217 protein-coding genes, 1 tRNA gene and 1 pseudogene are annotated in these 226515 nt (G+C 68.0%); 65 read left to right on the forward strand and 154 right to left on the reverse strand.

The genetic code is table 11. The features are described 5' to 3' along the window. Positions 1 to 509 precede the first annotated feature (509 nt). Positions 510 to 1808, reverse strand: a complete 1299-nt coding sequence (gene tyrS, locus ACYVI5_RS02355; protein WP_460578832.1) for a tyrosine--tRNA ligase — start codon at positions 1806 to 1808, stop codon at positions 510 to 512. 107 nt (positions 1809 to 1915) lie between these two features. On the opposite strand from tyrS (ACYVI5_RS02355), the gene ACYVI5_RS02360 reads away from it, so the two are divergent. Together ACYVI5_RS02360 and ACYVI5_RS02365 are read left to right on the forward strand one after the other, a co-directional pair. After that, positions 1916 to 2533 (forward strand): DNA-binding protein, encoded by a 618-nt coding sequence (locus tag ACYVI5_RS02360; protein WP_460578833.1) that lies wholly within the window; start codon positions 1916 to 1918, stop codon positions 2531 to 2533. A 1-nt stretch (position 2534) separates the two neighbouring features. Next, positions 2535 to 3128 carry a hypothetical protein gene (locus tag ACYVI5_RS02365; protein WP_460578834.1) on the forward strand — a complete coding sequence of 198 codons (594 nt, stop codon included), beginning with the start codon at positions 2535 to 2537 and terminating at the stop codon, positions 3126 to 3128. Positions 3129 to 3187: 59 nt separating this feature from the next. Here ACYVI5_RS02365 and ACYVI5_RS02370 read toward each other — a convergent pair whose 3' ends face one another. From ACYVI5_RS02370 to ACYVI5_RS02415, 10 genes are all read right to left on the reverse strand, one after another. Then, positions 3188 to 3823, reverse strand: a complete 636-nt coding sequence (locus tag ACYVI5_RS02370; RefSeq protein ID WP_460578835.1) for a DNA-3-methyladenine glycosylase — start codon at positions 3821 to 3823, stop codon at positions 3188 to 3190. A 116-nt stretch (positions 3824 to 3939) separates the two neighbouring features. Further along, positions 3940 to 5385, reverse strand: coding sequence for an argininosuccinate lyase (gene argH, locus ACYVI5_RS02375; RefSeq protein ID WP_460578836.1), 1446 nt, complete (start codon positions 5383 to 5385; stop codon positions 3940 to 3942). Between the two features lie 33 nt (positions 5386 to 5418). After that, the gene (argF, locus tag ACYVI5_RS02380) at positions 5419 to 6348 is read right to left on the reverse strand and encodes an ornithine carbamoyltransferase (protein ID WP_460578837.1); all 930 of its coding nucleotides are present in this window, start codon (positions 6346 to 6348) and stop codon (positions 5419 to 5421) included. 3 nt (positions 6349 to 6351) lie between these two features. Next, a complete protein-coding gene (locus ACYVI5_RS02385; protein WP_460579208.1) occupies positions 6352 to 7578 on the reverse strand; it encodes an acetylornithine transaminase in 1227 nt (408 codons plus the stop codon). Between the two features lie 26 nt (positions 7579 to 7604). Next, entirely contained in the window at positions 7605 to 8519 is a 915-nt protein-coding gene (argB, locus tag ACYVI5_RS02390; protein ID WP_460578838.1) for an acetylglutamate kinase, read from the reverse strand. Further along, positions 8519 to 9676: a bifunctional glutamate N-acetyltransferase/amino-acid acetyltransferase gene (gene argJ, locus ACYVI5_RS02395; RefSeq protein WP_460578839.1), complete on the reverse strand. Its 1158-nt coding sequence runs from the start codon at positions 9674 to 9676 to the stop codon at positions 8519 to 8521. Before argJ ends, argB begins: the two co-directional genes overlap by 1 nt. Beyond that, positions 9673 to 10716 (reverse strand): N-acetyl-gamma-glutamyl-phosphate reductase, encoded by a 1044-nt coding sequence (gene argC, locus ACYVI5_RS02400; RefSeq protein ID WP_460578840.1) that lies wholly within the window; start codon positions 10714 to 10716, stop codon positions 9673 to 9675. The genes argJ and argC overlap by 4 nt, the downstream gene beginning before the upstream one ends. Before the next feature lie 253 nt (positions 10717 to 10969). Next, complete coding sequence (pheT, locus tag ACYVI5_RS02405) at positions 10970 to 13486, reverse strand: phenylalanine--tRNA ligase subunit beta (RefSeq protein WP_460578841.1); 2517 nt, start codon at positions 13484 to 13486, stop codon at positions 10970 to 10972. Continuing rightward, positions 13486 to 14526 (reverse strand): phenylalanine--tRNA ligase subunit alpha, encoded by a 1041-nt coding sequence (gene pheS / locus ACYVI5_RS02410; RefSeq protein WP_460578842.1) that lies wholly within the window; start codon positions 14524 to 14526, stop codon positions 13486 to 13488. The genes pheT and pheS overlap by 1 nt, the downstream gene beginning before the upstream one ends. 11 nt (positions 14527 to 14537) lie before the next feature. Continuing rightward, entirely contained in the window at positions 14538 to 15149 is a 612-nt protein-coding gene (locus ACYVI5_RS02415; RefSeq protein WP_460578843.1) for a TetR/AcrR family transcriptional regulator, read from the reverse strand. Between the two features lie 71 nt (positions 15150 to 15220). Between ACYVI5_RS02415 and ACYVI5_RS02420 the strand changes: the two genes are divergently transcribed. Then, positions 15221 to 16042: a class I SAM-dependent DNA methyltransferase gene (locus tag ACYVI5_RS02420; RefSeq protein WP_460578844.1), complete on the forward strand. Its 822-nt coding sequence runs from the start codon at positions 15221 to 15223 to the stop codon at positions 16040 to 16042. A 9-nt stretch (positions 16043 to 16051) separates the two neighbouring features. On the opposite strand, the gene ACYVI5_RS02425 is transcribed toward ACYVI5_RS02420, so the two are convergent. The 4 genes from ACYVI5_RS02425 to infC all read right to left on the reverse strand — a co-directional run bounded on the left by ACYVI5_RS02425 (position 16052) and on the right by infC (position 18168). After that, the gene (locus ACYVI5_RS02425; protein ID WP_460531785.1) at positions 16052 to 16852 is read right to left on the reverse strand and encodes a TrmH family RNA methyltransferase; all 801 of its coding nucleotides are present in this window, start codon (positions 16850 to 16852) and stop codon (positions 16052 to 16054) included. Between the two features lie 107 nt (positions 16853 to 16959). Next, the gene (gene rplT, locus ACYVI5_RS02430) at positions 16960 to 17343 is read right to left on the reverse strand and encodes a 50S ribosomal protein L20 (RefSeq protein WP_460531782.1); all 384 of its coding nucleotides are present in this window, start codon (positions 17341 to 17343) and stop codon (positions 16960 to 16962) included. A gap of 31 nt (positions 17344 to 17374) precedes the next feature. Then, positions 17375 to 17569 carry a 50S ribosomal protein L35 gene (rpmI, locus tag ACYVI5_RS02435; RefSeq protein WP_440296034.1) on the reverse strand — a complete coding sequence of 65 codons (195 nt, stop codon included), beginning with the start codon at positions 17567 to 17569 and terminating at the stop codon, positions 17375 to 17377. After that, on the reverse strand, positions 17569 to 18168 hold the full coding sequence (gene infC / locus ACYVI5_RS02440; RefSeq protein WP_440296035.1) for a translation initiation factor IF-3: 600 nt from the start codon (positions 18166 to 18168) through the stop codon (positions 17569 to 17571). Before infC ends, rpmI begins: the two co-directional genes overlap by 1 nt. 363 nt (positions 18169 to 18531) lie before the next feature. On the opposite strand from infC, the gene ACYVI5_RS02445 reads away from it, so the two are divergent. Beyond that, the gene (locus ACYVI5_RS02445) at positions 18532 to 18921 is read left to right on the forward strand and encodes a DUF1844 domain-containing protein (protein ID WP_460578845.1); all 390 of its coding nucleotides are present in this window, start codon (positions 18532 to 18534) and stop codon (positions 18919 to 18921) included. A gap of 10 nt (positions 18922 to 18931) precedes the next feature. On the opposite strand, the gene ACYVI5_RS02450 is transcribed toward ACYVI5_RS02445, so the two are convergent. The 6 genes from ACYVI5_RS02450 to ACYVI5_RS02475 are packed head-to-tail and all read right to left on the reverse strand — an operon-like array spanning position 18932 to position 23346. Further along, on the reverse strand, positions 18932 to 19726 hold the full coding sequence (locus ACYVI5_RS02450) for an SseB family protein (protein ID WP_460578846.1): 795 nt from the start codon (positions 19724 to 19726) through the stop codon (positions 18932 to 18934). Continuing rightward, a complete protein-coding gene (gene priA / locus ACYVI5_RS02455; protein WP_460531773.1) occupies positions 19713 to 20459 on the reverse strand; it encodes a 1-(5-phosphoribosyl)-5-[(5-phosphoribosylamino)methylideneamino] imidazole-4-carboxamide isomerase in 747 nt (248 codons plus the stop codon). Before priA ends, ACYVI5_RS02450 begins: the two co-directional genes overlap by 14 nt. Positions 20460 to 20519: 60 nt before the next feature. Beyond that, positions 20520 to 21188, reverse strand: coding sequence for an imidazole glycerol phosphate synthase subunit HisH (hisH, locus tag ACYVI5_RS02460; RefSeq protein WP_460578847.1), 669 nt, complete (start codon positions 21186 to 21188; stop codon positions 20520 to 20522). Further along, positions 21185 to 21787, reverse strand: a complete 603-nt coding sequence (gene hisB / locus ACYVI5_RS02465) for an imidazoleglycerol-phosphate dehydratase (RefSeq protein ID WP_460578848.1) — start codon at positions 21785 to 21787, stop codon at positions 21185 to 21187. The genes hisH and hisB overlap by 4 nt, the downstream gene beginning before the upstream one ends. 10 nt (positions 21788 to 21797) lie before the next feature. Then, complete coding sequence (locus ACYVI5_RS02470) at positions 21798 to 22919, reverse strand: histidinol-phosphate transaminase (RefSeq protein ID WP_460578849.1); 1122 nt, start codon at positions 22917 to 22919, stop codon at positions 21798 to 21800. A gap of 22 nt (positions 22920 to 22941) precedes the next feature. Next, the gene (locus ACYVI5_RS02475; RefSeq protein ID WP_460578850.1) at positions 22942 to 23346 is read right to left on the reverse strand and encodes a LysM peptidoglycan-binding domain-containing protein; all 405 of its coding nucleotides are present in this window, start codon (positions 23344 to 23346) and stop codon (positions 22942 to 22944) included. Between the two features lie 311 nt (positions 23347 to 23657). Here ACYVI5_RS02475 and lexA point away from each other — a divergent pair, with 311 nt between their 5' ends. Both lexA and ACYVI5_RS02485 read left to right on the forward strand, forming a co-directional pair. After that, entirely contained in the window at positions 23658 to 24416 is a 759-nt protein-coding gene (lexA, locus tag ACYVI5_RS02480) for a LexA family protein (protein WP_460578851.1), read from the forward strand. 38 nt (positions 24417 to 24454) lie between these two features. Continuing rightward, positions 24455 to 24607: a hypothetical protein gene (locus ACYVI5_RS02485; protein WP_460578852.1), complete on the forward strand. Its 153-nt coding sequence runs from the start codon at positions 24455 to 24457 to the stop codon at positions 24605 to 24607. A gap of 29 nt (positions 24608 to 24636) precedes the next feature. Here the strand turns inward: ACYVI5_RS02485 and metE are convergent, their stop codons facing one another. From metE to hflX, 3 genes are all read right to left on the reverse strand, one after another. Next, positions 24637 to 26970, reverse strand: coding sequence for a 5-methyltetrahydropteroyltriglutamate--homocysteine S-methyltransferase (gene metE / locus ACYVI5_RS02490; RefSeq protein ID WP_460578853.1), 2334 nt, complete (start codon positions 26968 to 26970; stop codon positions 24637 to 24639). After that, positions 26967 to 28052 (reverse strand): methylenetetrahydrofolate reductase, encoded by a 1086-nt coding sequence (locus ACYVI5_RS02495; RefSeq protein ID WP_460531751.1) that lies wholly within the window; start codon positions 28050 to 28052, stop codon positions 26967 to 26969. Before ACYVI5_RS02495 ends, metE begins: the two co-directional genes overlap by 4 nt. A 253-nt stretch (positions 28053 to 28305) precedes the next feature. After that, positions 28306 to 29877, reverse strand: coding sequence for a GTPase HflX (gene hflX / locus ACYVI5_RS02500; RefSeq protein ID WP_460578854.1), 1572 nt, complete (start codon positions 29875 to 29877; stop codon positions 28306 to 28308). Positions 29878 to 29967: 90 nt separating this feature from the next. On the opposite strand from hflX, the gene ACYVI5_RS02505 reads away from it, so the two are divergent. Continuing rightward, on the forward strand, positions 29968 to 30609 hold the full coding sequence (locus ACYVI5_RS02505) for a class I SAM-dependent methyltransferase (protein WP_460578855.1): 642 nt from the start codon (positions 29968 to 29970) through the stop codon (positions 30607 to 30609). Between the two features lie 5 nt (positions 30610 to 30614). Here the strand turns inward: ACYVI5_RS02505 and dapF are convergent, their stop codons facing one another. The 12 genes from dapF to dapA all read right to left on the reverse strand — a co-directional run bounded on the left by dapF (position 30615) and on the right by dapA (position 43912). After that, a complete protein-coding gene (dapF, locus tag ACYVI5_RS02510) occupies positions 30615 to 31493 on the reverse strand; it encodes a diaminopimelate epimerase (protein ID WP_460578856.1) in 879 nt (292 codons plus the stop codon). After that, the gene (gene miaA / locus ACYVI5_RS02515) at positions 31490 to 32452 is read right to left on the reverse strand and encodes a tRNA (adenosine(37)-N6)-dimethylallyltransferase (protein ID WP_460578857.1); all 963 of its coding nucleotides are present in this window, start codon (positions 32450 to 32452) and stop codon (positions 31490 to 31492) included. Before miaA ends, dapF begins: the two co-directional genes overlap by 4 nt. Before the next feature lie 37 nt (positions 32453 to 32489). After that, entirely contained in the window at positions 32490 to 34136 is a 1647-nt protein-coding gene (gene miaB / locus ACYVI5_RS02520; RefSeq protein ID WP_460578858.1) for a tRNA (N6-isopentenyl adenosine(37)-C2)-methylthiotransferase MiaB, read from the reverse strand. Positions 34137 to 34187: 51 nt separating this feature from the next. Beyond that, entirely contained in the window at positions 34188 to 34820 is a 633-nt protein-coding gene (locus ACYVI5_RS02525) for a regulatory protein RecX (protein ID WP_460531735.1), read from the reverse strand. Positions 34821 to 34909: 89 nt separating this feature from the next. Next, positions 34910 to 35983: a recombinase RecA gene (gene recA, locus ACYVI5_RS02530; protein ID WP_460531732.1), complete on the reverse strand. Its 1074-nt coding sequence runs from the start codon at positions 35981 to 35983 to the stop codon at positions 34910 to 34912. A 200-nt stretch (positions 35984 to 36183) separates the two neighbouring features. Further along, complete coding sequence (locus tag ACYVI5_RS02535; protein ID WP_460578859.1) at positions 36184 to 36411, reverse strand: DUF3046 domain-containing protein; 228 nt, start codon at positions 36409 to 36411, stop codon at positions 36184 to 36186. A gap of 138 nt (positions 36412 to 36549) precedes the next feature. Beyond that, on the reverse strand, positions 36550 to 36861 hold the full coding sequence (locus ACYVI5_RS02540; RefSeq protein ID WP_170026791.1) for a helix-turn-helix domain-containing protein: 312 nt from the start codon (positions 36859 to 36861) through the stop codon (positions 36550 to 36552). A 170-nt stretch (positions 36862 to 37031) separates the two neighbouring features. Beyond that, positions 37032 to 37538, reverse strand: coding sequence for a CinA family protein (locus tag ACYVI5_RS02545; protein WP_460578860.1), 507 nt, complete (start codon positions 37536 to 37538; stop codon positions 37032 to 37034). After that, positions 37535 to 38143, reverse strand: a complete 609-nt coding sequence (gene pgsA / locus ACYVI5_RS02550; RefSeq protein WP_460531722.1) for a CDP-alcohol phosphatidyltransferase family protein — start codon at positions 38141 to 38143, stop codon at positions 37535 to 37537. Before pgsA ends, ACYVI5_RS02545 begins: the two co-directional genes overlap by 4 nt. 47 nt (positions 38144 to 38190) lie before the next feature. Continuing rightward, positions 38191 to 41025 (reverse strand): FtsK/SpoIIIE family DNA translocase, encoded by a 2835-nt coding sequence (locus ACYVI5_RS02555; protein ID WP_460578861.1) that lies wholly within the window; start codon positions 41023 to 41025, stop codon positions 38191 to 38193. Between the two features lie 142 nt (positions 41026 to 41167). Further along, a complete protein-coding gene (locus ACYVI5_RS02560; RefSeq protein WP_460531715.1) occupies positions 41168 to 42844 on the reverse strand; it encodes a ribonuclease J in 1677 nt (558 codons plus the stop codon). A 90-nt stretch (positions 42845 to 42934) separates the two neighbouring features. Further along, positions 42935 to 43912, reverse strand: coding sequence for a 4-hydroxy-tetrahydrodipicolinate synthase family protein (dapA, locus tag ACYVI5_RS02565; RefSeq protein WP_460578862.1), 978 nt, complete (start codon positions 43910 to 43912; stop codon positions 42935 to 42937). Positions 43913 to 44009: 97 nt separating this feature from the next. Between dapA and ACYVI5_RS02570 the strand changes: the two genes are divergently transcribed. From ACYVI5_RS02570 to ACYVI5_RS02580, 3 genes are all read left to right on the forward strand, one after another. Next, on the forward strand, positions 44010 to 44453 hold the full coding sequence (locus ACYVI5_RS02570) for a thioredoxin family protein (protein ID WP_460578863.1): 444 nt from the start codon (positions 44010 to 44012) through the stop codon (positions 44451 to 44453). Beyond that, on the forward strand, positions 44416 to 44931 hold the full coding sequence (locus ACYVI5_RS02575; protein WP_460578864.1) for a DUF4395 domain-containing protein: 516 nt from the start codon (positions 44416 to 44418) through the stop codon (positions 44929 to 44931). The genes ACYVI5_RS02570 and ACYVI5_RS02575 overlap by 38 nt, the downstream gene beginning before the upstream one ends. Positions 44932 to 45007: 76 nt before the next feature. Continuing rightward, a complete protein-coding gene (locus tag ACYVI5_RS02580; protein WP_460531702.1) occupies positions 45008 to 45436 on the forward strand; it encodes an OsmC family protein in 429 nt (142 codons plus the stop codon). A 10-nt stretch (positions 45437 to 45446) separates the two neighbouring features. Here ACYVI5_RS02580 and ACYVI5_RS02585 read toward each other — a convergent pair whose 3' ends face one another. Both ACYVI5_RS02585 and dapB read right to left on the reverse strand, forming a co-directional pair. Then, entirely contained in the window at positions 45447 to 45896 is a 450-nt protein-coding gene (locus ACYVI5_RS02585) for a tetratricopeptide repeat protein (RefSeq protein ID WP_460578865.1), read from the reverse strand. Between the two features lie 10 nt (positions 45897 to 45906). Continuing rightward, entirely contained in the window at positions 45907 to 46650 is a 744-nt protein-coding gene (gene dapB / locus ACYVI5_RS02590; protein ID WP_460578866.1) for a 4-hydroxy-tetrahydrodipicolinate reductase, read from the reverse strand. 24 nt (positions 46651 to 46674) lie between these two features. Here dapB and ACYVI5_RS02595 point away from each other — a divergent pair, with 24 nt between their 5' ends. After that, entirely contained in the window at positions 46675 to 47175 is a 501-nt protein-coding gene (locus ACYVI5_RS02595; protein ID WP_460578867.1) for a GNAT family N-acetyltransferase, read from the forward strand. Positions 47176 to 47212: 37 nt separating this feature from the next. On the opposite strand, the gene ACYVI5_RS02600 is transcribed toward ACYVI5_RS02595, so the two are convergent. From ACYVI5_RS02600 to ACYVI5_RS02620, 5 genes are all read right to left on the reverse strand, one after another. After that, on the reverse strand, positions 47213 to 47833 hold the full coding sequence (locus ACYVI5_RS02600; RefSeq protein ID WP_460578868.1) for a transcriptional regulator: 621 nt from the start codon (positions 47831 to 47833) through the stop codon (positions 47213 to 47215). After that, entirely contained in the window at positions 47830 to 49902 is a 2073-nt protein-coding gene (locus ACYVI5_RS02605) for a sensor histidine kinase (protein ID WP_460578869.1), read from the reverse strand. The genes ACYVI5_RS02600 and ACYVI5_RS02605 overlap by 4 nt, the downstream gene beginning before the upstream one ends. Positions 49903 to 49934: 32 nt before the next feature. Further along, positions 49935 to 50336 (reverse strand): hypothetical protein, encoded by a 402-nt coding sequence (locus ACYVI5_RS02610; protein WP_460578870.1) that lies wholly within the window; start codon positions 50334 to 50336, stop codon positions 49935 to 49937. A 162-nt stretch (positions 50337 to 50498) separates the two neighbouring features. Continuing rightward, positions 50499 to 51101, reverse strand: a complete 603-nt coding sequence (locus ACYVI5_RS02615) for a histidine phosphatase family protein (RefSeq protein ID WP_440294983.1) — start codon at positions 51099 to 51101, stop codon at positions 50499 to 50501. 29 nt (positions 51102 to 51130) lie between these two features. Next, positions 51131 to 52495 carry a M16 family metallopeptidase gene (locus ACYVI5_RS02620; protein WP_460578871.1) on the reverse strand — a complete coding sequence of 455 codons (1365 nt, stop codon included), beginning with the start codon at positions 52493 to 52495 and terminating at the stop codon, positions 51131 to 51133. A gap of 181 nt (positions 52496 to 52676) precedes the next feature. On the opposite strand from ACYVI5_RS02620, the gene ACYVI5_RS02625 reads away from it, so the two are divergent. Beyond that, positions 52677 to 53255: a TetR/AcrR family transcriptional regulator gene (locus tag ACYVI5_RS02625; RefSeq protein WP_460578872.1), complete on the forward strand. Its 579-nt coding sequence runs from the start codon at positions 52677 to 52679 to the stop codon at positions 53253 to 53255. Positions 53256 to 53301: 46 nt separating this feature from the next. Here ACYVI5_RS02625 and ACYVI5_RS02630 read toward each other — a convergent pair whose 3' ends face one another. The 6 genes from ACYVI5_RS02630 to ACYVI5_RS02655 form a co-directional block, all read right to left on the reverse strand. Beyond that, positions 53302 to 54348 (reverse strand): aldo-keto reductase family protein, encoded by a 1047-nt coding sequence (locus ACYVI5_RS02630; RefSeq protein ID WP_460578873.1) that lies wholly within the window; start codon positions 54346 to 54348, stop codon positions 53302 to 53304. A gap of 295 nt (positions 54349 to 54643) precedes the next feature. After that, positions 54644 to 56959 (reverse strand): polyribonucleotide nucleotidyltransferase, encoded by a 2316-nt coding sequence (locus ACYVI5_RS02635; protein WP_460578874.1) that lies wholly within the window; start codon positions 56957 to 56959, stop codon positions 54644 to 54646. 290 nt (positions 56960 to 57249) lie between these two features. After that, positions 57250 to 58023: a fructosamine kinase family protein gene (locus tag ACYVI5_RS02640; RefSeq protein ID WP_460578875.1), complete on the reverse strand. Its 774-nt coding sequence runs from the start codon at positions 58021 to 58023 to the stop codon at positions 57250 to 57252. A gap of 16 nt (positions 58024 to 58039) precedes the next feature. Beyond that, positions 58040 to 58522, reverse strand: coding sequence for a VanZ family protein (locus ACYVI5_RS02645; protein WP_460578876.1), 483 nt, complete (start codon positions 58520 to 58522; stop codon positions 58040 to 58042). A 51-nt stretch (positions 58523 to 58573) separates the two neighbouring features. Beyond that, positions 58574 to 59212, reverse strand: a complete 639-nt coding sequence (locus ACYVI5_RS02650; RefSeq protein WP_460578877.1) for a hypothetical protein — start codon at positions 59210 to 59212, stop codon at positions 58574 to 58576. 49 nt (positions 59213 to 59261) lie between these two features. Further along, entirely contained in the window at positions 59262 to 60272 is a 1011-nt protein-coding gene (locus ACYVI5_RS02655) for a helix-turn-helix transcriptional regulator (RefSeq protein WP_460578878.1), read from the reverse strand. A gap of 108 nt (positions 60273 to 60380) precedes the next feature. On the opposite strand from ACYVI5_RS02655, the gene ACYVI5_RS02660 reads away from it, so the two are divergent. Beyond that, the gene (locus tag ACYVI5_RS02660) at positions 60381 to 61502 is read left to right on the forward strand and encodes an epoxide hydrolase family protein (protein WP_460578879.1); all 1122 of its coding nucleotides are present in this window, start codon (positions 60381 to 60383) and stop codon (positions 61500 to 61502) included. A gap of 165 nt (positions 61503 to 61667) precedes the next feature. Here the strand turns inward: ACYVI5_RS02660 and ACYVI5_RS02665 are convergent, their stop codons facing one another. From ACYVI5_RS02665 to ACYVI5_RS02680, 4 genes are all read right to left on the reverse strand, one after another. Next, entirely contained in the window at positions 61668 to 63053 is a 1386-nt protein-coding gene (locus tag ACYVI5_RS02665) for a dihydrolipoamide acetyltransferase family protein (RefSeq protein WP_460578880.1), read from the reverse strand. Beyond that, the gene (locus ACYVI5_RS02670) at positions 63050 to 64033 is read right to left on the reverse strand and encodes an alpha-ketoacid dehydrogenase subunit beta (protein ID WP_460578881.1); all 984 of its coding nucleotides are present in this window, start codon (positions 64031 to 64033) and stop codon (positions 63050 to 63052) included. The genes ACYVI5_RS02665 and ACYVI5_RS02670 overlap by 4 nt, the downstream gene beginning before the upstream one ends. After that, on the reverse strand, positions 64030 to 65175 hold the full coding sequence (gene pdhA, locus ACYVI5_RS02675) for a thiamine pyrophosphate-dependent dehydrogenase E1 component subunit alpha (protein ID WP_460578882.1): 1146 nt from the start codon (positions 65173 to 65175) through the stop codon (positions 64030 to 64032). Before pdhA ends, ACYVI5_RS02670 begins: the two co-directional genes overlap by 4 nt. Before the next feature lie 117 nt (positions 65176 to 65292). After that, entirely contained in the window at positions 65293 to 65883 is a 591-nt protein-coding gene (locus tag ACYVI5_RS02680; RefSeq protein ID WP_460578883.1) for a TetR/AcrR family transcriptional regulator, read from the reverse strand. A gap of 133 nt (positions 65884 to 66016) precedes the next feature. On the opposite strand from ACYVI5_RS02680, the gene ACYVI5_RS02685 reads away from it, so the two are divergent. Next, a complete protein-coding gene (locus ACYVI5_RS02685) occupies positions 66017 to 66733 on the forward strand; it encodes an MBL fold metallo-hydrolase (protein WP_460578884.1) in 717 nt (238 codons plus the stop codon). 148 nt (positions 66734 to 66881) lie between these two features. Here ACYVI5_RS02685 and rpsO read toward each other — a convergent pair whose 3' ends face one another. Both rpsO and ACYVI5_RS02695 read right to left on the reverse strand, forming a co-directional pair. After that, the gene (gene rpsO / locus ACYVI5_RS02690) at positions 66882 to 67151 is read right to left on the reverse strand and encodes a 30S ribosomal protein S15 (protein ID WP_146317451.1); all 270 of its coding nucleotides are present in this window, start codon (positions 67149 to 67151) and stop codon (positions 66882 to 66884) included. A 125-nt stretch (positions 67152 to 67276) separates the two neighbouring features. Continuing rightward, the gene (locus ACYVI5_RS02695) at positions 67277 to 68113 is read right to left on the reverse strand and encodes a hypothetical protein (protein ID WP_460578885.1); all 837 of its coding nucleotides are present in this window, start codon (positions 68111 to 68113) and stop codon (positions 67277 to 67279) included. 164 nt (positions 68114 to 68277) lie between these two features. On the opposite strand from ACYVI5_RS02695, the gene ACYVI5_RS02700 reads away from it, so the two are divergent. Beyond that, positions 68278 to 68997 (forward strand): esterase/lipase family protein, encoded by a 720-nt coding sequence (locus ACYVI5_RS02700; RefSeq protein WP_460578886.1) that lies wholly within the window; start codon positions 68278 to 68280, stop codon positions 68995 to 68997. Here ACYVI5_RS02700 and ACYVI5_RS02705 read toward each other — a convergent pair. The 5 genes from ACYVI5_RS02705 to ACYVI5_RS02725 form a co-directional block, all read right to left on the reverse strand. After that, positions 68981 to 70516, reverse strand: coding sequence for a carboxylesterase/lipase family protein (locus tag ACYVI5_RS02705; RefSeq protein WP_460578887.1), 1536 nt, complete (start codon positions 70514 to 70516; stop codon positions 68981 to 68983). The genes ACYVI5_RS02700 and ACYVI5_RS02705 overlap by 17 nt on opposite strands. A gap of 76 nt (positions 70517 to 70592) precedes the next feature. Continuing rightward, complete coding sequence (locus ACYVI5_RS02710; protein ID WP_460531638.1) at positions 70593 to 71117, reverse strand: purine phosphoribosyltransferase family protein; 525 nt, start codon at positions 71115 to 71117, stop codon at positions 70593 to 70595. Positions 71118 to 71165: 48 nt separating this feature from the next. Next, a complete protein-coding gene (locus ACYVI5_RS02715; RefSeq protein ID WP_460578888.1) occupies positions 71166 to 71321 on the reverse strand; it encodes a hypothetical protein in 156 nt (51 codons plus the stop codon). Between the two features lie 255 nt (positions 71322 to 71576). Next, positions 71577 to 71954, reverse strand: a complete 378-nt coding sequence (locus ACYVI5_RS02720) for an FKBP-type peptidyl-prolyl cis-trans isomerase (protein WP_460578889.1) — start codon at positions 71952 to 71954, stop codon at positions 71577 to 71579. A 221-nt stretch (positions 71955 to 72175) separates the two neighbouring features. Beyond that, the gene (locus ACYVI5_RS02725) at positions 72176 to 73297 is read right to left on the reverse strand and encodes a PrsW family intramembrane metalloprotease (protein WP_460578890.1); all 1122 of its coding nucleotides are present in this window, start codon (positions 73295 to 73297) and stop codon (positions 72176 to 72178) included. Between the two features lie 181 nt (positions 73298 to 73478). Here ACYVI5_RS02725 and ACYVI5_RS02730 point away from each other — a divergent pair, with 181 nt between their 5' ends. Further along, on the forward strand, positions 73479 to 74261 hold the full coding sequence (locus tag ACYVI5_RS02730; RefSeq protein ID WP_460578891.1) for a glycosyltransferase family 2 protein: 783 nt from the start codon (positions 73479 to 73481) through the stop codon (positions 74259 to 74261). Positions 74262 to 74271: 10 nt separating this feature from the next. Here ACYVI5_RS02730 and ACYVI5_RS02735 read toward each other — a convergent pair whose 3' ends face one another. From ACYVI5_RS02735 to ACYVI5_RS02750, 4 genes are all read right to left on the reverse strand, one after another. Next, positions 74272 to 75186 (reverse strand): alpha/beta fold hydrolase, encoded by a 915-nt coding sequence (locus ACYVI5_RS02735; protein ID WP_460579209.1) that lies wholly within the window; start codon positions 75184 to 75186, stop codon positions 74272 to 74274. Positions 75187 to 75231: 45 nt separating this feature from the next. After that, complete coding sequence (locus tag ACYVI5_RS02740) at positions 75232 to 76716, reverse strand: aspartate ammonia-lyase (protein ID WP_460531878.1); 1485 nt, start codon at positions 76714 to 76716, stop codon at positions 75232 to 75234. Positions 76717 to 76921: 205 nt separating this feature from the next. Then, positions 76922 to 78313 carry an aldehyde dehydrogenase family protein gene (locus tag ACYVI5_RS02745; protein ID WP_460578892.1) on the reverse strand — a complete coding sequence of 464 codons (1392 nt, stop codon included), beginning with the start codon at positions 78311 to 78313 and terminating at the stop codon, positions 76922 to 76924. 38 nt (positions 78314 to 78351) lie between these two features. Next, positions 78352 to 79788, reverse strand: a complete 1437-nt coding sequence (locus ACYVI5_RS02750; protein ID WP_460578893.1) for an NCS2 family permease — start codon at positions 79786 to 79788, stop codon at positions 78352 to 78354. Between the two features lie 116 nt (positions 79789 to 79904). On the opposite strand from ACYVI5_RS02750, the gene ACYVI5_RS02755 reads away from it, so the two are divergent. Beyond that, the gene (locus tag ACYVI5_RS02755) at positions 79905 to 81191 is read left to right on the forward strand and encodes a uracil-xanthine permease family protein (RefSeq protein ID WP_460531616.1); all 1287 of its coding nucleotides are present in this window, start codon (positions 79905 to 79907) and stop codon (positions 81189 to 81191) included. 9 nt (positions 81192 to 81200) lie between these two features. Here ACYVI5_RS02755 and ACYVI5_RS02760 read toward each other — a convergent pair whose 3' ends face one another. From ACYVI5_RS02760 to ACYVI5_RS02775, 4 genes are all read right to left on the reverse strand, one after another. Then, the gene (locus ACYVI5_RS02760) at positions 81201 to 81539 is read right to left on the reverse strand and encodes a peptidase (protein ID WP_460531613.1); all 339 of its coding nucleotides are present in this window, start codon (positions 81537 to 81539) and stop codon (positions 81201 to 81203) included. Next, positions 81536 to 82726 carry an inorganic phosphate transporter gene (locus ACYVI5_RS02765; RefSeq protein ID WP_460578894.1) on the reverse strand — a complete coding sequence of 397 codons (1191 nt, stop codon included), beginning with the start codon at positions 82724 to 82726 and terminating at the stop codon, positions 81536 to 81538. The genes ACYVI5_RS02760 and ACYVI5_RS02765 overlap by 4 nt, the downstream gene beginning before the upstream one ends. Before the next feature lie 304 nt (positions 82727 to 83030). Then, positions 83031 to 83453 carry a hypothetical protein gene (locus ACYVI5_RS02770; protein WP_460578895.1) on the reverse strand — a complete coding sequence of 141 codons (423 nt, stop codon included), beginning with the start codon at positions 83451 to 83453 and terminating at the stop codon, positions 83031 to 83033. A 7-nt stretch (positions 83454 to 83460) separates the two neighbouring features. Continuing rightward, positions 83461 to 84135 carry a class I SAM-dependent methyltransferase gene (locus ACYVI5_RS02775; RefSeq protein WP_460578896.1) on the reverse strand — a complete coding sequence of 225 codons (675 nt, stop codon included), beginning with the start codon at positions 84133 to 84135 and terminating at the stop codon, positions 83461 to 83463. A 168-nt stretch (positions 84136 to 84303) separates the two neighbouring features. Between ACYVI5_RS02775 and ACYVI5_RS02780 the strand changes: the two genes are divergently transcribed. After that, positions 84304 to 84771 carry an Hsp20/alpha crystallin family protein gene (locus ACYVI5_RS02780; protein ID WP_460531601.1) on the forward strand — a complete coding sequence of 156 codons (468 nt, stop codon included), beginning with the start codon at positions 84304 to 84306 and terminating at the stop codon, positions 84769 to 84771. A 99-nt stretch (positions 84772 to 84870) separates the two neighbouring features. On the opposite strand, the gene ACYVI5_RS02785 is transcribed toward ACYVI5_RS02780, so the two are convergent. Further along, the gene (locus tag ACYVI5_RS02785) at positions 84871 to 85707 is read right to left on the reverse strand and encodes an aldo/keto reductase (RefSeq protein WP_460578897.1); all 837 of its coding nucleotides are present in this window, start codon (positions 85705 to 85707) and stop codon (positions 84871 to 84873) included. A gap of 99 nt (positions 85708 to 85806) precedes the next feature. On the opposite strand from ACYVI5_RS02785, the gene ACYVI5_RS02790 reads away from it, so the two are divergent. Further along, positions 85807 to 88032, forward strand: coding sequence for a S9 family peptidase (locus ACYVI5_RS02790; RefSeq protein WP_460578898.1), 2226 nt, complete (start codon positions 85807 to 85809; stop codon positions 88030 to 88032). On the opposite strand, the gene ACYVI5_RS02795 is transcribed toward ACYVI5_RS02790, so the two are convergent. The 3 genes from ACYVI5_RS02795 to ACYVI5_RS02805 all read right to left on the reverse strand — a co-directional run bounded on the left by ACYVI5_RS02795 (position 88020) and on the right by ACYVI5_RS02805 (position 91760). Then, on the reverse strand, positions 88020 to 89681 hold the full coding sequence (locus ACYVI5_RS02795; protein ID WP_460578899.1) for a substrate-binding domain-containing protein: 1662 nt from the start codon (positions 89679 to 89681) through the stop codon (positions 88020 to 88022). The two genes, ACYVI5_RS02790 and ACYVI5_RS02795, sit on opposite strands and share 13 nt — an antisense overlap. Positions 89682 to 89924: 243 nt before the next feature. After that, positions 89925 to 90956, reverse strand: coding sequence for a 6-phosphofructokinase (locus ACYVI5_RS02800; RefSeq protein WP_460531590.1), 1032 nt, complete (start codon positions 90954 to 90956; stop codon positions 89925 to 89927). Positions 90957 to 91091: 135 nt separating this feature from the next. After that, positions 91092 to 91760: a CYTH domain-containing protein gene (locus tag ACYVI5_RS02805; RefSeq protein ID WP_460578900.1), complete on the reverse strand. Its 669-nt coding sequence runs from the start codon at positions 91758 to 91760 to the stop codon at positions 91092 to 91094. Positions 91761 to 91876: 116 nt separating this feature from the next. Here ACYVI5_RS02805 and ACYVI5_RS02810 point away from each other — a divergent pair, with 116 nt between their 5' ends. Continuing rightward, on the forward strand, positions 91877 to 92092 hold the full coding sequence (locus tag ACYVI5_RS02810; protein WP_460531584.1) for a hypothetical protein: 216 nt from the start codon (positions 91877 to 91879) through the stop codon (positions 92090 to 92092). Between the two features lie 24 nt (positions 92093 to 92116). Here the strand turns inward: ACYVI5_RS02810 and ACYVI5_RS02815 are convergent, their stop codons facing one another. From ACYVI5_RS02815 to ACYVI5_RS02825, 3 genes are all read right to left on the reverse strand, one after another. After that, a complete protein-coding gene (locus ACYVI5_RS02815; RefSeq protein ID WP_460579210.1) occupies positions 92117 to 94276 on the reverse strand; it encodes a DEAD/DEAH box helicase in 2160 nt (719 codons plus the stop codon). Between the two features lie 264 nt (positions 94277 to 94540). Continuing rightward, positions 94541 to 94957 (reverse strand): DUF6804 family protein, encoded by a 417-nt coding sequence (locus ACYVI5_RS02820; protein WP_460578901.1) that lies wholly within the window; start codon positions 94955 to 94957, stop codon positions 94541 to 94543. Between the two features lie 195 nt (positions 94958 to 95152). Beyond that, on the reverse strand, positions 95153 to 95545 hold the full coding sequence (locus ACYVI5_RS02825) for a hypothetical protein (RefSeq protein WP_460531578.1): 393 nt from the start codon (positions 95543 to 95545) through the stop codon (positions 95153 to 95155). A gap of 195 nt (positions 95546 to 95740) precedes the next feature. Here ACYVI5_RS02825 and ACYVI5_RS02830 point away from each other — a divergent pair, with 195 nt between their 5' ends. Further along, positions 95741 to 96019, forward strand: coding sequence for a metal-sensitive transcriptional regulator (locus tag ACYVI5_RS02830; protein ID WP_460531575.1), 279 nt, complete (start codon positions 95741 to 95743; stop codon positions 96017 to 96019). A 2-nt stretch (positions 96020 to 96021) separates the two neighbouring features. After that, a complete protein-coding gene (locus ACYVI5_RS02835; protein ID WP_460531572.1) occupies positions 96022 to 96585 on the forward strand; it encodes a macro domain-containing protein in 564 nt (187 codons plus the stop codon). Between the two features lie 61 nt (positions 96586 to 96646). On the opposite strand, the gene ACYVI5_RS02840 is transcribed toward ACYVI5_RS02835, so the two are convergent. From ACYVI5_RS02840 to ACYVI5_RS02865, 6 genes are all read right to left on the reverse strand, one after another. Further along, a complete protein-coding gene (locus tag ACYVI5_RS02840) occupies positions 96647 to 97231 on the reverse strand; it encodes an SGNH/GDSL hydrolase family protein (protein ID WP_460578902.1) in 585 nt (194 codons plus the stop codon). Positions 97232 to 97335: 104 nt separating this feature from the next. After that, entirely contained in the window at positions 97336 to 98196 is an 861-nt protein-coding gene (locus tag ACYVI5_RS02845) for an aldehyde dehydrogenase family protein (protein WP_460578903.1), read from the reverse strand. Further along, on the reverse strand, positions 98193 to 99776 hold the full coding sequence (locus tag ACYVI5_RS02850; protein WP_460578904.1) for an aldehyde dehydrogenase family protein: 1584 nt from the start codon (positions 99774 to 99776) through the stop codon (positions 98193 to 98195). Before ACYVI5_RS02850 ends, ACYVI5_RS02845 begins: the two co-directional genes overlap by 4 nt. Before the next feature lie 30 nt (positions 99777 to 99806). Continuing rightward, positions 99807 to 100790 (reverse strand): 2-deoxyribose-5-phosphate aldolase, encoded by a 984-nt coding sequence (deoC, locus tag ACYVI5_RS02855; protein ID WP_460578905.1) that lies wholly within the window; start codon positions 100788 to 100790, stop codon positions 99807 to 99809. Next, positions 100787 to 101809 (reverse strand): sugar-binding transcriptional regulator, encoded by a 1023-nt coding sequence (locus tag ACYVI5_RS02860; protein WP_460578906.1) that lies wholly within the window; start codon positions 101807 to 101809, stop codon positions 100787 to 100789. Before ACYVI5_RS02860 ends, deoC begins: the two co-directional genes overlap by 4 nt. An 80-nt stretch (positions 101810 to 101889) precedes the next feature. Beyond that, entirely contained in the window at positions 101890 to 102735 is an 846-nt protein-coding gene (locus ACYVI5_RS02865; RefSeq protein WP_460531554.1) for a LysR family transcriptional regulator, read from the reverse strand. Between the two features lie 120 nt (positions 102736 to 102855). Here ACYVI5_RS02865 and ACYVI5_RS02870 point away from each other — a divergent pair, with 120 nt between their 5' ends. Further along, positions 102856 to 104199 (forward strand): MFS transporter, encoded by a 1344-nt coding sequence (locus ACYVI5_RS02870; protein ID WP_460531551.1) that lies wholly within the window; start codon positions 102856 to 102858, stop codon positions 104197 to 104199. 40 nt (positions 104200 to 104239) lie between these two features. After that, positions 104240 to 105184, forward strand: a complete 945-nt coding sequence (locus ACYVI5_RS02875; protein WP_460578907.1) for an ROK family protein — start codon at positions 104240 to 104242, stop codon at positions 105182 to 105184. Between the two features lie 94 nt (positions 105185 to 105278). On the opposite strand, the gene ACYVI5_RS02880 is transcribed toward ACYVI5_RS02875, so the two are convergent. Together ACYVI5_RS02880 and ACYVI5_RS02885 are read right to left on the reverse strand one after the other, a co-directional pair. Further along, positions 105279 to 106529 (reverse strand): CynX/NimT family MFS transporter, encoded by a 1251-nt coding sequence (locus ACYVI5_RS02880; protein ID WP_460531545.1) that lies wholly within the window; start codon positions 106527 to 106529, stop codon positions 105279 to 105281. A gap of 28 nt (positions 106530 to 106557) precedes the next feature. Continuing rightward, positions 106558 to 107628 carry a class I mannose-6-phosphate isomerase gene (locus tag ACYVI5_RS02885; protein ID WP_460578908.1) on the reverse strand — a complete coding sequence of 357 codons (1071 nt, stop codon included), beginning with the start codon at positions 107626 to 107628 and terminating at the stop codon, positions 106558 to 106560. A gap of 107 nt (positions 107629 to 107735) precedes the next feature. Here ACYVI5_RS02885 and ACYVI5_RS02890 point away from each other — a divergent pair, with 107 nt between their 5' ends. Beyond that, on the forward strand, positions 107736 to 108356 hold the full coding sequence (locus ACYVI5_RS02890) for a maleylpyruvate isomerase family mycothiol-dependent enzyme (protein WP_460578909.1): 621 nt from the start codon (positions 107736 to 107738) through the stop codon (positions 108354 to 108356). Between the two features lie 63 nt (positions 108357 to 108419). Here ACYVI5_RS02890 and ACYVI5_RS02895 read toward each other — a convergent pair whose 3' ends face one another. Then, a complete protein-coding gene (locus ACYVI5_RS02895; protein WP_460578910.1) occupies positions 108420 to 109745 on the reverse strand; it encodes an APC family permease in 1326 nt (441 codons plus the stop codon). 52 nt (positions 109746 to 109797) lie between these two features. Here ACYVI5_RS02895 and ACYVI5_RS02900 point away from each other — a divergent pair, with 52 nt between their 5' ends. Beyond that, a complete protein-coding gene (locus ACYVI5_RS02900) occupies positions 109798 to 110757 on the forward strand; it encodes a GlxA family transcriptional regulator (protein ID WP_460578911.1) in 960 nt (319 codons plus the stop codon). Positions 110758 to 110813: 56 nt separating this feature from the next. Here ACYVI5_RS02900 and ACYVI5_RS02905 read toward each other — a convergent pair whose 3' ends face one another. The 5 genes from ACYVI5_RS02905 to ACYVI5_RS02925 are packed head-to-tail and all read right to left on the reverse strand — an operon-like array spanning position 110814 to position 114327. After that, positions 110814 to 111749, reverse strand: a complete 936-nt coding sequence (locus ACYVI5_RS02905) for a bifunctional riboflavin kinase/FAD synthetase (RefSeq protein ID WP_460579211.1) — start codon at positions 111747 to 111749, stop codon at positions 110814 to 110816. Positions 111750 to 111778: 29 nt separating this feature from the next. Then, complete coding sequence (locus tag ACYVI5_RS02910; RefSeq protein WP_460578912.1) at positions 111779 to 112291, reverse strand: hypothetical protein; 513 nt, start codon at positions 112289 to 112291, stop codon at positions 111779 to 111781. Between the two features lie 22 nt (positions 112292 to 112313). Beyond that, positions 112314 to 112685, reverse strand: a complete 372-nt coding sequence (locus ACYVI5_RS02915) for a hypothetical protein (protein WP_460578913.1) — start codon at positions 112683 to 112685, stop codon at positions 112314 to 112316. Beyond that, complete coding sequence (gene truB, locus ACYVI5_RS02920; RefSeq protein ID WP_460578914.1) at positions 112682 to 113617, reverse strand: tRNA pseudouridine synthase B; 936 nt, start codon at positions 113615 to 113617, stop codon at positions 112682 to 112684. The genes ACYVI5_RS02915 and truB overlap by 4 nt, the downstream gene beginning before the upstream one ends. Continuing rightward, positions 113614 to 114327: a TetR/AcrR family transcriptional regulator gene (locus tag ACYVI5_RS02925; protein WP_460578915.1), complete on the reverse strand. Its 714-nt coding sequence runs from the start codon at positions 114325 to 114327 to the stop codon at positions 113614 to 113616. The genes truB and ACYVI5_RS02925 overlap by 4 nt, the downstream gene beginning before the upstream one ends. Positions 114328 to 114434: 107 nt before the next feature. Between ACYVI5_RS02925 and ACYVI5_RS02930 the strand changes: the two genes are divergently transcribed. Both ACYVI5_RS02930 and ACYVI5_RS02935 read left to right on the forward strand, forming a co-directional pair. Continuing rightward, positions 114435 to 115928: an MFS transporter gene (locus ACYVI5_RS02930; protein WP_460578916.1), complete on the forward strand. Its 1494-nt coding sequence runs from the start codon at positions 114435 to 114437 to the stop codon at positions 115926 to 115928. 24 nt (positions 115929 to 115952) lie between these two features. After that, positions 115953 to 116948: a ketopantoate reductase family protein gene (locus tag ACYVI5_RS02935; protein WP_460531515.1), complete on the forward strand. Its 996-nt coding sequence runs from the start codon at positions 115953 to 115955 to the stop codon at positions 116946 to 116948. A gap of 1 nt (position 116949) precedes the next feature. On the opposite strand, the gene ACYVI5_RS02940 is transcribed toward ACYVI5_RS02935, so the two are convergent. Continuing rightward, positions 116950 to 117636, reverse strand: coding sequence for a nucleoside/nucleotide kinase family protein (locus ACYVI5_RS02940; RefSeq protein WP_460578917.1), 687 nt, complete (start codon positions 117634 to 117636; stop codon positions 116950 to 116952). A gap of 95 nt (positions 117637 to 117731) precedes the next feature. Between ACYVI5_RS02940 and arr the strand changes: the two genes are divergently transcribed. Together arr and ACYVI5_RS02950 are read left to right on the forward strand one after the other, a co-directional pair. Beyond that, positions 117732 to 118154, forward strand: coding sequence for an NAD(+)--rifampin ADP-ribosyltransferase (gene arr, locus ACYVI5_RS02945; protein WP_460578918.1), 423 nt, complete (start codon positions 117732 to 117734; stop codon positions 118152 to 118154). A gap of 90 nt (positions 118155 to 118244) precedes the next feature. Next, complete coding sequence (locus ACYVI5_RS02950; RefSeq protein WP_460579212.1) at positions 118245 to 119093, forward strand: HhH-GPD family protein; 849 nt, start codon at positions 118245 to 118247, stop codon at positions 119091 to 119093. Here the strand turns inward: ACYVI5_RS02950 and ACYVI5_RS02955 are convergent. After that, entirely contained in the window at positions 119075 to 120025 is a 951-nt protein-coding gene (locus tag ACYVI5_RS02955) for a DMT family transporter (protein ID WP_460578919.1), read from the reverse strand. The genes ACYVI5_RS02950 and ACYVI5_RS02955 overlap by 19 nt on opposite strands. Then, complete coding sequence (locus tag ACYVI5_RS02960; protein WP_460578920.1) at positions 120022 to 120252, reverse strand: hypothetical protein; 231 nt, start codon at positions 120250 to 120252, stop codon at positions 120022 to 120024. The genes ACYVI5_RS02955 and ACYVI5_RS02960 overlap by 4 nt, the downstream gene beginning before the upstream one ends. A gap of 86 nt (positions 120253 to 120338) precedes the next feature. Between ACYVI5_RS02960 and ACYVI5_RS02965 the strand changes: the two genes are divergently transcribed. Further along, entirely contained in the window at positions 120339 to 121370 is a 1032-nt protein-coding gene (locus ACYVI5_RS02965; protein WP_460578921.1) for a helix-turn-helix domain-containing protein, read from the forward strand. Positions 121371 to 121395: 25 nt separating this feature from the next. Then, the gene (locus ACYVI5_RS02970) at positions 121396 to 122340 is read left to right on the forward strand and encodes a J domain-containing protein (protein ID WP_460578922.1); all 945 of its coding nucleotides are present in this window, start codon (positions 121396 to 121398) and stop codon (positions 122338 to 122340) included. A gap of 5 nt (positions 122341 to 122345) precedes the next feature. Here ACYVI5_RS02970 and rbfA read toward each other — a convergent pair whose 3' ends face one another. The 4 genes from rbfA to nusA all read right to left on the reverse strand — a co-directional run bounded on the left by rbfA (position 122346) and on the right by nusA (position 127342). Then, the gene (rbfA, locus tag ACYVI5_RS02975) at positions 122346 to 122783 is read right to left on the reverse strand and encodes a ribosome-binding factor A (protein ID WP_460531495.1); all 438 of its coding nucleotides are present in this window, start codon (positions 122781 to 122783) and stop codon (positions 122346 to 122348) included. A 135-nt stretch (positions 122784 to 122918) separates the two neighbouring features. Beyond that, on the reverse strand, positions 122919 to 125627 hold the full coding sequence (gene infB / locus ACYVI5_RS02980; protein ID WP_460531492.1) for a translation initiation factor IF-2: 2709 nt from the start codon (positions 125625 to 125627) through the stop codon (positions 122919 to 122921). An 84-nt stretch (positions 125628 to 125711) separates the two neighbouring features. Then, the gene (locus tag ACYVI5_RS02985; protein ID WP_460578923.1) at positions 125712 to 126080 is read right to left on the reverse strand and encodes a YlxR family protein; all 369 of its coding nucleotides are present in this window, start codon (positions 126078 to 126080) and stop codon (positions 125712 to 125714) included. Between the two features lie 257 nt (positions 126081 to 126337). Beyond that, positions 126338 to 127342: a transcription termination/antitermination protein NusA gene (gene nusA / locus ACYVI5_RS02990; RefSeq protein WP_460531486.1), complete on the reverse strand. Its 1005-nt coding sequence runs from the start codon at positions 127340 to 127342 to the stop codon at positions 126338 to 126340. Between the two features lie 195 nt (positions 127343 to 127537). Here nusA and ACYVI5_RS02995 point away from each other — a divergent pair, with 195 nt between their 5' ends. Beyond that, positions 127538 to 128428, forward strand: a complete 891-nt coding sequence (locus ACYVI5_RS02995; RefSeq protein ID WP_460578924.1) for a DUF1206 domain-containing protein — start codon at positions 127538 to 127540, stop codon at positions 128426 to 128428. An 18-nt stretch (positions 128429 to 128446) separates the two neighbouring features. On the opposite strand, the gene ACYVI5_RS03000 is transcribed toward ACYVI5_RS02995, so the two are convergent. Then, complete coding sequence (locus tag ACYVI5_RS03000) at positions 128447 to 129481, reverse strand: LOG family protein (RefSeq protein WP_460578925.1); 1035 nt, start codon at positions 129479 to 129481, stop codon at positions 128447 to 128449. 4 nt (positions 129482 to 129485) lie between these two features. Further along, positions 129486 to 131261 (reverse strand): proline--tRNA ligase, encoded by a 1776-nt coding sequence (locus ACYVI5_RS03005; RefSeq protein WP_460578926.1) that lies wholly within the window; start codon positions 131259 to 131261, stop codon positions 129486 to 129488. 23 nt (positions 131262 to 131284) lie between these two features. On the opposite strand from ACYVI5_RS03005, the gene ACYVI5_RS03010 reads away from it, so the two are divergent. The 4 genes from ACYVI5_RS03010 to ACYVI5_RS03025 all read left to right on the forward strand — a co-directional run bounded on the left by ACYVI5_RS03010 (position 131285) and on the right by ACYVI5_RS03025 (position 134149). Next, positions 131285 to 132772, forward strand: coding sequence for a ribonuclease catalytic domain-containing protein (locus ACYVI5_RS03010; protein ID WP_460578927.1), 1488 nt, complete (start codon positions 131285 to 131287; stop codon positions 132770 to 132772). Continuing rightward, positions 132769 to 133410 (forward strand): pyroglutamyl-peptidase I, encoded by a 642-nt coding sequence (pcp, locus tag ACYVI5_RS03015; protein ID WP_460578928.1) that lies wholly within the window; start codon positions 132769 to 132771, stop codon positions 133408 to 133410. Before ACYVI5_RS03010 ends, pcp begins: the two co-directional genes overlap by 4 nt. 167 nt (positions 133411 to 133577) lie before the next feature. Then, positions 133578 to 133784, forward strand: coding sequence for a hypothetical protein (locus ACYVI5_RS03020; protein WP_460578929.1), 207 nt, complete (start codon positions 133578 to 133580; stop codon positions 133782 to 133784). Beyond that, positions 133781 to 134149 carry a type II toxin-antitoxin system death-on-curing family toxin gene (locus ACYVI5_RS03025; protein WP_460578930.1) on the forward strand — a complete coding sequence of 123 codons (369 nt, stop codon included), beginning with the start codon at positions 133781 to 133783 and terminating at the stop codon, positions 134147 to 134149. The genes ACYVI5_RS03020 and ACYVI5_RS03025 overlap by 4 nt, the downstream gene beginning before the upstream one ends. An 8-nt stretch (positions 134150 to 134157) precedes the next feature. On the opposite strand, the gene ispG is transcribed toward ACYVI5_RS03025, so the two are convergent. The 5 genes from ispG to ACYVI5_RS03050 form a co-directional block, all read right to left on the reverse strand. Beyond that, positions 134158 to 135291, reverse strand: coding sequence for a flavodoxin/ferredoxin-dependent (E)-4-hydroxy-3-methylbut-2-enyl-diphosphate synthase (gene ispG / locus ACYVI5_RS03030; RefSeq protein WP_460531865.1), 1134 nt, complete (start codon positions 135289 to 135291; stop codon positions 134158 to 134160). Between the two features lie 72 nt (positions 135292 to 135363). After that, a complete protein-coding gene (locus tag ACYVI5_RS03035; protein WP_460578931.1) occupies positions 135364 to 136428 on the reverse strand; it encodes an alpha/beta hydrolase in 1065 nt (354 codons plus the stop codon). Beyond that, a complete protein-coding gene (locus ACYVI5_RS03040; RefSeq protein WP_460578932.1) occupies positions 136425 to 137375 on the reverse strand; it encodes an alpha/beta fold hydrolase in 951 nt (316 codons plus the stop codon). The genes ACYVI5_RS03035 and ACYVI5_RS03040 overlap by 4 nt, the downstream gene beginning before the upstream one ends. Then, positions 137372 to 138118 carry a 3-hydroxybutyrate dehydrogenase gene (locus tag ACYVI5_RS03045; protein ID WP_460531451.1) on the reverse strand — a complete coding sequence of 249 codons (747 nt, stop codon included), beginning with the start codon at positions 138116 to 138118 and terminating at the stop codon, positions 137372 to 137374. The genes ACYVI5_RS03040 and ACYVI5_RS03045 overlap by 4 nt, the downstream gene beginning before the upstream one ends. Before the next feature lie 88 nt (positions 138119 to 138206). After that, positions 138207 to 139595 (reverse strand): M50 family metallopeptidase, encoded by a 1389-nt coding sequence (locus ACYVI5_RS03050; RefSeq protein WP_460578933.1) that lies wholly within the window; start codon positions 139593 to 139595, stop codon positions 138207 to 138209. A 213-nt stretch (positions 139596 to 139808) separates the two neighbouring features. Here ACYVI5_RS03050 and ACYVI5_RS03055 point away from each other — a divergent pair, with 213 nt between their 5' ends. Further along, complete coding sequence (locus tag ACYVI5_RS03055) at positions 139809 to 140714, forward strand: DsbA family protein (RefSeq protein WP_460578934.1); 906 nt, start codon at positions 139809 to 139811, stop codon at positions 140712 to 140714. Positions 140715 to 140747: 33 nt separating this feature from the next. On the opposite strand, the gene dxr is transcribed toward ACYVI5_RS03055, so the two are convergent. Beyond that, on the reverse strand, positions 140748 to 141836 hold the full coding sequence (gene dxr, locus ACYVI5_RS03060; RefSeq protein ID WP_460578935.1) for a 1-deoxy-D-xylulose-5-phosphate reductoisomerase: 1089 nt from the start codon (positions 141834 to 141836) through the stop codon (positions 140748 to 140750). A gap of 47 nt (positions 141837 to 141883) precedes the next feature. Next, positions 141884 to 142879 (reverse strand): FKBP-type peptidyl-prolyl cis-trans isomerase, encoded by a 996-nt coding sequence (locus ACYVI5_RS03065; RefSeq protein ID WP_460578936.1) that lies wholly within the window; start codon positions 142877 to 142879, stop codon positions 141884 to 141886. Between the two features lie 119 nt (positions 142880 to 142998). Here ACYVI5_RS03065 and ACYVI5_RS03070 point away from each other — a divergent pair, with 119 nt between their 5' ends. Then, positions 142999 to 144351: a PLP-dependent aminotransferase family protein gene (locus ACYVI5_RS03070; RefSeq protein ID WP_460578937.1), complete on the forward strand. Its 1353-nt coding sequence runs from the start codon at positions 142999 to 143001 to the stop codon at positions 144349 to 144351. 68 nt (positions 144352 to 144419) lie between these two features. Here the strand turns inward: ACYVI5_RS03070 and ACYVI5_RS03075 are convergent, their stop codons facing one another. Then, positions 144420 to 144794 carry a helix-turn-helix domain-containing protein gene (locus tag ACYVI5_RS03075; RefSeq protein ID WP_460578938.1) on the reverse strand — a complete coding sequence of 125 codons (375 nt, stop codon included), beginning with the start codon at positions 144792 to 144794 and terminating at the stop codon, positions 144420 to 144422. 183 nt (positions 144795 to 144977) lie between these two features. Here ACYVI5_RS03075 and ACYVI5_RS03080 point away from each other — a divergent pair, with 183 nt between their 5' ends. The 3 genes from ACYVI5_RS03080 (at position 144978) to ACYVI5_RS03090 (ending at position 147455) form a co-directional block, all read left to right on the forward strand. Then, positions 144978 to 145568, forward strand: coding sequence for a ClpP family protease (locus ACYVI5_RS03080; protein ID WP_460578939.1), 591 nt, complete (start codon positions 144978 to 144980; stop codon positions 145566 to 145568). Positions 145569 to 145687: 119 nt separating this feature from the next. Next, positions 145688 to 146605, forward strand: a complete 918-nt coding sequence (locus ACYVI5_RS03085; protein WP_460578940.1) for a hypothetical protein — start codon at positions 145688 to 145690, stop codon at positions 146603 to 146605. Positions 146606 to 146669: 64 nt separating this feature from the next. After that, positions 146670 to 147455 carry a lysophospholipid acyltransferase family protein gene (locus ACYVI5_RS03090; RefSeq protein ID WP_460578941.1) on the forward strand — a complete coding sequence of 262 codons (786 nt, stop codon included), beginning with the start codon at positions 146670 to 146672 and terminating at the stop codon, positions 147453 to 147455. Here the strand turns inward: ACYVI5_RS03090 and ACYVI5_RS03095 are convergent. After that, positions 147419 to 147931: an OsmC family protein gene (locus ACYVI5_RS03095; protein WP_460578942.1), complete on the reverse strand. Its 513-nt coding sequence runs from the start codon at positions 147929 to 147931 to the stop codon at positions 147419 to 147421. The two genes, ACYVI5_RS03090 and ACYVI5_RS03095, sit on opposite strands and share 37 nt — an antisense overlap. A gap of 203 nt (positions 147932 to 148134) precedes the next feature. On the opposite strand from ACYVI5_RS03095, the gene ACYVI5_RS03100 reads away from it, so the two are divergent. Both ACYVI5_RS03100 and ald read left to right on the forward strand, forming a co-directional pair. Then, positions 148135 to 149154, forward strand: a complete 1020-nt coding sequence (locus ACYVI5_RS03100; RefSeq protein ID WP_460578943.1) for an asparaginase — start codon at positions 148135 to 148137, stop codon at positions 149152 to 149154. A 122-nt stretch (positions 149155 to 149276) separates the two neighbouring features. Beyond that, positions 149277 to 150392 (forward strand): alanine dehydrogenase, encoded by a 1116-nt coding sequence (gene ald / locus ACYVI5_RS03105; RefSeq protein WP_460578944.1) that lies wholly within the window; start codon positions 149277 to 149279, stop codon positions 150390 to 150392. An 18-nt stretch (positions 150393 to 150410) separates the two neighbouring features. Here the strand turns inward: ald and ACYVI5_RS03110 are convergent, their stop codons facing one another. The 14 genes from ACYVI5_RS03110 to ACYVI5_RS03175 form a co-directional block, all read right to left on the reverse strand. After that, on the reverse strand, positions 150411 to 153404 hold the full coding sequence (locus ACYVI5_RS03110; RefSeq protein ID WP_460578945.1) for an FtsK/SpoIIIE domain-containing protein: 2994 nt from the start codon (positions 153402 to 153404) through the stop codon (positions 150411 to 150413). Between the two features lie 128 nt (positions 153405 to 153532). Continuing rightward, positions 153533 to 154147 carry a zinc-ribbon domain-containing protein gene (locus tag ACYVI5_RS03115; RefSeq protein ID WP_460531412.1) on the reverse strand — a complete coding sequence of 205 codons (615 nt, stop codon included), beginning with the start codon at positions 154145 to 154147 and terminating at the stop codon, positions 153533 to 153535. A gap of 51 nt (positions 154148 to 154198) precedes the next feature. Then, positions 154199 to 156529, reverse strand: a complete 2331-nt coding sequence (locus tag ACYVI5_RS03120; protein ID WP_460578946.1) for a transglutaminase domain-containing protein — start codon at positions 156527 to 156529, stop codon at positions 154199 to 154201. Continuing rightward, on the reverse strand, positions 156526 to 157869 hold the full coding sequence (locus ACYVI5_RS03125; RefSeq protein ID WP_460578947.1) for a DUF58 domain-containing protein: 1344 nt from the start codon (positions 157867 to 157869) through the stop codon (positions 156526 to 156528). Before ACYVI5_RS03125 ends, ACYVI5_RS03120 begins: the two co-directional genes overlap by 4 nt. Further along, positions 157866 to 158873 (reverse strand): AAA family ATPase, encoded by a 1008-nt coding sequence (locus tag ACYVI5_RS03130; RefSeq protein ID WP_460579213.1) that lies wholly within the window; start codon positions 158871 to 158873, stop codon positions 157866 to 157868. The genes ACYVI5_RS03125 and ACYVI5_RS03130 overlap by 4 nt, the downstream gene beginning before the upstream one ends. Positions 158874 to 158905: 32 nt before the next feature. Beyond that, complete coding sequence (locus ACYVI5_RS03135) at positions 158906 to 164725, reverse strand: Ig-like domain-containing protein (RefSeq protein WP_460578948.1); 5820 nt, start codon at positions 164723 to 164725, stop codon at positions 158906 to 158908. Next, positions 164722 to 166119 (reverse strand): serine/threonine-protein kinase, encoded by a 1398-nt coding sequence (locus ACYVI5_RS03140; protein WP_460578949.1) that lies wholly within the window; start codon positions 166117 to 166119, stop codon positions 164722 to 164724. Before ACYVI5_RS03140 ends, ACYVI5_RS03135 begins: the two co-directional genes overlap by 4 nt. 146 nt (positions 166120 to 166265) lie before the next feature. Then, positions 166266 to 167090, reverse strand: coding sequence for a PP2C family protein-serine/threonine phosphatase (locus ACYVI5_RS03145; protein ID WP_460578950.1), 825 nt, complete (start codon positions 167088 to 167090; stop codon positions 166266 to 166268). Positions 167091 to 167193: 103 nt separating this feature from the next. Next, a complete protein-coding gene (locus tag ACYVI5_RS03150) occupies positions 167194 to 168492 on the reverse strand; it encodes an FHA domain-containing protein (protein ID WP_460578951.1) in 1299 nt (432 codons plus the stop codon). A gap of 33 nt (positions 168493 to 168525) precedes the next feature. Then, complete coding sequence (locus ACYVI5_RS03155) at positions 168526 to 169662, reverse strand: DUF4192 domain-containing protein (protein WP_460578952.1); 1137 nt, start codon at positions 169660 to 169662, stop codon at positions 168526 to 168528. A 60-nt stretch (positions 169663 to 169722) separates the two neighbouring features. Continuing rightward, positions 169723 to 171693: an ABC transporter ATP-binding protein gene (locus tag ACYVI5_RS03160; RefSeq protein WP_460578953.1), complete on the reverse strand. Its 1971-nt coding sequence runs from the start codon at positions 171691 to 171693 to the stop codon at positions 169723 to 169725. After that, entirely contained in the window at positions 171690 to 173423 is a 1734-nt protein-coding gene (locus ACYVI5_RS03165; RefSeq protein ID WP_460578954.1) for an ABC transporter ATP-binding protein, read from the reverse strand. Before ACYVI5_RS03165 ends, ACYVI5_RS03160 begins: the two co-directional genes overlap by 4 nt. A 15-nt stretch (positions 173424 to 173438) precedes the next feature. After that, positions 173439 to 174104, reverse strand: coding sequence for a TetR/AcrR family transcriptional regulator (locus tag ACYVI5_RS03170; protein WP_460578955.1), 666 nt, complete (start codon positions 174102 to 174104; stop codon positions 173439 to 173441). A 48-nt stretch (positions 174105 to 174152) separates the two neighbouring features. Beyond that, the gene (locus ACYVI5_RS03175) at positions 174153 to 174908 is read right to left on the reverse strand and encodes a hypothetical protein (protein WP_460578956.1); all 756 of its coding nucleotides are present in this window, start codon (positions 174906 to 174908) and stop codon (positions 174153 to 174155) included. A 106-nt stretch (positions 174909 to 175014) separates the two neighbouring features. Between ACYVI5_RS03175 and ACYVI5_RS03180 the strand changes: the two genes are divergently transcribed. After that, positions 175015 to 175503 carry a methylated-DNA--[protein]-cysteine S-methyltransferase gene (locus tag ACYVI5_RS03180; protein WP_460578957.1) on the forward strand — a complete coding sequence of 163 codons (489 nt, stop codon included), beginning with the start codon at positions 175015 to 175017 and terminating at the stop codon, positions 175501 to 175503. A gap of 50 nt (positions 175504 to 175553) precedes the next feature. Next, positions 175554 to 176174, forward strand: coding sequence for a DNA-3-methyladenine glycosylase I (locus tag ACYVI5_RS03185; RefSeq protein WP_460579214.1), 621 nt, complete (start codon positions 175554 to 175556; stop codon positions 176172 to 176174). Between the two features lie 366 nt (positions 176175 to 176540). On the opposite strand, the gene ACYVI5_RS03190 is transcribed toward ACYVI5_RS03185, so the two are convergent. The 13 genes from ACYVI5_RS03190 to ACYVI5_RS03250 all read right to left on the reverse strand — a co-directional run bounded on the left by ACYVI5_RS03190 (position 176541) and on the right by ACYVI5_RS03250 (position 187522). Beyond that, entirely contained in the window at positions 176541 to 177296 is a 756-nt protein-coding gene (locus tag ACYVI5_RS03190) for a YaaA family protein (protein WP_460578958.1), read from the reverse strand. Between the two features lie 82 nt (positions 177297 to 177378). Continuing rightward, positions 177379 to 177948 (reverse strand): P-loop nucleotide/nucleoside kinase family protein, encoded by a 570-nt coding sequence (locus tag ACYVI5_RS03195; protein ID WP_460578959.1) that lies wholly within the window; start codon positions 177946 to 177948, stop codon positions 177379 to 177381. A 49-nt stretch (positions 177949 to 177997) separates the two neighbouring features. Continuing rightward, entirely contained in the window at positions 177998 to 178258 is a 261-nt protein-coding gene (locus ACYVI5_RS03200; protein ID WP_460531366.1) for a F0F1 ATP synthase subunit epsilon, read from the reverse strand. A 2-nt stretch (positions 178259 to 178260) separates the two neighbouring features. Beyond that, positions 178261 to 179739: a F0F1 ATP synthase subunit beta gene (gene atpD / locus ACYVI5_RS03205; protein WP_460578960.1), complete on the reverse strand. Its 1479-nt coding sequence runs from the start codon at positions 179737 to 179739 to the stop codon at positions 178261 to 178263. 48 nt (positions 179740 to 179787) lie between these two features. Continuing rightward, positions 179788 to 180684 carry a F0F1 ATP synthase subunit gamma gene (locus ACYVI5_RS03210; RefSeq protein ID WP_460578961.1) on the reverse strand — a complete coding sequence of 299 codons (897 nt, stop codon included), beginning with the start codon at positions 180682 to 180684 and terminating at the stop codon, positions 179788 to 179790. 39 nt (positions 180685 to 180723) lie between these two features. After that, positions 180724 to 182361, reverse strand: coding sequence for a F0F1 ATP synthase subunit alpha (gene atpA / locus ACYVI5_RS03215; RefSeq protein WP_460578962.1), 1638 nt, complete (start codon positions 182359 to 182361; stop codon positions 180724 to 180726). 32 nt (positions 182362 to 182393) lie between these two features. Next, positions 182394 to 183185: a F0F1 ATP synthase subunit delta gene (locus tag ACYVI5_RS03220; protein ID WP_460578963.1), complete on the reverse strand. Its 792-nt coding sequence runs from the start codon at positions 183183 to 183185 to the stop codon at positions 182394 to 182396. After that, positions 183186 to 183728, reverse strand: coding sequence for a F0F1 ATP synthase subunit B (locus ACYVI5_RS03225; RefSeq protein ID WP_460531353.1), 543 nt, complete (start codon positions 183726 to 183728; stop codon positions 183186 to 183188). A 39-nt stretch (positions 183729 to 183767) separates the two neighbouring features. Further along, entirely contained in the window at positions 183768 to 183989 is a 222-nt protein-coding gene (atpE, locus tag ACYVI5_RS03230; RefSeq protein WP_286289434.1) for a F0F1 ATP synthase subunit C, read from the reverse strand. Positions 183990 to 184035: 46 nt separating this feature from the next. Next, complete coding sequence (atpB, locus tag ACYVI5_RS03235) at positions 184036 to 184851, reverse strand: F0F1 ATP synthase subunit A (protein WP_460578964.1); 816 nt, start codon at positions 184849 to 184851, stop codon at positions 184036 to 184038. 141 nt (positions 184852 to 184992) lie between these two features. Next, the gene (locus tag ACYVI5_RS03240; protein ID WP_460578965.1) at positions 184993 to 185526 is read right to left on the reverse strand and encodes a hypothetical protein; all 534 of its coding nucleotides are present in this window, start codon (positions 185524 to 185526) and stop codon (positions 184993 to 184995) included. Then, entirely contained in the window at positions 185523 to 186815 is a 1293-nt protein-coding gene (locus ACYVI5_RS03245) for an MraY family glycosyltransferase (protein ID WP_460578966.1), read from the reverse strand. Before ACYVI5_RS03245 ends, ACYVI5_RS03240 begins: the two co-directional genes overlap by 4 nt. Further along, the gene (locus ACYVI5_RS03250) at positions 186812 to 187522 is read right to left on the reverse strand and encodes an L-threonylcarbamoyladenylate synthase (RefSeq protein WP_460531339.1); all 711 of its coding nucleotides are present in this window, start codon (positions 187520 to 187522) and stop codon (positions 186812 to 186814) included. The genes ACYVI5_RS03245 and ACYVI5_RS03250 overlap by 4 nt, the downstream gene beginning before the upstream one ends. A 152-nt stretch (positions 187523 to 187674) precedes the next feature. Between ACYVI5_RS03250 and ACYVI5_RS03255 the strand changes: the two genes are divergently transcribed. Genes ACYVI5_RS03255 through ACYVI5_RS03265 form a run of 3 tightly spaced genes read left to right on the forward strand, consistent with a single transcriptional unit; the run spans position 187675 to position 190423 of the window. Further along, on the forward strand, positions 187675 to 188679 hold the full coding sequence (locus ACYVI5_RS03255; protein WP_460578967.1) for a DrrA family ABC transporter ATP-binding protein: 1005 nt from the start codon (positions 187675 to 187677) through the stop codon (positions 188677 to 188679). Next, positions 188676 to 189482: an ABC transporter permease gene (locus ACYVI5_RS03260; RefSeq protein WP_460578968.1), complete on the forward strand. Its 807-nt coding sequence runs from the start codon at positions 188676 to 188678 to the stop codon at positions 189480 to 189482. Before ACYVI5_RS03255 ends, ACYVI5_RS03260 begins: the two co-directional genes overlap by 4 nt. 11 nt (positions 189483 to 189493) lie before the next feature. After that, complete coding sequence (locus ACYVI5_RS03265) at positions 189494 to 190423, forward strand: TetR/AcrR family transcriptional regulator C-terminal domain-containing protein (protein WP_460578969.1); 930 nt, start codon at positions 189494 to 189496, stop codon at positions 190421 to 190423. A 54-nt stretch (positions 190424 to 190477) separates the two neighbouring features. Here the strand turns inward: ACYVI5_RS03265 and prmC are convergent, their stop codons facing one another. After that, entirely contained in the window at positions 190478 to 191368 is an 891-nt protein-coding gene (prmC, locus tag ACYVI5_RS03270; protein WP_460578970.1) for a N5-glutamine methyltransferase family protein, read from the reverse strand. Positions 191369 to 191511: 143 nt separating this feature from the next. On the opposite strand from prmC, the gene cysK reads away from it, so the two are divergent. Both cysK and epsC read left to right on the forward strand, forming a co-directional pair. After that, entirely contained in the window at positions 191512 to 192450 is a 939-nt protein-coding gene (gene cysK / locus ACYVI5_RS03275; protein WP_460578971.1) for a PLP-dependent cysteine synthase family protein, read from the forward strand. A 10-nt stretch (positions 192451 to 192460) separates the two neighbouring features. Further along, entirely contained in the window at positions 192461 to 193048 is a 588-nt protein-coding gene (gene epsC / locus ACYVI5_RS03280; protein ID WP_460531321.1) for a serine O-acetyltransferase, read from the forward strand. Between the two features lie 52 nt (positions 193049 to 193100). Here epsC and ACYVI5_RS03285 read toward each other — a convergent pair whose 3' ends face one another. Together ACYVI5_RS03285 and ACYVI5_RS03290 are read right to left on the reverse strand one after the other, a co-directional pair. Continuing rightward, positions 193101 to 193697, reverse strand: a complete 597-nt coding sequence (locus tag ACYVI5_RS03285; RefSeq protein WP_460578972.1) for a DnaJ family domain-containing protein — start codon at positions 193695 to 193697, stop codon at positions 193101 to 193103. A 123-nt stretch (positions 193698 to 193820) separates the two neighbouring features. Beyond that, positions 193821 to 194375, reverse strand: coding sequence for a TetR/AcrR family transcriptional regulator (locus tag ACYVI5_RS03290; RefSeq protein ID WP_460578973.1), 555 nt, complete (start codon positions 194373 to 194375; stop codon positions 193821 to 193823). A gap of 101 nt (positions 194376 to 194476) precedes the next feature. Between ACYVI5_RS03290 and ACYVI5_RS03295 the strand changes: the two genes are divergently transcribed. Next, positions 194477 to 195424 carry an NADP-dependent oxidoreductase gene (locus ACYVI5_RS03295; protein WP_460578974.1) on the forward strand — a complete coding sequence of 316 codons (948 nt, stop codon included), beginning with the start codon at positions 194477 to 194479 and terminating at the stop codon, positions 195422 to 195424. A gap of 116 nt (positions 195425 to 195540) precedes the next feature. On the opposite strand, the gene prfA is transcribed toward ACYVI5_RS03295, so the two are convergent. From prfA to argS, 8 genes are all read right to left on the reverse strand, one after another. Beyond that, the gene (gene prfA, locus ACYVI5_RS03300) at positions 195541 to 196617 is read right to left on the reverse strand and encodes a peptide chain release factor 1 (RefSeq protein ID WP_460578975.1); all 1077 of its coding nucleotides are present in this window, start codon (positions 196615 to 196617) and stop codon (positions 195541 to 195543) included. A gap of 5 nt (positions 196618 to 196622) precedes the next feature. Next, a complete protein-coding gene (rho, locus tag ACYVI5_RS03305) occupies positions 196623 to 198815 on the reverse strand; it encodes a transcription termination factor Rho (RefSeq protein ID WP_460578976.1) in 2193 nt (730 codons plus the stop codon). Positions 198816 to 199059: 244 nt separating this feature from the next. Beyond that, positions 199060 to 200010, reverse strand: coding sequence for a homoserine kinase (gene thrB, locus ACYVI5_RS03310; RefSeq protein WP_460579215.1), 951 nt, complete (start codon positions 200008 to 200010; stop codon positions 199060 to 199062). A gap of 44 nt (positions 200011 to 200054) precedes the next feature. Further along, positions 200055 to 201140: a threonine synthase gene (gene thrC / locus ACYVI5_RS03315; protein WP_460531303.1), complete on the reverse strand. Its 1086-nt coding sequence runs from the start codon at positions 201138 to 201140 to the stop codon at positions 200055 to 200057. A 1-nt stretch (position 201141) separates the two neighbouring features. Then, entirely contained in the window at positions 201142 to 202509 is a 1368-nt protein-coding gene (locus ACYVI5_RS03320; RefSeq protein ID WP_460578977.1) for a homoserine dehydrogenase, read from the reverse strand. Further along, positions 202506 to 204074 carry a diaminopimelate decarboxylase family protein gene (gene lysA / locus ACYVI5_RS03325; RefSeq protein ID WP_460578978.1) on the reverse strand — a complete coding sequence of 523 codons (1569 nt, stop codon included), beginning with the start codon at positions 204072 to 204074 and terminating at the stop codon, positions 202506 to 202508. Before lysA ends, ACYVI5_RS03320 begins: the two co-directional genes overlap by 4 nt. Before the next feature lie 148 nt (positions 204075 to 204222). Then, entirely contained in the window at positions 204223 to 204987 is a 765-nt protein-coding gene (locus ACYVI5_RS03330; RefSeq protein ID WP_460578979.1) for an LmeA family phospholipid-binding protein, read from the reverse strand. 44 nt (positions 204988 to 205031) lie between these two features. Then, positions 205032 to 206711, reverse strand: a complete 1680-nt coding sequence (gene argS / locus ACYVI5_RS03335) for an arginine--tRNA ligase (RefSeq protein ID WP_460578980.1) — start codon at positions 206709 to 206711, stop codon at positions 205032 to 205034. Between the two features lie 228 nt (positions 206712 to 206939). On the opposite strand from argS, the gene ACYVI5_RS03340 reads away from it, so the two are divergent. From ACYVI5_RS03340 to ACYVI5_RS03350, 3 genes are all read left to right on the forward strand, one after another. Next, on the forward strand, positions 206940 to 208334 hold the full coding sequence (locus ACYVI5_RS03340; protein ID WP_460578981.1) for an HNH endonuclease signature motif containing protein: 1395 nt from the start codon (positions 206940 to 206942) through the stop codon (positions 208332 to 208334). Positions 208335 to 208711: 377 nt separating this feature from the next. Beyond that, the gene (locus tag ACYVI5_RS03345; RefSeq protein ID WP_460578982.1) at positions 208712 to 209113 is read left to right on the forward strand and encodes a hypothetical protein; all 402 of its coding nucleotides are present in this window, start codon (positions 208712 to 208714) and stop codon (positions 209111 to 209113) included. A 55-nt stretch (positions 209114 to 209168) separates the two neighbouring features. Then, positions 209169 to 209241, forward strand: a tRNA-Arg gene (locus ACYVI5_RS03350). A 266-nt stretch (positions 209242 to 209507) separates the two neighbouring features. On the opposite strand, the gene tyrS (ACYVI5_RS03355) is transcribed toward ACYVI5_RS03350, so the two are convergent. Both tyrS (ACYVI5_RS03355) and ACYVI5_RS03360 read right to left on the reverse strand, forming a co-directional pair. Continuing rightward, positions 209508 to 210812, reverse strand: coding sequence for a tyrosine--tRNA ligase (gene tyrS / locus ACYVI5_RS03355; RefSeq protein WP_460578983.1), 1305 nt, complete (start codon positions 210810 to 210812; stop codon positions 209508 to 209510). Between the two features lie 272 nt (positions 210813 to 211084). Further along, positions 211085 to 211840 carry a hypothetical protein gene (locus ACYVI5_RS03360; protein WP_460578984.1) on the reverse strand — a complete coding sequence of 252 codons (756 nt, stop codon included), beginning with the start codon at positions 211838 to 211840 and terminating at the stop codon, positions 211085 to 211087. Positions 211841 to 212003: 163 nt separating this feature from the next. On the opposite strand from ACYVI5_RS03360, the gene ACYVI5_RS03365 reads away from it, so the two are divergent. Further along, on the forward strand, positions 212004 to 212585 hold the full coding sequence (locus ACYVI5_RS03365; protein ID WP_460578985.1) for a TetR/AcrR family transcriptional regulator: 582 nt from the start codon (positions 212004 to 212006) through the stop codon (positions 212583 to 212585). Here the strand turns inward: ACYVI5_RS03365 and ACYVI5_RS03370 are convergent. Next, positions 212575 to 213414: a DUF3097 domain-containing protein gene (locus tag ACYVI5_RS03370; protein WP_460578986.1), complete on the reverse strand. Its 840-nt coding sequence runs from the start codon at positions 213412 to 213414 to the stop codon at positions 212575 to 212577. The genes ACYVI5_RS03365 and ACYVI5_RS03370 overlap by 11 nt on opposite strands. 71 nt (positions 213415 to 213485) lie before the next feature. Here ACYVI5_RS03370 and ACYVI5_RS03375 point away from each other — a divergent pair, with 71 nt between their 5' ends. The 6 genes and pseudogenes from ACYVI5_RS03375 to ACYVI5_RS03400 all read left to right on the forward strand — a co-directional run bounded on the left by ACYVI5_RS03375 (position 213486) and on the right by ACYVI5_RS03400 (position 218993). Beyond that, entirely contained in the window at positions 213486 to 214478 is a 993-nt protein-coding gene (locus ACYVI5_RS03375) for an SDR family oxidoreductase (protein ID WP_460578987.1), read from the forward strand. Positions 214479 to 214635: 157 nt separating this feature from the next. Beyond that, a pseudogene (locus tag ACYVI5_RS03380) lies at positions 214636 to 215280 on the forward strand (NADPH-dependent F420 reductase); the annotation flags it as partial. A gap of 40 nt (positions 215281 to 215320) precedes the next feature. Next, complete coding sequence (locus tag ACYVI5_RS03385; RefSeq protein ID WP_460578988.1) at positions 215321 to 216178, forward strand: arginase family protein; 858 nt, start codon at positions 215321 to 215323, stop codon at positions 216176 to 216178. 52 nt (positions 216179 to 216230) lie between these two features. Next, entirely contained in the window at positions 216231 to 217691 is a 1461-nt protein-coding gene (locus ACYVI5_RS03390; protein WP_460578989.1) for a dihydrolipoyl dehydrogenase family protein, read from the forward strand. A gap of 10 nt (positions 217692 to 217701) precedes the next feature. After that, positions 217702 to 218133, forward strand: a complete 432-nt coding sequence (locus ACYVI5_RS03395; RefSeq protein WP_460578990.1) for a Fe-S oxidoreductase — start codon at positions 217702 to 217704, stop codon at positions 218131 to 218133. Next, positions 218130 to 218993: a Rossmann-fold NAD(P)-binding domain-containing protein gene (locus ACYVI5_RS03400; RefSeq protein WP_460578991.1), complete on the forward strand. Its 864-nt coding sequence runs from the start codon at positions 218130 to 218132 to the stop codon at positions 218991 to 218993. Before ACYVI5_RS03395 ends, ACYVI5_RS03400 begins: the two co-directional genes overlap by 4 nt. 148 nt (positions 218994 to 219141) lie before the next feature. On the opposite strand, the gene ACYVI5_RS03405 is transcribed toward ACYVI5_RS03400, so the two are convergent. Both ACYVI5_RS03405 and ACYVI5_RS03410 read right to left on the reverse strand, forming a co-directional pair. Next, positions 219142 to 219615 (reverse strand): SIP domain-containing protein, encoded by a 474-nt coding sequence (locus tag ACYVI5_RS03405; RefSeq protein WP_460578992.1) that lies wholly within the window; start codon positions 219613 to 219615, stop codon positions 219142 to 219144. Between the two features lie 24 nt (positions 219616 to 219639). Further along, positions 219640 to 221088: an amidase gene (locus ACYVI5_RS03410; protein WP_460578993.1), complete on the reverse strand. Its 1449-nt coding sequence runs from the start codon at positions 221086 to 221088 to the stop codon at positions 219640 to 219642. A 185-nt stretch (positions 221089 to 221273) separates the two neighbouring features. On the opposite strand from ACYVI5_RS03410, the gene ACYVI5_RS03415 reads away from it, so the two are divergent. The 3 genes from ACYVI5_RS03415 to ACYVI5_RS03425 are packed head-to-tail and all read left to right on the forward strand — an operon-like array spanning position 221274 to position 223323. After that, positions 221274 to 221636 carry a GntR family transcriptional regulator gene (locus ACYVI5_RS03415; RefSeq protein WP_460578994.1) on the forward strand — a complete coding sequence of 121 codons (363 nt, stop codon included), beginning with the start codon at positions 221274 to 221276 and terminating at the stop codon, positions 221634 to 221636. Then, positions 221633 to 222559 carry an ABC transporter ATP-binding protein gene (locus tag ACYVI5_RS03420; RefSeq protein WP_460531247.1) on the forward strand — a complete coding sequence of 309 codons (927 nt, stop codon included), beginning with the start codon at positions 221633 to 221635 and terminating at the stop codon, positions 222557 to 222559. Before ACYVI5_RS03415 ends, ACYVI5_RS03420 begins: the two co-directional genes overlap by 4 nt. Beyond that, positions 222556 to 223323, forward strand: coding sequence for a hypothetical protein (locus ACYVI5_RS03425; RefSeq protein ID WP_460578995.1), 768 nt, complete (start codon positions 222556 to 222558; stop codon positions 223321 to 223323). Before ACYVI5_RS03420 ends, ACYVI5_RS03425 begins: the two co-directional genes overlap by 4 nt. 211 nt (positions 223324 to 223534) lie before the next feature. Here the strand turns inward: ACYVI5_RS03425 and ACYVI5_RS03430 are convergent, their stop codons facing one another. The 4 genes from ACYVI5_RS03430 to ACYVI5_RS03445 are packed head-to-tail and all read right to left on the reverse strand — an operon-like array spanning position 223535 to position 226442. Then, a complete protein-coding gene (locus tag ACYVI5_RS03430) occupies positions 223535 to 224116 on the reverse strand; it encodes a GNAT family N-acetyltransferase (protein WP_460531241.1) in 582 nt (193 codons plus the stop codon). 48 nt (positions 224117 to 224164) lie between these two features. Beyond that, positions 224165 to 224854 (reverse strand): uracil-DNA glycosylase, encoded by a 690-nt coding sequence (locus tag ACYVI5_RS03435; RefSeq protein WP_460578996.1) that lies wholly within the window; start codon positions 224852 to 224854, stop codon positions 224165 to 224167. 38 nt (positions 224855 to 224892) lie between these two features. After that, entirely contained in the window at positions 224893 to 225645 is a 753-nt protein-coding gene (locus ACYVI5_RS03440; RefSeq protein WP_460578997.1) for a type 1 glutamine amidotransferase family protein, read from the reverse strand. After that, entirely contained in the window at positions 225642 to 226442 is an 801-nt protein-coding gene (locus ACYVI5_RS03445; RefSeq protein ID WP_460578998.1) for an SDR family oxidoreductase, read from the reverse strand. Before ACYVI5_RS03445 ends, ACYVI5_RS03440 begins: the two co-directional genes overlap by 4 nt. Positions 226443 to 226515: the final 73 nt, after the last annotated feature.

Raw genomic sequence — 226515 nt, forward strand, 5'->3', positions numbered from 1 at the left:
AGCTGATCTGACTAGAATCGAATATCAAACTGACATTCAAAAATATCTAATCCAAAGGAATCCCAACACCCAACACCAACCAAAAAGGCCGATGCCAGTGACGAGGTTAATTGGCATATGACATTGTGCACGCTGTTGAGTTCTCAAGGATCGGACACTCTCGGTTTCAGGTCTCGCGACCCTCTCCCCGAGGCAACTTTCCTACCTTACCACCTTCGACGCGATTGTCAACTTGACGAACCGCTCGTGCCAGGCGCATGAACACGCCGAAACACCGGCGAGCTGGTTTGACAACCAACTCTTCGAGGTGGGCTTTTCATCCTACAAGCCAGTGGTTCTCTCCTGCAACAGGAGTAGCTCTTCGGCTGAGGACTGTCCCTCTTGAGGCGGGTTGCTCTGGGAGCGTTCCGCGCCTTTGGGCGACAGATGTTTACTGTACGTGCCGCCCGCGGGGAGACGCAAATCGCAGTGCGTACCGGGCGTGTCGCCGGGCATCCGCACGTGCGGGATCACTCGACGAAGACGCCGGCAAGCGTCTTCTTGCCCCTGCGGAGCACGGCGACGCCGCTCGGGAGTACGTTGCTCGCGACGGTCGCCGCCGCATCGTCCACCTTGGTGTTGTTCACGTAGACGCCGCCCTGCGCTATCGCTCTGCGGGCCTCGGACAGACTCGACGTGAGCCCAGTGTCGACCAGCAACTGGGCGATCGGTGCATGCGGAGAGGTCGTCGTGTTGGGAAGCTCGCGGAGCGCTGCCTCGAGAGTGGTGGCATCCGCCGCTTCGAGGTCGCCGTTGCCGAACAGTGCTTCTGCCGCGGAGATGACGGCCTCAGTGGCTACGGCACCGTGCACAAGAGTCGTTACCTCTCTGGCCAGCGTGCGCTGCGCCTCTCGCTTGTACGGCTCGTCGGCGACGGCCTGTTCCAGTCGCTCGATCTCGTGTCGCGGCAGGAATGTGAAGACCTTGAGCCGGTCGATGGCGTCGGCGTCGAGCGTGTTGAGCCAGAACTGGTAGAACGCGTACGGACTGGTCATGGCCGGATCGAGCCAGACCGCGTTCCCTTCGCTCTTGCCGAACTTGGTCCCGTCGCTGTTGGTCACCAGCGGGGTGCCGATCGCATGCACGCTGACACCCTCGACGCGATGGATCAGGTCGGTGCCACTGGTGAGATTGCCCCACTGATCGCTTCCGCCGGTCTGGAGCACGCAGCCGTACTGGCGGTAGAGCTCCAGGTAGTCATAGCCCTGCAGGATCTGATAGCTGAACTCGGTGTAGCTGATGCCGGCGTCGGAGTTGAGGCGCGCGGCGACGGCGTCCTTCTTGAGCATGGTGCCGACCCGGTAGTGCTTTCCGACATCGCGGAGGAAGTCGATTGCCGACAACGGCGCCGTCCAGTCCAGGTTGTTCACGAGACGCACCGCGGTCTCCCCCTCGTCACTGAGGAAGCGCGACACCTGGGCCTGAAGTTTTCCGACCCACTGGGAGACCGTCTCCTTTGTGTTGAGTGTGCGTTCCGCGGAAGGACGCGGATCCCCGATGAGACCCGTCGACCCGCCGACCAGCCCCAGTGGCTTGTGGCCGGCCAGCTGAAGCCTGCGCATGACGATGAGTTGCACGAGATTGCCGAGATGCAGGCTCGCGGCCGTTGGATCGAAGCCGCAGTAATAGGTGATGGGCCCCCTGGTCAGCGCCTCGCGCAGCGCCACGGGATCGGTCGAGACGTGGACGTGTCCGCGCCAGACGAGCTCGTCCCAGATATCGTCGAAACTCGGGTCGTTGCTCTGGTTGGAGAGGACGTCGGCTGGCACGCCACAACAGTAGCAACGCCTGACGGCTTACACTGTCGGAGGTGAATGCTTGAGGCTTAAGTCAATATGGGTTAAGCTTGCAGCCTTATCTTGTATCAGGAGGCACCGTGTTCGTCATCACAGCGGATCAGGTGAACAGCCGCACTGAACCGGATGTCGTGGACGAGACACAGCGTCGGCTCGAGGAGATGTTCGGAGACAAACTCCCGCTGGGAGTCGACCGCAATGCCGGCGACGAGGTGCAAACGCTGACCGCGGACGCGGGCGCGGCACTCGGCATCGCGCTCGACCTGACACGCACGGGCGAATGGAGCGTAGGCATCGGATGCGGCCAGGTGCGGGAGCCGTTGCCGGCCGAAGCACGAGCGGCGACCGGACCGGCGTTCTACGCCGCGCGTGAAGCCGTCGACACGGCGAAGAAGCGCGCGACGCGGTTCGCGTTGCGATCGGGGGGCCCGACAGAGGAAGAGCGGGCATCCGATATCGAGGCCCTGGTCGATCTGCTCCTGGCTGTGCGTGTCAGACGCAGCGACGCAGGGTGGGAACTCTACGACCTGATGCGACAGGGGCTCACTCAACGAGACGCGGCGACACGGCTGAGCGTCAGCGAGCCGGCCGTGAGCTCGCGGGCGCGGGCTGCAGGCATCCATCCCGAAGCGGCCGCGGTGCCCGCGCTCACTAGGCTGATGCAGGACCTCGACCGGCGCTCCGCCGAAGGAGAGTGAGATGCCCTTTCCCCTGATATACCCGGTTCTGACCACCGTCTACTGGGCATTCGTGATCGTGGTTGTCGGGCTCGGCGTCGCCGCAGCGGCCGTGACGCTGAAAACCCCGCGGCGGTGGCTCGTGATCGCCGCTGCGGCAGCGATCGTTGTCTGCATGATCGCCGTCGTGCTGCCCCACGGGAAGCCGCTTCCGGCGTACAGCGTGGTGCTGGGCCTCGCGGTTCTGTCGCTCAGCGTGCTCGGCGGCGGTCCGGCCACGCTCTTCGTGCTCGCGGTCGCTTCGAGAGGCAGCATGCGCGAGGGAAGCCACGGCGGCATCGTCGTGGAACGCACGGTGCCCGATGGCGAGGTCGTGCGCGGCGAAGTGCTGCGTGGCGGCACAGTGATCGGAGTGTTCGAGCGGATCGCGACGACGGCGAGCATCATGGCCGGCTTTCCGGAGGCGATCGCTGCGGTGATCGCCATCAAGAGCGTCGGGCGGTTCACGGAGCTGGACGTCGCGGAGGTGCGGGAGCGGTTCATCATCGGCACGCTGGTGAGCCTCGTGTGGGCAGCGGCATGCGGCGCGTTGTTCCGGTTCGCGATCGGGGTCTGAGAAGCGCATCTCGGAGGGGCTTGCGGCTCGGTTCGGGTGGCGCCGCCTCCGTCGGAAGCTCACCCCGCAGGGTGGCCGGACGACTTAGCGCGAGCGTGGCGTTTGTAGGGCGATACCGACGGGTCACCCGGAATCCAGAAGCGCCAGGGATACAGCGCCTCGTCGCCGCCCGGTCCGCTGATGCCCGTGCGAGGCCCGGTAGCGAACGGCGTAACCGGAGTGTCGGGGATCTCGATGGCGAATGGTGGTTCGAAGGCGTCGGAGCCGTTCTCATCCAGCCGGATGCCTGCAGCCACCGTGAGCCGCGCCGGTCCGCGCGCCAGGTCGCGATGCGGCGCCTTCGACCCACGACGTCGCCAGGCCAGCTCCTCGCCGACGATCACCTCGGCACCGCGCAGCAGCACCGCCGAAGCCCGGCCCTCCGGCGAGCACACCAGGTTGGCGCAGGTGTGCATGCCGTAGGTGAAGTACGCGTACACGTGCCCGGGCGGACCGAACATGACGGCGTTCCGCGGCGTCTTTCCGCGGAACGCGTGCGAGCCGGGGTCCGTTCCGTCGCCCAGGTACGCCTCTACCTCGGTCAGCCGCAACGTCACCGGGCCGTCGTCGGTGATGTGCGTGAGATGGGCACCGAGGAGCTCCGGTGCCACGTCAAGAGAACTGCGTTCGAAGAACGACCTGTCGGGAACGTGCATGCCTGAGCGCTAGAAGAGCCGGCCGCCGATGACCAGCGTGGCGACGATCGCCAGGATCACGACCGCCGCGGCGACCACCGCGATCGCCGTCGTCAGCCGCTGCCTCCGTCTGGCCATCAGACTCCACCGCCGAACAGCGATTCGGAGAGGATGCGAACCCGCTCGGTGAGGTGGGTGCGCTGCTCGGCGACGCGGACGGCCGCGGTTCCGCCTACGCCGTCGCGGGAGGCGACGGAACCTTCGACGGTCAGCACCTCGCCTACCTCGGGCGTCAGGTGCGGCGAGATCGCAACCAGTGCGGTGTCATCCACCTCATCGAGTTCGAGTCCGTGCGATTCGGCATGGGCGACCAGCCTGCCGGTGATCTCGTGGGCGTCCCGGAACGGCACGTGCTGCTTGACGAGCCACTCGGCCACGTCGGTGGCCAGGGAGTAACCCTGAGGGGCGAGCTCGCGCATCCGTTCCGTGTGGAAGCGGAGCGTGGCGACCATGCCGGTGAAGGCGGGAAGCAGCACCTCGAGTGTGTCGACCGAGTCGAACACGGGTTCCTTGTCTTCCTGCAGGTCGCGGTTGTACGCGAGAGGAAGACCTTTGAGCGTTGCGAGCAGACCGCTGAGGTTGCCGATCAGCCGGCCCGCCTTGCCGCGGGCGAGTTCCGCGATGTCGGGGTTCTTCTTCTGCGGCATGATCGACGACCCCGTCGAGTACGAGTCGCTGAGCGTGACGAAGCCGAACTCCCTCGTGTTCCAGAGGATGATCTCCTCGGCGAAACGTGAGACATCCACTCCCAGCTGAGCCGTGATGTAGGCGAACTCGGCCACAAGATCCCTCGAGGCGGTTCCGTCGATCGAGTTCTCGACGACCGTGGAGAACCCTAGCTCTGAGGCGACCAGCGCGGCGTCGAGGCCGAGCGTGTTGCCGGCGAGGGCACCTGAGCCGTAGGGCGAGGCATCCGAGCGGATGCGCCAGTCGCGGATGCGCTCGAGGTCGCGCACGAGGGGCCAGCAGTGCGCCAGCAGATGGTGGGCGAGCAGCACCGGCTGAGCGTGCTGGAGATGCGTGCGGCCCGGCATGACCGCATCGGGGTTCGCCTCGGCCTGCGATGCCAGGGCGTCGATCAAGTCGAGCACCAGTCGCGCGAGCTTCTCGGAGTGGTCGCGCAGGAAGAGCCGCGCGAGCGTCGCGATCTGGTCGTTGCGGCTGCGGCCCGCACGGAGCTTGCCACCAAGTTCGGTGCCGGCCCGTTCGACGAGACCTCGCTCCAGGGCGGAGTGCACGTCTTCATCGGATGCCTGAGCGCCGAAAGCTCCGGAGGTCACGTCCTCGAGCAGCACGTCGAGGGCATCCGTCATCGCCGTCAACTCGTCGGCAGTCAGGTACCCGGCGGCGGCCAGCGCTTTCGCGTGCGCCTTCGACCCGGCGATGTCGTACTCGGCCAGACGCCAGTCGAACTGCGTGGACCGGCTGAGCTCGGTCAGTTCCGGTGAGGGGCCGCCGGCGAACCGCCCACCCCAGAGCGCGCCGGCCTCCCCCGCCCTGTTGCCGTTCGGCTCGTCAGGCATGTCTTGCACCTCTCGCATCGCTGGCCGTAGCCTTCATGCCGCGTTCTTCTCCAGCAGCCAGACCAGGAGCGCCTTCTGCGCGTGCAAGCGGTTCTCCGCCTCCTGCCAGATAGCGCTCTGCGGTCCGTCGATGACCTCTGGATCCACCTCGTAGCCGCGGTCGGCCGGCAGACAGTGCAGGAAGATCGCGTTCGGCTTCGCCAGAGCCATCAGCTCTGGCGTCACCTTGTAGCTTCCCATCGCAGCGATGCGGTGCGCCTTCTCTTCTTCTTTGCCCATCGAGACCCAGGTGTCCGTGACGATGACATCGGCTCCGGCAGCTGCCTCGAACGGATCCGTGTAGAGGGTCACGGAGCCGCCGGTGGCGGAGGCGAGGGCATCCGCGTCGGAGACCACCTCGTCGTGCGGCGCGAACTCGTCGGGAGAAGCCACGCGGATGTTCATGCCCGCGATCGCCCCGGCGAGCAGGTAGGACTGCGCCATGTTGCTCGCCCCGTCGCCGAGGAACGCGACCGTGAGCCCGGAGAGTGAGCCGAAGGCATCCCTGATCGTGAGCAGGTCGGCGAGCAACTGGCACGGGTGGAAGTCGTCGGAGAGGGCGTTGATCACGGGAACCGTCGTGCCCGCCGCCATTTCCTCGAGACCGGATTGCGCGTAGGTGCGCCAGACGATCGCCGACACCATGCGCTCGAGCACGCGAGCCGTATCGGACGGCGTCTCTTTGCCGCCCAGCTGGCTGTTCGCGGTGCTGATGATGAGCGGAGTTCCGCCGAGATCGGCGATGCCGACGGCGAACGAGACCCGAGTGCGAGTGGACGATTTGTCGAAGATCACCGCAACGGTCTGCGGACCCGCCAGCGGCTTGCGCCCCCAGCGGTCCTCTCGGATGCGCACGGCGAGGTCGAGGATCTCGGACTGCTCCCCGGCGGTCAGATCGTCGTCGCGCAGAAAATGGCGGGTCACGGTTCAGGCTCCCTGTTGCTGGTGGTCGAGCGGACGCTGTTCGAGTTCGGCGAGTGCTGCGCGGAAACGCCGGTCGAATTCGGCGACCTCGTCATCACCGATGATCAGGGGCGGGGCGAGCCGGATGCTCGACTCGTTGGGCGCGTTGACGATCAGGCCATTGCGCAGCGCCGCCGCCGTGAGTTGGTCGGCCAGCGGTTCGGACAAGCCGACTCCGATGAGAAGTCCCTCTCCCCTGAGTTCGGCGATGAGTGGAGAGCCGATCGACGCCACGACCTGCCGCAGCTCAGCCCCCCGACGCTTGGCGTTCTCGACCAGACCGGAGCGCTCGATCTCCTCGAGCACGGCGCCGGCGACGGCCGTGGCTAGCGGGTTTCCACCGAAGGTGCTGCCGTGCTGGCCGCGCGTGAACAGGCCGGATGCCTGCCCGAACGTCACGAGGGCACCGATCGGGACGCCGCCGGCCATTCCCTTGGCGATGGTGATCGCGTCGGGGACGATGCCGGCGTGCTGGTAGCCGAACCACTCGCCGGTGCGGCCGATCCCGGTCTGGATCTCGTCGAGGATCAGCAGCGCGCCGTGCCGCTGCGTGAGCTCTCGAGCGGCCGCCACATATCCGTCGGGAAGGTCGATGACACCGGCCTCGCCCTTGATCGGCTCCACGAAGAGCGCAGCGACCGTGTCGTCCAGAGCTGCTTCCAGCGCAGCGATCGTCGATTCGATGTGCTCGACGCCGGGCACCATCGGTTCGAAGGGCTCGCGCATGTCCGGCTTGCCGGTGAGCGCGAGCGAGCCCATCGTTCTGCCGTGGAACCCGTTCTGCAGTGCGAGGATGCGCGTGCGCGGCCCGGTCGAGTTGAGCCGCGCCAGCTTGAACGCGGCCTCGTTCGCCTCGGTGCCTGAGTTGCAGAAGTAGACGCGGCCGTACGTGCCTGCGCCGGTGATGCGCAGCAGCCTCTCGGCCAGCGCGACCTGCGGCGGCGTGGCGAAGTAGTTCGAGACGTGGACGAGCTTCGCCGCCTGCGTGGCGAGCGCGTCGAGCAGCACTGGATGCGCGTGTCCCAGAGCGTTCACCGCGATACCGGCGAGGAAGTCCAGATACTCCTTGCCGTCGACATCCCACACGTAGGCGCCTCGGCCGTGATCGAGCATGACGGCGGGCACGGCGAGCGAACCCATCATCACCTCGCCGAAGGTCTCGTGCCAATGCTGGGTTGTGCCGGCTTGCATGGTCGGGGCCGGGCTTGTCGTGGCCGTCACGCGGTCACCTCCGTTCCGCTGCCGCTGGTGGTGAAGAGTTCGAAGAGGAGCGAGTGCTCGTCTCGGCCGTCGATGACGGCAGCCTTCGGCACCCCGCCCTCGACGGCGTGCAGGCATGCGGTCATCTTGGGAATCATCCCGGCATCGAGCGACGGCAGCAGCTCGCGCAACTCGACGGGGGTGATGGATGAGATGAGCGAGTCGCGGTCCGGCCAGTCTCGGTAGAGGCCGGGAACGTTGGTGAGGATCACCAGCTTCGCCGCGCCGAGCGCTATGGCGAGCGCGGATGCCGCGGCATCCGCGTTGACGTTCAGCGTGCGCCCGGGGACGTCGGCGTCCAGCGCGATCGACGAGACCACGGGCACGCGGCCGGCGTGCAGTTCGGCCAGCACGCCCTCAGGATTGACCCCGATGACGTCGCCCACCAGTCCGAGGTCGACCGCCTCGCCATCGATGAGTTCTGTACGCACCCGGCCCTCGAAGAGCCGGGCGTCTTCCCCCGACATCCCGGAGGCGAGCGCACCGTGCCGGTTGATGTGGCCGACGATGTCGCGGCTGATCTGGCCGGTGAGGACCATGCGGACGACATCCATCGTCTCTGGCGTCGTCACCCGGTAGCCGCCGCGGAATTCGCTGACGATGCCGAGCCGGTCGAGCATGGCGGAGATCTGCGGTCCCCCGCCGTGCACGACGACAGGACGAATGCCGGCGTACCGCAGGAACGCGATGTCATCGGCGAACGCGCGCACGAGTGTGTCGTCCACCATGGCGTTGCCGCCGAACTTGATCACGATCGTCTCGCCGTGGAAGGCCTTCAGCCAGGGAAGCGCCTCGATGAGGACTGCCGCCTTGGTGCTGTGGTGCGCGATGAGCGGGAGCGGCTGGGGTTCGGTGTTCGCGGGATCGGTCATCAGCTGGAGTAGGCGCTGTTCTCGTGCACGTAGTCGTGCGTGAGGTCGTTGGTGCGGATGGTCGCCGAGACGTCGCCGGCGTGCAGATCGATGACGATCGAGGTGGCGCGGGGGCTGAGATCCACGAGGTCTCGCGGCTGGTCGGGCTCTCCCGCCGTGCACACCTGGACGCCGTTGATCTTCACGTCGATCCCGTACGGGTCGAACTGTGCGTCGGTCGTTCCGACCGCTGCGAGCACCCTGCCCCAGTTCGGGTCCTGGCCGAAGATGGCGGCCTTGAACAGGTTGCTGCGAGAGACGGCTCGCGCGACCTTCACCGCGTCGTCGTCCGTCGCCGCGTGCACGACCTCGATCGCGATGTCGTGCGAGGCACCCTCGGCGTCACCCTGAAGTTGCAGCGCCAGGTCGTGGCAGAGATCGGTGAGCGCGAGCGCGAACTCGTCCGCGGTCGGGGTGGCTCCCGACGCTCCCGATGCCATCAGGACGACGGTGTCGTTCGTGGACATGCATCCGTCGGAGTCGAGCCGATCGAACGTCACACGGGTGGCGGCGCGGAGGGATGCGTCGAGCACGCCCGAGTCCAGGGCGGCGTCCGTGGTGATCACGACGAGCATGGTGGCGAGCCCTGGTGCGAGCATCCCCGCACCCTTCGCCATGCCGCCGATCGACCACCCGTCGCCCGCCACGATGGCCTGCTTCGGATGCGTGTCGGTCGTCATGATCGCCTGCGCGGCGGCGAGACCACCGGCTTCGCTCTCGTCGAGAGACGCTGCGGCAGCACCGACCCCCTCGGTCACCGCCGTGCGATTCAGCTGGTCGCCGATGAGCCCGGTCGAGCACACAACCACGTCACCGGCGGACACGCCGAGGTGTTCCGCCACCGCTTCTGCCGTGGCGTGCGAGGTCTGGAATCCCTCTGAGCCCGTGTAGCAGTTCGCGCCGCCGGAGTTGAGCACGACGGCGGACACGACCCCGTCGGCGGCAGCGCGTTCGCTCCAGAGCACCGGGTTGGCCTTGCACCGGTTCGAGGTGAACACAGCCGCCGCGTTCTGCAGAGGGCCCAGGTTGTGCACGAGCGCCAGGTCGAGTCCGCCGCTCGTCTTCAGTCCCGCGGCGACACCTGACGCGGCGAATCCTGCGGGTGCCGTGATGCTCACGGTGCGACTCCGTTCACGCTGAGGCCGGTGGTCTCCGGCAGACCGAGCGCGATGTTCGCGCACTGGATGGCGGCACCCGCCGTGCCCTTCGCCAGGTTGTCGACGGCGACGATGGACACGACGCGGTTCGCCGCAGAGTCGACCGCGATGCCGATGAGCGCTGTGTTGGCTCCCAGCACGTCGGACGTGCGCGGGAACTTGCCTGCGGGAAGCACCTGCACGAACGGCTCCCCCGCGTAGGCGTCGTTCCAGGCCGAGCGCACCTCGTCAACCGAGACGCCGGGCTTCAACGGCGCCGAGACGGTCGCCAGTATGCCCCGCGCCATGGGCACGAGCACCGGCGTGAACGAGATGGCCGGGTTCGACGCTCCCGCGAGGCGGAGGTTCTGCAGGATCTCCGGGATGTGACGGTGCGTTCCGCCGACGCCGTAAGGGACGGCGTTGCCGAGCAGCTCGGAGGCGAGGTAGGTGGTCTTGAGACTCTTCCCCGCACCGCTCGGGCCCACGGCGAGCACGGCCACGATTCCGGTCTCGTCGATGATCCCGGCAGCCACTCCCGGAGCGATGGCGAGTGACACGGAACTCGCGTTGCAGCCGGGCGCGGCGATGCGCTTCACCCCGGCGAGGGCATCCCGCTGCTTGCCGTCGACGGTGGGCAGCTCCGGCACGCCGTACGCCCAGGCGCCTGCGTAGTCGCCGCCGTAGAACGCGTTCCAGTCCTCCTCGGACGTCAGCCGGTGATCGGCACCGCAGTCCACGACGAGCACGTCGTCGCCGAGCTGGGCGCTGATGGAACCGGATGCTCCGTGCGGCAGAGCGAGGAAAACGACGTCGTGACCGGCGAGAGTCGCGGCATCCGTCTCCTGCAGCGTGAGGTGAACGAGGGAACGAAGGTGCGGCTGGTGGTCGATGAGCGGTGACCCGGCGTTGGAGCCCGCGGTCACGGTGCGAATGTCGAACGAGGGATGATCGGCCAGGATGCGGAGGAGCTCTCCCCCCGCGTAGCCCGAGGCGCCTGCTACGGCAACCGAATAGGACATGTCTCTACCTTAAGAGTCGTGGAACGGTGGTCGGCACGGCGACGCCCACGGTGAGTCCGCGCTGGAGCGCGGGCACGTACGCGTCGCCTAGCCTCGGCGCGCGTCCAGACGTCGGCGCAGGGCACGGGTCGAGAAGACCTGTGCGATCGCGGTGCGCCGAGCGTGAGACATGCGAGCCAGCATAGCGGGCATCCGACTGGGTCGACGAATCGAGGCTTCCGCCCCGTCACACCCGGTTGCTCGCCCGCGTGTACTACTCCCTGACAGTCGCACTGAAGCGCTCACCGGCCACACGAGCTCCGGCAAGCTTGGCCTCGCTTGCTTCGGCAGCTGTGAGCGTGCGATCCGGGGCACGGAAGCGCAGCGCGAACGTCAGGCTCTTCGTGCCCTCCGGCACGCCCGGTCCGCGATAGTCGTCCACGACGTGCGCATGCTCGAGAAGTTCGCCTGCGCCCTCGACCACCGCAGCCAGCACATCCGCCGCGGGAACTGCAGCGTCGACGACCAGGGAGAGGTCCTGCGTCGCCGCCGGGAATGTCGAGATGGGCGTCACCTCGATGTCCCGGCCGGCCGCGGCGAGCATCCGGTCGAGGTTCAGCTCGAGCACCGCGACCACACGCGGCAGGTCGGCATCTTCCGCCACCTGCGGCAGCAGCTCACCGGCGTACCCGATCGGTTCGCCGCCCATAAGCACCTCAGCCGTACGGCCCGGGTGCAGCGCCTTGTGGGAGCCCTGGCGCACGGTCAGCGGCACGCCGAGCGCCGTCTGCAGCGTGCGCACGGCTGCGAGGGCATCGGCGATGCCGGCCGCGACGGCGGCGAGACCGGGCTGCTTCGGCGTCGATTCCCCTGTGAAAAGCGCGGCGACCATGCGCGGCTGTGCCGGGATGCCCTCTGCCAGCTGCTCGAGAACGTTCGGCTCCGGAAGCACTGCACCAGGAGGCAACTGCGCTGTTCCACGCACCGGCCCGGCCGGACGGAACACCAGGCCGATCTCGAACAGGGCGAGATCGGTCAGGCCACGCGACAGGTTGCGCTTGGCCGTCTCGACCAGCCCTGGGAGCAGGGACGCCCTCATGAACGGCACTGACGCATCCAGTGCGTTGGCCAGGCACACCGAGGGCACCGGCTCACCATCCGCCGAGCCGTACAGGTCGTTCTGCGCCTGTGTGACGAACGGGTAGACGAGCACCTCCGTGAGGCCGCTTCCCGCGAGCGCGGTCGCCGCCTGCCTGCGCAATTGCTGCACGCGCGTGAGGCCGCGGCCAGGCGGCGCGACGGGAAGCACGGAAGGGATGCGGTCGTAGCCGACGATGCGGGCGACCTCTTCCGCCAGGTCGGACTCGTCGTTCAGGTCGGGACGCCAGCTGGGCGGCGTGACGATGAGCCCGCCCTCCGTCTGCTCGATGACTCCGCCGATCTCGGCGAGCGACGAACGCACTTCCTCGTCGGTGAACTCGGCGCCGACGAGGGCGCTGACGAAGCCGTTCCTGAGCAGGATCGGCTCGCGCAGCTCGACCGTGTGCAGGGTCGATCCGAGGCCGTCGGCCTGGCCACCGCCGAGTTGCTCGAGCAGCTGCACGACGCGGGCGGCCGCGGCGCGCGCCACGTCCGGGTCGACGCCTCGTTCGAACCTTCGCGACGCCTCGCTCGGCAGCTTGTGCCTGCGTGCGCTTCGGGCGACCGTGACGGGATCGAAGTTCGCGGCCTCGACCAGCACATCGGTGGTCGTCTCGCTCACCTCGGTGTTCGCACCGCCCATGACGCCCGCGAGTCCGATCGGGCCGGAGTCGTCGGTGATGAGCAGGTCTTCCGGGTCGAGTGCTCGCGTCTGCCCGTCGAGGGTCCGGATGCTCTCCCCCGGCTTCGCGCGACGCACCGTGATGCCGCCGGTCAGCCTGGCCAGGTCGTAGGCGTGAATCGGCTGGCCGAGCTCCACCATCACATAGTTCGTGATATCGACGATGAGCGAGACGGAGCGGATGCCTGCCAGCACGAGCCGTGAGATCATCCACGCCGGCGTGGGTGCAGCGGGGTCGATCCCGCGCACCACCCTGGTGACGAAGACGCTCGCCCCGACGCGGCCGCGGATGGGTGCCTCGTCGTCGATCGTCACCCGGAAGCCGTCGGCGTCCACCGGCTCGACCGCGAGCGCCGGGTCACGGAACGCCGCACCGGTCGAGTGCGCGTACTCGCGAGCGATGCCGCGGATGGAGAGCGCGTACCCGCGGTCCGGGGTGACGTTCACCTCGACGGACGTGTCGTCGAGGCCGAGCAGAGCGATGGCATCCGTGCCCACCGGGGCGTCGATACCGAGCTCCACGAGACGCAGGATGCCGCTGTGCTCATCGCCGAGGCCGAGCTCGCGCGCGGAGGCGATCATGCCGTCGGAGACGTGACCGTAGGTCTTTCGCGCCGCGATCGGGAAGGGACCTGGCAATACGGAGCCCGGCAGCGTCACCACGACCTTGTCGCCGACGAGGAAGTTGCGGGCGCCGCAAACGATGCCATGCACGGCGTCTCCGCCGTCCGCCGCCGGCTCGCCGTCATCCGCCACGCGCACCTGGCACCAGCGGATGGTCTTGCCGTTGGTCTGCGGCTCTTCGACGAAGTCGAGCACCTCGCCGACGACGACCGGTCCGGAGATGTCGAAGCGGTGGATCTCCTCCTCTTCGAGCCCTACCTTGACGAGCGCCGCGTGCACGTCCTCTGGCGTGGAGCCGGGGATGACGTCGACGTACTCGGCGAGCCAACTCAGGGGGACGCGCATCAGACCACCATTCCGAACTGCTGAGAGAAGCGAATGTCTCCCTCGACGATGTCTCGCATGTCGCCGAGTCCGTTGCGGAACTGCAGCGCGCGCTCGATGCCCATGCCGAAAGCGAAGCCGCTGTAGACATCCGGATCGATGCCGGCGGAGCGCAGCACGTTGCGGTTCACCATGCCGCAGCCGCCCCACTCGATCCAACGGGCACCGCCCTTCGCGCCGGGCTGCCAGAAGTCCATCTCGGCGCTCGGCTCCGTGAACGGGAAGTAGTTGGGACGCAGGCGGATCTTCGCTTCATCGCCGAACATCGCGCGAGCGAAGTGCTCGAGCGTGCCGCGCAGGTGCGCCATGGTGAGGCCCTTATCGACGGCGATGCCCTCGATCTGGCTGAAGACGGGGGTGTGGGTGGCGTCGAGCTCGTCGGTGCGGTAGACGCGACCCGGCGCGACCACATAGACCGGCAGCTCCCGCTCGAGCAACGCGCGAACCTGCACCGGTGAGGTGTGCGTGCGCAGCACCAGGTGCGCCTCAGGGGGCTCGACGAAGAACGTGTCCTGCAGGGCGCGCGCCGGGTGATCGGCGTCGAAGTTGAGCGCGTCGAAGTTGAACCACTCGCTTTCCAGCTCCGGCCCCTCCGCCACCTCCCAGCCCATGCCGACGAAGATGTCGGTCATGCGCTCCTGCAGCACGGAGAGTGGATGCCTCGCCCCCGCACGACCGGGCAGGGCCACCTCGGTCACGTCCAGCGCTTCCTCCGCCAGCCGCTTGGCGTTCTCCGCCTCGGCGAGCACGGTCTCCTTGGCGGCGAACGCCTGGTTCACTCGTCCCCTGGCCTGCCCGACGAGCTTGCCGAGCGCGGCCTTCTGGTCGGCGGGCACATCGCGAAGCCCGGCGTTGAGCCTGGCGAGCGTCGAATGCTCGCCGGCGTGCGCCGCGCGGGCCGCCTTGAGTTCCGCGACACCGGAGGCTGCGTCGACCGCGGCCAGGGCCGCCTCGACCGCCGAGCGCACCGCGGATTCGGTGATCTGGATGGGTTCTGGCACGAAGATCAAGTCTACGCAGGGCCCGGGGCCGGAAATCCCGGCTTCGCACCCGCCACGATCGAGGCGACCACCTTGTCGACGGCATCCCGAGACGGCGTGGCGCCGAGCTCTCCGGCGAAGAGAAGGTGACCGGAGCCCATCAGCGCGAGCGCGAGTGTCCGCGGCTCGGCGAGCGGCGCCAGGCGGCCACGATCGCGCTCCTCAGTGAGATACGACGTGAGCATGCTCGTCGCTTCGCCGAGATACGACAGGGGGTGGTCTCCGGATGCCCGCAGCCTGGCGCGCACCGCGTCCCGGGCGATGACGATGCGGATGACCGCCAGCCCGAGCGGATCGAAAACACGCACCAACGCTTCGCTCAGGTTCTCCATCACGCTCGACGTTCCGGCTCGGGCTCGGAGATCACCGCCGAGGCTCCGGAGGCCGGCCGTCTTGCGCTCCACCCACTCCGCCAGGAACGTGTCGAAGTCCGCGAAATGGCGATGAAGCACGCCCTTCGCCACGCCGAGCTCCTCGGTCACGGAGCGGCTGGTCAGGCCACTCGGGCCATCACGGAGCACGACCCGGTCCGCGGCGTCGAAGAGGCGAGCGCGGGCATCCTGCAAGGCGACTCCGGTGGGCACCACGGCAGTCCTCTCGTTCGCTCAGCGCGATCGCGCTCGATAGTGGCCACGTGCCCACTTATAGTGGGCGCATGGTCACTCTACCCGAGCGCTTCACGGCATCCGAATCCCATAACGCGCGAGACATGGCGGAGTCGTTCGGTGCTCACGCCGCGGCCTACGACCGCGCCCGCCCGCGCTACCCGAGCGAATTGGCCGACCGGGTTCTTTCCGAAACCCCTACCGTCTCTGACGCGGCAGACGTGCTCGACGTCGGCATCGGCACCGGCATCTCCGCTCTGCCGTTTCGCGACCGCGGCGCACGCATCACGGGAGTGGACGTGGATGCCCGCATGGCCGAGTTCGCCAGGGCACGCGGCTTCGACGTCGAGGTGGCGAAATTCGAAGAGTGGAACTCTGCCGGCCGCGACTTCGACCTCGTCATCGCCGGACAGACGTGGCACTGGATCGACCCCGTCGCGGGCGCGGCAAAAGCCGGGAGCGTGCTCCGGCCCGGTGGAAGGCTTGCGGTGTTCTGGAACGTGATGCAGTTCCCACAGGAGCTCGGAGCTGCGTTCGATGCCGCGCTCGCACGCGCTCTGCCCGGCACGCCGTTCGCCAGGGGGATCTCGGCGGGGCTGTCCGGATACGCGTCGCAGCTGGACAAGGCGAGTGCGGGCATCCGGGATTCCGGCGCATTCGGCAAGGCCGAGCAGTGGCGATTCGACTGGCGCCGGGAGTACACCCGGAACGAATGGCTGGACGGGCTGCCGACCTCTGGCGGGTTCAACCAGCTGCCCGCCGAGCGGCTCGATCCGCTGCTGCGCGAGATCGGCCAGGCGATCGACGTCGCCGGCGGGTCGTTCACGATGGACTACGCCGCTATGGTGGTCACAGCTGTACGGAACGGCTGAGCCTGCTCGTCAGGATCGCTGCGCGAACGCCGACTCGTACAGGCACACCGACGCCGCGGTCGCGAGATTCATCGACTCGGCGTGCCCGTAGATGGGCACCGTGATCACCCGATCGACGAGGGCTACGGCTTCGTCGGACAGCCCGTGCGCCTCGTTGCCGAACACCCATGCGGTCGGCTCGGCGAGCTCGCCGCTCACGCGCGCGAGCAGCAGGTCATCGCCGGCCATGTCGGCGGCGAGCACGCGGAGTCCCGCAGTCTTGGCCTGCTCGAGCACGGCGTCGATGGTGGCGGCCACCGCCACAGGCACGTGGAAGATCGAACCCGTCGTCGAGCGGACGACCTTCGGGTTGTAGAGATCGACGGTGTGGCCGGAGAACACGACGGCATCCGCTCCCGCCGAGTCCGCGGCACGGATGATCGTGCCCGCGTTCCCCGGATCGCGCACCTCTTCCAGCACCGCGATCAGTCGTGGTGACGCGTCGAAGACCGCGTCGAGGGAGACCGGGAACTGCCGGCACACTGCCACGAACCCCTGCGGCGTGACCGTATCCGCCATCGCGTCGAGCACGTGCTCAGCCACGAGCTCCGTACGCACCTCCGCCTGCCTGGCCAGTGCGACGACGTCATCGTGCTTGCGCAGCGCGTGCTCGGTGAGGAAGAGCTCGACCACGAGCTCCGGACGCCACGCGAGCGCCTCGCGCGCCGCCTGCGGACCCTCCAGCAAGAATGTCCCGGTGTCGGCACGCGCCGGTTTCTTCGCGAGTTTGGCGACGGCACGGACCCTTGGCGACCGGGGGTTGTCGAGCACGCGCTCAGCCTAGCCGTTGGCCGGGCTTGCAGGTTGCCGGACGCTCCTTCCCGGGACATGCGGAACGGCCCGACTCCCCATGGGAGTCGGGCCGTCCTGAATCTTGCCTACGCAGCCTTGGGGGCGGAGGTGTCAGCGGGCAGCGCCTTCTTCGCGGTCTCGACGAGCGCGGCGAACGTGGCGGGCTCGTTCACGGCCAGCTCTGCGAGGATGCGACGGTCCACCTCGACACCGGCCAGGTTCAGACCCTGGATGAAGCGGTTGTACGTCAGGCCGTTCTGGCGGCTCGCGGCGTTGATGCGCTGGATCCACAGACGACGGAAGTCACCCTTGCGGGCACGACGGTCACGGTAGCTGTAGACCAGCGAGTGGGTGACCTGCTCCTTCGCCTTGCGGTACAGGCGCGACCGCTGGCCGCGGTAGCCCTCGGCGCGCTCGAGGATGACCCGACGCTTCTTGTGGGCGTTGACGGCCCTCTTCACTCTTGCCATTGTTCGTAATTCCTTTACGCGTCGTGTCGGCTTACTTGCCGAGGAGCTTCTTGGCGACCTTGGCGTCGACGTTCGGAAGCACCTGGTCCTGGTTCAGGCGGCGCGTACGACGGCTCGTCTTGAGCTCCAGGTGGTGGCGCATGCCGGCCTGCTGCTTCATCACCTTGCCGCTGCCGGTGAGCTTGAAACGCTTCTTGGCCCCGGAGTGGGTCTTCTGCTTGGGCATTATTTCTCCTCATCGGTGGCGGATTCGGTTTCCGCCTCGGTGGCCGTCTCGCCGGATCGCTGCTGCTGGGAGCGCGCCCGGTTGGCGGCACGTTGTGCGTTGGCCTCGGCTTTGGCCTCCGACTTGTTCTTCAACGGGCCGATGACCATGACCATGTTGCGGCCGTCGATGGTCGGGGTCGATTCCACGGAACCGAACTCCGCGACATCCTCGGCGAACCGCTGCAGCAAGCGCACGCCCTGCTCGGGCCGGGACTGCTCGCGCCCGCGGAACAGGATCATGGCCTTGACCTTGTCGCCGGACTTGAGGAATCCCTCGGCGCGCTTGCGCTTCGTCTCGTAGTCGTGTTTGTCGATCTTGAGGCGGAACCGCACCTCTTTCAGCACGGTGTTCGCCTGGTTGCGCCTGGCCTCTTTGGCCTTCTGCGCAGCCTCGTACTTGAACTTGCCGTAATCCATGATCTTGGCCACCGGAGGCTTCGAGTTCGGAGCCACCTCGACGAGGTCCATGTCTGCTTCCTGCGCGAGACGGATGGCGACCTCGATCTTGACGACGCCGATCTGCTCTCCGCCGGGGCCGACGAGGCGGACCTCGGGCACGCGGATACGGTCATTGGTACGGGGATCGCTGATGCGTGTCTCCTCTGATCGAACATTGCTGTGAACGGCACCCGCGACGGCGTCGCAGGTGGTCGGCAGAGGTCTCACACACGTGCGATCCGTACTCGCGAACGGCCGCGCATCCCGCACCCTTTTCGTCAGCCTCGGCGACTTTCGTCGCGCGAAGCGGAGTGCGTAACGACCCGGTAACCTGATGAAGCGGTCATCGCGGGTGGGAGAGTCTCCACTTTTCCTTTCGGGGCATGATGCTCCGAAAGCCCGACACAGCTTAGCAGACAACCGGGTCGCGAGCCGAATCGTCCGCCGATGCCCTTCACCATGTCCACCTGCCGCGGAGGCCCCATGTCCGATCAGCACATCCACCGATTCGACGGAGGCGATGCCGCACTGCAGGCCGAAGCTGCGGCGCTGGCAGAGGCAACGCGCGACATCGCGGATGTGCCGGCCGTCGAGGTGATCACCACCACGGCCGTGCACCTGATGAGCGCAGCCGCCGTGAAGTGCGGGCTCGCCGACGACCCGGATGCGCAGACGGACCTGGACGAGGCACGCAAGCTGATCGACGCGTTGGCCGGTCTGGTGACGGCCAGCGCCCAGCACATCGGCGACCAGCACGCGCGCAGTCTGCGCGATGGCCTGCGGAGCCTGCAGCTTGCGTTCCGCGAGACATCCGCCATCCCGGATGCACCCGGCTCGGGACCGGGAGAGAAGTACACCGGCCCGGTGAACTGACCGGCTGCGCTCAGTCTGCGGAACGCAGGCGGAGGGTCATCGAGTCGACGCGATCCGCGATGAGTGCCGAGGCGGCCCAAGCCGACGTGAGTCGCGTCACGACGGTGTCGAGGGCATCCCGGTCGAGACCGGGGCGCAGTGTCAGCGTCACCACGACCTCGGCGCCCTGCAATCGGGCAGTCGGGTCGCCGGCCGAGAGCGCCACTGCCTGTACCGCCGGTTCGTGCTGGGATGCCTCGGTGAAGGCCGCGAAGACGTCGTCGTCCTGCCACGGCGACGTCCACGGCTCCCCCGTGGCCAGCGCCTTCACCACGGGACGGCGGAGCACGAACTCGGTGGGAGCCGTCGGGTCGATCACTACGAGCTCCGTCTGCTCGCTCGCCGCTGCCAAGGCGACGCGCGGCCCGACGGCGGGAACGGGGCGGGCCAGCGCATTCCACGCAGTCATGGTCTGCACGGACGAGAACGCGGGCAGCACCGCCCGGCCGTCCGGCGCCCGCACAGTGGCGATCGAAAGCTCCTGCGTCTTGTCGACGAGGTGTCCATCCGGTGTCTCGCCGACATCCCCTGCGTGGGCGAGCAGAGGCACGAGCAGACGTGCGGAACGAAGCGCATCGACCACGGCCCGCTGACCGGCAGCTCCTTGCCCGAACGCGGTCAGGGCGGTCAGCAGAGCCGGATCCGCCGAGCCGTCGTCGCTCGACGCCTGCACCTGTTCGAAGGAGCGCCCTTCCCACGGCAGACCGGCCGAGTCCGCCCGGTCGGTCGAGCCGAAGCGGTGACGGGAGCCCTCAGCGCCGGGCAACGTCCAGCGCCTCCGGAAGCGTGAAAGCGCCGGAGTAGAGCGCCTTTCCGACGATCGCGCCCTCCACGCCGAGCGGGACGAGCTCCCGGAGGGCGACGATGTCGTCCAGGCTGGAGACTCCGCCGGAGGCGACCACCGGGCGGTCCGTGCGAGCCGTGACCTGACGCAGAAGGTCGAGGTTCGGCCCGCGCAGGGTGCCGTCCTTGGTGACGTCCGTGACGACGTAGCGCGCGCATCCGGCGTCTTCGAGCTGTGCGAGCACCTCCCAGAGATCGCCGCCGTCCTGCGTCCACCCGCGGGCCGCGAGGGTGGTTCCACGTACGTCGAGACCGACAGCGATCGCCTCGCCGTAGCGCGAGATCACATCGGATGCCCACTGCGGGTTCTCCAGCGCCGCGGTGCCGAGATTCACGCGCTTCGCCCCGAGCTCGAGCGCGTGCTCCAGCGAAGCATCGTCGCGGATGCCGCCCGACAGCTCGATCTTCACGTCGTGCCTCGATCGCATCACCGCCTTGAGCACGTCACGGTTGTGGCCGCGGCCGAACGCCGCATCGAGGTCGACCAGATGAATCCACTCGGCACCCTGCTCCGCCCACTCCTGCGCCGCATCGACCGGGTCTCCGTAGCTGGTCTCGCTTCCCGCTTCGCCCTGGGTCAGCCGCACCGCCTTCCCGTCGGCGATGTCGACGGCCGGGAGCAGCACGAGTTCGGGGGTGTCGCTGATGGGGCTCATGAGTGGCTTGCTCTTTCGATGACGCGGACTGAAGGCGAGAGGACGATCGGATGCCGCAGCCTAGGCGGCGAGGACGGGCAGGCTCTGCACCCAGTTGCTCAGCAGCCGCATGCCTGCGCGACCCGATTTCTCCGGGTGGAACTGGGTGGCCGAGAGCGGTCCGTTCTCCACGGCGGCGACGAATCGGCCGCCGTGGTCGGCCCAGGTGAGCTTTGCGGCTTGGAACCGGCCCGATGGCTCGAGTTCCCAGCGCTGGGCCGCATACGAGTGCACGAAGTAGAAGCGCTCATCGCGCACGCCGTCGAAGAGCACAGAGTCGACGGGCGCGTCCACCGTGTTCCAGCCCATGTGCGGGAGCACGCCGGATTCCAGCCGCTCGACGGTGCCGGGCCACTCGCCTAGGCCCTCCGCGTCGTGCCCATGCTCGACGCCACACTCGAACAGCACCTGCATGCCCACACAGATGCCGAGCACCGGGCGCCCGCCTGCGAGACGCCGGTCGATGATCTCGGCGCCGTGCACCGCCCGCAGTTGATCGACGACCGCCTTGAAGGCGCCAACGCCAGGTACCACCAGCCCGTCGGCAGCCATCGCCGCGTGCCGGTCGCTCGTAAGCGTGACATCCGCTCCGACCGCCTCGAGCGCCTTGGCCGCCGAGTGCACGTTGCCCGAACCGTAGTCGAGCACGACGACAGTGGGCGAAGATCCGTCGGCCGGGCCGTTCGTCACAGTGCGCCCTTGGTCGACGGAATGCCTTGCACGAGCGGGTCGAGGGCTTTCGCCTGCCGGAAGGCGCGGGCGAATGCCTTGAATTCCGCCTCCGCGATGTGGTGCGGATCGCGACCGCCGAGCACGCGCACGTGGACGGTGAGCGCGGCGTTGAACGCGATGGCCTCGAAGACGTGGCGCACCATCGATCCCGTGAAGTGACCGCCGATCAGGTGGTGCTCGAAGCCGGCCGGCTCACCGGAGTGCACGAGATACGGCCGCCCGGAGATATCGACCACTGCCTGCACGAGCGCCTCGTCGAGCGGCACCGTCGCGTCGCCGTAGCGCGAGATGCCGGATTTGTCGCCCAGGGCATCCCTGATTGCCAGCCCGAAGACGATGCCGACGTCTTCCACGGTGTGGTGTACGTCGATCTCGATGTCCCCCTTGGCACGCACCGTCAGATCGGTGAGCGAGTGCTTGGCGAACGCGGTGAGCAGGTGGTCGTAGAAGGGCACCGTCGTGTGCACGCTGCTGCGGCCCGTGCCGTCCAGATCGAGCGACAGCTCAATGCTCGACTCGCTGGTCTCGCGGCGGATGCTCGCACTGCGGCTGCTCATGCCGTCAAGCCTAATTGAGCGAGGTGGCCGTGCTCGCCGTCGTCGCGGACGCCGGTGCCGCAGTCAGCTCGGCCATGGCATCGAGGAAGACCGTGGTCTCCGCCTCCGTGCCGGCGCTCACGCGCAGGTGATGGGGGATGCCGACGTCGCGCACCAGGATGCCCCGCTCCTTCAGCGCGAGGAACATCGCGTGCGGGTCGTCCACACCGCCGAACAGCACGAAGTTGCTGCCGGAGTCGTGCACGGCAAAGCCGAGCTCCGCCAGTCGTGATGCGATCCGGTCTCGTTGAACGACGATGTCGTGCACCGTCGCGAGCATCTCACCGGAGTGCCGCAGAGCGGCCACTGCCGCCGCCTGCGTCAGAACCGAGAGGTGATACGGCAGCCGTACGAGACGAAGGGCGTCTGCTACGGCGGGGTCGGCCGCGAGATACCCGAGCCGCACACCGGCGAAAGCGAACGCCTTGCTCATCGTGCGAGAAACGATCAGTCGTTCACGACCGGGAAGCAGCGTCAGCGCACTCGGCGCAGCCTCGGGCATGAACTCCTGGTACGCCTCGTCGACGACCACGATGCCGTCTGTCACGTCGTAGACCGCTTCGACGACGTCCAGCTCGAGCGGGGTTCCGGTCGGATTGTTCGGTGCGCACAGGATGACGACGTCCGGACGGTGCTCCAGAACTGCGGCGGCCGCGTGGTCGGGGGTGACGACGAAGTCCGGCTCGCGATCGGCGGCGATCCACCCGGTACCCGTGCCGGCGGCGAGCAAGGGATACATCGAATAGGTCGGCGCGAAGCCGAGTGCGCTGCGTCCGGGGCCGCCGAACGCCTGCAGAATCTGCTGCAGCACCTCGTTGGAGCCGTTCGCCGCCCAGATGTTGGAGGCATCCAGACCATGGCCCAAGTAGCCGGCCAGCGCCTCGCGCAACTCGAAGAACTCCCGGTCCGGATAGCGGTTCGCGCCCTTCAGCGCCGTACCGACCGACTGGAGGATGTCTGCCACGACGTCGTCCGGAATCGGATGGGTGTTCTCGTTGACGTTCAGTGCGACAGGCACAGGAGACTGCGGCGCGCCGTACGGCGACTTGCCGCGCAGATCATCGCGGAGCGGGAGGTCGGAGAACGAGATCACTCGTCAATGCTAGGGCGACCTGTCACCGGCTCGATTCGTCGAACTCATGCGGGATCGCCAGTTGCTCTCCTGCCTGGATCGTGCTCGACGACAGTCCGTTCAGGTCCACGAACGCGGCGACCACGTCACGCGGGTCGCTGCGCGGGGCCACACGCTCCGCGATGCTCCACAGCGACTCGCCCGGCTGCACCGTGAGGTGATGGAACGATGCGCCCGGGGACCGGATGCCCGCCATGGCGCCGCCGCTGGCAAGCAGTGCCCCACCGCCGACGAGGAGCGGCAGAACGATGAGCGCCGACAGCACGACGCGGCCACGACGCGTGAGGCGAGTGCGGACGCGTGAGGGCCGGGCATCGGCCGCTGCGCGAAGACGAACGGGCGCCGCCGGAATGTTTCGGGCGGAGTGCGCCAGTGCGATGGTCGTCATGACCGTCTCCCTTCAGTCTCGAACCCGTGTTCCGAATCTATCTTCGATTCTCGCGGATTTCAACGATATGTTCGGATCTGCCTCGTTCGAGTTGTCAACACGCTCGAACAAAGTCGCCGATCCAGGCCGAAACCCGGATAGAGTTTCGATCTGTCAGGAACACCTCAACACGCACCACCGACATTCGTTACGAGAGGCCCGGGGCATTCGCCGCAGGAGACGTTCGAAACGTTCGTCGTAGACCGGGTATCACCTCGGCGGATCTCTCCCCAGGAGCAGCGCAGACCGCCGATGACGAGAGGAAGAGCACGTTGACCGACGTCGATGGCCCACAGCACGATGGCCGGCAGTCCTCTGCCGCGGCCGTAGCGGGCTCCGCTGCCCGCGGTAGCCGCGCGGAGAAGCCGCGCACGCGGCGGCGCAAGAACCTCAGCGACAAGCAGCGCGCGATTCTCGAGGTCATCCAGCGTTCGGTGAGCAAGCGCGGGTATCCGCCCAGCATGCGTGAGATCGGCGACGCGGTCGGACTCGCGTCACTCTCCAGCGTGGCTCATCAGCTGGGTCAGCTCGAGCTGAGCGGATACCTGCGCCGCGACCCGAACCGGCCTCGCGCGCTCGAGGTGCTGATCGACCTGCCAGAGGGCACGGGGCGCGCCGAAGCCTCAACGGACTTCGAGACGTCGATCCCGGTCGGTGACGCCACCATGGTGCCCATGGTGGGCCGAATCGCCGCCGGTGTTCCCATCACGGCGGAACAACAGGTCGAGGAGGTGTTCCCGCTCCCCCGGCAACTCGTCGGCAACGGCGAGCTGTTCATGCTGAAGGTTCAGGGCGAGTCGATGATCGACGCCGCGATCTGCGATGGCGACTGGGTAGTAGTGCGGCAGCAGAAGACTGCGGAGAACGGCGACATCGTCGCGGCGATGCTCGACGGGGAGGCCACCGTCAAGGTCTTCCGGCAACGGGACGGACACACCTGGCTTTTGCCGCGCAACTCGGCATACGAACCGATCCTCGGTGACTTCGCCGACGTGGTGGGCAAGGTCGTCGCCGTGCTGCGCGCGGTCTGATCACACCCGCGGGCAACTCGGCCGTGTCGTCGATGCACGTGACCGTGGAGTTCGCACCGGAGGTACACGGCACCGCGATGCGGTTCGTGCACGGCGAGCTCCGCGGCGCTTCCGAGCACGATTACGCGCAGAGCCGGAGACGAACGTTCGCGAAGCTCGACCGCGTGCTTACGGCGGATGCCAGCGGCTGACGGCAGCCGTCGGCATCCGCCGTCGTTCACTACGCCGGCTGCTTCTCGCGAACCGCCCGAGTCGCCTCGATGATGTTCTTCAGCGACGCGACCGTCTCGTCGTATCCACGCGTCTTGAGGCCGCAGTCCGGGTTCACCCATACCTGCCGCTCCGGAATACCGCCCAAGGCCTTCTCAAGCAGCTCGGTGACCTCACCCACCGACGGCACGCGCGGAGAGTGGATGTCGTAGACACCGGGGCCGATGCCGTGGTCGAAGCCGCTGGCCTTGATGTCGTCGACCACCTCCATGCGGCTGCGCGCGGCCTCGATGCTGGTCACGTCGGCATCCAGGTTGCGGATCGCGTCGATGACGACGCCGAACTCGGAGTAACACAGGTGGGTGTGGATCTGCGTCGCGTCGCCGACACCGCTCGTGGCGAGACGGAACGAGCCGACCGACCAGTCGAGGTAGTCCGCCTGATCCTTCTTCTTGAGCGGGAGCAGCTCGCGCAACGCGGGCTCGTCCACCTGCACGATCTGGATCCCCGCGGACTCGAGATCGGCGATCTCATCGCGCAACGCGAGCGCGACCTGCCGTGCCGTGTCGCCGAGCGGCTGGTCGTCGCGCACGAACGACCAGGCGAGAATCGTGACCGGACCGGTGAGCATCCCCTTCACCGGCTTATCGGTCAGCGACTGGGTGTAGGTCGACCATTCGACCGTGATCGGCTTCGGGCGAGACACGTCTCCCCAAAGAATCGACGGCCGGGTGCAACGACTTCCATACGACTGCACCCAGCCGTTCTGCGTCACCGCGAAGCCGTCGAGGTTCTCGGCGAAGTACTGCACCATGTCGTTGCGCTCCGGCTCGCCATGCACGATGACGTCGATGCCGATCTCCTCCTGCAGATCGACGACGCGCTTGATCTCCGCCTGCATGAGCCCGAGGTACTCCGCCTCGGTGATGATGCCCTTCGCGAACTGGGCACGTGCGCGCCGGATATCGCCGGTCTGCGGGAACGAGCCGATCGTGGTCGTGGGCAGCAGCGGGAGACCGAGCGCGGCATCCTGAGCAGCGAGCCGGGCTGCGTAGTCACCGCGCCGGAAGTCCGCGTCGGTGAGCGCTTCGGCGCGAGCGCGCACAGCCCCGTCGCGCACACCGGGCGCACCCAGCCGGTCGGAAAGAGCGGCGGATGCCTGTGCCAGCTCCTCCTGGATCGCCTCGTGTCCATCCTCCAGACCGCGCGCCAGCGTAGCGACCTGCCCGACCTTCTGGTCGGCGAACGCGAGCCAGGACTTGAGCCGGCCGTCCAGCGCCGGCTCGTCCTCGACGTCGTGCGGCACGTGCAGGAGCGAGGTCGAGGTGGATGCCGCGAGGTTCGGCGACAGCGCCAGCAACGACTCGAGGGCACCGAACGCGGCCTCCAGGTCGCCGCGCCAGACGTTGTGGCCGTCGATCACACCACCCACCACGGTCTTACCGCGCAGAGCCGCCTTCGTGTCGGCATCCAGCTGCGACGGGATGCTTCCGCGCACGAGGTCGAGCGAGATCGCCTCGATGTTCGTGGCGGCGAGCACCGCAAGGGCGTCGTCGAGACTGCCGTAGGGCGCCGCGACCAACAGGCTCGGCCGGTCGGACGCGCTGCCAAGCGCCTCGTACGCGACGCGGGCTGCGGCGAGCAGGTCGGCTCGGGTGTCGTCGAGGCTCTCGCTCACCAGAGCGGGCTCGTCCAGCTGGACCCACTCGGCGCCCGCCGCCTTCAACTCGGAAAGAAGCCGCGCGTAGACAGGGAGCACGTCCCCGAGCCGCGACAACGGCCGGAAGTCCGCGGGTGCACCGTCGGCCGGCTTGCTGAGCGCCAGGAACGTGACCGGTCCGACGATGACCGGGCGGGTGAGGTATCCGTCGACCTTCGCTTCTTCGAACTCGCGGACGAGTCGATCGGACGCCAGCCGGAAGCTGGCGTCAGGTGCGATCTCGGGCACCAGATAGTGGTAGTTCGAATCGAACCACTTCGTCATCTCCAGCGGGGCGTCGTCGCCTGCACCACGGGCGATCGTGAAGTAGCCGGCGAGGTCGACGCGGCCATCGGCATCCTGCAGGGCCGCGAAACGTGCGGGCACCGCGCCGAGTGTGATCGCGGCATCCAGCACCTGGTCGTAGTAGCTGAATGTCTCGGGAATGGCGGAGTCGGTCTTGCCGAGGCCGAGCCGTGACAACCGGTCGCGCGTGGCACGACGGAGCTCCGCTGCCGTCGTCTCGAGCTCGTCCGCGGTGATCGTGCCCGCCCAGAACGCCTCGACGGCTTTCTTGAGCTCGCGGCGACGGCCGATGCGCGGGTACCCGACGATCGTGCCGGTCGGGAAGGTGGAGGAGGTCATGCGCTTTCCTTCTGTTTGCTGGCCTGCTGGTGTGGGATGGTCGTGATCGCCTCGACTGCCGTCTTCGCCGCGAAGTCTTCCTCGAGCGCCGATGGGTCGATCAGACCGCAGCGCTCGAGCACCGCGAGCGACGTCTGCGGCTGGTTGAACGTGCACAGGTGGATGCCTGGGGCGCCGCCGGCGATGAGCCGTTCCGTGAGCTGGGCGGCATGCTCGATGCCGATCTCACGTCTGCCCTCGTCGGTGGGTTCCACTTCGAGGCGGATGCTGAGATCGCTTGGAAGGTCCTCGCCGTTCAGCTCCAGAATGCGGCGAAGTCGCGCCGGTGAGGTCACGGGCATGATGCCGGGCAGGATGGGCAGCGTCACGCCCGCGCGGCGTGCGCGCTCGACGAAGGCGAAGTAGTCCTCGGCGTGGAAGAACAGCTGGGTGATCGCAAGGTTCGCACCCTGCGCCTGTTTCGCAAGAAGGGTGTCGATGTCCTGCTCGATCGAACGGGAACGCGGATGTCCGTTGAGGTAGGCGGCGACGGCGATCGTGACCTTCTCGCGCCTGCCGACGGCGCTCGCATGCGTGAGGCCGGGCATCGGGATCTCACGGTATGGGGCGTGCTCGGCCTGAATTCGGTGAATCAACTGCACGAGCTCCGCAGCGCTGTGCAGGTCGCCGAGCGGGGCATCCTCCGACGCACCCACGGGCGGATCGCCACGCACTGCAAGGAACCGGGTGACGCCCGCGCCCAGGAACTCGCGGATCATGCGGCCGGCCTGCTCGTGGGACGAACCGACGCAGGTCAGGTGGGCCATCGCCGGCACCGGCGTGTTCTGGGTGATGTACCTGACCACCTCGAGCGAGTTCGCGTGTGACGAGCCGCCCGCACCGTACGTGACCGAGATGAAGCGCGGCTGGACGGCGGCGAGGCGCTGGATGGTGCGCGGCAGAGCACGCGCGGCCGCCTCATTGCGAGGTGGATACAGCTCGAACGAGAAGGGCGTTCCGACCGGGCAGCGCCCCTCGTCTGAACGCGGCCCGTCACACGGAGGCACGGAGGCCGAGCCGTCGTCGGCGTGCTGTGCACTCATGGCGGCTCCCCACTAGGGCGGCGCGGAGGCTGTCGATCGCAACTGATGGCCGAAGGCATCCGCACCGCATCGTTCGCGACCGCTGATGCAGCGGCCGCTCATTCACGCGGCTCGGGGCGGGTGCCGGGCTCGGCTGTCGCTCCAGTCGAACAGGCCGGCTCGGCCGTGCTCGACGAACAATGCGATCACAGTAACAAAGCGCCGCGGGAACGGATACTGCGTGTTACGCAGCGCTACAAAGCACCCAGCTACGTCAGGCGACGACCGGCTGCGCGCGGAACGGCTCGAAGACGGGCACGAACTCGGGCGCCACCTTGGCGGTGACCCTGGTGCCATCCGGCTCGTACGCCGTGTGCATCACCCGGCCGCGCTCGTGCAGCGCCGAGACGAGATCTCCCCTGTCATACGGGATCAGCACATCGATCTCGACGGACCGATCGGGCAGCGCGCGAGCGATCGCCGAGAGCACCTCGTCTATGCCTTCACCCGTGCGTGCGGACGCGAACACCGCTGCCGGCTCCAGCCCGCGCAGCTCGAGACGTCGACCATCGTCGATGAGGTCCGCCTTGTTGAAGACCACCAGCTCCGGGATGTCGCGGCCACCGACCTCCCCGATCACGTCCCGAACAGTGCCGAGCTGAGCCGCGGGGTCGGGGTGGGAGGCATCGACGACGTGCACGATCACATCCGCGTCGGCGACCTCTTCCAGCGTCGACCGAAACGCCTCGACCAGCTGATGCGGAAGATTGCGCACGAAACCCACGGTGTCGGCAAGCGTGTACAGGCGCCCGTCGGCGGTGATCGAGCGCCGCACTGTGGCATCCAGCGTGGCGAACAGCGCGTTCTCGACGAGCACACCGGCCTTGGTGATGCGGTTCAGCAGGCTCGACTTGCCGGCATTCGTATACCCGGCGATGGCCACCGACGGCACACTGTTGCGGCGGCGGTTGGCGCGCTTCGCCTCGCGTGCCGGCTTGAAGTCCTTGATCTGCCTGCGCAGCTTCGCCATACGGGAGTGGATGCGCCGGCGATCCAGCTCGATCTTCGTCTCACCGGGACCACGGCTGCCCATACCGGCGCCTGCGCGGCCGACCTGGCCGCCGGCCTGCCGGCTCATCGACTCGCCCCAGCCGCGCAAACGCGGGAGCAGGTACTCGAGCTGCGCCAGCTCCACCTGCGCCTTGCCCTCGCGGCTCTTCGCATGCTGACTGAAGATGTCGAGGATCACGGCGGTGCGATCGATCACCTTGACCTTGACGATGTCTTCGAGCGCGCGCCTCTGACTCGGCGCCAGCTCGGTGTCGGCGACGACCGTATCTGCACCGAGTGCTTTGACGATGTCGTGCAGCTCCTGCGCCTTTCCGCTGCCGAGATAGGTACCGGGATCGGGGTGCGGTCGCCGCTGCAGCAGGCCGTCGAGCACAACGGCGCCGGCCGTTTCGGCCAATGCCGCGAGTTCGCGCAAGGAGTTCTCGGCATCCAGCTGCGTGCCCGCCGAGTAGACGCCGATCAGCACCACGTTCTCGAGCCGTAGCTGCCGATACTCGACCTCGGTGACGTCTTCGAGCTCCGTCGAGAGGCCCGCGACACGACGTAGGGCCGCGCGCTCTTCGCGGTCGAACTGCTCGCCGTCGTCGGTCTGCCCGTCGGCGGCGGACTGCTGCAGGGCCAGTGCCCCCTGCCCGAAAATCGTCGTTCGAGCGGATGCCTGCTCCGCGCGTGCGAGAACCCGAGCGACGACGTCGTCCTGTGTCTCGTCGCCGCGGGCGGCGGTCACGTCATCGAGCGCGTCATCGCGCCGGTGCTCATCGTGGGTTTGCGTCATCGTGTGGTCAACCATAGTTCTCCCTACCGACAACATCTCGGTGCTGTCATCCTTTTGGTCCCAGCTCCAGCCGGCCGGTACTTTCCTTGTATGGCCAGCGGCGAGCACTACTTCACGTCACGACCCGGCGGGGATGCGAAGCTGCGCCCGCTCGCCGTGCGCCTCGCAGGCCGTGAGGTCGAGCTCGTCACCGCTTCGGGCATCTTCAGCCCCGACCACATCGACATCGGCACGCGGGTGCTCCTGGCCGATGCGCCCGATGCCCCCGCCACGGGCGACCTCCTCGACCTCGGCTGCGGCTGGGGACCGGTCGCTCTCACCCTGGCGCTCGAGTCCCCTGACGCGACCGTCTGGGCCGTCGACGTCAACGAGCGTGCGCTCGACGTCGTGCGCCGCAACGCGTCGACCCTCGGGCTCACGAACGTCAACGCCGTGCTGCCCGACGATGTTCCCGGCCATGTCGCCTTTCGCGCGATCTGGTCGAATCCGCCGATCCGCGTCGGCAAGGACGAACTGCACGCCCTTCTTCTGCGCTGGCTGCCGCGGCTGGAGACGCAGGCGGATGCCTGGCTCGTCGTGCAGCGCAACCTCGGCTCCGACTCGCTTCAGCGGTGGCTCGAGGCGGAGCTTCCCACCGGGTTCGGCGTGCGACGCGCCTCCTCCAGCAAGGGATTCCGTGTGCTGAACGTGCACCGCGAAGAGGCTGTACCGCAGGCAGCTTCCCGCGACTGACGGCGTCAGCTGATCGTGACCTCGCCGTCGTAGACGAGCTCGGCGGGACCCGACAACGCGACGTGCTCGCCATCCTCGGCGGGGAACATCCGCACGCCCAGCGTTCCACCCGGAGTGCGCACCTTCCAGTTGTCCGGAGCGCCGTCTCCGGCCCAGTACCGGGTGGCCAGCGCTGCGGCAGCGGTACCGGTGCCGCACGCCAGAGTCTCACCGCTTCCGCGTTCGTGCACCCGCATGCGGATGCGGCCCACACCGTCGTCGACGAGCGGCTCGAATGGCACGACGAACTCCACGTTCGCGCCGTTCACCGGCTCAGGATCGAGGATCGGCGTGGGTCCGAGATCGAGGCGGTCGAGCTCGTCGTCGTCGGCCAGGGCCACCACCACGTGCGGGTTGCCCACATCGATGCCGACTCCGGGGCGCGCCACTCCCAAGCCCTTGGCCCGGACCGTGGGGTCATCGCCGGTGAGGTGCCAGCGGCCGAGATCGACCTGGAATCCCGACCCGCTCTGCTGCACGTCTCGCACGCCGGCGCGGGTCCCGATCGGAAGGGTCTGGCCGGGCTGCAGGTGGGCGAATCCGCCGTCGATCAGATAGCGGGTGAATACCCGGATGCCGTTGCCGCACATCTCCGCCGGGGTGCCGTCGGCGTTGTGGTAGTCCATGAACCACTCGGCCGTGGGGTCCTCCGAGAGTGCAACACCGCCCTCGGGAATCGCCGACGACTTCACGGCACGGATCACACCGTCAGCACCCACGCCGAAGTGCCGGTCGCAGATCAACGCGATCTGTGCCGCCGTGAGATCGACGACGCCTTCCGGGTCGGCGAAGAGCACGAAGTCGTTGCCGGCGCCGTGGCCCTTGCTGAACGAGAGTGTGGTCACCGCGCAAGCCTATCCAGTACGGCTGCGACGAGCCCACCGCGCGCCACCTCACTCGTATCGGAAGCGTCGAGCCAGGTCGGTTCCGGATACCGCTTGAACCAGGAGACCTGCCGCCGCGCGTATCGGCGGGTGAGCCGTTGCGTCTCAGCGATGGCTTGGTCCTGCGTCAGCTCACCGCGCAGTTGTGCCGCGGCCTGGGCGTAGCCGATCGCCTTCGACGCGGTCGCACCCCGGTCCAGACCTTCGGCGAGAAGGCCACGCACCTCGTCGAGTAGCCCTGATTCCCACATGCGCTCGACGCGGGCATCCAGCCGCTCGACGAGCCGTTCGCGTGGGACGGCAAGGCCGACCACGGTCATCGGTGACCACGGCACCGGCCGCTCGGGAAGGGACGCACCGTGGCCCTTCTGCTGCAGCTCGGCCACCTCCAGAGCACGGATGACGCGTCGCGAGTTCGCCGGATCCACGCGCTCCGCCGTGGCCGCGTCGAGCGCTCGCAGCCGATCCAGCAGCGGGCGGGTGCCGGATGCCTGCGCTTCGGTCTCGAGTCGTGCCCGCAACGCCGCATCCCGCCCGGGGAACGCGAAGTCGTACAGCACCGAGGAGACGTACAGTCCCGACCCGCCGACGAGGATCGGCACCGCTCGCCTGCTGAGGATGTCATCGATCGCGCGCCTGGCGAGCGGCTGATACCACGCGACCGTCGCCTCTTGCGTCACCTCGAGCACGTCGATGAGATGATGCGGAATGCCGCGGCGCTCATCAGGTGCGATTTTGGCGGTGCCGATGTTCATGCCGCGGTAGAACTGCATGGCGTCGGCGCCCACGATCTCGGCCCGGACCCCACGCTCCCTGAGGGCGACCGCGACCTCGAGCGCGAGGTCGCTCTTGCCGGTTCCGGTCGCGCCGACGATCGCGAGGTAGTGAGACGACCCTTCGGAGCCCGCGGGTGAGCGCACGGACGCCTGCTCGGCGGGTTCCCTCACGTCGGACGGATCACCGCTCGCCGTCGGCGAGATCGTAGATCGGCGTCGTGGGACCGGCTGGCGTTCCCTGGTCCAGATAGTGCCGCGGCGAGCCCAGTTCCGATCGGGGACGCAGCCCCGGCAGGCCGAGGGACACCTTGCGCTCGGCACCCGATGACCCGTGCGAGGGCACGGCACAAGACTCGGCCTCCGCGTTGTCCCAGGCGTCCCCCGCTCGGGTGCGGCGCACTCGGAGTGTCTCGCCCGGTTCGGCGTCGGCCAGCAGGTGGAACGGCGCCGCGTGCGTGATGCGTACGCTGACGACGTCGCCAGGCCGCGGGAGCTCCGATCCTTCCGGTACCTCGAAGTGCACGAGGCGGCTGTCTTCGGCGCGTCCGCTCATGCGGTGCGTCTCTGCATCCTTCTTGCCCTCGCCGGTGGCGACGAGCACCTGCACCTCACGGCCGACGAGCTTCTCGTTCTCCTCCAGGCCGATGCGCTCCTGCAGGGCGATCAACCTGTCGTAGCGTTCCTGCACGACATCTTTCGGCACCTGGTCGGCCATGGTGGCGGCGGGGGTGCCGGGTCGCGCGGAGTACTGGAACGTGAACGCCGACGCGAAACGGGCCTGCTCCACGACGCGGAGCGTCTCCTGGAAGTCCTCCTCGGTCTCACCAGGGAACCCGACGATGATGTCGGTGCTGATGGCGGCATCGGGGATGCGGGAGCGGACCCTGTCGAGGATGCCGAGGAACTTCGCCGAACGGTAGCTGCGGCGCATGGCGCGTAGGATCCGGTCCGATCCGGACTGCAGCGGCATGTGCAGCTGTGGCATCACGGCGGGCGTCTCGGCCATGGCGTCGATCACGTCGTCGGTGAACGCAGCGGGATGAGGCGAGGTGAACCGGATGCGCTCCAGCCCCTCGATCTCGCCCGCGGCCCTCAGCAGCTTGCCGAACGCGAGCCGGTCGCCGAAGTCGACGCCGTAGGAGTTCACGTTCTGGCCGAGGAGTGTCACCTCGATGGCGCCGTCGTCGACCAGTGACTTGATCTCGGCGAGCACGTCGCCCGGGCGGCGGTCGTTCTCCTTGCCTCGCAGCGACGGCACGATGCAGAAGGTGCACGTGTTGTTGCAGCCGACCGAGATGGACACCCAGCCGCTGTAGGTGGAGTCCCGTTTCGTGGGAAGCGTCGACGGGAACGTCTCGAGGGCTTCGAGGATCTCAACCTGGGCTTCGTGGTTGTGCCGCGCGCGCTCCAGCAGGTTCGGCAGCGCTCCCATGTTGTGCGTGCCGAACACGACGTCGACCCAGGGAGCCTTCTCCAGGATGACGTTCTTGTCCTTCTGAGCGAGGCAGCCTCCGACGGCGATCTGCATCCCGGCGTGCCGCCTCTTCACGGATGCCAGGTGGCCGAGGTTGCCATAGAGCTTGTTGTCCGCATTCTCGCGCACCGCACACGTGTTGATCACGACGACGTCGGCTTCGGCTCCGGACGCCCGCACGTACCCCGCCGCCTCCAGCGAACCGCTGAGGCGCTCCGAATCGTGCACGTTCATCTGGCAGCCGTAGGTGCGCACCTCGTACGTGCGCACGTGTCCATCGGCATCGACAGCGGCGTCCGACACGGCGATCGATGTCGGAGCCGAGCTGGGTCGGATTCGATCGGCAATGGTCATAGTGCGCACTAGTCTACGTTCGCGTACCTGATCGCTGGATGCGGTGCGGTCTCAGCGGAAACGGACTCCCCCGCTCGCCGTCGAACCGCGCGGGTGCCCCTCCAAAGCCGTGCGCACGGACGCTCGGATGACCTCGCCGTCGTAGCCCTTGCGTGCGAGGTATGCGCTCAGCCGCCTCGCAGCGACGTCGTAGTCGACCGAGCGCAACTGCCGAGCACGGGCCATCGCCAACTCGGTAGCTCGTTCGAGCTCGTCGTCGCCGTCGAGTTCTGCCATCGCATCGGCGATGACCGCGTCGTCGAGGTGTCGCCTACGCAGTTCCCCCTCGATGGCCGCCCGGCCCGACCCCTTGCGAGTGTGCATCGAGTAGACGACAGAGACCGCGAGGGCCGCGTCGTCGAGTAGCCCGAGGCTTTCGAGCCGGTCGAGTTCGGCCGCCGCCGTTTCGCCATCCACCTCACGCTTGGCCAGCACCTGCTCGAGCTCCCAACGGGACATGCCACGCCGTGCGAGCTGATGGATCGCCACGTTGCCGGCGCGTGTCGCCTTGCGGTCTCTGCGATCGAGTTGAGCCGTTGTTGCGTTCTCATCGGCGTCTGCCGCAGCACGGCGCGACAGGGACCGGACCCGGGCGAGCGCATTCTGGGCCGCATCGGACGGCTGGGCGCCCGGCAGGTACGTCACCGGAGCGAGTCCACGCCCCTCAGCTGCCGGCCCGCCGTCAGCGGACCCCGCAGGCGGAAATTGCACCACCATCGTGCGCTCGCCTCGCCTCAGGCGCCCTTGCGCTGTGCGATCTTCGTCTCGATCGACTCGACGTTCGAGACGCTCTCGACCGGTGCATTCGGGTCGACGATCACGCCGAGCTTGACCAGGATCTTGCGCTCGATCTCGGCGGCGATGTCGGGGTTGTCGATCAGGAAGTTGCGCGAGTTCTCCTTGCCCTGACCGAGCTGGTCGCCCTCGTAGGTGTACCAGGCGCCGGACTTCTTCACGATGGCCTGCTCGACGCCGTAGTCCAGAAGACTGCCCTCGCGCGAGATGCCCACGCCGTACAGGATGTCGAACTCGGCCTGCTTGAACGGCGGAGCCATCTTGTTCTTGACGACCTTGACCCTGGTGCGGTTGCCGACGGCCTCCGTGCCGTCCTTCAGCGTCTCGATACGGCGGATGTCGAGTCGCACCGACGCGTAGAACTTGAGCGCCTTGCCGCCGGAGGTCGTCTCGGGGCTGCCGAAGAACACGCCCACCTTCTCGCGAAGCTGGTTGATGAAGATCATCGTGGTGTTCGTCTGGTTGAGCGCACCGGTCAGCTTGCGGAGCGCCTGCGACATGAGCCTGGCTTGGAGACCGACGTGCGAGTCGCCCATCTCGCCCTCGATCTCGGCACGCGGAACGAGCGCGGCGACGGAGTCGATCACGATGAGGTCGATCGATCCGCTTCGCACCAGCATGTCCGCAATCTCCAGCGCCTGCTCCCCCGTATCGGGCTGCGAGACGAGGAGCGAGTCGATGTCGACGCCGAGCTTCTTCGCGTACTCCGGGTCGAGCGCGTGCTCGGCATCGATGAACGCGGCGATTCCGCCGTTCTTCTGGGCGTTGGCGATGGCGTGCAGCGTCAGCGTCGTCTTTCCGGAGGACTCCGGACCGTAGATCTCGACGATGCGGCCACGCGGTAGTCCGCCGATGCCGAGCGCGACATCGAGGGCGATCGAACCCGTGGGGATCACCTCGACGGGAGCACGCTCATCGCTGCCCAGTCGCATGACGGAGCCCTTGCCGAACTGCCGGTCGATCTGAGCGAGAGCGGTCTCGAGTGCCTTTTCGCGATCTGCTGGAGTGGGCATGGTGTGGCTTCCTTTCGCCGGAACAGTCGTCGTGTAATCGCTGCTTCGTACCGTAGGACGCACCTGCGACAACGGGATGCCGGACCGGCGCGAAGTGGATAACTCGCTTCGAGAAGTTCTGTGGACTCAGAGTAGCAACACCCGAACATCTCTTCGTACGATCGCGTGGCGTGTCGGGGCCTTTTTCGAAGTCAGCGTGGTCATCGTCGAGGAGGTGTCGGAAGGCCGGCACCATGCCGGCGTTCGACCGGGACCTCCATCGCCTCGCACAGGGCGAGCCATACGTCGCGCTCAGGCACACCGTCGGCGAGCGCCTGATCCGACGTGCGGTTTCCAAGGCTGTCGATCACGAGGTCGCGAAGCAGAGCCCGGCCGTACTGTTCGCCGAACTCGGCCGCCACGGCCCGTCGGAATTCGCTCGTTCGCACCGCGACAGCATAGGAGATCGTCCCGGCGAACGGTGCCCCTTCCCGGTGGTGAACGGCACCCGGAAGCGGTAGCCTCCATGAAGCAAGTGGCGCCCCGCAGAAGCGGGGCGCCACTTTCGTCTTATCCGGCGAGCAGACTCACCGAGCGACGAGATCCGCGTCCAGCGCGGCGACGAACTCGTCGGGAACAGTGTCGGGGATGACCTGGTCGATGCCCTCGAGCACCGCAAGCCGATCGCCGACTTCACGCATGATCACCGAGATGGGCGTGTCGAGTGCGTCGGCCACCGAAGCGAGGATCTCGCTCGACGCCTCCTTCTGTCCGCGCTCGACCTCGCTGAGGTAACCGAGAGCCACACTCGCCCGGCTTGCGACCTGGCGAAGAGTGCGCCCCTTCTGCAGGCGGAAGTCCCGTAGCACGTCGCCGATTTCTTGACGTACAAGAATCATTGGAGCCTCCTTCTCTCTTCCTGCCACAACCTTCGATCCGTTGTTGTCTTACGGATACCTTCAACGCTACGCGCTTTGACGGTCCATGAACTCTAACCATCGACGACTGGGGTTTGGGTGTGAGTACATAACGCTGTAACAAACTCGAGATACGGGCTATTCCGCCGGCCCTACAGCACGAGCTCGGCCAGGGTGCGGACGGCGACGTCCACTGATTCTGCACGTATCTGGGCCCTCGTTCCCGTCAGCGCCAGCTCGACCACCTCGTCCTCGTCGCCGTGCGAGATTCCGATGAAGACCGTGCCAGGAGAACGCCCGCCCTGCCCGTCCGGTCCTGCCACGCCCGTGGTGGCGACACCGACGTCCGCGGGACGACGGCCGACGGCCAGTGCGGAGCGCACGCCTCTCGCCAGCTGGCGCGCCACCTCGGGATGTACGGGACCGTGTTCTGCCAGCAGCGCGGCATCCACTCCGACGAGCGTGTGCTTGAGCTCCGTGGCGTACACCACGGCACCGCCGAGCACGACGGCGGATGCCCCGGCCGGTCTGGTCAGCTCGGCTGTCAGGGCGCCGCCGGTGAGCGATTCCGCGACCGCGAGAGTCAGCCCGCGCGCAGTGAGTCTGGCGATCAACGCCGCCGTGCGATCTGCGGTGGCCTCCTCGTCCTCGTGCGTCACGGCCGCCGCCCGGAGCCGCGCCGCAGGCGATATGCCGCCCAGAGGTACTCGAGCCCGGACCAGACGGTGAGGACAAGCGCGATGCCCATGAGCACCCAGTTCAGCCAGAAGATCCAGTCGCCCACCACCGTCCACGTCGGCGCCAGCGCGAACGAGATGGCGACGGCCTGCGCGACCGTCTTGAGCTTGCCGCCCCGCCCGGCCGGCACCACGTTGCCACGGCGCAGCTCGACCATGCGCCACACCGTGATGCCCACCTCGCGAACGACGATCACGATCGTCACCCACCACCACAACTCGCCGAGGATCGACAGGCACACCAGCGCACCCGACGTGAGCAGCTTGTCGGCGATCGGGTCGAGGATCTTGCCGAGATCGGTGACGAGCCCCTTGCGCCTCGCGATCGCGCCGTCAACGCCATCCGTCGCGATCGCCACGATGAAGAGTGCCGCGGCGATCCAGCGCAGGATGCCGTCGGCACCCGAATCGGCGAGCAGAAGCCAGAAGAACACCGGTGCGAGCAAGATGCGCACCACCGTGATGAGGTTCGGCAGATTGAAGTTGCCGGGTGCGGTCGGCGCTTCGGCGCGGCCGGAATCGGTCATGCAGCAAGCCTAGGCCCGGGTGGCGGAGCGGAGAGCGCGGGTCGCCTCTACTCGCGCCCCGTCAGCCCCCAGGCGTCTTCGTCGGAGTCACCGTCGACCTCTTCGAGGTCGCTGAACTGTCGCGACACCGGGTCGTCGTAACGGTCGTCGTCGTCCTGTTGGTGCGTCGGCTGACCTGACGGCATGTTCTGGCCCGCCGGAGAAATCGCACTTGGCTGACCGCCCTGCGCTGACTGCTGTGCGGACGCCTGGCCGCTGTCGCCTCCGCGCAACCGCGCCATCACCTGCGGCAGCTGCTCCGGCGTGACGAGCACATCGCGCGCCTTCGATCCCTCGGAGGGCCCGACGATGTCCCGCGACTCGAGCAGGTCCATCAGCCGGCCGGCCTTCGCGAATCCGACGCGGAGTTTGCGCTGCAGCATCGACGTCGACCCGAACTGACTCGACACGATCAGCTCGGCGGCCGCCAGCAACAGGTCGAGGTCGTCGCCGATATCGGAGTCGATCTGCTTCTTCTCCGGCCCGGCAGCGACATCCTGACGGTATTCGGGTCGCGCCTGGCTCGTCACATGGTCGACGACGCGCTGGATCTCGCTCTCGGCGACGTATGCGCCCTGCACGCGGATCGGCTTCGACGCACCCATCGGCAGGAAGAGCCCGTCGCCCTGCCCGATGAGTTTGTCGGCTCCCGGCTGGTCGAGAATGACCCGCGAGTCGGTGACGCTCGCCACCGCGAACGCGAGGCGTGACGGCACGTTCGCCTTGATGAGTCCGGTGACGACGTCCACCGACGGGCGTTGAGTCGCCAGCACGAGGTGGATGCCGGATGCTCGCGCCAACTGCGTGATGCGCACGATCGAGTCCTCGACGTCACGCGGGGCGACCATCATGAGATCGGCAAGTTCGTCGACGACGACGAGCAGGTAGGGGTATGGCTTCAGCTTGCGCTCGCTGCCCTCCGGCAGCACGATCTCGTCGTTGCGCACGGCCTTGTTGAAGTCGTCGATGTGCCGGAACCCGAAGCTGGCCAGGTCGTCGTAGCGCATGTCCATCTCTTTGACGACCCACTGCAACGCCTCAGCGGCCTTCTTCGGGCTCGTGATGATGGGCGTGATGAGGTGCGGAACACCCGCGTACACGGAGAGCTCGACGCGCTTCGGGTCGACGAGCACCATCCGCACATCGCTCGGCTTCGCGCGCATCAGCAGGCTCGTGATCAGCGTGTTCACGAAGATCGACTTACCGGAGCCTGTCGAGCCTGCCACGAGGAGATGCGGCATCTTGGCGAGGTTCGCGACGACGAAGCCGCCGCCGACATCCTTGCCGACGCCGATCGTCATCGGATGGTGGCTGTTCGTCGCGGCAGCCGAGCGAAGCACGTCGCCGAGCGAGACGATCTCGCGATCGGAGTTCGGGATCTCGACACCGATCGCGCTCTTGCCGGGGATCGGCGACAGGATGCGCACCTCGTTCGACGCCACCGCATACGAGAGGTTCTTGCTGAGGGCGGTCACCCGCTCGACCTTCACGCCCGGGCCGAGTTCGATCTCGTACTGCGTGACGGTCGGGCCGCGCGAGAAGCCCGTGACACGGGCATCCACCTGGAACTGGTCGAGCACCGACGTGATCGCCGCCACGACCTCATCGTTCGCCGCCGAACGCGCCTTCGCGGGCGTGCCTGCCGACAGGGTGGATGCCGCCGGCAGCACGTACGGCGCGTCCGGCACCGTCTCCAATGGCCGGGCCGCCTCGGCCGCCGCCTCGTCGAAGTCGTCGTCGGACAGTGCGCCGAATCCCGGCAGCACGGCGGTCGCCGTGTCGGGACGCAGCCCGGTCGGATGCTTGCCCGTCAGAGCGACATCGCCGGTGAACCTGCTGACAGCGTTCTCGGCATCCTGCAGGTCTGCCAGCACCTCGGTCTTGTAGTCCTGCGGTTCCGGCTCGAGTGCGCTGTCGAAGCCGGCGCCTGAGGACGCGACGCCCAGCACCTCGGTGAACGACGTGTCGGCCGGCTCGAATTCCGGGTCCTCCTCGCGGCCGCTCTTGTTGCGACGCCACCACGGCACGTTCTCGTCGGTGTCGGCCGTCTCGTCTTCGGCGGCGTCCTTGCCCCGGCGGGACTTGCGTGACGGGCGCTCCTCCTGCTCGTCGACAGGCTCGGCGGCCGCTTCCGTCTGCGCACCGAAGAGGTACGAATACAGCTCGCCCAGGCGCTTGCCGACGCGGTTCGGCGGAGTCTTCGTGATGATCAGGACGCTCAGCAGCAGAACCACGATCACGATCGCCGCTGCACCGATCGGCGTGGCGACGGCGGCGAGAGGCGCTCCGGCCATCCAGCCGATCACACCACCGGCCTTCGCCAACGCGTCGATGCCGTCGCTCGGCTGGGGCCGGGACGAGAAGATCTCACAGAGCGCCGACACCGTCACCAGAAGAAGCGCGAGACCGATGCCGATGCGCGTGTTGTCGTGCACGGAAGCCGGATGGCGGAACAACCACACGGCGAGCAGCAGCATCACCACAGGGAGACCGAAGGCCACCCGGCCGAACAGGCCGCCGAACGTCCAGGCATCCAGTTGCTGCGCCACCTGGTTGTCGATAAGGAACCACTCGACGACCGCGCCGGCCACGGCGAGCAGCACGATGAAGAACGGGAGGCCGTCGCGGCGCTCCTCCTTGGCGAGCTTCTCCGGCCCGAAGGCGCGCGCCGCTCCTCCCACCAGGTGCGCGAGCCCGAGCCACGCCGTCGTCAGGATGCCGCGCTGCGGATCCGCTGCGGGCAGCACCTTCGTCTTCTGGGTCGCCGTCTGGCGCGACGGCGTGCGCGTGGCCGACGTGCCGCGCGCGCGGGCGCGCGACGTCGACTTGGTGCTCGTGGCCATGGGACAACGGTAGCGGCGGCGGCCGTCATCGCAGCGGAGCACCTGCGGGTGTCTCTCAGATGAGGCAGTCCCGCGTCATTCTCGTGAGCTCGCGCAGAGCCCGGCCCTACGCCTCTATGCGCTGCTCGCCAGTCATCGAGGCTTACGCCTCGATGACCAACGGCACGATCATCGGGCGGCGGCGGTAGCTCGTGTTCACCCAGCGGCCTACGGTGCGCCGCACCACCTGGCTGAGCGCGTGGGCGTCGCGCACGCCGTTGTGGGCGGCATCCGCGAGCGCTGCCGCGATCTTCGGCTTGACGTCGTCGAACACGGCGTCGTCCTCTGCGAAGCCCTTCGCGTGCACCTCAGGCCCGGTGATGATGCGCCCGGTGCCCGCCTCCACCACGACGATGATCGAGATGAAGCCCTCCTCGCCGAGGATCCTGCGGTCCTTGAGGTCCGCATCCGTGATCTCGCCCACCGAAGAGCCATCGACGTACACGAACCCCAGGTCGAGCTGACCGACGATGCGGGCGACGCCGTCGCGCAGGTCGATCACGCTGCCGTCCTCCGCCAGCAGCGTGTTCTCCTCCGGAACGCCGGTGTCTTGTGCCAGCTGGGCGTTGGCGACCAGGTGCCGGTATTCGCCGTGCACCGGCATGACGTTGCGCGGCTTCAGGATGTTGTAGCAGTACAGGAGCTCGCCGGCCGCCGCGTGCCCGGAGACGTGCACCTTGGCGTTGCCCTTGTGCACGACGGTGGCACCGAGCTTCGTGAGGCCGTCGATCACCCGGTACACGGCGTTCTCGTTGCCCGGGATGAGGCTGGAGGCGAGGATGACCGTGTCACCTCGCCCGATCTCGATCTGGTGGTCGAGGTTGGCCATACGCGCGAGAACGGCCATCGGCTCACCCTGGGACCCGGTGGACATGTAGACGACCTTGTCGTCCGGCAGGTCGGCGGCCTTCTTGTAGTCGATGAGCACGCCCTCAGGCACGTGCAGGTATCCAAGGTCGGCGGCGATCGTCATGTTGCGCACCATGGAACGCCCGAGGAGAGCGACGCGGCGACCGTTCGCCGCCGCGGCGTGCAGCACCTGCTGCACCCGGTGCACGTGGCTGGAGAAGCTTGCGACGATCACCCGGCGCGGCGCGCGGGCGATGACGTTGTCGAGCACCGGGCCGATCGAGCGCTCGAGGGCGGTGAACCCGGGCACGTCGGCATTGGTCGAGTCCACCAGGAAGAGGTCGACGCCCTCCTCGCCGAGCCGGGCGAACGCGCGCAGGTCGGTGAGTCGGTCGTCCAGCGGCAGCTGGTCCATCTTGAAGTCGCCGGTATGCAGCACCAGGCCGGCGCTGGTACGGATCGCCACGGCGAGGGCATCCGGAATGGAGTGATTGACCGCCACGAACTCCAGCTCGAACGGTCCGAGTCGTTCGCGGCCGCCCTCCTTCACGGTGAGCGTGTATGGCTGGATGCGGTGCTCCTTGAGCTTCGCCTCCACGAGCGCCAGAGTGAGGCTCGATCCCAGCAGCGGGATGTCCGGCTTCAGTCGCAGCAGGTAGGGCACCGCTCCGATGTGGTCCTCATGGCCGTGCGTGAGCACGACGCCGACGACGTCATCGAGCCGGTCGCGCACCGGTCCGAAGTCGGGGAGGATCAGGTCGACGCCTGGCTGGTCCTGCTCGGGGAAGAGCACGCCGCAGTCGACGATGAGGATCTTGCCGTCGATCTCGAAGACCGTCATGTTGCGGCCGACCTCGCCGAGGCCGCCGGTGGGGATGATGCGGAGGGTTCCCGGCTCGAGAGCGGGCGGGTCGTATACCGACGCGGGCATATGCCGTGCCTTTCGTTGTTCCTGTCCCGGCCCGGAAGCATCCGGGTGGCGTTCTGTCCCCGGTCGGCGCTGCCGACCGGTGCGGTGTTCTCAGCGCGTCGTGCCCGCCACCTTGGGGAGCGCTCCCCCGGCGGCCGCGTTGCGATCGGGCCTGAAGTTGGTCAGATCGAGACCCTCCACGTCGTGCACGAGGTCGAGGTCCGCTTCGATCTGCGCGGCTTCGAAGTCCTCGGGACCCACGAGCGGGAGTCTTACTCGAGGGCTCTGGATGCGGCCGAGTCCGTGAAGCAGGTACTTGGCGGCGACCGTGCCCGGCACGTGGGTCATGACCGCCCGCACGAGCGACTCGAGTCTCTTGTGATGCTCGGTCGCGGTCTTCAGGTCGCCGCGGTTGACGGCGTCGATGATCTCCCGGTAGGGACGCGCAGCGATGTTCGCCGTGACGCCGACCAGACCGGTGGCCCCGATCGCGAGGTGCGGAAGCACGTTCTCGTCCGATCCGGAGAAGTACATCAGGTCGGTGTTGTTGAGCACGCGCGACACCTCGGCGAAGTCGCCCTTGGCATCCTTGATGGCCACGATGTTCGGATGCTTGGCCGCGCGCAGGATCGTGTCGTACTTGATCGGCACCCCGGTGCGGCCGGGGATGTCGTAGAGGATGACCGGCAGGTCCGTGGCGTCGGCGATGAGGCGGAAGTGCGTGAGGATGCCCGCCTGCGTCGGCTTGTTGTAGTAGGGCGTGACGATCATGACGCCGTCGGCGCCGGCCTTCTCGCTGGCCTTGTAGAGCTGGATCGCGTGCGCGGTCTCGTTCGACCCGCCACCCTGGATGATCTTGGCGCGACCCGCCGCGACGTCGAGCCCGACCTCGATGAGGCGGAGCTTCTCGTTGTCGGTCAAGGTCGACGTCTCACCGGTCGTGCCGGAGATGACGATGCCGTCCGCACCGTCGGCGATGACGTCGTCAAGGTGCTTCTCCACGCCGGGCCAATCCACTTCACCGTCGGCGGTGAACGGAGTCACCAGCGCGACGAGGACCTGGCCGAACGGATTCTCTGACGTGGACACGTGGTTCAGGTTACCGTGGCCCGGCGATCGCGGGCATGTCACGATACGTCACACATCGCCACCGACTCCCCTGCGCGACGTAGCGTGGCCACCAGCCATGAACCCCGCAGCCGCCCTCGCCGTCATCGCCGGCCTCCTCGTCATCGCGACACTCGCCGGAGTGATCTGGCGTGCACGGAACGGCCGGGTGCGGGACGCCGGCGGGGCGCGGGTGAACGCGCAGTTACTCGGACCGGGCGTCGAATTCGGCTCGACGGCGACCATCCTGCAGTTCTCCACCGAATACTGCGGTCCCTGCCGCGTCGCCGAGCGCGTCCTTGGCGGAATCGCCTCCGAGCGAGACGGCGTGCGCTTCCTCGAGGTGGACCTCGGGCAGCAGCCGCACCTCGCCGGTGAGTTCGACGTGATGCAGACGCCAACGATCCTGCTGCTGGATGCCGATGGAGACATCCGCTCCCGCATCGGCGGTGTGCCACGCGCGAACGAGGTGGCCGCGCGACTGGATGAAATCGAGAAGGAGAGCCGTGTCGCCGCAGCCTGACGGAGCATCCGTTCGCACGAAGAAGCCCGGCATCGATCCCCGCGGGCCGCGGTTCGGAGCCGGGATCACGGCAGTGCTGCTGCTCGTTGCCCTGTTCCTCGGGCTGGTCGGCGCCACGCTCGCGGCCACCGTGCTCCTGGCTGTGCTCGCGCTTCTGTTCCTCTGGGGGGCCGCGGCGGGCATCGGCCGGCATCCGTGGGGTCTCCTCTTCCGCGCCCTTGTGCGGCCGAGGCTGAAGCCGCCTGCGGAGCTCGAGGATGCCGCCCCGCCGACGTTCGCGCAGGGTGTCGGCTTCGTGATCACCGCGCTCGGCGTGCTCCTGCAACTCGTAGGCGTTCCGTACGCAGTCGTCGTTGCTTCGGCCCTCGCTTTCGTGGCGGCATTCCTGAATGCCCTCTTCGGCTACTGCCTCGGATGCCAGATCTACCTTCTGCTCGTGCGCTTCGGTCTCGTACGCCGCGGCCAGCCCCAAACCTGAACGCGCCCTTCCCGGCCACGCTCCCCGGCACCTACGCTGGACAGGACGACAAGAATCACGATGCAAGGGAGCGACCATGGCCATCACCAGCGAAGCAACCACCGTCTGGCGGGGAGAGCTCACGAGCGGATCGGGTGAGGTCAACCTCGACTCGTCGAACGCCGCTCAGTTCGCCGTGAACTGGCGGGCTCGGTCTGAGGGCGAGTCCGGGACCACCAATCCGGAGGAGCTCATCGGCGCCGCTCACTCGGCATGCTTCGCCATGGCGTTCTCGAACATCCTGGCCGGCAACGGCACCCCGCCCGAGAGCATCCAGGTCACGGCCGCTGTCACGTTCGACCCGTCTGTTCCAGGCATCACGGGAAGCCACCTGCTGGTCAACGCGAAGGTGCCGGGGCTGGAGGACGCGGACTTCCAGCGGCTCGCCGGTGAAGCGAAGAACGGCTGCCCAGTGTCGAAGGCGCTCGCGGGCATCCCGATCACCATCGAAGCCGAACTGGCGTAGGCCGTCCGACTCAGGTGCCCGGCTGCTGCCTGTGCAGCTTGATCGCCTCGTGCAACGCCTGTCGGGCTCTGCGGCGGTCGCCGGACGCGTCGTAGGCCAGCCCTAGCCGGAACCAGGCCCGCCAGCTGCTCGGCTCAGCCTCCACCTCGGCCTTGTACCGCGGGAACTCCTCGTCCGCGGCATCGCGCAACGGCCTCCCGCTGGCACGGTGCGGAAGGTCATCGACCGGTAAGCCGCCCTCCGCACCGAGGATGCGCACCAGCCGCTGCGTCTGCACCCCGAACCAGAGTTCGCGCAGCAGAGCCCACGCCGCGATCACCGCGAGCACGAACAAGGCGATCGCGATGGCGATTCCGACGCCGGATCCACTGGTCAGCAGGATGACGCCATAGCGCACCACGATCACGACGTAGAGCAGCAACAGGGCGGCCATCACGATGGCCGCGACACGTCCCTTCACTCGGCCGGCCTCACAGGCCCAGCAACCGGTCGAGGCCCACGGTGAGGCCGCGGGCCGCCGGCGCCGAGCGTAAGGCGTGCAGGATGCCCGCCGCATAGGCGCGGGCATCCGTCGTGTCGTGCGTGATGGTGAGCGTCTCGCCCGCACCGCCGAGAACGACGCTCTGTTTGGCCACCACACCCGCCATTCTCAGGCTGTGCACTGGCACTCCGGCGACCTGCTGACCGCGCGCTCGCTGGTCGGTGTGCGGGGCTGCGACCGGGCCGAGCTCGTCACGCGCCTGAGCGATGAGTTCAGCGGTACGCACGGCCGTGCCCGAAGGGGAGTCGATCTTGGATGCCGCGTGAGTCTCGACGATCTCGATCGAGTCGAAGTACTTCGCGGCCGACGCGGCGAAGGCCGTGCCGAGCGCCGAGCCCAGCGAGAAGTTGGGCACGACGATGACGCCGCGCTCCGGCAGATCCCGCAGCCGGGCACCGAGCGGGGCCAGCCGGGACGCCGACCAGCCGGAGGTTCCGACCACGACATTGCGCCCGGCATCCAGTGCATAGTCCACGACTCCTGGGCTCACCGCCGGAAGCGTGACGTCGAGCACCACCTCGGACGGCGCATCCTCCGGCCCGCGCATCTCCGCCAGGTCGCTCTTCGAGCCGAGAGCGGCGACGAGTTCGAGATCCTCCGCACGCTCGATGAGGTCGACGGCGACGCTGCCGAGCTTTCCGGTCGCACCGACGACGGCCACACGAATGGTCATGGCCTTCAGCCTAAGCTGTCGTCGATGCTCACCTTCGTCAGCCTGCGAACCGATGATCCGATTGCCGCCGATCTGCTCGCCAGGTACTTCGCTGAACGTGCTGAGACCTTCCCGCAGGCGCAGGGCAGCTACAGCGTGAAGCTGCCCGACCCTGAACACTTCGTTCCGCCCGCCGGGGACTTCGTCGTGTCGATGATCGACGGCGAGCCTGCGGGTTGCGGCGGTGTACGCAGAATCGCGGATGCTCGCGACGGCTCGAGTACGACCCTCCCCTGCTTCGAGGTCAAGCATCTCTGGCTCAGCCCGCACGTGCGTGGAAAGGGCGCGGGTCGAGCGCTGCTCGCGGAGCTGGAACGTCGTGCGATCGAGTTCGGCGCTCGACGGCTCGTGCTCGACACCAATGAGAGCCTCGAAGCGGCGGGCAACCTCTATCGCACCTCCGGGTACGTTTCGGTCGAGCCGTACAACCACAACCCGAACGCCACCCACTGGTACGCGAAAGACGTCACCGCCGGCGCTCGCTGACACGGTGAGCCGGCGGCGCCTCGCTTCGACCCGCCGCCTATCGCTCGAATTCGCCCCGGGCGAGGAGGATCGCTTCGACCCGGTTCCTGACTCGCAGCTTCCGGAAGATGCCGGAAACGTAATTCCTCACCGATTTCTCGCCGAGGTGGAGCCGTTCCGCGATCGCAGTGTTGGTCAGTCCCGCGGCCATCAGATCGAGCACGTCGCGTTCCCGGGCGGTGAGGAGCGCGAGCGGCGACAGCGCGGCATCCGCCCACGGGCTACTGGCCTTGGTCGCGCCGTCGATGACGAACTGACCAGCGGCGACCGCCTTCACGGCGCGAAGAACGTCGTCACCCCCGGCACCCTTGACCAGGTATCCTCTTGCACCTGCCCTCAGCGCCGCCCTGACCGTCGAAGCATCGTCCATCATCGTCAGGAAGAGGACCGCAACCCTCGGATTGGCCTCGACGAGCCGTTTACACGTCTCGACGCCGTCCAGCTTCGGCATGGCCACGTCCAGGACCACCACGTCGGGTTGCAGATCGCCCGCCAGCCCGAGAGCCTCCTCACCCGAGCTCGCCTCGCCGATCACCTCCGTTTCGGGATTCTCCAGAAGCAGACGCAGCCCGGCGCGGTACAGCGGATGATCGTCGACGATGAGGACTCGAATCGTCATGGTTCGATGACACCTGCCGGTATGTAAGCGTGCACGCGTGCGCCGCGCTTCTCGCCGGGCCCGATCTGGCTCCAACCGCCGAGTTCCGCCGCTCGTTCCCGGATCGAAGCAAGCCCCACCCCGGCGGGATGTTCAACTGGAATGCCCTCGCCGTCGTCCACGACGTCGAGCGTCACAGCATTTGCGCTCGCGGCGATGGTGACGGTGCATGTGCGCCCGTGACTGTGTTTGGCGGCATTGGCGACCGCCTCAGCGGCGATCCGCAGCAAGGCGAGTTCCGTGGCCGCCGCCAGCGGAGGAAGACTGCCCAGCAGACGTACGCTGACGTCGAATTCCGCCGAACGATACGGTGCCGACTGCTGGCGCACGGCTTCCAGAAGACCTCGGTCGTCGAGCACCGGCGGGCGTAGGTCGTTGATGATGCCCCGAAGGTCCTCGGTCGCGCTCTGGGCGTTCTTCCTCATCTCGCGGAGTATCTGCTCGACGCGCACCGGGTCGGAACGGATGAGCGTTCTCGCGGCATCGAGAGCGATCGCCTGGCTGCCGAGTTGCGCCCCGATGCTGTCATGCAGGTCGCGCCGAAGACGTCTCCGTTCGTCCTCCACGGCGTTCACGAGCTTCGACCTGGCCCCATCGAGTTCGCCCGAGAGCTGAACGGCGTACAGGGCGACTCCCGCCTGCCGGGCGTAGTCCTCGATGATGCGCAATTCAGACGCCGCAAAGCTCTCCCCGCGGGACCGTGGGGAGAGCGCGAGCTCGCCCACCACTGTCTCACCGAAGGTCAACGGACAACGGTGCTCCACTGGGGCCTGGCGTCCGGCCCAAGCCTGCACGCCTCCCGCGGTCCCAACCATGACGAATGGTAATCGGAGTTCCTCGCGGAGGGTCTCGGCGACCGCGCTCAAGACGCCCTCCGCCGACCTCGCATCTGCCAGTCGCTGGCCAAGCAGACGGAGTACGTAATACGGCTCGTGACGACGGCCATAGAAGAGTCGATCGACGCCCCGCTGCACGCGCAGGCGCACAGGATTGAAGAGCAGTGCCACGGCGATGGTCGTCAGCACCTGAGGAACGTAACCGCGGATGCCGAGGGTGAGCGCGGCATAGCCGACGGACAGTCCGTACGCCGTCACGACGAGCGCGGTCATCACGACATAGACCGCTGTCCTGTTGACCAGAGTGTCGATGTCGTGCAGGTGGTGGCGCAGCACGGCTACTCCGACTGCGATTGCAAGAGCCGGCTCGACGACTCCCTCAACGACGGCGAAGACCCAATCATCGAGAGTGCCACCGACAGCGAGGATGGCGAGTGGGACGCCGAGTTCCCCAGCGACGACCAGCGAGGCTGCTACCAGGAACACCCTGATCTGCGAGCGGGCGCGGTCTTGCGCATGCCGATAGCGCAGGAACAACGAAACGACCGCCAGGAACATCGCGACGATGACGAGGATCGTTCCGGTAGGCGCGAGAACGGCCACCCATCCCGCGTCGACCCCGAGCGGGTTCTCGACGCCGGACACGTCGGTGATTGGCCCCGGCGAAAGCGCGAGCCCTGCCATCCAGACCGCTGTCCCTATCGCCGCCATCCAGCCCACGCCGTTCCACACGCGGGACAGGGCACGCCCATCGGGATAGAGGAGGGGTAATCCCACTAAGACGAGCGAGTTGGCGACCGGCCACGCGCATCCGGCAACAACTGCCGCCGTGGCCGCACCCGGCAAGGAACCGGGATCGGCTATGAGGCCGTATCGGGCATACTGCGCGGCGAAGGTAGGGACAACACCCGCCACGCCGATCGCCATCATCAGCCAGCCGAGCCGCTGCCCGGGACGCTCCGTCGCGATGATGGCCCCCACCAGCGACATCGTGACGCCGACAAGCAGGTTCGGCACGAGGAAGGAGGTCAAGGCCAGCAGCCAGGTAGATCCGCTGGCAATCGCGAGGGTGACAGAGGCTGCACCCAGTCCCGCCACGACGACGAGCGCCGCTGCCGCGGTCACTCGCGCGCGTGTCGAGCGGACGGCAGCCGGTGGATCACCCACCGCTCCGATGTCGCTCGACACGGTCACGATGCAATGCTCCCGCGCACCGCGGATGGTGTCTACGCCTGTGTCGTCCGCGGCTTCCGCGAGCCGCGCGCCGCCGCTACGATCGCAGCTCCGATGACTCCGAGACCGAGAAGCAATGCGACGACAGTCCAGACGAAGGAGAGAAGTCGAGACGGGTTCGAAAGATCGGCGATGATCGGCCCGGCATTCACGGCCAGAATGATGACGCCTATGACCGCCGCCGTCACGAATGCACCCCTCAGCCGCCGCCAGGCCATGACGAGAGGTACGACGTAGAGGACCGCCTGGATGAGCCCGATCGGCGGGAACAGACCGCCGACGACGGCGAACTGGAGCACGATCATCCATGCGGCAGACGCGGCGAGAAGCCACATCGTCGAAGAAGCGGGAACCGTGCGAGAGGCACGGTCGGGTGTAACGCGCGATGACGCCATGAGTTGCCTCCTTCGATCTCCGCGGCTGCTGCCGTCGGATGATCCGAGGCTAAGGATCACCGGATGCTTTTCTCTGCTGGCTCAGGCCCTCGATCCGAGGCGACATTATGTCCCGGGTCTCCCGGAAGTAAGACGAACCGGGCGCATCGCTGGTCGATGCGGCTAGACGGGCTGCAGTTCGGGCATTCCGGTGCGAAGCTCCACCGGAAGGTGTCCGAGGTCGTTGTGCACGACGAGTACCGGTGGCTTTGCGGAGCGCACCCGGATGATGGTGAGCCCGCAGTTGGCCTGGTTGAGACCCAGCCACCTCCAGTCGGGCGCGTCGAAGACGTGACGCACGAACCATCCGATCACGAAGTTGTGCGTGATGAGCAGGTCGTGACGGTCGGCGCGGGCCGGCGTGAGGAACTCGCTGACCGCATCCGCCATCTGGGCGCTTCCCGCCTCGATCTCGGCCTCGGTGATACCGCCGAAAAACGACTCGAACGCCTTCGGCATATCCGGGGTGGGACCGGAGGGGATGCAGTCGAACAGCAGGCTGGACGGCTCCGGCTGGAGTGCCGGCAAGCGCTCCGCCATGATCTTCGCGGTCTCCTCCGCGCGGCGCAGCGGTGAGTGGTAGGCGGAGGTGAACGGCACGCCGCCGAGCCGCTCCGCGATGAGCGTTGCTTGGCGCTTGCCGCGCGCCGAGAGCGGGCCGTCGGGCATGCCGTGTTCGGCATCCTGCTGCTCGCCGTGGCGCACGAGGTAGAGATAGTGAGGCAAGACCTGGGGTTCCTTCGATTCGAGGGTGTTCAGTTGAGGCCGGAGAACACGTCGTCGTCGACGGCGCCGACCGCGGCGATGGTGAGGGGTTGGGATGCCAGTGCGGCGGCGAGCTCTCGCACCTCGTCTGCGGTGACCAGCGCTAGTCGGCGCAGGGTCTCATCGAGGTCGATGAACTCGCCTGTGCTCAGCTCGGAACGGCCGAGCCGGGTCATGCGCGTGTCCGAGTCCTCGAGGGCGAGAGCCGACCCGCCGGAGAGCTGGCCGACGGCCCTGGCGAGCTCGTCGTGGCTGATCCCGTCGGCGGCCAGCCGGCGCAGTTCTTCCAGCATGATGCCGGCGACGGAGCGCGACTTCTGCGGAGCGCAGGCCGCATACATGCCGAACACACCGGTGTCGGAGTAGCCGGCGGCGAACGAATAGACCGAGTAAGCCAGGCCGCGCTTCTCCCGCACCTCCTGGAACAGCCGGCTCGACATGCCGCCGCCGAGCACGGAGTTGAGCACGCCCATCGTTATGCGCGCGTCGTCGGTGGCTCGCAGGCCCGGCGTGCCGATCACGAGGTGCGTCTGCTCGATCGGTCGTCTGGCCGTCACGATCGGCACCGCCCCGGTCAGTTCCGCTTCGAGTGTGCTCCGCCGCTCGACGGGCGATGCAACCTCGGTCATCGGCCATCCCCCAGCCGCCAGGGCGCGCTCCACATCGGCGACGAGCTTGGCGTGGTCGACGGCACCGGCGGCTGCGACCACGAGGTCCTGCGGGCGGTAGTTGGCGCGATAGTGCTGCCAGACGGCATCCCTCGTCGCGCCGTTGATCGCGGCAGGGCTCCCCCCGATGGGGCGGGCGATGGGATGCTCGCCAAGCACAGCGGAGAAGAAGCGCTCGTTGACGGCATCCGCAGGGTCGTCCTCGGCCATGGCGAGCTCTTCGAGGATGACCCCGCGCTCGTTCTCGAAGTCCGTCGCGTCGAGCACGGACGAGGTCACCATGTCGGCGAGCACCTCGGTGGCCATGCCGAGGTCGCGGTCCTGCACCTTCGCGTAGTAGCAGGTCTGCTCCTTCGCGGTGAGCGCGTTGTGCTCGCCGCCGACCGCGTCGAACGCGATCGCGATATCGAACGCCGTACGCCGCCCCGTGCCCTTGAACAACAGGTGCTCGAGAAAGTGCGTCGAACCGAAGCTCGCCGAGTGGCCGGCCAAACCGAGAAGCGACCCGGTCTCGTCGCGCGACCCGACGCCGAACCAGAATCCGATCGTCGCACTGCGCACGCCGGGCACGTGCTCGCTCAGGATGCGCACGCCGCTGGGCAGCACTGTGCGGGAGACGAGCGCATCGCCGGATGCGGCGAACGTCAGATCGGCGCGGTCGAGTGGGAGGTCAACGGCGCCGTTCATCCCCTCCAGAATAGGCGATCGAATCGGTGCGCGAACCAGCCGCAACCGGAGGAGTTCGAGACGGCCGAATATGTCCGCATTCTTGAGGACAAACAGCAATGTCTACCCCTCTATACTTGCATACGATCTCCGACGGGACTCGTCGTGGAGCAACGGAACCCGCCGAGTTGAGGAGCAATGGATGCCCGACCAGAAAGCCCCTGCCACTCGCCCGCCTGCTCCTGCGAAGCTCAGGATTCTTGCCACGGCTGACCGTCTCTTCTACGACGAGGGTGTGCACACCGTCGGTGTCGATCGGATCATCGCCCAGTCCCACGTGACGAAGGCGACGTTCTACAAGCACTACCGGTCCAAGGACGTGCTCATCGCGGCATATGTGCAGACTCGCGCCGGCCAGGCTCGCGAGGCTGTCGAGTCGGACCGGGAGCGGCTGAGGGACGCCTCAGGTGTGCTTCGTGCGATGGTCGAGCGGTTCGCCGCTGAATCGAGGCGGCCGGGATTCCACGGCTGCCCGTTCATCAACGCCGCCACGTCGCAGCTGGACGCCGCCGGACCGGTCACGCCGGCCGTCGTCTCATGGCGCACGTGGTTGCGCTCCACTCTCGTCGACCTGTTCGGCGAGGCGGGGACATCGGCTCCCGAGGACGCCGCGGACGACCTGCTCCTGGCGAGGGATGGCGCGTTCGGCGGTTCACCGATCGCGGACCCGGACGCCACCGAGGCTTCGCTACACCGCGCTCTGGCGCGGCTGCTTTCGTAACAAGCACCCACTTTCGCGCGCAAGAACCCGCATCCTCGGGGGAAGACTACTCGGAGACTCGGTCGAGTTCGAGCATGTCGGTGCGGCTGAGGCTCATGCTGCAGGCCGCCATGAGGTCGTCCACCTCGACGGCGGATGCCACGTTGACGACGGGCGCGACAACGCCGCGCTTGGCGAGGAGCCACGCGATCGCAATCGTAGCCATGCTGCTGTCGTGCTCGGCCGCGACCCGGTCGAGCACCTGACGCACCCGGTGACCCCGGCGCCCCAGGTACGAGGCGACTCCCGCACCGCGGGCATCCGCGTCGAGGTCCGAACGCGAGCGGTACGCGCCGGCGAGATAGCCGTGAGCGAGCGGCCGCACCGGGAGCACCCCGAGCGATTGCGCGGCCGATACGATGCGCAGGTCGCCCTCGAACGCGCCTCGGTTCATCAGGTTGTACGGCACCTCGATCGCGGCGACCTTGGGCAGGCCGAACGACGAGAGCACGCGAGCCTCCATGAGGCTCTCCGCCGAGAAGCCGGAGAACGCCACGAACCGCGCCTTGCCGGTGTCGATCAGCCATTCGACAGTCGCGAGCGTGTCGGAGAGCGCGGTGCTCGCATCCGGTCCCTCGAGGGTGAGGATGTCGACGCGGTCGGTCGCGAGCCGGCGCAGCGCCGATTCCACAGAGCGCACCAGGTTCACCTGGCTGAGGCCAGGGCTCTCCTCCCCCACACCGACGCGGAGGTCGAGCACGATGTTGTCGCGGATGTCGCGGCGATGCATCCAGCCACCCACGATCGCATTGCCGAGCCCGCGCAGGTGGGCATCTGAGGTGACGACGAGATTGCCGCCCAGATGCACGTACCGGTCGAGCACGGCCTGTGCGGCATCCACATCGGCGGCACGAGCAAGCGCAGCAGTACCGAGTCCGAGCGGGTACACGGCGATGTCGGTCTCGCCCAGCCGGCGGGGCGCGATGATGGAGAGCGGCGCAGTGGCGACGCCGTCGTAATCGGCAGGCGCGACCGGCGCGTCGAACACCGGTCCGATCCCGGCAACGCCACGGTTCGCGTGCTCCCGTGCGCGCACGGGATACGACTGCGCCATGTACCCCTCCAGCTCTCCAAGCCCCCCACGAGCCCTGCGACGCGAGATGCTTGCGTCACACCTATGCCAGCGAGCGTAATTGACGACCCAGCAGAAGCCCGGTCGAAACGATTGAACCGTTACCAAATCTTTGGAAAATCCTTGGATTGATGCGCCTGAAGGCCCGCATTCGGGTGGGTTTTCCGCCAGGAGACGGCATTGACGAGCGCCGGCGACACGCCGACATAGTCACCCGAATGCGAAACGCCCGCCGCGGCCGAAGCCGGGACGGGCGCCTCGCGATGATTCGAGCGGATCAGGCCTCGACGGTCTCTGCGGAGCCCTCTGCGGGCTCCGACGAGCTGTCCGTGGTCGCTCCGCGACCCTCGGTGTCCGCCTCCTCGGCGATGACCGGCTGCAACGACAGCTTGCCGCGGTCGTCGACCTTGGTGATCTGCACCAGGATCTTCTGACCGACGGAGAGCACGTCCTCGACGTTCTCGACCCGCTTGCCTCCGGCGAGCTTGCGCACCTCGGAGATGTGCAGCAGGCCGTCACGGCCGGGCAGCAGCGACACGAACGCGCCGAACGTCGCGATCTTCACCACCGTGCCGAGGAACTGGTCGCCGACCTCGGGGTTCGTGGGGTTCGCGATCGCGTTCACCTGGGCCCGCGCAGCCTCGGCGCTCGGGCCGTCGGTCGCGCCGATGTAGACGGTGCCGTCCTCCTCGATGGAGATCTCGGCGCCGGTCTCGTCCTGGATCGCGTTGATCGTCTTGCCCTTCGGGCCGATCAGCTCGCCGATCTTGTCGACCGGGATCTGCACGCTGATCACGCGCGGGGCGGTCGGCGCCATCTCATCGGGTCGATCGATCGCGGCGTTCAACACGGACAGGATCGTCGTGCGAGCATCCTTCGCCTGCTGCAGGGCACCGGCGAGCACCGACGACGGGATGCCGTCGAGCTTGGTGTCGAGCTGGATGGCGGTGACGAACTCGCTCGTTCCGGCGACCTTGAAGTCCATGTCGCCGAGGGCATCCTCGGCGCCCAGGATGTCGGTGAGCGCGGCGTAGCGCGTCTCGCCGTCGACCGTGTCGGAGATCAGCCCCATGGCGATGCCGGCGACCGGCGCGCGCAACGGCACACCGGCGTTCAGCAGCGACAGGGTCGACGCGCAGACCGAGCCCATCGACGTCGAGCCGTTGGAGCCCAGCGCCTCGGAGACCTGACGGATGGCGTACGGGAACTCCTCCCGGCTGGGCAGCACCGGCACGAGCGCGCGCTCTGCCAGGAAGCCGTGGCCGATCTCACGTCGCTTCGGGCTGCCGACACGGCCGGTCTCACCGGTCGAGTAGGGCGGGAAGTTGTAGTGGTGCAGGTAGCGCTTCTTCGTCACCGGCGAGAGCGAGTCGATCTGCTGCTCCATCTTGAGCATGTTCAGAGTCGTCACACCCAGGATCTGGGTCTCGCCGCGCTGGAAGATCGCGGAACCGTGCACGCGCGGGATGACCTGCACCTCGGCGTCGAGCGGACGGATGTCCCGCAAGCCACGACCGTCGATGCGGATGCCCTCGCGCAGCACGCGCCCGCGCATGACCACCTTCGAAACGGACTTGTACGCCGCGGAGAACTGCTCGAGCACCTCGGCAGGCAGGGCGCCTGCCTCGACCTTCTCGGCGACGGCGGCCTTGACCCGCTCCTTGAGCGCGTCGTCGGCGTTCTGCCGCTCGATCTTGTCGGCGATCTGGTACACGTTCACCAGGTCGTCGTACGCGAGAGCCGCGACGTTGTCGTAGCTCAGCTGCGAGTACGGCAGGAACACCGGGTACTCGGCGATGTCCTTCGCCGCCTGCTGGGCGAGCACGTTCTGCGCACCCACCAGCTGGCGGATGAACGGCTTTGCCGCCTCGAGCCCCTGCGCGACGACATCCTCGCTCGGCTTCGTCGCGCCGGCCTGGATGAGGTTCCAGCTGTGCTCGGTGGCCTCGGCCTCGACCATCATGATCGCGACGTCGCCCTCCGAACCGTCGTCGTTCGTGAGCACGCGGCCCGCCACGACGAGATCGAACACGGCGCTCTCCAGCTGCGAAGCCTTCGGGAACGCGACCCACTGGTCCTCGTGCTCGCCGTTGCCCGGGATGAACGCGAGGCGAACACCGGCGATAGGGCCGGAGAACGGCAGACCCGAGATCTGCGTGGACGCGGATGCCGCGTTGATGGCGAGCGCGTCGTAGAACTCGTCGGGTGCGATCGAGAGCACGGTGATCACGATCTGGACCTCATTGCGCAGGCCGTCGACGAACGACGGACGCAGAGGACGGTCGATCAGACGGCAGACCAGGATGGCTTCCGTCGACGGACGACCCTCGCGGCGGAAGAACGAGCCGGGGATCTTGCCGGCCGCGTACGACCGCTCCTCGACGTCGACCGTGAGCGGGAAGAAGTCGAAGTTGTCTTTCGGGTGCTTGCTGGCGCTCGTGGCGCTCAGCAGCATGGTCTCCTCATCGAGGTACGCGGCGACGGCGCCCTGCGCCTGCTGCGCGAGCCGCCCGGTCTCGAAACGGACCGTGCGGGTGCCGAAGCGGCCGTTATCGAGAACGGCCTCGGCGAATTTGATTTCTGGACCTTCCATTGAGGTCTCTTCTCCTTTGTTCGTGCGCCGTCCCGTGTGGACATGGGCGCGCTCGCCGAACATGCGGGAGAACAGGCGTTACGTCAGCGAGATGCTCCGCGCCGGCCATCAGTAGAAGAGCACCACCCGCAGTCGAGATTCCGCGCGAGAAAGATTCGTTTGCGCGGGTGCGGTTGGGATTCCACCACCGAGGACCAGCAGCCTGCATGATCCGCAGGGCGAGTTTCATGTGGTACTTGAACCGTGACGATCCTAGCAGAGCGGGTCGTTCCGGACGCTTCGAGCAGCGTTCACCGGCTGTCGGCGAGCGCGATCACCCTCGCGGCGGCGTCCGCGAGGGCGTCCCCGTAGCCGCGCCCGTAGCTCGCGGCGTGCACCGCAAGCGGATGCAGTTGGTGCAGCGGGATGCGCTCTCGCCATCCGGCGCGCAACGGGTGGGCGCTCAGGTAGCCGTCGAGGATCTCCTCGAGGTACGGGCATCCGAACAGGGCGAGCATCGCGAGGTCGGTCTCACGGTGACCGCCGTGCGCTGCCGGATCGATGAGCACCACACCCTCCGGCGACCACAGCACGTTGCCGTTCCACAGGTCGCCATGGAGGCGCGACGGCGGATCGTCGTCGTCGAACCGACCTGTGGCGATCTCGTCGCACGCCTGGCGCACGATGGATGCCCCGCCGCGGCCGATTCCGCCCGCTTCGATCGCGAGTTCCAGGTATGGCAGCACCCGGTCGCGCGCGTAGAACTCGCCCCAGGCGCCGTCGTGCGCTTGCGGAAGCGGACGACGTCCGATGAACAACGGCCCGTCCCAGCCATCCGGAGGCGCGCCGAACGCAGCTGCGCCGGCGTCATGGGTTACGGCGAGCGCCGCACCGAAGGCACGCGCGGAATCCGCATCCGGCCGGGTCGTGGGCACATGCTCCAGCTCGATGCTGCCCGGCGCGACGTTCACGACCCGCACCACGCGTGCTCCGCCCGCTGACGCGAGCCACTCCAGACCGGCCGCCTCTGCCTCGAAGAACCGTGGCGGGGCATCCGGATTCGACTTGACGATCGTGTCGGGCATCGTGTTCGAGGCTACGTCAGCGGTCGGTGAGCGAGGCCCGTCGCGCTGCGGCCTGTGCCGAGTCGATGCGGGCGGCCTCACGGTCCCGTCGGGCTCGAGGCGCGGTGATCGCCAACCCCAGAAGCACGCCCACGACGGCGCCCAGCGTGTTGGAGATGACGTCGCGGATGTCGGAGACGCGGCCCGGGATCCAGATCTGGGCGGTCTCGATGCACAGCGTCATGAGGAACGGAATGCCCATCGCGAGCCACCATCTGCTTCGGCCGAACAACAGGAGGAAGAAGAGCCCGATGGGCAGGAACATCGCGATGTTGGCGGTGAACTCGACGCCGCTGTAGGTGATCCAGTCCGTCGCGGGGTGCTCCCACAGGATGCGCAGCACCTGCATGACGATGCCGTCTTTGCTCGCCACCTGCGGCTGCGGCCCGAGTGTGATCCACGCCACACCGCCCAGGTAGAGCAGCGTGAGAACGCTGAGAACGGGATGCCGCCGGAACATCTGCCCAGCCTGCCGGAGTTCGCTGGACGGCCGCTGTCGGCTCGCTGTGCTTCAGATCGACGTCTCGTCAACGGCGGCAGCGAGCGAGCCCAGATCCAGTTGCAGGTCGAGAACGGGCGAGGTTCCGCTCGGCGTAGATCTGGTGGCCTTCGAGGCGATGAGCTCTGCCGGAGCACGCACATATCGACGCTGCGCCGCCAGGGCACGAAGGCCGGTGTTGTACCGGCCGGTGGCACGGTCTGGCAGGAATCCCACGTGGTACACGCGGTCGTCTGCGACCAGGTGCACGGCGATGCGGATGCGCAGGCCGAGCCAGCGCGTGGCATCCGGCACCAGCACGGCGTCCGGGTTCGACCCGGTTCTGGCGAGCACGCTTTCAAGCGCGCCCTGGTGCCGCCCCGTCTCCATGACGGGAGTCGCGGGCGTCGACGTGGGATCCAGGGGCACGAGTTCGAGCCCGTCCAGGGCGGAGAGGATGCCTGCGGAATCGGGGTTGCGTCTCCCCCGAGCGAGCTGGACCACGAGCATAACGAGAAGGATGAGCGCGACGACCGCGGTGATCACGACCAGCACCCAGTAGAGCACGGGCGCGTCGCGCGGCGGGATCGACGAGGTGACGATCAGCAGGATGAGAAGGAGCACGTAGGGCGCAGGATCCCAGCGCCAGAGCGGCTTGCGCGTGCTTTTCATGCCAGCCACGCTATAGGCGATCCAGACGCGAGCCGCATGGGCCGCTCCTTCAGGCTCCGCCGGCGGCGCCCGCATAGCGTTCGGCGAGTCGGCCAAGCGCTGCGGACAGCTCTGGGGCGTCGACCACTTCGAAGTCGACGCGGAGCATCCCGAGGTACAAGGCGAGCGACTCGGCGTCGTCTGAGCCGGGTCGAAAGCTCCAGCGCTCGTCGCCCAGCGCGGTGATGTCGACGGGAATCGGCATCCTCGACCTCACGTATGTCTCAGACGCGTGCACGATGACGCGGGCCCGGTACTTCCACGTGGACTCTCCGATGCCGCGCCGCAAGCGGGCGGTGATCTCCTCGTCCGTCGGCAGTTCCCGGGGTGGGAAACGACGTGCAGTGCGCGAATGCAGCCGCATGCGATCAACCCGGAACATCCGCCAGTCCTCGCGACGGAGGTCCCACGCGAACAGATACCAGCGCTGCCCGAGGAGCAGCAGGCGGTACGGCTCGACGAGCCGATTGCTGCGTGTGGAGTCGGCGGCGTCAGCCATCCTGCGCGCCTCGTCCGATCCCGCTGTGCGCGCGGGGTAATCGAACCGGAGCCACTCGTGATCCCGGCACGTGCTCGCGATCACGACCAACGCATCGGCGGATGCTTGAGGGCCGGGAGCGTTCGACCGACCCGGCGTGATTGCCGCAGAGCCGATCGCCTCGACCCTGGCCCGCAGCCGGTGCGGAAGGAGCCGCTGCAGCTTGACGAGTGCACGAACGGCCGCCTCGTCCATCCCGTTCAGTCCGGCGGAGGTCGCGGCACGCAGCCCGACGGCGAGGGCGACCGCCTCGTCGTCCTCCAGCAGCATCGGGGGCATCGTCGCGCTCTCGCCGAGGCGATACCCGCCGGTGACGCCAGGGCGCGAGTCCACCGGATAACCGAGGTCACGCAGCCGGTCGACATCCGCGCGTACGGTGCGCGTCGTGACCCCGAGTCGTTGGGCCAGTTCGGGGCCTGTCCAGTCGGGCCGCACCTGGAGCAGGGAGAGGAGCCGGAGCAGGCGAGCCGAGGTTTGCAGCATTCTTCGATTGTGCTCCTCATGAGGAACGAACCCTTCCGCATTGCCTCATACGCTCGACTCGAGAAGGCGCCGAAGGGGCGACAGCGAGATCGAGAAGGAAGTGGCGAGATGAACGAGAGTATCGAACCAGCAGGCATCCGGGTTTCGGGGGCGGAGCTGAACGACCTGCAGTACCGCCTGGCTGCGGCCCGATGGCCGGATGCGTCCCCTGTGTCGGACGAGAGCAGGGGCATCCCCGAGGAGAAGCTGGCGAGCCTTGCCGAGTACTGGCGCGACGGATTCGACTGGCGCGCACGAGAGGCCGAACTCGGAGAGCATCTCTTCAGCACTGTGATCGATGGGCAGCGAATCGGTTTCCTGCACGTGCGGTCCGAGCGTGAGGACGCCGTGCCCCTTCTTCTGCTGCACGGCTTTCCGAGCTCGATCGCGGAGTTCGGCGGGATGATCGCTCCGCTCGTAGCTCCGAAGAACGACCAGGCGTTCCACCTCGTGATCCCCTCGCTGCCCGGCTACGGGTACTCCACGCCATTGAGCGGCGCGGGCTGGACCATGGGCCGCTCGGCGGCGGCGTTCGCCGAACTCATGCGTCGCCTCGGATACGACCGGTACGGTGTGCACGGCGGCGACGTGGGTGCCGGGATCGCCGGCTCAATGGCGGGCATCGATGGCGACCACATCATCGGACTGCACGTCGTGACCGATCCCTTCACGGCCGCCAGCGTCGCGACCTTCCTGCCAGGAATGGCCGAATCACTGGATGACGGCGATCCGGTCGATCAGGTGATCCTGGAGCGCATGAACCGGTTCCGCACGGATGGGTCCGGATACCTGGCCATACAGAACAGCCGCCCCCAGACCGTCGGATACGGTCTGACCGATTCGCCCGTGTTCCAGCTGGCATGGATCGCCGAGAAAGTCGATGCGTGGACCGACCTGCCCGTCGATCGCGATCAGCTTCTCACCACGGTCAGCCTTTACTGGTTCGCCAAGTCCGGCGCCTCCGCAGCACACACGCTCTACGACCAGGCGCACTCCTCCGACTGGGGTGCGCCGCCGGCTGTGCCTCAGGGGTTCTCCGTGTTCGGCAGCGACGCCACGGTGCGCAAGCTCGTGCCTGCGCCGGCGGGCGCGTTCTGGCGCGAACATGAGCGCGGGCTGCACTTCCCCGCGATGGAATCGCCGACAGAACTCGCGGCGGATCTCCGCGACTTCTTCGCCGATCTGGCATAAGACCGAAGGACGCGAACTTCTGAGCGAGCATCTGGAGAGCGCGGCGATGATCGACGTACGCCGCCGCGCTCTCACCGTTCCAACGCTCCTGAGCAAGTGCGGCTTGGTGCGAGTTGTGCGCTTCGACGTGCTCTGCTCGCTCAGGAACGGTGGTTCTGGAGGGCCCTACGCCAGGGCGATGGTGCTGGCGGGATCGGAGAGGATGCGCCCGAGGTCGCGCAGCAACCTCGATCCCTGCTCGCCGTCGATGACCCGGTGGTCGAACGTCAGGCTCAGCGTCATGACCTGCCGCAGGCGGACGCGCCCCTTGTGCTCCCAGGGACGCCGGTTCACGGCACCGAGCGCGAGGATCGCGGTCTCGCCCGGGTTCAGCAGCGGCGTGCCGGCATCCACCCCGAAGACACCCACGTTCGTGATCGTCACGGTGCCCCCGGTGAACTCGGCGGGCGTCGACCTCCCGGCCCTGGCGCGCTCGACGAGAGCGGCGAGGGCGTCCGCGAGTTCCGGCATCCGCAGTGCTGCGGCGTCGCGGATGTTCGGCACCACGAGGCCCCGCTCCGTCGCCACAGCGATTCCCAGATTCACTCCCGCCGGAGTCACGATCTCACCGGTGGAGTCGTCCCACCGCGTGTTCGCCTCTGGGGTGGTCTCAAGCGCGAGGCAGAGCGCCTTCGCCGCGAGGGTGAGCACGGTGACGCGCCTGCCGCGGAACTCGGGTGAGGCGGCCAACCGGTCGATGAGGTGGATGCTCCGTGTCACGTCGACCGTGAGGAACTCCGTCACCTGCGGCACGGCGGCGCTGCGCGCCATCGCCTCGGCGGTGCGACGCCGGATGCCTGTCGCGACGGTGCGGGTCTCGGCTGCGGATGCCGTCGGGGCTTCGACGGGCTCGACCAGCGACGCCGGCATCTGTGCAGACTCGGCCGACAGTGCGGGCTCGGCGCCGTCGCGGCGGCCGACGCCGGCCGGGCGCTCCCACGCGATCGGCTCGGCGAGCCGTCCGGCCCGCGCCTTCCGCTGCGGTCTCCGGGCGGACTGCGCACGCGGACCGCGTCCGACGAGCACCTCGTGACGTTCTTCCTCCACGGGCTCCGTTGCGTCGGCGGAAGCAGCGACCGCCGGCTCCGCACCGGCGTTGGTTGCCTCCGACTGCTCGCGTCCGGCCGCACCGGCGACGCGGGGCCTCCCGCCCGCGTTCGTCACGACCGGCCGTGAGCCGGCCTGTGCCGCGCCCACGCCGACCGGTTCGGCGACGCGCGCCTCGTCGGACGCCGGCGTCGCAGCATCCGAGCCGTCTTCCGACCCTTCTCCTTCGACGTCGAAGGACAGCAGCGGTGCTCCCACCTCGAGCGTCTCGCCCGGCTCGGCGTGCAGTTCCTTGACGATGCCGGCGAACGGCGACGGCACCTCGACGAGGGCCTTGGCGGTCTCCACCTCGGCGATGATCTGGTTCAGTTCGACCGTGTCGCCGACGGAAACCTTCCACGCCACGACCTCCGACTCGGTCAGCCCCTCGCCGAGGTCGGGCAGAGCGAACTCCTTGACGGTCATACCCGCACCCCCATCACGCGGTCGACCGCGTCGAGCATGCGGTCGAGGTCGGGCAGGTAGTGCTCCTCCAGCTCGGAAGGCGGGTAGGGGATGTCGTGCCCGGTCACCCGCAGCGGTGGCGCGAGGAGCGTGTCGAAGCAGCGTTCGGTGATCGTGGCCGCCAGCTCCGCGCCCAGGCCGCCGAACCGCTGCGCCTCGTGCGCGATCACGAGCCGCCCGGTCTTGCGCACGGAGTCGACGATGGCCTCCTCGTCCAGCGGAGCGAGGGAACGCAGGTCGATCACCTCGACCGAGACGCCCTCGTCTACCGCGGCGAGCGCGGCATCCTTCCCGGTCTGAACCAGAGGTCCGTACGTGACGAGGGTGGCGTCGGTCCCGGAGACCACGACGCGAGCACGGTCCAGCGACGGCGCGTCAGCGACATCCGGCAGCACGTCGCCCTTCGACCAGTAGCGGCGCTTCGGTTCGAAGAAGACGACCGGGTCGTCGCATTCGATGGCCTGGCGGACCATCGTGTAGGCGTCCTGCGGATTCGAGCACGCCACGACACGCAACCCCGGCGTGTGCGCGAAATACGCCTCCGGGGACTCGGAATGGTGTTCGACTGAGCCGATTCCTCCGCCGAACGGCACGCGGATCGTGATCGGCATGCTCACGGCACCCATGGTGCGGTACCGCATCTTCGCGACCTGGGCGACGACCTGGTCGAAGCCCGGAAACACGAACCCGTCGAACTGCAGCTCGCACACCGGGCGGTACCCTCGCATCGCCATTCCGACGGCGGTGCCGATGATGCCGGCCTCGGCGAGCGGCGTGTCGATCACCCGGTCGGCGCCGAAGCGCGCCTGCAGGCCGTCGGTGACACGGAACACGCCGCCGAGCTTGCCGATGTCCTCGCCGAGCAGCAGCACCTTGTCATCGGACTCGAGGGCATCGGCGAGTCCTGTGGTGATCGCTTTCGCGAGGGTGAGCTCGGTCATCGCGACACCTCCCCGGTTTCGCCTGCCCCGGCATCCGCGCTCCCGAACGACGCGAGGTAAGCGGCGTACGCGTCGCGCTCGCGTCGCAGGGCGGACGGGGCGTCGACGTAGACATGGTCGAAGATCGTGAGCGGATCCCGGGGACGCAGTGACAGGCATCCCTCGCGCAGTTCTATGGCGATGGCGTCGGACTTGGCCTTCACCGCTGCCGCACGTTCCTCAGTGAGGGCGCCGGAGTCGACGAGCAGCAAGCGGGTGCGCTCGATCGGGTCGAGCTCGCGCCACGTGTCGAGCTCGGCAGACTCGCGATACCGGGTCGGGTCGTCCGAGGTGGTGTGCGGTCCGAGTCGATAGGTGACGGCCTCGATGAACATCGGGCCTTCGCCGCTTCGGGCGTGCTCGGCGGCCATGCGCGTGGCGGCCAGCACGGCCAGCACATCGTTGCCGTCGACTCGGATGCTCGGGATGCCGAAGCCCGGCGAGCGGTCGGCGATCGGCTTCTGCGCCTGAAGGCCGACGGGCTCGGAGATGGCGTACTGGTTGTTCTGGCAGAAGAAGACGACAGGAGAGCCGTACGCGGCGGCGAACACCATCGCCTCATTGGTGTCGCCCTCGCTGGTCGCACCGTCGCCGAAGTAGGCGATGGCGATGTCGTCCGCGCCATCGTGCTGCACGCCCATCGCATAGCCGACAGCGTGCAGAGTCTGCGCACCGATGATCACGGTCGGCGTCGCCATGCCGACGTCGTACGGGTTCCAGCCGGAGAACTGCGACCCGCGCCACACTCGCAGCATGTCGGTCATCGACACACCGCGCACATACGCGACGGCGTTCTCGCGGTAGCTGGAGAAGACGAAATCCCCGCGGCGAAGGGCGCGGGCGGAGCCGATCTGTGCTGCCTCCTGGCCGATCAGCGGCGGCCAGAGCACGAGTTGCCCCTGGCGCTGCAGCGCCGTCGCCTCTGTATCGATGCGGCGTGCGACCACCATGTCCTCGTACAGAGCGAGGAGCTGCTCCTCGAAGACGTCGGCGACCCACGGGTCGAGATCCGGGTCGTGCAGCCGTTCGCCGTCCGGGGCGATCAGCCGGGCCAATTGGCCCTGACGGGTGGACGTGTCCGTACCAGGTCGGATGGTGAGCATCGTTGTACGCAGCCTTCATCGATCGTGACCGGCCGATGCTTGTGGCGTGGCCGGTCCGCCCGGCACCGTTGCCAAGCGTCTCCTCCAGACTACGACGACGGACCGGCACTGGGCCAATCAGCGGGCTTTGCCCCGCCCATCCATAGGCCGCTCTAGCGAGCGCGCGATCGCGTGCGCTCCGAACTCGAACGCCGCGCCAGGCTCCCCGCCCAGCTGGAATGCACCGGCGAGCTCCATCGTGAGAAACCCGTAAGCCCACGCGGTGATGGTGCGTGCGGCGTCGAGCGCATGCTCGGGACCGGCGAGGCGCCCGCCCGCGACGAGCACCGCTGAGCTCGCTCGGGTGAGCACATCTCTGGACGGGCGCGCAGCCTCGGACAAAGCCGCGAAGAGCAGGCCGAACAGGCGCGGGTGCTCGTGCGCGAACCGTCGCAGCGACCTCGCCATGGCGATCACGCCGTCAAGCGGATCGTCGCCGGCATCGCCCTGGGCCTCATCGAGCACCACCGCCACATCGGAAGCGGCGTGTTCGGCAACCATCCCGAGGAGATGTTCCCTGCTCTGGACCCGTTTGTACAGCGATGGCGGCTGCACGCCGACTCCGGCGGCCACGGCCTTCATGGTCAGTGCGTCGGGACCGCCTTCCTCCACGAGTCGCACTGCTTCGGCGAGGATCTCGTCGTTGGTGGTGCGGTTGGGTGCCGGCATCCGTCTCCCCCTTCGAAGCACCGTCGAACGAACGACGGCTCGAATCACGTTTTAGCTATTGACATTAGCCATCATGGCTAATTACCGTAGCCATGGCAAACATTACCCCGCCATCCACTCGGAAGGAATCGCCATGGAACTCGCACCCGGCCTGCACCGCGTCGGCAACGACCTCGTCGCCGCCTATCTCGTCGAGGGCGACGGCGGCCTCACCCTCATCGACGCCGGCATCTCCGGCCAGTACTCGGATCTGCTCAAGGAACTGGCCCAGATGGGTCGCGAGGTCGCGGACATCCGCGGCGTCATCCTCACGCACGGCGACTCCGACCACATCGGCTACGCCGAACGGCTCCGCCGCGACCACGGCATTCCGGTCTACATCGGCCACGAGGATGCGGCTCGCGCTCGCGGCGAGGAATCCACCCACCCGGCGTGGGGGAAGACGCGTTTCGGGGCCACCATGGGGTTCCTGTGGTACACGCTGCGCAAGGGCGGGATGCGCACGACGTACCTCACGGAGGTGACGCCGGTTCACGACGGTGACGTGCTCGACCTTCCCGGAGGCCCAAGGATCGTGGCGCTTCCCGGACACTCAGCCGGCAGCATCGCCATCGTCGTGCCCTCCCTCGACGCCGTCTTCGTCGGCGATGCGCTGACCACGCGGCATGTGCTGACCGGGAAGCGCGGTCCGCAGCCCGCACCATTCACGGACGACCCGGATGCCGCGCGCCGGTCGCATGCGAAGCTGGCATCCATCGACGCCAAATGGGTGCTTCCGGGACACGGAACGCCGTGGAACCGCGGCACGCGGGAGCTGGCGGCAGAACTCGCCGCCGAAGACGCAGCCTGAACGGCATCCCGCCGCGTGCGAGCTCTGCGGAGACGACGAAACGGCCCGCCACCTTTGAGGTGGCGGGCCGTTCGCAAGAAGTTCGCGTTGTCGAACGAAGAGCTGCCGATCGACGCGGTACTCGGACTTCGCGCTAGCGGCGCAGCCGCTACCTACGAAGCCCCAGACGCTCGATGAGCGAGCGGTACCGGTTGATGTCGATCTCCTGCAGGTAACCCAGCAGGCGACGGCGCTGACCCACGAGCAGCAGCAGACCACGACGCGAGTGGTGGTCGTGCTTGTGCTCCTTGAGGTGCTCGGTGAGGTCCTTGATCCGCTTGGTCAGGATCGCGACCTGAACCTCCGGGGATCCGGTGTCACCGGGGTGGGTTGCATACTCTTCGATGATCGCCTTCTTGACATCTGCATCGAGTGCCATAGATTCGATCCCCTTCCTCTCGTTGCGCGGTGCCACAGGCCGAATGCCCGGGCGCTCTTTCTCCGCGGCCGTTCTGACGGCAACCGAAGAAGTTTAGCAGGCGCGGAGAGGTGTTCTCGAACGGGTCAGGCGACGGCGTCGCGCGTCTTCTCCAGCAGCCGGTAGTGCAGCAGCGCGAAGCCGTACAGGTAGAGCAATGCGGCGGGGACCCCGCCGAAGAACCATGCCCAGCCGGATGCTCCGAACGCCAAGGTGAGCACGGCCGTGACCGTTCCGCTCACGACGACGAGGGCGCCGAGTGCGACGCCGATCCAGGCGCCGATCGCCGAGTACAGTCCCACAACCGCACCGCGGTCGAGGCGGGCAATGGCCTGCGGCGTCTTGGCCTTGCGATACGCGGCGACCGAGGTGAAACGGGTGGAGACATCCGCGAAGTACCAGACGGCGCCGGCGAAGATCAGGATGGTCGCGGCAAGCGCCCACCCGAACGGCGTTCCACTCTTCGTCGCGATTCCGACCTGCGCGGCGATGAGCCAGGAGGCGACAGCGCCCAGCAGAGCCCAGCCGACGGCGCCCCACCTGAGCTTCAGTCCGAGGTCGACGATGATCTCGTCGTGGGTGCCCAGCAGTGGGTCGTTCTGCAGCTGGGTGGCGCTCAGCGGCGCCGGAACGTACGGCTGTGCGGGAGCGGCCTCGGGCTGCGGGCGGCCCGCGTGGGCTTCCGCTGCGAGCGGCTGCGGCGCCTCATCCACCGGAACCTCGTGCGCAACGACTTCGGGCTCGGAATCGTCGGGCTGGGGGTCCGTCGCGCTGAGAGGTTCGGTCGCCGCTTCCTCCCCTGCCGGCGCGAGGTGCTCCGGTTCGACGGGAGTAGTCGGCGCCTCAGATGCGACCTCGGCGGGCCGCTCGGACTCCGCCTCGGTCGGCCGGGTTCGCGGGCTCGTCTTCCTCGTCGGGGTCACAGATCGTCTCCTTGTCCTCCGGGCCGACGCAGCACCCGGTCAGGTCGTTTCAACTACCCGATCGACACTACCCGCGCGTTCCGAGACGGGCTGACCGTACATCCGCGAGCCGCCACGTGCACGGGTCGATTCCGTCCAAGGTGCGAAGTGCGAAGGTGGAGAACATGCCGACCGACGACGCGCTGACGCCGCACGCCGTGGCGAAAGCGGCTGCGGTCGGACTCGCGGATGCGGCGTTCCTGCCGGGCTGGCACGCACGCGGCGCGCGGGCCAGACGGTGGATCGTGCGCGACCACGAGCATCCGCTCGGCGGACCTCCCGTGCTGCTTCTGCCTGGCGTGCACGAGTCGCCTCGGTTCCTCGACCCGTTCGCGGCACTCTGCGTCGCGAACCGCCGACGACCGCACGTGCTCACCGCACTCGGACGCAACGTGGAACACGTGCTCGACACGGCGGAACTCGCCGCGTCGTACCTGGAACGGCACGACCTGACCGAGGTGCTCATCATTGCGCACAGCAAGGGCGGGCTCGTCGGCAAGCAACTGATGACCTGGGAACGAACGCGGTCGCGGGTGCATGCGATGGTCGCCATCGCGACGCCGTTCTCCGGATCCGCCTTCGCCACCCGAGCGCCCGTGCGCTCGCTGCGCGATTTCTCGCCGTCCGACTCCACACTGCTCGAACTCTCCGCCAACCGGGCAGCGAACAGTGACATCATGTCGGTCTTCCCGCGCTTCGACCCCCAGATCCCGGCGGGAAGCATGCTTGCGGATGCCCGTGCCAACGTGCGGCTACCCGTCGATGGGCACTTCCGTGTGCTCGGACATCCCGAGCTGTGGACTCTGCTGCGACGGACGCTGCGCGATGTCAGCGGAAGGCGATGATTCCGTCGCCCCAGACCCGGCGGAGGTCGCCGTGCGGGTCCGAGACGACGCGGTCAGCGGTGTCGAACACGTACGTCAGACGGGACTGCGTGTCGTAGCGCGGCCAGATCGGCGACATTCGGAGCGGGTTCGGATCGCCGACCTCTGCGAACGAGACCCAGCGGGACTGCATCCGCTCGGTCAGCCGGCGACCGGAAGTCCGCGCCCCTAGTGAGAGCACACGCGGCACGGGAGCGCCGAACACGTGCGGCAGCTCCGCCCCGTGCATCGCGCCAAGCCCGGCCGCCTTCATGAGCGGTGGTGCGAAGTCGAACTCGTACGCCCAGGTGGGTGCGTAGCTGCTGTGCGCGGACGCCGCCCACACGGTGGGCATGCGGAATGCGGCATCCGTCGCAAGGCTCAGTGCGGGCCGCAACCGGGGATAGCCGCGATAGCCGGACGTCACGGCGAGCGCCTCCGGCGTGCCGAGCCGCTCCACCATCAGCTGCACGGCCTTCGAGCTGTTCGGAACGATGGGCGAACGCAAGAGCCGGAAGAGCATCGCCTCGTTGCGGTTCGATCCGATCACCAGTGGGACGCGTAGCGCGCGACCCCGAGCCATCGCCGTCAGCGGGTACTCCGGCACGAGGTCGCCGTCGACGACGGGTGCCACCGGTATCGTGCCCGGTTCGAGCGTGCTCGTGTCGACGATGAGCCGCGAGCACGCCTCGATGAGCGATCCCGCAGGAAGCAGGCGAAGGCGATGCACGGCATCCGGGGCGATGTCGAGCCTGGCCAGGAAGCGCTCGGCCGAGACACGTGCGGTCGCCGGGGAGTAGACGCTGCCGGCCGGAGAACTCTGCGCGATGGCTCCGTGCAGCAGGCCCTCCGCGCTCGGGGTGGCCAGCATCGTGGTGACGGCTCCGGCCCCCGAGGACTCGCCGAACAGCGTCACCCGGTCCGCCGATCCACCGAACTCGCGGATGTTCTCCCGCACCCATGCGAGCGCCGCCAGCTGGTCGCGCTGCCCGACGTTGCTCTCGAACACGTCGTCCGCCGTCGAGAACGACGACAGGTCGAGGTAGCCAAGCGGTCCGATGCGGTAGTTGAAGGTCACCACCACGACGCCACGCTTCGCCAGCCGAGCGCCGTCGTAGAGCGGATCGGCCGAGGAACCCACGTAGTAGGCGCCGCCGTGGATCCACACCATGACGGGCAGGTCGGCCGACCCCAGCTCGGGAGTGTAGACGTTGACCGTGAGGCAGTCCTCGCTCATCTGCCGCGGCTGCACTCCGGGGAACGCCTGGATCGGCTGCGGCGCGATGCGGCCGAACCTGGTGGCGTCGCGCACCCCGTCCCACGGCTCGGGCCGTCGAGGACTGCGGAATCGCAGCGAGCCGACGGGAGGAGCCGCATAGGGAATGCCCTTGAAGGTGCAGACGCCGTCCTCGTACACGCCCCGAACTCGCCCCTGCGCCGTGGCGACGACGGGCCCCTGCTCGTCCGTGGCGCTGCTGAGCGCCGCCTCCGTCGCACTCACGAGATCAGATTAGGACGCCCGGCATTTCGCCGACGCGCAACTCGGACCGCACGCACTGCACCGATGGGCGCGCAGCTCAGAGCGCGGCGATGCTGTACACCGGCGAGCCGGCGAGGCGGTCACGGCCACCGAGGTCATCGAGTTCGAGCACCACGCCGAAGCCCGCGACCGAATAGCCGGCTCTGCCGATGAGCCTGGCCGTCGCGCCCAGGGTGCCGCCCGTGGCGAGCACATCGTCGAGCACGAGCACGCGAGATCCCCTCGGCAGACGCTCGGGTTCCAGCTCGAGGCTCGCCCTGCCGTACTCGAGGTCGTATGTCTCGGCGAGCACCTCCCCCGGAAGCTTCCCCGCCTTGCGCACGACGAGCACACCCACTCCCGCCGCGTACGCGACCGCGGCGGCGAGCACGAATCCGCGCGCCTCGACACCGGCGACGGCATCGAACTCCCCCTCGAAGTGCTGCACGAGATCGTCGACGATGGCACGGAACGCGACACCGTCGGCGAACACCGGAGCAAGGTCGCGGAAGAGGATGCCCGGCTCGGGAAAGTCCGGAACGCTCACCAGCAGACGGTCGAGTTCGTCACGCGCGCGGGTCACCCGTCCACATTAGGGCGTTCACCGGCGGGATCGACGCGGATGTCGCCCCTACGGTTCGCCCGACTCTGACTGGGAGGCGCGATCTCCGGCATCGGCGGCCAGATGACGATCGTGGCGATCGGCCTTCAGGTGTACGACCGGGTCGACGCTCTCGGTCTCGGGCGTCGCGTTATTCGCGCTGCTGCCCATGGTGTTCTTCGGCATCTACGGCGGGATGCTCGCGGGCGTGATCGGTCGCCGGCTGCTCGCGCTGCTGTCTGCCATCGTCGCGTGGGGGGTCGACGTTGTGCATCGCCCTGCTCGCCTGGTCCCGGTGCAATAGGGAGGGTTTCCGCCCTGCGTTGGGTGGTCTGGTGATCATCGTCGCCGTCATACCGTTGCTGCGGCTGCAGCCGGCGTTCCGCCAGTACGACGCGATGCGCCCGGAGCCGTAGGGCTTCCGGGCGCATCGCGGTGGAGTCACGATTTCACATCGAGCAGATCGATCACGAAGATCAGCGTCTTGCCGCCGAGCGGATGCCCGCTGCCGGCCAGCCCGTACGCCAGCTGCGGCGGAATGGTGAGCTGGCGCCGACCGCCGACCTTCATGCCGGGAATGCCGTCCTGCCAGCCCTGGATGAGTCCGCGGAGCGGGAACTGGATCGACTGGCCCCTGCTCCACGAGGAGTCGAACTCCTCGCCCGAGTCATAGTCGACCCCGAGATAGTGAACGTCGACGCTCGCGCCGGGTGTCGCCTCCGCGCCGTCGCCCTCGACGAGGTCGACGATCTCGAGGGCCTCGGGCGCCGGACCCTGTGGGGCGTCGATCTCCGGCTTGGACTTCTGCGTTTCGCTCATCCCTCCATCCAACGGCACCGTGCCGTCCGCGTCAAAGCGCGATGGCGACAAGGGCTGACGACGACGAAACTGGGCGCAAATGCTTGCAATACTGGCCGAGCCGATGCACGCTGGGTTCAGACCAACTCGCCGCTCGGATTCGGCTGCAGGCAGTGCCGCACCACCGAGCGGTGAGTTTTGTCCGGGGCACGATCGGGGCCCGCGACCCCCGGGGGATTGCCTCAGTGGAGGCCGTACAGCCGACCCCGCGAAGCGCTGATCTCGGCCAGCAGAGCGGCTTCTTCGGCCGGCGTGTAGGCATCCGCCGCTCCGGTCACGAGGCGCTGACGGTCCATCGCCAGCCTGGTCGTATCGCGCACCATGGATCGGACGATCGCGGGCGCCTCACCACCGCGCACGCGGGCCCAGGCGCGAACCCGGCGACGTCCGGTCCTGGTGCCGTAGAGCGCGACCTCGTCCGGCGTGAACCATCCGGCCCTGCCGTACTCCTCGAGCCGGTCTCTGGTCAGGTGCTGCTCGCGAACGCGCAGAAGCACCACCGTCACCACGGCGGCCACGAAGATCGGGAACTCGAAGAACAGGTAGACGCCCCAGAAGCCGAGGTAGCCTGCGACGTTCCATACCGAGTGCAGCACGATGGCGACAGCGAGTCCGATGGCGAACGCGCCCAGGATGCGTCCAACGCCTCTCCTGCGCGCCGCGAGTCCGACCGCGAGCCCCGTGCACGAGGTGAAGAGCACGTGTGCGAACGGTGAGAACAGCGCGCGCAGAACGAATACTGTGGCGGCCTCGCTCGCTCCGCCGTTGTGCAGGGCCGTGCCGAAGTACTGGATGTTCTCCACGAACGCGAACCCGCCTGCGGTGAACGCGGCATACACGATGCCGTCGATAGGTCCGTCGAACGTGCGGCGGGCGGCGAAAACGAGGATGAGCAGCACCGCGCCCTTCGCGGACTCCTCGACGATCGGGGCCCGGACCGTCGCGGACAGGATCGAGCTCTCCGGAATGGCGGTGAGGAATCGCTGGCCGACGTCGAAGAGCAACGCGATGGTGATGGCTGCTGCCGCACCCCAGAGGAAGGCGAGCACCTTCGCCGCCCATGGCTCCGGCTCCCAGGCGTCGATCCAGGTCGCCGTGAGCACCACTATGGCCAGCGGAACCAGTGCGAGCAGGGCGCTCACCGCGACCGGGCCGGCGCCGAACGCGAGCACGAGGTAGGCGAACACGACGACGAGGAGCTGGGTGAGCAGCACCAGGCCGATGATCGTCCACACGACGGTTCTGGTGCGGGTGCGTAGTTTCGGCGGCGCGGGCGGCAGCGGGGTCGACGGATAACCGGTCATGCAGACGTCACGGTCGTTCTCGGGGCACGGCAGCGGGTCGGATGGGACATGCGACTCCTCGTCGTGTGGGGGCCCCTGAAGCGCGCGGGGGCCGGTGAACGCATCGGAATCTTACGCGTAGGATCGGTGCGCGGCGGGCGCCCAGTTCACGGGTCGTCACGCGGAGGGAGTGCTGCGCGACGTGACGACGATCTCCGTGGTGATCCCCTCGTACAACGATGCGGCGATGCTCCGGGAGTGCCTGCACAGGCTGCGCGAGCAGTTGCGGCCGGCCGACGAGATCATCGTCGTCGACAACGCGAGCACCGACGAGACGGGCGAGGTGGCCCGCTTGCTCGGCGCCACAGTGGTGCAGCAGCCGGTGCGCGGGATCTTCCCGGCCGCCGCTGCAGGCTATGACGCGGCATCCGGTGACATCATCGCGCGGCTGGATGCCGACTCCCGGCCGCCCGCAGACTGGCTGGCACACATCGAGGCGGAGCTCACCGTCTCGCCCGAGGTCGGCGTGCTCACCGGGCCCGGCGAGTTCTACGACGGCAACGCGCTCGTGACGTGGCTGGGCGAGAACCTCTACATCGGCGGGTACTTCTGGTTCGGAGGCCTCTGGCTCGACAACGGCCCGATCTTCGGATCCAACTTCGCCATGCGGCGCGAGGTCTGGTTACGGGTGCGGCTGCGCGTGCACCGCGACCTGCGCCGTGTGCACGACGACCTCGACCTGAGCCTGCATCTGCCCCCGGATGTCGTCGTGCGCGTCGACGACACGCTCCGGGTCGGCATCTCGGCGAGGCCGTTCTCGTCGTGGCGTGCGTTCGGAAGGAGGCTCGGCTGGGCCTATCTGACGTTCCGGCTGAACTGGCCGGAGGCGTCACCATGGCGCATCCGTGAGGCACGCGAGAAGTACCGGCTGCAGCGCCGGGCGGAAGACGAGGCAGGCCGGGGCGACGCGACAAACACGGTCTGACCGCACCGGCTTATCCGGCCTCGGCGAACAGCTCCAGCATGTCGCGGGCCAGCTGATGCGGCGCGGTCTCGCACGGGCTGTGTCCGGTGCGGTAGACGGCGAGTTCGGCTCCGAGCCGCTCCGCGAACCCGGCGTGCAGCCTGACCGGCCACAGGTCGTGCTCCCCGGTGGCCACGAGAACCGGGATGCCCGTCGCCCGCAACTCGCGTGAGACATCCGGTGTACGACGCATGAGCCCGATGATGTCGTCGATCGACTCGCGGCTGGTGAGCTCGAAGCGGGATCGCACGAACTCCAGCCGTTTCGGACCCACCTTGTTCTTGTTGGTGACGATGCCCCAGATCATCAGCCCGGCACCCTGGTGCGCCGTGGTGAAGCGGCTCAGCCAGCCGATCATCCGCACGCCGCGGAACGTCTCGCCAGGCAGCGGCGGCGTGGTGAGCAGGGTGAGGCTGCGCACCAGGTCGGGGCGACGCACCGCGGCCAGCTGAGCCACCGTTCCGGCGAACGAGTAGCCGAGCAGATGCGACGGGCCGCCTGCGGCCAGAACCGCAACGAGGTCGTCGACGAAGAGGTCGTAACTGTACGCTCCACCGGGTCCGGGTCCGGCATCCGCCGACTCGTACTGCCCCGCGAGGTCGTAGCTGATCACGTTGTAGCCGGCGGCCACGAGGATCGGGCCGAGCAGCACGAAGTCCTCCTTCGAGCCGGTCACGCCGGGAACGAGCACGACGCGGGGATCACCGGGGTCACCCATCGACCACGTCGCCAGCGACCCGCTCGGCGCCTCGAACCGGCCGACCACCGTGCCCTCGGGCGGAACGGACCAATCGAGTTCACCGATTGCCGCATCGGCCGCGATCGCCGCGCGACGCGATTCGCCGTCGCCCGCCGACCATGACCTGTCGGCGCGTTCCTCGTCGATGGACACTCGTCCACGATAGGGGTAGGGCGCGTGCCCTGGCGTGCGTCAGAGACCTTCGTCGGGACTGCCGTGGTGATCCGACACGACGGGGATCGAGGTGGTGACGGTCTCCAGTCCGCTCAGTCTGGCTGGCGAAAGCAGCTTCGTGACACGCTCCCGTGGCATGAGACCGGCCTCGACCACGAGATCGGCGACGTTCCGGTTCGTCAGGAGCGCCGTCTTCGCCAGGGCCGCTGCCGCCGCGTACCCGATGTGCGGGGTGAGCGCGGTGATGACGCCGATGTTCGACCCAACCATCGTCTCCAGCCGCTCCTCGTTGGCGGTGATGCCGTCCACGCAGTTCACGCGCAGGGTGAGGCACGCCTGGCGCAGCCAAGTGATCGACTGCAGCAGGAAGTTCGCGATGACCGGTTCGAACGCGTTCAGCTGCAGCTGGCCGCCCTCGGCGGCGGCGGTGACCGTGGCATCCGCTCCGATGATGCTGAACGCCACCTGGTTCACCACCTCAGGGATCACCGGGTTCACCTTGCCCGGCATGATGCTCGACCCCGCGGCGCGCGGCGGCAGGTTGATCTCGCCGAGGCCCGCCTGCGGTCCGCTGGAGAGGAGCCGGAGGTCGTTGCAAATCTTCGAGAGCTTGACTGCGCTGCGCTTCAGCGCACCGCTGAAGGACATGAACGCGCCTGCATCGCTCGTGGACTCGATGAGGTCGGGGGCGGCTTCCAGGTCGAGCCCTGAGATGCGCGCCAGGTGCTGCACCGCCGAGGCGGAATAGCGCGGATCGGCCGTGATGCCGGTGCCGATCGCGGTGGCCCCGATGTTGACCTCGGAGAGCAGCCAGATTGTCTCCTTGAGACGCTGGTAGTCCTCGCCGAGCGTCGTCGCGAAGCCGTGGAACTCCTGCCCGAGAGTCATCGGCACGGCGTCCTGCAGCTGGGTTCGGCCCACCTTGAGCACGTGCTTGAACTCGACGCCCTTGCGGGAGAACGACTCACGCAGCGCCCACAGCTCGTCCAGCAGTGAGCGCAGCAGCAACGACAGGGCGATCTTCAGCGCCGTCGGATACGTGTCGTTCGTGCTCTGGCTGCGGTTGACATCGTCGATCGGGTGGATGTGCGCGTAGTCGCCCTTCTTCCACCCACCGAGTTCGAGCGCCCTGTTGGCGATCACCTCGTTCGCGTTCATATTGGTGGAAGTACCGGCACCGCCCTGGATGATGCCCACCACGAACTGGTCGTGCAGCTTGCCGTCGAGCAGCTCGAGGCAGGCTGCCTCGATGAGCTCGGCCTTGTGCGGCTCGATGGCGCCGATCTCCGCGTTCGCCCGCGCCGCTGCGAGCTTCACCATGGCGAGCGCGTCGACGAAGGTCGAGTACACCGAGATCGGCCGGTGCGCGATCGGGAAGTTCTCCAAGGCCCTCGAGGTGTGGATGCCCCAATATGCGTCTGCCGGAATACGACGTTGCCCGAGCGAGTCCGTCTCGATGCGGTAGTCGCCCTCCTGCGCCTCCCAGCCGTCGGGAGGCGACATGCCGGAATCGGGCTGCTGAACGGGGATCTCTTGCGTCGCTGTCACGACTCTTCGGCCTTTCCGCGCGACGCATCGTCGCGCCCGCAACCTCGACTCTACGCGGCGCGCCGTAAGGCATCCTGGGCACGGGACGCACCGATGTCCGGGCGGCCGGATTCAGGACGATCGGCCGTGGCGCGCCCGCTCGGCACGCAGGTTGGCGCACCTACGAAAGCCGCCGGAGCAGGCCGCGCACGAACGAGTCGACGCGTTTCGTGTACGGAGGGAAGATCATGGTCATCGACTCCGGCTTCAGCGGTTTGCTGAGGACCGCCTTCTCGTTGCTCAGCGTGGTGAACCCCGCCTCGCCACGGTAGCGGCCCATGCCGCTCTCCCCCACACCGCCGAACGGCAGCCCGATAACGGTCTGCTGGATGAGCGCCGCGTTGAATCCGACGGCGCCCGACGACGTGCCGCGCAGGAACGCCCTGCGCACCCGTTCGTCGTTCGAGAACACGTACAGCGAGAGCGGCTTCTCCCCGGCGGCGATGCGGCGGATCGCGTCGTCTGCGCCGGCCACCTCGATGACGGTGAGGATCGGTCCGAAAACCTCCTCGCCCATGATGCGGGAGTCGTCGGCGACGTCGGTGAGCACTGTGGGAGCGATGTATTTGTCTTCAGCATCCGTCTGCCCTCCGGACGCCACGGTGCCGTCACCCATCAACGCGCTCAGCGCCTCGAACCTGGCCGGGCTCACGATACGGGCGTAGTCGCCGGATGCCTGCGGGTCGCTCCCGTACAGCTCGTGCACCGCTGCGTCGATGAGCGGCACCACCCGGTCGATCACCTCTCGCGTGGCCATCAGGTAGTCGGGCGCGACGCAGGTCTGGCCGGCGTTGAGGAACTTGCCCCACGCGATCCGCTTGGCGGCCGCCTCCAGGTCGACGGAGTCGTCCACGTACACCGGCGACTTTCCGCCGAGTTCCAGCGTGACCGGCGTGAGGTGCTTGGCGGCGGCCGCGGCGACGATGCGGCCGACGCGGGCGCCGCCGGTGTAGAAGATGTGGTCGAAGCGCTGCTCGAGCAGAGCCGTGGTCTCGGGGACCGCTCCCTCGACGACCGAGACGGCGCGGGCATCCAGATAGTCCGGAACCAGGCGGGCGACCGTGGCCGAGGTGGCGGGCGCCAGCTCGCTGGGCTTCATCACGACGGCGTTGCCCGCCGCGAGTGCTGCGACGACCGGGCCGAGGAGCAACTGGATCGGATAGTTCCACGGAGCGATGACGAGCACGACCCCGAGAGGTTCGCGGATGACCCACCCACGCCCCGGCTGCAGCGCCAGCGGAAGCGAGACCCGCTTCGGTGCCGCCCATGACCTGAGGTTCTTCAGCGCGTGGGAAACCTCGGCCAGGATGACGTTGATGTCGGCCAGCTGCGTCTCGGTGGGGCTGCGGCGCAGGTCCGCGGCAAGCGCGGCCTCGAACTCCGCCCCGTGCTCGGTGAGCATGCGGCGGATGCCCGTCAGCTGCTCCCGGCGCCAGGCCAGCGGTTTGGTGATCCCGGCCGAGAAGGCGGCGCGTCGCCCGGCCACGATGCCTGCGATCTGGTCAGAAGCCATGCCTCATGCTAATGCTGGTCAGCTGACCAAGTTCAGCATCAGTGCGGGAACAGCGCCTCGATGGGGCCACGGGCGAAGTAGATGGCGAACCCGGCGGCGACGATCCACAGCAACGGGCTGATCGAGCGCACCTTGCCGGAGAACGCCTGCACGACGACCCAGGCGATGAACCCGGCACCGATCCCGTTGGCGATCGAGTACGTCAGTGGCATCACGATCACGGTGAGGAAGACCGGCAGCAGCACCGAGAAGTCGGTCAGATCGATGCTCTTGATCTGCGACATCATGAGCGCGCCGACGATGACCAGCGCCGCGGCGGCGACCTCGGACGGCACGATCTGGGCGATCGGGGTGAAGAACATGGCGAGCAGGAACAATCCGCCCGTGATCACGTTGGCGAACCCGGTGCGCGCTCCTTCACCGATACCCGCCCCGGACTCGATGAACACCGTGTTCGACGAGCTGGAGGTGAGGCCGCCCGCGACGGCGCCGACACCCTCGACGATCAGCGCGCTGCGCAGTCGCGGGAAGGTGCCGTCCGCGTTGGCGAGCCCCGCTTCTTTGGAGAGTCCGGTCATGGTGCCCATGGCATCGAAGAAGTTGCTGAAGACGAGCGTGAACACCAGCATCACTGCGGTGAGCACGCCGAGCTTGCCGAAATCGAAGCTCACCTGTCCGACCAGGCCGAAGTCGGGCAACGAGACCCAGTTCGTCACCTCGGGGATGTTGAGGTTCCAGCCTGTGGCATCCTTCGGCTGGGCGCCGAGGTGCCAGATCAACTGAGCGATCACGGCGAGGATGGTGCCCGAGACGAGTCCGATGAGGATCGCGCCCTTCACCTTGCGGGCGACGAGGATGCCCGTGATCAGCAGCGTGAGCACGAACACGAGGGTCGGAATGGTGGCAACGGAGCCGTTCAGGCCGAGGCCGATCGGCGGGGAGTTCAGCTTCGTGGTGGTGACGAAACCGGCATCCACCAGGCCGATGAACGCGATGAAGAGGCCGATGCCGACGGTGATGGCGATCTTCAGCGAGTAGGGCACGGCGTCGAAGATGAGCCGCCGCAGCCCGGTGGCCGAAAGAATGACGATGATCACGCCGTCGATCACCACGAGCCCCATCGCCTCCGGCCAGGTCACCTGACCGACGACACTGACCGCGAGGAACGAGTTGATACCGAGCCCGGCGGCGAACGCGAACGGGAGCCGGGCGATCAGGCCGAACAGGATCGTCATCACTCCGGCGGTGAGCGCCGTCACTGCAGCCACCTGCGGGAACGCGAGCGAGTGGTGCGCCACGTCTTTGCTGCCCGACAGGATGATCGGGTTCAGCACGATGATGTACGCCATCGTCACGAACGTGACGACGCCGCCGCGCACCTCCTGCCACCACGTCGACCCGCGCTTCGAGATCTCGAAGAACGAATTGAGACGACCGGGAGCCTGGGGTTCGGTCTTGGTCGCGGTTCCGGACATGGGGGGCTCTTTCCGATCGGGCAGAGGAAGGGGGTTGACGCGGAGGGGTGAACGAGTTGCGCCGAGACGATATTGTCAGGCGACCGCCAGGTGATCAAGCGACGAGATGAGGCCAGATGGCGACCCTATGGACCCTGCACGGCGATGGCAAGACTATCCGCCCCGACACGGTCGTGGCACCGGATGAACGGCTCAGCTGGCCGCGCACGATCGGCATCGGCGCGCAGCACGTCGTCGCCATGTTCGGAGCGACGTTCCTCGTTCCGCTGCTCACCCACTTCCCGCCCTCTACGACGCTTCTGTTCTCGGGCATCGGCACCATCGGGTTCCTGCTCATCACCCGGAACAGGCTGCCCAGCTACCTCGGATCGTCGTTCGCCTTCATCGCACCGATCACCGCGGCCACCGCGGGCCACGGCATGGGCGGCGCGCTGTTCGGGATCCTGGCGGTCGGCATCCTGCTCGCCATCGTCGGCGGCGTGGTCGTGCTCACCGGCACCGGCTGGATCGACGCGCTCATGCCCCCCGTGGTGGCCGGCGCCATCGTCGCCCTCATCGGGTTCAATCTCGCACCGACGGCGGTCTCGAACTTCAGCACGTCGCCGCTGGTGGCGATCATCACGCTGGCCGCGATCATCCTGTGCACTGTGCTGTTCCGCGGGATGCTCGGCCGCATGTCGATCTTCGTCGGCGTGGTGATCGGCTACCTCGCCGCCGTACTGCTCGGCGTCGTCGACTTCTCGCCGGTGGCGAAGGCCGCCTGGGTCGGCCTGCCGACGTTCGCGCTGCCGGGGAATCCGTTCGCGGATGCCTCACTCTGGGCGCTGCTGCCGGTCTTCCTCCCGGTCGTGCTCGTGCTGATCGCGGAGAACGTCGGACACATCAGGGCGGTCGCCCAGATGACCGGCCGCGACGTGAACGTGCTCACCGGACGGGCCCTGTTCGCCGACGGACTCGCCACCACACTCGCCGGACTCTTCGGCGGATCCGGAACCACGACCTACGGCGAGAACATCGGCGTGATGGCCGCCACCAAGGTGTACTCGACGGCGGCGTACTGGGTGGCAGGTGCGGTCGCCGTGCTGCTCGGGCTGTCGCCGAAGGTCGGAGCGGTGCTGAACACGATCCCGTCCGGCGTGCTCGGGGGCGCAACGCTCGCGCTGTACGGGCTCATCGGCGTCGTCGGCATCAAGATCTGGATCGACAACCGGGTGGACTTCTCTAAACCGAAGAACCAGTTCGCCGCGGCTGTCGCTCTGGTGATCGGCGTCGGCAACCTCACCTGGGTGATCGGCAACCCGAAGGGCGGCATCCAGCTGAGCGGCATCGTGCTCGGAACGGTCGCAGCGATCGTGATCTACCACCTGATGAACGCGATCGGGCGCGCGCGCCGCACCGACTGAGGTGCGTATTCAGCTATGCAGGGCGGGGACGATCAGATAGATGCCGAACAGCACGACCAGGGCGCACAGCACGAAGCACGTGTAGGCCACGATAAGCGCGAGACGCTTCTGCAGCGGCGTGAGCGGGCTGCGCGACGCGGCCTTCTTGATGCGCTTCGCCTCCGCTGCGGCCTCGGCCGGGGTGACGATCGTGATCGCGTCCGTGAACTCAGCCGGGGTGACGTGTGGCGCCTTGCCCGCCGTGGAGAGCATCCTCAGCGCCAGCGCATATAGCGAGATGACGACGCACGCAGCGACCAGCGCCACAGCGGCGACGATCACGAACGAGATCCAGTCGATGCCGCTCATGCTGCGCTCCGTTTCGGCTTCTTCGGCTTGACCTTGCGGATCTTGACGACGCGTCCGGACTCGGCCACCTCGTTGACGCCCTCGAACGCGTTGCGCGCGGACACCCGATTGCGCTTGGAGATCGCGAAGATCAGCACGATCACGCCGACCGCGATGATGAGATCGATCACCACTCCGACGAACCCGAGCAGTCCGATGAGCGCCGTGATCGCGCCGACGACGGCCGCGGCGGGCAGCGTCATGAGCCAGCCGAGACCGATACGCCCGGCCGTGCCCCACCGCACGCTGGAGCCCCTTCTGCCGAGGCCGGATCCGATCACCGATCCGGATGCCACCTGTGTAGTCGAGAGCGCGAACCCGAGGTGCGAGGAGGCGAGGATGGTCGCCGCGGTGCTGGTCTCCGCCGCGAAGCCCTGCGCCGGCTTCACATCCGTGAGGCCCTTGCCCAGGGTGCGGATGATGCGCCATCCGCCGGTGTAGGTGCCGACGCCGATGGCCAGCGCACAGGCCGCGATGACGAGCACGGGAGGATTCGAACCCGGCGCGAGCGCACCCGCCGAGATGAGCACGAGCGTGATGACGCCCATCGTCTTCTGTGCGTCGTTGGTGCCGTGGGCGAGCGCCACGAGCGACGACGAGAAGATCTGGCCGAACCGGAACCCGGCGCGACCGTCGGGCAGACGGTCGTACCGGCGCGTGATCGCATAGGCCAACCGGGTGGCGCAAAAAGCCACGAGGCCCGCGATGATCGGGGAAAGCACGGCCGGCAGGATGACCTTGTCGAGCAGCACGACGTAGTCGACCGACCCGAAACCGGCGCCGACGATCGCGGCACCGATCAGTCCGCCGAAGAGTGCGTGGCTGGAGCTGGAGGGAAGGCCGTAGAGCCAGGTGACGAGATTCCAGATGATGGCGCCGACGAGCCCGGCGAAAATCATCGTCGGTGTGATCAGAACACCGCCGTGGCCCTCGTTGATGAGGCCGTTCGAGATGGTCTTCGCCACCGCCGTGGAGAGGAACGCCCCCACCAGGTTGAGCACGGCGGCGAGCGCGACCGCGATCTTCGGCCGCATCGCGCCGGTCGCGATCGGCGTCGCCATGGCGTTCGCCGTGTCGTGGAAGCCGTTGGTGAAATCGAAGAAGAGTGCCAGCGCGATCACCAGCACGACGATCAGGGTGAGGTCCACCGACGTCTTTCTCGAATAGCGGGCACGGGCACGGCCTCCCGCTTCCCCGGCGAGCCGGAGGCGGCGCAACGGCGACGTTCATCCGTGGTGCACCGTGCGTTAAGGACCACGTCGATCGTCACATGTGGCGGTGGCACGGTCAACTCGACGAGGGGAGCCCGCGGATATCACCGCGATCGCCGGTGCTGCGAGAGGTGCTGCAGAACGTGCTCCCCGAACTCGTCATCACGATGGCGATGACCGTATGCGCCCTGTGGCGGGAATCACGCCCGCGGCGCTCGCGGACGCCTGAGCGCCCGCCCGATCAGGTCGCAGCGTCCGCCGTCGCCTGTGCGATGAGGGCGAGCACCGCGTGTGCGTACGCCGTCTCTGCCTCCGCCGCAGCGAAACGTGTGTGCGCGCCGTCGCGAGCGGTCTCGACGACGTAGTCACCGGCATCCGTGCGGTTCAGCGCCACGAACGTGCCGCCGAGGAGACCACGGAGCTGATCCTCACGCGGCAGCCACACCGCGTTCTCGACCGCGACCGAGTCGAGCGCCCACTCCGTCGTGCCGTTGAAGCCGAGGATCGTGCCGGTGTCGAACTCATGTGCCTCGATCGTCATGTCGCTCACGGTGAACGTCTCGCCGTCGAACTCGCCCGAGTCGATGGCGAAGACGTCGCCGGATGCCGGATGCCACACCAGTCCGTGGTCTCGCAGCTCGCGTGCCAACTCGGTCGTGATCATCCCGCCATTATGCGTCGCGGGCACCGAGTGGGCGTGCCGGGACGAGCTCTGCGAGCAGGCACACCTCGAGCGGCTCAGGCAGCACCCAGGTGCGCACCCTCCCGAGTTCGTATCCCGATTCGGCTGCCAGCACTCTCAGCGCCTCCTCGGTGCCGACCCGTGCGTGCAGCTCGTCGTGCGTGCCGTGCGGGCGCCGCTCGGCGCCGCGGCTCACCGCCTCGGCGACCTCGGGCACATCGCGCACGTCGCCCGTGCGGAACACCCCCACCACGACACGCCCATCCGGCGCGAGCGCGTTGCGCCATGATCGCAGCGCATCCACCGGGCTGGGCAGCAGGTGCAGCGCGGTGACACACGTGATCAGATCGAACTGCTCTCCGCCGACGTCGGGCGCGATCGAGGCGTCGCCCTCGATCAGTTGCGCGCCGGGCAGGTGCTCACGGGCGATCTCGAGCATGCCGCGAGACAGGTCGACACCGACCTTGCGGATGCCCGCCTCCGGCAACGCCCGCAGAACGAGCCCGGTGCCGGTCGCCATGTCGAGCACGCTGCGCACACCGTCGGTTCCGGCGAACTGAGCGACCGCCTCGGCGAGAGCCGTGTGGAACTCGGACTCGTCGTAGTGGCCCGCACGCTCGTCGAAGCGGCGTGCGATCTCTTCGGGGCTCTCGGCTGCGCGCATCCCTCCATTGTGGTCCCGGCCGGTGCCTCACCCGCGTTCGCCCAGAGCAGACGCGGCGGGAAGAACTCACCGTTGGCACTCTCCACTGCAGAGTGCTAATCTGACCGTAGTTGAGCCTAAGCGGCTCAACTTTGAAACCATCGTGGATCGACCCATGGAGGAGTAGAGATGGCAACCAACTACGACCCGTTCCGCGAACTCGACCGACTGGCCGGCGCCATGTTCGGCGGCGGGCAGGGGCCGCGGCTGATGCCGATGGACCTGTACCGCGACGGCGACACCTACGTGCTGAACGCCGACCTGCCCGGCATCGACCCCGGCTCGGTGGACATCGACGTCGACGGCCAGCTGCTGACGATCCGCGCCGAGCGCACGCTGTCGAGCGGTGAGGGCGTGAAGTGGATCACGCGCGAGCGCCAGTCCGGCTCGTTCCTGCGCCAGTTGAGCCTGGGCCAGGGCCTCGACACCGACCGCATCTCCGCGAACTACGTGAACGGCGTGCTCAGCGTGACGATCCCGGTCAGCGAGAAGGCGAAGCCTCGCAAGATCGCCGTGACCAGCGGCGCCGCCACGGGCGAAGGCGACCACCCGACGGTGACGGTCGAGGAGAAGCACGAGAAGCCGATCGACGCGTGAACGTCGTGCGCACCGCACGCGTGCGCTGAGATCTGGCACGAAGGCGGGGCCGGGGACTCATCCCCCGGCCCCGCCTTCGTACGTCTCAGCTTGCTGCGGCTACTGCTCCTCGTGGTGGTTCGGGTCGCCTCCGAACAGCCGGCCGTCCGACCTGCCGAGCGCGGTGATCGCCGCGACCTCGTCGTTGGTCAGCTCGAAGCCGAAGATGTCGAAGTTCTCGTGCTGACGCTCGGCATTGCCCGACTTCGGCAGCGGCACCGATCCGAGCTGAACGTGCCAGCGCAGTACGACCTGAGCCGGAGTGACACCGTGAGAGGCGGCGGCGTCCACGATCGCCTGTTCTTTCAGTACCGGCGAGTTCTTGCCGAGCGGACTCCACGCCTCGGTCACGACGCCGTGCTCGTCGTGGAACGCTCGCAGCCGCTCCTGCGGGAAGTACGGGTGCAACTCGATCTGGTTCACCGCGGGCAGCTCTCCGGTCTCGCGCTGCAGCCTGGTGAGGAACTCCTCTGTGAAGTTGGAGACCCCGATCGTTCGCACGAGCCCGCGGTCGCGCAGTTCGATCATCGCCTTGAACGTGTCGACATAGCGGTCGACGCTCGGGTTCGGCCAGTGGATCAGGTATACATCGATCTTCTCGACGTCCAGAGCGCGCCGGGACTGCTCGAACGAGGCCATCGTCTCGTCGTACCCATGGTGCCTGCCGGGGATCTTGGTCTGCACGATGAGCTGGGCGCGCTCGAGCCCTGATGCCCGCATGCCGCGCCCGACGGCATCCTCGTTCTCGTAGTTCACGGCCGTGTCCAGCAGCCGATAGCCGGCCTCGATCGCCGACACCACCGCCTTCTCGCCCGTCTCGCCGCGCAACGGATACGTTCCGAAGCCGATCGCCGGGATGCTCGTTCCATCGTTCAACACGCGCTGCGGAATGCTCATGCAGGCAACGCTACCGACACTCCACCGCGCCGAGGCTGCCATCGACGACCCGTGGTCGCCGTCGGCGGCATCGCGCGTCTTGCGGATAGCGTGGATGCCATGCCCGATCTCGATATCGCCGCTCCCGCCGCCAAGCGGGTCCCGTTCACCCGCACACACCACGGAGACTCGGTCGAAGACCCATACGAGTGGTTGCGGGACAAGGACGACCCAGAGGTGATCGCGCACCTGGAGGCGGAGAACGCGTTCACCGAGGCAAGGACGGCGCACCTGGAACCGTTGCGCAAGCGGATCTTCGAGGAGATCAGGTCGCGCACTCAGGAGACCGACCTCTCCGTTCCGGTGCGCGAGGGCCGCTGGTGGTACTACTCCCGCTCGTTCGAGGGCAGTCAGTACGGCGTGCAGTGCCGCGCACCGATCGCCACCGACGACGACTGGACGCCTCCCACTGTGGCCGACGTCGACGCCGGCACTCCGGCGCTGGCCGGCGAACAAGTGCTCTTCGACGCGAACGCTGAGGCGGAGGGCCACGACTTCTTCCGGCTGGGCACGTTCGACGTCAGCACCGACGGCACGATGCTGCTGTACGCCGTGGACACCGTCGGCGACGAGCGGTACACGCTTCGCGTGCGCGACCTCGTGAACGGCGGTGAGCTCGGCGACGAGGTGCCGAACACGTCGGCCGGCGCCGTGCTCTCCCCCGACGGCCGGCACGCGTTCTACGCGACCGTCGACGATGCGTGGCGCCCCGACACCATCTGGCGTCACGCCCTGGGAACGGAGCCTTCCGCCGACGTCGTGGTGCACCACGAGAAGGACGAGCGATTCTGGGTCGGCATCGGCGTCACACGCAGTCGCGGCTACATCGAAGTAGGTATCGGCTCATCCATCACGAGCGAGTCGCGGCTGATCCCGGCCGCCGATCCGACCGCCGCCCCCACGGTGGTGTGGCCGAGGCGCGAAGGCGTCGAGTACTCGGTCGAGCACGCCGTCGTCGCCGGTGAGGACCGGCTGCTCATCGTGCACAACGACGGTGCAGAGGACTTCGAGCTGGTGGATGTCGCGGCATCCGACCCGCTCGGGCCTCGGAAGGTCATTCTTCCGCACCGACTGGGCGTGCGCCTCGAGTCGGTCGACGCCTTCGCCTCTCGCGTGGTCGTCGAGTACCGCAGGGACGCGCTCACCAGGGTCGCGGTACTGCCGCTGACCGCGGATGGCTACGGCGACCTGCGCGAGCTCGAGTTCGATGAGCCGCTGTACACGGTGGGCACGACGGGAAACCCGGAGTGGGAGCAGCCCACGGTGCGCCTCGGCTACGGTTCGCTGGTCACGCCGTCGACCGTGTACGACTGGACGCCGGACGGCGCCGCCGCTTCGGACGAGCTGCGGCTTCTGAAGAGGCAGCCGGTCCTCGGCGGCTACGACCCGGATGCCTACGAGCAGCGCCGCGAATGGGCGCGCGCCGAAGACGGCACACTGGTGCCCATCTCGATCGTCTACCGCCGGGACCTCGTCTCCCCAGGCACCCCTGCCCCTCTCGAGTTGTACGGGTACGGGTCGTACGAGCACAGCATCGACCCGTCTGTCTCTATCGCACGGCTGTCGCTGCTCGACCGCGGCGTGGTATTCGCGATCGCCCACGTGCGCGGCGGCGGCGAGCTCGGCAGGCACTGGTACGAAGACGGCAAGCTGACCCGCAAACGCAACACCTTCACCGACTTCGTCGCCTGCGCCAAGCACCTCGTGGAGCGCGGCTGGACGGCTCCCGACCGGATGGTGGCGGAGGGCGGCAGCGCAGGCGGGCTGCTCATGGGTGCGGTGGCGAACCTCGCGCCGCAGTTGTTCGCGGGCATCCTGGCGGCCGTGCCGTTCGTCGACGCGCTCACGAGCATCCTCGATCCCGATCTTCCGCTCACGGTGATCGAATGGGACGAGTGGGGCGATCCGTTGCACGACGCGGCGGTCTACGAGTACATGAAGTCGTACACGCCGTACGAGAACGTTCCGCAGGATGCCCGTGCCTACCCGCGCATCCTCGCCGTCACCAGCCTGAACGACACCCGCGTGCTGTACGTGGAGCCGGCCAAGTGGATCGCGCGCCTACGCGAAGCGGGTGCGCCCGTTCTGCTGAAGACGGAGATGTCGGCCGGGCACGGCGGAGTCAGCGGACGGTACAACTCGTGGCGGGAGCGCGCGTTCGAGCTGGCCTGGCTGCTGGATGTGCTGCGCGCTGGAGCTGAAAGCGAAGGCCCAGTGGGCCTTCGCCGCGACGCCAGCGCCGAGTCAGCTGCGCTGACTCGGTTGCCACGAAGTCAGGAGCAGTAGGGGCGACAGGTGCGCTGCGCCAGCGCGTCGACGAGCACGTTCGTGATGTCTTGTGGATGCTCTGCCGTATAGACCGCTCCCACCGTGGCGTTCGCGATCTGCGACATGGCAGATACGTCGGTGTCCGGTCCCATCCCGACCATGATCACCGGCACCGGCTTCGCGGGATTGCGCAGCGCCTTCAACTGCGCGAGCAGGTCAGGCAGGCTGAGCCCGCCCGCCGGGTTGTCGTTGCGGCCGTCGGTGACCACCAGCACGTAGTTGACCATGCGAGGGTCGTAGCCGTTCTGCACGGCCTTCACCGCCGCCAGCACGGTGTCGTACAGACCGGTGTCGCCCCGAACCATGCCGGAGAGCGACGCGTACACGCGCGACACGTCGGCGGCGTGCGCGGGATCGTTCAGCGACAGAATCGGCGTCTGCTGCTGCCACGGCTGAGAGCCGGCCTGGTTCGTGGAGAACGTCCAGACACCCATGTCGGTCTGCGGTGGCAAGAGCTGAAGCATGCTGTTCGCGGCGTCCTGGAATACCGCTATTCGGCTCAGCCCGCCGGCATCTTCGTCCATCGAACCCGACGTATCGACGACCACGAGCATGCGGGAGCGCAGCGTGATGGCCGACCAGCTCTGCAGAAGGCCGATCTGTGCACCGCCGTCGAGCGCCGGGCGCGTCTTCGGCGCGTTCGCGACGACGCCTTTCGCGGCGAAGTCCGACTCGGCGTTCGCGGTGCGGAACCCGGCGTGGGCGAGCGTCTGCGCATCCGTCGTGAACTGCCGCTCGAGCGCGTCGATCAACTCATCCTTGTTCTTGTCGCCGGTCGTGGGGCCCGCAACGCGCACAAACGGATACGACACGCTGACCGTGCCGTCCTTCGGGTAGAGAGCGAAGAACTGGTGCTCGGGCGAGCTCTCATTCTGAGCAACGACGGACTGCTCCGTCGTCACGACCACGGTGGGCGTCGGAGCCTTCTCAGCATCAATGAACGCGTCAGCGACGGTAGGCGGGATGGTCTTGCCGAGTTCGATCATGTCTCGCGAGAATGCCAGGTCGTCGCCTGGGTCCGCCGTTGCCTTGATCTCCGCGAGCGCGGCCAGGCTGGAACCGTTCTGCGCAGGTTCCGGAAGGAGCGCTGGAGTATCGCCGTCCGCGATGGTGCTCCATTGCAGACTCTGACCATCGAAGGCATCCGCGTTCTCCGACGGCGTCGCGAACACGAGCGGACTCGAGGCGATCGACGGTCCGAAGTCGGCGAGCGGCGCCCGGCGGATGAGCGACCACGACAGCACCTGCATGCGCGGCTCCCACGCGGGCGAGTCTGGGATCCACACGTCGGCCTTGGCATCTCCCCCGACGGCGAGCGTGGACGCCGTGTCGGCCGACTTCTCGCTACGGACGGTCGTGTGCACGCACGGAGTGGTCGCGTCGAAACCCTGCGCCGACTTCGCGAGAGCGGCCGCGATGGAGGGATCGGCGACCACCCGCAGGTCGACCGGATCACAGCTCTGGGCCCAGGCCGCCGCTGGAAGGATCGGGTTGAAGACATTCTTCGTCCAGGCGACGCATCCGGTCACGATCAGCACGAGCACCACCCCGCCCGCGATGAACCACGCGGCTCCGCGCCTGCTGCGCCGCTTCGGCTGCTGTTGCACGGGGACGGGTCCAGTAGAGCGCGAGACGGATCGCTTGCCGGAGTCCCTCGGAGGTCGTTCGTTGCTGCTGTGTCGGCCCACGGGCGCTCCTGGTCGGGTTCCGCAACAGCCCGAATCGACCCCCCCTCATCAGGGCTGCAGTACGCGGACAGCCTAGCCAACACCTGTTGGATCGACCATCGAGAACGCGAAATAAGTTCGCTTCACTCGCAAACTCGCGGACGGAAAGTCTCGGTCGAGGACCTACCCGAAGAGCAGGGCCGCCTCCTCGTAGCGGTAGTCCGGAACCGTGTTCAGGCCGCCGGTGGCGTCCGCGATCGACACGATCTCGACATCCGTGCCCTTCAGCGACACCATCGAACCCCACTGCCCGGTCTGTGCCGCATCCACGGCCGCCATGCCGAGGCGCGTGGCCAGCACTCGGTCGTAGGCGCTGGGCACTCCGCCGCGCTGGATGTGCCCGATCACGGTGGCGCGGGACTCGATGCCGGTGCGCTCCTCGATCATCGGCGCGAGCAGCTCGCCGATTCCGCCGAGGCGCGGCCGGTTGAAAGCGTCGAGCCCCTTGTGGGAGTGCGCGCCTTCCATGGTGTTCAGGTGGAAGCCCTCGGAGACCACGACGACGGGCGCACGGCCGCGGTCGCGAACATGCTCGACCCATTCGCAGATCTGGTCGATCGACTGGGGCTGCTCTGGGATGAGGATGGCGTGCGCGCCGCCCGCCATGCCGGAGTGCAGGGCGATCCAGCCAACGTGCCTGCCCATGACCTCCACGATCATGCAGCGCTGGTGGGACTCGGCCGTCGTGCGAAGGCGGTCGATCGCCTCCGTGGCGATCTCGACCGCGGTGTCGAAGCCGAACGAGTAGTCGGTGGCGGCGAGGTCGTTGTCGATGGTCTTCGGCACGCCGATCACCTTGAGACCGCCCTCGTCGACGAGGCGGCGTGCGGCCGTCAGTGTGCCCTCGCCGCCGATCGCGATGATCGCGTCGATGCCGTGCTCGTCGAGCATCCGCTGGATCTTCTCCGGCCCGCCTCCGTCGCCCTCGAACGGGTTGGTGCGACTCGACCCGAGGATGGTCCCGCCCTGGCGGGAGAGACCGCGCACGCTGTGCCGGTCGAGGGGCACGATGTCGGCGTCGACCACGCCGCGCCAGCCGTACCGGAACCCGACGAACTCGTCGCCGTAGACGCGATCGCCCTTCAGCACTGCACCGCGGATGACCGCGTTCAGGCCGGGACAGTCGCCGCCTGACGTGAGGATTCCGATCTTCATTACGCGCCTCTTTCGCACACACAGGGATCACATCTGTTTGCACGTCGATACGCCGCTGTATCGGCCGATACGTCAATGATCATGCCGGATGCCGCCGGTCCCCTCCAAAACGAGGAGGGCGGGACGCGCGGCGGTTCAGTGGGCCTTCAGCACCCGTTCCAGCTTCGAGGAGCTCTGCGACGGATGCCCGCCGGCCGCCAGCACCACTTGCTCCAGTCCGTCGAGCAACTCGGTTCGCGCCCGCCTGCTGTCCGGTGCGGCGGCGGAGAGCTCCACCTCCCACTCGCGCCACGTATCGCGCCCGCCGGTCGTGAGGTTCTCCCCCGTCACGTGGTCGTCGCAGTACTCGGCGACCGGGTAGCCGGCGGCATCCAGAAGCCGGCTGACCACCCGGTGGTTGCGCACCCTGGCTACTGGCATCAGCTCGGCATCCCCGATCAGAGCGGCCACCTCCTCGATCAGCAGAGCAGGCACGGATGGCCTCCCGTCGCCGTGTGCGCCGCTGGATCGATGTTCGTCCGATTCGATGGCGAGCGACCAGTGCTGCTCCATACGGCCCTCTTCGACGTCCCGCTTGATGTGCCAGCCCGCGTCCGGGCCACCCTCGCGCCTCCGGAGAGCGACCCGTGCGTGCGCGAGCGCGAAGCCGGCGGTGTCGTAGTAGACGGCATCCAGCTCGCGCACCTCCGGCGCTTCGATCACGGCGATCGGCCCGACGCCGACGAACGCAGGGACGTCCGCCGTCTCTGTCACGTCGTACTTGCGCTCGATCTCGATCGTGGAGGTGCCGTGCCGCTTGCTCATCACCCCAGTCTTGCGCAGGTGTCGCGGGCAGATTGCCCGAGGCTGCGGCGATCGTCCGTCTGCGCGATACGCGGCGAAGGGTGCGCCGCGGCCGGACACGGACGTAACCTGACTGCATGACCGAGCACGCCGATGCCGTGCCTGCGGATTCCGACCCCGACTACGACGAGTTCGCCGCCGCTCAGGAGGGCGACTACGAGCCCGAGTTCAACGAGGCGGAAGCGCTGGCAGACGAGGATGAACGCCCGATCGACGACGACGTCGACGAGGGCTTTCCGGATGATGAGCGGGTCGTCGTGTTCGACGATGAGCCCGACGAGGACGACGCCTGAGCGATACGCGCTACGCGCTACGCGCTACGCATCGAGCGCGTCCCGCAGCAGCGAGATGAGGGCATCCAGCTGCACCGAGCCGGCCGATCCGGGCTCGACGTCCACGGCGTCCAGCGCGCGCAGCGCAAGCGACTGCTTGGAGTCGATCAGTTCGGCGATCTTCGCGTCGATGGTCTGCGCTGCGATGATGCGCCAGGCGGTCACGGGCTCCTCCTGACCGATGCGGTGCACGCGATCGATGGCCTGCGTCTGCTCCGCCGCGGTCCAGCTGAGTTCCGCCAGCACGACGTTGGATGCCGCCTGCAGGTTCAGCCCGACGCCCGCCGCGGTCAGCGAGCAGACCGCGACCGACACGCCAGGATCGTTGTTGAACGCGTCGATCTCCCGCTGCCTGGCGAGTGCCGTCTGGTCGCCGCGGATAGACACACTGCGCAGCTGAAGTGACGCGAACGCCTCTTCCGCCTGATCCATCACGTCGATGTGCTTGGCGAAGAACACCACTTTGCCGACAGAGCGGGCCAGCTGAGCCGCGTAGTCCGCGGCGAGCGCCGCCTTCGCCTGGCCGATCTTGCGCACCATGGTGAAGACGTTCTCGCCGGTCTTCGCGCCCTTCGACTCCTCGAGCTCGGCATGGGCGACCATGCGGATGAGGTGCTCGCGCCGCTCGTCGGCGTCGCCGGAGACCGACTCCCCCACGCCGGCGGTCTCCGCACGGCCGTAGCGCTGCACGAGGCGTGCGGCCAGTTCGCGTTCTGCGGCCTTGATGGAGCGGCCGAGATCGTCGTCCAGTTCGACCGGCAGGTCGACGACGCGGCGCGACGGCAGGTCGGCGGCCACGTCGATCTTCTTGCGACGCACGATGCCCATGTCGATCACCGATTCCCTGGCCGCCGTGTAGAAGCCGGGATCGGCCGGGGTGAGATCGGTCTCGTCGAGTCGTTCCATCAGCTCGGCGGTGGGTTTCGTGCCATCGATCCAGCCAAGGAACTGCCAGATCGCCCGGAAGTCGTCGATGTCGTTGATCAGCGGCGTTCCGGTGAGCGCGATCATGAGGGGGTCGGCGACGGTGTGCCGGATGGCATCCGCCAGTGACAGCACGTAACGGGACCTTTGCGAGTGCAGGTTCTTGATGAAGTGCGCCTCGTCGACGACCATGCCGCGGAAGCCCAGCTCCGACAGCCAGGCGAGGTGGCGATCGAGCACCTCGTAGTTGACGATGACGACGTCGGCGAAGGCATCCAGCCCCTCACCGTCGCCGTGGATGACCGTCGCGCGGCGGTGCGGAGTCCACAGCTCGACCTCACGCGCCCAGTTCATCTTCACGACATTGGGTACGACGGCCAGCAGCGGGTAGGCACCGGCGACGGATGCCGCCAGCACCGATTGCGCGGTCTTGCCGAGTCCCGGCTCGTCGGCGAGCAGGAAGCTGCGGTGCCCCTGCCGCACCGATTCGACGAAGCGGGCCTGGTGCTTCATGAGTTCCATGCCAGCGGGCGAGTATCTGTCGATCTTCGGTGCGGGCGGCAGCTCCATGCTGGCCGCACGTCCGCCCGCTCCGTACTCGAACGATTTGAAGAGCGGGCCGAGCAACTCCCAGGAATCGAGCCTGCGCCGGGGGGCGGGCGCCGACTGACTCGCGAGCGCGAAGTCCGGGGCGAGGAAGGGGTTGGAGAGTTGCTTGGCGCGCACGGACTGCGGGATGACCTGCTTCTGCGCGAGCTCAGGCGAGAGCAACACCTCCTGCTTCGGCTTCGGCGCCTCTGTGGTGATGATCAGGTCGTCCGGCTCCAGTTCGGCGCCGGACTCCAGCAGCCAGTCCCTGCGCATCTTCTGCGCGGCCGGACTAGGCGGAGCGGTGGACTCGAGCAACGAGATCAGCGAGGTGTCGCGTGCCGCCGTCTTCGCCAGGATGGTGGCGATGCCGTCGAGGCGCTTCAGCTGCTCGGCGCGCGCCGACTCGCTCAGTGAAGGGTCGGACTTGGCGCGACCGCGTTCCTCGCGCATGAGCAGCGCGATCACCTGGAATTTGGTGCGGTTCGTCGGTCCGAGCTTCTTGCCCGTCGTGGCCTTCGACTCGACCTCGCGCACGCGTCTGGCGAGCACGGGGATGAGGCCGTCGTTGTTCGAATGACGGGAGCCGGAACGGCGTGATGCCTGGGCGGTGCGATCGCCGGTGTTCGGCATGATCCTCCTGTGCGTGAGGGCCCGGTGCGAGACCTGGGCCGCTCCTGGTGGGGCTGCCGGGGTGGCGGCATCCGTCCGCATGGGTTCTTCGCGAGTCACGAGAAGACGATGACCACGAGACCGATGCGAGGCGAGTGAAGCCCGAGTGTCGCCTGCGATGCAGCCGACGAGACTTGAAGCGGATGTCAGAACCCCGACGCTGGCTTATTTTACGGCACGCGCGCCCGTTGCGTCACTTCGACCTGCGCGGGTCGGCGGGAGCCGTCACTTGCGACCGGAGTTTCCGCTTCCGGTCCCGCCTCTGCCTCCGCGTTTGCCGTCGTAACGACCGGCGGGACCCTGCTTGCCCTCGTCGACGGGAACCTTGATGGAGACTCCGGCTGCGATGAAGACGATGGCACCCGCCAGATGCAGAAGTCGCAGCCAGAGATCCGGGATCGAAAGCGGCCATACCGGGTTGAACACGATGGCGATGGGAATGAGACCGGCGAGCCACCAGTAGTTCTTTCCCTGCACGGCGAAGACGCACATGATCAGAGCCAGGATCGCGACCGCATAGAGCACCCAGATGTACCAGCCACCGTGGATCAGCGCCAGCCCGGCGATGAGGACGATCGCAGCGATCAGCCCGGGCAGCAGAGCGAGGCGGGCACGGGTTGGCTGGGACTGGGGGCGCGACATCGCCTGAAGCTTACCCGCGCGTCGTGTGCCGGGGCTCGACACGGTGCGACCGGCCGAGCCGGTTCGCGCAGGCACGCCGAGGCGGCCCTCGGCGCGTGCGGGCTGAGCCTCGCACTCTCGGGGTGCGCCGAGGGCCGCGCGGGCGCGAGCCATGCGTCTGAAGGAAGCGGTGCGGCCAGGGCCGCGCCGGTTCGGTCAGCAGCGACCCTTGCAGAGCAAGAAGCCGAAGCTGTCGGCAGTGTCGACCACCACCGTGACGCGGCTCGCGGTAAGCAGCGCGCCGAATGCCGTTTCGGAGACCGGGAGAGTCTCGAAACGGCGACCTTCGGCATCCGCTGCCAGTCCGGCGACGGCGAAGGAGATGTCGCTGAGCTCGTTATCGCCTTCGATGACGATGGGCGCATCCGGGTCGAGCGGAGTGACCTCCAGCACGGCCATCGCGACCTGTTCGACCGCTTCCTGGCCGACGCGGATGCCTGCGGGCACGTCGTGCCCGGGGCTGACGATCGCGATCCACGCGCCGCTCGGGGCGGCGTCGAGCGCGTGCAGCAGCGCACCGGAAACGATCGGTGACAGATTTTTGAGCATGCGGGTGCCTCCTCGCGCCTTCGGGTGGCGCAACGCCTTCGGGTGGCGTTTCGGGTCTGGTGAGGATCCGTCGACAGTCTAGGAAGAGCATGAGAGACCGAGACAGTCCCCTCTTCGGGGACCGGCCCTCTCATCGGCTGCCCGTTCGCGCCGGGATCAGCCAGGAGTTCGGGCGGCACGGCCTACCCTGGGAGCGTGATCGAGGACATCAAGAAGCGGGCGCTGCACCGCACGCGCATCCTGTCCGGCCAGTTGCGCGGACTCGAGAAGATGATCGAGAACGAGGACTACTGCGTCGACATCATCACCCAGTCGCTCGCCATTCAGAAGTCCCTCGGTTCGCTGAACAAGCTGCTCGTGGAGAACCATCTGCGAACCCACGTCGCCGAACAGTTCGAGGCGGGCGGCGACCAGCGTGAACGCGCGGTCGAGGAACTGCTGCGCGTGTTCGAGCTCGCCAACAACCGAGGATGACCATGGCAGGCAGCGGCACCGTTCGCTCGGTGAACGACGTGCGCTTCGAGACCGTGCTCGGCGACATCACGCAGCAGCGGGTCGACGCGATCGTGAACGCGGCGAACTCGTCGTTGCTGGGCGGCGGCGGCGTGGACGGCGCGATCCACCGCGCGGGAGGTCCCGAGATCCTCGACGAGTGCCGCGCGATCAGACGGACGCGCTACCCGGAAGGGCTGCCGACGGGCGAGGCCGTCGCGACCACGGCCGGGCGTCTGCCGGCGCGGTACGTCATCCACACAGTGGGGCCGGTGTGGTCGCGGCACGAAGACCGCACCGGGCTCCTGCGAAGCGCGTACTCCAGGTCACTCGAGGTTGCGGGCGAGCTGGGCTCGGCATCCGTCGCATTCCCGGCGATCTCGGCCGGTGTGTACGGCTGGCCCATGGACGACGCCGCCCGGATCGCCGTGAGCACCAGTGTCGAACATGCCGGCGAGGTGGCGGGACTCGAACTGGTTCGGTTCGTGCTGTTCTCACCGGATGCCCTCGCCGCGTTCGACCGCGAACTCGGTTCCGTCGTCGAATAGACGCTGCCGCAGCGGGCGCTCGAGAGGGGCACTGGCCCGCTCGAACGGATTCGGAACGCGTCTACCTGCGGTGCCGCACGTGTTCGCGTGGGATGAGGATGGGCCGGCTCGACGGCGGTACGCGGTGCAGCGTCTCGAGGGCGACGTGCAACTCCTCCGCCCATACCTTGTAGCCGCGGTCATTGAGATGCAGCGAATCGTCGGAGTATTGCTGGTCGATCCCGCCGTCATCCGCAGCCAATGCCGGCCACAGGTCGAGGTACTGTGCGCGCACGGTGGAGGCGAACTGCCACAGATGACGGTTCACGTCTTTGATCGTGTCGGCATACGCGGCCTCGCGCGGCATGACGGATTGAACGAGCAACTGCGCGCTCGGCAGCGCCTTGCGCAGCGAGACCAGGATCGTCTCGATATTGCGCACGATGTGCTCGGCCGATCGTCGCCACGCGAGATCGTTCGTGCCGATCAGGAGCACCACGGTGTCGGGTTCGAGGGCGATGATCTCGTCGAGACGCGCCAGCACGGCATCCGTCGTGTCGCCGCCGACGCCGAGGTTGCGCGAGCGCTCACCGGGGAACCATTCGTCCCACCGGCCGCCGGCCGTGATGCTGTCACCCACGAACACGGTCGACACCTCGTCAGACATGTCGCTCCCAACGCCTCAGGAACTCCATCTTCGCCTGCGAGCCTGAGCGCGCGCCACCACTTGACGAACGATCGCGGAGGCTGCTTGCGCCTACGCAGCGCCGATCAGCGCATGCTCTTGGTGTGCCAGACGGTCTTCGTCTCCACGAAGGCGGTGATCCGCTCCAGCGAGCGTGCCTCCGGCTCGCCTCCTGCTGGCGGCAGCACCCGTTTCAGCGTCTCCGCCGCGGCGATCTGCAGGTCGACCCAGTCCAGGTCGCCGGCACCGGTGAGATCCAGGGCGTTCACGTCGGCGTGAGAGGCCAGCCACGGCGCAATCTCCGCCGCCGATCCGGTGAGCACATTGACCACCCCGCCTGGCACGTCGCTGGTCGCCAGCACCTCCGCGAGCGAGATCGCCGACAACGGATGCCGCTCGTCGGCCACCACGACGACCGCGTTGCCGGTCACGATGGCCGGCGCGACCACGGCGACGAGCCCGAGCAGCGAGAGCGAGCCCTGCGGAGCGATCGCGGCGACGACCCCCGTCGGCTCCGGAACGGAGATGTTGAAGAACGGGCCCGCGACGGGGTTGGCATTGCCCGCGATCTGCGCGTACTTGTCCGCCCAGCCGGCGTACCAGACCCAGGTGTCGATGGCCTCGTCGACCTGCGCCGCGGCATCCTGCTTCGAGAGCCCCTCGGATGCCTGCACCTCGTCCACGAACTGCGCACGGCGCCCCTCCAGCAGCTCAGCCACCCGGTAGAGCACCTGCCCTCGGTTGTACGCGGTAGCCCCCGACCAGCCGGAGACCGCCTTGCGAGCCGCGACGACGGCGTCTCTGGCATCCTTTCTGGATGCCTTCGCGGCATTGGCGAGGAACGTTCCGTCGACGGCCAGCACCTCGTAGCTGCGACCGGACTCGCTGCGCGGGAACGCGCCGCCGATGAACAGCTTGTAGGTCTTCGGCACGGCGAGGCGCGTCATCGGGCGGATCCCTTCTTGGGGGCGGCGACCCGTTTGGCCGCCTTGGGTGCATCCGTCTTAGACGCCGCGTCTTCGAGGCTGCCCGACCCGCTCCGCGAGGCGATGCCTCGCTCCACTCCTGCTTCCGCTCTTCTCGGCGTCGCCGGAGACGGCGCCAAGTATGCGGCCAGCCCGTGGCGTCCGCCCTCGCGCCCGTAGCCGGATTCCTTGTATCCGCCGAACGGCGACGCCGGGTCGAACCGGTTGAACGTGTTCGCCCACACCACGCCGGCGCGCAGCCGATCCGCGACGGCGAGGATGCGGCTGCCCTTGTCGGTCCAGATGCCCGCCGAGAGGCCGTACGGCGTGTTGTTCGCCTTGGCGATCGCCTCGTCGGGCGTGCGGAACGTCAGCACAGACAGCACCGGCCCGAAGATCTCCTCGCGCGCGATGCGGCTCGAGGTGGAGACTTTGTCGAAGATCGTGGGCGCGAACCAGAACCCGCGATCGGGGATGGCGCACTCCGCGCTCCAGCGTTCGGCGCCCTCGGTCTCACCCACGTCGCTCAACTCCCGGATGCGTGCAAGCTGCTCCGCGGAGTTGATCGCGCCGATGTCGGTGTTCTTGTCGAGCGGATCGCCCAGTCGCAGGGTTTTCAGGCGCGTCTTCAGCCTGTCGACGACCTCCTCGTGCACGCTCTCCTGAACGAGCAGGCGGCTACCCGCACAGCACACATGCCCCTGGTTGAAGAAGATGCCGTTCACGATGCCCTCGATCGCCTGGTCGATGGGTGCGTCGTCGAACACGATGTTCGCGGCCTTGCCGCCGAGCTCCAACGTGACCTTCTTGCCGGTGCCCGCGACCGCACGCGCGATCTCGCGACCCACTGCAGTTGAGCCCGTGAATGCGACCTTGTCGACGTCGGGGTGATTCACGAGCATCCTGCCGGTCTCGCCGGCGCCGGTCACGATGTTCACCACCCCGGCGGGAACGCCGGCCTGCTGCACGATCTCGGCGAACAGCAGCGCAGTCAGCGGTGTGGTCTCGGCGGGCTTGAGCACGACCGTGTTGCCCGCGGCGAGCGCCGGCGCGATCTTCCACGCGAGCATGAGCAGCGGGAAGTTCCACGGGATGATCTGGCCGGCAACGCCGAGCGCGCGCGGCGAGGGCCCGAGGCCGGCGTGATCGAGCTTGTCTGCCCATCCGGCGTAGTAGAAGAACCAGGCTGCCACGAGCGGAACGTCGACGTCGCGGCTCTCTTTGATCGGTTTGCCGTTGTCGAGGCTCTCCGCCACCGCGAGCTCGCGGGCGCGCTCCTGCACGATGCGGGCGATGCGGAACAGGTACTTGCCCCGGTCGGCGCCGCTCATGCGCGACCACACCTTCTCGTACGCCCGGCGGGCTGCCTTCACGGCGAGGTCGATGTCATGCTCGTCGCCCGAGGCGATCTCGGCGATGGTCTCCTCCGTCGCCGGCGAGATGGTGCGGAAGGCGTCGCCGTGACCGTCGACGAACTCGCCGTCGATGAAGAGGCCGTAAGTCGGCTTGAGGTCGAGGATCGCGCGCGACTCGGGTGCCGGCGCGTATTCGAGGAAGGTCATGGTCGGAAAGCTCTCTCCTGCGGGCCGGGCTCAGTCGATGGTCACGTAGTCGGCACCGGAGTAGTGCCCGGTGGCGAGCTTCTGGCGCTGCAGGAGCACGTCGTTCAGCAGGCTTGAAGCGCCGAACCGGAACAGGTGCGGATCGAGCCAGCGCTCGCCAGCGGTCTCGGCGACCGCGACGAGGTAGCGCAGGGCATCCTTCGACGAACGGATGCCGCCTGCTGGCTTCACCCCGACAGTCTCCCCGGTGAGCCGGTGCCAGTCCCGGACCACCTCGAGCATCAGCAACGTGACCGGGAGGGTGGCGGCCGGGGACACCTTCCCGGTGGACGTCTTGATGAAGTCCGCACCGGCGAGGATGGCCAGCCAGGATGCCCGGCGCACGTTGTCGTAGGTGGCGAGCTCGCCGGTCTCGAGGATCACCTTGAGGTGCGCGCTGGAGCCGTCGGGACGGCGGCACGCCTCCTTGACGGCGACGATCTCGTCGAACACCTCGCCGTACCGTCCGGAGAGGAAGGCGCCTCTGTCGATGACCATGTCGATCTCGTCGGCGCCCGCGGCGACGGCGTCGGCGGTGTCGGCCAGCTTGACGTTCAGCGACGCCCGGCCGCTCGGGAAGGCGGTGGCCACGGCGGCGACTCCGATCGTGCCTCCTGCTGCCCTGTTGGCAGCTCCCAGCGCCTCGACGGCAACCGGCACGAGATCGCCGTACACGCACACCGCAGCAACCTGCGGACACGTCGGATCAGCAGGGTCGGGGAGGATCGCCTTGGCCACCAGCGAGCGCACCTTGCCTGGGGTGTCGGCGCCCTCCAGAGTCGTGAGGTCGATCAGCGAGACGATCGTGTCGAGCGCGCGCCGCTTCGACGACGTCTTGATCGAGCGGGTGGCGAGCGCCGCGGCTCGCTGCTCGAGGCCGACGGCGTCGACGCCGGGGAGCCCGAGCACGAAGCCGCGCAGACTCCGCTCGCTGAGCTCGGAGCCGACGACCGTGCGTGCGAGATCCAAGGTCATGATGCACGCTCCGCCACTGCCGTCTGCTGTCGTACCGCGCCCTGGGGCGCGCCGGCGGGCATCCGCTCGTCCGTCGCCTCATCGAGAAGCGCAGCCGCGGTCAGGTCGTCGGTGATGAGCACCGTGCACAGGCCGTTGGTGACGAGCGCCCTGGCCACCTCGTGCTTGCCCTCGCCTGCGACGACCGCGATAGCCGTCTCGGACGCCTTGATCCGTTCAAGAGACAGCCCGACCGTACGAGAGTCCAGCTCGGCGTCGACCGGCCTGCCGTCCGCGCCGACGAAGCGCCCGATCACGTCGCCGACCGCACCCTTGCAGACCAGTCCCTCCACCTCCTCCGCGGTGAGGTATCCGCTGTGAACGAGAGCCGAGTCGGGGCCCGCGACACCGGCGCTGAACAGGTACGCCTCGGCGTGCGCCGCGCGATCGAGCACACCTGCGATGGCACGGTCGTGCTCGATGCTGCGCTTGGTCGCTGTGTGCTCGAGGATCGCGGGGATGGGCAGAACGTGCGCGGAACCGGCTGCCTTCTGCGCGATCACGAGCGCCGTCGCAGAGGCGGTGTCGCCGTATTTCGTCAGGCTCAGTCCACCGTTGATCTGCACGACCCCGACGCCGTGCGCCCAGCCGCGCGGGAGGCACGCCGCAACATCGTGCATGGTGCGTCCCCAACTGACTCCGAGCGTCTGCGGCGCCGGGCGCATGGCGGTGAGGTAGTCGGCGGCGGCCTGTGCGACCCGGCGCTGCAGTTCCTCCGGCGAGGAGACCCCTGCGGAGGAGGCGACCACGATGTCTTTCAGCCCGTACCGTTTCTTCACCGCCTGCTCGGCGAGCACGCGCCGAGCCCTGGGATGCACGATCTCGATGCGCACGATGCCCGCAGCACGCGCCTGGGCAAGGAGCCGGCCGACCTTCCAGCGCGTGATGTGCAGCGCGGCACCGATCTCGTCCTGCGTGCGTCCCTCGTCGTAATAGAGCTCAGCCGCGCGCACGGCGAGAAGTTCATCTGAGGAGTTCATAGCGTCTTCCAGACTACGAAGTGCTCCCACTTATGAGCAACGCGGCGGCATTCTCTTGCTCTTTTGCGCACACTTCATCGTCAATGCAGCGTGCGGCCCATGATCGTGCGAGTCAGCGCGGCGACCGGTTCGGCCGCCGCACGCGGATTGGCCAGCAGGCTGAATTCGACCTGGCCGAGCTCGGGCAGGCCGAGCCGGTTCGTCACCTTGACGAGATCGTTCGGGATGATCGTGCGCGGGAACGGCGCGACGCCCAGGCCCGCGCGCACCGCCGCGAGCACGCCGTTCACCTCGCGGGTGTTGCACGTGATGCGCCACACCCGGCCAGCGGCCTCGAGCGCGTCGATCGCCATCTGCCTGCTGATGCTCGGGTCCTGGTACGCGATCAGCGGCACGGTGTCGTCGGGACCGAGCACGGTCTTGTCGAGCCCCATCCAGACGAGGTCGTCCGTGCTCACCCGGTCACCCCCCTGCGAGCCGGCCATCTGCTTGATGAAGATGAGGTCGAGTTGCCCGGCCTTCAGCCGCCGATGCAGCGGTGTCGACTGGCTCACGGTGAGCTCGAGGTTGATCTGCGGATACGCCTGGCGGAAGTCCCGCAGGATGCTCGGCAGCTGCGTGATCGCGAGATCGTCGGCCGCTCCGAAGCGAAGCCTTCCCCGCATGGCCGTGCCGCTGAAGTAGCTGTCGGCGGCGGCATGGGCGGCGAGGATGCTGCGAGCGAACCCCGCCATCGCGTCCCCATTGTCGGTCAGGCGCACCTGGCGGGTGTCTCTGTCGACGAGCATTCGTCCGGCCGCCTTCTCGAGGCGTGCGACGTGCTGGCTGACCGTCGGCTGGCTGAGCCCGAGCCGCTCGGCCGCCCTGGTGAAACTGCCCGTCTCTGCCACCGCGAGGAAGGTGGCCAGCAGGTCCGGATCGAACATGATCGAAGCATACATTCACGAACCCAATAGGAGTTATAGGTCCGATTGCCTGGGGGAATGATCTGAGCTTGATTACCGTTGGAATACACGTTCGACCAGCCTCTTATTCGAAAAGCCCTCGTGACAGCCACCTCCGCAACGCATTCAGCCGAAAGCCTCCTCACCGCTCCCATACCCGTGCTCGACCGACGCCCGTCGTGGCGGGACATGTTCTCATCGCTGCGCGTGCCGAACTACCGGCTGTACGCCGGAGCGCAGGTCGTCTCCACCACGGCGCTCGGCATGCAGCGGGTGGCGCAGGACTGGCTCGTCCTCCAGCTCTCCGGAAGCGTCGCCGCAGTCGGCGTCACCGTGGCCATGCAGTTCACGCCGATGCTGGTCTTCGGCCTGCTCGGCGGCGTGATCGCCGACCGGTACCCGAAACGGGTGCTCCTTATGCTGACGCAGTCGACGGCGGCGCTGCTGGCAGGCATCCTGGCGGTGCTCATCCTCACCGACACGGTCCAGGTCTGGCACATCTGGCTGCTGGCCTTCATCGGGGGATTCGTCACCGTGGTCGACAACCCGGCACGTCAGGTGTTCGTGAACGAGATCGTCGGGCCGAAGCTGCTGCGCAATGCGATCAGCCTGAACTCGTCAACGTTCCAGCTCGGTGCCCTGATCGGTCCGGCAGTCGGCGGAATCGCGATCAGCGCGGTGGGCAGCGGCTGGGCGTTCGTGATCAATGGATGCGCGTGCCTGGTCGTCGTCGGAGCGCTCGGCATGATGAACACCAAGGCCCTGTTGCACACGCCCGTCGCTCCGCGCGGCAAGGGGCAGCTCGCGGAAGGGCTGCACTACGCGGCGAGCAAGCCCGCCATCCTGTTCACGATCATCACGCTCGGCGCCGTGGCGATGTTCGCCTACACCATGCCGGTGCTGCTGGCCGCCTACGCGAACGACGTCTACAAGGTGGGCTCCGCCGGATACGGATTCTTCAACGCCCTCGTCGCCGTCGGCGCACTCACCGGTGCGGTGCTGTCCACCCGCCGGGTGGGTGTCAGCCTGCGCCTCGTGATCGGCGGCGCTGTCGTGCTCGGGGTGGTACAGGCATCCGCAGCGCTCTCGCCCGACATCGTGGTCTTCGCGCTCCTCATGGCGCTCAGCGGCGCGGCGAGCCTGCTCTATCTGACCAGCGCGAACTCGCTCGTGCAGATGTCGACGAACCTCGGCATCCGCGGCCGGGTGATGGCGCTGTACATCATGGTGCAGCTGGGCGGCCAAGCCCTCGGCGGCCCCGTGATGGGCTGGATCGTCGAACGCTTCGGTCCCGACTGGGGCCTGGCCGTCTCCGGCCTCGTGCCGCTGACCACGGCCGTCGTGATCGCATTGCTCGTCATGCGCCGCTCGCACCTGCGGGTCGCGGTTCGACGTCAGGGAGGACGGATGCCCGCTCTCACGATCGTCTCCCGCGACCCCTCGTAGCGCGTACGGGACGAGGCTCGCGCTCCCCTAACCTGGTTTCATGACCCCGCCCCTCGCTCTCGCCGTCGACTTCGGCGGCACCAAGGTCGAATCCGCCCTCGTCACTCCCGACGGTGAGGTGGTGCCCGATTCGCGGCACCGTGCACCCACCGGACGCGAGGCGACGAGCGAGGAGTTGCAGGCATCCGTTCGCGAGGTCGTCGAGCGGGCGCTGGACGCCGCCGGCGGAGACGAGCTGGTCGGAGTCGGCATCGGATGCGCCGGCCCCATCGACAGGGCCCGCGGGCTGGTTTCGCCGCTGAACGTTCCGAGCTGGAGGGACTTCGACCTGCGCTCGTTCGTGGAGTCCGTGCTCGCCGATCGCGGCCTCGAGCTGCCGGTGACACTCGAGATGGACGGCGTCGCCATCACCATGGCGGAGCACTGGGTGGGTGCGGCGCAGGGCGTCGGCAACGTGATGGGCATGGTCGTCTCCACCGGGATCGGCGGCGGACTCATCGTCGGCGGCCGGGTCATCACCGGGCCGACGGGCAATGCCGGGCACGTCGGCCACGTGGAGGTGGCAGGGTACGAGGGCGAGGACACGTTCGGCAAGGCGACGTCGCTCGAGGCGATCGCCAGCGGCCCGCACACGGTCGCGTGGGCGCGGCGTCAGGGATTCCCCGGCACGAACGGGGAAGCGCTGGCAGCGGCGTACCAGGCAGGCGACCCCGTCGCGAGAGCCGCTATCGAGCGCACCGGCCGCGCGGTGGGACAGGCGATCGCCAGCGCCACGGCACTGCTCGACCTGGAGCTCGTCGCGATCGGCGGCGGGTTCTCGCAGGCGACGCCCGACCTCTTCGACGTGATCAACGCGACTATCGCCGAGCACTACTTCGGCTTCGTGCGCAAGGTGCGGGTCGTGCCATCCGGTCTCTCCGGCGAGGGTCCCCTGATCGGTGCCGGCGCGCTCGTGCACCGTGGGGAGCTGCTGCCGGCACTGTAGGACGACTTCGTCGACAGGACGCAAGGCGCTTCCCCGCCGAGAACATGACGGCTTGGCCTGCTTTCGGCCTATCGTCCTGTTGACGGGATGCGCCTCAACGGGGCGACCGGGCGGCGACGTGGTCCTCGAGCATGCCGGGGCGTGCGACGACCGTTCCCGCGAAGACGACGGCCACGGCCGTCGCCAGCAGGAAGATCAGCGGCCAGAGCCAGCCTCCTGATACATCGTGGAGCGCACCGACGACGATCGGCCCCAGCGCGCCCAGAACGTACCCGAGGCCTTGCACGAATCCGCTCAGTGCCACGGCGCCTTCGTGGGTGCGGGTGCGCAGATTGATGAGCACGAGGCACAGCGGGAAGAGCAGCGGTCCCAGCCCAGCGAGAACGACCCAGAGCCAGGTCGCGACACCGGGCCAGAGGATGAGCCCCAGGTAGCCGACGATGAAGAACGCCGCCCCGAGATAGACCAGCAGGCCCACGTTGCGCATCCGGCTTGCGAGCGCGGGAATCAGCAGGCTGGCGGGTATGCCGATTCCGGCATACAGCGAGAGCAGCGCACCGGACTGAGCGGCGTCCGTGTGAGCGGTGTCGTGCAGCAGCTCCGGCAACCAGGCGAACAGGGCGTAGGCATTGAGCGACGACGCGGCGAACGTCACCGCCATCGCCCAGGCCAGCGGCGCATGCCACACACGGCCCATGGCCGTCGTCCCCGGTTCCTCGACCTCGGCGTCCACGCGGCGGGCATCCGGCCGTCGTACGAGCACGGCCAGCCACGGCAGCGCCGCAATCACGCCGAGCACGGCCCACATGCCCACCGAATAGCGCCAGCCCGCCGAGTCCGCCACTGGCACGGCGAGCAGCGGCGGAACGAGCGTGCTGACCGCAAGCACCGTGGCATACAGGGAGGTCATGAGCCCGACACGGTCGGGAAAGTAGCGCTTGACGAGCGGCGGCAGCAGCACGTTGCCCACCGCCATGCCGGCGAAGGTGAGCACGCTGCCGCCGACAAGCATCCAGAACGAGACCGACAGCCCGCGCAGCACGTCGCCCACCACGATCGCCGCCAGCGAGACCAGCAGCACGACCTCGAGGCTCGCCCTGCGGGTGAACAGCGGCGCGACGATTCCGAAGACGGCGAAGCAGATCGGCGGCAGCGCACCGAGCAGGCCGATGCCGGCGGCACCGAACGGAACGTCGTGCGTGATCTCGCCGAAGATCGGCGAGAGCGCTGTCACGGCTGCACGCAGGTTGGCGGCGACCAGCAGGATGCCCGCGAAGGCGAGCGTTCGTCCGGCCCAGAGGGGACGTGTCCCGAGCGGGGCGGCTGGGGTGTTCGGCTGGGTCACACCCCAGTATTTCATGCTGGACGCGGGCTCACGCGACGGGTGGCAGGCAGCGCAGCACCGTCAGCGTGCCGCGCAGCGTCAGGTCGCCCGCGGCGTACGGCACGAGGACGGTCTCGCCCTTGGACAGCACGATGGCGCCGTCGTCCCACTCGAGCAGGCCCTCGCCCTCGAGTACCACGAGCACGCAGTATCCCGCGGCGAATGCGAACGAACCGTGGATGCTCACCCGCTGAGCCCTGAAGACGGCGTCTGCCTCCGCAGGGAACAGGTCGGTGAACTCGGTTTCTCCCAGCAGGCGTGTGATGCGCGATGACCGGAACTCGATCAGCCGATCCTCGGAGACGGCCGAACGGTTCACGTCGGAGAGAGCCGTGGCCGCATCCAGGCCGAGCAGCGCGGCGTCGCGGTCGAGTCCCGGATAGCCGTCGTACTCCACGAGGATGGACAGATCGACCGGCTGCTGCAGCTCGACCAGCGTGACGCCCGGTCCGATCGCGTGCGGCATGCCGGCCGGCACGTGCAGCGTGTCGCCCGGGCGCAGCTCGACGCGGTTCATCGTGGCGAGCATGGCCGGCACATCCTGCCGTTCGAACCACCCGAGCAGTTCGTCGTGGCTCACGTCGCGGTCGAAGCCGAGGTAGGCGTGTCCGACACCCTCGGTGGCGACGACGATCCACGCCTCGGTCTTGCCGCTGGCGTGCGCGAGCCTGTCCCGCGCGAACGAGTCGGACGGGTGGTAATGCACGAAGAGCCGCTCCCTCGTGTCGAGCAGCTTGACGAGCAGCTTCGGATCCGCCCCGAACGCGCGCACGTGCTTCTCACCGAAGTAGTCGACCGGGTGTGCCGCGAAACCGTCACGCAGGCTCGTGCCGTCCGGGAGAACGGTGAGTCCGACGCCGCCGCCCGCGAATACCTCGGTGGCGGACGCGACGAAGTCTTCGGGCATCCGTTCGGCCGCCGCATCCTGGTTCTCTTGCAGCCCACGAAAGCGAAGGATGCCCTCCCCTCCGCGGTACGGCCGCGCTGCCGGCCGGTTCGGGCCGAGCACGACCGGGGCCGTTCTCGTCGGAACTGAAGGGTCCGCAACTTCGCTCGTCATCGGGCGTGTCCCTCTCTCAGTGGTGCCGTGCGACTCGTTCAAGGCTAAGCGGACCGCCCCGGGACCGGAGCCGCGTGCCAAGATGTTGCGCGGACGAAGGGCTGAGCATGCGACGGGACTTCGGAGAGCAGATAGCGAGCACGCTGGTGCAGCTGGCGGGCATCCTCGAGGGGCTCGAACCCGATGAATGGGGCTCGCAGAGCCTCTGCGACCGGTGGACCGTGCGCGACGTCACCGGGCACATCGTGTGGCGGGTCGGCAGCTCGTACTCCGAGATGCTCAGCACAGTGCTGCCCATGCTGACGCTGTCGGGAATGAGCCTCGACTCGCTCACGGAGGCGGTCAGCAGACAGGAGGCGGAGGCGACGAGCCCTGACGAGCTCGTGCGCCGGCTGCGTCGCATCGCCGCTCTGCGGCTCGCCGGACTCGGCCGCACAGGAATGACCGACCTCGTCGAGACCGTGGTGCACACGTACGACATCGTGCAGCCGCTCGGGATTCCGATCGAGGTCGAGCCGGATGCCACTCGCCGCATCGCGCTCCGCGGGCTGATGCTCGCCTCTGGCGATCGACGCGAGGTCGTGGCCACCCACACGCTGTACGCCACCGACGCCGGCTGGGCGATCGGCCCCGGTCGGTCGGGCAAGGGCCGCATCATCGAGGGCAGTGCGCAGGGCATCGTGCTGTACCTGTTCGGCAGGCGGCCGTTGAAGGCCCCGACCAGGTGAGCCGACGCCGCAGCGCAGGCGACGCACCCCCCGTCCGACAGTCGCAGCCGCTGTGTGACTCGTCTAACGCGAGCGACGGGGCGCTGCCCCGCGGCGACCTTTCGCCGCGGTGACTGCATCGCGGCGTCGATGAACGACGATCGCGAGCACCGCGACGACGACGGGCACGATGAGGCGCCAGCCGCCGAACGGCACGGTGATCAAGAGGAGCAGAAACGCGATGACCGCGACAACCCTGGTGCCGCCTTTGAAGATGCGGATCGCGGCGGCCGAACCGAGCAGATAGGTCGCGAGAACGAGCACGGAGGGGATGAAGACGATGTCGTCGGTACCCCAGCCGAACAGCGCAGCGCCGAGGAGTCCCGCAGCGCCGATCGCCCCCACGGCGAGTACCGCGTAGCCGGGCACCCGGTTACGGCTGTGACGGGTCAGAAAACGGGGCGCCCAGCCGTCTCTGCCGAGCGCATAGCCGAGCCGGGAGACCGAGGTCACGAAAGCGTTGGTTGTGCCGAGGCATATGACAGCTGCAGCGATCGCGACCGCGTCGACCGCGGAGACACCGAGTCCGTGCTGGATGATTGCACCGAGCGACACGCGGTCGAGCGCCCGGCTGCCATAACTGCCCGTTCCGACGACAGCGAAGGCGACACCGAGGTACAGCACGGTGATGATCGTAACCGTCAGCAGGGTCGCCAACGGGAGGGTGCGCCGCACGTGGCGGAACTCGGCCGACAGGTGCGCGATCGCCTCCCAACCGGCGAACGCGAAGAACAGAACGACGACGGCCTGCCCGATGCCGACCAGGCCATGCGGGGCGAACGAGCTGAAGTTCGCCGCGTCGATCTGTGGCAGAGCCACAATGATCACCCCGACCAGGATCGCCCCGACACCGAGCGCGAGTCCGACCTGCACACGCGAGCCGATCTTCACCCCCACGAGGCTCGCGACGACGGCCAGCGTGAGAACAGCAGCGGCGAAGGCCGGCGCCCACCGCTGATCGAGGCCGAACGCCGCCGCTATGTAGTACCCGGCCGTCAGCGGAACGATCGTCTGGCCGACCGAGCCGGCGATGAAGTACCACCAGCCCGTGATGCCGCCCGCAGCCGGCCCGAACGCGCGTGCCGCGTAGGTGGCGACGCCGCCGGCATCCGGGAACCGAGAGGCGAGCGCCGCGAACGTGAACGCCAGCGCTGCCCCGATGAGGGCGCTGAACCCCCAGGCGATGAGTGAGGCCGGCCCGGCAAGCGTCGCGGCCTGTCCCGGGAACACGAGCACGCCCGCCCCAAGGATGGCGCAGACGTAAAGCGCCACACCCTGCCCCAAGCGGATCGTCCCTTCCTCGTGCGATGCGGCGGCCGTGGGCTGTTCTGCAGACGATTCGAGAGTCATGGTGCCATTGCACCGACTGCGCTCGTGGCTGACGAGCGGCATAATGGCCGCCATGCGCAACGGAACAGACATCCATCGCGTGGCCGTCGCAGTGACGCCAGGTGCACCGATCTTCGAACTGGTTGTGCCGTGCGAGGTCTTCGGGATCGCGCGTCCCGAAATAGCCGACCCGTGGTACGGATTCGCACTGTGCGCGACCGTTCCCGGGGCTCAGGTCGCCAGCGGCTTCATTGCAGCCGCGGCCTCATCGCTCGACGATCTCGTGACGGCGGACACCGTGATCGTCCCTGCGTGCACCAACGTGCACGTGCGCCAACCCGCTGACCTCGTCGAGGCGGTGCGGGAGGCGCACCGTCGAGGCGCGCGCATCGCGTCGATCTGCTCGGGTGCGTTCGTGCTGGCCGAGGCCGGCCTGCTCGACGGGCGACGCGCGACAACGCATTGGATGCATGCGGCCGAACTCGCTCGCCGTTACCCGCGGGTGCAGGTCGACGCGACGGTGATCTACGCCGAGGACGGCGGGATTCACACGTCAGCCGGCACAGCGGCCGGCATCGACCTCTGTCTCGAACTCGTGCGTCAAGATCACGGCAGAACGGCGGCCAACGCTCTCGCCCGGCGCATGGTGACCCCGCCTCATCGCACGGCAGATCAGGCGCAGTTCATGCTCGCTCCAGTCGAGGCGCACGATTCCAAGTCGCTCTCGGAGGCGACGCAGTGGGCGATCCAGCACCTGCATGAGCCGATCAGGCTCCGAGACATGGCGGCTCGTATGCACCTGAGCGAACGGCAACTCACACGCAGGTTCCTCGAAACCTATGGGCGGACACCCGGCGACTGGCTCGTTCGTGAGCGCGTCCGTCGCGCGCAGGAATTCCTCGAACGCACCGACTACACCGTCGACGCGATCGCCGCGCAGTGTGGTTTCGCCACCGCAGCCGGGCTTCGCGCCGCATTCAATAGGCATCTGCACACCTCTCCCAGTGACTACCGCATTGCCTGGACGGCATAGCCACCTCGATGAGATAGCGATGCCGGTGCGGCGTGGGCCGCTGATCTCGTGGCGTGTCAGCCCTCGGCGAGGATCTCCGACGCCTCTTCGACGTCGGCCTTCATCTGCGCGATCAGCGGGTCGATGCCGTCGAAGGCGACCATGCCGCGGATGCGCTCGGCGAACTCCACGTCGACCACATGGTCGTACAGGTCGATCTCCTCGCCGATGACGTAGGCCTCGACCTGTCGCTGCGGCACGCCTTCGAACGTCGGGTTGTTCCCCACCGAGATGGCCGCCGGGTGCCGCACGCCTCCGTCGATCAGCCATCCGGCATAGACGCCGTCCGCCGGGATCAGCCCCTCGCACTGGGGCGACAGGTTCGCGGTCGGAAACCCGAGCTGCCGGCCGCGCTGCGCACCGTGAACCACGACACCGCGTACGGTCGGCGGATGCCCGAGCAGCACTCCGGCGTACGCCACGTCGCCGTCGGCCAGCAGTGACCGCACCCAGGTCGACGAGACCCGGTCGTGACCGTCGGGGCGAACGTCGTCGATGAGCTGCACGTCGAACCCGTCACGGGCGCCGAGCCGGCGCAGCAGGGCGACGTCGCCCGCACCCTTCGCCCCGTACCGGAAGTCGCTGCCGACCAGGAGCGTCTTCGCGTGCAACTTCGACACCAGGTAGCGCTCGACGAACTCCTCTGCGGGAACGCGGGAGAGCCCGAGATCGAACGTGAGCACGAGCACCGCGTCGATGCCGGTCTGCTCCAGCAGTTCGAGCTTCTGCTCCAGGCTCACCAGGTCGTCGGGGCAGCGCTCTGGCGCGACGACCGACATCGGGTTGCGATCGAAGGTGACCACGACCGACGCCAGTCCCTCGCGGCCGGCGACGGACAGCAGCCTTCCGATCACGGCACGATGCCCGAGATGCACGCCGTCGAACTTGCCAACAGTGACGGCGCTCGGACCGAAGTCGGCGGGGATGTCGTCGATCGACCGGAAGACCCGCATGGCTTCGCCGTCGTCGCTCACGCGATGGCTCATGCTCGTCCGGCGGCGGCCGCGCCGCCGGCCGGGTCGTCGGTGACCGGAACCGGCTTGTGGCGAGCGAGCCAGAGCATCCCGAGCACGGGCAGCACAAGTGGGATGAACAGGTATCCCGCGCCGTACACCGACCACACGGTGGAGTCCTGGCCGAACGGGTCGATGGCGCCCATGCCGATCGCGTCGGGCGCGAACGTGCTGAGCGTTCCGATCACGAGCACACCGGCGAGCTCGATCGAGATCGTGATCCAGGCGACGCGATACCAGACTCGGCCGGGGGCGATCAGCGCGATGGTGGCGACGATGTAGACGAGGGCCGAGAACGCGGACAGGGTGAACGCGACGGGTGCCGCCGAAAAATGGTCGGCGATCTGGTACGCGCTGCGTCCGGTGGCCGCGAGCGCGAGAATGCCGTAAACGGCCACCAGCACTCGACCGGCTCCGGTCATGCGGCGGGTGGTGCGAACGGGCGCACGGGAAGCGGGGCTCGCGGAGGGGTTCTCGGACATGTCACTCCATTATCGCGTGCGGTCACGGGGTGCCCGGCACGAACCAGATCTGTCCCATGCGGTACGTCATGACGGCGATCGCGAGGCCGACCACACCCAGCACGACGGCGCTCCACCTGGTGCGCTCGATGAGCGCCCAGAAACCTCCCGCGATCGGAAGCAGCAGGGCAGAGATGAGGTAGATGTAGAACTCGTCGAGCGATCCGCGTGGTTCGTTGCCGATGATCGGCGCCACGATCGTGACGACGAGCTGGGCGATGAGCAGCACCTCGACGAGCGCGATCGAGCCGAGGGTGAGGTCGTTCGGCGGCCGTCCGATGAAGCCGACGACGAGGCACAAGATGCCTGCCAGCACGGCCACGATCACCTGCACGGCGGTGAACCACTCGATCAACGCGTCTCCTCTTGAGAGTCGGACTCCGCAGCCTGCTCAGCGGGGAAGTTGACGATCGTGCGCACCCGACCGTCCTTGACGGAGGCCAGTCCGATCAACCGTCCGTCCGGCGCGATCGCGGCTGCGGTCTCGGCGTCGGCCCCGTCCACGACGATGCGCTTGCCGTGTCCGAGATCCACCGCTTGGTCGTCGGTGAGGGCGAGCACCGGGAAGAGCGCCGACGCGGCGGACGCGGGCCGCTGCAGTGCAGACGCGACGTCGAGATCCGCGAGAGGGCGGGCATCCTCGATCGCGAACGGCCCGACCCTCGTGCGCCGCAGGGCGGTCAGATGACCGCCTGTGAGCAGGGCTACGCCCAGGTCACGGGCAAGGGCGCGCACATAGGTGCCGGACGAGCACACGACGCGCACGTCGACGTCGAGCGCCAAGGCATCGCCGACGGATGCCTGCCGCGAGTCGAGCACGTCGAAGGCCGACACGGTGATGCGGCGCGGTTTCAGCTCCACCTGCTCCCCCGCACGCACCCTCGCGTACGAGCGCTTGCCGTCCACCTTCACGGCGGAGACGCTGGAGGGCACCTGATCGAGCTCGCCGGTGAGGTGCGCGACGGCATCCGTCAGCCGCTGCGGTGAGATCGCACGAACCCGGTCGGCCGGCGCCCAGCCGAGTGTCTCCCCCTCGGCGTCGTCGGTCGTCGTCGATGCCCCGAGCCGGATCGTCGCGAGATACTCCTTGTCGGAACCGACCACGTAGGTCAGTAGCCGCGTCGACGCCCCGAGCCCGAGCACGAGCACACCGGTGGCCATCGGGTCGAGCGTGCCGGCGTGTCCTACCTTGCGCGTTCCGGCAAGCCGGCGAACCCGTGCGACGACGTCGTGGCTGGTCCAGTCCGCGGGCTTGTCGACGAGCAGGATGCCGTTGGGCCCGCTCACGCGGTCGCCCGGGCGGGCGGCTGCGCCTCGTCTGCGCCGGTAGCTGTGCCCGTGACCGTGTTCACCACGATGTCCAGCTTGGTGCGGAACGTGTGCTCGAGCAACTCGGGGATGCACGGGTCATCTGAGTCGTGCTGATCCACCATCCGCATCGCGATCAGCACGTTGAAGAGCATGCCGTGCGCGAGGAATCCGAGCAGCTCGTCCGGCTCCATGCCAGCGCCGTTGCGCAGCAGGCGGTAGATCGCGAGGAAGCCTTCACGAGCCTTCTCGCCGATGACCGGCTCGTGGCCCGAGATGAACGACTGCATGAGGCAGAGCAGGATGCCGCGATCCCGGATCAGGTCCGCGTAGGCCATGCCCAGCCGGGTTGAGGTCTCGTCACGAGTCTCGCCGAGCTCCCGGGACTCCGTCAACGCGTGGTTGAACGCCTCGAGCAGTTTCTCGAGCGCCCTGTCGAGAACGGCGACGAACAGGTTCTCCTTGCTGCCGAACATCCGCACCACGTACGGCTGGCTGATCCCGGCTGCACGGGCCACCTGATCGGTCGTCGCGCCGACGTACCCGCGCTCGCCGAACACGCGGCTCGCTGCGGCCAGGATCTGTTCGCGGCGCACCGCCGACGGCACCCGCTCCTGCTTCACCGGCTCGCGATCCTTCGTCACGGCATCCGTCTCATCCGGGGTCACGCGGTCGGATTCGCTGCTCATGGTTGACATGTTATCAGTCGATTACTACAGTCCATCTTGTAATCATTCGATTACCTCCGCGCCGGCCGACGCTTCCCCATCCGACTCTCCACCGAGACGAGACACTCATGACCGCACTCAACATGTCCTCTTCGACGATCGCGCCGCGCAGGCGCGTGCCGACCTGGCTCGCCATCGTGGCGGCATCCGTTCCCATGTTCATGGCGACGCTCGACAACCTCGTGGTCACCAACGCACTCCCCCGCATCGGCATCGACCTGAAGGCCTCCATCGAGGAGCTGCAGTGGGTCGTCAATGCGTACAGCCTGGCGTTCGCGACGTTCATCCTGCTCTCCGTAGCGCTCGGCGACCGGTTCGGCCGCCGCACCGTGTTCGCGATCGGGGTGAGCGTGTTCACGCTGGCCAGCGCCGCGTCGGCTCTGGCAACCTCGCCGGCGGAGCTCATCCTGTTCCGGGCCGTGCAGGGGGCGGGGGCCGCGGCCGTCATGCCACTGTCGCTGACCCTGCTCGTCGGCTCCGTGAGCGAGCGGATGCGACCAGCCGCGATCGGCATCTGGGGCGGCGTCTCCGGACTCGGGGTCGCTCTCGGCCCGCTCATCGGCGGTGCCATCGTTCAGGGCTGGAACTGGCAGGCCATCTTCTGGCTGAACGTTCCGGTCGGCGTCGTCGCGCTGCCGCTCCTGCTGCTCGCACTTCCGAACTCGTTCGGCGCGAAGCTGCGGGCAGACGTGCTCGGCGTCGTGCTCGTCGGCGTGGGCGTCTTCGCGGTCGTGTACGGCATAGTTCGCGGCAACGACGCGGGCTGGGGCAGCGGCGAGGTGCTCACGTCGCTGATCGGCGGGGGCTTGCTGCTGCTCGCGTTCATCGTCTGGGAGACGAGGGCCAATGCGCCGCTGCTTCCGCTCGGACTGTTCCGCAACCGCAGCTTCTCGGTGGCGAACCTGGTGGGCGTGACGTTCAGCTTCGGCATCTTCGGAAGCGTGTTCATCCTGATCCAGTTCCTGCAGGTCGTGCAGGGCCACACGGCTCTCGAGGCCGGCCTGATGACCATGCCCTGGACGCTCGCTCCGATGGTCGTCGCGCCGCTCACCGGCGCGGTCATCGTGCCGCGGTTCGGCACCCGTCTGCCGATCGTGGCGGGGCTCGTGCTGCAGTCGGTCGCGATGTTCTGGGTGGCATCGATCCTCGCCACCGACACCGCGTTCGCGGCGATGGTTCCTCCTTTCCTGCTCGCCGGAATCGGCATGGGTCTGGTGTTCGCGCCGAGCTCGACCGCGGTGCTGGCCGGGTTCGGCGAGAAGGATCACGCGAAGGCATCCGGCACCAACGCCACGCTCCGCGAGGTCGGGGTTGCGCTGGGAGTCGCCGTACTCACCGCCGTGTTCATCGGCGCAGGCGGCACGCTCACGCCGACCGGGTACGTGTCCGCCGCGATACCGGCCGTGATCGTGGGCGCCTCGGTGCTGGCCGGGGCGGCCGTGGTCGCGCTGTTCCTCCCCGTTGGCCGGGAGCGCGGCGACCGTGCCGAGAACGCAGCGGAGGAGCTGACCGCAGAGGCTGTGGAGGCGGACGAGGTCACGGCTGGCGCTTCGATCGGGTGAGCCGGAGAACCCTAAACTTGCCGGATGCGCATCGGCATCATCGGGGCGGGAGCCATCGGAGGAACGATCGCCGCGCTGCTCGATCGAGCCGGTCATGAGGTCGCCGTCACGGCTCGTGGCGACGGCCTCGCCGCCATCCGCGAGCACGGCCTGCGGTTCGACGGGGCGTGGGGCGACCACGTCGCACGCGTGACGGCATCCGGGCGGCTCGAGACGACACCGGACATCGCGTTCGTGTGCACGAAGGCGCAGGACGCGGCATCCGCTCTTCGCGACAACGCAGAGCGGCTGCGCGGCATCACGGTGGTGGTCGTGCAGAACGGGCTGGAGGCACTGGACATCGCGGCCGGCATCCTGAATAGCTCCGAGCTGGTCGGCGGGCTCGCGCTTTACGCCTCCCAGTACGTGCAACCCGGGCACGTCACGGTGACCGCGGACGGAAGCACCTACCTCGGCGACGGCGCGGGCGAACCGACGGATGCCGCCCGTCGCGCAGCTGCACTGCTCGGCTCCGTGATGCCCGCCGTCGCCACCCGCAACTTCGTCGGCGCTCAGTGGTCGAAGCTCGTCATCAACATGGTGAACGCGATGCCGGCGCTGACCGGGTTGAGCGTGCAGGAGACGATCCGGGACGCCCGGCTCGGGCGCGTGGTCACGGCGTCGATGCGGGAGACGGTGCGCATCGGGCTCGCATCCGGCGTGAGGTTCGCGAACGTGCAGGGACTCAGCCATCCGATGCTGCGCGGATTCTCCGCATTGCCGCTCGGGGCGGCACGATCTCTGCCGGCCCTGATGGCCCGCCGCATGGGAGCGGTGCCGAACCTCGGGTCCACCCTGCAGAGCAGGCGACGCGGGCGCACCACCGAGATCGACTACCTGAACGGAGCGGTCGTGCGGGCGGCTGCCGCGATCGGACGACAGGCACCGGTGAACGCGGCGATCGTCGAGGCGATGCACCGGCTCGAGGCCGACGGCACGTTCCTCGACCGTGACGAAGCGGCCAGGCTACCGGTGCGCTGATTCAGAAGCAGGCGCATCCGGTGTCGGGATACTCCCGGCGTGGACGGGCGGGGTCGCTGAGGTCCACAACAGCGGAGGCGAGGTACTGGGGCTCGACCTCGGAGCCGTAGCGGCGCCATCCGCCGACGTACCGAGCGTTCGCCGGCGCATCCGGGTCTGGATCCCTGCCCTCGGAGACTGCCAGGCGCGCGTAGACCTCGGTGAGCGGAACGTCGATAAGCACCGAGAAGTGCCACGCGCCGCGCACCTCGGGTCTCACCAGGAACGGGCCGTCGATGATGAGTGCCATATCGGCCGGTCCGGTCTGCCATTCCGAGAGCACAGGCGCATTGCGGCGCACGTCGAACGCACGGGTCTGGAATCCGGTCGATCCGCCGAGGCGGAACGGGCCGATCAAAACCCGCCGGAGCGTCTCGTAGTCGAAAGAGCGATCGTAGTAGTCCCCGGCATCCGCCCTGCCGTGCAGATGGCGCGTCTCCCGCGGCAAGTGGAAGTCGCGCATCGACGCGCGAGCCGTCGCGGTTCCCGCCTCGCGGTACACCGCCGCGAGGTCGTCCGCGAACTCCGCGGTGCCCGACCCCTCCGCTCCGTCGATGGCGACGATGACGCGTCCGGCGGGATAGTTGTGGGCGATCTCCGCCTTCAACTCCCGCAGGAAGGCGGTGCGCGGTGTCGTCGCCAGCTGCATGCGGACAGCATAAGCGCGCGTACACGTCCGGTGCCGTGAGCGCGCCCGCCGCTGAGGCGAGCTAATATCTGCGCGTCGCGAAAGAAGGAGGCAACGTGCCCGAACCGCTCGACGAAGGTCCGTTCTTCCACGGCACCGTCGCCGACCTGAAGGTGGGCGATCTCCTCACCGCGGGGCATCGGTCGAACTATCGGCCCGAGGTCGTGATGAACCACATCTACTTCACCGCCTTGGTCGATGGGGCGGGTCTCGCGGCGGAGGTCGCCACTGAACTCGTGGGCGGCGATGCCGTACCGCGCGTATATCTGGTCGAACCCACGGGCGCATACGAAGACGACCCGAACGTCACCGACAAGAAGTTCCCCGGCAACCCCACTCGGTCGTATCGCAGCAGCGCTCCGTTACGGATCGTCGGCGAAATCACCGAATGGACCAGGCTGACCCCGGAACAGTTGCAGATGTGGCGGGAGCGGTTGTCGGCGCTGCTCTCAAGCGACGAAGCCGAAATCATCAACTGAACCGAGAGCTCGTACGCTGGAGCGGTGGGTGCCGTGAACGAGGTCGAGACGGATGCCCCGACCTCCGGCGCGGATGACCTCACCCGTGCTTTGAACGACTGGTTCCGGCGCGAAGCCAGAGACCTGCCGTGGCGGCGTGACGGGTTCGGTGCGTGGGGCATCCTCGTCAGCGAGGTGATGCTGCAGCAGACGCCGGTGGTTCGGGTCATACCCCGGCTCGAAGAATGGCTCGACCGCTGGCCCACGCCGGCTGATCTCGCCGGAGCGCCGCCGGCCGAGGCGATCCGGGCGTGGCAGGGGCTGGGGTACCCGCGAAGGGCGCTTCGGCTGCACGCCTGCGCTGTCGCCATCGCCGAGCGGCACGGCGGCGTCGTGCCGCGCGACGTCGACGAGCTGCTGGCACTGCCCGGCATCGGCGACTACACGGCACGGGCCGTCGCCGCGTTCGCGTACGGCAAGCGGCATCCCGTCGTCGACACCAACGTGCGACGGGTGCTCGCCCGCTGCCTCGACGGACAAGGCGAGCCGGCGCCGCCGAACGTACGCCGCGACCTGGCCGCCATGGAGTCCGTGCTGCCGACCGATGAGGCGGAGGCCCGGGTGTTCAATGCCGCGGCCATGGAACTCGGTGCCGTCGTCTGCACCGCCCGATCCCCCAGATGCGACGCATGCCCGGTAGCGGATGCCTGCGCATGGCGCGCCGCCGGCCGGCCGGCGTACCTCGGTGCGAGGCGCGCCGCGCAGAAGAGGTACGAGGGCAGCGACCGGCAGGTGCGCGGCATCCTTCTGCGCGAGCTGCGCTCGGCGCACAGGCCGGTTGCGATCGACGAACTGGATGCGCTCTGGCCGCACCCGGAGCAGCGCGGGCGGGCGCTCGCCGGCCTGGTCGCCGACGGACTCGCCGTCGCCGTCGACGACGGCTACGCGCTGCCGGCGTAGCCCGACCGAGCAGTGCGTCGCCGTAGGCGCGCGAACGGAACACCCTGGCTCACCAGGATGCCGGCCACGACGATGGCGCCTCCCGCGGGCTCGTACCAGTGCAGGCTCTCGCCGAGAAGGAGCACGCCGAGAACCACCCCGACCACGGGTGTGAGATACGTGACGGTCGAGGCCCGTGCTGCACCCCAATCACGCATGATCCGGGTGTACCAGACGTACGCGACGCCCGTGCCGACCACACCGAGGACGACGATGCTGAGAACGACGGGAACGTTCAGTGACACCGTTCCGCGGGCGACGAATGGGGCTGCGAGCAGCACCACGAGGCTCGCCATCGCGAGCTGCACCGAAGACAGCGTCACCGAGTCGTACGGCATACCACTCACGAACCGTCGGAGATAGAGCCCCGCGAACCCGTAGCTCGCGGTGGCTCCCAGGCAGGCAAGCTGCGCGGGAATGGTGGACCGCAGTTCGCTAGAACCGAGCAACTGCCAGGGCCCGGTCAGCACGACGACGCCGAGGATCCCGACCACCAGGCCAGCGGCTCGCGCCGGCCCCAGACGCTCGGAGCGCAGGATCAGGGGCGTGAGCAAGAGAGTCATGATCGGCGTGGCGGCGTTGTAGATGCTCGCCAGGCCGCTCGGCACGTACTGCTCCGCCCAGGCGAACAGTGTGAACGGAACCGCGCAGAAGAAGATCCCGACGACGAGCATGTGCCCCCACACCCGCAACTCCCGCGGCCAGCGGCGCCTGGTCGCCGTCATGATGACGGCGAGCGCGAGCGCACCAAGAAGGATGCGCCCGAGCACCACCTGAGCGGGCGAGAGGCCCTCCAGTCCCACCTTGATGAACAGGAAGCTCGCACCCCACACCAGCGGAAGCGCCAGGAACGCCCACAGCGTGATCCTGGACTTCAGTGCGGCCACCGTCACGCCCACTCGTTGCGGTCGTGAGCCGCCTGCAGATCTCGGTAGGCGCGCTCATCATCGCGGGTGACCGAGCCGCCGCGCTGCAGAATCGCACGCGGAAACCACTTCCAGAGCGCGAACTCCGTCGCACGCGCGGGCTTCTCGACATACCCGTGGTCGATGCCCTGGAGCACGGCGCGGCGGGAAGTGGAGGTAGTGAACGAGGGCGCGGATGCTGCGTGCTGAGTCATGTCTCACACGTTACGATCGACAAAATACTGCCACTAGATGGCGGAGAGACTACCTTCATAAAAATTCCGCCACTACACTGGCCGACATGTTGCGCAGCGTGGCAGTGCCGGTGATCGACAACCTCGCGGTGTTCGAGTTCGGCCTTCTCGCAGAGGTGTTCGGACTCGACCGGAGCGTGTACTCGGAGGTACCGCGGCTCGACTTCCGTGTGTGCGGAATCGAACCGGGGCGCCCGGTCATGACCGAGGTGGGGGTGCCGATCACTCCCCCGCTGGGCTTGGAGGCGATGGACGACGCCGACGTGATCGCGGTGCCTGCCGCACGCATCCGGCCGGACGACGAGTACCCGCCCGAGCTGCTCGAGGCGCTCCGCCGGGCATCCGCTCGAGGGGCCATCATGCTGAGCGCGTGCTCCGGAGCCTTCGCGCTCGGGGCCGCCGGGCTGCTCGACGCACGCCCGTGCACGACGCACTGGAGATATGCCGACGAGCTGCAGCGCAGGCATCCGAGCGCCCGGGTCGACCCCGACGTACTCTTCGTCGACGACGGTGACATCATCACGAGCGCGGGCACTGCGGCCGGCATCGACGCCAGCCTGCACCTCGTACGGCGTGAGCTGGGCAGCGCGGTGGCGACAGTGATCGCCCGCAACATGGTCGTGCCGCCGCAGCGTGACGGCGGTCAGCGGCAGTACATCAGCCGGCCGGTGCCCGAAGCCGAATGCGACGCCCTCGTCGACGCTCTCGCGTTCATGAACGCCCACCTCGCCCAGCAGCATTCCGTGACGTCGCTGGCGAAGCTCGCACACATGTCCACTCGCACGTTCGCTCGCCGGTTCGTGGCCGAGACCGGGGTGACACCGATGCAGTGGCTCACCGCGCAACGCGTGCTCCACGCGCGCTTTCTGCTGGAGACGACGGATGCCTCCATCGACGAGATCGCTGCATCCTGCGGCTTCGGAAGCGCGACACTTTTCCGCCACCACTTCACTCGCGAGGTGGGAGTCGCTCCGAGCGCCTATCGCCGGTCGTTCGCGTGCGACGATGCACCCGTGCGCATGCAGGGCGACTCGCAGCTCGTTCAGCCCTCTCCCGAGCGCGTCTCAGCACTTGCCTGAGCGGAACCCCTAATCTGAATGTTCGATGCCTGACAGTCCGCTCTCCGCCTCGCCCTACGAGGTTCTCGGCGTGCCCGCCTCAGCCAGCCAGGACGAGCTGCGAATCGCCTATCGGCGGATGCTGCGCCAGGCACATCCCGACACGGGCGGATCGGACGCCCTTTTCGTGGCGGTGCAGCACGCCTGGGCGGTGATCGGCACGCCGGAGGCGCGCGCCGCGTACGACCGCGGCAACGGCGTGCACGAGACGCCGCACACCTGGGCCCCTCAGCCGCCGAGAGCTCCCCGGCAGCAGTCCCGTCCGCAGACCCGTGCGTACGGACATCCGGGCGGCTTCTCCCGCGAGCGATACCTCACGATGATCCGCGAGTGGGTCGGACTGGGCGAGCCCATCGCCGACCCGTACGACCCGGCGCTCGTGCGCTCTGCACCCCGTGAGATCCGTCACGCGCTAGCGGACGCCGTCGCCGAGGAGAACACGGCGCGCGCGCTCACCACGCTCGGCATCGGCTACACCGTGTGGCACGACGTGGACGCCACAGGCCGCTCTGCGGCAGCCGACGGACGGGTCGAGAAGATCGACCACGTCGTGCTCGGACCCAGCGGGTTGTTCGCCGTGCAGTCGGAGGATTGGGCCGTGCGAGCCATCGTGCGACGCGGGGATCTCGTACCGGAGGGCGAGGCATCCGGTTACGAGAGGCAGCCACTGCACGAGCTCGCCGGACGCGCTCGCACCCTGGGCAGGACGGCGGGCGTGAAGTTCACCGTCGCCGTCGTGGTGCTGCCTGACGCCGACCTCGACCAGACGGTGACCGTGGTCGGCCGCTCGCGCGGCATCACGTTGGTCGCCGCGCAGTCGTCCGTGATCGCCCACCTCCTGCGCACCGGCGTCGCCGACACACCGCGACCGGATGGCACCACCCTCTTCGAGTTGCGCACCCGGCTGCAGCAGGGCATCCGCTTCGTCTGAGGGCGCTACTCGTCCTCGTCGAACTCGCGCGGCTTCACATAGGGGTCTTCGTCGCCGGCGTACTGAGCGGATGCCGCCAGCCCGGCGACCTCCGCGTCGCGCTCCTGCGCGGTACGGAGCAGGTCCTCGATGTGTGCCGCGTTCTCCGGGATCGCGTCGGGGATGAACTCCAGCGACGGGGTGAGCCGCACCTGGATGTTCCTGCCCACCTCGGTGCGGAGCATGCCGGTCGCCGCCTTCAGCGCGGCCGCGGAGTCGGCGCGCTCCTGGTCTGTGCCGTACACCGTGTAGAAGATGCTGGCGTGCTGGAGGTCGCCGGTCACGCGGACGTCGGTGATGGTCACGAAGCCCAGCCTCGGATCCCTCAGGCCCTTGTCCAGCCTTCTGGCGACGATTTCCTTGATGCGATCGGCGAGCTTTCGAGCCCGTGCTTCGTCAGCCATCTCTTACCCCTTTCCCCGAGCACTGAGGCTTCGTATCGGGTTGCCGCTCGGTTTTCCCCTTCAGGGGAATCGGGGTAGGGGTCCCCGCTCCTTTCCCCTGAAGGGGAAAACCGAGCGGGAACCCGCCCCACGAACCTAAGCGCGCGGTTTCTCGCGCAACTCGATCGTCTCGATCTCGTCGCCGATCTGGATGTCGTTGTACCTGCCGAGGCCGATACCGGCTTCGAAGTCGGTACGAACCTCGGTGACGTCATCCTTGAAGCGACGCAGCGATTCGATGGCGAGGTTGTCGCCCACCACGACGCCGTCGCGGATGACGCGAGCCTTGGCGTTGCGGGTGATGGTTCCGCTTCGCACGTAGACACCGGCGATGTTGCCGAACTTGGAGGAGCGGAACACCTCGCGGATCTCGGCCACACCCGACTGCACCTCTTCGAACTCGGGCTTGAGCATGCCCTTGAGCGAGTTCTCGATGTCGTCGATGGCGTTGTAGATGACCGAGTAGAACCGCACGTCGATGCCCTCGCGGGCAGCCCGCTCGCGAGCCTTGACGTCGGGGCGCACGTTGAACCCGATGACGATCGCGTTGTCGATCGTGGCCAGGTCGATGTCGCTCTCGGTGACCGCGCCGACGCCGCGGTGCAGGATGCGCAGCTGAACGCTCTCGTCCACCTCGATCTTCATCAGGGACTCCTCGAGCGCTTCGACGGCGCCGGAGACGTCACCCTTGATGATGAGGTTGAGGGACTCGACCTTGCCCTCTTCAAGGGCTCGCGTGAAGTCCTCGAGGCTGATGCGCTTGCGCGCCTTCGCCAGCTGGGCGTTGCGCTCGGCCGCTTCGCGCTTCTCGGCGATCTGGCGGGCCGTGCGGTCCTCCTCGGTGACGATGAACGTGTCACCGGCACGCGGAACGCTGGAGAGACCCTGCACCTGCACCGGACGCGACGGGAGGGCTTCCTCCACCGCGTCACCGTTCTCGTCCTGCATGGCACGCACGCGTCCGTATGCGGTTCCCGCCACGATCGAGTCGCCGACCCGGAGCGTTCCGGACTGGATGAGCACGGTTGCCACCGCACCGCGGCCCTTGTCGAGCTTGGCCTCGATGGCCACGCCACGGGCATCCTTGTCGGGGTTCGCCCGCAGGTCGAGACCGGCGTCTGCCGTGAGCAGCACGGCGTCGAGCAGGTCGGCGATGCCGATGTTCTCGCGAGCGGAGACATCCACGAACATGGTGTCGCCGCCGTACTCCTCAGCGACCAGGCCGAACTCGGTCAGCTGCTGACGCACCTTGGCGGGGTTGGCATCCGGCTTGTCGATCTTGTTCACCGCCACCACGATCGGCACGTCGGCCGCCTGCATGTGGTTCAGCGCCTCGATCGTCTGCGGCATGATGCCGTCGTCTGCGGCGACCACGAGGATCGCGATGTCGGACACCTGCGCACCGCGAGCACGCATGGCCGTGAACGCCTCGTGACCCGGGGTGTCGATGAAGGTGATGGCCCGCTCGGAACCATCGTGCTCCGTCGACACCTGGTATGCACCGATGTGCTGCGTGATGCCGCCGGCCTCGCCAGCGATCACGTTGGTCTGACGGATCGCGTCGAGCAGACGCGTCTTTCCGTGGTCGACGTGGCCGACGACGGTGACCACCGGCGGACGCTGCTTGAGATCCTCGTCGGATTCCTCGTCGAGTTCGGCATCGAGGTCGATGTCGAAGCCCTCGAGGAGCTCCTTGTCCTCGTCCTCGGGCGAGACGACCTGGATCTTGTAGCCCAGCTCGGCGCCGAGCACTTCGAACGTCGCCTCGTCGAGCGACTCCGTCGCCGTAGCCATCTCACCGAGGTGGAACAGCACGGTCACGAGGTTGCCGGGGCTGGCGTCGATCTTGTCGGCGAAGTCGCTGATCGATGCGCCGCGACGCAGGCGGATGACGGTGTTGCCGTCACCGCGGGGAACGCTCACGCCGCCGAGCGACGGAGCCTCCCGCATCTCGAATTCCTGCCGCTTCGTGCGCTTCGACTTGCGGGCCTTGCTCTTGCCGCCGCCACGACCGAAGGCACCGGCGGTCCCGCCGCCCGGGCCACGGCCACGACCGCCGCCACCTGCCGGACGGGGGCCGCCGAAACCGCCACCAGGACGGTTGAAGCCGCCAGCTCCCGCTCCGGCTCCTGCGCCACCAGGGCGCTGGAATCCGCCCGGCCGACCGCCGCCACCGGGACGAGCGCCCCCTGGGCGACCGGCGCCTGCCGGGCGCGGGCCGCCTGGACGCGGCGAACCGGGACGAGGTGCCTGCGGGCGCGGGATGTTGCCCGGCGTGGGCCGTTGACCCATGCCCTGCGAACTCGCGAACGGGTTGTTGCCAGGGCGCGGCGTGCCTGCGGGACGCTGACCCATGCCCTGGGAGCTCGCGAACGGGTTGTTGCCAGGGCGCGGACCGCCCGGACGTGGTGCACCAGGGCGCCCGGTTGCGTCGCCCGGCTTTGACGCCGGCTTCGTCTCGGCAGGCTTCGCCTCGGGCGCTTTGGCCTCTGCGGGGGCCGCCTCGGCCTTCGGAGCCGGTGCCGGCCTCGGAGCGCCCGGCTTGGGCGCGGCACCGGCCGGCACGGTCGCCGGCGTACCCGCCTGCTTCGATGCGGGGGTAGCCACCGGCCTCGACGGCGCGGGCGTCGACGGCTTCGCACCGTCCGCCTCCAGCGCCGCCCTCAGCTTGCGGGCGACCGGGGGTTCGATGCTCGACGACGGTCCCTTGACGAATTCGCCGAGTTCCTTGAGCTTCGCGAGCGCGACCTTGCTGTCGACGCCGAGCTCGCTCGCGATCTCATGTACGCGTGGTTTTGCAGCCACAATTCTCCTGTTCGGGACTTGCCCGAGCAGGGGCAAGCCTTAGTGGTGGACGGGTCTCATTTCGAGCCGCTCATTAGTTGTCCATTAGCCGTTCAGCCTGTTCTCTAGTGGCCGGGTGTCCAGAGGTCCTTCGACCCGGAGCGCACGCCCGAAGGCCCGTCGCCGGATCGCTTTGTCGAGACACTCGGAAGTCGGATGCAGCCACGCGCCCCTGCCGGGCATCCGGGCGGACTCATCCACCACAAGCTGCGAATTCCGGGCGACAACCCTCAGAAGAGAGGATCGGGAAGCGCGAGAACGGCATCCGACGCACGTTCTCACAGCCACCAGTCTACCCCAAGGAGAGCCGAGAGCCGTGCGAGCTCGCTCGCATGGCCGAGGCCGACGCAGGGGTCGAGGCGCGCAGCGCCGACCACCCAAGGAGAGCCGAGAGCCGTGCGAGCTTGCTCGCATGGCCGAGGCCGACGCAGGGGGTCGAGGCGCCGCTCGCAAGAACAGGCATGGTCGCGCTCTCTCACCGAAAACAGGCAGAATCTGCCTGTTTTCGTGTGATCTGCCTGTTTTGGGTGGGTGGCCCTTTCGTGAAGATCGCTATCCAGCCGTGTCCGGCTGGATAGCTGTGCCCTCCGGGCTGCCGCGTCAGCTTCTCGAGGCTGCCTGATAGGCGATGCCACTGGCATCGCCTAAGCTGCCGCCTTTCGCGAAGATCGCTATCCGGCCGTGTCCGGCTGGATATCGATCTTCGCGCCCGTCAGTTTCGCGGCGAGGCGGGCGTTCTGGCCCTCCTTGCCGATCGCGAGCGACAGCTGGTAGTCCGGGACGAGCGCGCGAACGGCCTTCAGCGACTCGTCCACGACGAAGGCCTTGGTCACCTTCGCCGGCGACAGTGCGCTGGCAACGAAGGTCGCCAGGTCTGGTGAGTAGTCGACGATGTCGATCTTCTCGTTGTTCAGTTCGGCCGTGACGGCACGCACCCGTTGTCCCAGTTCGCCGATGCACGCGCCCTTCGCGTTCACGCCGGGCTGGTTCGCGCGAACGGCGATCTTCGTGCGGTGACCCGCCTCGCGGGCGAGCGACACGATCTCGACGACGCCGTGCGCGATCTCTGGCACCTCGAGCGCGAACAGCTTGCGCACGAGCGCCGGGTGCGTGCGCGACACCGTGATCGACGGTCCCTTCGGCCCCTTCGACACGCTCGTCACGTACACGCGGATGCGCGAACCGTGCGAGTACTCCTCCCCCGGCACCTGCTCCTCGGGCGGCAGGATCGCCTCGACCGTGCCCAGGTCGACATGGATCATCCGCGGGTTCGGCCCCTGCTGGATGACGCCGGCGACCACGTCGCCCTCGCGACCCTTGAACTCGCCCAACACCGCGTCATCCTGGATGTCGCGCAGTCGCTGGTTGATCACCTGCTTCGCAGCGAACGCCGCGATGCGGCCGAAGTCGCTAGGACTGTCCTCGGACTCCCCGATCACGTTGCCCTCGTCGTCGAACTCGGGCACGTAGACCGTGACGTGGCCGGTCTTGCGGTCGAGGTGGACGCGGGCCGCCGGCGACTCCTCGCTGTGCCCCTGGCTGTGCCGGTGGGACGCTTGATCGGTGTGCTTCAGGTACGCCGTCAGGATCGCCTGCTCGATGATCTCCACGAGTTCGTCGAACGGGATCTCCCGTTCGCGCTCCATCAGGCGCAAGACGCTGAGGTCGATGTCCACCTTCGGCCCCCTTATTCAGTTCGTCGTCCGTTTTCACTTGAACGCCCGCAGTCCGTAGGACCTGCGGGCATCACACCATCACCCTCGCAAGGGCTGACCATTCAGACTACCGGATCGGTGCCCCTCACGTCACGGCCGATGCCTCGCCTCGAGCGCGGTTGTTCGACGCCCGTGTGAGCCCGCTACTGTGACCGCATGGTCCACGGCGAATCGCATGCTTTCGATTCGTCCGCCCATGACAACGCGGGTGAGCAGGACCGGCCTCCGGATGCGGCCGACGCAGCCGAGGCGGGCGTCAAGGAGGCGGCGGCCACCGCCGAGGACTCAACGGTCCTTCGCCTTCTTACGCGTGCGGGCTTCGCGGTGCTCGGGGTGGTGCACATCCTGGTCGGCGCGAGCGCCATCTCGCTCGCTGTCGGGGCCCACGGCGTAGCGGACCAGTCCGGTGCCATGTCGCAGATCGCTCATACCTCAGGCGGAGCGGTGCTGCTCTGGATGATGGTCGTCGGCCTCGGGGCTCTCACTCTGTGGCAGGTCGCCCAGGCCGTACTCGTACGAAGGGATCGGGCGGCGGAACGATGGGGCAAGCGAGGCTCCGAGGCCGCCAAAGGGATCGCGTACGCCGTGGTCGGTGCGTCGGCGCTGATCTTCGCTCTCGGCGGCCGCGAAAGGCCTCACCACACGGTCGAGGCGCTCAGTGCCTGGCTGCTCCAGACTCCCGCCGGAGCGCTAGTGGTCGTGCTTGCAGGTGCCACGGTGTTCGGTATCGGGGTCGGTTTCGCGGTGATGGGCGCGAGGCAGACCTTTCGCAAGCAGCTGAGGATGCCCGCCACGGGCTGGGCGGTCGCCGTGAACGCGGTCGGTCTGGTCGGCTACGTGGCGAAAGGCGTCGCGCTCGGCATCGTCGGCGTCTTCTTCGCGACGGCCGCGATCACCGGGGATGCACGGGACGCCGGCGGCCTCGACGCCGCCCTGAAACTCTTGCGCGGGCTCATTTTCGGCGAGGTTCTGCTCTGGGTGGTGGGATTCGGTCTCATCGTCTACGGCGCCTACTGCGGCATCCGCGCCCTCCTCGCCAAGTTATGACGGCGGAGTTGCTCGCAGTCAGCTGAGCTCGTTCACGGCTCGGATCAGACGGAACAGGTCGCCGACGCGGCGCTGGTCCAGCCGCAACACGAGGCGGGGCAGGTCGAGGCGGTCGCGGTCGGCTCGCTCGGCCCGCAGGGGCGCGGTGCGGGCGATACCACCGTCGGGAGCGAGGTCGCCGAACCGTGCGTTGAGCGAGGCGAGCTGAGCATCCGTCGGTTCCGACTTGAGTCGCAGCACGAGCCTCCGGCCGACCCAGCGCAGGGAGTCGTAGTTGCGCCAGAATCCGGTGATCTCCCCCACGGCGGCATCCACCGAGTCGGTGACGAGCACGCGGTCGAAATCGTCAGGAGAGATGACTCCCGTCGGGATCAGCTGTTCGTCGACGAAGCGTTCGAGCGCGGTCCAGAATCCGCCGCCCGGGGCATCCAGCAGCACGATCGGCACCGGCTCGGCCTTGCCGGTCTGCTGCAGGGTGAGCAGCTCGAACATCTCGTCGAGCGTGCCGAAACCACCGGGCAGGCAGATGAATCCGCGCGACTCCTTCACCAGCATGAGCTTGCGAGTGAAGAAGTACTTCATCGTGACGACGTTCGGCTCGTCCTGCACTGCCTCATCCGGATGCTCCTCGAACGGCAGCCGGATCGACACGCCAATGGAGCGCCCCGGTCCTGCGCCCTCGACGGCGGCCTGCATGATGCCGGGTCCAGCGCCCGTCACAGCCATCCATCCGCGCTCGGCGAGGGCAGCCGCGACCTCGGTGGTCTGGCGGTAGAGCGCATCCTGCTGGCGAGTGCGCGCCGATCCGAAGATCGTCACTTTAGGCACGTCGACGTACGGCGCGAACAGGCGGAACGCGGCCCGCATCTCCTCCAGCGAGGCCGAGACGATCTTGAGGTCGAGACGACCCGGTTCGTCCATTCCAAGGCCCACGCCGGTCGCCAGGATGCGCAGTATGAGGTCTTCATCCTCCTGGATGCCTGCGGCTGCGGCCGCCGCCCGAAGCTCGTCGGCGATGGCCGGCGGGAGAGCGTCGAGGGCGTTGTCCGGCATGGTCTCAGGCGGCGTTCCCGGCGAACGCGGTCGCGACCTCGGCGACCTCGACCTTGGTGCGATCCCCCGTTCGGCGGTTCCACATCTCGACGATGCCGTCGGCGGCGTCACGGCCCACGATGACGATCTGCGGCACGCCGATCAGTTCCGCGTCGCCGAACTTCACTCCTGGCGACACCTTGGGGCGGTCGTCGTAGAGCACGTCCAGTCCGGATGCCTCGAGGGAGGCGACGACACCGTCGGCCACCTCGTACACGGCCTCGTCCTTGCCGGTCGCCACGACGTGCACGTCGAACGGCGCGACGGACTCAGGCCAGATCAGCCCCTTGTCGTCGTTGTTCTCCTCCGCGATGATCGCGAGGATGCGTGTGACGCCGATGCCGTATGACCCCATGGTCACGGTGACGAGCTTGCCGTTCTCGTCGAGCACCTTGAGACCGAGCGCTTCGGCGTATTTGCGGCCGAGCTGGAACACGTGCCCGATCTCCATGCCGCGTGCCAGCTCGACGAGACCCGATCCGTCCGGCGCGGGGTCGCCCGGCAGCACCTCGGCCACCTCGATGCTGCCGTCCCAGCCGAAGTCACGGCCGGCCACGAGGCCCAGCACGTGCTTGCCGTCGATGTTCGCGCCCGTCACCCAGCCCGTGCCGTCGACGACGCGCGGGTCGACGAAGTAGCGGATGCCCGTGCGCGACTTCTCACCCAGAACCGGCCCCTCGGGAGACCACGGGCCGATATAGCCCTTCACGAGGCCCGGATGCTTCGCGAAGTCGGTCGCCGTCGCCGGCTCCACCTCGGCCGGAGCGAACGCCACTTCGGCGCGCTTCATGTCGACCTCGCGGTTGCCCGGCAAACCCACGACGACGACCTCACGGGTCCCGTCGAGATGGTCGAGCGCGAGCACGACGTTCTTCAGCGTGTCGGCCGCCGTCCACGCACGGCCGTCCGGCCGGGGGTGCTTCTCGTTCGCGATCGCGACGAGCGACTCGATCGTGGGTGTGTTCGGGGTGTCGACGACCTCCTGCGGCGTGAGCTTCTCATAGGAGCGGGTGGGCGGCGCGACCGTGGTGAACGCTTCGACGTTCGCCGCGTATCCGCCGGGTGACTGCACGAAGGTGTCCTCGCCCACAGGCGTGGGGTGCAGGAACTCCTCGCTTCGGGACCCGCCCATGGCACCGGCATCCGCTCGCACGATCACGTAGGAGAGGCCGAGCCGGGTGAAGATGCGCTCGTATGCGTCGCGCTGCGCCTCATAGGACGCCTCGAGCCCGGCATCCGTGTAGTCGAAGGAGTAGGCATCCTTCATCGTGAACTCGCGACCGCGCAGCAGGCCGGCGCGTGGACGCGCCTCGTCGCGGTACTTGTCCTGGATCTGGTAGATCGTGAACGGCAGGTCTTTGTACGACGAGTAGAGGTCTTTCACGAGCAGCGTGAACGCCTCCTCGTGCGTCGGCGCGAGCAGGTAGTCGCCGCCCTTGCGGTCCTGCAGGCGGAACAGCAGGTCGCCGTACTCCTCCCAGCGTCCGGTGGCCTCGTATGCCTCACGCGGCATGAGCGCGGGGAAGTGCACCTCCTGTGCTCCCGCGGCCGTCATCTCCTCGCGGATGATCTGCTCGATCTTGGCCTTCACCCGCAGTCCCAGCGGCAGCCAGGCGAAGATGCCGGCGGCCTGACGCCGGATGTAGCCGGCGCGCACGAGCAGTTTGTGGCTCGCGACCTCGGCGTCGGCGGGGTCTTCGCGGAGCGTGCGGAGGAAGAAGTTCGACAGACGGGTGACCACGCCTCAAGTCTAGGGTTGGTCTCGTGCCCCTCCGCCGCGCCCGCCTGACCGCCTCGACCGCGCAGAGCGAGCTCGCGGAGGCGCTGGCTGCGCTGCGCGTGCAGCTGGATGTGCCGCAGGGCTTTCCTGCGGACGTCACGGCCGAGGCGGAGGCCGCGACGGCTGCGGCGCCCGACCTCGACCTGCGCGACATCCCGTTCGCCACGCTGGACCCGGCGGGCTCGAAGGATCTCGACCAGGCGTTCCATCTGGAGCGCCGGGGTTCCGGATGGCGGGTGCGGTATGCCATCGCCGACGTGCCGGGCTTCGTCGCGCCCGGCGGTGCCGTGGACGTTGAGGCGCGGAAGCGCGGGCAGACGATCTACGCCGCAGACGGGGCCGTGCCGTTGCATCCGCCCGTGATCGGCGAGCAGAAGGCATCGCTGCTTCCCGGACAGAACCGGCCGGCCTATGTCTGGACGTTCGACCTCGACGACGCAGGAGCGGAGGTCTCGCACCGAGTGGAGCGTGCCCTGGTGCGTTCGCGCGCGCAACTCGACTACGTCTCGACGCAGGCGGCTCTGGATGCGCACGACGCGGATTCGCCTGCTGCGCTGCTTCCCGAGGTGGGCAGGGCGCGCCTCGAGCAGGAACGTCTGCGCGGCGGCGCGAGCCTGAACCTTCCCGACGAGGAGATCGTGCGGGATGCTTCAGGCACGTATCGCGTGGAGCGGCGTCGTCCGCTGCCTCTTGAGGACTGGAACGCCCAGCTCTCGCTCCTGACCGGCATGGCCGCGGCGCACATCATGCTCGAGGCGGGCGTAGGCATCCTGCGCACGATGCCGGCAGCCGACGATGCCGCCGTCGCAGCGTTCCGGCTCCGGACCGTCGCGCTCGGGATGCCCTGGAACGCGAGCGCGCCGTACGGCGACTACCTGCGCGGGTTGGACCGCAACGACCCGCAGACCCTCGCGGTGCTGCAGGCAGCCGCATCCCTGTTCCGCGGCGCGGGCTACGTTGCGTTCGATGGGACTGCGCCCGCCGATCCCGTGCAAGCGGCCGTCGCTTCCCCCTACGCCCATGTCACGGCCCCGCTGCGCCGGCTCGTGGACCGTTGGGGTCTCGTCGTCTGCGAGTCCGCGTTCTCGGGCCGGCCCGTTCCGGACTGGGTGCGGGAGACCCTGCCATCGGTGCCCGGGCTCATGCAATCGTCGACGGAGCGGGCGTCCCGCCTGTCGTCCGGCTCGATCGACCGTGTCGAGGCCGCAACGCTGCGCGACCGGATCGGCGAGCGCTTCAGCGCGTGGGTGCTCGAGGTGCGCGACGGACGAGGGCGGTTGCAGTTGAACGACCCCATCGTGACGGCCTCGTGCCGGGTCTCCGACGCGGTGCGAGCAGGCACCACGATCGAGGTGCTGCTGCAGGGCGCCGACATCGCGACGGGCAGCGTGCAGCTGGTTCCCGTCGAGGAGGCGACACGAACGCCGCGGTCCGACGCGAAGCCGCCGACACACGAACGGGCGGCATCGTGAGGACGGTTCTCCTGACCGGTTTCGAGCCCTTCGGGTCGGATGCCATGAACCCGTCCGGCGATGCGGTGCGGCTGGTCGCCTCGCGGCGGTGCATACCAGCCGAGGTGCGACTCGTTGCCCAGGTGCTGCCGGTCACGTTCGCCGGCTCCGTTCGGCGGCTGCACGAGCTGATCGACGAGCACGACCCCGACGTCGTCATCGCGACCGGCCTCGCGGGAGGCCGCTCTCGGATCTCGGTCGAACGCGTCGGCGTGAACCTGATCGATGCCCTCATCCCCGACAACCACGGCGGGCAGCCGATCGATGTGCCTTCGCTCCCCGGGGGCCCCGCAGCGGCGTTCGCGTCGCTGCCCGTGAAGGCGATCGTGCGGGATGTCGCCGCTGCTGGCATCCCCGTCGAGCTGTCGCTCACGGCCGGCTCATTCGTGTGCAACCACGTGCTCGTCCATGCCGCGGAGTGGGCGGAACGCTCGGGCCGCCGGGCGGGATTCATCCACGTGCCATGGGCGACCGGGCAGTCGCCGCATGGGGAGCCGGAGCTGGCGCTGGACCAGCTCGCGCAGGCGTTCGAGATCGCGATCCGCACGACACTGCGATTCGATCAAGACATCTCCGCGATCGGCGGGACGCTGAGCTGAGCCACCCCGCCCTCCGAGGCTTTGCGCCCACATCCGACATGCCGCGGCAGTTGCTCACGGTGGGCACCCGCGATCGACAACCGAGGTCAGCCTGCGGCTAGCGTCCTGCCATGCGTTCCACTCCGGCAAGAAGGACCACCGTCGCACCACATTGGTACCATTCACCCATGGCTATCAATGTGCGCCTTCCCGAGGAACTCGACAACAGACTCGGCGACCTAGCGGAACGACTTCACGTCTCGAAGAACTCGCTGCTCGTGCAGGGAGCCGAGTTGGTGGTCGCGCGCAGCGAGCGCGCTGTGCGGGTCGATGCTGCGCTCGACGAGATCCTTGAAGCCGATGCCGAGCTCCTCCGACGGCTTGAAGACGCATGATCACCTACGTGACGATGCGAGACGCCGAGCAGACGATCGAACGGTTGGGCTTCCACGTCCGTGACGCTGGACTGCTCGCTTCAGCTTTGGCGAGACCAGCCACTGTCTTCGGCGGCGAGGAGGTCTACGCAGATCTCCCAGCGAAAGCGGCGGTCATCCTTGAGTCTCTCGCCCGGAACCAGGCATTGTTCGACGGGAACAAGCGGCTGAGCTGGATTCTCACGCAGCTCTTCCTGCGGCTGAACGGCATGCGCCACACCTTCACCGTGGATGAAGCGTTCGATCTCGTCCTCGATGTTGCCCAAGGGAAGATCCCGATCGACGAGGTTGCGCGGAGCATCGGCGAACATCTCGCACCGTGCTGACCTGCGGCTCAGTGCCCGACCGTGACCGACGGCTCGCCCACCGGGGCCGCGGCGCCCATCTCCTCGGCGATGCGGTTCGCTTCCGCGATGAGCGTCTCGACGATCTCGGCCTCAGGCACGGTCTTGATGACCTCGCCCTTGACGAAGATCTGGCCCTTTCCGTTGCCTGAGGCGACGCCGAGGTCTGCCTCGCGCGCCTCTCCGGGTCCGTTCACGACGCATCCCATCACCGCGACGCGCAACGGAACGCTCATGCCCTGCAGGCCCTCGGTGACGTTGTCGGCGAGCGTGTAGACATCCACCTGCGCGCGTCCGCATGAGGGGCAGGAGACGATCTCGAGCTTGCGCTCGCGCAGGTTCAGCGACTGCAGGATCTGCAGGCCGACCTTCACCTCCTCGACCGGCGGCGCGGAGAGCGACACCCGGATCGTGTCGCCGATGCCTTCGGCGAGCAGGATGCCGAAGGCCGTCGCCGACTTGATGGTGCCCTGGAACGCGGGCCCGGCCTCCGTGACGCCGAGGTGCAGCGGCCAGTCTCCGCGCTCAGCGAGCAGGCGGTACGCCTTCACCATGACGATCGGATCGTTGTGCTTGACCGAGATCTTGAAGTCGTGGAAGTCGTGCTCCTCGAACAGGCTCGCCTCCCACACCGCGGACTCGACGAGCGCCTCCGCGGTGGGCTTGCCGTACTTCTGCAGGATGCTGGGCTCGAGCGATCCCGCGTTCACGCCGATGCGCAGGGAGACGCCCGCCTCCTTGGCGCGGCGGGCGATCTCGCCGACCTGGTCGTCGAACTTGCGGATGTTGCCGGGGTTCACCCGCACGGCTGCGCATCCAGCGTCGATCGCGGCGTACACGTAGTTCGGCTGGAAGTGGATGTCGGCGATCACCGGGATCTGCGACTTCTTCGCGATGATCGGGAGTGCCTCCGCATCGTCACGGCTGGGCACGGCGACGCGCACGATGTCGCATCCGGATGCCGTCAGCTCCGCGATCTGCTGCAGGGTCGCGTTGATGTTCGTGGTCGGCGTGGTCGTCATCGACTGCACGCTGATCGGTGCGTCTCCGCCGACGAGCACCTTTCCCACCCGGATCTGCCGCGATTTGCGGCGCGGGTGGAGCACTTCGGGGACCTTCGGCATACCGAGATTCACTGCTGGCACGGGCCTCAGTCTAGGTCGCGAGGCGCACGGCAACCTGGTTGTTCCCTTTCGTCACGCCACCCGGTCTGCACCTGCCACGAGCTCGACGATGGCATCGGTCACGAGCTCCGGATACTCGATGTGGGCGGAGTGACCGCACTTCGGCTGGGCGATCTCCTGGTAGCTGCCACCGGCATCCGCGTACCGCTCCAGCACCGCGCGGGTCTGGGAAACCATCGGCTGCGGCGGAGCGACCTTCTCGCCGGGCCACCCGGGCAGAACACCGGCCTTGCCCAGGGCGTTGAGGTCGAAGAACGTCTCGTCGCCCACGATCGCGTCGTCGAGGCCGTGGATCCACAGCACCGGCGGCTTCACGGGCAGGTCGACGATGGCCGACACGTCGAAGTACATCGGCGCCATCGTGTTCAGCACGCCGCGGGTGCCAGGCGCCATGCCCGGCCAGTTCGGCGACGCGACCGAATCGCCCGGGTAGTTGTCCTCGCCGACGGCGGTGGTGAGCATCGAGGCCACCCAGAGGTCTTCGAGATCGGTGCGGTGGCCCGAAGCGACATACGAGGAGCGGAAGACCGAGCGCGGCGAGGTCGCCTCGTCGGCCGACGTGTCGCCATCCTTGAGCCGTGCCACGAAGTCCGGGTTCGCGGCACCGGCGCCGACTCCGGCGTCATCGTCCGTGAGCCGCGAACCGTCGGCGGCCGTGCCACCGAATCCGTATGGCGAGACGGGCGAGATCAGGGTGACGGATGCCACCTCATCCGGCCGGTCGAGCAGCTGCTGCAGCACGACGCCGCCGCCCATGCTCCATCCCACGAGGTGAACCCTGCCGAGGTCGAGTTCGTCGATCACGGACCACACGTCGTCCGAGTAGTCGCGCACGCCGCGCGTCGCATCAACGGGAAGCGTCTCGCTGGCACCGAAGCCGCGCAGATCGACCGCGATCGGCCTGATCGATTCGGGCAGCAGCTGCATGACCGGCTGGAAGAACAACGACGACGAGCAGTTGCCGTGTACGAACACGACGGCGTCGCGGCTCCCTGCGTCTTCTCGTTCGAGCACGTTCGCGAGCAGCCTGTCCGTGCCGACAGTGCGCGAAGTGATCCCTTTCAAGAGCGTCTTCATCGAGCGTCCCCCTCGTCGAGAGCGTACTGCGTGCCGACGGATGCCAGGGCTCGGCGCACGATCGGCGCCACGCGATCGGCACCGGCATCCGTCATCACGATCGTGTAATGGTTCACGTCTTCGACGTCGTGGACGCGGATGCCCGGTGCGATCTCCAGCGCCGCCGACAGTACGGCATCCGGATACAGGCCAGGCGATTCGTTCACCAGCCCGCGCGGCGCACGGAGGAAGTCGATCGGCACGCGCACGGACGCCAGCGCCTCCCGGTAGCCGTCGTCTCCGCTCATCTGCATCACGTTCGTCGCGATGGCCTCGAAGCGGCTGGACGGCCGGAAGCCCCCGTCGACCTCGTCGAGGTCGTAGTCGACGTAATCCGCGACGACGTCGCTCCAGCGCCCGGTGAACGCCGGGTGTGAGCGCCAGAACGCGGCGTACGACTCGCGGCTCGGATAGACCTTCTTCAGCCGCTCCCCAGCCGGGCCGAGGAGGAGCGCAGGAACGTCTTCCGGCGCTGCACCCTGCGGCGCCCGGAACGGCAGGGGAAGCCCGCCATCGACCAGCACGAGGCCGGCGATGCGGGAGGGATGCTGGTCGGCCATGCGCACACCGACGAAGCCACCCATCGAGTGCGCCAGCACGAGTGCCCGGTCGACGTCGAAGCGATCGAGCAGGCGCGCCATATCGTCGGCATGGTCGCGCATCCCCCACGGCCCCGGAAGAGCGTTGCTGCGTGCCCGTCCGCGCAGGTCGGGGGCGATCACACGAGTGTCTTCGAGTCGATCGGCGATGAGCGGCCACTCGAGGTGCGAAGCGGTGATGCCGTGGATGGCGAGAACGGGCAGACCGCCGGCATCCGGTCGCCACACTCCGCCGGCGAGCCGGCCGCTGCTCGGCTGAGCGCGGAAGGCGGTGTATTCGGTGACCGCGTGCCGCGAGGGACCGTTCATCGAGCGCTCCACCCGCCGTCCATCGTGTAGCTGGCACCGGTCACCATACCGGCGTCATCGCCGGCCAGCCAGAGGGCGAGCGAGGCGACCTCGTCGGGCTCGACGAGCCGCTTGATGGCGCTCTCGGTGAGCATGATCTGCGAAACGACCTGGGACTCGTCGATGCCGTGCACCCTCGCCTGGTCGGCGATCTGCTTCTGCACGAGCGGCGTGTTCACGTACGCGGGGTTGATGCAGTTGCTCGTCACGCCGTGCGGCCCGCCCTCGAGCGCTGTCACCTTCGAGAGCCCCTCTAGGCCGTGCTTGGCGGCTACGTAGGCGGACTTGTAGGCGGATGCGCGCAGACCGTGCACGCTGGACAGGTTGATGACGCGGCCCCAGCCGCGCTCGTACATGCCGGGCAGCACGGCCCTGATCAGCAGGAACGGCGCCTCGAGCATGAGCCGGATGATCAGCTGGAACCGCGCCGGCTCGAACTCCTCGATGGGCCGCACGTGCTGAATGCCCGCGTTGTTTATCAGGATGTCTGCATCCAGCGGCACCTGCGCGAGGGCATCCAGATCGGAGAGGTCGACCTGCCACGCTGTGCCGCCGATCTCGTCGGCGACCTGCTGTGCCGCATCGCCATCGAGATCCGCGATCGTCACCTTCGCGCCCGCCGAGGCGAACGCCAGAGCGCACGCACGTCCGATGCCGCTCGCTGCACCGGTGATGAGGGCCGTGCGCCCCGAGAGATCCGTCATCGTCCGCCCTTCCGGCGCCCGTCGGCACCTCAGGGGCATCGTCACCCCAGGGTCGCACCGTGTCAACGACGAAGCACCGTGCGAGGCGTCAGCCGGGCAGCGTGACCGGCTTGACGATGTCGGCGTAGGCGAGCAGCAAGCTCATGGCGCCGAGCACGACGATGACCGCGTAGGTGAGCGGCATGAGCCTTGCCATGTCGACCGGCTTGGGCGAGCTCGCACGCCTCGTGGCCTTGAACCATCCGCGCTTGATCCACTCCCACACAGCGCCGGCGACGTGGCCGCCGTCCAGCGGCAGCAGCGGGATCATGTTGAACACGAACAGCGCGAGGTTGAGCGAGGCGAGCAGGCTCAGCATCAACTGGATCTTCGACAGGAAAGCGTACGAGGAGCTGTCCGCGATCTCACCGGCCATGCGCCCCACGCCGATGATGCCCACCGGGCTGGATGCCGACCGCTCGCCGGAACCGAACGCCGCGTTCCAGATGCCCACCATGCGCTGTGGAAGGTTCACGAACACGCCGGTCACCTGGCCCAGCTGCTGGCCGGTCGCGGAGAGCGCCGTGCCGAGCGACTGCGGCTGGAAGACGTTCGTCGGCACGATGCCGACCATCCCGACATCCTTCGTGACGGTGCGACCCGTCTTCTGGTCCGTGACCTCGTCCTGCGTCTTCTTCGGTGTGACCTGCAACGTCACGTCCTTGCCGTCACGCTCCACGACGACGGGCAGCGTGCGTCCCGCTGATCCCTGGATCTTCGATGACAGCTGGTTCCAGTCGGTGACCGTCGTGCCTCCGACCGAGACGATCCGGTCACCGGGTTTGAGTCCGGCGGCGGCCGCCGGCGACGCGGGATCGGATGCCGAGCACGTCGTGGACGTCGAGGACGCCGGTTTCAGGCACTCCGACACGGTCTGGAGTGTCGTGCTCGGACCGGGCACGCCGATGCCGCACAGCATGATCACGATGAGCACGCAGGCGATCACGAGGTTCATGAACGGTCCGGCCAGCATCACGATGATGCGCTTGAACGGGTGCAGCAGATAGAAAGCGCGGTGCTCCTCCCCCTGCGGGATGGTCTCCGCGCTCGCCTGCCTGGCCTCCTCGGCCATCGTGCCGAGCACGCTCCGGCGTTGCCCAGCCCGCTCTTCGGCCGGCGCCCCGATGGCGCCGTCGGTGAGCACGAGGGAGTTGTAGAAGCCGGTTGAGGCATCCCGCGCCGCTTCTCCCGGGTGCCGCGGCGGGAACATCCCGATCATCGCGATGTAGCCGCCGAGCGGAAGCGCCTTGACGCCGTACTCGGTCTCGCCCCTGCGAAACGAGAACAGGGTCTTGCCGAAGCCGATCATGTACTGCGTCACCTTGACGCCGAACGCCTTGGCCGCCGTGAGGTGCCCGAGTTCGTGCAGCGCGATCGAGACGGCGAGACCGACCACGAAGATCAGCACGCCGACGAGGAAGGGCAGCACGGAGGACATGTACGAAATGGTAGTCACGCGGTCCTGGGCGGCGACCGCGAGGAAGACCGTTCGGGCACTCCCATGCCGGCTTCGCCGCGACCTCCCTGCCACTCCTCACGAAACGCATAGCCGCGCCACGCTAGGGTGAGATGCCGACCGCCTGCCGCGCTCTATCTGCGTGTTGCGGAGCTGTCGAGGCGTTTCTTGATCCCCTGACGAAGAGGACGGCAGATGGCTACTGGCCGCGGTGCGAACGGTCCGAGCAAGAAGGACCGCCGGGAGGCTGCGCGGGAACACGCACGACTGATGCGCGAGGAGGCCGCGAAGACGGCGCGGCGTCGCCGGTGGTGGATCCAGGGTTCCGTTGCCGTCGTCATCGTGGCGGTTCTGGCCGTTGTCGCGCTCGTCATCGTGAACTCGACTCCGCAGGGGCAGACATCCGCGGGTCCGAAGAACATGATCAGCGACGGCATCGTGCTCACCTCGTCGACGAAGGCGGTGCGCACGCCGGCGCTGCAGTCCGGTGAGAAGCCCACGCCGACGACGCAGTCCGACACGTCGAGCAAGGCATACATCACGATCTACGAAGACCTGCAGTGCCCGTACTGCCAGGAGTTCGAGCAGACGAACATGACGCAGATCAAGCAGTGGCTCGACGCGGGGCTCGCGCAGCTGGAGATCCATCCGCTGAACTACCTCACTTCGCCGGCTAACGGAGGGTATGCGCTGCGGGCTGCGAACGCCGTCTCGTGCGTGGCGAACGACGAGCCCGACAAGTTCCTCGCCGTGAACTCCGCGCTGTATGCGAAGCAGCCGAAGGAAGGCACCGGTGGGCTGACGAACGCCAAGATCTTGTCGATCCTGAAGGGCGCGGGCGTGAGCTCCAGCGACATCACCAAGTGCGTGAACAACACGCGATTCACAAGCTGGCTGAACGCCGCCACGAAGCGGGCGACGACCCAGAAGCTGCCGAACTCGAATGTGACGACCTTCGGCGGCACTCCGACCGTGATCGTCAACGGCCAGCAGTACAAGGGCTCGCTCACGGATGCGAACACGTTCGCGTCGTTCGTGCAGTCGACCGTGACCTCGTCATCGACCTCGACGCCCACGCCGACGCCTACCGCGACGAAGTAGCCCGACGGGTTCCGAGGGCTCTGACCCCGTCCGTCAGGCGGACTGCGCGGTGATGACGGCGTCGGCGCACTCCCGCGCCCACCGCTCCGCCTCGGCGAGCGTCTGCAGGTCGAGGGTTTCCGGGGGCTCGTGCTGGTCCACGACGCGTTCGATCGTGTCGACGATGCCAAGAAAGCCGAGCCGTCCGGCGTGGAAAGCGGCGACCGCCTGCTCGTTGGCGGCGTTGAACACCGCGGGGAAGGTGCGCCCCGCGCGCCCGGCCCGTTTCGCGAGCGCGAGCGCGGGGAAGGCATCCTCGTCGACCGGCTCGAACGTCCACTGACCGGCCTTCGTGAAGTCGAGTGGCGTGCCGACGCCGGCGACCCGATGCGGCCAGTCGAGGCCGAGCGAGATGGGCAGTCGCATGTCAGGCGGCGACGCCTGGGCGATGGTCGACCCGTCGACGAACTCCACCATCGAGTGCACGATGGACTGCGGATGCACCACCACATCGATGCGGTCGTACGGAACGCCGAACAGCAGGTGTGCCTCGATCACCTCCAGGCCCTTGTTCACGAGGGTCGCCGAGTTGGTCGTGACGACGACGCCCATGTCCCAGGTGGGGTGCGCGAGCGCCTGCTGAGGCGTGACATCCGCTAGTTCGGCCCGGCTGCGACCGCGGAACGGACCGCCGGATGCCGTGACCACCAGCCTGCGCACCTCGCCCCTGTCCCCCGCCCGCAACGCCTGCGCGATCGCGGAGTGCTCCGAGTCGACCGGCACGATCTGTCCCGGCCGTGCGCGCGAGGTGACGAGCTCGCCGCCGACGATCAGCGACTCCTTGTTCGCCAGTGCGAGCGTCGCACCGCTCTCGAGAGCCGCGAGCGTTGGGCCGAGCCCGACCGAACCGGTGATGCCGTTCAGCACCACGTCGGCCTCGACGTCGCGCACCAGTCGCTCAGCGTCGACCGCGCCGAGCGCGGTGTTGTCCACGCCGAACTCGTCTGCCTGCGCCGCCAGCCCATCGCGGTTGCTGCCAGCAGCGAGCCCGACCACTTCGAACCGGTCGGGGTTGCGACGGATGACGTCGAGCGCCTGGGTTCCGATCGAGCCGGTGGACCCCAGAATCAGTACCCTGCGCATGCGCTCATCGTAGCCGTGGCCGGTTCAACCGCCCCCGGACCGCGACGTCAGCGTTGGGTCTGCAGGATGTCGATGACGAAGACCAGCGTGTCGGTTCCCTTGATGCCTGCCTGCGACTGTCCCGCCGAACCGTATCCGTCCGCCGGCGGGATGACGGCGACCACCTGGGAACCCACCTTCTGGCCGACGAGGGCCTTTGCGAAACCGGGGACGACCTGCGACGTCTGCAGCGTCGAAAGGCCCCGGCCCCAGCTCTGGTCGAAGACCTTGCCGGTGCGCCAGTTCACGCCCTGATACTGAACCGTCACGGAATCACCCGACGCGACCGTCTCGCCTGCGCCCTTCTTGAGCACCTCGATCTTTGTCTCCGTCGGCGGCGTGAGGCTCTTCGGGATGGTGACGGTCGGCTTGCCGTCGGAGGCGAGCTTCACCGTGGGAAAGCCGGCCTGGGCGGGCTGCGGCGTTCCATTCGCCTTCGTCGGCACGGCGTTGAGGATGTCGACGACGAAGACGACGGTATCGGTGCTCTTCAGGCTGCCGACGGCGGAGGGATCCGCGCCGCCCCACGCGGACTTCGCGGTCGACGTGGTGACCAGGCGCGAGCCGACCGGTGCGCACTCCACGGCCTGCGTGAGCCCGGGGATCATCGTCGAGTCGCCCACCGTGATCGGGATGGTCGCGCTGCCCGCATAGCCGTTGCTCGTCAGCTTGGCTCCGCTCGTGCCGTTGTACGCCTCGAGTGCGACGTCGACCGTTGTGCCGTTCTTCGCCTCGGCGCCGTCACCCTTGGTGACATAGCTGCGCTGCGTGTCTGTGGCCTTCAGCGGCGCCGCGAACGTCACCGTCGGCGCCGAGCCCTTGTCGCCGGTCACCTTGACCGCGTCCGAGACGCTGCCGGACTTCGGCGCGCTGCACGCCTTCGAGGCGGAGCCTGCGGATGCCGACGGCGACGCCGTCTTTCCGGTAGATCCGGAACTCGCGCATCCGGCGAGGAGCAGGGCGGCCGCTGAGACGGCGAGAACGGCGGGAATCTTCAGGCGCACGACGAAGCTTTCTGAAAGAGAACGGGGCACTTCAGTGTGCACCACAACGCCTCTGCCTGTGCTGGGAGGTCGGACTCCAGCGGCGTTCGGCGCGGCATTCGCCACCGTACGATGGTGGGATGCCTCGCGAATTCCCTGTGCCCCGCGAATATTCCGTGCCGCAGCGCCGTGCCGTCGTGACCCCGCTCCCCGGACCGCGTTCCGTGGAGCTGCAGAGCCGCCGCGAGGCATCCGTCTCGCGTGGTGCGGGCACGCTGGCGAACATCTACATGGACCACGCCTCCGGGGCGATCCTGGTGGATGTCGACGGCAACCGGCTCATCGACCTCGGCTGCGGCATCGGCGTGACGACGATCGGGCACGCGCATCCTGCCGTGGCCGCCGCAGCGTTCGAGCAGGCGAACAAGCTCACCCACACGCTCTTCACCGTGACTCCGTACGAGAACTACGTACGTGTCGCCGAGAAGCTCGCGCAGGTGACGCCAGGGGACTTCGAGAAGCACTCGATCCTGGTGAACTCCGGCGCGGAGGCCGTGGAGAACGCGGTGAAGATCGCCCGGAAATACACCGGTCGCCGGGCGATCGTCTCGCTCGAGCACGCCTTCCACGGTCGCACGAACCTCACGATGGCCATGACGTACCGGCCGTGGCCGGAGCGCGTCGGCATGGGCCCGTTCCCGGGCGAGCTCTACAGCGCGCCAGGGAGCTATCCGTTCAAGGACGGGCTGAGCGGCGAGGAGGCCGCCGCCCGCACGATCGACTACATCGAGACCCACATCGGGCCGAGCGAGATCGCCGCGTTCTTCGCCGAGCCGATCCAGGGCGACGGCGGCATCGTGATCCCCGCCGACGGCTACCTGAACCGCATCGCCGAGTACTGCCGCGAGAACGGCATCGTGTTCGTGGCAGACGAGATCCAGGCCGGAATGGCACGCACGGGCGCCTGGTACTCGATCGAGCACTTCGGCGTGGTCCCCGACCTCGTCACGAGTGCCAAGGGCATCGCGGGCGGCTTCCCGCTCGCCGCCGTGACCGGCCGTGCCGAGATCATGGATGCCGTGCAGCCGGGCGGCATCGGCGGCACGTTCGGCGGCAACCCGGTCTCGACCGCCGCTGCGCTCGCCACGTTCGACGTGATCGAGAGCGAGAACCTCATCGCCGAGGCTCAGCGCGTGGAGCGTGCGCTGCTGGCGCGGATCGGCGACTGGGCCGAACGGTTCGGCGTGGTGGGCGAGGTGCGCGGCAAGGGCGCCATGTGGGGCGTCGAACTGGTGGTGCCGGGAACGCGAAGTCCGAATCCGGAGGCGCTCACCGGCATCCTGCGTCACGCCACGAGCAACGGCGTGATCGTGCTGGACTCCGGCAGCTGGGACAGCGTGCTGCGCATCATGCCGTCGCTGGTGATCAGCGAGGAACTCATCGACGATGCGGCGAGCGTGATCGAGGTGGCGCTCGCGGCGCAGTCCGCTTGACAGTCAGCGCAGCGGCACAGTCCGCTTGACAGTCGGCCTCGCGGCGCAGCGGCGCAGTCCGCTTGAGGTCAGGCGGCCTGCAGGCGCTCGCCCTTCGACCGCATCGTGTGCGGTGAGTCGGCCTGCGGCATGCGAACGGATGCCGGTGCCGCAGGCGACAAGCCGGCCTCGCGTCGGCGGGCGGTGAGGTCGAGCACCGGGGCGATGCGTCCGTCTGCCTGCACGAGTTCGACGTCGGTCTCGCGCATCAGCTGACGCAACGTGATGCCCAGCACGACGCACACGGTCTGGATGATCTCGCTGGAGGGCTCCTTGCGGCCGCGCTCGATCTCGGAAAGGTATGGCAGGGAGATGGCGGAAGCCTGAGACATCTGACGCAACGTCATCCCCCTGGCGAGTCGCAGTCGGCGGATCGCCGACCCGACGGCGTGCCTGAGCAGCATCGGTGTTCCTCTCTCTCGTGCGCTTTCTCAGGCTACGCGTGGAAAGCGTCGCGACAGCGTTACGCGGTTCTACTCTGTGCAATTTTCTGCTGTGGGCGAAGTAGCCGCGGGCAGAATCTCGCTCCTGAAATCCGCGCAGCTGCCCACGATGGAGCGCGTCAGACGATTCTTCAGGAGGAACTCATGCCCGACACCACGACCGCCGCGCCGCCCGCGCAGGTCTTCGACCGTCTGCTGGAGGACCGCATCGTGTTCCTCGGCGTGGAGGTGGACGACGCCATCGCGAACGAGATCTGCGGCAAGCTGCTGCTGCTGGCGGCGACCGACCCGCGGCGGGACATCCAGCTGTACATCAACTCCCCCGGCGGCTCCGTCACGGCGGGCTTCGCGATCTACGACGTGATGCGCTACGTCACCCCCGACATCGTCACCGTCGGCATCGGCTTCGCCGCGTCGATGGCGCAATTCCTGCTGAGCTCGGGCACGCCGGGCAAGCGCTTCGTTCTGCCGAACACGCGCGTCGTCATGCATCAGCCGCACGGCGGATTCGGCGGGACCGCCGCGGACATCAGCAGGCAAGCCGAGCAGATCGTCAAATTCAAGAACGAGATGGCGAGACTCACGGCGGAACAGACCGGGCATACCGTGGAGGAGATCCTGCGCGACGGCGACCGTGACGCCTGGTACACGGCCGAGGAGGCGGTCGACTACGGGTTCGTCGACGGCCTGATCTCGTCGCAGGAGGTGCTGGCGGGAATCAGCCGACACGGCTAGGCGTCTTCCGGGCAGTACCGTCGCTCGTCCCGGAGCAGGCCGCGTTCGAGGGTGTGCACCGTTACGCCGTCCACGCCGCAGTCCAGCACGAGCTTCGCAACACGGCCTAGGGTGAGTGGATGCCCGTACGCCGCCGCGAGTCCGAGCGAGCGGGCGCATGGGTGCTGGACGGCGCCCCTGCCGATATCGCCATCGTCGCGGCCTCCGCGATCGCCGTCATAGTGCTGCTCGTGCTCGTCGCCGTTGTGCCGAGACCGGCGGACAGACCGGCATCGGACGCCGTGTTCCGTCCCGGATACATCATCAGCGACGCCGCCTTCTACAACGGCGACAGCATGACGCAGTCGCAGGTGCAGCGTTTTCTCGAGGACCGGGCATGCGTCCCCGTCGACGGCTCGCCGTGCCTGGCCGACTACCGGCAGGCCACCCCCGACGAGCCCACGGAGTACGCGCACTGCGCGCCATACCGAGGTGCGGCATCCGAGCGCGCCAGCGCCATCATCGTGAAGGTGGCGCAGGCGTGCCGCATCAGCCCGAAGGTGTTGCTCGTGCTGCTGCAGAAGGAGCAGTCCCTGCTCACCCGGCCGAGCGCATCCGGCTATCAACGGGCCACCGGTTACGCCTGCCCGGACAGCTCTGCCTGCGACTCCCAGTACTTCGGATTCTTCAACCAGGTGTACAACGCTGCCTGGCAGTTCCGGGAGTACACGGTCGGCGGCGCCTCGTGGCGGTACCACGTCGGCAAGGTCCCGATCCAGTACCACCCGAACCCTGCGTGCGGGGCGAGCGTGGTGGACATCCGCGATCAGGCGACCGCGAACCTGTACAACTACACGCCGTACCAGCCCTCGGCCCAGACGGTGAGGCATCCCGATGTCGTCAGCCAATGCTCCACGTTCGGCAACCTCAACTTCTGGCGGCTCTACAAGCAGTGGTTCGGCACACCCCTCGCACAGCTCGTGCCGTCCTGGTATCCCGCCTGCCTGAACCTCGTGGGCGGCACGCGCTGCTTCCCGGATCCGCGCACCGGGCTGTGAGAGCGGCCGAAAACTCCATCGCGGCATTCCGCAGCGGTTATACGCCGAGACGTAATGTCGATCTATGACCACACTGCCGCGGCCGGGGTCCATTCCGAGTGCAACCGCAACAGGTGTGCGTGTCTTCTCCCGCCCAGCGGATTCGACGGCCGGCTCACGCCGCCCGCGAGCCGGCGCCGTGTACGTCTTCGGCCGGTTCGTGATCGGTCCGCTCGCCCGGCTGCTGTACCGCCCCCGCGTGATCGGCAGGCGCAATGTGCCGAAGACCGGCGCAGTCATCCTCGCCAGCAATCACCTGTCGTTCATCGACAGCGTCGTCATCCCCGTCGTCGCGCCCCGGCGCATCCAGTTCCTCGCGAAGTCGCACTACTTCGAGGGTCGCGGCGTGCGGGGCTGGGTGAGCCGCACGTTCTTCACCGCGATCGGCGCTGTCGGAGTACGTCGCGGAGCGGGACGAGACGCACAGGACGCCCTGGAGATCAGCAAGGGCATACTGGAGTCAGGGAACGCCTTCGCTCTGTACCCCGAAGGCACCCGCTCTCGCGACGGCCGCCTGTACCGCGGACGCACGGGCGTCGCGTGGCTGGCGCTGACGACGGGCGCTCCCGTCGTGCCGGTTGGGCTGATCGGAACCGAGCGCCTGCAGCCCGTCGGTTCGAAAGTGCCCGCGTTCGCGAAGGTCACCGTCGCGTTCGGTGCGCCGATCGACGTGTCGACGTTCGGCCCGGCATCCAGCGGAAAGGCCAGGCGGCAAGCGACGGATGCCATCATGGCCGAGATCCGGCGCCTCAGCGGTCAGACCGAGGCCGGTGTCTACAACGAGGCGCCCGCGGAGGAACCCGCCGCCTGATCCGAGCCGGCGGATGTGGTGGTCGGCTCGTGGCCGACCGGGAAGTTCACGGATGCCGCGATGAAGCAGAGCCTCGACGCCTCACCATGAAGGCCCTGCGCGAGATCGACCTGCTCGGCGTCGGCGACGGTCACCGACGGTCGCAGGGTCACGGAGGTGAAGTGTCCTGCGCCGTCCGAAGTGGTCGTCATGGTTCCGGTCGGTGAGTCGGTGTACGCGGTCACCACGACACCGTTCCGCTGGGCGACGTGCAGATAGCTGAGCATGTGGCATTGCGCGAGGGCGGCGACCAGAAGCTCTTCCGGATTCCACCGCTCCGCGTCGCCGAAGAACGTGCGATCGCTGGAGCCCTCGATCGGCGGGTTACCCTCGGCTCGCACTATGTGGTCACGTCCGTAGTCGCGGTATCCAGTCGTGCCGCTGCCGCGATTGCCGGTCCACTCCAGGCTGAGCGCGTAGTGGTGGTCGACGTTCATCTGCTGTCCTTACTCGTGCTCGAACTGCCGCGCGACCCTGTCGGCGGAAACCTTCGGCACCACTCTGCCGCATCGGCACCGCGCATGGTCGTACTCGTATCCGCTCCCTTCGCACACTCCGCCGTGCAGGCGGCGAGGATCGCACGGATCGACCGCCGCACCGCAAACATCCGTCGCAGCCGCCTCGTTAGACTCTGATCACCATGAGCGATTCGTTGCGTGCCTCGCGTGTGCAGCCAGGCACCTTCGAAGCGTCGGCGGCCGTGGAACTCGCCGTCGCCGACCGCAACGGATTCGTGGAGAACCGTCATGTCGGCTCGGCCGTCGTGCTCTCCCCCGACGGCGAGCGGCTGATCGCGCTCGGCTCCCCCGACTCCCACATCCTTCCGCGCTCCACTCTCAAGCCGTTCCAGGCTGTGGCATCCATCGGCGCCGGCGCTCGCCTCGACGGCGTACAGACCGCGCTGGCCACGGCGAGCCACGCCGGAACGGCGGAGCATCTCGGGGTCGTGCGCGGCATCCTCGCGGGGGCAGGCCTCGATGAGACGGAACTGCGCTGCCCGCCAGCGCTTCCGGCCGACCGCGCCTCGCGCGACGAGGTGCTGCGCGGTGGCGGAGGTCCTTCTCCTATCTATATGGAATGCTCGGGCAAGCACGCCGGCATGCTCGCCGCGTGTGCGGCCAGCGGCTGGACCACAGCGGATTACACAGACCCGCGGCATCCGTTGCAGCAGCACGTGAGAGACGTCGTCGAGCGACTCACCGGTGAGAAGGTCGCGCACACCGCCGTCGACGGATGCGGCGCGCCGGTCTTCGCTGTCACGCTTATCGGGCTCGCCCGCGGGATCCAGCGCCTGGCGACCGCGTCGGAGCAGTCGCCGTTCGCGTTGTTCCGCAACGCTGCGTGGGTGCACAGAAGCGCTCGCGAACATCCGTGGGCGATCTCCGGGCACGGCAGGCCCGACACCGTGCTGATGGAGACGCTCGGCTGCTACGCCAAGGCAGGGGCGGATGGCGTGATGACGATGGCAGCGGCGGATGGCACGACCGTGGCGGTCAAGGTGCTCGACGGCAGCGTTCCGGCCGCACGCGTGGCGGCCGTCGGCCTTCTGGCAAAGGCGGGGGCCATCGACGCATCGGCGGCGAGCGCGGCTCTCGACGGTGCGGACACCACGGTTCTCGGGGGCGGCGCCCCGGTCGGGCGGCTGCGTCCGGTGGTCTGAATCGTACGGGCGGCCTGCTCCCGAACGGCTTCGGCACGCGACGAGCGAGCGCAAGGACTTCGTGGTCAAGGGAGACCGCGAGCGGACCGAAAAGGTCCGTGAGGCAAAAGACAAGGAAGACGATGAGAATCTCCATTCCGCGCGAGATCAAGAACAACGAGTACCGGGTGGCCATCACTCCGGCCGGAGTGCACGACCTCGTCGCGAACGGACACGAGGTGCACGTGGAGTCCGGCGCCGGCGACGGCTCGTCCATCCCCGACTCGGCGTACTCCGATGCCGGGGCCATCATGGAGCCGGATGCCGCCAGCACGTGGGCGAGCGCCGACCTGCTGCTGAAGGTGAAGGAACCGATCGAGAGCGAGTTCGGGTACTTCCGTGAGGGACTCGTGCTGTTCGCGTACCTCCACCTGGCGGCCGAGCCAGAGCTCACGCAGGCGCTGATGGATTCGGGCGTGATCGCGATCGCGTACGAGACCGTGCAGCGGCCCGACCGTTCGCTTCCTCTGCTGGCGCCGATGAGCGAGGTCGCCGGAAGGCTGGCGCCCATCGTGGGCGCGAACGCACTGCTGAAGCCGCACGGCGGCTCCGGCCTGCTCGTTCCCGGAGTGCCCGGCACGTACCCCGCCAAGGTCGTCGTCATCGGCGGCGGCGTTGCGGGCTCGAACGCGGCATCCGTCGCGGTGGGCCTCGGCGCGGATGTGACCGTGCTCGACACGAACGTCGGCCGGTTGCGCGAGCTGGACGCGCACTATGCGGGCCGTCTCAAGACGATCGCCTCCACCGCGTTCGAGGTGGAGCGGGCGGTGCTCGACGCGGACCTCGTCGTCGGCTCCGTGCTGGTACCCGGTGCGAAGGCGCCGAAGCTGGTGCGCAACGACATGGTGGCCAGGATGCGCCCGGGCAGTGTGCTCGTGGACATCGCCGTCGACCAGGGCGGCTGCTTCGAGGACTCGCACCCGACCACTCACGACGCGCCGACGTTCCGTGTGCACGACACCGTGTTCTACTGCGTGGCCAACATGCCGGGAGCAGTGCCGCACACGTCGACTCACGCACTCACCAACGCGACGCTGCCCTATCTGCGGGCCATCGCGGGCAACGGCTGGCAGGCGGCCCTGAAGGCGGACCACGCGCTTGCGCTCGGACTGAACGTGGCGGCCGGCGCGGTCACGAACGCGGGCGTCGCCGAGGCGAACGGCGTCGGCGCGACTCCTCTGACGGAGGTGCTCGGCTGAGAGCAGCGCGAGCGCACCTCATGACGGCATCCTCGCCCTGGTGAAGCCGATCTCCGGGCCGCAGACCAGCAGGTGGCCGGGCAGCGCGGCCGGCGGCAGTACGCGGGTGTGCAAGACCGCCCGCACCTGAGCGAGGGTGCAGCCGTCGAACACGATGGATGCTCTCGGTCGCAGCCGGCCGAGCAGTGCCCACCCGGACTGCCAGGCATCCGGGTCGCCGACGATGGCTGTCGGGCGCGTGCCCTCGGTCACGGTGAGATCACCAGGGAAGCTACCCGGCACGTCGGGTTCGGGTAGCGCGGCGTCTCTCGCGCGAGAGGCCCCGACCGGATCGGTGAGGTCGATGATGTCGAGTCCGGGGACCGCCTGCCCCAACCCGCGTGCCACCGCGCCGGGTGCACGCGCCACCACCACCGTGATCGACCCGGCGGGAAACTCGAGCACCGGCGGAGCCGTCTGTACTGTCTCGCCTACTGCGTCGTCGTGGCCGTGCTCATCCACCAGCGCGACCTGGATCGCTTTGTCACGCCAGACACCTCGGCCTGGCGGGACCGAGGGATCGAAGAGCTCGGCAGGCGCGCCGGCGAGCACGTGCTCCTGCCTGTCGGCCTGCCGGAGCAGCAGTCGCTCCCCGAACCGGCCGTGCACGCTGCGCAGCCCGCTCGGGAGTACTGCAGCGGTGCACACCACGCCGATTCCGGCGCGCGGCCCGTCGATCAGAAGTGAGCGGATACGCTCTGTCGCGACGTCCCGGTACTCGTCGTCGAACCGCTCGAGCAGGGCATCCAGGTCATCGATCAGCACCAGACACGTGCCGGCTGGCCGTGGTGTGTCCCGGGTTCCGGCGTGCAGAAGCGACTCGGCGCGTTCGAGCTCATCCCACGCTCCCTCGATGTGCTGCGGGACCGTGATGACCTGACCGGGCCACTGCGCGCGAATGGCATGCAGTACCGCGGACTTCCCGGATCCGCGGACCCCGAGCACGAGCAGGTGCGCGCTCTCGGGCCGGTAGACGATGCCTTCCTGGAGTTGCCGGTCGGGGTCGTCGCTCGCCCCGATCACGACGGAGCCTGGTGGCGGTGTCCCGAACGCCCTGAGCGGGATGCACGGTGGCAGCGCCGGCAACCAGGGCGCGCTCGGCTTGACCGATGCGGAGTGCGTCCGAGCCACGGCATCCACGTCGGCGGGTTCCGTCGTTGCCGCTTGCGCGGTGAGGAGTTCGCCGTCGCGGGAGACCACGAGACGGCCCGGCTGTCCGTGCGGGAGGCGGGCGGCCGCATCCGTGCCGAGCAGGGCCGTGCTGTCGGCGTCGGAGGCGAGCCGTAACGAGACGCGCAGCGCGCAATTGGCGATCAGGGCGTCGCTCAGTACACCGGTCGCCCTCTGGGTGCCGAGGATGAGATGCACCCCGAGGGCCCTGCCGCGCGCTGCGAGGTCGGCGAAGAGCTGGCCGAGTTCCGGGAACGCCGCGAACATCGCCGCGGCCTCGTCGACGACGATGACGAGGCGGGACAGTTCCGCGCACGCGTCGGCGATGTCGGACACCCCGAGCCGCGACAGTTCGGCCTCCCTTCTGCGCAGTTCGGCACGCAGGCTCTTCAACGCCCTCGCCGCCTCGCCGTGCGCAAGGTCGGTGACGACGCCGACGGTGTGCGGCAGCGCCGCCAGCCGCTGGAACGCCGTGCCGCCTTTGAAGTCGACCAGGAGGAACCCCACCCGTTCAGGCGGCGCAAGTGCCGCCACCGCCAGCACCCAGGTGATCAGCAGCTCGCTCTTGCCGCTTCCCGTGGTTCCGGTGACGATGGCGTGCGGACCGGATGCCACCAGGTCGAGCACGAGTGGGCCAGACGGCGAGATCCCCACCACCGCGGGCAGATTCGTGAACTTCGCGCCGGCTCGGTCGGCGCCGGCGAGGTCGCCGAAATGAACTTCACCGGGCAGCGGCGTGCCCAGATCGACGCCGCGAGTGCGAGCCGTGAGCGCGAGCTCTCGCCCGAACGCCGCCGCTTCCTGAGCCGTGACCAGTTCGCCGCGCAGGCTCCCCGCCGTATCCGGTGGCGACAGGATGGTGATGGTGCCATCCGCCTCGACGGCGGCGACCACTCGGCATCGAGCGGGTAGCTCGTCCACGCGTTCGGCGACCGCGAGCACGGCGATCGACGGGGCGTTCGGCCCCGCCGGCGTGACATGACGTGCCGAGCCTCCCGGCGACACCGGCCCAGCCGCTCGGCTTCGTGCCGTACCTCCGCGCACGATCGCCTGCGCGTCGTCTTCGGCTCCGTCGTCGACGATGCGCAGCCGCAACGGTTCCTCGCGCGGTTCAACGCCGTGCGGATAGTCGTCCAGCCAGTCGTAGGCCTCTCCCGGCGGTGCCGTCAGCGCGAGCACGCCGGGAGGATGCGCGTGCGCGAGCTGGACGACGAGTCCGCGCAACACCGCTCGCGCGACGGTTGGTATGCCGATCAGGCCGATTCCGTCTGCGGGGTCAGCGACGATCGGCGCCCCTTCGATGACCCGCGCTTCGGCGAGCAACTCGCGATCTTCGCGGCAACTCGTTGTGCCGGAGACCGGAACGGTACTCGGCAGTGCACCGCTGCCGAGTCGAACCGGCGCGAATCGCTCGCCGGCCTCGGCCCAACGCCGCGGCCGATGCGCGGGGTCGGTGAGCAGCGCGGCTGCAGTGGGATGCCGGGCCTGCAGAGCAGCTCTCTCCCTGTCGTGCGCAGCCTCGACCTCGGTGACGAACCGGTCGACCTCGGCGGCATAGGCACGGTCATCCGCTCGGCGTCGTCTTCGCGCTGAGAGCCGGCCGTCGATGGCGCTCGCCACCGCGATCACGGGGCTGAGCGCAGCGAACGCGAGCATGTACGGGGACCGCACGATCGCGAAGAGCACGGCGGCGCCGACGAGCGGGGCGAGCACCGCAAGAAGCGGGAACGGCGCTTTCAGAGGAGCCGCGGGACGACGGGGCAACGTGAGCGGTTCGCCGATAGTCGGATCGGGGACTGGCATGCAACCAGTGCAGTCGATCGGGCGGCCTCAGGAACGCCGCAGACGGGCATCGGTGCACGGATGCGCCGCCGCACTCCCTGGGGACGGACGGAGCGACCAGCGAGTCAGCGGGAGTTCGGCAACAGGGCTTAGCGCACGTCGAACCAGTGGTCGCCGATCTCCACGCGTCCACCCCGGGGAACCCGGTAGCGACGGCCGGGCTCGCAGCGATGCGGACCGCCCGCAGGCGGGATGATGACGGTGCCATTGGCGGAGTACCGGTCGCAGATCCAGAGGTCGCCGTTCTCCACGCCGAACTCCAGATGCGTCTTCGACACCGAACGCTCGTGGTCGGCGATCGACACGAGCTGGTCGAACCGCTCCCCGGGCTGCGCGAACGGGCGGCGCCCTAGCAGGCCGGCGCCCACGACCACCACGCGCTCTCCGGTCGAGAACGAGAGCACGTAGGGCACGGGCGGGATCGGCCTGGTCGGGATGTCCGACTCGGGAGCCGACGGGGTCTCCTGACCCAGCGGGAGTCCACTGGTCGCGGGGAACGGTGACGCTGTCGCACGATCGGCGGTCTCTGCGGATGTCGCCGAGCGCATCGACGCCCGATATTGCGGCGGAAGGATGGTGGTGTCGCCGGGCCTAGGATCGGCCATGCGGTCGCGCGGAACGACCACCGCGCCCACCGCTCTCCCGCAGTTGCCGCAGAACATCGCGCCCTCCGGCAGCACAGCACCGCATGATGCACAGTTCACCGCGACCTCCTCACCGGCGCATTCTCGCCCACCTGCCCGACCGGGGCATCCTCAGCGCGGCTTCCTCGCGCGACCCACGCCTTTTCCGCGAGTATTTCCACGGTAGCCGCCCAGTGAGCGAAGTGAGATCCGGGCGCGCAGCCTGCCCCATCTCGTGGTTCGTCCGTCGAGGTCGCGGCGCAGTTCGTCGACCGCTCTCCATACCTGATCCGCGTCGTCGTCCGTCGGTTCGGCGCGACCGAACGCCGAGCGGTCGGCGACAGCCGCGAGCAGTGCGGGCCGCTGACCGCCCACGGCCTGCGCGACCTCGGTGCGCGTCGCGGAGCCGGGCGCCTGGTAGCCGTGGTCGGCCGCGGTGTCGGCGAACTCCCGCCACGCGCCGGAGATGCGTCCGCGCGGGAGCACGCGTGATGACCGCCGCATCCGGTTGCGGCGCCACTTCGCGGCGATCACCGCGAGGAAGGGAGACGCGATCAGAGCGGCGATCAGAGCGATCCACCCGAGCACGCTGAGAACCGCGAGCAGGATGCTCAGCCACGCGGGCATCCGATTGTCGTGCTCCTGTGCCACGTGCGACTGCGGCGGCGGGCTCTGCTCACGGGCGACGTTGTCCTTCGGCGGCTCCACGATGGACTGCGGACGCGAGATCTGCCTAGGCTCGTCGGGCTTCTTCTGCGGAATCGGCCGCACCTGCGGGTTCGGGTCGACATCCACCCAGCCGTCCTGCGCGGTCTGCACCTGAATCCAAGCGGTCACGTCCGCACCCGTGATCGTCACGCTGTCGCCGTTGGCCTTCTGCGGCACCGAGAACCCGAGGACGACCCGGGCCGGGAACCCGATCCGCCTCGCCATCAGCGCCGCCGTGACGGCATACTGCTCCTGGTCGCCCACCATCGGCCGGGCGGTGAGCAATGCGTCGATACGGTCCGCACCGTGGCCAGAGAGACTCTTCACCTCGTCGCCGATGCCGTGACTGATATATCCGTTGTCGGCAAGCTGCTTCAGGGCCTCCGCCAGTTTCGCGCCCGGCCCGACCGCGTCGCCCTCGTATCGGTGCAGGGTGTCGTCGAGCCGGCCGGGCACGACATCGAGCGTGGGCAGCACCGCATCGCCCGGACGTGCCTTGGCCAGCTGCGCGAGCGTCTTCGTTGGTGTGACATCCGCCGTGATGCGGTACGAATCGCCGCTGGTCAGCTTCGAGACCTCTGCCATGGTCGCCGTCGTGGCGTTGTAGTAGAAGCCGTCGCGAAGGGCATCGGGCGTGTTCCCGCCGAACGAGATGCTCCGCAGATCACCGAAAGTGGGCAGCCAGGGTCCGGCGAGGCCGTCGATGGTCACGTCGACCGTCCTGCTGGACTGCTTCGCGTGAGCGGATGTCGCGGGCAGGGTCAGCGTGTCGGGAACCCTCGCGAACGCGCCCGAGTCCCCAGGCTGCGTGCCGACCGCATAGACGATGCCGTCGTAGGTATCCATGGTGGCGATGCGCAGCCGATGCAGGTCGCCGATGCCATCGACCGTGAACAGCGCGTCACCGGCCTCGGCAGGCTCCAGATAGGAGCGGAAACCGGACAGCGGACTCGGATAGTCGCGCGGGTCGAACGGCGGCGTCGTCGCGGAGCGGGCCACGGTGCGTGCCGCAACGGGCGGAATTCCGGACGAGACACCGGCGGCCGCCATGAGGGCGAGGACCACGGCGAGCACCGCGATGCCGACGGACCGGGCAGCGGCGAGCGAACGCTCGCTGCGGCGCACACCATCGGCGTGCTCGCTGGCCAGCGAGACCAGGCGGGAGACTCGGCGGCGGCGGCGCATCCAGATCAGCCAGCCGACGCTCAGCGCGGCCACGCCGACGGTGAGCGGAAGCGGGGTGGCGGCCGTATCGGACCCGAGCACGATGGCCAGGGTGAACACGACGAGCGGCGGGACGAGCGCGAGCTCGGGCATCCGGGAGCGGAACGCGACAGTGACCGACACCACTGCGCCGGCGAATGCGAGAACGTAGGCGGGCACGAGCAGCGTGAGGTAGGAACCGACCGGAACCGTTATCGTCACGAGCTGCTTCCAGCTCAATGCCACGGCCGTGATGAGGTCGAGGAGCCCTTGCGGGGTGGGAATCACACGCCAGAGTGTTTCGCCGGGCACGGCGAGCGGAACACCGAGCACGAGGAACGCCGCCAGTGCCGCAAGGGCTGTCACCATGGTGGTCCAGCGCAGGAGCGCACCGCAGGTGGCCACCGCGGTTCCCGCGACGATCGCGCCGATGGCCATCACCACGAAGTCCGTGTTCTGATACACCGGCCAGAACGCGGCGACGCACGCGCCCATCAGCACAAGCAGATAGGCAGTGCCGATGGCGCGTTGGATCAGGTCCCTGCGCGTCATGCCGCCCTCGATCTCGCCAAACTCGAGCGCAGGTCGTCGAGGTAGCCGATGGTGAGGATGCTGAGCTCGCCCACTCTGCGCAGGCCAGGTGACTCCTCGGGTAGGCACCGAACGGCGACGACCTCGGTGCCCGCACGGAACATGGTTGCTGCGTGCCTCAACTGGGCGGTCGTGACGGCGGATCCGCAGACCAGGAACGCGATGGAGGCATCCGGTGCGGTGTCGGCGGCCACACGTGCGACGTCGGTGATGCGCAGTGCAGACGTGAGACGTTCGATGCGGCAGAGGGCATCAAGAAGACGGGTCGGGGTCACACTGTCGAGCTTGCGCACGTCGTACACCGGCGTCTTCGCGAAGTCCGGCGTGCGCTCGCTCACCACGAACGATACGGAGCGGTCGTCGCGCACGGCGCGAACGCCCAGTGAAGCGGCAGCGCTCACTGCGAGCTCGAACTCCTCGTCGGTAGCGAAGTCGCTCTCCGCCAACGACAGCGCCAGGAGCAGGTTGCTGCGCCTGGTCTGCTCGTATTGGCGCACCATGAAGTCGCCGGTCTTCGCCGTGCTCCGCCAATGGATGTGCCGGCGCTCGTCGCCCCGGGTGTATTCACGCAGCGCATGGAACGACATGTCGCTCGTCGTGAGGTCGCGCGTGGAGTTGCCCTCGAGGTCGCGCACCAATCCGGTGCTCATGCTCGGGATGGCGACGGTGCGCGGATGCACGAACAGCTCGGTGGTCTGCTGCCAGTCCGTCTCACGGCGCAGCAACCCGACCGGGTCGGCGCGTACCGAGCGCACGGGTCCGATGGTCACCACACCGCGTCGAGGTGTCGGCACCAGGAACACGTCACGGAACTCCGCGTCCGGCCGAAGTCCAGGCACGGCGAACTCAGCGACGCCCTCCCCCACGGGAACCTCGATGCGGGCGGCCAGCAGACCGCGCCTGGTCGGGTTCGAGACCACCACGTCGACGGGGGCCGGCGTTCCCACGACCACTCGCGGCGTGGGCAGCTGCAGCTCGGCACGGTAGGCGACCGAGCCGAGCAGGTACAGCACAGCGACGAGGAACAGCGCGACGCCGATCCACGCGAACAGTACGGCCTCGGACCATCCGGCCATGTAGCCGGCGATGAGCGCAGCGATCGTCACGGCGCCCACACACACGCCCGTGACGGTCGTCACCTCACTGACGCGGCGCCACGCACGCGCGCAGCCACTCGCGAACGTGCGCCAGAGCCGAACGGCCGTGACGATGGCATCCGCAAGTCTGCCTTCGCGCGCGCCGACGAGCCGGGTTCGCGCGTTGTCGAGCCCGGTGTCGCCGCCGGAGTGGTCGAAAGTCACACGGCCGTCCCATCCAGAGGCGGCGGCGTCTCGAGAACGACACCCGCCACGACGCTCTGCGGCGTGACGCCGTCGAACTCGGCCTCGGTGTCGAGCACGATGCGGTGCGAGAGCACGGGCTCCGCCAGTGTCTTCACATCGTCGGGCAGCACATAGGAGCGGCCCATCGCGGCCGCGTACGTCTTCGCGGTGCGGATGAGCGCGAGCCCACCGCGCACGCTGACTCCGAGCCGCACCTCCTCGGCATTGCGTGTGCCATCCACGAGCTTCGAGACGTAGTCGTTGATGGCGGGGTCGACGTGAACGGCCCTGGCCAGCTTCGACATGGTGGTCACCATCTCGCCCATCACCACTGTGGGAAGCACGGTGTCGTGCGCCGGGTGGTCGGCCCCTTCGAGGATGCGCACCATCGACGCGTGATCGGGATAGCCGATGGATGTCTTCATGATGAAGCGATCGAGCTGCGCCTCGGGCAGGCGGTACGTTCCGGCCTGCTCTACGGGGTTCTGCGTGGCGATGACCATGAACGGAGGCGCAAGGCGATGCGTGACGCCGTCGACGCTGACCTGGCGCTCCTCCATCACCTCCAAGAGCGCCGACTGGGTCTTCGGGCTCGCCCGGTTGATCTCGTCGGCGAGCACGACGTTCGCGAATACCGGACCTGGGTGGAACTCGAAATCGCCAGCCCGCTGGTCGTACACCCCGACACCGGTGATGTCGCCTGGCAGCAGGTCGGGGGTGAACTGGATGCGACTGCTCGTTCCCGAGATCGTCTCTGCGAGCGCTCGCGCCAGCGACGTTTTGCCCGTGCCCGGCACGTCCTCAAGCAGGAGGTGGCCCTCGCTGAGCAGCGCCGTGACCGCCAGCCGGATGACATGCGTCTTGCCCAGCAGCACCCGTTCGACGTTGGAGACGATGGCGTCGACGGTGCTCTGGAACCAGGCGGCCTGGTCATCGGTGAGCGGGCTGATCGGCTTCGTCGCGGTCGTCGGCGCGTCGGTCATGATGCGGGTGCTCTCCTCGTGGTCGTGGATCGTCATTGTCCGGCGTAATTCATCTCGTACGGCGTGAGCTTTCCATTCGCGTAGACACGAACGGAAAGGGACGGGCTCGTAGCTTTTGAGGTGCAGGAATTCGCCGAAGGCGGTACGAGGACACCGTCGCAAAGAATGGTGACGGAGGTGTACGGCGGGGCCGCGGGCGCCCCGGTCCAGCTGAACGTGCGCGTCACGGAATCGTACTTGTAGCCCGCGAGAGTCGCGTCGACCGCCATGCCCGCATCCGCCGGCTGCGACCATCCGCTCGTCAGAACCGCCCCGTTCGGGTAGGACACCGCCACCTGGACCCGCACCTTCAGCGCGACCCCGTATTGGCTGGGCTGGATGAGGCTGCCGGGGCTCAGCACCTGGTAGCTGCTTCCGCCGTCCAGGCTGACCCGGTATGACACCGATCCGCCCCCGGATGCCTGAGGTGTCGGCGAGACGCCGTTGAAGGTCGGCCAGAAATGGCCCGACTGGCCATTACCGGGGTCGGCTGTTGACACCGAGACGCTCGTCGGGGTCTGCGGCGGCGCGGGTGGCGTGGCGGAGACGGCCGGCGACGTCGTCGACCCGACGCCGTTCGTCGCCGTCACTGTCACATCGGTGGCTCTGCCGGGCGGCAGCGTGCAATCGACAGAGGTCGTGTCGGCACCGACCGCGCCTGCACAGGAGACCGAGTACCCGGTGATCGAAGCCCCGTTGGAGTCGACGACCCCCTGCCAGCTGACAGTGACCGTGCCGTTCGCATCGTTCTTGGCGGTGACGCCCGGAGATCCGGTCCAGACCGGGGCTCCTGCAGGCACAACGGTGACGGGTCCGGCTGTGTTCCAGATCGGCTGGGCCCCGTAGAAGTCATTCATCGACGCCACCGTGACCTCCACCTGCTGACCGTTCGTCAGACCGGAGACCCGCAACGAGGTCGTTGCGGCCGACACGGTCCGCACGATGCTTCCTACGGTCACCCGGTATTGCGTCACTGCGCTGGCTCCTCCAGAGGGAGGCGGCGCGTTCCACGTGACGAGCGCCGAACCGTCGCCGGGCGTCGCCGTCAGCCCCGTCGGGGCCGCGGGCACGACATTCGACCAGACGAGGTCCGGGTAGGCGACGGCATCCGACGTCCCCATCGCATTCGTCGCCGTCACCTGCACCTGCACGGAGTTCTGCGGTCCGTTGCCCGGAGTCTGCACGATGCACGTGGTGGCGTTGCAGGCCGTCGAGCCGACGATGCTCGCGCCTTGCACGAGTGAGACGGTGTAGCCGGTGATCGGGGAGTTGTTGGCGGCGCCTGGATCCCACGCGACGGTGATCTGCTGGTCGCCGACCCCCACGATGCGCACGTTCGACACAGGATCGGGCCGGTCCTCCACCGAGATGGTGACCGTGCCCCAGGTGTACCTGGCAGGGTCTCCCGTCGCATCCGCGACCTCATACTGCAGTGTGGTGTCCACCGGTTGCGCGTTCGGAGCGACCGACACGGTCAGCCGTGATTTGTCGGCGCTCGGTGTGACCTGCACTCCCTGCGGCAGTGAGCCGCTGGATGCCCCGCGCACTGCGACCACGGTCAGCGGCGTTGAGGGGAACGGATTGGTCGCCTGATCGTTGGCGAGCACATCGACGCTCGTGGTCGCGCCACGTTTGGCCGTCACCTGGTCGGGCTGAGGAACGGCCAGCGGTCTCGTCGAAGGCACGACCGTGATGTCGATGCGGCCGGCCTTGCCGTCGTTCACGGCGTCGCGCACTCCGACGATAATGCTCAGCTGCGTACCCTTCGGTGTCTTGTCGGAGACCTGAATGGTCAGTTGCTGGCCCTGCAGCGACGCGGATGCCCCGTCGGGCTTGGGGTCGAGGATGCGGTACTGCAGCTCCGCCTGGTCCTTCGCGTACGGGTATCTGGTGAGCTTGGTGAGGTCGAGCGTCTTCTGCTGCCCCGGCTCGAACTCCACCTGGGCCCCGGTGAACGTGGGCGGCTGGTTGTCGCGTGCCGTCACCGTGATGGGCAGCGCGAGCGTGGCGATGTGGCCCTTCGGGTCGCTTGCCGACGAACCGTCTGTCACCTCGAACGAGATGGATGCCGGGCCGAAGTACCTGGCGGCACTGGTGAACACCAGTGTGTGGTTGTCACGCACCAGGTTGTCTCCGTTGGAGTGCGTGGCATGCACGTGCGAGGCATCCGTGAGCCTGACGTGTTTGCCACCGGTCGCGACCACATAGTCGTTCAGGTCGATGACGAGCGTCTTCTCGCTCGGCACCGTCAGCTTGGGTGCTCCCGGTTTCAGCTGCGGCAGCGCATCCTCGTAGCCGGGCACCCAGATGAAGCCGTACGAGGCCACCCTTGCGTCGTCCGGATGCGCGACCTTGAACGGGATGATCTGCGACTTCGCCTGGATGCGCACCCGCACGTGATCGCCGGAGGTCACCTGGGCTGAGTCGCCGAAGCCGGGCACGATGGAGAGCTTCAGTCTGGAGACCGGCCCGTCGGCGAAGAACACGTTCGCGAGCGGGTTCACGATGATCTGCGAGCGCCCGAGGATGTCGGAGAGCCCGACCACGGTGTCTTGGACGACCGGATGCGCCAGCGGCGCGTTCTTGCTGACGACGACCGTGAGGAAGTTGGAACTGGATCCGCCGGTGTCGTTCTGCACCGTATAGATGAAGCCGTACCGGCCTTCCTTCTGCGGGGCGACGATCTTGACGATCTTGCCCGAGATCTTCGCCTTGGCGATGCTGTTCGACGTGCGCTGCACGGAGGCGATGTGCAGGGGGCTGCCGTCGGGATCGGAGTCGTTCGCGAGCACCTGCACCGAGACCGTGCGTCCAGGGCGAACGGTCACCTGGTCCTCCACCGCGACCGGGTTGCGCGCCGCGCCGTCCTGCGGGGCGATGCCGACCCGCACCGTGCCGTCCGCATGCGCACCGAGGGCATCCACGAGTGTGTAGTCGAACGTGTCAGTCCCTGCCGCGTAGTCGCCAGCCTGGTACTCGATCCAGTCGGGCCCGACCTGCGTCACGGCGCCCTTCTGCGGGTTCGTGGACTGTCCGACGAGCTTGACGGAGTCGCCGTCCGGGTCCACACCGTTCAGCGGGATGGGGATGCGCACCGTGTTGCCCGCGAGCACACGCGCGGTGACGGTCTGCGGAATCGGGGGGCGGTTCGACTGCAGGTCGAGCTCGCGCACCGCTATCGTGACCTGCGCCGTCGCCCATTGCCCGTCGGCGTCGTCGACCCGATAGACGGCGGTGTAGTTTCCGGGCTTGTCCGGTGCCAGGTAGCGCAACTCGTTGCCCGACGCGAAGAGGAGCCCGGCGCCCTTCGGGAGCGGTGTCGGCAGCACGGGATCGAGCGTGAGATCGTCTCCGTCGGCCTGCGAGTCGTTGTCGAGCACGGGGATGTCGATGGCGTCGCCCACGCGAACGGTTGCGCTGTCTGGGTTGGCGACCGGTGGCTGCCGCACGGCCGGCCGTGGTATCTCGATGACGCGCACCGTGCCCTGGGCCTGCGCCGTTCCGTTGCTCACCGTGTAGCCGAACGAGACCGGGCCATCGAGCGGACCGGTCAGCGTGATGCGCAGGATGCGCTGCTCCAGCACCTCCACGCGAACGCCCTGCGCGGCAGCCGGTGATTGTGCGGCGGTGATCAGGAGAACCCCGCCTGCCGGATCGAAGTCCGTGGCGAGCACGTCCACCTCCTGAGAGGTCTGCTGCTCGATGAACGCGGTGTGCGGAACCGTGACCGGAGTGTCGCCTGCATCCTGCGGCATCGTCACCACGACGCGCACCTCCCCGGTGGCGGTCGTGGAGCCGTCGGTCACGGTGTACTCGACGTAGTGGCTGCCTGCCGAGTCGGACGTGAACCCGAACGTGCCCTCGTCGAAGTTCGGGCTCAGCGTCACGTCCGGCTTCTCCGGCACGGATGCCAGCCGCACGGGTCCCACGCCGCCGCGCACGTGGTCGAGCGGCGAGATGGTGATCTCGCCCCCCGTCACCACCGTCGCGACGAACGGTTCCGCGATGATCGGAACATCCGTCGGCGGCCGTACGGTGACGGTGAGAGTCCCGTGCGCTTCCGACCGCCCGTCCGACATGGTCAGGGCCACGGACTGCAGGCTCCCGCCCTTGCCTGCATCTGTGAACGTGACCGTGCCCTGCGGCGTGAACGTCACCGTGTTCGGAGACGCCGTGGAGGCTGACGTGAGGTAGAACGGGTCGCCGTCCGGGTCGTACCAGTCACCGAGCACCTGAGTGGAGACCCGCCCCCCGGCAGCCACGGTCGCCTTCGTGCTGCGCGCCTGCACGGGCGGTGAGTTCTCGTTCGGCTGCCGCACCGTCACCATGACGTGCGCGTTCGCCTCTCCCCCTCGGCCGTCGCTGATCGTGTAGTCGAAGTCGATCTGACCGTGCGCATCGGCGGGCAGGGTGATCTGCAACTCCTGGTCGTCCGCGGTGCGCTGGATGCGAGCGGTCGCCTGCGGCACCGGTGTGAACGAGTCGATGACGAGCACGTCGCCGTTCGGGTCGTAGTCGTTCAGGAGCACCGGGAGCGGGGTCGTCACACCGGGCCTGGCACCGAACTGGTCGTCGACGGCGACGGGCGGTTCCTGCGTCTTCTCATAGGTCGGCGGTTTGTCTTCGGTGTTCTCCTCGGTCTGCCGTGTCTGGTCGTTCTGCTTGGCGAAGTCCGCCCAGTTGTCGATGACGCCATTGCCGTGCTGAACCGACCACGACGTTCCGTGCACCGTGTCGTTGAGCACAACGGTGCCGTCGTTGACGCGAAAAGCGAGTTCCGCGCCGGGACGCACCTGGGCGAGGGCGCCGGTGCGTCCCGCTTCGCCGGTGCAGGAGCGCCATGTCTGGCCGGTGTCCCATGCCGCGTACAGGCATCCGTTCACCCACACCGGCGCGGCTGCAGTGCCGAAGTCGCCCTGTAGAGCGCGTCGCACGTCGCCGCTGCCGGGCACCAGGTAGACGCCGGAGTCCGACGCGATCGTGAGGTCGACATCCGCGTCGGATGCCTGCGCCAGCACCCCTTGGTCGCCCACCGCCGCTGGCAGCGTTCTGGCACCGTCGGGCGTGCGCACTACACGTGCCGAGTCGTCGTACAGCGCCCACCTGCCTCCCACGGACGTGAGCTGCACGTCGGCGGCCGACTGATGCTTCGTGAGCGGGCCGATACGCCAGGTCTGGGCGACGCTGTCACCGGTGGCAGCGTCGATCCGGTACACGGTCCCGGCCTGCTGCGAGTACGCGAACAGCGTGCCGTCGGGTGTGAGCGAGGTGATGACCCGGCTTCCGAGGTCGATGGTCGGAGTGGATGCCGATGTGTATGACTGCAGGTCGGTCAGAGGCACCAGCCAGATGCGTCCCGTCGCCAGCGACTGGATGACGGCACGCGAGCCCGCGATGCCGACCTGGGCATCCTTCGGCGGAAGGGCGACGGCCTTTCCTGCCGTGACCGTCGCGGGGTCGACCGAGGAGACGGTGTTGGTGCTGCGGTCGACGAGCAGCACGGCTTTGCCATGTTGCGCGACGTCGACCGACTCGTCACCGGCCGTCACGGCCGAGTTCAACGCGTTCACCTGCGTGTTCGCGCGTCCGAGAAGCTGCTTGGAGGAGTTCGTCACCCACACCGCTGCGTCGCCGAGCACCATGCGCTGCTGCACGAACCCGCCGGAGACGACGGCGATGGTGGCGACGAGGGCGATGACGACGACGCCGACCACCACGGTCAGCGCTGTGGTGCGGCGACGCCCGCTCAGGGCACGGAACCGGTGGCGCAGGAAGGCGGCGGTGCGGTCAAGACCGATGAGCTTGGCGCTCACGAGGGCCCCACCGGGTCGACGCACTTGGCAGCACTCGTCTCGCCCGTGCGGCCCGAACGGTTCACGGTCACGGTGAGGCACACCCGCCGATCGGCGGAGTCGACCGTGAAGGTCGTGCTGCGCTGCAGGCTCGGCGACGCTCCATCGACGCTCACCTGGTATTCGTCACCCGACGCGAGACCAGGATCTTGCCAGCTGAACTCGACCGACCCGCCCGCCACGTGGCCCTCGATGTTGCGCACGACGGGGATGTCGCTGGGCGCCGCGGCCCGCACGAGCACGAATGAGAGCGTGCCGACGAAGGCCGCGCCGAGCACGACGCACGCGACGATCAGCCATCTCGCTCCCACCCCCATGCGCACCTGGCGACTGGTCGATGTGCCGGTCTGACGTGCCCCGCTACGCTCGCCCGTGTGCGAATCGCCCTCGCGACGTCGCCTGCGACGTTGCTCCGGCGACACGGATGCCACGCCTTTCATCCGCGTTCGGTCCTCGTCGTCCACGACAGCGGCCGCGACCCATTCGTCGGCGGCGACGTCGGCAGGCGTCGGCGAGAATCCGAGCTCCGCCTCGACGGATTGCAGGTCGCGGATGAACTCGAGAACGCTGTGCTGTCGTGTCTCCGGTCGTTTCGACATCGAACGGCGCAGCACCGCATCGAGCCGTTCGGGAACATCCTCACGCCCGATCGGCTCCGGTTTGGCGCGCTGGATGCGCGAGATCAGCTGAGCCGAGGAGTTATCCGTCCCCGGCACCTCGAACGGCGACCGTCCGGCGATGAGCGAGTACACGGTGGCGCCGAGCGCCCACACCTCACTGGCCACGGTGCCCGTCGTCTCGTCGGTGAGCACCTCGGGAGCGGACCAGGGCACGGAGAGCCCGACGGCATCCGCCAGCTCGGCGTCGCCTATGGTCGCGGCGATGCCGAAGTCGGAGAGCACCGGATGCCCGTATGCCGTGGTGAGGATGTTCGACGGCTTCACATCACGGTGCAGCACTCCGGCGCGGTGCGCCGTCTCGACCGCGCCGGCGATCTTGATGCCGATGGCGAGCGCCTCAGGCACGCTCAGCGGGTCGGCGCGATAGCGCCGGTTGAGCACCGGAGAGCACAGCTCCATCACGAGGTAGGGGCGACCGTCGGATGCCACGCTCGCCTGATACACGGTCAGCACCGCCGGGTGCGCGCTCAGCTGGGCCATGAGGTTGGCCTCGGCCTGGAACATGGCACGCACGCTGGGCGTGACCACTTCGGCCAGCAGCACCTTCACGGCGACTTGCCTGCGGGGCATGTTCTGCTCGTAGAGGAAGACGTCGGCGAAGCCGCCGGAGCCAAGCGCGCGAACGTACGAGAACCCCGGCAGGTTGGGCGGGGCGGAGGGCAGCCTTGTGGCCATGCGCGCCTCCCGTCTCGTCGGTCGTCATCGTCCCCGGCCGGGGAAACGTGCACCATTGTAGGCGGCCCACGAGGGATTGTCGGCGGCCCACGAGGGCCACCGCCGAGGGCTCGGCGAACGTCTCGTCCTTTCGCTGTGCCGTCCGCTCAGCGGCGTCTTGCGCTTCGCCTCGGGGAGTTCACCGGCGCATCGGGGGTGCCGAGCACGTCGACGACGACGACGGTGACGTTGTCCCGGCCGCCGTTGCCGAGGGCGGCATCCATCAGTTGTCCAGCCGCATCGAGCGGACTGGTGCCGACCGTGAGGAAGTGACGGATGCCGTGCTCGGTCAGTTCCTTGGTGAGGCCGTCGGAGCAGGCGAGCAGCCTCGTTCCCGCCACCACGGGAACAAGGCTGAAGTCGGGAACCGGGTCCTCGTTGAACCCGACTGCCCGCGTGATCACGTTCGAGTGCGGGTGCACCTCCGCTTCCGAGGGCGTGATCGCTCCCGCGTCGAGCAGTTCCTGCACGATCGAGTGGTCGACCGTGAGCTGCCGGAGCTCACCTTCTTCCAGCTCGTACACCCGGGAGTCGCCGATGTTGAAGACGAGCCAGCTGGGCTCGCCCTCGGCCAGGGTGAGCGCGAAACCCGTGACCGTCGTTCCCGTGCCGAGCTCGGTCTGCCCTGCACCTTTGTCCATGTCCGCGACCGCTGCCCGAAGCGAGGAGTCGATGGCGCGCTCGTCGACGAACTGCGCGGAGACCCGCTCCGACAGCCTGTTCACGACGGCTGCACTGGCGACATCGCCCGCGCTGTGCCCGCCCATCCCGTCGGCTACGGCGAAGATGGGCGACTTGGCGATGAGGCTGTCCTCGTTCACTGCTCGCCGGTAGCCCTTGTCTGTCAGGGCGGCCCAGGTGAGGGTGATCCGGGCGTCCTTGCCGGGCACGGCGATGTGATGCCGCTTGCTGCTGCGCCCGATCTGTGTCACGCGAGCATCCTCTCGGGTGTGTCTGCATGGCGATCGGGTCCTGGTCGCCTTCTGAGGCCGTGCTCCATTACTGACGCATCGGGCGGGTTCGCACATCGACGAATCACGGGATCAAGCCTACGGGGGTGATGTCGATGATAGTCCCGTCGCCAATCTCGACTGCGGCGTGGCCGGGCACCGCGAACGATTCTCCTGGGCGCAGCTTTCGGGCTCGCCGGCCGTCGATGCTCACGCGGGTGCCGTTCCTGGACCTCAGGTCGGTGACCACCACGACGCGCCCGGCTCGTTCGATTCGCACGTGCGACGCCGAGATCTCCTGACCAGGTGACGACACGGCCACCAGCACGGAGTCTGCACCCGAACGCCGGGTCGAAACCGGCCGCCGGCCGAACACGATGGGGCGATCGAGCGGCATCTGCTCGAGCCCTCGGATGCCCACCAGCACTCGACCGCTCTCGTCGCTCCCCTCTGCCGATGCCACGCCGACGGCGACCGGAGTCTCCTGCAGCAGCGCTGGCGCTACGCCGGTCAGCAGTGCCTGCGGATGCTCGGTTCCGGCCATAGGCGTCGGCTGCGGATCCGCCGGCGCAAGTGGGGCCGGCGGGGGCCGGAAGAGGGATGCCCGTTCGATGGTGCGCTCGTCCGGTTCGTTTCGGATTCCGGGAGCCCTCCGCGATTCCCGCAGCGCCCTCGCATCGCCCCCTCGCTCGCCCTGAGGTGCGGCACGATGAAGCCCGCTGTTGCGTTGCACGGTCTCCTCGTCGACCCCCGGAGGCGCAGAGACCGGCGGTCGACGTACTGTGTCCTCATCGAGCGCAGCAGGAGGCCTCGCATACCGGGCACCGGCATCGTCGCCTTGCTCCGGCTCGGCGACGACCGTCCGCTCCGGTGCAGCGAGGGACCACAGCACGGATCCCACGTTCGCCGTTCCGATACCGATGGGCAACGCTCCCGGCGTCACTCGCACGACGCTGTCGAACCGCCGGGCCGGACCGCCGAGCTCCACGGCGACGACGTCGCGGAACGTCGCGATGAGCCACGGCTGCATCCCCGACGACGAGAACCGGCGCGCGCCGCCGACGGAATAGACATCGACCACTGCACGGCCCCGGGCGACGGCGGTGATCTGCCAGCCGTCGACGCCATCGGCGTCGAAATGCACGACGGCGAAGGAGTCGACGCCGTTCTCGCCCACCGGGATGGCCGACACCACCCGTTCCAGCTCCGTCTCGGCAGCTCCCGTTAGTGCAGTGAGCGATTCGATGCCGCGTTCGCCCGGTGCCGCCTCGATGAGGGCCACGAACGACTCGCCGACGACCACTACCCAGTCGTCCTCAGGGCGACGGGGGGCCGTCGCGTGCACGAACCCCCGATGACGTCCGAACGGCTGCCCCTGCGCCACGTGTCCCTCCCCTGCCCCGTACGCTGCTTCGTCTCATTCTGGCGTCTCCCGGTCGGTGAACGCCCACTCGGGCAGCGCGCCGGCTTCGAGCATCGTCTCCACGAGACGTGCGAACGGGTACCCGGGATCCGCCCGGCGGGCGCTACGCACGTACTCGCCGGCCACGGATCCGCGACCGAGCGCCCAGTTCAGCCAGGCAAGCGATGCCAGGCACGCACCGCGCTCGGGCACCGGCAACCGGGCCGCGACCTGACGGAGGAGCTCGATACCGCGCCGCGCTCCCTGTGCACTCGGCCTCGGCATGCTGCCGAGGCCGACGAGCGCCAAGGCGATCTCCTCATCCACAGCGGGTGCGCCGCGACCGCAGTCCTCCTGGAAACGCAACGCGCGTCGCCCTGTCGCCCTCCCCCACATCCACGTGAAGAGAACGGTATCCCTGCATCGGGCATCGCCGAGCACGTGGGCAGTGAGCGCGGCCGAGGCCGGGCCGATCGCGGTCGGCATCCAGCGGGCGCTGAACTCGGCGAACCAGATCGGGTCGGGCATCCGTTTCTCGCCTCGGAGGGCATCGAGAGCGATTTCGGTGCGCTCCAGCTGCCGGGGATCGACCCCCGGCAGCACCGCCTCTCGTTCGGGGTGTTCGTGCACCGGCAGGCAGTCCGGGTCGAGTCGCCGCAGCCGCCACGCGACGTCCAGTTCGTCTCTGGGGCGCGGGGGCCCGCCGCTCTCGTGGCCCCAGCCGTCCGCTGCCACGAACAGCGCGTCCCGCACGGTGAGTCCTGCGACGGCAGCGGCCGAGCGCAGCTGCGCGAACAGCTCCGGGTGCGGCGTTCCCGCGGAGCACGAGTCGTCGGTGAAGACGATCGGCAGCACGGCGTCCGCCCCGCGCACGCGGCACGCCATTCCGACGACAGTGGTCGCATACTCGGCCAGCTCCCTCTGCCTCGGCGGATGCCCGGCACGTGCTGATCCACCTGGCAGATCCACCCGCAGCGTTCCGCTCGTCGTGGATCCGCGCATCGTGATCAGCACCAGGCTGCGTTCGGGCGCGAATCCGATGAGCTCCGGAACATGGGACAGAAGATCGAGAGAGTCGATGGCGACGATGCGTTCGGGCATGGCGACCAGCGTCGCGTGCGGCGGATGCGCGCGGCGGGCGACCACGGGCATCCGTGCACTGCGGCGATCTGCTGCCGCCTGTGGAGGACGGGAGCCGGTGGTACTCGGTTGCTAGGCCTCGTCGGTGACGGCCCCGGCGAACTGCGCGTTGTACAGGGAGTAGTAGGCGCCGCCGGCGGCGAGCAGCCCAGCGTGCGTACCCTGCTCGACGATCTGGCCGGCCTCCATCACCAGAATGAGGTCGGCATCGCGGATCGTGGAGAGCCGGTGCGCGATGACGAAGCTCGTGCGCCCCTGCCGCAGCGCGCTCATCGCCTTCTGCACGAGAAGCTCGGTGCGCGTGTCGACCGAGCTCGTCGCCTCGTCGAGGATGAGCACGCTCGGCCGGGCGAGGAACGCCCGCGCGATGGTCAGCAGCTGCTTCTCGCCCGCTGAAATGTTGCTGGCATCGTCATCGAGCACCGTGTCGTAGCCGTCAGGCAGCGAGCGCACGAACCGGTCGACGTAGCTGGCCTGGGCCGCCTCGACGATCTCGTCCTCTGTCGCATCCGGGCGACCGTACGCGATGTTGTCGCGGATGGTGCCGGCGAACAGCCAGGTGTCCTGCAAGACCATGCCGATGCGGCTGCGCAGCTCCCGCCGGGTGAGCGAGGTGATGTTCGTGCCGTCCAGCGTGATGCGGCCGGAGTCCACCTCGTAGAACCGCATGATGAGGTTCACGAGAGTGGTCTTGCCCGCTCCGGTCGGTCCCACGATCGCCACGGTCTGTCCCGGCTCCGCGACCAGCGACAGGTCGTCGATGAGCGGCTTGTCCTCGAGGTACCGGAACGACACGTCCTCGAATTCGAGGCGCCCCTTCGTCTCGGCCACCGCCGCGGGCGCACTCGCATCCGGTGACTGCTCGTCGGCATCCAGCAACTCGAAGACACGCTCGGCGGAGGCCACGCCGGACTGCAGCAGGTTGGCCATCGACCCCAGCTGCGCCAGCGGCTGCGTGAACTGGCGCGAGTACTGGATGAACGCCTGCACATCGCCGATCTGGATGACGCCTGCCGCCACCTGCAAGCCGCCGACCACAGCGATTCCGACATACACGAGGTTCCCGACGAATTGCATCGACGGCATGATGATGCCCGACACGAACTGAGCGCCGAAGCTCGCCCGGTAGAGCTCATCGTTCTTCTCGTCGAACCGCTTGTTCACCTCCCGCTGACGACCGAACACCTTCACGATGGCGTGACCGGTGTACGTCTCCTCGATCTGCGCGTTCAACGCGCCGGTCTCGCGCCACTGCGCGACGAACATCTTCTGCGACCGCTTGGCGATCACCATCGTGACGAGCAGTGTGAGCGGGATCGAGACCAGCGCGATGGCGGCCAGCAACGGCGAGATCACGAACATGATCACCAGCACGCCGACGACCGTGAGCACCGAGGTGACCAGCTGGCTCATCGTCTGCTGCAAACTCTGCTGCACGTTGTCGATGTCGTTGGTGACGCGGCTGAGCAGCTCACCTCGCGGCATCGAGTCGAAGTACTTCAGCGGCAGCCGGTGGATCTTCTCCTCCACGTCCCTGCGCAGCCGGTACACCGTGCGCATCGTGACACCGTTCAGGATGTACGCCTGCAGCCAGCTGAACACCGACGCGAACACGTAGAGCGCCAGCACGATCATCAGCACGTGCGACAGCGCTGTGAAGTCGATCCCGTGCCCAGGGGTCAGGTGCATGCCGCTGAGCATGTCCGCCAATTGCCCCTGCCCGTTCCTGCGCATGCCCTCCAGCACCTGCGCCTGGCTGACGCCCGCCGGCAGGCTCTTGGAGATGAACCCGGCGACGATGATGTTGGTGCCCTCGCCGAGCAACTTGGGTCCGAGCACGCTGAACGTCACGCTCACCACGGTGAGCAGGATCACAACGACGAGCCACGCGGCTTCGGGTCGGAGCCTGCGCAGCAGCCGCTTGGCGCTCGGCCCGAAGTTCATCGCCTTCTGCGCGGGCATCCCCGCGCCGCCGAACGGACCACCGCCGCCCGGGCCGCGCCTGGGCATCGGAACGCGCTGCGTGGTCTTCGTCTCACTCATGCCGCTTCCTCCGCCGTCAACTGCGACGACACGATCTCCGCGTACGTCTCGGATGTCTGCAACAGCTCATCGTGCGTGCCGGCTCCGACTATCCGTCCGTTCTCCAGCACCAGGATCTGGTCGGCGTCGGTGATCGTCGAGACACGCTGCGCCACGATCACGAACGTGGCACCTCTCTCCTTCTCGCGCAGCGCTCGCCGCAGACGGGCATCCGTTGCCAGGTCGAGCGCCGAGAACGAGTCGTCGAACACGTAGATCTCCGCACGTTTGACGAGCGCCCTGGCGATGGCGAGTCGCTGCCGCTGCCCGCCGGAGACGTTCGTGCCACCCTGAGCGATCTCGGCCTGGAGTCCGCCGTCCATCGCCTGCACGAAGTCCTTCGCCTGCGCGATCTCGAGCGCGCGCCAGAGCTCGTCGTCGGTGGCGTCCGGCTTTCCATACCGAAGGTTGGATGCCACGGTGCCGGAGAACAGGTACGGCTTCTGCGGCACCAGCCCGATGCGGGCCCACAGCGCGTCAGGGTCGAGCTCGGCGACGTCGACCCCGTCGATCAGGACCGAGCCGCTCGTGGCGTCGAAGAGCCGCGGCAGCAGGTTGATCAGCGTCGTCTTGCCGGAGCCCGTAGAGCCGATGATCGCGACCGTCTGCCCCCGCTCGATGCGCACGTTGAGGTCGCTGAGCACCGGATCCTCGGCACCTGGGTAGGCGAAGCCCACCTCGAACAATTCCACCGTGCCCTGCTCCCGCAGCTCGGTGATCGGATTCTCGGATGCCTTCACCGTCGACTCCGTGTTCAGCACCTCGCCGATGCGCTCGGCGCACACTGCGGCGCGCGGAACCATCACGAACATGAACGTCGCCATCATGACGCCCATCAGGATCTGCATGAGGTAGCTGAGGAACGCGGTCAGCGTGCCCACCTGGAGCGACCCGTCGTCGATGCGGAACGCGCCGAACCAGATCACTGCCACGCTGGAGAGGTTCAGCACGAGCATCACGGTCGGGAACATCAGCGCCATCAGGCGGCCGGCCCTCAGCGCCGTCTCGGTGACCTCGTCGTTCGCCGACTTGAACCGGTCGCGCTCGATGTTCTCGCGAACGAATGCGCGCACGACACGGATGCCTGACAGCTGTTCGCGCAGCACCCGGTTCACCTGGTCGATGCGCTTCTGCATCTTGCGGAACTGCGGCACCATGCGCGAGATGATCAGCACGACGCAGATCAGCAGGATGGGCACGCTGACCGCGATGAGCCAGGACATCCCGAAGTCCTGCTGGATCGCGAGCACGATGCCTCCGATGCAGAGGATGGGCGCCGACACGAGCAGGGTGCACGTCATGAGCACCAGCATCTGCACCTGCTGCACGTCGTTGGTGTTGCGGGTGATCAGCGACGGCGCGCCGAACTTCGTGACCTCGCGCTCGGAGAACTCGCCGACGTGGGAGAAGAGCGCGCCGCGCAGGTCGCGGCCGAGTCGCATCGACGCCTTCGCGCCGAAGTACACGGCCACGATGTTGCAGATCACCTGCCCCAGCGTGACGACAAGCATGAACGCTCCGTTGGCCAGGATGTAGCCGGTGTCGCCCTTGATGACGCCCTTGTCGATGAGGTCGGCGTTCAGGGTGGGCAGGTACAGCGAGGCGAACGACTGCAGCAGCTGGAACACCACGACGGCGGCCAGCAGCGGCCAGTGCGGGCGCAGGTACCGCACGAGCAATCGCATCAACATGAAGGGGCCCTTTCGTTAGGTCTGTGCAGTCCCGGCGCTGTCGGCGACGAGGGCGTCCGCCGCCCGCTCGCGCACGGCATCCTCGTCGCCGGCCGTCGTGCCGCCTGCGATGCCGTAGACGATGAGGCGGGTCAGCGTGTCGTCGTCGAACGAGGGCTCCACCGTGAACCCGGGAACGGACATCGCGAACGCGACGATGCGGATGAACGGTGCGACGTGCTCAGCCGGCACGTTCAGCCGGTCGAGCTCGGGCTCGATGAGTCGCGCCACGGTGGACGCGTACTCCCACTTCTGCTCGGGCTTGCGGTTCCGCAGGTGCGGCGGCTCTGATCCGGTGTACCCGATCGCCGACATGATGCTGATCACGCCGTGGAATCGTCGCCGCAACACGTGCAGGATGCGACCGACCTTCGCCTCCAGCGGCAGGCTGGGGTCGATCTGGGCGATGCTCGCCCGTACCGGCGCAGAGTCGAGGTAGACGTCGGCCGCTTCCCGCAGAAGCGTCTCCTTGTCGCCGAACACCCGGAAGATGGTCCCCTCGGCGACGCCGGCGGCCTCAGCGATCTGACGCGAGGTCAGCGCCGCGCCGTGCTCGATCATGGCGGGGATCACGGCGTCGATGATCGACGCTTTGCGTTCCTCTGGGGGCAGCGGGCTGGCGCGATTCGGTATCTTCGGCACGCGGAGATGCTAACTGAGTGCGCGCTCACTCCGCAACGCGATGATGATTCAGGATGCCGTCAGCACGGTGAACTCGCGGGAGTACGCGGGCGATCCGGCGCCCTCCCGCCAGGTGACGCGGATGCGTGGCGGCGGGGCTCCCCGGCCCGCCATGACGCGGAACTGCAGCACGTCGTCGCGGTCGACGTCACGCGGGATCACCTCGTCGGGTCGCACATACTTCGGCGGGACGGTGACGTCGGACAACAGGGCATCGCGCGCCTTCGCGAGGCCCGTGTTCCGCAGGGCCCAGGTCGAATTGCGTACGCGCTCGAGTTGCCATGACACCTGCACGACCCGCTCGGTGGATCCCCCGCCTCCTGCGACGTCGTGGTCCTCCGCACGCTGCACGGTCGCGCGACCGGGTGCCTGCTCGCGCGACGACGCTGCTGCCGCCGGCACGCCGCCGGTCAGAGCGCTCGCCTGGATGCGGGCCGCCTCGGCCTCGGCGTGTTCCGCCTTGTCGGATGCCGCTTCGGCCTCACGACGGCTTGCGGCTGCAGCAGCCTGGGCCGCCGCAGCCGCCTGCGCGGCGCGGGCCGCTTGCTGCGCGGCGTTCGCCGCATCCTGCCTGCCCTGGACCACCCTCGTCTCGAGCTGCTCGAGTCCGGCCGCTGCGGCTTGCGCATTGGTCTCGGCGCGAGCGACACCGGATGCCGCGGCCGCCGCACGTTCCTCCGCCGTTCGTGCCCGCACAAGGGCGACCACCGCGAACGCGATCGCCACGAGCGCGACGACGAGAGAGATGACATCCAGGAGTACCACGGGGGAATTCTAGGTCTCTCCCTCCCCACGTACCCGAATCGAGGATGCATCCACCGCAGCCCCTCCCGGCACCGCGTGTGTCGGATGCCGTGCGTACCGTCGAGTCATGGACGCATACCTTCTTCGCATGCCGAGCCCGATCGGCAGGCTCGAGCTCCTCTCCGATGGATCCGCCGTCACCTCGCTGAGCATCGAGCGCGACGGCGCTCTTCCCCGCGACCACATTCCCGAGCACCCCGACGACGTGCTCCAGGCGGCACGCGACCAACTCGACGAATACTTCGCCGGGAAGCGCCGCACGTTCGACGTTCCGCTTGCGCCGGACGGCACGCCGTTCCGGCGAGCCGTGTGGGACCGGCTGCGCGATGTCGGCTGGGGCGAGCACATCACCTACGGCGAGCTCGGCATGGCGGTGGGCAAGGCCACGGCCGGCCGGGCCGTCGGCGGGGCAATAGGCTCGAACCCCATACCTCTCTTCATCGGATGCCATCGCGTACTGGGCGCGGACGGCCGCGTCACGGGCTACAGCGGCGGTCAAGGCATTCCGACGAAGCTCTGGCTCCTCGAGCACGAAGGGATAACCCTCGCCGCATGAGCGACACCGAAGAAGCCGTGCAGGGCAGCGCGCCGCCGAGGCTTGCTGGCATGACGGATGCTCCAGCACCCAAGAGGCGAGGCGACGTGCTCGTCGGCGACGACGGCATAGCACGATGCGCGTGGGTGGGCGCCGATCTCGAGTATCAGCGCTACCACGACGAGGAGTGGGGCACTCCGCTGTGCGACGACCGCGCCCTTTTCGAGAAGATCTGCCTGGAGGGATTTCAGGCCGGGCTCTCCTGGCGCACCATCCTGCTGCGCCGGCCGGCGTTCCGGGAGGCGTTCCACGGATTCGACGTGCAGCAGGTCGCCGCGATGACGGGAGACGACGTCGAACGACTGCTGCAGAACGCGGCGATCATCCGTCATCGCGGCAAGATCGAGGCGACCATCGCCAACGCCCGCGCAACCGCCGCTCTGGAGCAGCCGCTGAGCGACCTCATCTGGTCGTTCGCACCCAACGATTCCCGAGCCGATGTGCCCGAGTCGATGAGCGACGTGCCCGCGGTCACACCGGAGTCGACAGCCCTGAGTCGTCGATTGCGCGCACTCGGGTTCCGGTTCGTCGGCCCGACCACGATGTACGCGCTCATGCAGTCGGCTGGTCTCGTGGACGACCATCTGAGGGGATGCTGGCGCGCCGCCGTCGCCGAGGGCTCCGGGAAGTAGTGGGCGCGCGCTGCGGCAAGCGATTCGAGTGCCGGACGGTGGTGCCCGGCAGGTCGTGCCCGGCACCTGCGTAGGCCGGGCCGGCGGAGATCCGGTGGTCCTTACGGTGTGCCTCGTGGTGACCGGTATCGCACTTGCCCGACCGCAGGCGATCAGAAACCCGATCATCGCACCGTGAACGACCACTCTGGCGCACGGAGGGGACGCGCGCCGACCTCATTCGCCGACCCGACGGTATTGCGTTCGCCCGCGTGTTGAAGAGGCTTCCGAGGCCGCTGCGAGCGCCCTGATTGTCACCCTGTCGTCCCAATGGGCGTCGCCGCGTGTGAACGTGCCGACCCCCGCTGGCACATAGTCGATCCTAACTCAGTCGGCCACCAGCAGGACCTCACGATTGGCTGCGGATTCCATCCGGAACCCGACCGAACGAGCCCACTCCATGAACCCGTGCACGGAGCGAACGCGCGGCCGCTCCAGCGCGAAGGCACGCACCAAGGTGCCCTTCGCGTGCTTGTTGAAGTGGTTCAACGCACGACGCGTGCCGTCCGGTCCTTCGGTGACGACCCGCACGAAGGCCGCATCGTCGCGATCATCCACCGGCCCGAGCGCCACATATCCCTCCGAGCGCAGGTCGATGATCGGGCCCGCGACCTGTCCCAGCGCCGCGGTGACGGCGGATGCCCACAGCGAGCGAAGACGGATGCCTGGCAGCCGCGACGTGGCCGACATCCGGTAATCCGGAATACGGTCGAGCGCTCCGACCGGGCCGAACACGGCCGAGTGGATAGCCGTGGTGCGGCCGAGGTGGCGGCGCGCCTCCTGTGGCAGGCTTGCGGCATCCAGTGCGTCGTAGAGCACCCCCGTGTAGCGGTCGATCGCCGGCATCACGGGCGCGTCGAAAAGGACGGCGTTCGTGTCGAGCTCGTCGACCAGCGTTCGCGGAATGCCGAGCGCCTTCGCCACCTCTTCCCGATCGCCACTGGTTGCAACGCGCACGAGCGCTCGAGCAGTCTGATCGCGCTCAGCAAGCAGCTCGGGGAACCGCAGTTTCGCCAGCTCGAGCTGCGCGCGTCCTCGGCCGCCGGCGCGCTTGGACTCGGACGGCGGCAGCAGAATCAGCACGGAGCGCCGGACGCCGCTGTCGTAGCGCGTGCGCGCAACGTGCCAAGGTCACGATGGCTCGTGACCACGCCGGGTCCCTGGCTCACGGCGCGAGGAACCGGATGGCGGCCTCGACGTTCTGTCCGAGGGGGTTCGCGGTATCCAGCGTGATGCGCGGCAACTCCGCGCACTCCCCCTTCCACGGCTGGTAGTCCTCCAGGCTCTGTTCGACGGCGCGCCACGACGGTTCCTCGAAGTGCGGCAGGTTGCGCACCCGCTTCTCCAGCCTCGTACGGTGCAGTTCGGGATCGGAGCACTCCACCTCGATCACTCGCAGCGGCACATCGGCACGCAGCCCGAGATCGCGCCACTGCAGACGTGCGGGCTCCACGGCGTTCACGGCATCCACGATGACGCTGTGTCCCGACATCAGCACCTGCTCTGCGAGGGTCTCCGCCACGAGGTATGCGGCGAGCCCGGTCGGCTGATCGGCGTCGATGCCGGCGTGCAGGATGGCGGACTCGATCGGGTCTACGGACACGATGGTCGCGCTCAGCCGCGCGCTCACCACTTCGGCGATCGTCGACTTGCCTGCGCCGGGCAGACCGGCCATCACCACCAGTGCCGGTACCCGGATTTCTCCGAACTGCCGTTCAACCGTCGCCGATGCCACTTCGGCCCCCTCCCTGCCTTGCGTGGAACGCGCTGGTGCGAATCCCTCGTCAGACCAGCTCGGCCTTGCCCGCGAGCACGGTCAGCTCGTTGTTCTCGAACGACACGAAGCCGTCCGCGGCACTGGCGACGAGCCGCTCCCCGCCGGGAAGCGTGATGCGTACCTCGCCCTCGGCAAGCGTTCCGAGCAGCGGCGTGTGGCCGGGGAGGATTCCCACCTCCCCGACCGTGGTTCGCGCCACGACCATCGACGCATCGCCCGACCAGATCTCCCGATCGGCCGAGACGACGCTGACCTTGATGGTCGCCATGGTCAGCCGTTCTCCTTCTGGATCTTCGCCCACTTCTCCTCGACGTCGGAGATCGGGCCGACGTTGAAGAACGCCTGCTCGGCGACGTGATCGAAGTCACCGCGGCAGATCGCGTCGAACGACTCGATGGTCTCCTTCAGCGGCACCGTGGAACCCTCGACGCCGGTGAACTTCTTCGCCATGTAGGTGTTCTGCGACAGGAACTGCTGAATGCGACGTGCGCGCGAGACGGTGACCTTGTCTTCCTCGCTGAGCTCATCGACACCGAGGATGGCGATGATCTCCTGCAGCTCCTTGTTCTTCTGCAGGATCTGCTTCACGGTCGTGGCGACGCGGTAGTGATCCTCACCCAGGTAGCGCGGGTCGAGGATGCGGCTGGTGGAGGCCAGCGGGTCGACCGCCGGGTAGAGACCCTGCGACGCGATCTCACGGGAGAGCTCCGTCGTGGCGTCCAGGTGCGCGAACGTCGTCGCCGGCGCCGGGTCGGTGTAGTCGTCGGCGGGCACGTAGATGGCCTGCAGCGAGGTGATCGAGTGACCGCGCGTCGAGGTGATGCGCTCCTGCAGCACACCCATCTCGTCGGCCAGGTTCGGCTGGTAGCCCACAGCGGAAGGCATGCGGCCGAGCAGCGTCGACACCTCGGAACCCGCCTGCGTGAAGCGGAAGATGTTGTCGATGAACAGCAGCACGTCCTGCTTCTGAACGTCGCGGAAGTATTCCGCCATGGTCAGGGCGGACAGCGCGACGCGCAGACGCGTCCCCGGCGGCTCGTCCATCTGGCCGAAGACCAGTGCGGTCTTGTCGAAGACGCCGGCCTCCTCCATCTCGTGGATGAGGTCGTTGCCCTCACGGGTACGCTCACCGACGCCGGCGAAGACGGAGACACCGCCGTGATCCTGGGCGACGCGCTGGATCATCTCCTGGATGAGCACGGTCTTGCCGACGCCGGCACCGCCGAACAGGCCGATCTTTCCACCCTGTACGTACGGCGTGAGGAGGTCGATGACCTTGATGCCGGTCTCGAACATCGTGGTCTTCGACTCGAGCTGGTCGAAGGCAGGGGACTTGCGGTGGATGGGCCAGCGCTCGGTGATCTCGATCTTCTCGCCGGGCTCGAGGTCGAGCACTTCTCCGGTCACGTTGAAGACGTGACCGAGTGTGACGTCTCCCACGGGGACCGAGATGGCGGCACCCGTGTCGCGCACCTCCTGGCCGCGCACGAGACCGTCGGTGGGCTTCAGCGCGATGGCGCGGATGAGGTCGTCGCCGAGGTGCTGGGCGACCTCGAGTGTGATCTCGTGCGCCTCCTCCTCGTCGCCGGTGAAGTTGATCGTCGTCTTGAGCGCGTTGTAGATCTCGGGAATCGAATCGTGCGGGAACTCGATGTCGACGACGGGACCCGTGACGCGCGCGATGCGGCCGACGCCCGGCGTCGTCTCCGCTACCGCGGCCTCGTTCTCGGCGGTGGCTGTCGGTGTCATTTCTTTCTCTCTCTGTTTCGTCGTCAGACGTCTACTGGGAGGCCAGTGCTACTGGGAAGCCAGTGCGTCGGCGCCACCGACGATCTCGGAGATCTGCTGCGTGATCTCCGACTGTCGTGCGTTGTTCGCCAGGCGTGTGTAGTTGGTGATGAGCTTGTCGGCATTGTCGCTCGCGGCCTTCATGGCCTTCTGGGTGGCCGCGTGCTTCGCCGCCGCCGACTCCAGCAGCGCGTTGTACAGGCGGCTGTGGATGTAAGCGGGAAGCAGCGCGTCGAGCACGGTGTCGGCATCCGGTTCGAAATCGTAGAGCGGGAGCATCGACTTGTCTTCGACCTCTTCGATGCCCTCAACGAGTTCGAGCGGTAGCAGGCGTACGACGCGGGGCGTCTGCACCAGCATGCTCACGAACCGGTTGTAGACGATGTGGATCTCGTCGACGCCGCCCTCGTCGGTGTCTTTCGTGAACGCCTCGACCAGCTCGCTGCCGATCTCCAGTGCGTTGTCGAAGGTCGGTGCGTCGGTGATCCCGACCCAGTCGCGTACGCTCTCCCGCTTTCGGAACGCGAAGAACCCGACCGCCTTGCGCCCGACCAGGTAGAACACGACCTCCTTGCCCTGCTCGGTGAGCAGGGACTCGAGCTCGAGCGCCTCACGGATGACCTGCGAGTTGAACGCACCGGCGAGGCCGCGGTCGGAGGAGAAGATCACGATCGCCGCGCGGCGCACGTTCTCCGCCTCGGTCGTGAGCAGGTGCTTCACGTTGGAGTGAGCGGCGACGGCCGCAACGGCGCGGGTGACCGCCCGCGTGTACGGGGCCGACTCCTGCACGCGAGCCTGCGCCTTGTAGATGCGGCTCGCCGAGATCAGCTCCATCGCGCGGGTGATCTTCTTCGTCGTCTGGGCAGAGCGGATGCGCTGCCGGTAGACCCGAAGTTGCGCTGCCATGGGACTCCTGTCTGGGTGTCAGCTCGTCGGATGCGTCGCTCAGCGACGCCCGGTGACGATCTTCTCCTGGTCGATTTCCTCTTCTTCGATCGCCTCGTAGCGCTCGCTGCCCGGTTCGATCAGCGAGTGGCCGGCGCTCGTCTGAAACTCGAGCTTGAAGATGTCGATCTCACGCTCGAGAGTGGCGACGGTCTCGTCGTCGAGCACGTTCGTGTCGCGAAGCGTGTCGAGAACGGTCGTCGTGCGACGCAGGAAGTCGAGGAACTCGGACTCGAAGCGAAGGATGTCTTCCACCGGCACCTCGTCGAGCTTGCCGTTGGTGCCCGCCCAGATGGAGACCACCTGCTCCTCGACCGGGAACGGCGAGTACTGCGGCTGCTTGAGCAGCTCGGTCAGGCGCGCACCGCGATCGAGCTGGCGGCGGGATGCCGCGTCGAGGTCGGAGGCGAACATCGAGAACGCCTCGAGTGCGCGGTACTGTGCGAGCTCGAGCTTCAGCGTTCCGGAGACCTTCTTGATCGACTTCACCTGGGCGTCGCCACCGACGCGGGACACCGAGATGCCGACGTCGACCGCGGGACGCTGGTTCGCGTTGAAGAGGTCGGACTGCAGGAAGATCTGGCCGTCGGTGATGGAGATCACGTTGGTCGGAATGTAGGCGGAGACGTCATTCGCCTTCGTCTCGATGATCGGCAGCCCGGTCATCGAGCCCGCCCCGAGCTCGTCGGAGAGCTTCGCGCAACGCTCCAGCAGACGCGAGTGCAGGTAGAAGACGTCTCCCGGGTACGCCTCGCGCCCCGGCGGGCGACGCAGCAGCAGCGACACGGCGCGGTAGGCCTCGGCCTGCTTCGACAGGTCGTCGAAGATGATCAGCACGTGCTTGCCTGCATACATCCAGTGCTGGCCGATGGCCGAACCGGTGTACGGGGCGAGGTACTTGAAGCCGGCAGGGTCGGACGCGGGTGCCGCGACGATGGTCGTGTACTCCATGGCACCGGCATCCTCGAGCGCGCCCTTCACGCCCGCGATCGTCGAGCCCTTCTGCCCGATGGCGACATAGATGCAGCGCACCTGCTTCTCCGGGTCGCCCGATTCCCAGTTGGCCTTCTGATTGATGATCGTGTCGATCGCGATCGCGGTCTTGCCGGTCTGGCGGTCGCCGATGATGAGCTGGCGCTGTCCGCGACCGATCGGGATCATGGCGTCGATGGCCTTGATGCCGGTCTGCAGCGGCTCGTGCACGCTCTTGCGCTGCATGACCCCGGGGGCCTGCAGTTCGAGTGCGCGACGGCCCTCGGTCTGCACGGCGCCGAGTCCGTCGATCGGGTTGCCCAGCGGGTCGACGACGCGACCGAGGTAGCCGTCGCCGACCGCGACGGAGAGAACTTCTCCGGTGCGCGTGACTTCCTGGCCCTCCTCGATGCCGGCGAACTCGCCGAGCACGACGACACCGATCTCGTTCTCGTCGAGGTTGAGCGCGAGACCGAGCGTGCCGTCCCCGAAGCGGAGAAGCTCGTTCGCCATGGCGCCCGGAAGCCCTTCGACGTGCGCGATGCCGTCTGCAGCGTCGACCACGACGCCCACCTCGGTGATGGCTGTGGTGTCGGGCTGGTACCCCGACACGAAGTCTTTGAGAGCGGCGCGGATCTCGTCCGGGCTGATGCTGATGTCTGCCATTTCGTATTCCTTGATGTGTGCGTCGTGCCGGGTCAGCCGGCCAGTTTCAGTCGCAGATCGGCGAGACGGTTCGCTACGCTGCCGTCGATGACATCGTCGCCGATCTGCACCCGGAGGCCGCCGATGAGCCGGGGGTCGATCGTGATAGCGAAACGGGGGGTGCGTCCGTACCGTTCTGTGAGCGAGGACCGCAGCCGGTCCAGCTGGCCAGCGGTGGGCGGAGCAGCGGCGGTGATGGAGACGACCATGGCACCGGCATCCTGTGCGACGATCTCCGCGATGTGCGCGATGACCTCGACGAGGCGCCGGCCGCGCTGGGTCTGAACGGCGTAGCTCACCAGCACGAGGGTGGCGTCGCTCGCCTTGCCCTTCAGAAGCCGTTCGACGATCTCGACCCTTCGTGCCGGATCGCCGAGTTTGCTTCCGAGCGCGAGCTCCAGCTCGTCATCGCTGTCGACGGCCCTCGCGAAAGCGAAGAGCTCGGACTCGATCGTGCCGTCGTCACCGGACGCACGCGCGACCGCGCGAATGCCGACCTCCTCGACCCCGTCGATCAGCTGCACCGGGCTGGACCAGCGCGACTGCGCCATTCCGCTCAAGATGCGCAGCGCGGTGGCGTCATAGGACCCGAAGATGCGGGTGACGAGCACGCCCTTGTCAGCGGGCTCCACGGAGGGGTCCGCGAGCAGCGCCTTCAGCTGCGGCGTGCCGAAGATCGTGCGCCCGGCGGCGAGCAACTGCTCGCCGGTGCGCAGCGTCACCTCGGATGCGTCGGCCAGTTCGGCCTTGGCACGATCGAGTGCTTCGCGGGTCGCGGATCCCACTTACTCGCCCGCCTTCGAGAGCTGATCCTGCTCGAGGTCGGCGAGGAACCGGTCGACGAGTGCTTCGGACCGCTTGTCGTCGGAGAGCACCTCTCCGACGATGCGGGAGGCGAGGTCGACGGCGAGCGTTCCGACCTCGGCGCGTAGCGAGGCCAGCGCGCCGGCTCGCTCCGATTCGATCTGCGCCTGTGCGTTCGCGGTGATGCGGGCGGCTTCGGCCGACGCGTTCTCCTTGAGCTCCGCCAGGATCGCCGCGCCTTCGACTCGGGCCTGCTCGCGGATGCGGCCGGCCTCGGCACGGGCCTCGGCGAGCTGAGCGGTGTAGCGCTCGAGCACGGCGTTGGCGTCGGCCTGCATCTTCTCGGCACGCTGGATGCCGCCGTCGATCGCGTCACGTCGCTCGTCGAGCAGCTTGTTGATCGCCGGAAGGCCCTTCACGATGAAGAAGACCAGGATGATGACGAAGACGATCGTGCCCCACAGAAGGTCAGGGATCGTCGGGATGAGGAGGTTTCCCTCGGCGACGACGGCTGTGGAGAGCATTAGGACTCCTTCGAAAGTTGCGTTCTGGCCGGCTGAGCGTTACGGCTTCGGGAACGGAATGAATGCGACCGCGATCGCGATGAAGCAGAGCGCCTCCGTCAGCGCGACGCCGAGGAACATGAGGCTCTGCAGGCGGCCCTGCAGCTCGGGCTGACGGGCGACCGACTCGATGGTCTTGCCGATGACGTAGCCCACGCCGATACCGGAGCCGATAACGGCCAGACCGAAGGCGAGCGGAGCGAGTTGTCCGACGATGTTCACGTGATTGTTCCTTTCGAGGGGTGGATGATGCGGCGCTGCGAGCGGATCAGTGCTCTTCGGCCACCGCGAGCTGGATGTAGATGGCGGACAGGATCGTGAAGACGTATGCCTGCAGGATCGCGACGAACAGGTCGAGCAGCGTGAACGCGATGCCGAAGGCGAACGACCCGACGCCCAGCAGACCGAGCAGGTTGCCGTCGGTGAGCACGGTGAAGAAGAAGAACTGCGTGGCCGCGAAACACAGCACGACGAGCATGTGGCCGGCCATCATGTTCATGGTGAGTCGCAGCGTCAGAGTGACCGGCCGCACGATGAACGTGGACAGGAACTCCAGCGGCGTGAGCAGGAAGTAGAGCGGCCAGGGCACACCGGGCAGGAACAGCGAGTCCTTCCAGAAGCGCCACCCCTTCTCCTGCATGCCGGCGATGACGAACATGAACCACGCGATGATGGCCATCACCATCGGAAGCCCGATGATCGACGTCGGCGCGACCTGGAACCCGGGTATCGACCCCATCAGGTTCATTCCGAGGATCAGGAAGAAGAACGTCATCAGGAGCGCCTCGTAACGCTTGCCGACGCGCTCACCCAGGTTCTGGTAGATGATGCCGTTGCGCACGAAGCCGACCATGTACTCGAACGCGACCTGCGTGCGCGACGGGCGCAGCTTCATGTTCCGCGTGCCGAGCCAGAAGACCAGCAGCACGAGAAGGCACACGAGGATGCGGATCAGCATCACCCGGTTCAGGGCGAACGGCGTTCCCGCGAACAGCACGTCCGGCGGGAAGAAGTCGTTGATCGAGGGACCCTCGAACCCGCCGGAGTTATCGCCTTTGACAGACAGCACTGTGGAAAGAAGCATGGGCGTTATCAGGGCATTCTCCGGCATCGGTGTTCAACGAGGAACGGGGTCGGGGTCTGAATCACTCTACCAAACGTAGAAGGCGTTTCTGCACGCTCGTCTCGGGCCGCTTCCGACCACCCACGGCCAGTCGGTGACTGGTTAAGGACGAGCACCGGGATCGTCCTCGACGGTCGTGGCCGACTCGCTCGGGGCATCCGTCGAGGGCAGCTCGACGTCGACGTACGGCACCCTCGCACGCATGTAGGCGATGCAGTCCAGGATCAACGAACCGAGAACGGCGACGATGATTGTGAAGAACATCACACGTCCGTCGACCCACTTCTGCGAGCCGACGAGCAGCACGACGATGACGAACACGATGACCTTGAGCAGCCACGCGCCCATCACGGTGCCGAAGTAGACGGGCGACGTCAGGTCGCCACCCGCGAGCCGGTAGGCGACGAGCATCGTGACGGCGGTCAGTCCCAGATACACGGCCGCGACGACGGCGCCGAGCAGACCGCCGAGCAGACCGGGGACACCCGAGACGGCAAGGCCGATCAGGCCGGCGATGACGGCGACCGCCAGCGCGAAGATCGCGCCGTACTTCAGCGCGAGCATCAGCATCGGCCGGGCTCCCATCGGCCGCGGGCTCTGCCGTGCAGCGCCCGCAGGTCGGTGCGGTTCGGTCATGATGCGGATTCCTTCCGTGGTTCGTGCTCAGACGGTTCATGTTGCAGGTCGTGCGACGACTTGTGCCGGGATGTCTCGGACGCCGCGTCCAGCGGATCGAGCCGGGCCGCGGCATCCGCTCCCCTGGCATCGGGCGGGGTCAGCTCCGCGGCGACCTCCGAGCTCTTGCGCCGGCTGAGCGGGGCGAGCGTGAGAGCCGTGCAGACCACGAGTCCGACGCAGAGGAACACGATGGCCGGCCACAGCGGCTGGAAGTAGAACAGCAGGCAGCCTATCGAGACCACAGCCGTCCAAGCGTAGAAGATCAGCACAGCGTGCAGGTGGGTGTGCCCCATGTCGAGCAGGCGATGGTGCAGGTGCTTGCGGTCGGCACTGAACGGTGACTTGCCGACTCGCACGCGGCGGAACACCGCAAGGCCGAAGTCCAGCAACGGCACCACCAGCACCGCGAACGGCAGGATGATCGGGATGAACGCGGGGAACAGCGCCCGCGGACCGCCCTGCTGGATGGATGCCGGATCGAGCTGCCCCGTGACCGCGATCGCGGAGGACGCCATCAGCAGGCCGACGAGCAGCGCTCCGGTGTCGCCCATGAACATGCGGGCCGGATGCCAGTTCAGCGGCAGGAATCCGGCGCACGCCCCGACCAGGATGATCGCGATCACCGAGGCCAGGCTGAAGTAGTTGGACGGGCTCGTCTTCACAGTGATCAGGTAGCTGTACAGGAAGAACGCGCCGTTGGCGATGAGTGCGACGCCGGCGACGAGGCCGTCGAGACCGTCGATGAAGTTGATCGCATTCATCACCAGCACGATGGCGATGACCGTCATGGCAACGCTCATCCACGGCGATCCGACGGTCACTCCCCCACCCAGCGGGAGGGAGTAGATCTGCACGCCGAGCCACGCCACAAGACCGGCGGCCACGAACTGCCCGGCGAGCTTGGTCATCCAGTCGAGATCCCAGAGGTCGTCGGCAACGCCGATCACGACGATCAGCAGGGCGGCGCCGAGGATGGCGAAGACCGGGGTCGGGTCCGAGAACACGACGCCGAGCAGCGGACCACCGAAGCCGGGGAACGTCAGGGAGAAGAGGTAGGCGACGCCGAAGGCGATGACGATGCCGAGGAACATCGCCACACCGCCGAGGCGCGGGGTGGGCCTGGTGTGCACATCGCGGTCGCGGATGCGCGGGTACAGCTTGAATCTCAGCGCCACGCGCCACACCACGATCGACAGCACGAAAGTGACGATCGCGGTGATCAGCCCGATGACGACGAGAAGGGTCATGTGGGCTGCTGATCTCCGGTCTCGTCGGTCTCCAGCGCGTCGCCGACCACCTCGCGGATCTGCTCGTCGGAGATCACGCCGTGACGCAGGATGCGGATCTTTCCGCTGCCGGATGCCAGGGCCGTGGCATCCACGATGGTCGACGAGGTCTCGGTGACCCCGGTCTCGGCGTAGTCTCCGCCCACCTGCCCACCGTCGAGATAGACCTGCACGCTGTCGCCGAGCATCTCCTCTGCTTCCTGCGCTGTGGTGGCGGCGGGCATACCCGTCTTGTTAGCGGAGGAGACGGCGAGCGGTCCGGTGGAGCGCAGGAGTGCGAGCGCAACCGGGTTGTTCGGCATGCGCAGCGCGACGGTGCCCTTGGTTTCGCCGAGATCCCAGGAGAGGGAAGGCTGCGACGGAAGCACGATAGTGAGCCCGCCCGGCCAGAACGCGCCGGCCAGGTCGCGGGCCTCCTGCGGAACGGTCTCGGCCAGCGCGTCGAGCGTGGCGAGCGCCGGGATGAGCACGGGCGGCGGCGACTGGCGACCTCGGCCCTTGGCGGCCAGCAGGCTCGCCACGGCGGCGGCACTGAAGGCATCCGCACCGATGCCGTAGACGGTGTCGGTGGGAAGGACGATGAGGTCGCCGTTCTCGACGGCAATGCGCGCTTGGCTGGTGCCCTCGGCGAGACCGGTGTCGTCGGAGCAGTCGAAGAAGGTGGTCATGACCGAATGATTCTAGGGTGCGCCTCTCCACGGCGGCTGCGCTGGCGCTGGCATCCACGACCTGGCCATCATTCTGCTTACGTTGCATACTGTTTATGCTCTACACTTTGAGTACGTGGTACACAGAAGCGTGGCGAAGAAGGGACAGTGATATGACGACGAAAACGCTTGGGCGGCCGGCCATCGAGGTGGTCGGCCTGCGCAAGGCCTACGGAAAGCACACCGTGCTCGACGGCGTGGACTTCCACGTCGCGCGCGGCGAGATCTACTCGCTGCTCGGCCCGAACGGGGCGGGCAAGACCACCACGGTGAACATCCTCTCCACCCTCATCAAGCCGGATGCGGGCACCGTGCGCGTCGCCGGCGTCGACGTGCTCCGCCGGCCCTCCGCGGCGCGCAGCCGGTTCGCGCTGACGGGTCAGTACGCGTCGGTCGACGCGTTCCAGACCGGCAGGGAGAACCTGAAGATGATGGCGTCGCTGAACCATCTGGAGGGCGCGGCCGGGCGTCGCAGGGTCGAGGAGCTCCTCGACGCGTTCGACCTGGGCGAGGCGGCGAATCGCAAGGTCGGCGCATACTCCGGCGGGATGCGACGACGCCTCGACCTTGCGATCAGCCTGGTGGCGGCGCCAGAGGTGCTTTTCCTCGACGAGCCGACGACCGGCCTCGATCCACGCAGCAGGTCGCAGCTCTGGTCGCTCGTCGCAGGCCTCGCGGCGAACGGCACGACCATCCTGCTCACTACGCAATACCTGGAAGAAGCGGAGCGGCTTGCAGACCGTGTCGGGGTGATCGACGGCGGACGCATCGTGGCCACCGGCACGCCGAGTCAGCTCAAGTCCGAGGTGAGCGGCGACCACATCGTGTTCTCGTTCGGTACGCCGGGCGATGTCTACCGCGCGGCCGACCTGGGTCGCGAGCGGAACGACCTCGAGGTGGACGAGGACGCACTGACGGTGCGGATGCCCCCGGTCGACGCTGTCGCGGACATCCGCTCGTTCCTCGCCGAGACGGCGGCACACGACATCCAGGTGACCGATATCGCCATCGTCGGGCCGACGCTCGATGACGTGTTCCTCACCCTGACCGGTACGAGTCCGGCGCAGCGCGGCAGCTCGGCCGTAACCACAACCGACAAGAAGGAGAAGGCGGCATGACCACGCTCGACTGGGCTCCGGGGATCGCCCGTACGAAGAAGACGGGACTCGGCACGTCGCTGGCCGACATCGTCACGATGTCTGGCCGGGAGCTGCGGCGCACCGTGCGGAGCGTGGACTCGCTCGTCACCGCGTTCGCCATTCCGGTGAGCATCATGCTCGTGTTCGTCGTGATCTTCGGCGGTGCCATCGAGTCCGACGGCGACTATGTGAACTACGTCGTGCCGGGGACTCTCGTGCTCTGCCTCGGGTTCGGCTCGGCAGCCACCGCTGTCGGCGTCGCCCAGGATGTCGGCAGCGGCACCGTCAACCGGTTCAAGACCCTTCCGGTGCTCGGCTCCGCCGTGCTGCACGGGCACGTGGTGGCCAGCGTTCTGCGCAACCTCGCGGCCTGCGTGCCCGTGATCGGTGCGGCGCTCCTGCTCGGCTACCGCCCCGAGGCGGAGTTCGGCGGGTGGCTGGCGGCGCTGCTGTTCGTCGTGCTGATGATCCTCGCGTTCACCTGGCTGAGCACGCTAGCCGGGCTGTTCCTCAGCGTCGACGCTGCGTCATCCATCAACTTCGTTTTCCTCTTCCTTCCCTACGTCTCCAGCGGCTTCGTGCCGGTGGACACGATGCCGGCATGGCTGCGCGGTTTCGCGGATCACCAGCCGTACACGCCGATCATCGAGACGCTGCGGGACCTGCTGTCGGGCAGAGCGCCGGGGAGCACGCTGTGGCTGGCTCTGGCGTGGCTGACCGGCATCCTCGTGGTCGGTGTCGCAGGCTCGGCCCTCGCCTTTGGACGCCGTGTGAAGGAGTAGCGTGAAGCACCATGTCCGACGAGCACGTCAGCACCGATCTGGCCCTGCCGCACGCGGTGGCTCTGTCGTGGGGAGTTGCTGAGCGACCCCAGCGCGGACCGAAGCGGGAGCTCAGCATCGAGCGCATCGTGGACGCCGCCATCGAGATCGCGGATGCCGAGGGCCTCGGCGCGGTCTCGATGGCGCGCGTCGCATCGGCGCTGGGTTTCACGACCATGTCGCTCTACCGGTACGTGACGAGCAAGGACGACCTCCTCCTCCTGATGCAGGACGCGGTCGCGGACATCGAGCTGCCCGAGCCTCCCGAGGACGACTGGCGCGCAGGCCTGCGGCAATGGACTTACGCGAACCTCGAAGCGTTCACGCGGCACCCGTGGTACAGCCGCATTCCGGTCAGCGGCACGCCGATGACGCCCAACGTGATGCGCCTCATCGACACCGCGCTCCGGGCTCTCCGCTCGGCTCCCCTGCGGGACGAGGAGAAGATGGCGTGCGTGCTGCTCCTGGCGTCGTACGTGCGCGGTGTGGGCGACGTGCAGTCCGACATCGCCACCTCGGGCGCAACTCCTGAGGAGGTCAGCGGTGCGCCGTTCGCCGCAGCACTGGCACAACTCGTCACCCCGGACCGCTTCCCCGACCTGGCACCCCTCATCGCCGGCGGCGCGTACACGAACACCGAGTTCGACGATTTCGCCTTCGGGATCGAGCGGATGCTCGACGGCGTCCAGCGCTACATCGAACAAGGTGGTTCCGCTGAAACCGCGGCTGCGTCGCCGGATGACGCGCAGGATGCCGCCCTCTACGGCTCGGACAAGCGGGTCAAGGAGGCCGCGAAGGCACGCCGGGAGGCGGAGAAGGCGCTTCGCGATGCGCGGAAGCGCGAGCGTGACGCGCTGAAGTCCGCCCGTGAGCGTGCCCAGAAGGAACGACCCTCGCGATAGCATCCCGCCCCGCACCGTGAGGGTGCTTTTCTGGCTGTCGTGCCTCCTCCGAGCTCAGCGAAGGGCCGTGGTCACGCGGTCGCGCAGGGTCAGGTCGACGTGCGTCGCGGAGGCGTGCCAGCCGTCGGCATCCAGGATGCTCCGCACCTCCTCCCCCTGGAACTCGCCGTGCTCGATCGCGACGAGCCCACCGGGCCGTAGCAACGTGAGCGCGCGTCGGGAGATCACTCGCACCACATCGAGCCCGTCTTCCCCGCCGTAGAGCGCGACGGGCGGGTCGAAGAGCCGCACCTCAGGGTCGCGCGGGATCGCGTCGTCGGGCACGTACGGCGGGTTCGACGCGACAACCGCGACGCGGCCTTCGATCTCGGGGAAGGCATCCGCCAGATCGCCCCGCATCAACTCGAGGTTGCCTGCACCGCTCTCGTTCACGTTGCGGCGCGCCCATTCGTACGCCTCGGGCGAGCGCTCGACGGCGAAGATGCGGGCGTGCGGAACCTCGGTCGCCATGGCGAGCGCGACCGCACCGCTTCCCGTTCCGAGGTCGATGCCGATGGGCTCCGGCTCGGCGGAGGATCGCAGCGCGTCGACCGCGAGCTGCGCCAGCAACTCGGTCTCCGGCCGCGGCACGAAGACGCCAGGACCCACCAGCAACTCGAGCGAACGGAACGGTGCACGGCCCGTGATGTGCTGGAGTGGCTCGCGGGCGGCGCGGCGCCGTACCGCGTCGCGAAGGCGCGCAGCTTCGGATATCGGCACGCGGACATCCATCACCGCCTTCGCCTGCACGGAGCCCCTGCTCACGCCCAGCACGTGCCCGGCAAGCAGCTCGGCGTCGACGGTCGGGTCCTGGATGCCTGCAGCGGCGAGCGCCTCCGCCGCCTCGTTCAGCAGCGCACGCAGTGACGCGGCTTCGCCATCGCCCTGCGTCGGGTCTGCCTGCATGTCGAGTCCTTCCACTGTCGGTTCCGCGGACGTAACACACACGACGCGGCGCAGACGTCAAGAATAGGCTGCGACGAGGTGCGCGCGATGCCGCTTGGGGCATCGTCGCGAGGCTTCCGAACGAACCCCGAAAGGCGTGATCCATGACCGGCAAGATCTACACCGACATCACCCAGGTGGTCGGCGGCACACCGCTCGTGCGGCTGAACCGCGTCACGGACGGCGCGGATGCCACGGTGCTCGCGAAGCTCGAGTTCTACAACCCGGCGGCGAGCGTGAAGGACCGCATCGGCGTGGCCATCATCGACGCCGCCGAACAGGCGGGAGCGCTGAAGCCCGGCGGCACGATCGTGGAGGGCACGAGCGGGAACACCGGCATCGCACTCGCCTTCGCTGCAGCGGCCAGAGGCTACAAGCTGATCATCACGATGCCGGAGACCGCCAGCAAGGAGCGCCGCGTGCTGCTGCGCGCGTTCGGTGCAGAGGTACTGCTCACTCCCGGCGCCGAGGGGATGCGCGGCGCCGTGGAGAAGGCGCAGGAGATCGTCGCGAACACCGACAACGCCATCTGGGCGCGGCAGTTCGCGAACGAGGCGAATCCCGAGATCCATCGCGCGACCACGGGGCCGGAGATCTGGGCGGACACCGACGGCGCCGTCGACGTGCTGGTGGCCGGCATCGGAACGGGCGGCACCATCACCGGAGCAGGGCGGTACCTGCGCGATCAGAAGCCGGACATCCGCATCGTCGCGGTCGAGCCCGAGGAGTCGCCGATCCTGAACGGCGGTGCGCCCGGCCCGCACAAGATCCAGGGGCTCGGCGCGAACTTCGTGCCCGAGGTGCTCGACACGTCGATCTACGACGAGGTGGTCGATGTGAACGCGGATGCCGCGATCGCGATGGCGCGGCGACTCGCCGCCGAAGAGGGGATCCTTGGGGGCATCTCCTCGGGAGCCGCGGTGCACGCGGCCGTGCAGGTGGCGAAGCGCGAGGAGAACTCGGGCAAGACGATCGTGGTCGTGGTGCCGGACTTCGGTGAGCGCTACGTGTCGACCGTGCTCTACCAGGACCTGCAGGACTGAGTTCGTCTCGATGAGCGTGCTGTCGCGGATGCGCGAAGACGTCGCGGCCGCGAGGCGACACGATCCGGCGGCGCGAAGCGCTGCCGAGATCGTGCTGTCGTACTCCGGTCTGCACGCGATCTGGCTGCACCGCGTCGCGCACCGCTGGTGGCGCTCGCCCGGCCTCAAGCTGCCTGCGCGCCTGCTGTCGCAGTTCGCGCGGTTCCTGACCGGGATCGAGATCCATCCGGGAGCTCGTATCGGGCGCCGGTTCTTCATCGATCACGGGATGGGTGTGGTGATCGGCGAGACCGCGATCGTCGGTGACGATGTGATGCTGTATCACGGCGTGACGCTGGGCGGGAAGTCGCGGGGACGCGGCAAGCGGCATCCCACCCTGCACGACGGCGTGGTGGTCGGGGCGGGCGCGCAGGTGCTCGGAGACATCGTCATCGGTGCACGATCGGTGGTGGGGGCGAACGCTGTCGTCGTGAAGACGGCCCCGCCGGACTCGGTGCTGGTGGGCATCCCGGCGCGTGCGAGACCGCAGGATGCTCCGCATCACCTCTCGCAGACCCACTCCGATGAGGCCTGGCTCGATCCGGGCATCTACATCTGACTCGGCCGCGTCTCTGCCGTTCGGGTCACACTTTCTGTTGCCTCACGGGCGATCACGCCCGTCGCCACAGGCGCCATCGGCGCACTCGATCCGTCGTCTGGGGCACATCCTGCGCCGCGGTCTCGGCGGCTCGCCTGCTCGCACGGCGTTCTCGCCAGGCTGCCAGTTCCCGTTCGACATCCCGAGTGGGCGTGACGACCGGAGGCCCACCCAGGAGTTGCCTGCGGGCCTCGATCACGCGTCGGTTGAAGTCCTCCAGAGCCTCGCGCACGTCGGCTTCACGGCTGAGCCTGTCGAGGCGGCCTTCGAGCTCGGTGTTCTCGACGCGCAGCGTCAGCGCCGCCGGACCGAGCCCATGCAGCTTCTCGGTCTCGATCTTGCGGCGGATCCACCAGTTTTCATCGTGGGTGCCGCCCAGGCCGGGCAGCGGCTTGCCGAATCCCGGCAGGTTGTCGAAGTCGCCACGGCGGATGGCCTGCTGCAGCTCCGTCTCGACGATGGCGGTCTGCAGATCCGAATATCTGCCGACGCCCTCGCTCGGCTGACCATTCCCGTCAGAGTCGATGCTTCCGGAGGGATCGGACTCGCTGGCAGCGAGGCGGCGCCGGTATTCGTACCGGGCTGCGGCAATCCTCGGATCCTCGGCCATCGTGGCACCTCCCCCACGAGCAATCGGCAACGGGCCGGGCTCCGGCGCAATGGCGATTGCACCTGTCCCGCTCGCTTCACCGGGCCGGAGCCATAACTCAACCGTATCGAAGCGGTCGCGCGTTCAGTCCAGCGCTCGCACCTCGTCGACGGCGACCCGTATGAGGTGTTCGAGTTCGGCGGCGGACGTTCCGTCCCAGTCAGCGAGCGCGTGTCGGAAGGCGACCATCCCGACCCGGGCCGCCAGGGCCGCGGACCGCGCCGCGAAGCCGCGCACCGTCAGAGCCGCCGCGATCGATTCGATGAGCACGGCCGTCTTCGCGTGTGCACGCTCTTGCAACGCAGGCGTGACCTCGATGATCGCCTGACGTGAAACCGCGACGCATCTGCCTGCCACGAAGAGCGGCACGCTTGCTGTGAACGCACGAGTCAGTACATTCAGTGGAGAGTCACCCGGCGGCGCAGCCTCGATAGCACTGACAAGGGTGTCGCGGAGTTCGTCTTCACCGTCGAAGAGCACCTCGCGCTTGTCGGCGAAATGGCGGAAGTACGTGCGCTCCGTCACTCCCGCACGAGCCGCGATCTCCGCCGTGGTCGTCGAATCGAAGCCGTGTTCCCGGTAGAGCTCGAGCGCGGCCTCGCGCAATCGTCTGCGCGCGTCGGCGCCGCTTCGAGGCATGGGTCGATCATAGCGCCGATATGTCAGTCACTGTCGGAACGTGATAGCGTCAGTGACTGTCACTACACGTCGTGACGTACCCATCAAGTCAGGATTCAGCCATGCCCGCTATCACTTCCCGCGTTCTCCGCTTCCATGAGTACGGCGAGCCGTTGGATGTGCTCCGTCAAGAAGTCGCAGAAGTCGCAGATCCGCCTGCCGACCGGATTCGGGTGCGCGTCGCGGCGACGGGACTCAATCCCGCTGATTGGCAGATCTGCCGAGGGTTCATGGCCGGCTCGCTGCCACGCGGCGTCGGCTGCGACGTTGCAGGTCAGGTGGATGCCGTCGGCGAGAACGTGACGGATGTTGCGATCGGCGACGTGGTCGTCGGCTCCGCGGATTTCGCAGGTCAACCGAGCGCCGGAGCCGCCGACGTGGCGATCCTGCGCTCCTGGACGCGAATCCCCGACGGCCTCGATGCTCTTCACGCAGCAACGCTGCCCATGGTCGTCCAAACCGCCGTTTGGACCATCGATGCGATGGGCGTCGACTCGGACACCACTCTGCTGGTCCACGGCGCCGGCTCGATGGTCGGGTATGCGGCGGTGCAGGTCGCGCGTGGTCGCGGCGCGAACGTGATCGCGGCCGCCGGGTCCACCTTCGAGTCCGACCTCACCGGTTTCGGCGCACACGTCACGAGGTACGGCGAGGGAATGGTCGAGCGGGTGCGTGAGCTGGCGGCCGGCCCTGTGGACCTGGTGCTGGATGCAGCTCCGCCGGTAGCCGGCATCATCCCGACTCTGATCGAAACCGTGCGCGACCCCGGCGACGTCGTGACGGTCAGCAACCACGATGACGCGAGGCGGCTCGGTGCGCGAGTGAACCTGGACATGCTGCGCGCCAATGGCTGGCCGTCATACGACCCGACTGCCGAGTACGCGGCGAAGGCAGCCAAGGGCGAGTTCCGTCTGCCCATCGGGCACGTGTTCCCGCTCGACGACTGGCGCTCGGCTGTCGAGCTCAGCCTCTCGCGCGCGCCTCACGGAAAGATCGTGCTCATTCCGTGAACCATGTCGCCCTCGCCGAAGCGCTTGGAGCGCCACTCGTCACTGTGGATCTCAAGCTCGCCAGCGCAGGGAAGCTCTGGCGCGAAGTGATCGTCCCCGAATAGAGCGACAGCCGCTCACTCCTCGCCGAGCGCCGCCAGCTGTGCTTCCTCGTCGGCCTGGACGGCCGACTCGATGACAGGGTCGAGCGCCCCGTTCATCACCTGGTCGAGGTTGTACGCCTTGTACCCGGTGCGGTGGTCCGCGATGCGGTTCTCCGGGAAGTTGTAGGTGCGGATGCGCTCGGAGCGGTCCATGCCGCGGATCTGCGACCTGCGGGCATCCGATGCGGCCGCCTCCAGCTCCTCCTGCTGCTTGGCGAGCAGCCGAGCTCGAAGCACGCGCATTCCGGCCTCGCGGTTCTGGATCTGCGACTTCTCGTTCTGCATCGACACCACGATGCCGGTCGGGAGGTGCGTGATGCGCACCGCGGAGTCCGTCGTGTTCACGGACTGGCCGCCTGGCCCGGAGGAGCGGAACACGTCGATGCGGAGATCGTTCGGGTTGATCTCGATCTCTTCCGGCTCATCGACCTCGGGGAACACGAGCACGCCTGCGGTGGATGTCTGGATGCGCCCCTGCGACTCGGTCACAGGCACGCGCTGCACGCGGTGAACACCCCCCTCGTACTTCAGGTGAGCCCACGGCCCCTGTGCCGGGTCGGAAGAGCTGCCCTTGATCGCCACCTGCACGTTCGTGTAGCCGCCGAGATCGGTGTCGTCGTGCTCCAGGATCTCGGTCTTGAAGCCCTTCGACTCCGCGTAGTGCAGGTACATGCGCAGCAGGTCGGCGGCGAACAGGGCGGACTCCGCTCCCCCGGCTCCGGCCTTGATCTCCATGATCACGTCGCGGCCGTCGTCGGGGTCACGCGGGATCAGCAGCCGGCGCAGCTTCTCCTGAGCAGCGCTCAGCGACTCCTCGAGCGCCGGCACCTCCTCGGCGAACGCCGCATCCTCCTTGGCCAGCTCGCGCGCGGCATCCAGATCATCGCCCAGTCGCTTCCAGTGCTCGTGCGCCGCCTTGATCTGGCTGAGCTCCGCATACCGGCGGTTCAGCTTCTTGGCGCGCGCGGCATCCGCGTGCACGGCAGGGTCGGCGAGCTGCTCCTGCAGGGCCTCGTGCTCGTCAAGCAGGGACTGGATGGAATCGAACACCGGTGTCAGCGGTGGTCGTTCTCGTGCGCGTGCGAGTGAGCGACCGCGTGGCCACCGGTGGGCGCCGGGATCGACTTCTGCATCTGCACGAGGAACTCCACGTTGGAGCTGGTCTCCTTGAGCTTGCCGAGCACCACCTCGAGCGCCTGCTGCGGGTCGAGACCGGCGAGCGCACGACGCAGCTTCCAGGTGATCTTCACCTCGTCGGAGCTCATCAGCATCTCTTCGCGGCGGGTGCCGGATGCGTTCACGTCGACGGCCGGGAAGATGCGCTTGTCCGCCAGCTGGCGCGACAGACGCAGCTCGGAGTTGCCGGTTCCCTTGAACTCCTCGAAGATCACCTCGTCCATCTTCGATCCGGTCTCGATCAGCGCCGTGGCCAGTATGGTCAGCGATCCGCCGTGCTCGATGTTGCGCGCGGCTCCGAAGAAACGCTTCGGCGGGTACAGGGCCGAGGCATCCACTCCACCGGAGAGGATGCGACCGGATGCCGGGGCCGCCAGGTTGTAGGCGCGGCTCAGGCGCGTGATCGAGTCGAGCAGCACGACCACGTCGTGACCCAGCTCGACCAGGCGCTTCGCACGCTCGATGGCCAGCTCCGCGACGGTGGTGTGGTCCTCCGCTGGACGGTCGAACGTGGACGCGATGACCTCGCCCTTGACCGTGCGCTGCATGTCGGTGACCTCTTCTGGCCGCTCGTCCACGAGCACGACCATGAGGTGCACCTCGGGGTTGTTCGTCGTGATCGCGTTCGCGATCTGCTGCATCACGATCGTCTTGCCGGCCTTCGGCGGCGCCACGATCAGCCCGCGCTGGCCCTTTCCGATCGGGGCGACGAGGTCGATGATGCGCTGGGTGAGCTTGGCCGGCTCGGTCTCGAGCCGCAGCCGCTCCTGCGGGTACAGCGGAGTGAGCTTGTTGAACTCGACACGGGCGGCCGTCTCCTCGGCCGTCTGCCCGTTGACGGAATCCACCTTCACCAGCGCGTTGTACTTCTGGCGTCCGGTGTTCTCGCCCTCACGCGGCTGACGGATGGCTCCCACCACCGCGTCGCCCTTGCGCAGGTTGTACTTCTTCACCTGGCCGAGCGAGACATATACGTCGCTCGGGCCCGGGAGGTAACCGCTGGTGCGCACGAACGCGTAGTTGTCGAGCACGTCGAGGATTCCCGCGACGGGAATGAGCACGTCGTCTTCGAGGATCTCGGGCTCGACGTCGTCGGATGCCCCGCCGCGGCGCTTGCGATCGCGGTACCGGCTGCGTCCGCCGCGCTCGTCGTCCTGCGCCTGGCCGCCCTGCTTCTGCTGGTTCTGCTGGCCGCCCTGCTTCTGCTGCTTCGGCTGGTTCTGGTTCTGACCCTGCTCGCCGTCGTTCTGCTGGCCGCCCTGGTTGTTCTGCTGCTCGCGCTGGCCGTTCTGGTCGCCATCGCCACGCCGGTTCTTGTTACGGCCGCGGTTGCGCCGGCCCTGACGCGTCTGCTCACGCTGACCGTCGTCGGATGCCTGACCTTCGCCTGCACCGTGCTCGTCCTTGCCGGAGTCAGCGCCTTCGTTCGGCTGCTGGGCCTGCTCGGATGCGCCGCCTGCAGCGGAGGTCGCCTCACGCTCGTCGCGCCGCGCGGCGTCCTGCGGCCGGTCGTTCGTCTGAGCCTCGCCTCGCTCGGCGTCCGCCTGCTGCGAACCAGCGTCTTCGCCGAAGCCCGGCACGCCCGCTTCACCCGCGTTCACGTGCGCGGCCGCGGACACGGTGCGACCGCCGTCGACGCTCGTCACCCGGCGTGAACCGCGGCGGGTGCGCGTGGGCGGTGTTTGAAGGTCGAGCGCTGCCTGCAGCGCCGCCTCGGCCTCGGCTGCGCTGAGCTCGCTCTGCGGCTCGACGGAGACGTCTGCGTCTCCGCTCACTGCCTGAGACTCAGGGCTCGTCGCCTGAGGCTCAGGGCTCGCCGCCTGCCGCTCCGGCTCTACGACGGCGTCGAGCGTCGGGGCGGACTCGTCCGCTCCGCCGGCCGAGCGTGCAGCCTCGATAGCGGCGACGAGTTCGCCCTTGCGCAGCTTGGCCGCGCCGGCGACGCCGAGGCTGGTGGCCAGGGTCTGCAGCTGCGGAACGCGCAGGGCCGACAGGTCCGTGGTGGAGTCCACGCCATCGGCGTGGAGATTGACATCAGTCACTGAAGAGGATTCCTTTCCTCCGGCGGGCATAGATGCGCCTCGCCCGGGGTGCGTGTCGTGTGATGGCCGTTACGAAACGTGTTTCGATCGCGTGCGTCGGGGATCGCCACGCGGTTTCGGGCAGGCAACGACAGCAATGAGTTACAAGAATTTCACCCGATGAACCAGATTCGCTTGATCTCGCGCCGTCTGGCTGGTGGGCCCAGTCTACCATCACCGGCATGCCCTCCTGGCCATCCACGCTCGGCACGGCGACACCCGATCGGGTGACCGCTCAGGGCGTCGCCTCCGCCCGGTGCACCGTCGCACCGAGGAAGTCGACGGCGAGCATGAGCGGCTGCCACCGGGTCTCTGCGCGGTCGGCGACGAGCTGCGCGGCAGCCAGGCGCTGGGCAGGATCGCTGCACAGCACCAAGATCGAAGGACCGGCCCCCGACACCACGGCGGGAAAGCCCGCGGCCCGGAGCTCGGCAATGAGGCGATTCGTCTCCGGCATCGCCGTCGCCCGGTAGTTCTGATGCAGCTTGTCTTCAGTGGCCGCCAGCAGCAGCTCCGGACTCTGCACGAGCGCGGCGACGAGCAGCGCCGACCGCGACACGTTGAACACGGCGTCCTCGTGCGGCACCGACTCCGGCTGCAGGCTGCGGGCGAGCGCCGTGGACATCACGTGCTCGGGCACGAAAACCAGCGGCGAGACGCCGCGATGCACGATCAGCTTCTTGTGCGAGGGGCCGCCCTGAGACATCCAAGCGATCGTCAGCCCGCCGAAGAGCGCAGGCGCCACGTTGTCGGGATGGCCCTCCAGGTCGGTCGCGAGCGCGAGCAGCCGGTCGGGACCGAGCTCGGCGATCCCCTCGAGAAGGCCCTTGGCCGCGACGATGCCCGCCACGATCGCAGCGCCAGACGAACCGAGACCGCGGCCATGCGGAATCGCGTTGTGAGCGACGAGCTCGAGCCCGGGCATCGGGATGCCTGCAGCTGCGAACGCGTGCGCGACCGAGCGCACGACGAGGTTCGACTCGTCTGTCGGAACGTCGCTCTCGCCCACGCCGTGCACTGTCACGTGCGCTCCCGGCTCCGCCCGCGCCGTCACCGTGAGCTCGTCGTAGAGCGCGAGCGCCAGACCGAGCGTGTCGAAACCGGGGCCCAGGTTGGCCGACGTGGCCGGAACCTTCACGCGCACGCTGCGGCCGATCGGGACCGGAGAGGTGCGGGCATCCGTCACGCCCGATTCCGGCGACTCCGATTCTGCAGGCACGGATGCCCCGCTCACGCGTCGCCCGACGGGCTCAGCCCGAGCACGTCGGCGATCTGCGCGGTGTCCACGGGCACGACCGTCGGCTGCACCTCGCCGCCACCTGCGGTGCGCAGCGCCCACTGCGGGTCCTTGAGCCCATGGCCTGTGACGGTGATCACGACGCGGGCGCCGGCCGGGATCGCGCCCGCCTCGGAGCGCTCCAGAAGCCCGGCGACGCCGATCGCGCTCGCAGGCTCGACGAAGATCCCCACCTCGGCGGAGAGGATGCGATGGGCGGCGAGGATCTGCTCGTCCTCGATCGAACCGAAGTAGCCGTTCGTGGTGTCGCGCGCCTTGAGCGCCAGTTCCCACGACGCCGGGTTGCCGATGCGGATGGCGCTGGCGATGGTCTCCGGTTCCTTCACCGGGTGCCCGAGCACGATCGGGGCGCTCCCCGCGGCCTGGAACCCGAACATGCGCGGCAGCTTCGTGGAAACGCCTCGCTCGACCTCCTCGGTGTATCCGCGCGTGTAGGCCGTGTAGTTGCCGGCATTGCCGACCGGGATGAAGTGGAAGTCGGGAGCATCCTCGAGCACCTCGACCACCTCGAACGCCGCGGTCTTCTGACCCTCGATGCGGTCGTTGTTCACCGAGTTCACGAGGTGCACCGGGTAGTTTGCGGCGAGGTCGCGGGCGATGTCGAGGCAGTCGTCGAATGTGCCTTGCACCTGCAGCAGCCGAGCGTTGTGCGCGATCGCCTGGCTCAGTTTGCCCATCGCGATCTTGCCCTCGGGCACGAGCACGACGGACTGGATGCCCGCATGGGTCGCGTAGGCGGCCGCCGACGCCGACGTGTTCCCCGTCGATGCGCAGATCACGGCTTTCGCGCCCTGCTCGACGGCCTTCGAGACGGCCATCGTCATGCCGCGGTCTTTGAAGGACCCTGTCGGGTTCATGCCCTCGAACTTGACGTGCACGTCGGCCCCGGTGCGAGCCGAGAGCGCGGGCGCCGGGATGAGCGGGGTGCCGCCCTCACCGAGCGTGACGATCGGCGTCGCCTCCGTCACGTCGAGACGGTCGGCGTATTCGCGCAGAACGCCCTGCCATTGGTGCGCCACGTCAGGCTCCTTCAACTCGTAGAACAGAGGTCACGGCCACGACCTCATCGCTGTCGCGGAGGGTGGCGACGGTCGCCGCGAGGGCGGATTCGAACGCGACATGCGTTCCGATCACCAGCGTAGCCGTGCCGGGTGGGGCATCCTGCCCGGTGGCCGGCGCCGAAGCAGCGGCGGAAGCAGCCGCCGCGGCGGGCGCAGAGGCCACGGTCTGGGTCACGGTCTCGACCGAGACGTCGTGCGTGGCGAATACGGCGGCGATGCGGGAGAGCACGCCGGGAGCATCCGTCACGAGCAGCGTGATCTGGTACCGCGTGCGCACCGCGCCGACATCGAGCACGGGCAGATCGGCGTGCGTCGACTCCGCCACTCCTGGACCTCCCACCACGTGTCGTCGTGCGGCCGAGACGACATCGCCGAGCACGGCGGATGCGGTCTGCAAGCCCCCAGCGCCCGCCCCGTAGAACATGAGGTCGCCTGCGGCCGCCGCCTGCACGAACACCGCGTTGTGCACGCCGCGCACCGCGGCCAGCGGATGCTCCCTGGGCACCAACGCGGGATATACCCGCGCAGAGACGCCCTCGCGGCCGTCGTCGCCGGTGACCCGCTCGCAGATGGCCAGCAGCTTGATCACGTACCCGCCGGCGCGAGCAGCATCAACCTGCTGCTTGCTGATGCCGGTGATGCCCTCACGGTGCACGGATGCCAACGGCACGGTGGTGTGGAATGCCAGCCCGGCCAGGATGGCCGCTTTCGCCGCAGCGTCGTAGCCCTCCACGTCGGCGGAGGGATCACTGCGCTCGGCATAGCCGAGTTCGGTCGCCGTCTCGAGAGCGGATTCCAGAGTGTCGCCGGCGGTGTCCATGCGGTCGAGGATGAAGTTGGTCGTGCCGTTCACGATGCCCAGGATGCGCTCCACCCTGTCGCCCGCGAGGCTGTCGCGCAGCGGCCGGATGATCGGGATCGCTCCGCCCACGGCGGCCTCATAGTAGAGCTGCGCACCGACCTGCTCTGCTGCCGCGAAGAGCTCGGCGCCGTGCTCGGCCAGCAGCGCCTTGTTGCCGGTGACGACATCCGCTCCCGAGGTGAGCGCGAGCAGCACGTACTCCCGCGCCGGGTCGATGCCGCCCATCAGCTCCACCACGATGTCGGCGCTCAGGATGAGCGAGCGCGCGTCAGTCGTGTAGAGCTCGCGCGGCAGGTCGGCGCGTCGCGGGGCATCCACTTCACGAACCGCGATGCCGACGAGTTCGAGTCCGGCGCCGACGCGGGCGGCGAGCTCGTCGCCGTGATCCAGCAGCAGCTTGGCGACCTGGGAGCCCACGGACCCGGCGCCGAGCAGCGCCACCTTGAGGGTGCGGTACTCGATCACTCTGCGTTCTCCTCAGCGTGTCCACGCTCCTGGCGATCGAGACGACCGCCGGCGTCGGCGTCGCGCCCGAGGCCCGAAACGGCCTCGGCTCCCAGCTGCAGTGCGCGAGCGCGCCCAAGCGGGCCCGGCGCATCCGTGCGGTCGACGTGGGTTCCGGGCAGCGCAGCCGAGTGGCGTGCGCCCAGGTCGCGGGCCAGGAGGTCGTCGACGGTCTCGCCTCGAACGAGCATGCGTGATGCACCGTCACGCACCGCGACGACCGCCGGCCGCGGAAGGTAGTTGTAATTGCTCGAAAGCGACCAGCAGTACGCGCCGGTGGCCGCGACGCCGATCAGGTCGCCCGGAGCGACATCTCCCGGCAGGTAGTCATCGTTCACGACGATGTCTCCGGACTCGCAATGCTTGCCCGCGACGCGCACGAGCACCGGATCCGCGGAAGACGCCCGTCCCAGGATGCGCGTCGAGTAGTCGGCACCGTACAGCGCCGTGCGGGCGTTGTCGCTCATGCCGCCGTCCACGCTGACGTAGAGCCGCCCGGCCGGTGTGCCATCGGCTTCGAGTGCGACGGGCTTTGTCGTGCCCACCGTGTAGAGCGTGATGCCGGCAGGCCCGACGATGTATCTGCCGGGTTCGAACGCGACGGTCGGCAGCGGGATCTGCGCCGCCTCGCACTCCGCGGCCAGCACGCTGGCGACGCGCTGGGCGAGATCCTCGATGCGATCGGGGTCATCGGCGGCGTTGTAAGCGATGCCGAATCCGCCACCGAGGTTGAGCTCGGGCACCTGGCCGCCTGCGAGCAGTCGAGCGTGCACGGCGATGAGGCGCGCGGCCGACTCCGCGAAGCCGTCGGCGCCGAAGATCTGCGACCCGATGTGGCAATGCAGCCCGACGAACTCGAGGCTGGAATGCGAGCGGATGTCTGCCACGAGCCGCTCGGCATCCTCCAGCGCCACCCCGAACTTCTGGTCTTCATGGGCTGTGGCGAGAAAGTCGTGCGTGTGCGCGTGCACGCCGGTGCGCACGCGCAGCCGCACCCGCTGCGAGCGGCCCCGCGCCGATGCCGCGGCCGCGACCCGCGGGATCTCCTGCTCCGAGTCGATCACGATGGTGCCCACTCCGGCGCCGACCGCCCGATCGAGTTCCTCGTCGGACTTGTTGTTGCCGTGGAAGCCGAGCCTGGAGGCATCCACCCCGGCGGCCAGCGCCACCGCGAGCTCACCGCCGCTGGCGACGTCGATACGCAGGCCGGCCTCCGTCATCCAGCGGGCGATGTCGGTGCTGAGGAAGGCCTTCCCCGCGTAGTACACCTCGGCCGCCGTGCCGACCCGCTCGAACGCATCAGTGAACGCGCGCCGCACTCGCTCGGCACGGGAACGCACATATTCCTCGTCGAGCACATACAGCGGAGTGCCGTAATCCGCCGCCAGCTCGTCGACGCGAACGCCGCCGATGACGGCGACCCCGTCGGCGTCTCTGTTCAGACTCGCCGGCCACACCTCAGTCGCGAACGCGTTCGCGTCGCCGGGGAGCTGCAGCCAGGCGGGGGCCAGCGGGTTGTCGGGCACGGTGGAGTCACCTCGAACTGGTCGGCGTGCTGGCGAGCGGACCCGGATTGGCCCCTGAAGCCGAAGAGGATTCCGCGCGATCGCGCGGGATAAGAAGTCTACCGGGGGCGGTATACCGACCGCGAAAACGGCGGCGTCACATTACGGGTTACCCGCAAGAGCCGCGCTTCTGCAGGGCGTCGCCACCGAGCACGAGGTCATCCGCCGACACCGTGACGGCAGCCGAGCGCTTCTCGATGGCGAGCCCCGTCGCATCCACGCCCTTCGGCAGGAATTGTGCGATGCAGATCGGGATGTTCGAGGGCACCAGGTCTTTCGCGAACCGGGTCACGTCGAATGCTCCGCCTCCCGCGGTGACGCTCACGCTGATCGGGGTCAGCACGATGGTGTCACCGTTCTGCAGGGTCGGGGCGACGGATGCCGTGTAGCCCACGTCGATGCCGAGAATCTTCCCGGTGCCCTTCAGACCCACCTCGTCGGTGTTCAGCGTCACCGTCGTGTTGTTCGGCAGCTCGACGAGGTTGTTGACGGCATCCTGCCCGATCACCATGGTGCCCTCGGCGTGCTGCACCGGCTTCGACATGTCGATGGGCACTCCGTGTGCGATCACCGAAGCACTGAGCTGGTTCCCCTGCAGCTGCACGTCGTGCGAGGTCAGCTCGACCTTCTCGAACTCCCCGGCGACGAGTTGCGCGATCACTGAGAAGCCGTCGATCTTGACCGACAGGTCCTTGGCCGTCACATCGGGCGGCAGCTCCTTCTCAATCTGCTCGCGCACCACGTTCTGAGCCACTTGCCGCAGCACGGCATCCGTGACGAAGTACAGCCCGATCAGCACGAGAAGGCCGCCGACGATCCACACCACCGCGAGCTGGGCGCGGTTCAGCCCGCTCCGGCCCGTGGAGTCATCCATTCGGGGCGGAGCTTCGGGACGTTCCGTGCTCACGCCGGATCGCCTCACATGCGCTCGGGAGCCGACACTCCCAGCAGGCCCAGTCCGTTGCGAATCACCTGCCCGGTGGCGTCGTTCAGCCACAGGCGGGTGCGGTGCAGGTCGGTCACCGGCTCGTCGCCGAGCGGGATCACCCGGCAGTTGTCGTACCACTTGTGGTAGAGCCCGGCGGCCTCCTCGACGTAGCGGGCGACGCGGTGCGGCTCGCGCAGCTCGGCCGCCATCGCGACGATGCGCGGGAACTCCTGCAGCGCACCCAGCAGCGCCGACTCCGTCTCGTGCGTGAGCAGCTCGGGGGCGAACGCGCTGCGCGTCACTCCAGCCGCCTCCGCGTTGCGAGCGACCGAGCGTGTGCGGGCGTGTGCGTACTGCACGTAGTACACGGGATTGTCGTTACTGTGCTTGGCGAGCAGGTCGAGGTCGATGTCGAGCGGTGAGTCGCTCGAGGAGCGCACCAGGGCGTAACGGCCGGCATCCACGCCGACGGCGTCGACGAGATCGTCGAGCGTGACGATCGTTCCTGCCCGCTTGCTCATGCGCACCGGCTCACCGTCTTTGAGCAGGTTCACCATCTGGCCGATGAGCAGTTGTAGATTGACGCCCGGCGTGTCACCGAATGCAGCCGCCATCGCCATCATGCGACCGACGTAGCCGTGGTGATCGGCGCCGAGCATGATGATGTTCTGATCGAACCCGCGCTCGCGCTTGTTCAGGTAGTAGCCGAGGTCTCCCGACATGTAGGCGGGTTCACCCGTGCTGCGGATGATGACACGGTCTTTGTCGTCGCCGAACTCCGTCGTGCCCAGCCAGATGGCGCCGTCCTTCTCATAGACATGCCCCAGCTCGCGAAGGCGCTGCACGGCATGGTCGACGGCTCCGGATTCGTGCAGGTCGTTTTCGTGGAAGTACACGTCGAAGTCGACACCGAAGCCGTGAAGCTTCTGCTTGATCTCGTCGAACATGAAGTTCGTGCCGAGATCGCGGAACACCTCCTGCTGGGCGGCACGGTCTAGGGATGCCAGATCGCCGTCGTATGCGGAGACCACCTTCGCGGCGATCTCGCCGATGTATGCCCCGCCGTAGCCGTTCTCCGGCGTCGGTTCCCCGAGGTAGCTGGCGAGGAGGCTGCGGGCGAACCGATCGATCTGCGATCCGTGGTCGTTGAAGTAGTACTCACGCGTCACGTTCGCGGCCTCGGCCTGCAGAATGCGGGCGAGGCTGTCGCCGACCGCAGCCCAGCGCACGCCACCCATGTGGATGGGACCTGTCGGGTTCGCCGAGACGAACTCGAGGTTCACGTTCACGCCGCGGTACAGGTCGCCGTGGCCGTACTCGTCGCCCGCGTCCACGATGGTCTTGGCGAGCGCGCCGGCCGCGGCGGCATCCAACCGGAAGTTGATGAAGCCTGGACCGGCCACCTGTGCCGAGGCGACGCCATCGAGCCTCTCGGCCTCGTGCGCGATCTCCTCCGCGAGCTCACGGGGATTCGCCCCGAGCGGCTTCGCCAGTCGCATGGCCGCGTTCGAGGCCCAGTCGCCGTGCTCGCGGTTCTTGGGTCTCTCCAAGCGGATGTCCGCGCGCACCAGAATCGGCTCTGTTTCGGTCGCCCCCTGCTCGCCGCGTCGACGGTCCACCACGCGCGTGACGATGGCGTACAACTGGTCGGCGAGCTGATCGGGATTCACGACGGCCAAGTCTATCGGCCGGGGTCTGGGCAGCCGGTGCAGCGAGTATCGACGTGCATCGCACGCCCATGAGGCACTCACAGACATGAGTCAGGTTGATTGTCGATCCGCGCGTGACCCCTTGCCGTCTTTCCGTCCACAGGGTTCGGCTTGAGTGGTTATCCACAGTCAAAAGGCCAGGTCGCAGGACGATTCGTGATGTCGGTGGTCGGGTTTAGCGTCGAAGACATGAACGGTGAAGGACTGCCGGATGCTGGGCTGGAGGGTCAGCTGTGGTGGGTGGATGCGATCGACGAGTCTTCGCTCGTCGACGAGGTGGAGTCTTCGTTCCGTAACGCGTCCGGGGCTTCCTCGTCAGAGGATGGGTTCGTGTCCTCGGCGGTCACGGTTTCGGGTGAGGAGGCGATCCGGTTCGCGTTGGATGATGCGGTCGGCTTGCAGACGATGGTGAACATCGAAGCGGCGCGGCAGATGTTCGCGATCCGGGAAGCGTTCCAGCTGGCACGCGAGGACCCGCGGATCTACGTCCCGGTGGGGATCACGGAGCGGGACCCGGAAGCGGATGAGGTGGACTTCGCTCTCCGGTCGGTCGCGTTCGATCTCGCGCACCGGTTGCATGTCAGCGAGAACACGGTGCGGAACCTGGCGTGGGAAGCAGAGGTCCTCACGACGTCGTTGCCGCGGTTGCGTGATCTGTTCTGCTTGGGTCGGATCAGTGTGCAGCATGTCCGCGCCGCGGTCGACTCGTCCACCGGACTCCCGGATGCTGTGCTGGGCATGTACGACGAACGTCTGGCCGGGATCGCCGAACGGGTGACCCCGGGAGTGTTGGGTCGTCGGGCGCGGCTGTTGCGGGAGCGGCTGTGTGCGGACACTCTGGAGCGGCGGCATGAGGAGGCCAGGAAGCGTCGCCGGGTGTGTGTGGAACCGGCCGAGGACGGCATGGGCTGGTTGTCGGTGTACGGGCCGGTGCTTCAGATCGCGCAAGCCGAAGCCCGGCTCACCGCGGAGGCGCGCCGGTTGCGTGCCCTGCCCGGTGAGAACCGCACCCTGGACCAGTTGCGTGCCGACCTGACCCTGCAACTGCTCACCACCGGCGGCACCACCTGCGACGGCACCGCCACCTGCGGCCACGAGGGCGACGCAACGGGTGTCGCACCGGTGAAGACCGGTGTCCAACCGTTCGTGCTGATCGATGCGGACGGCCGGTTCGCCGAGCTCCTGGGCTATGGTCCGATCCCGCCCAGTGTTGCCGGGAAAGCGTTACGGGACGCACCCTCGTTCCGGAAAGTGCTGGCGGACCCGATCCGGCCGGCACAGTTGAATCTGGACACGAAACGGTACCGGCCGACCCCGGATCAGCGGACCTGGCTGACGTTGAGGTACGGGTTGGACGAGGACGCCGCCCCCTACCTCCCGGTCGGGGTCACCACCGGCGCCGAGATCGATCATGTGATCGAACGACAACACGGCGGACCCACCAACGTGGCGAACCTGGCACCGTTGAAACCCCGGCTGCACCGGTTGAAAACCGTGACCGGGATCCGGTTGGACCCGAAACCCGACGGCGGCATCCGCGTCCGCACCCCCACCGGATACGACAGCGACCCACCACCCTTCTAAACGGCACGGATCTCCGTCGAGCACAACGGCTTCGTTGCCGAGAACCTGAGCGCAGACCCAGACTCGCACTTGCTAGTCTCGTCGGCACGCGTCCCCCACCGCCGTCGGAAGCATCCTTTATGCCTTCAGCTCGTCCCTGCAGTCGATCAGTGTCTCCTCTTGCGCGCCTTGCTCGGCAAGGTTCGGTGCGGGTTGCCGCTGCAACCGTGCTCGCGGCATCCGCTCTGCTGCTTGCCGGGTGTCAGGGCTCACCGTCACCGAGCGCCACGGCCACCGGGTCGGGCCGGGCGTCGGCATCCCACGCGCCCGCGTCGACGCCGAAGGCATCCTCGACGCCGAAGCCCAGGCCCACTCCGGTCACTCTGACGTGCGATCAGGTGCTCACTTCCGCCCAGCTCTCCGCACTGGTTCCGCCGCTCTCCCCCGCGTCGGAATTCAAGCCCGACAAAGGAACGGATGCCGCCAAAGCCGTCTCGTACGCCGGCGTCGCCTGCGGTTACAGGAACGCGTCGACGGGTAACACGGTCGCGGTCGCGATCGCACGTCCGGCGCAAGCAGATCTCACCGAACTGAACAACAAGGCGATCACGAGCAGCCATGTGGTGCCGACCTACGGCGTTCCGCCGAAGGTGATGGGCTACTTCACCGTGGATGCGTCGGTCGGTGTCGCGCAGGCCTTCACCGGAGGCTATTGGGTGACAGTCAGCTCGAAGGACTTCATCGAGCCGGGCGCCGCAGCTCCCGTGATGGCCGACGTGCTGGGCAACCTGCCTGGTTGAGGCCCGCCCGGTTGAATCGGGCCCGCGATCGGATGCTAGCCTTGACGGGCACTGAGCCCCCATAGCTCAGGGGATAGAGCGTCTGCCTCCGGAGCAGAAGGCCGAAGGTTCGAATCCTTCTGGGGGCACACCCTGCGGCTCCGACACGCACAATGGAGTGGGAGGGCGCATCGTGCAGGATTCAGCGGAAGAACGCGACAGATCGCTCATCCAGCCGGTCGCGGACGAGGGCGGCGACGCTGCCTGCTGGCTCAGTCACGTGTGTACGGAGTGCGGCGCTCTCGTCGAGGGAAGCACCGCCACCCCATGCTGGCGTTGCGGCGCGATCCACGATCCGAGCGCGTGACCGCCGCGCCCGAACGTCTGCGAGCGTGAGCTGGTGCCGGGCAGCGACTCAGCGCTGATCGGCTTGGCGCAGCTTCCGAATATCATCCGCTGTCATCTCCGGGGCATCTCCGTCGAGCCACAGCAAGCCCTCGCGCTGCACGCGCGCGCTGTCGCGCAGACGAGTTCGCGCCCAGTCCCGCTTTCCAGTGCGAACAAGGCTTCCGTCACTGATCGTGAGCTGTTCTTCGGGGTTGACGACGAGGCATCCGTCGACGCGAACCGCCTCCTGGGCCAGCAGGCGCCGCCGAGCCGACTGGCTAAGCTCGGGCCGGACGAGATTGAGCAAGTCGAGCACTGCGATCGTGTCCGTCGGGACGACAACGTCGCGAATGTCGCCGGGTACAGCGCCACCGGAGAAGACGCGCAGGAACGCTTCGCGCTCCCTCTGGGCCGCTGCGATCCCGTGGTAGCGCTCGACGACTGCGGCTGCCACAGTCAGCTTCGCATCTCGGGCAGCCCGCCCGCCTTCTCTCACCGCGGCTTCCAGTTGCTCAAGGTGCTCGTCACCGAGGGTCGTGTATGCCTGCGCCCAAGCGCTAACCAGGTCGTCCGAGAGACTCATCATCTTGCCGAACTTATCGACCGGGGTATCGGTGAGCGCGACGTAGTTGCCTAGCGACTTCGACTGTTTGGGGCCGCCGTCGAGCCCAGGAGTGATGACGGTGGTGATGATTGCCTGGGGCTGTGCTCCAAGGCGCTGTTGGTATTGGCGCCCCATCATCTCGTTGAACAGCTGGTCGGAACCGACGATGGTCAGGTCGCTGTTCATGGCGAAGCTGTCGTACCCCTGAAGCACCGGGTAGGTCAGCTCATGCAGAGCAATCTCGCGCCCCTGTCGGATGCGCTCGCGAAACATGTCGCGCGCCATGAGCTGCGCCTGGGTGGTCATGCTGAACAGGCCGAGGAGCTGTGGGATCGGCATTGACCCGAACCACTCAGAGTTGCGTCGCACCTCGAAGACCCCAGGATCGGTGTCAAGCACGATCGAGACCTGCTCAAGGAACGCCTGTGCATTCTCCTCGATCGCCTCGCGGGCAAGCACGGGGCGAGTCTCGCTCTTGCCGGTCGGGTCGCCCACCTGCGTCGTCAGGTCGCCGAGCAGAAAGACGACCTTATGACCTCGCTCCTGCAGATGCCGCATGAGCCAAAGGTTCACAGCGTGACCGAGATGCAAGTCGGGCGCAGTCAGATCGACGCCGTATTTGATCCTCAGCTGCTTGCCGCTTTCCAATCGGCGCCTGAGTGCCGCTTCATCAACGATCGAGTCGATCGTTCGCCACATCGGACCGAGAACGTCATCTGCGCGCGACATTCGCTTTTCCTCTCCATCAAGCGAGAGGGATAGACGGCCCAGAGCCTCCCGCGGATACACGAAAGGCAAGGACGATCGTCCTTGCCTTGGGCTCTGACCAGATTCGAACGCGCGTTATGCGGCTCCGGCTCTGACCAGAGCCGGGAGATACACGGAAACACGCGTAACCATCGCCAAAACGGTAGCACGCGACCGTCCATCTCATGGTTCGTGTGGTCGCCACGAGCATGTCCGAATGCCAACTTCAGTTCGTCACTACACAGCCCGAAACCCTACGTGTACTCGACCTGCGAGGCCGGGCTCGGTGAGCCCGCCCCCGTCGTGCTGAGGCGTCGCAATGCGACGAGATCGAAGATGTGCAGCGCGATAGACAACGGCACTGCAGTGGCGGGGATGAGCACCAGCGGCAAGACCGTCAGTTCCGCGCTCGTGGGCGAGACATTGATCAGCTGCGCTGTTGCACTGAGCCCGGTCAATGCGCCCAGGACCAGCGCGACGGTGAGATCGAGCAAGCCGTAGATGTTGAACCAGACGGCGGCGCCGCGGTAAGAGCCTGTCGCAACGCGACGCATGACGAACGGCGCGGTGAGGCCGATCGCAATGTCGCCGAGACCCGCGGGCAGGGCGAACAGCCATGGAAGACCCCCGAACAGCATCGCCAATAGGAAGATCACGCCCGCAACACGCAGCGCCTGCGGAGCAATCAGAGCGGATGCCGCACCTGACCCCCTGAGAGCGCGCGCGACAACAGGTACTCGCGACCAGGCGAGCACGATGGCGAGCCACAGCGCCGCTGCGATCGGCATTGCAACGGTCATGCGTGAGAACACGCCGGCAGCCGATCCCCAGCCGAGCGCGATCATCCAGCCCACTGCGACGAGGGCCGAGGCGATCACCGTGGCTGTGGCGGTGCGCAGGCTCGTGCCATTCGCGCGTGCGCCGCTGTACACGACCACGAGTGCGGCCGCGGGGATGCCGAGCACCGGCACTGCGACCAGGACGAAGAAGAATCCGGGCAGCGACGTCATGAGCAAACCCTCACCTGGACGTGGTGTTTCATATCGAACATGATGTTCGACTATGCTCGACATGATCCCGGCCCGACAGAGTCAATCGGACTGAGTCGTCGCTTTCCGAACGCACCAGCGAATCCGTCCAGAAACCGCGAGCGGTCGAGACGAAGGAGAAGGTATGCCGATCGTCGTGGAAGACCGCAGAGTGCGGCGGTCGAAGACCCTGATCAGCCATGCGTTCACGGAGCTCGTGCTCGAGAAGGACTACGGGCAGGTGACCGTTCAGGACATCATCGACCGAGCAGATGTCGGCCGCTCGACGTTCTACGCTCACTTCCGTGACAAGGAGTCGGTGCTGCTCTCCTGCTTCGACGAGGTCGAGGCGGCATTGGCGAGCATGTACTCCGGAACCTCAGCACCGACATCAGCGTCCACGCCGTCGCGCGTGCTCCTGGATCACGCCTGGGAGCATCAACGCGTCTACCGCGCAATCTGCGCGAGTTCGGCGAGCGGTATCGTCCAGCGCCACCTTCGCCGCATCCTGCTCCCCGTTCTCGACCGCTTCCTGCCCTCTGCAGGCAAAAGTGACGAGACCGCGATCGCACGCGAGTTCTACCTCAGCGCCGTCATCGGTGTGCTCATCTGGTGGGTGTCGACAGATTTCCGGGTCGCTCCGGCCGACGTCGCCGACGAAATCCAACGGCTGGCGGCGAGCGGACTATGGCAGGAAGCCGGCACCGATCCTCTGCTCACTCGCTGACGAAGTCGATGAGCTCCTCAACACGCCCGAGGAACGCAGGCTCGAGGTCACGGTAGGTCGACACGGTGGAGAGGATGCGCTTCCACGCCCTGGCGATGTCCGCTTGGTCGCGATGCGGCCAGCCAAGAGACGCGCAGATCCCCTTCTTCCACTCGATGTTCCTCGGGATCTGCGGCCACGCCTTCATGCCCAGTCTTTCGGGCTTCACCGCCTGCCAGACATCGATGTACGGATGCCCGACGATCTTCACGTGCGCGCCGTGCGGCCCGCGGGCGACGGCATCCGCGATCCTGCTCTCCTTGGAGCCCGTCACGAGGTGGTCGACGAGCACACCGATGCGCTTGCCGTGCCCCGGCCGGGTCTCGTCGAGGATGCCTGCCAGGTCGTCGACGCCGCCCAGGTACTCGACGACCACACCCTCGACCCGCAGGTCGTCGCCCCACACCTTCTCGACCAGCTCGGCGTCGTGCCTGCCCTCGACGAAGATGCGGCTGGCGCGGGCGACGCGCGCCGGCACATCCTTCACCGCTAGCGAACCGGAAGCGGTGCGCACCGGCCCCTTCGGCTTGGCCGCCTGCGGTGCCACGAGCACGACGGGTTTTCCGTCGATGAGGTAGCCGCTGCCGAGCGGGAAAGCGCGCACCTTGCCGAAGCGGTCCTCCAGCTGCACGAGCCGGTTCTCGATTCCGACGATCGCGCCGGTGAATCCGGTGTCGGCCAGCTCGACGACGAGGTCGTTCTCGGCCGCCACGGTCTTCGGTTGCTGGATGCCCCTGGCACGCCAGTTGCCGGAGAGCACGTCGGATCCATATGGGTCGTCGAAGGTCACCGGTACACGGTACGAGGTGCCGGCCAGGTCTGGAGCGAGACGTGCCGAGGCATCCCTGCCAGGATCGATGCATGGCTTCGAAGACGATACTTTTCATCGGCGGCACCGGCACCATCAGTTCGGCGTGCGTGGCGCGCGCCGTCGCACATGGGGCATCCGTGACGGTGCTGAACCGGGGCGAGTCCCACCTGCGCCCACTGCCGGACGGCGTGGAGGAGCTGCGTGCAGACATCCGCGACGCCGCCTCCGTGGATGCCGCGCTCGGCTCGCGCGAGTTCGATGTCGTCGCGGAGTTCCTCGCGTTCACGCCAGAGCACGTTGCCGCCGACATCGCACGGTTCGCGGGGCGCACGGGCCAGTACGTGTTCATCAGCTCAGCCAGCGCCTATCAGACGCCGCCGGAGCGGCTGCCGGTCACGGAGTCGACTCCGCTGCGGAACCCGTTCTGGACGTATTCGCAGAACAAGATCGCGTGCGAGGACCTGCTTGTGCGCGAGTACCGCGAGAACGGGTTTCCGGCCACGATCGTTCGGCCCTCGCACACCTATGACCGCACCTCCATCCCGACCATGGGCCACTGGACCGACATTGCCCGCATGCGCGCGGGCAAGCCGGTCGTCGTGCACGGCGACGGCACGAGCCTGTGGACTATCACCCACAACACCGACTTCGCGGTCGCGTTCCACGGGCTGCTGGGCAACCCGCTCGCGGTGGGCGATACGTTCCACATCACCGGCGATCACGCACCGACCTGGAACCAGATCTACACCTGGCTCGGCGAGGCAGCCGGGGTGCAGCCGGTACTCGCGCACGTGGCATCCGACACGATCGCGCGCCTCGAGCCTGACCTCGGTCCCGGGCTCATCGGCGACAAGGCGAACTCGATGGTGTTCGATAACAGCAAGGTGAAGTCGCTCGTGCCCGAGTTCGCCACGACCGTCACGTTCGATCGGGGTGCGGCGGAGATCGTCGAGTGGTACGACGCGCACCCGGACCGGCAGCACTTCGACCCCGACCTGGACGCCTCGTTCGAACGGATGCTCGCGACGATCCCCTCCGCCTGACGAGTTCCTGCCGTTCATAACTCCTGCAATTCCCTCGGTGGCCACCGTCGGCGATCCCGATAACGGGCGCAGGCGGATCGATGGATCAAGCGGCACCACCGAGTTGCAGGAGTTATGAACATGGCGGAGCGGGAATGAAGCTCGTGCGCATCCGGTTGCCGCTGCCATGACGACCATCGGACTCATCGGAGCAGGACACATCGGATCACAGATCGCCCGCCAGGCGGTCGCGCACGGGTATGACGTGGTGGTGAGCAACTCCCGCTCGCCCGAGACACTCGCGGACCTCGTGGCCGAACTCGGTGAGCACGCGCGGGCAGCGACAGCGGCCGAAGCGGCACAGGCCGCGGACATCGCGGTGGTCACCATACCGTTCAACGCGATCGAGAAGGTGCCGGCCGAGCCGCTCGCCGGCAAGCCGGTCATCGACACGAACAACTACTACTGGGAGCGCGACGGGCACCGGCCAGAGCTCGACGATTTCAGCGAGACGAGCTCCGGTCAGCTGCAGCGCCACCTGGCGGGAGCACACGTGGTGAAGGCGTTCAACCACATCTTCGCCTCCGCGATCACCGAGGAAGCCCAGGATGCCGGCACTACGGACCGACGCGCACTCGCGATCTTCGGCGACGACACAGCGGCCAAGCGCACCGTCTCCGAGTTCATCGACACGATCGGGTTCGACGTGGTCGACGGCGGATCTCTCGACGAGAGCTGGCGCATCCAGCGCGACACCCCCGGATACGGACCGCGGATGACCGCGGACGAGCTGCGCGCAGCCCTCGTCGCGGCGACGAAGTGACGCGCCGGTCTCGAGCAGAAGCGGGGCTAATCTGAACCCCGTGCCGACTCGCTTTCTGATCGTCCCTCAGTGGCAGGGGTCCAGTTCGTCGCGGGCGATGCAGTTGCTGGACGGCGCGACGGCCATCGCCGGCGACCTGCCGGCATCCGCCACCACGACCGTCGACGTGCCGATGGAGGCCGGCGAGTCGCTCGGCACGGGCGTGCACCGATTGTCGTCGATCGCCGCGATCCGGGATCGCGCGCTGGCGGCGCTCACCGAGCTGTCCGCGATCGGCGACGGCACGATCGTCACAATCGGCGGCGACTGCGGGGCGGAACTGGCGAGCGTGGAGCACGCCGTGGCATCCCGCGAGCAGGGCAGTGTCGCGCTCGTGTGGCTGGATGCGCACGCCGACCTGAACACGCCGGAGACCTCGCCCTCCGGCGCGTTCCACGGCATGGTGCTGCGCGCCCTGCTCGGCGAAGCGCCTGAGCCGTTGGCCGCGACAGGATCCGCGAAGCTGTCGCCGCAGAGCGTCGTGCTGGCCGGAACGCGGGAACTCGACGACGGCGAGGCGACGTACGTGGATGAGGCAGGCATCCGGATGCTGTCGCCGGACCGCCTGCACACCACCGACTCGCTGGTGTCCGCCGTGGAGGCGACCGGCGCCACCGCGGTGTATGTGCACGTCGATCTGGACGTGCTGGACCCTGGTTCTGTCTCGGGCGTGCAGTTCCCGGAGCCGTTCGGGCTCACGCCAGACGAACTCGTGGCGGCGATCCTCGCCCTACGCGGCCGTTTCGAATTGGCCGGGGCCGGCATCATGGAGTTCGCGCCGCGGAGCCCGGATGCCGCCTCGGACGACCTGCCGGTGATCCTGCGCATTCTCGGCGCGCTCACCAAACAAAACCCGTAGGGCGTCACTCTTCGGCGGTACATGCTCGGGAGCGCGCCGATAGTCTGCCCCAATGAGCGAGATCGAATACGACGTCGTCGTCATCGGCGGCGGTGCGATCGGTGAGAACGTCGCGGACCGCGCCGTGCAGGGCGGGATGCGCACCGTGCTGGTGGAGTCCGAACTGGTCGGAGGCGAGTGCTCGTACTGGGCGTGCATGCCTTCGAAGGCTCTGCTGCGCAGCGGAGCGCTGTTGCGCACGACGCGGAACGTGGACGGCGCGAAGCAAGCCGTCGCAGGCGACCTCGATGTGGCGGCCGTGCTGCGTCGACGGGACAAGGTGACCAGCCACTGGAAAGACGACGGCCAGGTCGAGTGGCTGAACGGCGCGCACATCGATCTCGTACGGGGCCACGCCCGCCTGACAGCGCCGAAGCGCGTCGAGGTGACCGGCGCAGACGGCGGGATCACCACGCTCGTCGCCAAGCGCGCGGTGGCGGTGTGCACCGGATCCGCGTCGATGCTCCCCGATGTCCCCGGCCTGATCGACGCCGATCCGTGGACCAGTCGCGACGCGACAAGCGCCCAGGAGATCCCGTCGTCGCTGGCGATCGTCGGCGGAGGTGTCGTCGCCGCCGAGATGGCCACCGCGTACGCCGGATTCGGCGTGGACGTGACGGTGATCGCGCGCAGCGGGCTGCTGGGCAAGAACGAGCCGTTCGCGGGCGAGCTCGTACAGCAGTCCCTCGAGGAACTCGGAGCGAAGGTTCTCATCGGCGTCTCTCCCGTGCGGCTCACGAGGGATGAGACGGATGCCGTCACCATCGAACTGGACGACGGCGGCCGGGTCACGGCCGAGGAGGTGCTGGTGGCCACCGGCCGCGTTCCGCAAACCCAAGACCTCGGGCTCGAGAACGTCGGTCTGACCTCTGGCGACTGGCTGAAGGTCGACGACTCGATGCGGGTACTCGATGCCGACGGGGATGTGCTCGACGGTGCGGGCGAGGATGCCTGGCTGTACGCCGTCGGCGACGTCACGCACCGCGCACTCCTCACCCACCAGGGCAAGTACGACGCCCGCATCGCCGGGGACGCGATCGCGGCCCGCGCCGCGGGCAGGACGCTGTCGCTGACGCCGTGGTCCACCTACGCCGCAACCGCCGACCATGCAGCAGTTCCGCAGGTGACGTTCACCGATCCCGAGGTGGCATCCGTCGGGCTGAGCGCCGCGGAGGCGGAGAAGGCGGGCATCCGCACCAGAGTCGTCGACTACGACATCTCGCAGGTGGCCGGGGCGACGATCGCGAGCGACAGGTACGTCGGCAAGGCGCGCATCGTGGTCGACGAGGATCGCAAGGTTCTGGTCGGCGCCACGTTCGTGGGGCTCGAGGTGGGCGAGCTGCTGCACTCGGCCACGGTCGCGATCGTGGGCGAGGTCACGATCGACCGGCTGTGGCACGCGGTGCCGTCGTATCCGACCCTCAGCGAGGTGTGGCTGCGGCTGCTCGAGTCGTACGGCCGCCCCACCGAATGATCCCACCGGCATGAGCACCGCGCCATCGCATGCGCGCCGTGTCGCGCGGTCGCTACGCGCGGCGCTCAGCGAGTACCGGCGCCTGCCGAGACTGTTGCTGGTCGACTCAGCGTTGTCCAACCTCGGTTACCGCTATGCCACCGCCGTCGGTTTCGTCTGGGGCTTCCTCTGGAGCGTGGGCCGCGTCGAGCGACGCGAGGGACTGTGGGTTTTTCGTGAGATGCCGCGTCGCACCTTCGGCAGAGGAGGCTCCTGCGTCGGCGGCTGCTACTTCACCGACCACAACGTCACTGACGACGTGCTCGAGCACGAAGCCGTGCACAAACGACAGTGGCAGCGATACGGCATGCTGTTCCCGGTGCTGTACGGGCTTGCGGGACCTGACCCGCAGCACAACCGATTCGAGATCGAGGCGGGCCTCGAGAAGGGCGGATACCGGTGAGCGACCACGAGCCGGCGGAGGGGCGAGCGCGCACGATCGTGATCACCGGTGCCAGTTCGGGCATCGGCGAGAGCGCCGCGGCAACGCTGGCGCAGCAGGGCGCGCACGTGGCCGTCGTCGGCCGCAACGCGGAACGCACTCGGGCGGTGGCCGACCGGATCGGCGCGGATGCCTTCATCGCCGATTTCGAGCGACTGGATGACGTACGCCGGTTGGCATCCGAGCTGCTCGACCGTCTCGAACGCATCGACGTGCTCGCCAACAACGCCGGAGGGCTCTACCACGAGCGCGCGATGACCGCGGACGGGCACGAGCGCACCATCCAGACCAACCACTTCGCCCCGTTCCTCCTCACGCACCTGCTGCGCGATCGGCTGGTGAAGAGCGCGAAGGATGCGCCGGTCCGCGTCGTCAACACGGCAAGCATGGCCAACACGTTCGGATCGCTCGACCTCGACGACCTCGACTGGGAGAAGCGTCCCTGGCGAGGCGGATGGCAGGCGTACGGCACCTCGAAGCTGGCGGACATCCTCTTCGCACGGGAGCTCGGCGAGCGCCTCACCGGCACCGGCGTGACCGCATACTCGTTCCACCCGGGAACCATCGTGACGCGCTTCGGCGAGCAGTCGCCGCTCATCAGATTCGGCAACCTCGTGACCGGCGGACGATACGGACGCACCGCCGACAGCGGCGCTGGACCGCTCGTCGCACTCGCCGGCGCCCGCACGGTCGGCGAACCGACCGGCACCTACTTCGACCGCTTCACCGCGAACGGCCGCGTGAACAAGCAGGCCCGCAATCCGCAACTCGCACGTGACCTTTGGACGGCGACGGAGCACATCCTCGGCCTTCAGCGCTAGCGCCCCCTCGCGCCGAGAGCTCAGGATCCCAGAGGTTCCGCCACCCTGGAGAACAGGCAGGAAAGCGTCTTCCACGCGAACGCAGGCAGGTCTTGCCTGTTTTCGCGTGATGTGCCTGCGTTGCCGTGTGCTACTCGCGGCGGGATGCTCAGTGTCGGTCAGCGCCGTGCCGCAGTCCGTACCGCTCCGGAGCGGCGATGTGTTCCTCGGGCATGCCGACCACGCTGGCCAGCACCTCATACACTTCGCTCACGCCGCGGAAGTCGCCGGTGAGGATCGCCTGCGTGTCGCCCGGCCCGTCGCACAGCATCTCGGCCGTCCAGGCGCGCACGGCCCGCCGCAATGCCTGACCGGGTGCGCAGCCTTCCCCGGTGCCCGGTCGGCCGCCGCGAACGGACCGCGGCAGCCACGTCACCGTCATGCGCATCGGCACCTGGAGCGGGAAGACATCCTTCGGCTCCGCCACCTCGACGAAGACCCGGCCCTTCGCGCACAGCGGAAGCAGCGCGAGCTGGCTCTGCAGTTCGGCGAGCGATGTCTCATCCGCCGTCACGAGGAACTGCACGCGGTCGTCCCGGTGCGCGGTGGCACCGGTGTGAGCGGAGTGTTCGGGCTGGTACATGGTGGTTCCAGTATAAGGCGAGCCTTACCTAAGGTGTGCTGAGGGCACATCCCACACGGGTGGCCGGCGGTCCTGCCAGCGGATGCGCCGCTGCAGCTGCGCTCCGAGCGAGAGCAGCACGGCCTCTCCCCCGGGTCTGCCGATCAGCTGAACACCCATGGGAAGCCCCTCGGATGTCTGCCACACCGGCAGCGTTATGGCCGGCAGTCCGCTCACGTTGAGCATCGACGTGAACGGCGTGTACTGCACCTGCTGAGCGAAGTTGCGTTCGGCATCCTCCACGTCGTACCAACCGAGCGGACGCGGAGTCATCGCCAGCGCGGGCGTCAGTACCGCGTCGAACGAGGACAGCTGCCGAATGAGCGAGCGCTCGTACCCGGTCAGCGCGGCGAGCGCTGCGCCCAGTTCGCGCGCACCCACTGCCCTACCCTGCTCGACGAGCCAGCGGGTGAGCGGCTCGAGCAGTGCCATCGCCTCGCCGTCCGCGGGGATGCGTGCTGCGCCCGCCTTCCACAGCGTGATGAACGCCGGCCCGTACGTGGGGTCGGGGGTCAGGGCGGCCTGCTCGATGCCGTGCCCGAGCGCCGCGAACTCGTCGGCGGCGCAATCGAGTGCGGCGAGCGCATCCGGCTCGAGTTCGATCTCGTAGTCGAGGTCCCACGCGCTCGTCGTCATCACGCCGAGCTGATAACGACCTTCGCCGCGCACGGCGGCGCCGAGGAATGCCGTGTCGTCGCCCGGCGCCGCCACCGCGAACCGGTGGTCGACCCGCCCGTTCCGGCGCGCGATCATGCCGTCGAGCAGCAGAGCCGCGTCCTCGACCGTGCGCGCGATCGGGCCGTCGACGACGAGCCCGCCGAGCGACTCGAGACCGCTGCCGGAGGGGACCCTTCCGCGCGACGGCTTCAGCCCGACCAGCCCGCACGCCGCAGCGGGGATGCGAATCGACCCACCACCGTCCGACCCCGGCGCGAACGGAAGCATCCCGCTCGCCACAGCGGCCGCCGCTCCGCCGCTGGAGCCGCCGGCGCCGCGCTCAAGATCCCACGGTGTGCGGACCGGTGGCGCGACCAGCGTCTCGGTGTAGCACGGAAGCCCGAATTCCGGAGCACCGGTCTTGCCGAGGCTGACGGCGCCCGCGGCATCCAGGTCTTGCACGATCTCGTCGGATTCCTCGGGCACGTATCCGGTGAGCAGCCTCGATCCGAAGCCCGTCGGCACGCCGGCGCGCTGCCACAGATCCTTGTCGCCGATCGGCAGCCCCCACAGCGGCGCGGACCGGGGAACGGATGCCTGCACCCGCTCCGCCCGCTCGCGCGCGGCATCCGCGGTGACGGTCACGAACGCTCCCACCAGCGGGTTCAACGCCTCGATGCGCGCCAGGTAGTGGTCGGCGAGTTCGAGCGGCGTCACCTTGTCGCGCTGCAGCAGGTTCCACTGGTCGAGAGCGGTCAGCTCGTGCAGGTCAGCCATCCCTCGAGCCTATGGTGGCCGGCCTCCCCGGTTCATAACTCCTGCAGAACGTCGCCGGTGTCGTGCATCACCCAGTGTTCGCGCGCAGCCGTCGAGACTGGCGCCGGTTTTGCAGGAGTTATGAACAGAGCGTTGACAGCGCTTCGGTGGTTAGTTACTGTACTAACGAACCAACGAGGAGCGCGGTGATCGACGAAGGCAAGCCGATCTTTCAGCAGATCGCTGAGCAGATCGAGAACGACATCATCTCCGGTGCACTGCCGGAGGAGAGCCAGGTGCCGTCGACCAACGAGTTCGCAGCGTTCCATCGCATCAACCCGGCGACGGCCGGCAAGGGTGTCGGCATGCTCGTCGACGACGGCATCCTCTACAAGAAGCGGGGCATCGGCATGTTCGTGTCGTCCGGTGCTCGCGAACAGCTGCTGGCGAAACGACGCGAGAGCTTCAGGGCCGACTTCGTGCTTCCGCTCATTTCGGAAGCGAAGAAGCTCGGCATCTCGCCGGCGGAACTCAACAACCTGATCACTCAAGAAGGAGAAGCATCGTGACCGATACGGCCACCCCCGTGGTCGAGGTCGACGGCCTCACCAAGCGCTTCGGCGACGTCGTCGCACTCGACGACGTCACGCTGAGCGTGCGATCGGGCGCCATCACGGGCCTGCTCGGGCGCAACGGCGCCGGCAAGACCACACTCATGCAGACGATCACCGGGCAGGACTTCGCGAGCTCGGGCACGATTCGCGTATTCGGCGAGCATCCGGTGGAGAACGCGAAGGTGCTCTCGCGCATCTCGTTCATCAAGGAGAGCCAGAAATACCCCGACGAGTTCAAGCCGAAGCACGTGTTCGCCTGCGCGCCGTGGTTCTACGAGAACTGGGACGCGGACTTCGCCGCTCAGCTCATCGACGACTTCCAGCTTCCGGTGAACCGCCGCATCAAGAAGCTGTCCCGCGGACAGCTCTCGGCGGTCGGCGTCATCGTCGGGCTCGCCGCCCGGGCGCCGCTGACGTTCTTCGACGAGCCCTACCTCGGGCTGGATGCCGTCGCGCGGCAGATCTTCTACGACCGTCTCATCGCCGACTACGGAGAGCACCCGCGCACGATCATCCTGTCCACCCACCTGATCGACGAGGTGGCGAACATCCTCGAGCACGTCGTCGTCATCGACAAGGGCCGCATCATCATGGACGAGTCTGCGGAGTCGGCCCGTGAATCGGCGACGACCGTCGTGGGTCCGCGTGCGGCCGTCGACGCGTTCGTCGCGACCCGCAAGGTGCTGCATCGCGAAGGCGTCGGCGGGCTGGCATCCGTGACTGTCGAGCGACTGGATGCCGACGAGCGCCGGGATGCCGTCGCCGCCGGCCTCGAGCTCGCCCCCGTCTCGTTGCAGCAGCTCATCGTTCGTACCACCAACTCGACCGCCACCGAGTTCGCCGAATCCGCTTCGGCCATGAATGGAGTCCGGTCATGACCGCCATCAGCTCGCCCGCTTCCCTCGCGGACGCCGTCGCCGTTCCCAGCAAGGGTCAGCGCGTCTGGAACGTCACGCGACTGCACTTCGCGAACACGTTCAGCATGATCGCACTGCCGTGGCTGATCATCGCGTTCGTCTGGCTGGTGAACATGGTGATCTGGGTCTCGATCTATGCCTCGACCCACGAGCAGCTCACCGGAACGCAGTGGTCGGGAGCCACGATGTACATCTTCGTGTACTTCGGCATCGCCGCCGTTCAGGCGATGAACCTCACCTTCCGGTTCGCGATGGGCATGTCTGCCACTCGTCGCGACTACTACCTCGGCACCTGGCTGGCCTTCGCGCTCCAGGGCCTGCTCTTCACGGCCGTGTGCACGCTCGTCTCGTACATCGAGAACTGGACGAACGGCTACGGCATGAACGCGCACATGTTCAGCAACGTCTACATGGGCAGCGGGCCGCTCTGGGAACGCGTGTTCACCACGTTCGGCGCCTTCATGTTCTGCTTCGCGCTCGGGGCGCTGGCCGGCAGCGTCTACGTTCGGTGGCGTGCGAACGGGCTCTACGCCCTTGGCGCGATCGTCGCGCTCCTCGTCGTGGGCTTCGTCGCGATCACGACCCTGACCGCATCGTGGCCTGCCGTGGGCGGCTGGTTCGTTCAGGTGCGCGCGGTGGGAGTGGTGGCGTGGCTGCTGATTCCCATGGCCGTCAGCGGACTCATCGGGTTCTTCGTGCTGCGAAAGGCGCCCTCCCGGGCCTGACAGGCATCCACCGCTGCGAACTGGACGAGGCCTGCCGCATCCACCCCGGATGCCGGCAGGCCTCGATTCGTACAGCGCCTTATCGACCACCCGTTCGGGCGACCATCGGCGGAGGTGAGATCACTGTATGACCGGCCACCGGCATCCGTCAGGGGGTTGTCACGGATTGATAACGACGATGGGGCGAATCCATAGGAACGGCGTGCACAAGCTAGTCCTTGAGGCTCTTCTGCATGAGGACCGTGCCCAGCCATCTGCCGAACTTGTAGCCCACGTGGCCCATGCTGCCGATCTCTTTGAAGCCGAACGCCTTGTGCATGGCGATGGAGGCATCCGCTCCCTGGTCGGCGATCACGGCGATCATCTCCTTGAGACCGGCCTGCTTCGACCGCTCGATCAGCGCCTGCATGAGCACCGTGCCGAGCCCCTTGCCGGTGGATGCCTGCCCCAGGTAGATCGAGTTCTCCACTGTGAATCGGTACGCCTTCTTCTGCTTCCACGGCGTGACGAGCGCGTAGCCGAGGATCTGCCCGTTCGGCGACTCGGCGACGAGGAACGGCATGCCGAGCTTCGTCAGGTAGGCGTACTTCGACTTCCACTCCTTCAGCGACATGGTGTCTTCGTCGAAGGTGACCGTGCTGTTGGTGACGTAGTAGTTGTAGATCTCGCGCACGTGCGGAAGGTCGCTCGGCCGGGCATCCCGCAGCTCATACGTGAACGGGGGCTCCGGGGCCTCGGGCCTCCGAAGGTGCGGCGGCAGCACCCGGCGGGTCTCGTATTCCTCTTCCAGCACGGCGACCAGCGTAACCGCCGGTTGTTGCACCTCTGTTTCAGGTCTGCTTCATCCCAGCGCCCAGTCCACCGGCTGTCCGCCCTGCCGCACGAGCAGCTCGTTCGCCCGGCTGAACGGCTTCGAGCCGAAGAACCCGCGGTCGGCCGAGAGCGGGCTGGGGTGGGGAGACGTAATCACCGGGGTGGTGCCGAGCAGGGGCCGCAGACCCCCGGCATCCCTCCCCCAGAGGATCGCCACCAGCGGAGTGCCGCGGGCCACGAGCGCACGGATCGCGTGCTCGGTCACGCGCTCCCAACCGACGCCCCGGTGCGATGCAGGCGCTCCGGGACGCACCGTGAGCACGCGGTTGAGCAGCATGATGCCGTGCTCGCTCCACGCGGTGAGGTCGCCGTGGTCGGGCGTCTGCAGCCCGATGTCACTGCGCAGCTCGCGGTAGATGTTCTGCAGACTGCGTGGTATCGGCCGAACGTGCCGCTCGACGGCGAAGGAGAGGCCGATCGGATGCCCGGGCGTCGGGTACGGGTCCTGCCCGACGATGAGCACGCGCACGTCGGCGAGCGGATACCGGAACGCACGCAGCACGTTCGCCCCGGCGGGTAGATACTGACGCCCGGATGCCACCTCGTTGCGCAACCAGTCCCCCATCGCGGCGATATCGTCCGCGACGGGCTGGAGCGCCTCGGCCCACCCCGGATCCATCGAGCCGTCCGTGGCCAGCTCGGCGAGTGTCTTCGCCATCTACAGGGGGCTCCCCGCAGCGCTGCCCGTCGTGCCCGTCACCGCATGCTCCGCACGAGCACGCCGCGGTCGTCCTTGGTCACCGCCCAGACCGTCCCGGCACCGCTGGCGCGCAGCGGCCCCGATCCCACCGCGAGCACCGTGGCCTCATCGATGGCGATCACCTCGTCGACCGCTCCGGCGTCCACGGCGGCGATCGCGCGGGAGAGATTGCCCCACTGCACGGCGTGCACGTCGACCGTGACGTCGATCAGCCCGAGACCCTCCTCGATCGTGAGCTCGTCGAGGTCTTCGGCGGCATCCTGATCCACGATCTCGATGCCGCCGATCAGCCATCCGCCGAGCAGCGCGCGATCCGGGGCGATCATCGCGCCGGCCGAGAACCCGAGGTAGGGCACGCCCGATTCCACCTGGCGACGGATGCGCGACGCCAGCGGAGCGAACGCGCTGAGGTAAGCGGGTGTGAGGCCGCCGCCGACCAGGATGCCGTCGGCACCGTCCAAGGCGGACGACGGCATCAGTTCGCCCTCAGCCACGACCGTGGTCGTCAGCTCGACCGGCCGCTCGCCCGCCACGCTCTGCACGACGGATGCCAGCGTGTTGCCGTGACCCGGGTGAGCATCCTCGCGCACCGTGAGGACCACGATGCGGGCCGGGCGTGCGTCGCCGTCGGATGCCTGCGCCGTACGGTGGGCCGATGCGGCTCTCGCGAGCGCTTCCGACACGAAGCCCCCGTAGACCGCTTCTTCCGATCCGTCTCGGAAGCCGCCGCCGACCAGGAACACGCTCATTGGCGTCCCTTCTCGTCGTCCTTGCCCGCCACACGCAAGGGACCGCGGTGGAAACGGTACGACGCGGCCTGCGCCACGGGTTTGACGACGATCAGGTCGAGGTCGACGTGCGGCGGCCGCTCGAGCGCGTCGACGATCGTGTGGGCCACGTCGTCGGCAGTGAGCGGCTCAGGCACGTTCGCGTAGACCGCATCCGCGCGCTCCTTGTCGCCGCCGAACCGCGACAGCGAGAACTCCTCGGTCTGCACCATTCCGGGCGCGACCTCGATGACGCGCAGCGGCTCCCCGTTCAGCTCCAGCCGCAGCACCTCGGTGAGTGCGTGCTCGGCGAACTTCGCGGCGTTGTAGCCGCCTCCGCCGACGTAGACGTTGTGCCCAGCGATCGACGTGACGTTGAGGATGTCTGCGTGCCCGTCGGCATCCGCTGCCTCGCGCAGCAACGGGAGGAGGGCGGAGATCACGCGCTTGGTGCCCAGCACGTTCACGTTGTACATCCACGCCCAGTCATCCACAGATGACGTCTCGATCGAGTCGAGCCCCCGGGCGCCGCCCGCGTTGTTGACGAGCGCGTGCACACCGCCGACGGATGCCACGTGATCGCGCAGCGCATCGACGTCAGCCTGCACCGTGATGTCGGCGGCGAACGCCTCGGCTCCGGTCTCCTCGGCGAGAGCCTCGAGACGCTCTGCGCGGCGCGCGACGGCGACCACCTCCCATCCGTGCGCTCGCAGCAGGCGAACCGTCGCCTCGCCGATTCCCGTGCTCGCTCCCGTCACCACTGCCCGTCTGGATGCCATGCCCACCATTCTGGCCGCCGGAACACCGACGTCTGCAACCGACGGCCGAGTCGGCTGTCGCTCCAGCGCGCGG

This window comes from Humibacter ginsengisoli (genome assembly GCF_054780095.1).

Excerpts from the sequence above, each read along its gene's own strand:
- ACYVI5_RS02365 (WP_460578834.1), top strand. The coding sequence starts at position 2,535 with ATGCCCTTTCCCCTGATATACCCGGTTCTGACCACCGTCTACTGGGCA.
- ACYVI5_RS02370 (WP_460578835.1), bottom strand. The coding sequence starts at position 3,823 with ATGCACGTTCCCGACAGGTCGTTCTTCGAACGCAGTTCTCTTGACGTG.
- argH (WP_460578836.1), bottom strand. The coding sequence starts at position 5,385 with ATGCCTGACGAGCCGAACGGCAACAGGGCGGGGGAGGCCGGCGCGCTC.
- ACYVI5_RS02385 (WP_460579208.1), bottom strand. The coding sequence starts at position 7,578 with ATGCAAGCCGGCACAACCCAGCATTGGCACGAGACCTTCGGCGAGGTG.
- argB (WP_460578838.1), bottom strand. The coding sequence starts at position 8,519 with ATGACCGATCCCGCGAACACCGAACCCCAGCCGCTCCCGCTCATCGCG.
- argC (WP_460578840.1), bottom strand. The coding sequence starts at position 10,716 with ATGTCCTATTCGGTTGCCGTAGCAGGCGCCTCGGGCTACGCGGGGGGA.
- pheT (WP_460578841.1), bottom strand. The coding sequence starts at position 13,486 with ATGCGCGTCCCCCTGAGTTGGCTCGCCGAGTACGTCGACGTCATCCCC.
- ACYVI5_RS02420 (WP_460578844.1), top strand. The coding sequence starts at position 15,221 with ATGGTCACTCTACCCGAGCGCTTCACGGCATCCGAATCCCATAACGCG.
- rplT (WP_460531782.1), bottom strand. The coding sequence starts at position 17,343 with ATGGCAAGAGTGAAGAGGGCCGTCAACGCCCACAAGAAGCGTCGGGTC.
- rpmI (WP_440296034.1), bottom strand. The coding sequence starts at position 17,569 with ATGCCCAAGCAGAAGACCCACTCCGGGGCCAAGAAGCGTTTCAAGCTC.
- ACYVI5_RS02445 (WP_460578845.1), top strand. The coding sequence starts at position 18,532 with ATGTCCGATCAGCACATCCACCGATTCGACGGAGGCGATGCCGCACTG.
- priA (WP_460531773.1), bottom strand. The coding sequence starts at position 20,459 with ATGAGCCCCATCAGCGACACCCCCGAACTCGTGCTGCTCCCGGCCGTC.
- hisB (WP_460578848.1), bottom strand. The coding sequence starts at position 21,787 with ATGAGCAGCCGCAGTGCGAGCATCCGCCGCGAGACCAGCGAGTCGAGC.
- ACYVI5_RS02475 (WP_460578850.1), bottom strand. The coding sequence starts at position 23,346 with ATGACGACCATCGCACTGGCGCACTCCGCCCGAAACATTCCGGCGGCG.
- metE (WP_460578853.1), bottom strand. The coding sequence starts at position 26,970 with ATGACCTCCTCCACCTTCCCGACCGGCACGATCGTCGGGTACCCGCGC.
- ACYVI5_RS02495 (WP_460531751.1), bottom strand. The coding sequence starts at position 28,052 with ATGAGTGCACAGCACGCCGACGACGGCTCGGCCTCCGTGCCTCCGTGT.
- hflX (WP_460578854.1), bottom strand. The coding sequence starts at position 29,877 with ATGACGCAAACCCACGATGAGCACCGGCGCGATGACGCGCTCGATGAC.
- ACYVI5_RS02505 (WP_460578855.1), top strand. The coding sequence starts at position 29,968 with ATGGCCAGCGGCGAGCACTACTTCACGTCACGACCCGGCGGGGATGCG.
- miaB (WP_460578858.1), bottom strand. The coding sequence starts at position 34,136 with ATGACCATTGCCGATCGAATCCGACCCAGCTCGGCTCCGACATCGATC.
- recA (WP_460531732.1), bottom strand. The coding sequence starts at position 35,983 with ATGCCCACTCCAGCAGATCGCGAAAAGGCACTCGAGACCGCTCTCGCT.
- ACYVI5_RS02540 (WP_170026791.1), bottom strand. The coding sequence starts at position 36,861 with ATGATTCTTGTACGTCAAGAAATCGGCGACGTGCTACGGGACTTCCGC.
- pgsA (WP_460531722.1), bottom strand. The coding sequence starts at position 38,143 with ATGACCGATTCCGGCCGCGCCGAAGCGCCGACCGCACCCGGCAACTTC.
- ACYVI5_RS02555 (WP_460578861.1), bottom strand. The coding sequence starts at position 41,025 with ATGGCCACGAGCACCAAGTCGACGTCGCGCGCCCGCGCGCGCGGCACG.
- ACYVI5_RS02560 (WP_460531715.1), bottom strand. The coding sequence starts at position 42,844 with ATGCCCGCGTCGGTATACGACCCGCCCGCTCTCGAGCCGGGAACCCTC.
- ACYVI5_RS02570 (WP_460578863.1), top strand. The coding sequence starts at position 44,010 with ATGAACCCCGCAGCCGCCCTCGCCGTCATCGCCGGCCTCCTCGTCATC.
- ACYVI5_RS02575 (WP_460578864.1), top strand. The coding sequence starts at position 44,416 with ATGAAATCGAGAAGGAGAGCCGTGTCGCCGCAGCCTGACGGAGCATCC.
- ACYVI5_RS02580 (WP_460531702.1), top strand. The coding sequence starts at position 45,008 with ATGGCCATCACCAGCGAAGCAACCACCGTCTGGCGGGGAGAGCTCACG.
- dapB (WP_460578866.1), bottom strand. The coding sequence starts at position 46,650 with ATGACCATTCGTGTGGCCGTCGTCGGTGCGACCGGAAAGCTCGGCAGC.
- ACYVI5_RS02595 (WP_460578867.1), top strand. The coding sequence starts at position 46,675 with ATGCTCACCTTCGTCAGCCTGCGAACCGATGATCCGATTGCCGCCGAT.
- ACYVI5_RS02600 (WP_460578868.1), bottom strand. The coding sequence starts at position 47,833 with ATGACGATTCGAGTCCTCATCGTCGACGATCATCCGCTGTACCGCGCC.
- ACYVI5_RS02610 (WP_460578870.1), bottom strand. The coding sequence starts at position 50,336 with ATGGCGTCATCGCGCGTTACACCCGACCGTGCCTCTCGCACGGTTCCC.
- ACYVI5_RS02620 (WP_460578871.1), bottom strand. The coding sequence starts at position 52,495 with ATGAACGGCGCCGTTGACCTCCCACTCGACCGCGCCGATCTGACGTTC.
- ACYVI5_RS02625 (WP_460578872.1), top strand. The coding sequence starts at position 52,677 with ATGCCCGACCAGAAAGCCCCTGCCACTCGCCCGCCTGCTCCTGCGAAG.
- ACYVI5_RS02630 (WP_460578873.1), bottom strand. The coding sequence starts at position 54,348 with ATGGCGCAGTCGTATCCCGTGCGCGCACGGGAGCACGCGAACCGTGGC.
- ACYVI5_RS02635 (WP_460578874.1), bottom strand. The coding sequence starts at position 56,959 with ATGGAAGGTCCAGAAATCAAATTCGCCGAGGCCGTTCTCGATAACGGC.
- ACYVI5_RS02640 (WP_460578875.1), bottom strand. The coding sequence starts at position 58,023 with ATGCCCGACACGATCGTCAAGTCGAATCCGGATGCCCCGCCACGGTTC.
- ACYVI5_RS02645 (WP_460578876.1), bottom strand. The coding sequence starts at position 58,522 with ATGTTCCGGCGGCATCCCGTTCTCAGCGTTCTCACGCTGCTCTACCTG.
- ACYVI5_RS02650 (WP_460578877.1), bottom strand. The coding sequence starts at position 59,212 with ATGAAAAGCACGCGCAAGCCGCTCTGGCGCTGGGATCCTGCGCCCTAC.
- ACYVI5_RS02655 (WP_460578878.1), bottom strand. The coding sequence starts at position 60,272 with ATGCTGCAAACCTCGGCTCGCCTGCTCCGGCTCCTCTCCCTGCTCCAG.
- ACYVI5_RS02660 (WP_460578879.1), top strand. The coding sequence starts at position 60,381 with ATGAACGAGAGTATCGAACCAGCAGGCATCCGGGTTTCGGGGGCGGAG.
- ACYVI5_RS02665 (WP_460578880.1), bottom strand. The coding sequence starts at position 63,053 with ATGACCGTCAAGGAGTTCGCTCTGCCCGACCTCGGCGAGGGGCTGACC.
- ACYVI5_RS02670 (WP_460578881.1), bottom strand. The coding sequence starts at position 64,033 with ATGACCGAGCTCACCCTCGCGAAAGCGATCACCACAGGACTCGCCGAT.
- pdhA (WP_460578882.1), bottom strand. The coding sequence starts at position 65,175 with ATGCTCACCATCCGACCTGGTACGGACACGTCCACCCGTCAGGGCCAA.
- ACYVI5_RS02680 (WP_460578883.1), bottom strand. The coding sequence starts at position 65,883 with ATGCCGGCACCCAACCGCACCACCAACGACGAGATCCTCGCCGAAGCA.
- ACYVI5_RS02685 (WP_460578884.1), top strand. The coding sequence starts at position 66,017 with ATGGAACTCGCACCCGGCCTGCACCGCGTCGGCAACGACCTCGTCGCC.
- rpsO (WP_146317451.1), bottom strand. The coding sequence starts at position 67,151 with ATGGCACTCGATGCAGATGTCAAGAAGGCGATCATCGAAGAGTATGCA.
- ACYVI5_RS02700 (WP_460578886.1), top strand. The coding sequence starts at position 68,278 with ATGCCGACCGACGACGCGCTGACGCCGCACGCCGTGGCGAAAGCGGCT.
- ACYVI5_RS02715 (WP_460578888.1), bottom strand. The coding sequence starts at position 71,321 with ATGCCGAAGAACACCATGGGCAGCAGCGCGAATAACGCGACGCCCGAG.
- ACYVI5_RS02720 (WP_460578889.1), bottom strand. The coding sequence starts at position 71,954 with ATGAGCGAAACGCAGAAGTCCAAGCCGGAGATCGACGCCCCACAGGGT.
- ACYVI5_RS02725 (WP_460578890.1), bottom strand. The coding sequence starts at position 73,297 with ATGACCGGTTATCCGTCGACCCCGCTGCCGCCCGCGCCGCCGAAACTA.
- ACYVI5_RS02740 (WP_460531878.1), bottom strand. The coding sequence starts at position 76,716 with ATGTCGCCTCCCGACGGCTGGGAGGCGCAGGAGGGCGACTACCGCATC.
- ACYVI5_RS02745 (WP_460578892.1), bottom strand. The coding sequence starts at position 78,313 with ATGGCTTCTGACCAGATCGCAGGCATCGTGGCCGGGCGACGCGCCGCC.
- ACYVI5_RS02750 (WP_460578893.1), bottom strand. The coding sequence starts at position 79,788 with ATGTCCGGAACCGCGACCAAGACCGAACCCCAGGCTCCCGGTCGTCTC.
- ACYVI5_RS02755 (WP_460531616.1), top strand. The coding sequence starts at position 79,905 with ATGGCGACCCTATGGACCCTGCACGGCGATGGCAAGACTATCCGCCCC.
- ACYVI5_RS02760 (WP_460531613.1), bottom strand. The coding sequence starts at position 81,539 with ATGAGCGGCATCGACTGGATCTCGTTCGTGATCGTCGCCGCTGTGGCG.
- ACYVI5_RS02770 (WP_460578895.1), bottom strand. The coding sequence starts at position 83,453 with ATGATCACGACCGAGTTGGCACGCGAGCTGCGAGACCACGGACTGGTG.
- ACYVI5_RS02775 (WP_460578896.1), bottom strand. The coding sequence starts at position 84,135 with ATGCGCGCAGCCGAGAGCCCCGAAGAGATCGCACGCCGCTTCGACGAG.
- ACYVI5_RS02780 (WP_460531601.1), top strand. The coding sequence starts at position 84,304 with ATGGCAACCAACTACGACCCGTTCCGCGAACTCGACCGACTGGCCGGC.
- ACYVI5_RS02785 (WP_460578897.1), bottom strand. The coding sequence starts at position 85,707 with ATGAGCATTCCGCAGCGCGTGTTGAACGATGGAACGAGCATCCCGGCG.
- ACYVI5_RS02790 (WP_460578898.1), top strand. The coding sequence starts at position 85,807 with ATGCCCGATCTCGATATCGCCGCTCCCGCCGCCAAGCGGGTCCCGTTC.
- ACYVI5_RS02800 (WP_460531590.1), bottom strand. The coding sequence starts at position 90,956 with ATGAAGATCGGAATCCTCACGTCAGGCGGCGACTGTCCCGGCCTGAAC.
- ACYVI5_RS02805 (WP_460578900.1), bottom strand. The coding sequence starts at position 91,760 with ATGAGCAAGCGGCACGGCACCTCCACGATCGAGATCGAGCGCAAGTAC.
- ACYVI5_RS02810 (WP_460531584.1), top strand. The coding sequence starts at position 91,877 with ATGACCGAGCACGCCGATGCCGTGCCTGCGGATTCCGACCCCGACTAC.
- ACYVI5_RS02815 (WP_460579210.1), bottom strand. The coding sequence starts at position 94,276 with ATGCCGAACACCGGCGATCGCACCGCCCAGGCATCACGCCGTTCCGGC.
- ACYVI5_RS02820 (WP_460578901.1), bottom strand. The coding sequence starts at position 94,957 with ATGTCGCGCCCCCAGTCCCAGCCAACCCGTGCCCGCCTCGCTCTGCTG.
- ACYVI5_RS02825 (WP_460531578.1), bottom strand. The coding sequence starts at position 95,545 with ATGCTCAAAAATCTGTCACCGATCGTTTCCGGTGCGCTGCTGCACGCG.
- ACYVI5_RS02835 (WP_460531572.1), top strand. The coding sequence starts at position 96,022 with ATGGCAGGCAGCGGCACCGTTCGCTCGGTGAACGACGTGCGCTTCGAG.
- ACYVI5_RS02840 (WP_460578902.1), bottom strand. The coding sequence starts at position 97,231 with ATGTCTGACGAGGTGTCGACCGTGTTCGTGGGTGACAGCATCACGGCC.
- ACYVI5_RS02845 (WP_460578903.1), bottom strand. The coding sequence starts at position 98,196 with ATGACGCGCCTCGCCGTGCCGAAGACCTACAAGCTGTTCATCGGCGGC.
- ACYVI5_RS02850 (WP_460578904.1), bottom strand. The coding sequence starts at position 99,776 with ATGACCTTCCTCGAATACGCGCCGGCACCCGAGTCGCGCGCGATCCTC.
- deoC (WP_460578905.1), bottom strand. The coding sequence starts at position 100,790 with ATGACCTTGGATCTCGCACGCACGGTCGTCGGCTCCGAGCTCAGCGAG.
- ACYVI5_RS02860 (WP_460578906.1), bottom strand. The coding sequence starts at position 101,809 with ATGAACTCCTCAGATGAACTTCTCGCCGTGCGCGCGGCTGAGCTCTAT.
- ACYVI5_RS02865 (WP_460531554.1), bottom strand. The coding sequence starts at position 102,735 with ATGTTCGATCCGGACCTGCTGGCCACCTTCCTCGCGGTGGCAGAGACG.
- ACYVI5_RS02875 (WP_460578907.1), top strand. The coding sequence starts at position 104,240 with ATGACCCCGCCCCTCGCTCTCGCCGTCGACTTCGGCGGCACCAAGGTC.
- ACYVI5_RS02885 (WP_460578908.1), bottom strand. The coding sequence starts at position 107,628 with ATGACGAGCGAAGTTGCGGACCCTTCAGTTCCGACGAGAACGGCCCCG.
- ACYVI5_RS02890 (WP_460578909.1), top strand. The coding sequence starts at position 107,736 with ATGCGACGGGACTTCGGAGAGCAGATAGCGAGCACGCTGGTGCAGCTG.
- ACYVI5_RS02895 (WP_460578910.1), bottom strand. The coding sequence starts at position 109,745 with ATGACTCTCGAATCGTCTGCAGAACAGCCCACGGCCGCCGCATCGCAC.
- ACYVI5_RS02900 (WP_460578911.1), top strand. The coding sequence starts at position 109,798 with ATGCGCAACGGAACAGACATCCATCGCGTGGCCGTCGCAGTGACGCCA.
- ACYVI5_RS02905 (WP_460579211.1), bottom strand. The coding sequence starts at position 111,749 with ATGCGGGTCTTCCGGTCGATCGACGACATCCCCGCCGACTTCGGTCCG.
- ACYVI5_RS02910 (WP_460578912.1), bottom strand. The coding sequence starts at position 112,291 with ATGTCCGAGAACCCCTCCGCGAGCCCCGCTTCCCGTGCGCCCGTTCGC.
- ACYVI5_RS02925 (WP_460578915.1), bottom strand. The coding sequence starts at position 114,327 with ATGAGCAGCGAATCCGACCGCGTGACCCCGGATGAGACGGATGCCGTG.
- ACYVI5_RS02930 (WP_460578916.1), top strand. The coding sequence starts at position 114,435 with ATGACCGCACTCAACATGTCCTCTTCGACGATCGCGCCGCGCAGGCGC.
- ACYVI5_RS02935 (WP_460531515.1), top strand. The coding sequence starts at position 115,953 with ATGCGCATCGGCATCATCGGGGCGGGAGCCATCGGAGGAACGATCGCC.
- ACYVI5_RS02940 (WP_460578917.1), bottom strand. The coding sequence starts at position 117,636 with ATGCAGCTGGCGACGACACCGCGCACCGCCTTCCTGCGGGAGTTGAAG.
- ACYVI5_RS02960 (WP_460578920.1), bottom strand. The coding sequence starts at position 120,252 with ATGACTCAGCACGCAGCATCCGCGCCCTCGTTCACTACCTCCACTTCC.
- ACYVI5_RS02965 (WP_460578921.1), top strand. The coding sequence starts at position 120,339 with ATGTTGCGCAGCGTGGCAGTGCCGGTGATCGACAACCTCGCGGTGTTC.
- ACYVI5_RS02970 (WP_460578922.1), top strand. The coding sequence starts at position 121,396 with ATGCCTGACAGTCCGCTCTCCGCCTCGCCCTACGAGGTTCTCGGCGTG.
- rbfA (WP_460531495.1), bottom strand. The coding sequence starts at position 122,783 with ATGGCTGACGAAGCACGGGCTCGAAAGCTCGCCGATCGCATCAAGGAA.
- ACYVI5_RS02985 (WP_460578923.1), bottom strand. The coding sequence starts at position 126,080 with ATGCGAGCAAGCTCGCACGGCTCTCGGCTCTCCTTGGGTGGTCGGCGC.
- ACYVI5_RS02995 (WP_460578924.1), top strand. The coding sequence starts at position 127,538 with ATGGTCCACGGCGAATCGCATGCTTTCGATTCGTCCGCCCATGACAAC.
- ACYVI5_RS03000 (WP_460578925.1), bottom strand. The coding sequence starts at position 129,481 with ATGCCGGACAACGCCCTCGACGCTCTCCCGCCGGCCATCGCCGACGAG.
- ACYVI5_RS03020 (WP_460578929.1), top strand. The coding sequence starts at position 133,578 with ATGGCTATCAATGTGCGCCTTCCCGAGGAACTCGACAACAGACTCGGC.
- ACYVI5_RS03025 (WP_460578930.1), top strand. The coding sequence starts at position 133,781 with ATGATCACCTACGTGACGATGCGAGACGCCGAGCAGACGATCGAACGG.
- ispG (WP_460531865.1), bottom strand. The coding sequence starts at position 135,291 with ATGCCGAAGGTCCCCGAAGTGCTCCACCCGCGCCGCAAATCGCGGCAG.
- ACYVI5_RS03035 (WP_460578931.1), bottom strand. The coding sequence starts at position 136,428 with ATGAAGACGCTCTTGAAAGGGATCACTTCGCGCACTGTCGGCACGGAC.
- ACYVI5_RS03040 (WP_460578932.1), bottom strand. The coding sequence starts at position 137,375 with ATGAACGGTCCCTCGCGGCACGCGGTCACCGAATACACCGCCTTCCGC.
- ACYVI5_RS03045 (WP_460531451.1), bottom strand. The coding sequence starts at position 138,118 with ATGACGGATCTCTCGGGGCGCACGGCCCTCATCACCGGTGCAGCGAGC.
- ACYVI5_RS03050 (WP_460578933.1), bottom strand. The coding sequence starts at position 139,595 with ATGTCCTCCGTGCTGCCCTTCCTCGTCGGCGTGCTGATCTTCGTGGTC.
- ACYVI5_RS03055 (WP_460578934.1), top strand. The coding sequence starts at position 139,809 with ATGGCTACTGGCCGCGGTGCGAACGGTCCGAGCAAGAAGGACCGCCGG.
- dxr (WP_460578935.1), bottom strand. The coding sequence starts at position 141,836 with ATGCGCAGGGTACTGATTCTGGGGTCCACCGGCTCGATCGGAACCCAG.
- ACYVI5_RS03070 (WP_460578937.1), top strand. The coding sequence starts at position 142,999 with ATGCCTCGCGAATTCCCTGTGCCCCGCGAATATTCCGTGCCGCAGCGC.
- ACYVI5_RS03075 (WP_460578938.1), bottom strand. The coding sequence starts at position 144,794 with ATGCTGCTCAGGCACGCCGTCGGGTCGGCGATCCGCCGACTGCGACTC.
- ACYVI5_RS03080 (WP_460578939.1), top strand. The coding sequence starts at position 144,978 with ATGCCCGACACCACGACCGCCGCGCCGCCCGCGCAGGTCTTCGACCGT.
- ACYVI5_RS03085 (WP_460578940.1), top strand. The coding sequence starts at position 145,688 with ATGCCCGTACGCCGCCGCGAGTCCGAGCGAGCGGGCGCATGGGTGCTG.
- ACYVI5_RS03090 (WP_460578941.1), top strand. The coding sequence starts at position 146,670 with ATGACCACACTGCCGCGGCCGGGGTCCATTCCGAGTGCAACCGCAACA.
- ACYVI5_RS03095 (WP_460578942.1), bottom strand. The coding sequence starts at position 147,931 with ATGAACGTCGACCACCACTACGCGCTCAGCCTGGAGTGGACCGGCAAT.
- ACYVI5_RS03100 (WP_460578943.1), top strand. The coding sequence starts at position 148,135 with ATGAGCGATTCGTTGCGTGCCTCGCGTGTGCAGCCAGGCACCTTCGAA.
- ald (WP_460578944.1), top strand. The coding sequence starts at position 149,277 with ATGAGAATCTCCATTCCGCGCGAGATCAAGAACAACGAGTACCGGGTG.
- ACYVI5_RS03110 (WP_460578945.1), bottom strand. The coding sequence starts at position 153,404 with ATGCCAGTCCCCGATCCGACTATCGGCGAACCGCTCACGTTGCCCCGT.
- ACYVI5_RS03120 (WP_460578946.1), bottom strand. The coding sequence starts at position 156,529 with ATGACGCGCAGGGACCTGATCCAACGCGCCATCGGCACTGCCTATCTG.
- ACYVI5_RS03130 (WP_460579213.1), bottom strand. The coding sequence starts at position 158,873 with ATGACCGACGCGCCGACGACCGCGACGAAGCCGATCAGCCCGCTCACC.
- ACYVI5_RS03140 (WP_460578949.1), bottom strand. The coding sequence starts at position 166,119 with ATGGCCACAAGGCTGCCCTCCGCCCCGCCCAACCTGCCGGGGTTCTCG.
- ACYVI5_RS03155 (WP_460578952.1), bottom strand. The coding sequence starts at position 169,662 with ATGCCCGTGGTCGCCCGCCGCGCGCATCCGCCGCACGCGACGCTGGTC.
- ACYVI5_RS03160 (WP_460578953.1), bottom strand. The coding sequence starts at position 171,693 with ATGAGTGAGACGAAGACCACGCAGCGCGTTCCGATGCCCAGGCGCGGC.
- ACYVI5_RS03165 (WP_460578954.1), bottom strand. The coding sequence starts at position 173,423 with ATGTTGATGCGATTGCTCGTGCGGTACCTGCGCCCGCACTGGCCGCTG.
- ACYVI5_RS03180 (WP_460578957.1), top strand. The coding sequence starts at position 175,015 with ATGGACGCATACCTTCTTCGCATGCCGAGCCCGATCGGCAGGCTCGAG.
- ACYVI5_RS03185 (WP_460579214.1), top strand. The coding sequence starts at position 175,554 with ATGACGGATGCTCCAGCACCCAAGAGGCGAGGCGACGTGCTCGTCGGC.
- ACYVI5_RS03200 (WP_460531366.1), bottom strand. The coding sequence starts at position 178,258 with ATGGCGACCATCAAGGTCAGCGTCGTCTCGGCCGATCGGGAGATCTGG.
- atpD (WP_460578960.1), bottom strand. The coding sequence starts at position 179,739 with ATGACACCGACAGCCACCGCCGAGAACGAGGCCGCGGTAGCGGAGACG.
- ACYVI5_RS03210 (WP_460578961.1), bottom strand. The coding sequence starts at position 180,684 with ATGGCAGCGCAACTTCGGGTCTACCGGCAGCGCATCCGCTCTGCCCAG.
- atpA (WP_460578962.1), bottom strand. The coding sequence starts at position 182,361 with ATGGCAGACATCAGCATCAGCCCGGACGAGATCCGCGCCGCTCTCAAA.
- ACYVI5_RS03225 (WP_460531353.1), bottom strand. The coding sequence starts at position 183,728 with ATGCTCTCCACAGCCGTCGTCGCCGAGGGAAACCTCCTCATCCCGACG.
- atpB (WP_460578964.1), bottom strand. The coding sequence starts at position 184,851 with ATGCTTCTTTCCACAGTGCTGTCTGTCAAAGGCGATAACTCCGGCGGG.
- ACYVI5_RS03240 (WP_460578965.1), bottom strand. The coding sequence starts at position 185,526 with ATGACCGAACCGCACCGACCTGCGGGCGCTGCACGGCAGAGCCCGCGG.
- ACYVI5_RS03245 (WP_460578966.1), bottom strand. The coding sequence starts at position 186,815 with ATGACCCTTCTCGTCGTCATCGGGCTGATCACCGCGATCGTCACTTTC.
- ACYVI5_RS03250 (WP_460531339.1), bottom strand. The coding sequence starts at position 187,522 with ATGACCACCTTCTTCGACTGCTCCGACGACACCGGTCTCGCCGAGGGC.
- ACYVI5_RS03255 (WP_460578967.1), top strand. The coding sequence starts at position 187,675 with ATGACGACGAAAACGCTTGGGCGGCCGGCCATCGAGGTGGTCGGCCTG.
- ACYVI5_RS03260 (WP_460578968.1), top strand. The coding sequence starts at position 188,676 with ATGACCACGCTCGACTGGGCTCCGGGGATCGCCCGTACGAAGAAGACG.
- ACYVI5_RS03265 (WP_460578969.1), top strand. The coding sequence starts at position 189,494 with ATGTCCGACGAGCACGTCAGCACCGATCTGGCCCTGCCGCACGCGGTG.
- prmC (WP_460578970.1), bottom strand. The coding sequence starts at position 191,368 with ATGCAGGCAGACCCGACGCAGGGCGATGGCGAAGCCGCGTCACTGCGT.
- cysK (WP_460578971.1), top strand. The coding sequence starts at position 191,512 with ATGACCGGCAAGATCTACACCGACATCACCCAGGTGGTCGGCGGCACA.
- epsC (WP_460531321.1), top strand. The coding sequence starts at position 192,461 with ATGAGCGTGCTGTCGCGGATGCGCGAAGACGTCGCGGCCGCGAGGCGA.
- ACYVI5_RS03285 (WP_460578972.1), bottom strand. The coding sequence starts at position 193,697 with ATGGCCGAGGATCCGAGGATTGCCGCAGCCCGGTACGAATACCGGCGC.
- ACYVI5_RS03290 (WP_460578973.1), bottom strand. The coding sequence starts at position 194,375 with ATGCCTCGAAGCGGCGCCGACGCGCGCAGACGATTGCGCGAGGCCGCG.
- ACYVI5_RS03295 (WP_460578974.1), top strand. The coding sequence starts at position 194,477 with ATGCCCGCTATCACTTCCCGCGTTCTCCGCTTCCATGAGTACGGCGAG.
- rho (WP_460578976.1), bottom strand. The coding sequence starts at position 198,815 with ATGCCCGCCGGAGGAAAGGAATCCTCTTCAGTGACTGATGTCAATCTC.
- ACYVI5_RS03330 (WP_460578979.1), bottom strand. The coding sequence starts at position 204,987 with ATGGATGACTCCACGGGCCGGAGCGGGCTGAACCGCGCCCAGCTCGCG.
- ACYVI5_RS03340 (WP_460578981.1), top strand. The coding sequence starts at position 206,940 with ATGAACGGTGAAGGACTGCCGGATGCTGGGCTGGAGGGTCAGCTGTGG.
- tyrS (WP_460578983.1), bottom strand. The coding sequence starts at position 210,812 with ATGTCGCGCGCAGATGACGTTCTCGGTCCGATGTGGCGAACGATCGAC.
- ACYVI5_RS03360 (WP_460578984.1), bottom strand. The coding sequence starts at position 211,840 with ATGACGTCGCTGCCCGGATTCTTCTTCGTCCTGGTCGCAGTGCCGGTG.
- ACYVI5_RS03365 (WP_460578985.1), top strand. The coding sequence starts at position 212,004 with ATGCCGATCGTCGTGGAAGACCGCAGAGTGCGGCGGTCGAAGACCCTG.
- ACYVI5_RS03375 (WP_460578987.1), top strand. The coding sequence starts at position 213,486 with ATGGCTTCGAAGACGATACTTTTCATCGGCGGCACCGGCACCATCAGT.
- ACYVI5_RS03390 (WP_460578989.1), top strand. The coding sequence starts at position 216,231 with ATGAGCGAGATCGAATACGACGTCGTCGTCATCGGCGGCGGTGCGATC.
- ACYVI5_RS03395 (WP_460578990.1), top strand. The coding sequence starts at position 217,702 with ATGAGCACCGCGCCATCGCATGCGCGCCGTGTCGCGCGGTCGCTACGC.
- ACYVI5_RS03405 (WP_460578992.1), bottom strand. The coding sequence starts at position 219,615 with ATGTACCAGCCCGAACACTCCGCTCACACCGGTGCCACCGCGCACCGG.
- ACYVI5_RS03410 (WP_460578993.1), bottom strand. The coding sequence starts at position 221,088 with ATGGCTGACCTGCACGAGCTGACCGCTCTCGACCAGTGGAACCTGCTG.
- ACYVI5_RS03425 (WP_460578995.1), top strand. The coding sequence starts at position 222,556 with ATGACCGCCATCAGCTCGCCCGCTTCCCTCGCGGACGCCGTCGCCGTT.
- ACYVI5_RS03435 (WP_460578996.1), bottom strand. The coding sequence starts at position 224,854 with ATGGCGAAGACACTCGCCGAGCTGGCCACGGACGGCTCGATGGATCCG.
- ACYVI5_RS03440 (WP_460578997.1), bottom strand. The coding sequence starts at position 225,645 with ATGAGCGTGTTCCTGGTCGGCGGCGGCTTCCGAGACGGATCGGAAGAA.
- ACYVI5_RS03445 (WP_460578998.1), bottom strand. The coding sequence starts at position 226,442 with ATGGCATCCAGACGGGCAGTGGTGACGGGAGCGAGCACGGGAATCGGC.